Source organism: Mesorhizobium sp. P2_F8, from assembly GCF_056403655.1.
Window position 1 is genome coordinate 55840 of sequence record NZ_JBFUFB010000008.1, and the last position, 228721, is coordinate 284560.

Annotated in this window: 211 protein-coding genes, 2 tRNA genes, 1 other RNA gene, 1 pseudogene and 1 riboswitch (2 of these 216 running past the window's edge); of the genes and pseudogenes, 117 read left to right on the plus strand and 98 right to left on the minus strand. The window is 63.2% G+C overall.

Going from position 1 to position 228721, the window contains the following annotated elements; translation table 11 throughout:
• Positions 1-457, plus strand: the 3' portion of a protein-coding gene (locus AC1DZP_RS20355) for a DeoR/GlpR family DNA-binding transcription regulator (RefSeq protein WP_095082659.1). Its footprint begins 320 nt before the window's first position; only the last 457 of its 777 coding nucleotides appear in the window; the start codon falls outside the window, past its left edge; it ends in the stop codon at positions 455-457.
• Positions 458-548: 91 nt separating this feature from the next.
• Here the strand turns inward: AC1DZP_RS20355 and AC1DZP_RS20360 are convergent.
• Positions 549-725 (minus strand): annotated as a pseudogene (locus tag AC1DZP_RS20360) (ATP-binding protein); the annotation flags it as partial.
• Positions 726-837: 112 nt separating this feature from the next.
• Between AC1DZP_RS20360 and AC1DZP_RS20365 the strand changes: the two are divergent.
• Positions 838-1743 carry a LysR family transcriptional regulator gene (locus tag AC1DZP_RS20365; RefSeq protein ID WP_457154613.1) on the plus strand — a complete coding sequence of 302 codons (906 nt, stop codon included), beginning with the start codon at positions 838-840 and terminating at the stop codon, positions 1741-1743.
• Positions 1744-1747: 4 nt separating this feature from the next.
• On the opposite strand, the gene AC1DZP_RS20370 is transcribed toward AC1DZP_RS20365, so the two are convergent.
• Positions 1748-2230, minus strand: coding sequence for a helix-turn-helix domain-containing protein (locus tag AC1DZP_RS20370; protein WP_477304918.1), 483 nt, complete (start codon positions 2228-2230; stop codon positions 1748-1750).
• A 76-nt stretch (positions 2231-2306) separates the two neighbouring features.
• Here AC1DZP_RS20370 and AC1DZP_RS20375 point away from each other — a divergent pair, with 76 nt between their 5' ends.
• The 7 genes from AC1DZP_RS20375 to AC1DZP_RS20405 all read left to right on the plus strand — a co-directional run bounded on the left by AC1DZP_RS20375 (position 2307) and on the right by AC1DZP_RS20405 (position 9463).
• On the plus strand, positions 2307-3152 hold the full coding sequence (locus AC1DZP_RS20375) for a class I SAM-dependent methyltransferase (protein ID WP_477304920.1): 846 nt from the start codon (positions 2307-2309) through the stop codon (positions 3150-3152).
• A 216-nt stretch (positions 3153-3368) separates the two neighbouring features.
• Positions 3369-4523, plus strand: coding sequence for an ABC transporter substrate-binding protein (locus tag AC1DZP_RS20380; RefSeq protein ID WP_477304922.1), 1155 nt, complete (start codon positions 3369-3371; stop codon positions 4521-4523).
• A gap of 190 nt (positions 4524-4713) precedes the next feature.
• A complete protein-coding gene (locus AC1DZP_RS20385) occupies positions 4714-5712 on the plus strand; it encodes an ABC transporter ATP-binding protein (RefSeq protein ID WP_095082651.1) in 999 nt (332 codons plus the stop codon).
• Entirely contained in the window at positions 5709-6677 is a 969-nt protein-coding gene (locus AC1DZP_RS20390; protein ID WP_457154419.1) for an ABC transporter permease, read from the plus strand. The genes AC1DZP_RS20385 and AC1DZP_RS20390 overlap by 4 nt, the downstream gene beginning before the upstream one ends.
• Complete coding sequence (locus AC1DZP_RS20395) at positions 6667-7482, plus strand: ABC transporter permease (protein ID WP_477304924.1); 816 nt, start codon at positions 6667-6669, stop codon at positions 7480-7482. The genes AC1DZP_RS20390 and AC1DZP_RS20395 overlap by 11 nt, the downstream gene beginning before the upstream one ends.
• Positions 7483-7511: 29 nt before the next feature.
• Complete coding sequence (locus tag AC1DZP_RS20400; RefSeq protein WP_477304925.1) at positions 7512-8939, plus strand: gamma-aminobutyraldehyde dehydrogenase; 1428 nt, start codon at positions 7512-7514, stop codon at positions 8937-8939.
• A 38-nt stretch (positions 8940-8977) separates the two neighbouring features.
• Complete coding sequence (locus tag AC1DZP_RS20405; protein WP_477304927.1) at positions 8978-9463, plus strand: ester cyclase; 486 nt, start codon at positions 8978-8980, stop codon at positions 9461-9463.
• A 47-nt stretch (positions 9464-9510) separates the two neighbouring features.
• On the opposite strand, the gene AC1DZP_RS20410 is transcribed toward AC1DZP_RS20405, so the two are convergent.
• The 11 genes from AC1DZP_RS20410 to AC1DZP_RS20460 form a co-directional block, all read right to left on the minus strand.
• A complete protein-coding gene (locus tag AC1DZP_RS20410; RefSeq protein ID WP_095082641.1) occupies positions 9511-9825 on the minus strand; it encodes a hypothetical protein in 315 nt (104 codons plus the stop codon).
• A gap of 7 nt (positions 9826-9832) precedes the next feature.
• Complete coding sequence (locus tag AC1DZP_RS20415) at positions 9833-10195, minus strand: nuclear transport factor 2 family protein (protein ID WP_477304929.1); 363 nt, start codon at positions 10193-10195, stop codon at positions 9833-9835.
• 87 nt (positions 10196-10282) lie between these two features.
• Positions 10283-10762 (minus strand): carboxymuconolactone decarboxylase family protein, encoded by a 480-nt coding sequence (locus AC1DZP_RS20420; RefSeq protein WP_184877289.1) that lies wholly within the window; start codon positions 10760-10762, stop codon positions 10283-10285.
• A 109-nt stretch (positions 10763-10871) separates the two neighbouring features.
• On the minus strand, positions 10872-12425 hold the full coding sequence (locus AC1DZP_RS20425) for an alpha/beta fold hydrolase (RefSeq protein WP_477304931.1): 1554 nt from the start codon (positions 12423-12425) through the stop codon (positions 10872-10874).
• Positions 12426-12532: 107 nt separating this feature from the next.
• Positions 12533-12844, minus strand: a complete 312-nt coding sequence (locus tag AC1DZP_RS20430; protein ID WP_477304933.1) for a formate dehydrogenase subunit delta — start codon at positions 12842-12844, stop codon at positions 12533-12535.
• Positions 12834-13664, minus strand: a complete 831-nt coding sequence (fdhD, locus tag AC1DZP_RS20435; protein ID WP_457151684.1) for a formate dehydrogenase accessory sulfurtransferase FdhD — start codon at positions 13662-13664, stop codon at positions 12834-12836. The genes AC1DZP_RS20430 and fdhD overlap by 11 nt, the downstream gene beginning before the upstream one ends.
• 2 nt (positions 13665-13666) lie before the next feature.
• Positions 13667-16579 (minus strand): formate dehydrogenase subunit alpha, encoded by a 2913-nt coding sequence (gene fdhF / locus AC1DZP_RS20440; protein ID WP_477304935.1) that lies wholly within the window; start codon positions 16577-16579, stop codon positions 13667-13669.
• Positions 16580-16589: 10 nt separating this feature from the next.
• Positions 16590-18146: a formate dehydrogenase beta subunit gene (locus AC1DZP_RS20445; RefSeq protein ID WP_457151686.1), complete on the minus strand. Its 1557-nt coding sequence runs from the start codon at positions 18144-18146 to the stop codon at positions 16590-16592.
• Entirely contained in the window at positions 18143-18622 is a 480-nt protein-coding gene (locus tag AC1DZP_RS20450) for a formate dehydrogenase subunit gamma (RefSeq protein WP_095082625.1), read from the minus strand. The genes AC1DZP_RS20445 and AC1DZP_RS20450 overlap by 4 nt, the downstream gene beginning before the upstream one ends.
• Positions 18623-18756: 134 nt before the next feature.
• Entirely contained in the window at positions 18757-19656 is a 900-nt protein-coding gene (locus tag AC1DZP_RS20455; protein WP_095082623.1) for a LysR family transcriptional regulator, read from the minus strand.
• A 141-nt stretch (positions 19657-19797) separates the two neighbouring features.
• Entirely contained in the window at positions 19798-20175 is a 378-nt protein-coding gene (locus AC1DZP_RS20460) for a VOC family protein (protein ID WP_095084288.1), read from the minus strand.
• Positions 20176-20391: 216 nt separating this feature from the next.
• Between AC1DZP_RS20460 and AC1DZP_RS20465 the strand changes: the two genes are divergently transcribed.
• Complete coding sequence (locus tag AC1DZP_RS20465; protein ID WP_477305269.1) at positions 20392-21567, plus strand: Mrp/NBP35 family ATP-binding protein; 1176 nt, start codon at positions 20392-20394, stop codon at positions 21565-21567.
• Positions 21568-21802: 235 nt separating this feature from the next.
• Here the strand turns inward: AC1DZP_RS20465 and AC1DZP_RS20470 are convergent, their stop codons facing one another.
• Positions 21803-22255 (minus strand): SRPBCC family protein, encoded by a 453-nt coding sequence (locus tag AC1DZP_RS20470; RefSeq protein ID WP_184877311.1) that lies wholly within the window; start codon positions 22253-22255, stop codon positions 21803-21805.
• Positions 22256-22401: 146 nt separating this feature from the next.
• Here AC1DZP_RS20470 and AC1DZP_RS20475 point away from each other — a divergent pair, with 146 nt between their 5' ends.
• From AC1DZP_RS20475 to AC1DZP_RS20490, 4 genes are all read left to right on the plus strand, one after another.
• On the plus strand, positions 22402-24207 hold the full coding sequence (locus AC1DZP_RS20475) for an IlvD/Edd family dehydratase (protein WP_477304937.1): 1806 nt from the start codon (positions 22402-22404) through the stop codon (positions 24205-24207).
• A gap of 185 nt (positions 24208-24392) precedes the next feature.
• Positions 24393-25217 (plus strand): chromate resistance protein ChrB domain-containing protein, encoded by an 825-nt coding sequence (locus AC1DZP_RS20480; protein WP_477304939.1) that lies wholly within the window; start codon positions 24393-24395, stop codon positions 25215-25217.
• Complete coding sequence (gene chrA, locus AC1DZP_RS20485) at positions 25214-26599, plus strand: chromate efflux transporter (RefSeq protein WP_477304941.1); 1386 nt, start codon at positions 25214-25216, stop codon at positions 26597-26599. Before AC1DZP_RS20480 ends, chrA begins: the two co-directional genes overlap by 4 nt.
• A gap of 125 nt (positions 26600-26724) precedes the next feature.
• Positions 26725-27123, plus strand: coding sequence for a hypothetical protein (locus AC1DZP_RS20490; RefSeq protein WP_477305271.1), 399 nt, complete (start codon positions 26725-26727; stop codon positions 27121-27123).
• A 15-nt stretch (positions 27124-27138) separates the two neighbouring features.
• On the opposite strand, the gene AC1DZP_RS20495 is transcribed toward AC1DZP_RS20490, so the two are convergent.
• Positions 27139-28725 carry a trimethylamine methyltransferase family protein gene (locus tag AC1DZP_RS20495; protein ID WP_477304943.1) on the minus strand — a complete coding sequence of 529 codons (1587 nt, stop codon included), beginning with the start codon at positions 28723-28725 and terminating at the stop codon, positions 27139-27141.
• Between the two features lie 192 nt (positions 28726-28917).
• Positions 28918-30411 (minus strand): MocR-like pyridoxine biosynthesis transcription factor PdxR, encoded by a 1494-nt coding sequence (gene pdxR, locus AC1DZP_RS20500; protein WP_457152471.1) that lies wholly within the window; start codon positions 30409-30411, stop codon positions 28918-28920.
• A gap of 300 nt (positions 30412-30711) precedes the next feature.
• On the opposite strand from pdxR, the gene pgi reads away from it, so the two are divergent.
• Positions 30712-32355, plus strand: a complete 1644-nt coding sequence (pgi, locus tag AC1DZP_RS20505; protein WP_477304945.1) for a glucose-6-phosphate isomerase — start codon at positions 30712-30714, stop codon at positions 32353-32355.
• A 5-nt stretch (positions 32356-32360) separates the two neighbouring features.
• Positions 32361-33083, plus strand: coding sequence for an HAD family hydrolase (locus AC1DZP_RS20510; RefSeq protein ID WP_477304947.1), 723 nt, complete (start codon positions 32361-32363; stop codon positions 33081-33083).
• Between the two features lie 43 nt (positions 33084-33126).
• Here the strand turns inward: AC1DZP_RS20510 and AC1DZP_RS20515 are convergent, their stop codons facing one another.
• From AC1DZP_RS20515 to AC1DZP_RS20525, 3 genes are all read right to left on the minus strand, one after another.
• Positions 33127-34134, minus strand: coding sequence for a hypothetical protein (locus AC1DZP_RS20515; protein ID WP_477304949.1), 1008 nt, complete (start codon positions 34132-34134; stop codon positions 33127-33129).
• A gap of 143 nt (positions 34135-34277) precedes the next feature.
• Positions 34278-35084: a class I SAM-dependent methyltransferase gene (locus AC1DZP_RS20520; protein WP_477304951.1), complete on the minus strand. Its 807-nt coding sequence runs from the start codon at positions 35082-35084 to the stop codon at positions 34278-34280.
• Complete coding sequence (locus tag AC1DZP_RS20525; protein WP_477304953.1) at positions 35081-37057, minus strand: long-chain-fatty-acid--CoA ligase; 1977 nt, start codon at positions 37055-37057, stop codon at positions 35081-35083. The genes AC1DZP_RS20520 and AC1DZP_RS20525 overlap by 4 nt, the downstream gene beginning before the upstream one ends.
• 455 nt (positions 37058-37512) lie before the next feature.
• On the opposite strand from AC1DZP_RS20525, the gene AC1DZP_RS20530 reads away from it, so the two are divergent.
• From AC1DZP_RS20530 to AC1DZP_RS20550, 5 genes are read left to right on the plus strand one after another with little or no spacing between them, the layout of a single operon-like run.
• On the plus strand, positions 37513-39111 hold the full coding sequence (locus AC1DZP_RS20530) for an ABC transporter substrate-binding protein (RefSeq protein WP_477304955.1): 1599 nt from the start codon (positions 37513-37515) through the stop codon (positions 39109-39111).
• Between the two features lie 43 nt (positions 39112-39154).
• The gene (locus AC1DZP_RS20535; protein ID WP_095082599.1) at positions 39155-40162 is read left to right on the plus strand and encodes an ABC transporter permease subunit; all 1008 of its coding nucleotides are present in this window, start codon (positions 39155-39157) and stop codon (positions 40160-40162) included.
• Entirely contained in the window at positions 40162-41073 is a 912-nt protein-coding gene (locus tag AC1DZP_RS20540) for an ABC transporter permease subunit (RefSeq protein WP_477304957.1), read from the plus strand. The genes AC1DZP_RS20535 and AC1DZP_RS20540 overlap by 1 nt, the downstream gene beginning before the upstream one ends.
• The gene (locus tag AC1DZP_RS20545; protein ID WP_477304959.1) at positions 41073-41924 is read left to right on the plus strand and encodes an ABC transporter ATP-binding protein; all 852 of its coding nucleotides are present in this window, start codon (positions 41073-41075) and stop codon (positions 41922-41924) included. Before AC1DZP_RS20540 ends, AC1DZP_RS20545 begins: the two co-directional genes overlap by 1 nt.
• The gene (locus AC1DZP_RS20550) at positions 41921-42751 is read left to right on the plus strand and encodes a dipeptide ABC transporter ATP-binding protein (protein WP_095082593.1); all 831 of its coding nucleotides are present in this window, start codon (positions 41921-41923) and stop codon (positions 42749-42751) included. Before AC1DZP_RS20545 ends, AC1DZP_RS20550 begins: the two co-directional genes overlap by 4 nt.
• A 32-nt stretch (positions 42752-42783) precedes the next feature.
• Here AC1DZP_RS20550 and AC1DZP_RS20555 read toward each other — a convergent pair whose 3' ends face one another.
• The 4 genes from AC1DZP_RS20555 to AC1DZP_RS20570 form a co-directional block, all read right to left on the minus strand.
• Positions 42784-44058 carry a cysteine desulfurase-like protein gene (locus AC1DZP_RS20555; RefSeq protein WP_477304961.1) on the minus strand — a complete coding sequence of 425 codons (1275 nt, stop codon included), beginning with the start codon at positions 44056-44058 and terminating at the stop codon, positions 42784-42786.
• Positions 44059-44104: 46 nt separating this feature from the next.
• The gene (locus AC1DZP_RS20560; RefSeq protein WP_477304963.1) at positions 44105-44779 is read right to left on the minus strand and encodes an amino acid ABC transporter permease; all 675 of its coding nucleotides are present in this window, start codon (positions 44777-44779) and stop codon (positions 44105-44107) included.
• Positions 44780-44939: 160 nt separating this feature from the next.
• Positions 44940-45737 (minus strand): ABC transporter substrate-binding protein, encoded by a 798-nt coding sequence (locus AC1DZP_RS20565; protein WP_477304965.1) that lies wholly within the window; start codon positions 45735-45737, stop codon positions 44940-44942.
• 88 nt (positions 45738-45825) lie between these two features.
• Entirely contained in the window at positions 45826-47016 is a 1191-nt protein-coding gene (locus AC1DZP_RS20570) for a pyridoxal phosphate-dependent aminotransferase (protein WP_477305273.1), read from the minus strand.
• A 41-nt stretch (positions 47017-47057) separates the two neighbouring features.
• On the opposite strand from AC1DZP_RS20570, the gene AC1DZP_RS20575 reads away from it, so the two are divergent.
• Positions 47058-47204 carry a hypothetical protein gene (locus AC1DZP_RS20575; RefSeq protein WP_477304967.1) on the plus strand — a complete coding sequence of 49 codons (147 nt, stop codon included), beginning with the start codon at positions 47058-47060 and terminating at the stop codon, positions 47202-47204.
• Here the strand turns inward: AC1DZP_RS20575 and AC1DZP_RS20580 are convergent.
• Positions 47201-47977, minus strand: coding sequence for an HpcH/HpaI aldolase family protein (locus AC1DZP_RS20580; protein WP_477304968.1), 777 nt, complete (start codon positions 47975-47977; stop codon positions 47201-47203). The genes AC1DZP_RS20575 and AC1DZP_RS20580 overlap by 4 nt on opposite strands.
• Positions 47978-48100: 123 nt before the next feature.
• On the opposite strand from AC1DZP_RS20580, the gene AC1DZP_RS20585 reads away from it, so the two are divergent.
• Positions 48101-49192, plus strand: coding sequence for an LLM class flavin-dependent oxidoreductase (locus tag AC1DZP_RS20585; RefSeq protein ID WP_477304970.1), 1092 nt, complete (start codon positions 48101-48103; stop codon positions 49190-49192).
• A gap of 7 nt (positions 49193-49199) precedes the next feature.
• Here AC1DZP_RS20585 and AC1DZP_RS20590 read toward each other — a convergent pair whose 3' ends face one another.
• The 13 genes from AC1DZP_RS20590 to AC1DZP_RS20650 all read right to left on the minus strand — a co-directional run bounded on the left by AC1DZP_RS20590 (position 49200) and on the right by AC1DZP_RS20650 (position 62817).
• Positions 49200-49595 (minus strand): RidA family protein, encoded by a 396-nt coding sequence (locus tag AC1DZP_RS20590; protein WP_477304972.1) that lies wholly within the window; start codon positions 49593-49595, stop codon positions 49200-49202.
• A gap of 64 nt (positions 49596-49659) precedes the next feature.
• The gene (locus tag AC1DZP_RS20595) at positions 49660-50808 is read right to left on the minus strand and encodes an acyl-CoA dehydrogenase family protein (protein ID WP_477304974.1); all 1149 of its coding nucleotides are present in this window, start codon (positions 50806-50808) and stop codon (positions 49660-49662) included.
• Positions 50808-51620 (minus strand): enoyl-CoA hydratase family protein, encoded by an 813-nt coding sequence (locus AC1DZP_RS20600; protein WP_477304976.1) that lies wholly within the window; start codon positions 51618-51620, stop codon positions 50808-50810. The genes AC1DZP_RS20595 and AC1DZP_RS20600 overlap by 1 nt, the downstream gene beginning before the upstream one ends.
• Complete coding sequence (locus tag AC1DZP_RS20605) at positions 51617-52087, minus strand: MarR family winged helix-turn-helix transcriptional regulator (protein WP_095082573.1); 471 nt, start codon at positions 52085-52087, stop codon at positions 51617-51619. Before AC1DZP_RS20605 ends, AC1DZP_RS20600 begins: the two co-directional genes overlap by 4 nt.
• The gene (locus AC1DZP_RS20610) at positions 52081-52854 is read right to left on the minus strand and encodes an SDR family NAD(P)-dependent oxidoreductase (RefSeq protein WP_477304978.1); all 774 of its coding nucleotides are present in this window, start codon (positions 52852-52854) and stop codon (positions 52081-52083) included. The genes AC1DZP_RS20605 and AC1DZP_RS20610 overlap by 7 nt, the downstream gene beginning before the upstream one ends.
• Positions 52851-55145 (minus strand): bifunctional salicylyl-CoA 5-hydroxylase/oxidoreductase, encoded by a 2295-nt coding sequence (locus AC1DZP_RS20615; RefSeq protein WP_477304980.1) that lies wholly within the window; start codon positions 55143-55145, stop codon positions 52851-52853. Before AC1DZP_RS20615 ends, AC1DZP_RS20610 begins: the two co-directional genes overlap by 4 nt.
• A gap of 140 nt (positions 55146-55285) precedes the next feature.
• A complete protein-coding gene (locus AC1DZP_RS20620; RefSeq protein WP_477304982.1) occupies positions 55286-55885 on the minus strand; it encodes a VOC family protein in 600 nt (199 codons plus the stop codon).
• A gap of 77 nt (positions 55886-55962) precedes the next feature.
• Positions 55963-56796, minus strand: a complete 834-nt coding sequence (locus AC1DZP_RS20625) for an ATP-binding cassette domain-containing protein (RefSeq protein WP_477304984.1) — start codon at positions 56794-56796, stop codon at positions 55963-55965.
• Entirely contained in the window at positions 56789-57667 is an 879-nt protein-coding gene (locus tag AC1DZP_RS20630) for an ABC transporter ATP-binding protein (protein ID WP_095082565.1), read from the minus strand. Before AC1DZP_RS20630 ends, AC1DZP_RS20625 begins: the two co-directional genes overlap by 8 nt.
• Positions 57664-58512 carry an ABC transporter permease gene (locus AC1DZP_RS20635; protein ID WP_477304987.1) on the minus strand — a complete coding sequence of 283 codons (849 nt, stop codon included), beginning with the start codon at positions 58510-58512 and terminating at the stop codon, positions 57664-57666. Before AC1DZP_RS20635 ends, AC1DZP_RS20630 begins: the two co-directional genes overlap by 4 nt.
• Positions 58505-59512: an ABC transporter permease gene (locus AC1DZP_RS20640; protein WP_477304989.1), complete on the minus strand. Its 1008-nt coding sequence runs from the start codon at positions 59510-59512 to the stop codon at positions 58505-58507. The genes AC1DZP_RS20635 and AC1DZP_RS20640 overlap by 8 nt, the downstream gene beginning before the upstream one ends.
• 90 nt (positions 59513-59602) lie before the next feature.
• Positions 59603-61132 (minus strand): ABC transporter substrate-binding protein, encoded by a 1530-nt coding sequence (locus AC1DZP_RS20645; RefSeq protein WP_477304991.1) that lies wholly within the window; start codon positions 61130-61132, stop codon positions 59603-59605.
• A 110-nt stretch (positions 61133-61242) separates the two neighbouring features.
• A complete protein-coding gene (locus AC1DZP_RS20650) occupies positions 61243-62817 on the minus strand; it encodes a phytoene desaturase family protein (protein WP_477304993.1) in 1575 nt (524 codons plus the stop codon).
• A gap of 119 nt (positions 62818-62936) precedes the next feature.
• Here AC1DZP_RS20650 and AC1DZP_RS20655 point away from each other — a divergent pair, with 119 nt between their 5' ends.
• Genes AC1DZP_RS20655 through AC1DZP_RS20675 form a run of 5 tightly spaced genes read left to right on the plus strand, consistent with a single transcriptional unit; the run spans position 62937 to position 69551 of the window.
• Positions 62937-63728, plus strand: a complete 792-nt coding sequence (locus tag AC1DZP_RS20655) for a cyclase family protein (RefSeq protein ID WP_477304995.1) — start codon at positions 62937-62939, stop codon at positions 63726-63728.
• A gap of 16 nt (positions 63729-63744) precedes the next feature.
• Positions 63745-65316 carry a phytoene desaturase family protein gene (locus tag AC1DZP_RS20660; RefSeq protein WP_477304997.1) on the plus strand — a complete coding sequence of 524 codons (1572 nt, stop codon included), beginning with the start codon at positions 63745-63747 and terminating at the stop codon, positions 65314-65316.
• Positions 65316-65798 (plus strand): MarR family winged helix-turn-helix transcriptional regulator, encoded by a 483-nt coding sequence (locus tag AC1DZP_RS20665; protein ID WP_111544741.1) that lies wholly within the window; start codon positions 65316-65318, stop codon positions 65796-65798. Before AC1DZP_RS20660 ends, AC1DZP_RS20665 begins: the two co-directional genes overlap by 1 nt.
• A 44-nt stretch (positions 65799-65842) precedes the next feature.
• The gene (locus AC1DZP_RS20670; protein ID WP_477304999.1) at positions 65843-67996 is read left to right on the plus strand and encodes a thiamine pyrophosphate-dependent enzyme; all 2154 of its coding nucleotides are present in this window, start codon (positions 65843-65845) and stop codon (positions 67994-67996) included.
• The gene (locus AC1DZP_RS20675) at positions 67989-69551 is read left to right on the plus strand and encodes an indolepyruvate oxidoreductase subunit beta family protein (protein ID WP_477305001.1); all 1563 of its coding nucleotides are present in this window, start codon (positions 67989-67991) and stop codon (positions 69549-69551) included. The genes AC1DZP_RS20670 and AC1DZP_RS20675 overlap by 8 nt, the downstream gene beginning before the upstream one ends.
• 12 nt (positions 69552-69563) lie before the next feature.
• On the opposite strand, the gene AC1DZP_RS20680 is transcribed toward AC1DZP_RS20675, so the two are convergent.
• The 8 genes from AC1DZP_RS20680 to AC1DZP_RS20715 form a co-directional block, all read right to left on the minus strand.
• Positions 69564-70799, minus strand: coding sequence for a DUF1501 domain-containing protein (locus tag AC1DZP_RS20680; RefSeq protein ID WP_477305003.1), 1236 nt, complete (start codon positions 70797-70799; stop codon positions 69564-69566).
• A gap of 49 nt (positions 70800-70848) precedes the next feature.
• A complete protein-coding gene (locus tag AC1DZP_RS20685; protein WP_477305005.1) occupies positions 70849-72345 on the minus strand; it encodes a DUF1800 domain-containing protein in 1497 nt (498 codons plus the stop codon).
• A 119-nt stretch (positions 72346-72464) separates the two neighbouring features.
• Positions 72465-72743 carry a GCG_CRPN prefix-to-repeats domain-containing protein gene (locus AC1DZP_RS20690; RefSeq protein WP_095084283.1) on the minus strand — a complete coding sequence of 93 codons (279 nt, stop codon included), beginning with the start codon at positions 72741-72743 and terminating at the stop codon, positions 72465-72467.
• 104 nt (positions 72744-72847) lie between these two features.
• The gene (locus AC1DZP_RS20695) at positions 72848-73303 is read right to left on the minus strand and encodes a periplasmic heavy metal sensor (protein ID WP_477305007.1); all 456 of its coding nucleotides are present in this window, start codon (positions 73301-73303) and stop codon (positions 72848-72850) included.
• On the minus strand, positions 73300-73752 hold the full coding sequence (locus AC1DZP_RS20700) for a hypothetical protein (RefSeq protein ID WP_477305009.1): 453 nt from the start codon (positions 73750-73752) through the stop codon (positions 73300-73302). The genes AC1DZP_RS20695 and AC1DZP_RS20700 overlap by 4 nt, the downstream gene beginning before the upstream one ends.
• A 38-nt stretch (positions 73753-73790) precedes the next feature.
• The gene (locus AC1DZP_RS20705) at positions 73791-74333 is read right to left on the minus strand and encodes an RNA polymerase sigma factor (RefSeq protein ID WP_477305011.1); all 543 of its coding nucleotides are present in this window, start codon (positions 74331-74333) and stop codon (positions 73791-73793) included.
• A gap of 45 nt (positions 74334-74378) precedes the next feature.
• Positions 74379-74807, minus strand: a complete 429-nt coding sequence (locus tag AC1DZP_RS20710) for an EF-hand domain-containing protein (RefSeq protein WP_477305013.1) — start codon at positions 74805-74807, stop codon at positions 74379-74381.
• Between the two features lie 235 nt (positions 74808-75042).
• Positions 75043-75231 (minus strand): YodC family protein, encoded by a 189-nt coding sequence (locus tag AC1DZP_RS20715; RefSeq protein WP_095082538.1) that lies wholly within the window; start codon positions 75229-75231, stop codon positions 75043-75045.
• 150 nt (positions 75232-75381) lie between these two features.
• Between AC1DZP_RS20715 and AC1DZP_RS20720 the strand changes: the two genes are divergently transcribed.
• Positions 75382-75457, plus strand: a tRNA-Cys gene (locus AC1DZP_RS20720).
• 88 nt (positions 75458-75545) lie between these two features.
• Here AC1DZP_RS20720 and AC1DZP_RS20725 read toward each other — a convergent pair.
• A tRNA-Thr gene (locus tag AC1DZP_RS20725) sits at positions 75546-75621 on the minus strand.
• Between the two features lie 331 nt (positions 75622-75952).
• Between AC1DZP_RS20725 and AC1DZP_RS20730 the strand changes: the two genes are divergently transcribed.
• Entirely contained in the window at positions 75953-77125 is a 1173-nt protein-coding gene (locus AC1DZP_RS20730; RefSeq protein ID WP_095082516.1) for a hypothetical protein, read from the plus strand.
• Between the two features lie 24 nt (positions 77126-77149).
• Here the strand turns inward: AC1DZP_RS20730 and AC1DZP_RS20735 are convergent, their stop codons facing one another.
• Positions 77150-78751 (minus strand): cisplatin damage response ATP-dependent DNA ligase, encoded by a 1602-nt coding sequence (locus tag AC1DZP_RS20735; RefSeq protein ID WP_477305014.1) that lies wholly within the window; start codon positions 78749-78751, stop codon positions 77150-77152.
• A 4-nt stretch (positions 78752-78755) separates the two neighbouring features.
• Positions 78756-79763 carry a ligase-associated DNA damage response exonuclease gene (locus AC1DZP_RS20740; RefSeq protein WP_477305016.1) on the minus strand — a complete coding sequence of 336 codons (1008 nt, stop codon included), beginning with the start codon at positions 79761-79763 and terminating at the stop codon, positions 78756-78758.
• A gap of 122 nt (positions 79764-79885) precedes the next feature.
• Between AC1DZP_RS20740 and AC1DZP_RS20745 the strand changes: the two genes are divergently transcribed.
• Complete coding sequence (locus tag AC1DZP_RS20745; RefSeq protein ID WP_477305018.1) at positions 79886-80836, plus strand: class I SAM-dependent DNA methyltransferase; 951 nt, start codon at positions 79886-79888, stop codon at positions 80834-80836.
• Positions 80837-80925: 89 nt separating this feature from the next.
• On the plus strand, positions 80926-81282 hold the full coding sequence (locus tag AC1DZP_RS20750) for a hypothetical protein (protein WP_477305020.1): 357 nt from the start codon (positions 80926-80928) through the stop codon (positions 81280-81282).
• A gap of 101 nt (positions 81283-81383) precedes the next feature.
• On the opposite strand, the gene AC1DZP_RS20755 is transcribed toward AC1DZP_RS20750, so the two are convergent.
• The 7 genes from AC1DZP_RS20755 to AC1DZP_RS20785 form a co-directional block, all read right to left on the minus strand.
• The gene (locus AC1DZP_RS20755) at positions 81384-82325 is read right to left on the minus strand and encodes a 2-hydroxyacid dehydrogenase (protein ID WP_477305022.1); all 942 of its coding nucleotides are present in this window, start codon (positions 82323-82325) and stop codon (positions 81384-81386) included.
• 38 nt (positions 82326-82363) lie between these two features.
• Entirely contained in the window at positions 82364-83995 is a 1632-nt protein-coding gene (locus AC1DZP_RS20760; RefSeq protein ID WP_477305024.1) for an ABC transporter ATP-binding protein, read from the minus strand.
• Entirely contained in the window at positions 83992-85137 is a 1146-nt protein-coding gene (locus AC1DZP_RS20765; protein WP_477305026.1) for an ABC transporter permease, read from the minus strand. Before AC1DZP_RS20765 ends, AC1DZP_RS20760 begins: the two co-directional genes overlap by 4 nt.
• On the minus strand, positions 85137-86234 hold the full coding sequence (locus AC1DZP_RS20770; RefSeq protein ID WP_095082500.1) for a microcin C ABC transporter permease YejB: 1098 nt from the start codon (positions 86232-86234) through the stop codon (positions 85137-85139). Before AC1DZP_RS20770 ends, AC1DZP_RS20765 begins: the two co-directional genes overlap by 1 nt.
• Positions 86235-86264: 30 nt before the next feature.
• Complete coding sequence (locus tag AC1DZP_RS20775; RefSeq protein WP_477225311.1) at positions 86265-88133, minus strand: extracellular solute-binding protein; 1869 nt, start codon at positions 88131-88133, stop codon at positions 86265-86267.
• Entirely contained in the window at positions 88133-90010 is a 1878-nt protein-coding gene (locus AC1DZP_RS20780; protein ID WP_477305028.1) for an extracellular solute-binding protein, read from the minus strand. Before AC1DZP_RS20780 ends, AC1DZP_RS20775 begins: the two co-directional genes overlap by 1 nt.
• A gap of 164 nt (positions 90011-90174) precedes the next feature.
• Entirely contained in the window at positions 90175-90882 is a 708-nt protein-coding gene (locus AC1DZP_RS20785; RefSeq protein ID WP_095082494.1) for a c-type cytochrome, read from the minus strand.
• A 193-nt stretch (positions 90883-91075) separates the two neighbouring features.
• Here AC1DZP_RS20785 and AC1DZP_RS20790 point away from each other — a divergent pair, with 193 nt between their 5' ends.
• Together AC1DZP_RS20790 and AC1DZP_RS20795 are read left to right on the plus strand one after the other, a co-directional pair.
• Positions 91076-91804, plus strand: coding sequence for a 3-deoxy-manno-octulosonate cytidylyltransferase (locus AC1DZP_RS20790; RefSeq protein ID WP_095082492.1), 729 nt, complete (start codon positions 91076-91078; stop codon positions 91802-91804).
• A 43-nt stretch (positions 91805-91847) separates the two neighbouring features.
• A complete protein-coding gene (locus AC1DZP_RS20795; protein WP_477305030.1) occupies positions 91848-92711 on the plus strand; it encodes a prephenate dehydratase in 864 nt (287 codons plus the stop codon).
• On the opposite strand, the gene AC1DZP_RS20800 is transcribed toward AC1DZP_RS20795, so the two are convergent.
• The 3 genes from AC1DZP_RS20800 to AC1DZP_RS20810 are packed head-to-tail and all read right to left on the minus strand — an operon-like array spanning position 92708 to position 94452.
• Positions 92708-93013, minus strand: coding sequence for a Dabb family protein (locus AC1DZP_RS20800; RefSeq protein ID WP_477305032.1), 306 nt, complete (start codon positions 93011-93013; stop codon positions 92708-92710). The genes AC1DZP_RS20795 and AC1DZP_RS20800 overlap by 4 nt on opposite strands.
• Positions 93014-93050: 37 nt before the next feature.
• On the minus strand, positions 93051-93995 hold the full coding sequence (nudC, locus tag AC1DZP_RS20805) for an NAD(+) diphosphatase (RefSeq protein WP_477305034.1): 945 nt from the start codon (positions 93993-93995) through the stop codon (positions 93051-93053).
• Between the two features lie 37 nt (positions 93996-94032).
• Positions 94033-94452, minus strand: a complete 420-nt coding sequence (locus AC1DZP_RS20810; protein WP_184877469.1) for an HIT family protein — start codon at positions 94450-94452, stop codon at positions 94033-94035.
• Between the two features lie 154 nt (positions 94453-94606).
• Here AC1DZP_RS20810 and ffs point away from each other — a divergent pair.
• The 13 genes from ffs to AC1DZP_RS20875 all read left to right on the plus strand — a co-directional run bounded on the left by ffs (position 94607) and on the right by AC1DZP_RS20875 (position 106322).
• Positions 94607-94703: signal recognition particle sRNA small type (gene ffs / locus AC1DZP_RS20815), an RNA gene on the plus strand.
• A gap of 105 nt (positions 94704-94808) precedes the next feature.
• Positions 94809-96611 (plus strand): DNA polymerase III subunit gamma/tau, encoded by a 1803-nt coding sequence (locus AC1DZP_RS20820; protein WP_477305036.1) that lies wholly within the window; start codon positions 94809-94811, stop codon positions 96609-96611.
• Positions 96612-96642: 31 nt separating this feature from the next.
• A complete protein-coding gene (locus tag AC1DZP_RS20825; RefSeq protein ID WP_477225316.1) occupies positions 96643-96966 on the plus strand; it encodes a YbaB/EbfC family nucleoid-associated protein in 324 nt (107 codons plus the stop codon).
• A 20-nt stretch (positions 96967-96986) separates the two neighbouring features.
• A complete protein-coding gene (locus tag AC1DZP_RS20830; RefSeq protein ID WP_457151588.1) occupies positions 96987-97394 on the plus strand; it encodes a hypothetical protein in 408 nt (135 codons plus the stop codon).
• 131 nt (positions 97395-97525) lie between these two features.
• The gene (locus AC1DZP_RS20835; RefSeq protein WP_457151587.1) at positions 97526-98452 is read left to right on the plus strand and encodes a cell wall hydrolase; all 927 of its coding nucleotides are present in this window, start codon (positions 97526-97528) and stop codon (positions 98450-98452) included.
• Between the two features lie 89 nt (positions 98453-98541).
• Complete coding sequence (gene recR / locus AC1DZP_RS20840; RefSeq protein ID WP_457151586.1) at positions 98542-99147, plus strand: recombination mediator RecR; 606 nt, start codon at positions 98542-98544, stop codon at positions 99145-99147.
• A gap of 25 nt (positions 99148-99172) precedes the next feature.
• Complete coding sequence (locus AC1DZP_RS20845; protein WP_457151585.1) at positions 99173-100465, plus strand: lytic murein transglycosylase; 1293 nt, start codon at positions 99173-99175, stop codon at positions 100463-100465.
• Between the two features lie 256 nt (positions 100466-100721).
• Positions 100722-102365: an ABC transporter substrate-binding protein gene (locus tag AC1DZP_RS20850; protein ID WP_477305039.1), complete on the plus strand. Its 1644-nt coding sequence runs from the start codon at positions 100722-100724 to the stop codon at positions 102363-102365.
• 18 nt (positions 102366-102383) lie between these two features.
• Positions 102384-103445: an ABC transporter permease gene (locus AC1DZP_RS20855; RefSeq protein ID WP_477305041.1), complete on the plus strand. Its 1062-nt coding sequence runs from the start codon at positions 102384-102386 to the stop codon at positions 103443-103445.
• Positions 103442-104362: a nickel transporter permease gene (nikC, locus tag AC1DZP_RS20860; protein WP_095082466.1), complete on the plus strand. Its 921-nt coding sequence runs from the start codon at positions 103442-103444 to the stop codon at positions 104360-104362. Before AC1DZP_RS20855 ends, nikC begins: the two co-directional genes overlap by 4 nt.
• Positions 104359-105192, plus strand: coding sequence for an ABC transporter ATP-binding protein (locus tag AC1DZP_RS20865; protein ID WP_095082464.1), 834 nt, complete (start codon positions 104359-104361; stop codon positions 105190-105192). Before nikC ends, AC1DZP_RS20865 begins: the two co-directional genes overlap by 4 nt.
• On the plus strand, positions 105189-105938 hold the full coding sequence (locus tag AC1DZP_RS20870; protein WP_477305044.1) for an ABC transporter ATP-binding protein: 750 nt from the start codon (positions 105189-105191) through the stop codon (positions 105936-105938). The genes AC1DZP_RS20865 and AC1DZP_RS20870 overlap by 4 nt, the downstream gene beginning before the upstream one ends.
• Before the next feature lie 45 nt (positions 105939-105983).
• Entirely contained in the window at positions 105984-106322 is a 339-nt protein-coding gene (locus tag AC1DZP_RS20875; protein WP_477305046.1) for a hypothetical protein, read from the plus strand.
• A gap of 12 nt (positions 106323-106334) precedes the next feature.
• Here the strand turns inward: AC1DZP_RS20875 and AC1DZP_RS20880 are convergent, their stop codons facing one another.
• From AC1DZP_RS20880 to AC1DZP_RS20890, 3 genes are read right to left on the minus strand one after another with little or no spacing between them, the layout of a single operon-like run.
• Positions 106335-109433, minus strand: a complete 3099-nt coding sequence (locus tag AC1DZP_RS20880) for an efflux RND transporter permease subunit (RefSeq protein WP_477305048.1) — start codon at positions 109431-109433, stop codon at positions 106335-106337.
• Positions 109433-110509, minus strand: a complete 1077-nt coding sequence (locus AC1DZP_RS20885; RefSeq protein ID WP_457151579.1) for an efflux RND transporter periplasmic adaptor subunit — start codon at positions 110507-110509, stop codon at positions 109433-109435. Before AC1DZP_RS20885 ends, AC1DZP_RS20880 begins: the two co-directional genes overlap by 1 nt.
• A complete protein-coding gene (locus AC1DZP_RS20890; protein WP_477305050.1) occupies positions 110506-111639 on the minus strand; it encodes an efflux RND transporter periplasmic adaptor subunit in 1134 nt (377 codons plus the stop codon). Before AC1DZP_RS20890 ends, AC1DZP_RS20885 begins: the two co-directional genes overlap by 4 nt.
• A 240-nt stretch (positions 111640-111879) precedes the next feature.
• Between AC1DZP_RS20890 and AC1DZP_RS20895 the strand changes: the two genes are divergently transcribed.
• Positions 111880-113157 carry a 4-aminobutyrate--2-oxoglutarate transaminase gene (locus AC1DZP_RS20895; RefSeq protein WP_477305052.1) on the plus strand — a complete coding sequence of 426 codons (1278 nt, stop codon included), beginning with the start codon at positions 111880-111882 and terminating at the stop codon, positions 113155-113157.
• A 30-nt stretch (positions 113158-113187) separates the two neighbouring features.
• On the opposite strand, the gene AC1DZP_RS20900 is transcribed toward AC1DZP_RS20895, so the two are convergent.
• Entirely contained in the window at positions 113188-114441 is a 1254-nt protein-coding gene (locus AC1DZP_RS20900) for an NAD(P)/FAD-dependent oxidoreductase (protein WP_477305054.1), read from the minus strand.
• A gap of 439 nt (positions 114442-114880) precedes the next feature.
• Between AC1DZP_RS20900 and AC1DZP_RS20905 the strand changes: the two genes are divergently transcribed.
• The 18 genes from AC1DZP_RS20905 (at position 114881) to trmB (ending at position 132217) form a co-directional block, all read left to right on the plus strand.
• Entirely contained in the window at positions 114881-116173 is a 1293-nt protein-coding gene (locus tag AC1DZP_RS20905; RefSeq protein WP_477305275.1) for an imelysin family protein, read from the plus strand.
• A gap of 113 nt (positions 116174-116286) precedes the next feature.
• On the plus strand, positions 116287-116598 hold the full coding sequence (locus AC1DZP_RS20910) for a (2Fe-2S)-binding protein (RefSeq protein WP_477305056.1): 312 nt from the start codon (positions 116287-116289) through the stop codon (positions 116596-116598).
• The gene (gene bfr, locus AC1DZP_RS20915; RefSeq protein ID WP_095082450.1) at positions 116564-117049 is read left to right on the plus strand and encodes a bacterioferritin; all 486 of its coding nucleotides are present in this window, start codon (positions 116564-116566) and stop codon (positions 117047-117049) included. Before AC1DZP_RS20910 ends, bfr begins: the two co-directional genes overlap by 35 nt.
• Before the next feature lie 12 nt (positions 117050-117061).
• Positions 117062-118663: a di-heme oxidoreductase family protein gene (locus tag AC1DZP_RS20920; protein ID WP_477305058.1), complete on the plus strand. Its 1602-nt coding sequence runs from the start codon at positions 117062-117064 to the stop codon at positions 118661-118663.
• Positions 118663-119742 carry an imelysin family protein gene (locus AC1DZP_RS20925; protein WP_477305060.1) on the plus strand — a complete coding sequence of 360 codons (1080 nt, stop codon included), beginning with the start codon at positions 118663-118665 and terminating at the stop codon, positions 119740-119742. Before AC1DZP_RS20920 ends, AC1DZP_RS20925 begins: the two co-directional genes overlap by 1 nt.
• A 2-nt stretch (positions 119743-119744) precedes the next feature.
• Entirely contained in the window at positions 119745-120851 is a 1107-nt protein-coding gene (locus AC1DZP_RS20930) for a DUF1513 domain-containing protein (RefSeq protein WP_477305062.1), read from the plus strand.
• 109 nt (positions 120852-120960) lie between these two features.
• The gene (tsaB, locus tag AC1DZP_RS20935; protein ID WP_477305064.1) at positions 120961-121638 is read left to right on the plus strand and encodes a tRNA (adenosine(37)-N6)-threonylcarbamoyltransferase complex dimerization subunit type 1 TsaB; all 678 of its coding nucleotides are present in this window, start codon (positions 120961-120963) and stop codon (positions 121636-121638) included.
• Complete coding sequence (gene rimI, locus AC1DZP_RS20940; protein ID WP_095082444.1) at positions 121638-122132, plus strand: ribosomal protein S18-alanine N-acetyltransferase; 495 nt, start codon at positions 121638-121640, stop codon at positions 122130-122132. The genes tsaB and rimI overlap by 1 nt, the downstream gene beginning before the upstream one ends.
• A 75-nt stretch (positions 122133-122207) precedes the next feature.
• Entirely contained in the window at positions 122208-123008 is an 801-nt protein-coding gene (gene olsA / locus AC1DZP_RS20945) for a lyso-ornithine lipid O-acyltransferase (protein WP_477305066.1), read from the plus strand.
• A gap of 88 nt (positions 123009-123096) precedes the next feature.
• Entirely contained in the window at positions 123097-124506 is a 1410-nt protein-coding gene (gene miaB / locus AC1DZP_RS20950; RefSeq protein WP_477305068.1) for a tRNA (N6-isopentenyl adenosine(37)-C2)-methylthiotransferase MiaB, read from the plus strand.
• 83 nt (positions 124507-124589) lie between these two features.
• A complete protein-coding gene (locus AC1DZP_RS20955) occupies positions 124590-125582 on the plus strand; it encodes a PhoH family protein (RefSeq protein ID WP_023758127.1) in 993 nt (330 codons plus the stop codon).
• A gap of 17 nt (positions 125583-125599) precedes the next feature.
• Positions 125600-126106 (plus strand): rRNA maturation RNase YbeY, encoded by a 507-nt coding sequence (gene ybeY / locus AC1DZP_RS20960; RefSeq protein ID WP_477305070.1) that lies wholly within the window; start codon positions 125600-125602, stop codon positions 126104-126106.
• A 28-nt stretch (positions 126107-126134) separates the two neighbouring features.
• A complete protein-coding gene (locus tag AC1DZP_RS20965; protein ID WP_095082435.1) occupies positions 126135-127208 on the plus strand; it encodes a hemolysin family protein in 1074 nt (357 codons plus the stop codon).
• 128 nt (positions 127209-127336) lie between these two features.
• A complete protein-coding gene (locus tag AC1DZP_RS20970; RefSeq protein ID WP_477305072.1) occupies positions 127337-127807 on the plus strand; it encodes a VOC family protein in 471 nt (156 codons plus the stop codon).
• Positions 127808-127902: 95 nt separating this feature from the next.
• Positions 127903-129495, plus strand: coding sequence for an apolipoprotein N-acyltransferase (gene lnt, locus AC1DZP_RS20975; RefSeq protein WP_477305074.1), 1593 nt, complete (start codon positions 127903-127905; stop codon positions 129493-129495).
• 141 nt (positions 129496-129636) lie between these two features.
• A complete protein-coding gene (locus AC1DZP_RS20980; protein ID WP_457151722.1) occupies positions 129637-130056 on the plus strand; it encodes a helix-turn-helix domain-containing protein in 420 nt (139 codons plus the stop codon).
• 170 nt (positions 130057-130226) lie between these two features.
• Complete coding sequence (metK, locus tag AC1DZP_RS20985; RefSeq protein WP_457151723.1) at positions 130227-131492, plus strand: methionine adenosyltransferase; 1266 nt, start codon at positions 130227-130229, stop codon at positions 131490-131492.
• Positions 131493-131515: 23 nt separating this feature from the next.
• A complete protein-coding gene (gene trmB, locus AC1DZP_RS20990) occupies positions 131516-132217 on the plus strand; it encodes a tRNA (guanine(46)-N(7))-methyltransferase TrmB (RefSeq protein ID WP_477305076.1) in 702 nt (233 codons plus the stop codon).
• A gap of 70 nt (positions 132218-132287) precedes the next feature.
• Here trmB and AC1DZP_RS20995 read toward each other — a convergent pair whose 3' ends face one another.
• Positions 132288-132452, minus strand: coding sequence for a hypothetical protein (locus tag AC1DZP_RS20995; RefSeq protein WP_095084276.1), 165 nt, complete (start codon positions 132450-132452; stop codon positions 132288-132290).
• Positions 132453-132741: 289 nt separating this feature from the next.
• Between AC1DZP_RS20995 and rimP the strand changes: the two genes are divergently transcribed.
• The 10 genes from rimP to AC1DZP_RS21045 all read left to right on the plus strand — a co-directional run bounded on the left by rimP (position 132742) and on the right by AC1DZP_RS21045 (position 145073).
• Positions 132742-133389 (plus strand): ribosome maturation factor RimP, encoded by a 648-nt coding sequence (gene rimP, locus AC1DZP_RS21000; protein WP_477305078.1) that lies wholly within the window; start codon positions 132742-132744, stop codon positions 133387-133389.
• A 49-nt stretch (positions 133390-133438) separates the two neighbouring features.
• Complete coding sequence (nusA, locus tag AC1DZP_RS21005) at positions 133439-135034, plus strand: transcription termination factor NusA (RefSeq protein ID WP_095082421.1); 1596 nt, start codon at positions 133439-133441, stop codon at positions 135032-135034.
• A gap of 38 nt (positions 135035-135072) precedes the next feature.
• Positions 135073-135723: an RNA-binding protein gene (locus tag AC1DZP_RS21010; RefSeq protein ID WP_111544685.1), complete on the plus strand. Its 651-nt coding sequence runs from the start codon at positions 135073-135075 to the stop codon at positions 135721-135723.
• The gene (gene infB / locus AC1DZP_RS21015) at positions 135720-138287 is read left to right on the plus strand and encodes a translation initiation factor IF-2 (RefSeq protein ID WP_477305080.1); all 2568 of its coding nucleotides are present in this window, start codon (positions 135720-135722) and stop codon (positions 138285-138287) included. The genes AC1DZP_RS21010 and infB overlap by 4 nt, the downstream gene beginning before the upstream one ends.
• A gap of 140 nt (positions 138288-138427) precedes the next feature.
• Complete coding sequence (gene rbfA, locus AC1DZP_RS21020; protein WP_477305082.1) at positions 138428-138853, plus strand: 30S ribosome-binding factor RbfA; 426 nt, start codon at positions 138428-138430, stop codon at positions 138851-138853.
• A complete protein-coding gene (gene truB / locus AC1DZP_RS21025) occupies positions 138853-139848 on the plus strand; it encodes a tRNA pseudouridine(55) synthase TruB (protein ID WP_477305084.1) in 996 nt (331 codons plus the stop codon). The genes rbfA and truB overlap by 1 nt, the downstream gene beginning before the upstream one ends.
• 99 nt (positions 139849-139947) lie before the next feature.
• Entirely contained in the window at positions 139948-141042 is a 1095-nt protein-coding gene (gene corA, locus AC1DZP_RS21030; protein ID WP_095082411.1) for a magnesium/cobalt transporter CorA, read from the plus strand.
• Positions 141043-141182: 140 nt separating this feature from the next.
• Positions 141183-141494, plus strand: coding sequence for a 30S ribosomal protein S15 (gene rpsO, locus AC1DZP_RS21035; RefSeq protein ID WP_269470859.1), 312 nt, complete (start codon positions 141183-141185; stop codon positions 141492-141494).
• A gap of 278 nt (positions 141495-141772) precedes the next feature.
• On the plus strand, positions 141773-143920 hold the full coding sequence (gene pnp, locus AC1DZP_RS21040) for a polyribonucleotide nucleotidyltransferase (protein WP_095082409.1): 2148 nt from the start codon (positions 141773-141775) through the stop codon (positions 143918-143920).
• A gap of 133 nt (positions 143921-144053) precedes the next feature.
• Positions 144054-145073, plus strand: coding sequence for a class I SAM-dependent methyltransferase (locus AC1DZP_RS21045; RefSeq protein WP_477305086.1), 1020 nt, complete (start codon positions 144054-144056; stop codon positions 145071-145073).
• Between the two features lie 72 nt (positions 145074-145145).
• On the opposite strand, the gene AC1DZP_RS21050 is transcribed toward AC1DZP_RS21045, so the two are convergent.
• From AC1DZP_RS21050 to fabA, 4 genes are all read right to left on the minus strand, one after another.
• Positions 145146-146690 (minus strand): putative bifunctional diguanylate cyclase/phosphodiesterase, encoded by a 1545-nt coding sequence (locus AC1DZP_RS21050; RefSeq protein WP_457153193.1) that lies wholly within the window; start codon positions 146688-146690, stop codon positions 145146-145148.
• 206 nt (positions 146691-146896) lie between these two features.
• Positions 146897-147709, minus strand: coding sequence for an enoyl-ACP reductase FabI (gene fabI, locus AC1DZP_RS21055; RefSeq protein WP_095082403.1), 813 nt, complete (start codon positions 147707-147709; stop codon positions 146897-146899).
• Between the two features lie 32 nt (positions 147710-147741).
• Positions 147742-148962 carry a beta-ketoacyl-ACP synthase I gene (fabB, locus tag AC1DZP_RS21060; RefSeq protein WP_477305088.1) on the minus strand — a complete coding sequence of 407 codons (1221 nt, stop codon included), beginning with the start codon at positions 148960-148962 and terminating at the stop codon, positions 147742-147744.
• 36 nt (positions 148963-148998) lie between these two features.
• On the minus strand, positions 148999-149517 hold the full coding sequence (gene fabA, locus AC1DZP_RS21065) for a 3-hydroxyacyl-[acyl-carrier-protein] dehydratase FabA (RefSeq protein ID WP_095082399.1): 519 nt from the start codon (positions 149515-149517) through the stop codon (positions 148999-149001).
• Positions 149518-149760: 243 nt separating this feature from the next.
• On the opposite strand from fabA, the gene irrA reads away from it, so the two are divergent.
• The gene (gene irrA / locus AC1DZP_RS21070) at positions 149761-150192 is read left to right on the plus strand and encodes an iron response transcriptional regulator IrrA (RefSeq protein WP_167458528.1); all 432 of its coding nucleotides are present in this window, start codon (positions 149761-149763) and stop codon (positions 150190-150192) included.
• Between the two features lie 60 nt (positions 150193-150252).
• The gene (locus tag AC1DZP_RS21075) at positions 150253-150612 is read left to right on the plus strand and encodes a DUF4260 domain-containing protein (RefSeq protein ID WP_477305090.1); all 360 of its coding nucleotides are present in this window, start codon (positions 150253-150255) and stop codon (positions 150610-150612) included.
• Between the two features lie 60 nt (positions 150613-150672).
• On the opposite strand, the gene AC1DZP_RS21080 is transcribed toward AC1DZP_RS21075, so the two are convergent.
• Complete coding sequence (locus AC1DZP_RS21080; RefSeq protein ID WP_095084275.1) at positions 150673-151233, minus strand: SH3 domain-containing protein; 561 nt, start codon at positions 151231-151233, stop codon at positions 150673-150675.
• 151 nt (positions 151234-151384) lie between these two features.
• Between AC1DZP_RS21080 and AC1DZP_RS21085 the strand changes: the two genes are divergently transcribed.
• Entirely contained in the window at positions 151385-152386 is a 1002-nt protein-coding gene (locus tag AC1DZP_RS21085; protein WP_095082393.1) for a 2-hydroxyacid dehydrogenase, read from the plus strand.
• 27 nt (positions 152387-152413) lie between these two features.
• Here the strand turns inward: AC1DZP_RS21085 and AC1DZP_RS21090 are convergent, their stop codons facing one another.
• The 9 genes from AC1DZP_RS21090 to AC1DZP_RS21130 form a co-directional block, all read right to left on the minus strand.
• Positions 152414-152875 carry a GNAT family N-acetyltransferase gene (locus tag AC1DZP_RS21090; RefSeq protein ID WP_477305277.1) on the minus strand — a complete coding sequence of 154 codons (462 nt, stop codon included), beginning with the start codon at positions 152873-152875 and terminating at the stop codon, positions 152414-152416.
• 31 nt (positions 152876-152906) lie between these two features.
• Positions 152907-153662 (minus strand): molybdopterin-synthase adenylyltransferase MoeB, encoded by a 756-nt coding sequence (locus AC1DZP_RS21095; RefSeq protein ID WP_477305092.1) that lies wholly within the window; start codon positions 153660-153662, stop codon positions 152907-152909.
• Positions 153663-153762: 100 nt separating this feature from the next.
• A complete protein-coding gene (gene recF / locus AC1DZP_RS21100) occupies positions 153763-154902 on the minus strand; it encodes a DNA replication/repair protein RecF (RefSeq protein ID WP_477305094.1) in 1140 nt (379 codons plus the stop codon).
• 185 nt (positions 154903-155087) lie between these two features.
• Positions 155088-156206: a DNA polymerase III subunit beta gene (gene dnaN / locus AC1DZP_RS21105; protein WP_095082385.1), complete on the minus strand. Its 1119-nt coding sequence runs from the start codon at positions 156204-156206 to the stop codon at positions 155088-155090.
• A 305-nt stretch (positions 156207-156511) separates the two neighbouring features.
• Positions 156512-157987: a chromosomal replication initiator protein DnaA gene (gene dnaA, locus AC1DZP_RS21110; protein WP_477305279.1), complete on the minus strand. Its 1476-nt coding sequence runs from the start codon at positions 157985-157987 to the stop codon at positions 156512-156514.
• 910 nt (positions 157988-158897) lie between these two features.
• Complete coding sequence (rpsT, locus tag AC1DZP_RS21115) at positions 158898-159164, minus strand: 30S ribosomal protein S20 (protein ID WP_095084274.1); 267 nt, start codon at positions 159162-159164, stop codon at positions 158898-158900.
• A 160-nt stretch (positions 159165-159324) separates the two neighbouring features.
• A complete protein-coding gene (locus AC1DZP_RS21120; RefSeq protein WP_457153986.1) occupies positions 159325-160098 on the minus strand; it encodes an enoyl-CoA hydratase in 774 nt (257 codons plus the stop codon).
• Positions 160099-160257: 159 nt separating this feature from the next.
• The gene (gene mutM, locus AC1DZP_RS21125) at positions 160258-161148 is read right to left on the minus strand and encodes a bifunctional DNA-formamidopyrimidine glycosylase/DNA-(apurinic or apyrimidinic site) lyase (RefSeq protein WP_477225342.1); all 891 of its coding nucleotides are present in this window, start codon (positions 161146-161148) and stop codon (positions 160258-160260) included.
• Positions 161141-162382 carry a phosphopentomutase gene (locus tag AC1DZP_RS21130; protein WP_457153984.1) on the minus strand — a complete coding sequence of 414 codons (1242 nt, stop codon included), beginning with the start codon at positions 162380-162382 and terminating at the stop codon, positions 161141-161143. The genes mutM and AC1DZP_RS21130 overlap by 8 nt, the downstream gene beginning before the upstream one ends.
• Positions 162383-162662: 280 nt before the next feature.
• Here AC1DZP_RS21130 and AC1DZP_RS21135 point away from each other — a divergent pair, with 280 nt between their 5' ends.
• Complete coding sequence (locus AC1DZP_RS21135; protein WP_477305097.1) at positions 162663-163613, plus strand: phosphate/phosphite/phosphonate ABC transporter substrate-binding protein; 951 nt, start codon at positions 162663-162665, stop codon at positions 163611-163613.
• Between the two features lie 45 nt (positions 163614-163658).
• Here the strand turns inward: AC1DZP_RS21135 and AC1DZP_RS21140 are convergent, their stop codons facing one another.
• The 3 genes from AC1DZP_RS21140 to AC1DZP_RS21150 form a co-directional block, all read right to left on the minus strand.
• The gene (locus AC1DZP_RS21140) at positions 163659-164270 is read right to left on the minus strand and encodes a TadE/TadG family type IV pilus assembly protein (protein ID WP_095084272.1); all 612 of its coding nucleotides are present in this window, start codon (positions 164268-164270) and stop codon (positions 163659-163661) included.
• Positions 164271-164315: 45 nt separating this feature from the next.
• Entirely contained in the window at positions 164316-164897 is a 582-nt protein-coding gene (locus AC1DZP_RS21145) for a TadE/TadG family type IV pilus assembly protein (RefSeq protein WP_477305099.1), read from the minus strand.
• Positions 164898-165035: 138 nt separating this feature from the next.
• A complete protein-coding gene (locus tag AC1DZP_RS21150) occupies positions 165036-165458 on the minus strand; it encodes a pilus assembly protein N-terminal domain-containing protein (protein ID WP_477305101.1) in 423 nt (140 codons plus the stop codon).
• 327 nt (positions 165459-165785) lie between these two features.
• Between AC1DZP_RS21150 and AC1DZP_RS21155 the strand changes: the two genes are divergently transcribed.
• The 9 genes from AC1DZP_RS21155 (at position 165786) to AC1DZP_RS21195 (ending at position 174881) form a co-directional block, all read left to right on the plus strand.
• Entirely contained in the window at positions 165786-165962 is a 177-nt protein-coding gene (locus AC1DZP_RS21155) for a Flp family type IVb pilin (protein ID WP_184877599.1), read from the plus strand.
• Between the two features lie 178 nt (positions 165963-166140).
• Positions 166141-166659 (plus strand): A24 family peptidase, encoded by a 519-nt coding sequence (locus AC1DZP_RS21160; protein ID WP_095082371.1) that lies wholly within the window; start codon positions 166141-166143, stop codon positions 166657-166659.
• A 214-nt stretch (positions 166660-166873) separates the two neighbouring features.
• Positions 166874-167689, plus strand: coding sequence for a Flp pilus assembly protein CpaB (gene cpaB, locus AC1DZP_RS21165; protein ID WP_457153293.1), 816 nt, complete (start codon positions 166874-166876; stop codon positions 167687-167689).
• Positions 167686-169203, plus strand: a complete 1518-nt coding sequence (locus AC1DZP_RS21170) for a type II and III secretion system protein family protein (RefSeq protein ID WP_095082367.1) — start codon at positions 167686-167688, stop codon at positions 169201-169203. The genes cpaB and AC1DZP_RS21170 overlap by 4 nt, the downstream gene beginning before the upstream one ends.
• Positions 169204-169215: 12 nt before the next feature.
• Positions 169216-169953: a CpaD family pilus assembly protein gene (locus tag AC1DZP_RS21175; protein WP_457153294.1), complete on the plus strand. Its 738-nt coding sequence runs from the start codon at positions 169216-169218 to the stop codon at positions 169951-169953.
• A gap of 43 nt (positions 169954-169996) precedes the next feature.
• Positions 169997-171280, plus strand: a complete 1284-nt coding sequence (locus AC1DZP_RS21180) for a CpaE/TadZ family protein (protein WP_477305103.1) — start codon at positions 169997-169999, stop codon at positions 171278-171280.
• Between the two features lie 29 nt (positions 171281-171309).
• A complete protein-coding gene (locus AC1DZP_RS21185; RefSeq protein WP_477305105.1) occupies positions 171310-172815 on the plus strand; it encodes a CpaF family protein in 1506 nt (501 codons plus the stop codon).
• Between the two features lie 20 nt (positions 172816-172835).
• Positions 172836-173849 (plus strand): type II secretion system F family protein, encoded by a 1014-nt coding sequence (locus tag AC1DZP_RS21190; RefSeq protein ID WP_477305107.1) that lies wholly within the window; start codon positions 172836-172838, stop codon positions 173847-173849.
• Positions 173850-173858: 9 nt separating this feature from the next.
• Positions 173859-174881, plus strand: a complete 1023-nt coding sequence (locus AC1DZP_RS21195; protein ID WP_457151533.1) for a type II secretion system F family protein — start codon at positions 173859-173861, stop codon at positions 174879-174881.
• Positions 174882-175054: 173 nt separating this feature from the next.
• Here the strand turns inward: AC1DZP_RS21195 and AC1DZP_RS21200 are convergent, their stop codons facing one another.
• On the minus strand, positions 175055-175876 hold the full coding sequence (locus tag AC1DZP_RS21200) for a tetratricopeptide repeat protein (protein ID WP_477305281.1): 822 nt from the start codon (positions 175874-175876) through the stop codon (positions 175055-175057).
• 124 nt (positions 175877-176000) lie between these two features.
• Here AC1DZP_RS21200 and AC1DZP_RS21205 point away from each other — a divergent pair, with 124 nt between their 5' ends.
• From AC1DZP_RS21205 to pdeM, 5 genes are all read left to right on the plus strand, one after another.
• The gene (locus AC1DZP_RS21205) at positions 176001-177365 is read left to right on the plus strand and encodes a leucyl aminopeptidase family protein (RefSeq protein WP_477305109.1); all 1365 of its coding nucleotides are present in this window, start codon (positions 176001-176003) and stop codon (positions 177363-177365) included.
• 72 nt (positions 177366-177437) lie between these two features.
• Positions 177438-177788: a MarR family winged helix-turn-helix transcriptional regulator gene (locus AC1DZP_RS21210; RefSeq protein ID WP_056588405.1), complete on the plus strand. Its 351-nt coding sequence runs from the start codon at positions 177438-177440 to the stop codon at positions 177786-177788.
• Positions 177789-177860: 72 nt separating this feature from the next.
• Complete coding sequence (locus AC1DZP_RS21215; protein WP_095082353.1) at positions 177861-178721, plus strand: C40 family peptidase; 861 nt, start codon at positions 177861-177863, stop codon at positions 178719-178721.
• Between the two features lie 66 nt (positions 178722-178787).
• The gene (locus AC1DZP_RS21220; RefSeq protein WP_477305111.1) at positions 178788-181307 is read left to right on the plus strand and encodes a ligase-associated DNA damage response DEXH box helicase; all 2520 of its coding nucleotides are present in this window, start codon (positions 178788-178790) and stop codon (positions 181305-181307) included.
• Positions 181308-181320: 13 nt separating this feature from the next.
• Positions 181321-182037 (plus strand): ligase-associated DNA damage response endonuclease PdeM, encoded by a 717-nt coding sequence (pdeM, locus tag AC1DZP_RS21225; RefSeq protein WP_477305113.1) that lies wholly within the window; start codon positions 181321-181323, stop codon positions 182035-182037.
• Between the two features lie 23 nt (positions 182038-182060).
• On the opposite strand, the gene AC1DZP_RS21230 is transcribed toward pdeM, so the two are convergent.
• The 3 genes from AC1DZP_RS21230 to AC1DZP_RS21240 are packed head-to-tail and all read right to left on the minus strand — an operon-like array spanning position 182061 to position 186663.
• Positions 182061-182996, minus strand: a complete 936-nt coding sequence (locus AC1DZP_RS21230; protein WP_477305115.1) for a dimethyl sulfoxide reductase anchor subunit family protein — start codon at positions 182994-182996, stop codon at positions 182061-182063.
• Between the two features lie 5 nt (positions 182997-183001).
• A complete protein-coding gene (locus AC1DZP_RS21235) occupies positions 183002-183736 on the minus strand; it encodes a 4Fe-4S dicluster domain-containing protein (protein ID WP_477305117.1) in 735 nt (244 codons plus the stop codon).
• Positions 183733-186663: a molybdopterin oxidoreductase family protein gene (locus AC1DZP_RS21240; RefSeq protein WP_477305119.1), complete on the minus strand. Its 2931-nt coding sequence runs from the start codon at positions 186661-186663 to the stop codon at positions 183733-183735. The genes AC1DZP_RS21235 and AC1DZP_RS21240 overlap by 4 nt, the downstream gene beginning before the upstream one ends.
• 278 nt (positions 186664-186941) lie before the next feature.
• Here AC1DZP_RS21240 and AC1DZP_RS21245 point away from each other — a divergent pair, with 278 nt between their 5' ends.
• Positions 186942-187850: a LysR substrate-binding domain-containing protein gene (locus AC1DZP_RS21245; RefSeq protein WP_477225352.1), complete on the plus strand. Its 909-nt coding sequence runs from the start codon at positions 186942-186944 to the stop codon at positions 187848-187850.
• 10 nt (positions 187851-187860) lie between these two features.
• Here AC1DZP_RS21245 and AC1DZP_RS21250 read toward each other — a convergent pair whose 3' ends face one another.
• The 4 genes from AC1DZP_RS21250 to AC1DZP_RS21265 form a co-directional block, all read right to left on the minus strand.
• Positions 187861-189117 carry an Hsp70 family protein gene (locus tag AC1DZP_RS21250; RefSeq protein WP_457151524.1) on the minus strand — a complete coding sequence of 419 codons (1257 nt, stop codon included), beginning with the start codon at positions 189115-189117 and terminating at the stop codon, positions 187861-187863.
• A gap of 116 nt (positions 189118-189233) precedes the next feature.
• A complete protein-coding gene (locus AC1DZP_RS21255; protein WP_477225354.1) occupies positions 189234-190025 on the minus strand; it encodes a TIGR02186 family protein in 792 nt (263 codons plus the stop codon).
• Positions 190025-190948 (minus strand): sulfite exporter TauE/SafE family protein, encoded by a 924-nt coding sequence (locus AC1DZP_RS21260; protein WP_095082339.1) that lies wholly within the window; start codon positions 190946-190948, stop codon positions 190025-190027. The genes AC1DZP_RS21255 and AC1DZP_RS21260 overlap by 1 nt, the downstream gene beginning before the upstream one ends.
• Before the next feature lie 192 nt (positions 190949-191140).
• Positions 191141-195193 (minus strand): peptidoglycan-binding protein, encoded by a 4053-nt coding sequence (locus AC1DZP_RS21265; protein ID WP_477305121.1) that lies wholly within the window; start codon positions 195191-195193, stop codon positions 191141-191143.
• Between the two features lie 454 nt (positions 195194-195647).
• On the opposite strand from AC1DZP_RS21265, the gene AC1DZP_RS21270 reads away from it, so the two are divergent.
• The 9 genes from AC1DZP_RS21270 to AC1DZP_RS21310 all read left to right on the plus strand — a co-directional run bounded on the left by AC1DZP_RS21270 (position 195648) and on the right by AC1DZP_RS21310 (position 205464).
• On the plus strand, positions 195648-196109 hold the full coding sequence (locus AC1DZP_RS21270) for a MerR family transcriptional regulator (protein WP_095082335.1): 462 nt from the start codon (positions 195648-195650) through the stop codon (positions 196107-196109).
• 274 nt (positions 196110-196383) lie between these two features.
• On the plus strand, positions 196384-198174 hold the full coding sequence (locus AC1DZP_RS21275; RefSeq protein WP_477305123.1) for an acyl-CoA dehydrogenase: 1791 nt from the start codon (positions 196384-196386) through the stop codon (positions 198172-198174).
• A 51-nt stretch (positions 198175-198225) separates the two neighbouring features.
• Entirely contained in the window at positions 198226-199398 is a 1173-nt protein-coding gene (locus AC1DZP_RS21280; protein WP_477305125.1) for an acyl-CoA dehydrogenase family protein, read from the plus strand.
• Positions 199399-199408: 10 nt separating this feature from the next.
• Positions 199409-199810: a DUF4259 domain-containing protein gene (locus AC1DZP_RS21285; protein WP_111544636.1), complete on the plus strand. Its 402-nt coding sequence runs from the start codon at positions 199409-199411 to the stop codon at positions 199808-199810.
• Positions 199811-199849: 39 nt separating this feature from the next.
• A complete protein-coding gene (locus AC1DZP_RS21290) occupies positions 199850-201058 on the plus strand; it encodes an acetyl-CoA C-acetyltransferase (protein ID WP_477305128.1) in 1209 nt (402 codons plus the stop codon).
• 15 nt (positions 201059-201073) lie between these two features.
• Positions 201074-203290, plus strand: coding sequence for a 3-hydroxyacyl-CoA dehydrogenase NAD-binding domain-containing protein (locus tag AC1DZP_RS21295; protein ID WP_477305129.1), 2217 nt, complete (start codon positions 201074-201076; stop codon positions 203288-203290).
• A gap of 197 nt (positions 203291-203487) precedes the next feature.
• A complete protein-coding gene (locus tag AC1DZP_RS21300) occupies positions 203488-203793 on the plus strand; it encodes a DUF3303 family protein (RefSeq protein ID WP_095082325.1) in 306 nt (101 codons plus the stop codon).
• 159 nt (positions 203794-203952) lie between these two features.
• Positions 203953-204603 carry a S24 family peptidase gene (locus tag AC1DZP_RS21305; RefSeq protein WP_477305131.1) on the plus strand — a complete coding sequence of 217 codons (651 nt, stop codon included), beginning with the start codon at positions 203953-203955 and terminating at the stop codon, positions 204601-204603.
• 9 nt (positions 204604-204612) lie between these two features.
• Entirely contained in the window at positions 204613-205464 is an 852-nt protein-coding gene (locus AC1DZP_RS21310) for a thermonuclease family protein (RefSeq protein ID WP_477305133.1), read from the plus strand.
• On the opposite strand, the gene AC1DZP_RS21315 is transcribed toward AC1DZP_RS21310, so the two are convergent.
• Entirely contained in the window at positions 205430-207076 is a 1647-nt protein-coding gene (locus tag AC1DZP_RS21315) for a lysine--tRNA ligase (protein WP_477305135.1), read from the minus strand. The genes AC1DZP_RS21310 and AC1DZP_RS21315 overlap by 35 nt on opposite strands.
• A gap of 156 nt (positions 207077-207232) precedes the next feature.
• Between AC1DZP_RS21315 and AC1DZP_RS21320 the strand changes: the two genes are divergently transcribed.
• Positions 207233-207646, plus strand: coding sequence for a tellurite resistance TerB family protein (locus tag AC1DZP_RS21320; RefSeq protein ID WP_167392009.1), 414 nt, complete (start codon positions 207233-207235; stop codon positions 207644-207646).
• 18 nt (positions 207647-207664) lie between these two features.
• Here the strand turns inward: AC1DZP_RS21320 and AC1DZP_RS21325 are convergent, their stop codons facing one another.
• On the minus strand, positions 207665-208516 hold the full coding sequence (locus AC1DZP_RS21325) for a transporter substrate-binding domain-containing protein (protein WP_095082319.1): 852 nt from the start codon (positions 208514-208516) through the stop codon (positions 207665-207667).
• A 257-nt stretch (positions 208517-208773) separates the two neighbouring features.
• Between AC1DZP_RS21325 and AC1DZP_RS21330 the strand changes: the two genes are divergently transcribed.
• The 3 genes from AC1DZP_RS21330 (at position 208774) to AC1DZP_RS21340 (ending at position 211005) form a co-directional block, all read left to right on the plus strand.
• Positions 208774-209505: a helix-turn-helix transcriptional regulator gene (locus tag AC1DZP_RS21330; RefSeq protein WP_095082317.1), complete on the plus strand. Its 732-nt coding sequence runs from the start codon at positions 208774-208776 to the stop codon at positions 209503-209505.
• 97 nt (positions 209506-209602) lie between these two features.
• Positions 209603-210241, plus strand: a complete 639-nt coding sequence (locus tag AC1DZP_RS21335) for an acyl-homoserine-lactone synthase (protein WP_477305137.1) — start codon at positions 209603-209605, stop codon at positions 210239-210241.
• Between the two features lie 14 nt (positions 210242-210255).
• The gene (locus AC1DZP_RS21340; RefSeq protein WP_477305139.1) at positions 210256-211005 is read left to right on the plus strand and encodes an enoyl-CoA hydratase-related protein; all 750 of its coding nucleotides are present in this window, start codon (positions 210256-210258) and stop codon (positions 211003-211005) included.
• Between the two features lie 68 nt (positions 211006-211073).
• Here the strand turns inward: AC1DZP_RS21340 and ppk2 are convergent, their stop codons facing one another.
• Entirely contained in the window at positions 211074-211982 is a 909-nt protein-coding gene (gene ppk2, locus AC1DZP_RS21345; protein WP_477305141.1) for a polyphosphate kinase 2, read from the minus strand.
• 184 nt (positions 211983-212166) lie between these two features.
• On the opposite strand from ppk2, the gene AC1DZP_RS21350 reads away from it, so the two are divergent.
• The 3 genes from AC1DZP_RS21350 to AC1DZP_RS21360 all read left to right on the plus strand — a co-directional run bounded on the left by AC1DZP_RS21350 (position 212167) and on the right by AC1DZP_RS21360 (position 215375).
• Positions 212167-213432, plus strand: coding sequence for an ATP-binding protein (locus AC1DZP_RS21350; protein WP_477305143.1), 1266 nt, complete (start codon positions 212167-212169; stop codon positions 213430-213432).
• A 115-nt stretch (positions 213433-213547) separates the two neighbouring features.
• On the plus strand, positions 213548-214273 hold the full coding sequence (phoU, locus tag AC1DZP_RS21355) for a phosphate signaling complex protein PhoU (RefSeq protein ID WP_477225367.1): 726 nt from the start codon (positions 213548-213550) through the stop codon (positions 214271-214273).
• 91 nt (positions 214274-214364) lie between these two features.
• Positions 214365-215375: a magnesium and cobalt transport protein CorA gene (locus AC1DZP_RS21360; protein WP_095082303.1), complete on the plus strand. Its 1011-nt coding sequence runs from the start codon at positions 214365-214367 to the stop codon at positions 215373-215375.
• A gap of 103 nt (positions 215376-215478) precedes the next feature.
• Here AC1DZP_RS21360 and AC1DZP_RS21365 read toward each other — a convergent pair whose 3' ends face one another.
• Positions 215479-215997: a GcrA family cell cycle regulator gene (locus AC1DZP_RS21365; protein ID WP_457152058.1), complete on the minus strand. Its 519-nt coding sequence runs from the start codon at positions 215995-215997 to the stop codon at positions 215479-215481.
• A 356-nt stretch (positions 215998-216353) separates the two neighbouring features.
• Between AC1DZP_RS21365 and AC1DZP_RS21370 the strand changes: the two genes are divergently transcribed.
• The 3 genes from AC1DZP_RS21370 to AC1DZP_RS21380 all read left to right on the plus strand — a co-directional run bounded on the left by AC1DZP_RS21370 (position 216354) and on the right by AC1DZP_RS21380 (position 219595).
• Positions 216354-217553, plus strand: coding sequence for an acetylornithine transaminase (locus AC1DZP_RS21370; RefSeq protein ID WP_477305145.1), 1200 nt, complete (start codon positions 216354-216356; stop codon positions 217551-217553).
• Between the two features lie 17 nt (positions 217554-217570).
• Entirely contained in the window at positions 217571-218482 is a 912-nt protein-coding gene (argF, locus tag AC1DZP_RS21375) for an ornithine carbamoyltransferase (protein ID WP_457152060.1), read from the plus strand.
• Between the two features lie 78 nt (positions 218483-218560).
• Positions 218561-219595: an Hsp33 family molecular chaperone gene (locus tag AC1DZP_RS21380; protein ID WP_477305147.1), complete on the plus strand. Its 1035-nt coding sequence runs from the start codon at positions 218561-218563 to the stop codon at positions 219593-219595.
• Between the two features lie 42 nt (positions 219596-219637).
• On the opposite strand, the gene apaG is transcribed toward AC1DZP_RS21380, so the two are convergent.
• Positions 219638-220030, minus strand: a complete 393-nt coding sequence (gene apaG, locus AC1DZP_RS21385; protein ID WP_010913396.1) for a Co2+/Mg2+ efflux protein ApaG — start codon at positions 220028-220030, stop codon at positions 219638-219640.
• Between the two features lie 223 nt (positions 220031-220253).
• Between apaG and AC1DZP_RS21390 the strand changes: the two genes are divergently transcribed.
• Complete coding sequence (locus AC1DZP_RS21390; protein ID WP_477305149.1) at positions 220254-221402, plus strand: ceramide glucosyltransferase; 1149 nt, start codon at positions 220254-220256, stop codon at positions 221400-221402.
• Positions 221403-221416: 14 nt separating this feature from the next.
• Here AC1DZP_RS21390 and AC1DZP_RS21395 read toward each other — a convergent pair whose 3' ends face one another.
• Positions 221417-222607 carry an O-succinylhomoserine sulfhydrylase gene (locus tag AC1DZP_RS21395; protein ID WP_477305151.1) on the minus strand — a complete coding sequence of 397 codons (1191 nt, stop codon included), beginning with the start codon at positions 222605-222607 and terminating at the stop codon, positions 221417-221419.
• 57 nt (positions 222608-222664) lie between these two features.
• Positions 222665-222742, minus strand: a riboswitch (SAM riboswitch).
• Between the two features lie 155 nt (positions 222743-222897).
• Between AC1DZP_RS21395 and AC1DZP_RS21400 the strand changes: the two genes are divergently transcribed.
• On the plus strand, positions 222898-223992 hold the full coding sequence (locus AC1DZP_RS21400; RefSeq protein WP_095082272.1) for a 2'-deoxycytidine 5'-triphosphate deaminase: 1095 nt from the start codon (positions 222898-222900) through the stop codon (positions 223990-223992).
• Between the two features lie 100 nt (positions 223993-224092).
• Positions 224093-224866, plus strand: coding sequence for an ABC transporter substrate-binding protein (locus AC1DZP_RS21405; RefSeq protein ID WP_095084265.1), 774 nt, complete (start codon positions 224093-224095; stop codon positions 224864-224866).
• A gap of 17 nt (positions 224867-224883) precedes the next feature.
• Here AC1DZP_RS21405 and AC1DZP_RS21410 read toward each other — a convergent pair whose 3' ends face one another.
• The 4 genes from AC1DZP_RS21410 to mmsA all read right to left on the minus strand — a co-directional run.
• Entirely contained in the window at positions 224884-225327 is a 444-nt protein-coding gene (locus tag AC1DZP_RS21410; RefSeq protein WP_477305153.1) for a hypothetical protein, read from the minus strand.
• Between the two features lie 24 nt (positions 225328-225351).
• On the minus strand, positions 225352-226344 hold the full coding sequence (araD1, locus tag AC1DZP_RS21415; protein ID WP_477305155.1) for an AraD1 family protein: 993 nt from the start codon (positions 226342-226344) through the stop codon (positions 225352-225354).
• 192 nt (positions 226345-226536) lie between these two features.
• On the minus strand, positions 226537-227829 hold the full coding sequence (gene mmsB, locus AC1DZP_RS21420; protein ID WP_095082262.1) for a multiple monosaccharide ABC transporter permease: 1293 nt from the start codon (positions 227827-227829) through the stop codon (positions 226537-226539).
• Positions 227826-228721: the 3' portion of a multiple monosaccharide ABC transporter ATP-binding protein gene (gene mmsA / locus AC1DZP_RS21425; protein ID WP_477225370.1), read on the minus strand. Its footprint extends 637 nt past the window's final position; the window shows 896 of its 1533 coding nt (coding positions 638-1533); its start codon lies beyond the right edge, outside the window; it ends in the stop codon at positions 227826-227828. Before mmsA ends, mmsB begins: the two co-directional genes overlap by 4 nt.

The window sequence follows — 228721 nt, forward strand, 5'->3', positions numbered from 1 at the left end:
CCGTGAGCTGCTCGGCCACCGGCGGCTGACCGTCGTCACCAACTCGTCGGACATCGCCCGCACGCTGGCCACCGTCAACGGCAACAAGGTCTACATGGCCGGCGGCGAATTGCGTAGCGATTCAGGCGCTGCCTTCGGGGCCTCGGCCATCGACTTCGTCAGCCGTTTCTCGGTCAGCCATGCCATCATCTCCACCGGCGCCGTCGATGCAGTGATGGGCGTCATGGACTACGATCTGGAAGAGGCCGAGTTCGCCCGCATGGTGCTGTCGCGCGGCCAGCGTTCGCTCGTCGTCACCGATCACACCAAGTTCGGCCGCCTGGGCCTGGTCCAGGTTTGCGGCCTCGACGGGTTTTCCGAACTCGCCACTGACCGGTCGCCGTCGCGCGACATTGCCGCCGCCCTCTCGCAAGCCGGCGCGCGGCTCAGCATCGCCGGCGACGCAGCCGGATTCTAGAGTCCGCAAGAGCCTGGCGAACACCAGCAATTGGTGGATGCATACGGATCTCAAACGCGCCGGTGCGCGCGGTGGCCGCCTGCGGACATGCCTATGCCGGCAGACCGCGAAAAGTCATCCTGAAGCAGGCGCCGCTCGGTCTGCCGTCGAGGATATCGATCCGCCCGCCATGCAATTGCACGATTTCCTGCACCAGGTTGAGGCCAAGCCCGGCGCCATGATCCTGCGGGCGCAGCCGGTAGAAGGGCTCGAAGATGCGCTCCCGCTCGCCGGGTGCTGCCGGCGGCGTATCAGGCTGAGCCCGCAGCACCAGTCACCAGTCACGGGATAAGCTCTGCCGTCGGCTTTCCTTCCCTTGCGCGCCGGTGTTTAGTCCGGCCATGGCCTTCACCATCCGCCAGTTGCAGTTCTTCATCGCCGTTGCCGAGCAAGGCACGGTGTCGGGTGCCGCGCAGAACCTCTCGATCTCGCAATCCTCGGTCACCGAAGCGATCAAGGAACTCGAAAGCGATCTCGGGGTCGAACTGTTCGAACGCCATCCGCGCGGCCTGAACATCACCCACAAGGGCCACCAGTTCCTGCGCCATGCAACAAAGATCCTTGCCGACGTTTCGGATGCACGCCGCTCTTTCTCCGGCGAACAGGCAGCAGCAGGCGGCCGGCTGCAGCTCGGCGTCACCTCGATGGTCGCCGGCTACGTGCTGTCGGATCTTCTTGCCCGCTACCGCCGCGCCTATCCCGGCGTCGAGGTCTCGGCCATCGAGGATAATGGCGACTATCTCGAACACCTCTTGATCGGCGGCAAACTCGACATCGCCGTCATGGTCACCTCCAACCTGCGCGACCGCACGGCACTGCAGTCGGAAATCCTCGAGGTCTCGGCCTATCGCCTCTGGCTGCCGCTCGGCCACCCGCTCGCCGGTGCCGACATCATCAGCATTGGCGACATCGCCTTCGAGCCGCTGATCATGCTGACCGTCGACGAGATCGAAGAGAACACGGGCAAGCTGCTGACGGCGATCGGCGCCAAGCCGCATGTCGCCTTCCGTACCCGTTCGGTGGAAGCCGTGCGCAGTCTCGTTGCCACCGGCGCCGGCGTGGCGCTGCTGCCCGACCTCGTCTACCGGCCCTGGTCGCTGGAAGGCGACCGCATCGAATCGCGCGATATTTCCGGCTCCTTGCCTGTGGTCCAGGTCGGCATGGTGTGGCGCCGCGGGTCCGGTCTGCCGCAGGCGGCGCGCGATTTTATAGGCCTCGCCCAGTCGCAGCGCACGGTCCGCCGCTAGTGGCCTACTCCAGCCTGACGTCTCCAGTCTCGCGCTTGCGCCTTGTGACGGAAACCGCCTCCGCCTTGAACGACCCGATCGGAGCAACCTCGAAGCGTCCAGCACCGGCAAGCCTGACGGCGCGTCGGAACGTCGGACACTCCATCGGCCGGGCGGCCGGACATCGGGCGGCGTGACGCAAAGCCTCTCGGATCGCGGTCAGGCGCTGGATGGTATGGTCCAGTTCGTTCGCCTTGGCGTCCAGGCGCTCCCGATCCATTTTCGGCAGGCCGTCGGGCCTCAGCATCGCGGAAATCTCGTCCAGTGCGAATCCACCGGCGCGTCCAAGCGTGATCAAAGCGAGCCGTTCCAGGACGGCCGGGTCGAACAAGCGGCGCAGGCCGCGACGGCCGATTGAGGCGATGAGGCCTTTCTCCTCATAATAGCGAAGTGTCGAGGCGGGCACGCCGGTGCGGCGCGACACTTCGGCAATGTCCATATCTTTCATGCTTGACCTCAAGCCGGCTTGAACTCGTAGAGTGCTCGCGACGATCAGTGAGAGCAACAGAAAAGCGAGGTCCGTTATGCCGCAATCCGCGCAGCCAAACACACGGCAAGCCGCGCTCTGGAACGACGCCAGCGGAAAGGCCTGGGTTGAGATGCAACCGATCCTCGACCAGGTAATGGCGCCGTTCGAACGGCTCGTAGTCGATGCCGGCTATCCCGGGGAAGGGGGCAATGTCCTGGACATCGGCTGCGGCGCCGGCGCCACGACTCTGGCGATGGCGCGCCGCGTGGGCAACGACGGAAATTGTGTTGGGCTCGACATCTCGCAGCCGCTTGTCGCCTTGGCAACGAAACGCAAGGGGGCAGAAGAGGTAGCAAACGCAAGTTTTGAAGTGGGCGATGCCCAGACGTATGCGTTCGAAGTCGGGAACTTCGACGCTGTTGTCTCGCGTTTTGGTGTCATGTTCTTCGATGATCCCGTGGCCGCGTTCGCCAACATAAGACAGGCCGCAAGCCGCGGTAGCAAACTCGCCTTTGTTGCCTGGCGCAGTCCGGCCGAGAATGATTTCATGACGACCGCCGCGCGAGCGGCTGCGCCTTTCCTGCCGCCCGCACCCGCGCCGGACCCCGATGCGCCGGGGCAGTTTGCCTTTGCCAACGCCGCCAAGGTGAAGCGTATTCTTGAAGCGAGCGGCTGGTCGTCAATCGAAGTCGAACAGGTGGATGTCCCGTGTCGGATCGCCGAAGATGATCTGATAACGTTTGTCACCCGATTAGGGCCGGTCGGCGCCGCGTTACGTGAGGTTGACCGGGCAACGGCCGAAAAAATCACTGCGGTGTTGCCTGCTGCGTTCGCGCCTTTCGTGGAGGATGGTGAGGCTCGCTTCAAAGCCGCCTGCTGGCTGGTGACGGCGCTGGCTTGAAGGGGCATCGATCTATCGGAAAAACCGATATCGCCTTTCTGATAAATGAATTTGCGAAACCGGAATTTTCAAAGCACTTTCGGTCCAGGGACCAAAGTCGCCACCAGAGCGACATCAAGTCCAACGCACGAACTGACAGTTTTTCAGTCCGCGCGTGACCCCTAGCGAAGACCGAAACCGGCTTTCGGGGTCAGGCGCCAAAATGGGAGATCGATGATGAATTCATTCCTGAAGTCATGCACTGCTTTGACGGTCGCGCTGACCTTCTCCGGTCAGGCCGTTGCCCAGGTCAAGGAAATTGGCAAGGGCGAAGGTCAGGTCAACATCGTTGCCTGGCCGGGCTACATCGAACGCGGCGAAACCGACAAGGGTTATGACTGGGTGACCTCCTTCGAGAAGGAAACCGGCTGCAAGGTCAACGTCAAGACCGCCAACACCTCCGACGAGATGGTCTCGCTGATGAACGAGGGCGGCTTCGACCTCGTCACCGCATCGGGCGATGCATCGCTGCGCCTCGTTGCCGGCAAGCGCGTGCAGCCGATCAACACCGATCTCATTCCGAGCTGGAAGACTGTCGACGAACGACTGAAGGACGCTCCTTGGTTCACCGTCGGTGGCGTGCACTATGGCGTTCCCTACCAGTGGGGTCCGAACGTCCTGATGTACAACACCGAGGTGTTCAAGGAAGCTCCCAAGAGCTGGAACATCGTCTTCGAGGAAATGAAGCTGCCGGACGGCAAGTCCAACAAAGGCCGCGTCCAGGCCTATGACGGGCCGATCCATATCGCCGACGCCGCCAACTATCTGATGTTCCACAAGCCGGAACTCGGCATCAAGGATCCCTACGAGCTGAACGAGGACCAGTACAAGGCGGCGCTCGAACTGCTGCGCGTCCAGCGCACGCTGGTCGGCCGCTACTGGCATGACGCCGCTATCCAGGTCGACGATTTCCAGAACGAAGGCGTCGTTGCTTCCGGCTCATGGCCGTATCAGGTCAATGCGCTGGTCGCCGCCAAGAAACCTGTCGCGTCGACCGTGCCGGAAGAAGGCGTCACCGGCTGGGCCGACACCACCATGATGGAGGCCGACTCGGCTAACCCCAACTGCGCCTACATGTGGTTGGAACATTCGCTGTCGCCGAAAGTGCAGGGCGATGTCTCGGCCTGGTTCGGTTCGCTGCCGGTCGTGCCCGCCGCCTGCAAGGGCAACGAGCTGTTGACCGACGAAGGCTGCAAGACCAACGGCTACGACAATTTCGACAAGATCAAGTTCTGGAAGACTCCGGTGTCGAAATGCGCCACCGAGAACGACCAGTGCGTGCCCTATTACCGCTGGGTGTCGGACTATATCGGCGTCATCGGCGGGAGGTGATTTCGCCTCTTTGCTGAGCTCGGCGCTGCCCCTCACCCTTACCCTCTCCCCGTGAAGAACGGGGAGAGGGGGTCGCCAGCGTAGGAGCGCTTTCTTCTCCCCGTCACTATACGGGGAGAAGGTGCCGGCAGGCGGATGAGGGGCAGCGCAGCCGCTTGATTTTGATGAGCCTGACAGATCAGGACAACCCATGACCACCGCCGTTTCCTTTCAGAAAGCCTCGCGCCATTTCGGCAGCGTTCGCGCCGTCGATGCGGTCGATCTCGATATCGCGCCGGGCGAGTTCTTCGCCATGCTCGGGCCGTCCGGTTCCGGCAAGACAACGTGCCTGCGCCTCATCGCCGGCTTCGAGCAGCCGACCTCGGGCTCAATCTCGATCTTCGGCGAACGCGCCGAGGGCGTGCCGCCCTATCGACGCAACGTCAACACCGTGTTCCAGGACTACGCGCTGTTCCCGCATCTGAGCGTGCTCGACAATGTTGCCTATGGCCTCATGGTCAAGGGCATCGGCAAGGCGGAACGGCACAAGGCGGCTGAAGAGGCGCTGTCGCTGGTGCGGCTGCCCGGCTATGGCGCCCGCCGCCCCGGCCAGCTTTCCGGCGGCCAGCGCCAGCGCGTCGCGCTCGCCCGTGCGCTGGTCAACCAGCCCAAGGTGCTGCTGCTCGACGAGCCGCTCGGCGCCCTCGACCTCAAGCTGCGCGAGAACATGCAGGAGGAGCTGAAGTCGCTGCAGAAAGTGCTCGGCATCACCTTCGTCTTCGTCACTCACGACCAGGGCGAGGCGCTGTCGATGGCCGACCGCGTCGCCGTCTTCAATGATGGCAAGATCATGCAGATCGGCACGCCGGAGGATATCTACCAGCGGCCGAAGACCCGCTTCGTCGCCGATTTCGTCGGTTCCTCCAACGTGCTGCCGCCGGATTTCGTCCAGCGCTATTGCGGCCAGCATCGCTGGGGCAGCCTGCGGCCTGAATCCATTCGCGTCGGCCGCACTGCAAGTGGCGAAGGCGTTTCCGCTCGCCTTGTCTCGACCAACTATCTCGGCGCCACGACAAAACTCGCGCTCGATGCCGACGGATTGAAGCTGCATGCGATCGTGCCGGCCGGCAACCCGCTGCCCGTGGAAGGCGAGGCGGTCGTGCTCACCTTCAACCGCGAGCACCTGCACCTGATGGACGAGCCGGTATGAGCCTCGACGCCGCCATCCCGCGCGCCACGGCGCCCGCCATCCTGCCGGGCAGCGGTGGCTTGCGCGGCGCGCTATCGGATCTTTTCTGGCGCAGACCCAAGGTTCTGCTGCTCCTCATGCTGCTGCCGCCGGTTCTGTGGCTCGGCATCGTCTATATAGGCTCGCTGTTCGCGCTGCTGGCGCAGAGCTTTTTCTCCATCGACGAGTTTTCCGGCCTCATCAACCGCCAGTTCACTCTGAAGACGTATGGCGACCTGTTCCAGGCGGCCAATCTCGACATCATCCTGCGCACGGTGACGATGGCGGCGCTGGTCACGCTGGCCTCGGCGATCATCGCCTTTCCGATCGCCTACTACGCGGCGCGCTATGCCCGTGGCCGCTGGAAGGCGCTGTTCTATCTCGGCATCATGCTGCCGCTATGGTCGAGCTATCTGGTCAAGATCTACGCTTGGAAGCTAATTCTCGCCAAGGAAGGCATCCTCACCTGGCTGTTCGGCAAGCTGCATCTGCAATGGCTGATTGACGCCTGGCTGTCGCTGCCGGTCGTCGGCGGCAATTCCCTGTCGGTGTCGTTCACCGGCACCTTCATCGTCTTCGTCTATGTCTGGCTGCCATTCATGATCCTGCCGGTGCAGGCGGCGCTCGAGCGCGTGCCGGGCAATCTGGTCGAGGCTTCGTCGGATTTGGGGGCTTCGCCGGGACAGACCTTTCGCAATGTGCTGTTCCCACTGGCGCTGCCGGGCATCGTCGCCGGATCGATCTTCACCTTCTCGCTGACGCTCGGCGATTACATCATCCCGCAGATCATCGGCACCTCGCGCCTGTTCATCGGCCAGGCGGTCTATTCCCAGCAAGGCACCGCCGGCAACATCCCGCTCGCCGCCGCCTTCACCGTCGTGCCGATCGTCATCATGGGCTTCTACCTCTGGGGCGCCAAGCGCATGGGGGCCTTCGATGCGCTCTGATGGTTCTCAGTCGGCTCCGCTCAGCCTGAAGATCGCGGCCGCCAGCGGGCTGCTGTTCCTGCATCTGCCGATTCTGCTGATCTTCGTCTATGCCTTCACGACGGAGGAGAAGAGTTTTGTCTGGCCGCCGCCCGGTCTGACCACGCAGTGGTTCGCCGTCACCTGGAACAGGCCCGATGTCTGGCAGGCACTGTCGCTGTCGGTCAGGGTTGCCGCGATCTCGACCGCGATCGCGCTGGTCCTCGGCACGCTGTGTTCGGCGGCAGTGTCACGGACCAAGTTCTTCGGCCGCGAAACCATCTCGCTGCTGGTCATCCTGCCGATCGCGCTGCCCGGCATCATCACCGGCATCGCGCTGCGCTCGGCCTTTTCGCTGGCCGACATTCCATTCTCGTTCTGGACGATCGTGCTCGGCCACGCCACCTTCTGCGTCGTCGTCGTCTACAACAATGCCGTCGCCCGTTTCCGCCGCACCTCGGGTTCGATGATCGAGGCGTCGATGGATCTCGGCGCCGACGGTTTCCAGACCTTCCGCCATGTTGTGCTGCCCAACATCGCCACCGCGCTGCTGGCCGGTGGCATGCTGGCCTTCGCTCTGTCCTTCGATGAGGTCATCGTCACCACCTTCACCGCCGGCCAGCAGCAGACACTGCCGATCTGGATGCTGGAAGAGCTGATCCGACCGCGCCAGCGCCCGGTCACCAATGTCGTCGCGATGGTCGTCGTGCTGGTGACGCTGCTGCCGATCCTCGCCGCCTATTACCTGACGCGCGATGGCGACCAGATCGCTGGTTCGGGCAAGTAAATCCACGAATTCGTAAGGGAGAGACGTCCATGGACACCCAGATGCTGATCGGCTCGAAATTCGAGAAGGGCACCGAAACCGAGGAGCCGATCCTCAATCCAAAGACCGGGGCGACCATCCTCAACCTGCCCGAAGCCAGCCCCGCCCAGATCGAGGCGGCGGTCACGGCCGCCGAACAAGCGTTCGTCTCGTGGTCACGAACCACGCCGGCGCAGCGCTCCGGCTATCTCCTGAAGATCGCAGACCGTATCGAGGCCGAGGCACAAGGGTTCGCGACGCTCGAGGCGCTCAACTGCGGCAAGCCGATCAACGCCGTGCTGAATGACGAGATCCCGGCGATCGTCGATTGCTACCGCTTCTTTGCCGGCGCCGTTCGCTCGATGCCAGGCGTGGTCGCCGGCGAATATTTGCCCGGCCATACCTCGATGGTGCGCCGCGACGCCATCGGCATCGTCGCGTCGATCGCACCGTGGAATTATCCGCTCATGATGATGGCCTGGAAGCTGGCGCCGGCGATCGCCGGCGGCAACACCGTGGTCTTCAAGCCGTCGGAGCAGACGCCACTGACGGCACTGAAGCTGGCAAGAATCCTTGCCGAAATCTTGCCGGAAGGCGTCGTCAATGTCGTGCTCGGCCGCGGCGAGAGCGTCGGCAACACGCTGATCAATCACCCTAAGGTCAACATGATCTCGATCACCGGCGATGTCGCCACCGGCAAGAAGGTGCTGCAGGCGGCCGCCAAATCGGTCAAGCGCACGCACCTCGAACTCGGCGGCAAGGCGCCGGTGATCGTCTTCGATGACGCCGACCTCGGCGCGGTGGTCAACGGCCTGCGCGCCTTCGGCTATTACAATGCCGGCCAGGATTGCACCGCCGCCTGCCGAATCTATGCCGGCAAGAAGATCTACGACAAGCTCGTCGCCGATCTTTCCTCGGCCGTCTCGACCATCAAGTACAATCGCCCCGACGACACCGAAAACGAGATCGGCCCGCTGATCTCGCGCCGCCAGCGCGACCGCGTGTCGAGCTTCGTCGAGCGCGCCTCGGAACTGAAACACATCGAGATCACCACCGGCGGCAAGCCGGGTGAGGGGTCGGGCTTCTACTACCAGCCGACCGTCGTTGCCGGCGCGCTGCAGGAAGATGAGATCGTTCGCCGAGAAGTGTTCGGCCCGGTCGTGTCGGTCACTCGTTTTTCCGAGGTCGACGAGGCGGTGAACTGGGCCAATGACAGTGACTATGGCCTGGCGTCATCGGTATGGACCAAGGATGTCTCGCGCGCCATGGCGACGGCTGCCCGCCTGCAATATGGCTGCACCTGGATCAACACCCACTTTATGCTGACCAACGAGATGCCGCATGGCGGGTTGAAGCAATCCGGCTACGGCAAGGACATGTCGCTCTATGCGCTGGAAGACTACACCGCCGTGCGTCATGTGATGGTGGCTCACGGCTAGCGCGCTGAAGGAAGCCATCAACAACGGAGGAAAGAACCATGCATCGCCGCAAATTTCTGACATCCGCAGCTGTCGCCGCCGCGCTCTTTGTCGCGGCGCCGTCCTTTGCCGCCGACACCGCGCAATCGGTGGTCGAAGCCTATGTCGCCGCCTGGAACGCCCATGACGCGGCCAAGGCGGCCGGCTACTTCGCCGACGACGTCACCTACTACGACGCTTCTGTCGGCAAACCGGTCAAGGGCAAGGAAGCCGCCAAGACCGGCGTCATCGACAATTTCCTGAAAGCAGTCCCCGACGCGGTGTGGACGATGAAGGGCGCGCCTGTCGTAGAGGGCGACCGCGTCTCGTTCGAATGGGAATTTGCCGGCACCAATACCGGCGCCTGGGCCGACGGCACTGCCGCCACAGGCAAGAAGTTCTCCTTCACCGGGGCCTCGATGTTCTCGATCAAGGACGGCAAGATCGCCACCCAGAGCGACTATTACGATGCGCTCGGCTTCTACAAGCAGCTTGGCTTGATGTAGTCGCCGCCTGCCCTTCTCCCTGTTGCCGGGGAGAAGGGCGTCGGCCACTACTCCACGATGCGATAGATATTCCACAGGCTGGTGCCCGACACGACATAGGGCTCCAACTCCTTGCCCCATTTGGCGTGGGCGTCGATCTTGCCGATCTTGGCGAAGAACGCCTCCAACTGGGCCAGGCTTTCGACCTTGTGGTGGGATTCGATCGTCGCCTCCCGCGCGCCGATCGATCCGGTCATGATCTGGAATTCCAGGTCGGCGAGGCCGACCTGCGAGCCGATCTCGCGTTCCCATTTCTTCATCAGTTCGAGCACGGTCTGCTTGTGCCCGAACTTGGCGTCGATCTGCCATCTGGCGCTGAACATGGACGCCTCACTCGTCCCAGGCCTGCACGACAGTCTGCCTTGCGATCCGCCCGTTCTTCATCTCCAGCATGGCTGCCGCGAACACTTTCGTGCCGTCCGGATAGGTGCAGGCCTGGGTGAAGGCGAGGCTGTCGCCATCGGCGATCGTGGTATCGACCTTGTGGGTCATCGCCCGGCTGCAGATGTCGTCCCAGAACGTGCTGATCGCCGCGCGCCCGCGGATTTCGCGCGGCTTGCTCGGCGGATTGTTGCGGTCGATTACCCKCACCAGCGCATCGTCCGAATAGAAGCTCGACAGCATCTTTCCATCACGGCCTTCGATCGCCTTCTTGATCGCCGCGCCGTCTACGCTCTGTGTCTTGGTCAGCATTTTCTTGTCCTCCATATGCCCGTCTTCGCGATCGGGCGGTCGATGATCATGATGCTGCCGGGCGCTTATCGCCGGGCAGGGATTTCCTCACTGCGACTTGGCTTTGACGGCCGCGAACACGGCGTCGGTCTGCTTCTTGAAGGTCGCGAGATCGACCTGGCTGCCGTTGAGCATCGTCGACCAGTGGCGCACGATCGCGGCCATCGCTACCGCCTCCTTGATCTCCTCGTCGCTGGCGCCGTTGAGCTTGGCCGCCTCCGTATGGAAATAGATGCAGTATTGGCATGGGATCTGCGCGGCGACGGCGAGCCCCAACAGTTCCTTGGTCTTGCCGTCGAGTGCGGTCTTCGGATTGAGCTGCACGCCCTTGATCTCGGCCCAGGCGCCGGCCACGGCCACATCCGGCAAGGTCTTGAACATGTCCGGCACCGAGCCGAGCGTCGCCTGGATGTCCTTGTAGGCGGCTGTCGCAGACGCATCCTCGGCCTTTGCGGGAGCTATAGCGAACAACGCTCCAACACCTGCCGCAATCACCAGCGATCCGAGTGTCCGGTTTGACTTCAGCATTTGATCCTCCCTTGGCAGGCCTTTCCCGGCGCCATCCGCCTGGCCCGCATGGAGAGAATTGATAGCGCCTGCAGGCCACGCGCCGCTTCGCCCGAAAGCGCCATGGCTCCTATGGCCCGTCCGGGCCAGTGTGCCTGGCGGAAAATGCCGCTGCCGCGGCCCGCGACGGCAGGTCCAGCTTGAGCAGTATATTGGCGACGTGGCGCTTGACCGTGTGCTCGCTCAGCCCGAGCTCGGCGGCAATCGCGGCATTGCTCTTGCCATCGGCAATCAGGCTCACAACTTCGCTCTCGCGCGCCGTCAGCGAAGCCGGCTCCGTCGACCTGGCCTTGGGGCGGCAGGCCGGTTCCAGATGCTGTTCGGACATCGCCAGCACGAGCGCCAGCGGCTCGTCCAGTTCATCGATGCTGATGCGACCGGCATCGGCGAAATGGAGCCCTGAGCCGGCCGCCAGCTCCGCGACCAGCCGCGATGCCAGGATGTCGCCGCGCCCGGCATGAGCAGCGAGTTGCATCGTCACGCGAGCTGTCAGCCCTTCCGGCGATCCGCGCAACTCGACCTCGCCGACATGCGCCCCCTGCGCGCTCGCTATGCCGATGTCCTGCGCTGCGTCGCGCAATGCCGCTGCGCCTCGCAAGGCACGCCCCGGTCCGTCGAAACGTGAAATCATCACTTCGCCATGCGTTTCCATGCAGCGCCCGCCATGGCGTCCGACAAGGGTTCGCCATGTTTCCTGGGAGCGCTGGCTGCGTTCGCTCCACATGCGGTCGCCGAGCCGCGCCGTGTCATGGATGCGTGTCACCAAAAGCGCCGCCAGCACGCGCTCCGCTTCCGCCACGGCGCGCTGGCCGGTCAGGAATTCCTCGATCAGGTCAGCCACCCGATCGACATCGCCGGTCCAGATCGGATGGTCGCGCCCGGGGATTTCCGCCAGCCGCGCATTCGGGATGGTCTTGGCCAGGAAGCGGCTGGCGTCGGGATCGACCCGCACATCGTTGCGGCGATGGATCAGCAGCGTTGGCGCGCGGATTGCCGCCAGCGCGCCGCGCACGTCGATCCCTGCGTTCATGCGCGCCAGCGCGCCCGCTGCGGTCGGGCTTGCCGACAACCGCTCGAAGCGGGCCCACCATTGGGTGAAATGGGGGTCGTCGACCCGGCCCGGCGCGAAGCTGGGCAAGGTGGCACCCGTGCCCCATGACGTTTCAGCCGTCTCGATGAAGGCCTCGAGGCGTTCCGGCGGCATCACCCATTTGTGGAAATGCGAATAGCCGCCATAGAGCGCCAGCGCCCGCGTCCTCTCCGGATAGGTGGCGGCGAACAGCATCGCCATTGGCGCGCCTTCCGAGGCGCCAAGCAGTGCGGCCCGGCCGCTGCCGGTCGCGTCCATCACGGCACGCACATCGTCCATGCGCGTTTCGAGGCTGGGCAGGTGGTGCGCGTCGACGCGGTCGGACAGTCCCGTGCCGCGCTTGTCGAACAGGATCAGCCGCGAGAATGCCGAAAGCCGCTTCAGCAGCCGGCTGTAGCCTTCGTCTTCCCAGTGCAGGTCGAGATTGGAAATGAAGCCGGGCACGAAGACGAGATCGAACGATCCCTGCCCGACCACCTGATAGGCGATCCGCACATCGCCGCTACGGGCATATCGGGTCTCGATCGGCCTCACGAGGTTCCGCCCCGGCCTGACGATTTCTGGTCGTCAAACCATAGCAGAACAGCCTGATCGCGGCAGTTCAAACTTTAGCGATGGAAAGTATAGGCGCGGCCTCGGCGCTATTTTTGCGAAGCGGTAACGTCGGCCGGGGAGGCCTCGAGCCCGAGTCGGAGGTCGGCCTCAGCCGGCGTGATCGGTCGCCTGATCTTGGCCGAGGCGGCGACCACCAACTCGTTGAAATTCTCGGTGCCGCCGTCCAGCAAATCGAACAACTGCCGCCGCATCCTCGGCTCCCAGAACTTGTTGATATGCTCGGCGATGCCGGCAATGCCTTCCTCGCGCGGCTTGGAATGGAAAAAATCGGCGATCTGGTTTGCCATGCGCACCAGCTTCTCGCTGGTGCTCATGATGTGTTCTTCGTCATGCGACATGCTTGGCAACTCCGCAAACCACCCGGTCGGGGTGGGTGAAAATATCGAAATCATCGCCGCGAACCAGCGCAACCAGTGTCATCCCGGCGGCCTCCGCAGTGCGGATGGCGAGCGCGGTCGGCGCCGAAACGGCGATGATGATTGCGGCGCCGATAGCCGCCGTCTTCTGCACCATTTCGACCGAAACGCGCGACGTCACCACCACAGCGCCCGTTGAGCCGTCGATGCCGGCTTTCGCCAACGCACCTGCGAGTTTGTCGAGCGCATTGTGGCGGCCGACATCCTCACGCGCCATGACGATGCCCTTGTCCGGCATATAGAAGCCGGCGGCGTGCACGGCTCCGGTCTCCGTGTGCAGCGGCTGCACTTTCGACAAAAGCTTGACCGAGCGGACGATATCGTCGGCATCAAATGTAAGCGTCGACGAACCGACCGCGTCGACCGAACGCATCGCTTCCTCGATCGATTCGATGCCGCACAGGCCACAACCAACCGGACCGGCCAGTCGTCTGCGCCGCGCTTCGAAACGCGTATTAGCGCTGTCCTTCAACCGGATCTGGATATCGATGCCGGCGCCATGATCCTCGACCTCGATGGCTTCGATCTCGTCAGGCTTGGCGATGATGCCTTCGGTCAGCGAGAAGCCAAGCGCGAAATCCTCGAAATCGGCCGGGCTTGCCATCATCACCGCATGGGTGGTGCCGGCAAACGAGAACGCCACCGGCGTCTCTTCCGGCACCATCCGGTTGGCAGCCGTCGTCCCGCTCGCGCGACGCGCCAGCCGCGAGACCTGCGTCGTGGCTTTGCGGCGCTCGCTCAAGACTACTCCGCCGCTTGCAGCGAGGCGATGCGCCGGCTCTGCTTGGCCTGTTCGTCATAGTCGCGCTGCCATTCCGACGGGCCGTTGGAGGCGCCGACCTGCACCGCCGTCACCTTGTATTCCGGGCAGTTGGTCGCCCAGTCGGAGAAGTCGGTGGTGATGACGTTGGCCTGCGTGTCCGGATGATGGAAGGTCGTGTAGACCACGCCGGGCGACACCCGGTCGGTGATCAGCGCGCGCAACGTCGTCTCGCCTGAGCGGCTTGTCAGCCGGACCCAGTCGCCGTCGCGCAGTCCGCGATTCTCCGCATCGTGCGGGTGGATCTCCAGCCGGTCCTCGCTGTGCCACATGATGTTGTCGGTGCGCCTGGTCTGCGCGCCGACATTGTACTGCGACAGGATGCGGCCGGTGGTCAGCAGCAGCGGGAAGCGCGGGCCGGTCCTTTCGTCCGTTGCCACATATTCGGTGCGGATGAACTTGCCCTTGCCGCGCACGAAACCATCGATATGCATGATCGGGGTGCCGAGCGGTGCCTTCTCGTTGCAGGGCCATTGCACGGATCCGACACGGTCGAGCAACTCGAAGGAGACGCCGGCGAAGCTCGGCGTCGTCTGGGCGATCTCGTCCATGATCTCGGAGGGATGCCGGTAGTTCCAATCCAGCCCGATCGCCCGGGCAAGCTCCTGCGTCGCCTCCCAATCGGCGTAGCGCGCCTTCGGCTCCAGAACCTTGCGCACCATGTTGATGCGACGCTCGGCATTGGTGAAGGTGCCGTCCTTCTCGAGGAAGGTCGAGCCCGGCAGGAAGACATGCGCGTAGTTCGCCGTCTCGTTGAGGAAGAGGTCATGCACGACGACACATTCCATGGCAGCCAGACCGGCGGCGACATGCTTGGTGTCGGGATCGGACTGCAGAATGTCTTCGCCCTGGATGTAGATGCCTTTGAAGCTGCCGTCGACGGCGGCGTCCAGCATGTTGGGGATGCGCAGGCCGGGTTCGTCGTCCAGCTTCACGCCCCACAGGCTTTCATAGATGTCGCGCACGGCTTCGCCGGAGATGTGACGGTAGCCCGGCAGTTCGTGCGGGAACGAGCCCATGTCGCAGGAGCCCTGCACATTGTTCTGGCCACGCAGCGGGTTCACGCCGACGCCCGGCCGGCCGATATTGCCGGTGGCCATGGCGAGGTTGGCGATCGCCATCACCGTGGTTGAGCCCTGGCTGTGTTCCGTCACCCCGAGGCCGTAATAGATCGCACCGTTGCCCCCGGTAGCATAGAGACGCGCCGCGCCACGGATTAGCTCCGGATCGACGCCGGACAGTTTGCCAACGGTTTCAGGGCTGTTTTCCGGCAAGGCGACGAACGATGCCCAATCCTGGAACTCCGCCCAGTCGCAACGTTCGCGAATGAAGGCCTCGTTGAAAAGACCCTCGGTGACGATCACATGCGCCAGCGCCGTCAGCACCGCCACATTGGTGCCGGGCTTCAGCGGCAGGTGATAATCCGCTTCAACATGTGTCGACTTGACCATCTCGGTGCGACGGGGATCGAGCACGATCAGCTTGGCGCCCTGACGCAGCCGCTTCTTCAGCCGCGAGGCGAACACCGGGTGGGCCGAAACGGGATTGGCACCGATTATGACGGCAACGTCTGTGTAGTCGACGGAGTCGAAATCCTGCGTGCCGGCCGAGGTGCCATAGGTCTGGCCGAGCCCGTAGCCCGTCGGCGAGTGGCAGACGCGCGCGCAGGTGTCGACATTGTTGTTGCGGAAGCCCTGCCGCACCATCTTCTGGACGAGGTAGGTTTCCTCGTTGGTGCAGCGCGACGAGGTGATGCCGCCAATCGCGGTGCGGCCGTACTGATACTGGATACGGCGGAATTCTTTGGCCGTGTGGGAAATAGCCTCTTCCCAGGTCACCTCGCGCCAGGGGTCGGTGATCTTTTCGCGGATCATCGGCGACAAGATGCGGTCCTTGTGGGTGGCGTAGCCATAAGCGAACCGGCCCTTCACACAGGAATGACCGTGGTTCGCCTTGCCCTCCTTGTAGGGCATCATGCGGATGACCTCGTCATCCTTCACTTCGGCCTTGAACGAGCAGCCAACGCCGCAATAGGCGCAGGTGGTGACGGCCGAGCGCTCCGGCAGGCCTTTGGCAAGGACTGTTTTTTCGCGCAGCGCATCGGTCGGACAGGCCTGCACGCAGGCGCCGCAGGACACGCATTCCGAATCGATGAACGCCTCGTGCATTCCCGCCGAAACCCTCGATTCGAAACCACGTCCTTCGATGGTCAGCGCGAAGGTGCCCTGCACCTCTTCGCAGGCCCTCACGCAGCGCGAGCAGACGATGCATTGCGTGGGATCATAGGTGAAATACGGGTTGGATTCGTCGCGTGCGATGTAATCGACCGTCAGCGAGCCATGGCCGGGTGCCACGCCGTTTTCCTGCTTGACGTGGTTGCGGCCCTCGATGCCGTAGCGGTTCTCGGTCAAGCCGATCGACTTCGCCACCATGTCGAACTCGCTGGCTCCGGTTCCGGCCGTCTCGTTCCAGCCGGTCGGATGGTCGGAGACGTAAAGCTCCATGACGCCGCGGCGAATGGCGTCAAGCCGCCCGGACTGCGTATGCACCACCATGCCTTCGCCGACAGGTGTCGTGCAGGACGCTGGCGTGCCGCCGCGCCCTTCGATCTCGACGAGGCAGACACGACATGAACCGAAAGAGTCCAGCATGTCGGTGGCGCAAAGCTTCGGGATCTCGACCCCGCCTTCCATCGCGGCACGCATGATCGAGGTGCCTTCCGGAACGGTGATGCTGCGGCCGTCGACGCTCAGCGTGACCTGCTTCTGCGCCTTCGATTGCGGGGTTCCGTAGTCGATCTCTTCGACGAGTGATGGGAAGTCGGCCTTGATGTTCATCTGCCAGCTCCTATTCAGCAGCCACGCGCACGGGCGCCGGCTTGAAGTCGTCGGGGAAATGCGTGATCGAGCTCATGACCGGGTAAGGCGTGAAGCCGCCCAGCGCACAGAGCGAGCCGAACTTCATCGTGTTGCAGAGGTCGGTGACCAGAGCGAGGTTCTTCTCCGGCTCGATGCCCGCGGCGAGCTTGTCGATGGTCTCGACACCGCGCGTCGAGCCGATGCGGCAGGGAGTGCACTTGCCGCAACTTTCGATGGCGCAGAACTCCATGGCGAAGCGTGCCTGTTTCAGCATGTCGGCAGTGTCGTCGAACACCACGATGCCGGCATGGCCGATCAGCCCGTCCTTGGCCGCGAAGGCTTCATAATCGAACGGCGTGTCGAACAGCGCGCGCGGGAAATAGGCGCCGAGCGGTCCGCCGACCTGCACCGCCTTGACCGGGCGTCCCGTCGTCGTGCCGCCGCCGATGTCGTCGACGATCTCGCCCAGCGTCATGCCGAAGGCCGCTTCGAACAGGCCGCCATACCTGATGTTGCCGGCGATCTGGATCGGGATCGTGCCGCGCGAGCGGCCCATGCCGAAATCCTTGTAGAAGGCCGCACCCTTGTCCATGATGACGGGCACCGAGGCCAGCGAGATAACGTTGTTGATCACCGTCGGCTTGCCGAACAGCCCCTTATGCGCCGGCAGCGGCGGCTTTGCGCGGACCATGCCGCGCTTGCCTTCGAGTGAGTCAAGCAGCGCCGTCTCCTCGCCGCAGACATAGGCGCCTGCGCCGACCCTGATCTCCATGTCGAACGCATAGGGCGAACCCAGCACATTGGCACCAAGCACGCCGGCCTTGCGGGCAACCTCGACGGCTTTGTTCATCATCGCCACCGCATGCGGATATTCCGAGCGGACATAGACAAAGCCTTTGGTCGCACCCGTGGCGATTCCGGCGATCGTCATGCCTTCGATCAGCACGAAGGGGTCACCCTCCATGATCATGCGGTCCGCGAAGGTACCGGAGTCGCCTTCGTCGGCGTTGCAGACGATGTATTTACGGTCGCCCACGGTATCGAGCACCGTCTTCCACTTGATGCCGGTCGGGAAGCCCGCGCCGCCGCGCCCGCGCAGTCCGGATTCGGTGACTTGGGCGACAATGGCGGCGGGCGTCAATGCCAACGCGTTCGTCAGCCCATTCAAGCCGCCATGCTTCTTGTAGGATTCGAGCGACAGCGGATCGATGACGCCGCAACGCGCGAAGGTCAGCCGCGTCTGCTTGGCCAGGAAGGGGATTTTGTCCGGCGCGCCCAGCCAGCGCTTGTGAGGGCCGCCGGTGAGGAAGCCGCTGTCGAACAGGCTTTTGACGTCGGATGGCTTGACCGGGCCATAGGCGACGCGGCCGTTGGCGGTCGCAACTTCGACCATCGGTTCGAGGAAATAAGCGCCGCGCGAGCCGTTGCGCACGATCTTGGCTTCGATGCCGCGCTCCGCCAGTTCACTTGCGATCGCCTTGGCGACCTTTTCGGCGCCCAGCGCCAGTGCACCGGAATCGGCGGGAATGTAGATACGCGGGATCATGAGCGCACCTCGGCAACGATCTCGTCGAGCTTTTCGTCATCGAGCCGCCCGATCACTTCGCCATCGAGCATGGCGGCGGGCGAACAGGCGCACAGGCCGAGACAATAGACCGGCTCCAGCGTCACCGAACCGTCGCGGGTCGTCTCGTGGAAGCCTATGCCCAGCAACTGCTTCAGTTTGGCGGCGATGGCGTCGGAACCCATCGACTGGCAGGATTCTGCTTGGCAGACCTTCAGCACATGCCGGCCGGCCGGATGGCTGCGGTAATCGTGATAGAAGGTGACAACGCCGTGCACCTCGGCCCTGGAGATGTTCAGCGCCTCGGCGATGACTGGCAGCGCATCCTGCGGCACATGGCCGAACTCTTCCTGGATGCCGTGCAGGATCGGCAGCAGCGGGCCTTCGAGGCCTTTCAGTTCCTGGATGATCGCGGTCGTGCGCGATGTGATCTCGGTACTTGCAGGCTGCATTGGCATGCAGCGCCCTCCCTGGTCGATAGCTTTTATCGCTAAGTCTTTACAAAATCAGAGGAAACCCTCGGAATCAATAAAGCTGTTTCGTTGCTCGATAGAAATTTTCTATCGAGCTTGGTCAGCCGCTATTATCTAGCCTAGCGGCGGGCGTGGAAATCGTCCGCCAGCGCCATCGCCTCGTCCAGCAGCGCCGAGACCAGTGGCGTGTGCGGCTCGCGCGGCGCAGCCACCAGGCCGACCGTGTGGCTGGCGTCCGGCTCGACGATCGGAATGGCCCGGATCGGTTCGGAAAAGCCGAATGTTTCCGCCAGGTTGAGCGGCATGATCGATGACCATTTGCCGGTGCGGATATGCGAAAACAGCACGATCATCGAATTGGATTCGAGTGTCGGCCGCACCTGCACCCCGGCCTCGGCCAGGTGCTGGTCGATGATGCGGCGGTTCTGCATGTCCGGCGTCAGCAGGCAGAGCGGCAGGCTGCTAAGCTCTGCCCATGTCACTTTGTCGCGGTCGGAATAGGGATTCCCCACCGCGGTGATCAGTTGATAGCGCTCGTCATAGAGCGGCACGCTGGTGACGCGCCCCAGCGGCTCGTTGTCGAGATAGGTGATGCCGGCATCGATGTCGAAATTGCCGAGCAGCGACAACACTTCGATGGAGGTCCGCGACAGCACCGAAAAGGTCACGCCGGGATGTTTTGCCCGAAAGGGGGTCGTCAGCCGCGCCACCATGGCCAGGGCGGTCGGAATTGCGGCAATGCGGATGCGACCAGACAGGCCGTGGCGCGCCGCCCGCATCTCTTCTCTCATGGTGCGGGTGTCGCCGACGATGCGACGCGCCCAGACCAATACTTGCTTGCCTTCGGGCGTCAGCCCCTGGAAGCGCGAGCCGCGCAGCACCAGCATCACGCCGAGCTGGCCCTCGAGCTGCTTGATGCCGGCCGACAGCGTCGGCTGGGTAACCCCGCACACTTCCGCCGCCCGGCCGAAATGCTCTTCCCTGGCCAGTGCGATGAAGAATTCCAGCTTGTCGATCATGGACGGAAGCTAGAGCATTTTGGCGTCCGCATAAATGCAACAGAACAAAAGCTTAGAACAAACCGCCGGCTCCAGGAAAACCGGCCAGGAGTGCCTGTTCCGGATCATGCGCCCGCCGCCTCTTCGAAAATGCGCAATAGCCTATTTGTCGACAAGGTTCAGGATGTTGCCGTCGGGATCCTTGAACCATGCCACCTTCATGCCGTAGCCGACATGCACGTCGCCCTCCAGCGTCAGGCCGGGCATCTCATAGTGCTCGAATGCGACACCCTTCGACCTCAACGACTTGACGATGGTCCCGATCTCGTCGCCGACTGTCCAGGTCACCGCCGTCGCCTTGTTGGTACCTGCGAATTGCGAATGATAGACATTGATCAGCGTGTCGCCGCTTTTGTAGACGATCAGTTCGCCACCCATATCATCCACCTGCTTGAGGCCCAGCGTCCCTTCGTAAAAGGCCTTTGCCCTGGCCAGGTCTTTCACCGCCACATTGGCAGTTGCGTTGCTGTTTGCGAGCATGATCGTCTCCTTCCCTGATTGCTCAACTCGATTGATTGCTCATGTCGATCCTTGAAATAGATCAGAGGGGCCGTTTGGCGATCGCCGGTTCGCAAAATGCCGGCTGCTCCGACACCGCCCGTCGTTTTTGCGGGCACACCAAGGCAGCTATTGCTCCACGGCTTGGTTCTGTCCGGAAACTGCACTATCTCAGGCCAAAGCTTGCATAAGGAAGAACTGATGTCCGTCACCAAGGAAATCGTCACCGAGCGCCTGAAGACGGTCAATGGCCCGGATTTCACCGGCAACATCGTTGACCTTGGCATGGTTTCCGAGATTTTCATCGCCGATTCCAAGGTCTTCTTCTCGATCACCGTTCCCGCCGCTCGCGCCCAGGAGATGGAACCGCTGCGGGCTGCTGCCGAGCGCGTCGTCAAGGCTATTCCCGGCGTTGCCGGTGCCGTCGTTGCACTGACGGCGGAAAAGAAAGGCGGCGGCATGGAAGCGCCGGTTCCATCGCGCCCCGCACCCAGGCCAGCGCCGCCGGCTGCCACCGCGCCGCGTGCCGCTTCGCACGCTCCGGCTTCGCACAGCCAGGGCAGGCGTGGCGTGCCAGGCATAGAAGCGATCATCGCCGTCGCTTCCGGCAAGGGTGGTGTCGGCAAGTCGACCACGGCCGTCAACATCGCTCTTGGCCTCGCCGCCAATGGTTTGCGCGTCGGCGTGCTCGACGCCGACATCTATGGCCCGTCTATGCCGCGACTGCTCAACATCCACGGCCGGCCGCAGACCGTCGACGGCAAGATCCTGAAACCGATGGAGAATTATGGGCTTAAAGTGATGTCGATGGGCTTCCTCGTCGATGAGGAGACACCGATGATCTGGCGCGGTCCGATGGTGATGTCGGCGCTGACGCAGATGCTGCGCGAGGTCGAATGGGGCCGGCTCGACGTGCTCGTCGTCGACATGCCGCCCGGCACCGGCGACGCACAACTGACCATGGCCCAGCAAGTCCCATTGGCCGGCGCCGTCATCGTCTCGACGCCGCAGGATCTGGCGCTGATCGATGCACGCAAGGGCCTGAACATGTTCAAGAAGGTCGACGTGCCGCTGCTCGGCATCGTCGAGAACATGAGCTATTTCATCGCTCCCGATACCGGCAAACGCTACGACATCTTCGGCCATGGCGGCGCGCGCCGCGAAGCCGAGCGTCTGGGCGTCACCTTCCTTGGCGAAGTGCCGCTCGAGATGGGCATTCGCGAAAGCTCGGATGCCGGTACGCCGGTGGTTGTCTCGAAGCCCGACGGCGCCGAGGCAAGGATCTACAGGGATATCGCTTCGAAGGTTTGGGACCGGATCAACGAAGAGCGTGGTGCGGCCGCCGACGCGGTGCCGAACATCGTGTTCGAGTAGTTTTTCGTTAGGTAGGCGCCGCCCCTCATTGTCCTGCAGGACATTTCTCCCCGGATAGTGACGGGGAGAAAGACACCGTCCTTGATGATTTCGCCAATCAGCGCGGGAGGAAGGGCGCCGACGTTGCGGCCAGTTCGCTTCTCCCCGTCACTATACGGGGAGAAGGTGCCGGCAGGCGGATGAGGGGCAGCGCTGGCCCCAGAGAAGCCAGGCGTCGTTCGAGCGAGGACGTAACCTAAGCCGCGCCAACCTTCTCGCCGAAGCTTGAAAAAAACTGTCCGGCCAGTTTCTTCGAGGTCGATTCTATCAGCCGGCTGCCGAGCTGCGCGATCTTGCCGCCGACATCGGCCTTGGCCGCGTATTTCAGCACCGTGGTATCCGGCCCATCCTCTGTCAGCGTCACGTCGGCGCCGCCCTTGGCAAAGCCGGCGATGCCGCCCTTGCCTTCGCCCTGGATGGTGTAGGAATGTGGCGGCTTGAGATTCTTGAGCGTCACCTCGCCGTTGAACGTCGCCTTGATCGGCCCGATCTTCACCACCACGGTCGCCGCCATCTCGGTCGGCGACTTCATCTCCAGGCTCTGGCAGCCGGGAATCGTCGCCTTCAAGACCTCGGGATCGTTCAGCGCTTCCCACACCTTTTGCAGGGGCGCGGCAATGCGCTCCTCGCCTTCGATCACCAAAGCCATGAAAACCTCCCTGACACGATTGATCGAAGCCGTAACGCACGGCTGCATGCATGTCTATCGCACCAAAGTCCGGATGCGACCCTGCGCCCTCTTGCCTGCTCCCGCGCGTTGCCATATCGATTTGTCTTACAAATACGGAGACCACGATGGCAGGCGCCCCCACCAGGAAGAAAAAATTTCGCTCGCAGGAGTGGTTCGACAATCCCGACAATCCGGGCATGACGGCGCTCTACCTGGAGCGCTACCTGAATTACGGCCTGACTCGGGCCGAACTGATGTCCGGCAAGCCGCTGATCGGCATCGCTCAGACCGGTTCGGATCTCTCGCCCTGCAACCGGCATCATATCGAGCTGGCCAAGCGCGTGCGCGAAGGCATCGTCTCGATGGGCGGCATTCCGTTCGAGTTCCCGTGCCATCCGATCCAGGAGACCGGTAAGCGGCCCACCGCCGCTCTTGACCGCAACCTTGCCTATCTCGGCCTAGTCGAGGTGCTGTACGGGTATCCGCTCGATGGCGTCGTGCTCACCATCGGCTGCGACAAGACAACGCCGGCCCTGCTGATGGCGGCAGCCACCGTCAACATCCCGGCGATCGCGCTGTCGGTCGGCCCGATGCTCAATGGCTGGCACAAGGGCAAGCGCACCGGCTCCGGCACCATCGTCTGGGAATCGCGCCAGCGCCTGTCGGCCGGCGAGATCGACTATGACGAGTTCATGGACATCGTCGCCTCTTCGGCGCCGTCCACCGGCTACTGCAACACCATGGGCACCGCCACGACGATGAACTCGCTGGCGGAGGCGCTTGGCATGCAATTGCCGGGCTCGGCCGCCATCCCCGCACCTTACCGCGAGCGCGGCCAGATCGCCTACGAGACCGGCAAACGTATCGTCGACATGGTGCATGAAGACCTCAAGCCGTCCGACATCATGACGAGAGAGGCTTTCGAGAACGCCATTGTCGTCAATTCGGCAATTGGCGGCTCGACCAACGCGCCTATCCATCTCAACGCTATCGCCCGCCATCTCGGCGTCAAGCTCGACAATGACGACTGGCAGACGGTCGGCCTCAATGTGCCGCTGCTGGTCAATCTGCAGCCGACGGGCGAATATCTGGGCGAGGATTACCATCATGCCGGCGGCGTGCCGGCGGTGATCGCTGAACTGATGAAGGGCGGACTGTTGCCGCATCCCGGTGCGCGCACGGTCAACGGCAAGTCTATCGGTGAGAATAGCGAGGGTGTCGCCAACGAGAACACCGACGTCATCCGCTCCGTTGCCGCGCCGCTGAAGGCCAATGCCGGCTTCATCAACCTCAAGGGCAATCTGTTCGATTCCGCGATCATGAAGACCAGCGGCATCTCGCCCGAATTCCGCGAGCGCTATCTCTCCAATCCGAAGGATCCCGAGGCTTTCGAAGGCAACGCCATGGTCTTCGACGGGCCCGAGGACTACCACGCCCGCATCGACGATCCGGCGCAAGGCATCGATGAACACACGATCCTGTTCATGCGTGGCGCCGGCCCGATCGGCTATCCCGGCGGCGCCGAGGTCGTCAACATGCAGCCGCCGGCCTATCTGATCAAGAAGGGCATCCATGCGCTCGCCTGCATCGGTGACGGCCGCCAGTCCGGCACGTCGGGTTCGCCTTCGATCCTCAACGCCTCGCCGGAAGCCGCGATCGGCGGCGGGTTGGCGCTGCTCAAGACGGGCGACCGTGTCCGCATCGACCTGCGCAAAGGCACGGCCGACATCCTCGTCACCGACGACGAGATCACCCGGCGGCGTGCTGAACTGCAGAACAATGGCGGATATGACTATCCCAAGCACCAGACGCCCTGGCAGGAGATCCAGCGCGGTATGGTTGCGCAGTTTTCAGAGGGAATGGTGCTGAAGCCGGCGGTGAAATACCAGGATGTCGCGCACACCAGAGGTGTCCCCAGGGATAATCACTGAGCGACATCTGTTCGTAGATGCGTACATAAACGACAAATGGCGGCTTGATCCGGATCAGGCCGCCGCCATCCTTGACAAGCCTGCGCGATGCATCCACCATCATGGCAAGGGGTGTATCGCGACGACCCCGTGAGGCGTCAGCCCAACGTTCGCGTCCAAGCTTCTTTTTCCAGGAGGTGGACGCCATGCCGTCAACAACCGCTATCACCGTATCGCAATTATCCCGTCTGATCGGTCTGCCAGGCGCGCCTGTCATCATCGATGTCCGTATCGATGAAGACTTCGACGCCGATCCACGCCTTCTGCCGGCCTCGAGCCGGCGCGATTTCAAGACTGTTTCGACCTGGGCCGCCGAATTCGCCGGCAAGCCAGTGACGGTCGTTTGCCAGAAAGGGCTGAAACTCTCGCAAGGTGTCGCCGCATGGCTGCGCCATGAGGGCATTTCCGCCGAAAGCCTCGACGGTGGGTTCGAAGCCTGGCGCGATGCAAAGGGACTTCTGGTTCGCACCGACACCTTGCCCTCACGCGACGAAAAGGGGCGCACCGTGTGGGTGACACGAGCCCGCCCGAAGGTGGATCGCATCGCTTGCCCCTGGCTGATCCGGCGTTTCGTCGATCCCCATGCGATCTTTCTGTTTGTCGAGCCGGCCGAAGTTCTTGCCGTGGCCGATCGCTTCCAGGCAGTGCCTTTCGACATCGACGATGTGTTCTGGAGCCATCGCGGCGAACGCTGCACCTTCGACACGATGATTGAGGAGTTCGGGCTGGAATCCGAGGCGCTCGATCGCCTTGCCCTGATCGTGCGCGCGGCCGACACCGCAAGCCTCGATCTTGTTCCCCAGGCTGCCGGCTTCCTGGCGGCTTCGCTTGGCCTGTCGCGTATGTTTCGCGACGACCTGGAACAGCTGGACGCAGGCATGCTGCTCTACGATGCGTTCTTTCGTTGGTGTCGTGACGCCACTGAAGAAACGCACAACTGGCCCAGTACAGGCGCGGGCAAACCGTCATGAGCGCGCTCGAGTCGCAAGATACCGTGGTCCAGGGCCCGGCTGCGCCGACCTTCACCGAAGCCATGAAACTCTGGGCAAAAATCGGGTTGCTCAGCTTCGGCGGGCCGGCCGGGCAGATCGCATTGATGCACAAGGAACTGGTCGAGGAGCGGCGCTGGATCGGCGAGCAGCGTTTCCTGCACGCTCTGAACTATTGCATGCTGCTGCCTGGCCCCGAAGCCCAGCAACTCGCCATCTATGTCGGTTGGCTGCTGCACAGGACGATCGGCGGCCTTGTCGCCGGCATCCTGTTCGTGGTGCCGGGCGCGCTCGTCATGCTCGTCCTGAGCAGCCTCTACGTGCTCTATGGCGACGTGCCGCTCGTCGAGGCGCTGTTTTTCGGGGTGAAAGCGGCGGTGCTTGCCATTGTCATCGAGGCGGTGATCCGGATCGGACGGCGTGCCCTGAAGAACAGGGTCATGGTGTCGATCGCCGTCTCGGCTTTCATCGCCATCTATGCGTTGAATGTACCGTTCCCGCTCATCGTCCTGCTCGCGGGCCTAACGGGATGGCTGGGAAACCGCATTGCTCCGGCGCTGTTTTCCGGCTCGGCACATGGCAAGGACGGTATTGCGGATAGCAAGGGAGCGGTCGACCTGATGTTCGAGCGCGGCGAACTGGCCCACCTCAGGCCGACGAAATGGCATGCGCCGCGCACGATTGCGATCTGGCTGCCGATCTGGTTCGGGCCTGTTCTGCTGATCTGGTGGCTTACCGGCTCTGCAAGCGTCTGGACCGAGATCGGCCGGTTCTTCAGTCTCATGGCGGTCGTCACCTTCGGCGGCGCCTACGCGGTGCTCGCTTATGTCGCCCAGGCAGCCGTCCAGTCCTTCGGCTGGCTCGCTCCCGGTGAAATGGTCGACGGTTTGGGCCTTGCCGAAACGACGCCGGGTCCGCTCATCCTGGTGTTGCAGTTCGTTGGCTTCATCGCCGCGTTCCGCCATCCCGGCTCGCTGGACCCGCTGCTTGCCGGATCGCTGGGGGCGTTACTGACCCTGTGGGTTACGTTCACGCCCTGCTTCTTCTGGATATTCCTCGGTGCGCCCTATATCGAGGCCCTGCGCGGCAACAAGGCCTTATCGGCAGCACTTGGCGCGATCACCGCCGCTGTTGTCGGGGTGATCATGAATCTGGCTCTGTGGTTCGCCCTGCACGTCATTTTCCATGAGGTACACGCGCTGGGCCTCGGGGTGAATGTGCCGGTATTTTCGTCGATCGACTGGCGCGCGGCGCTGCTTTCCTGTGCCGCCATGATCGCTATCCTGAAGTTTAGAATCGGCATGCTGCCGACGCTTGCCGGATCAGCCCTGGCCGGTGTCTTGCTGTTGGCGGCAAGTGGCTGACATGCACAACGGCAAGGCATAAAGCGCGTCGCGTGAACCCGTTTCAATGTGACGCGCTTTAGAGGTCACTGCCTTTGTATTCCGCTTGCGAACCACTTAAGTGGTTTGAAACGGATTGGAACATGATGGCGCCACGACGCTCTTCCCTTGGCTTCCTCGGAATGTTCGGCCGCTCGGGCGACTTGAGGCAGCTCGATGCGGCATTGCGTGGCGCCGACCTTCATCCCGCCCTCGTGCCGGAGGGCGTAAAACTGACAATCGTCAATCTGATGAAGGATCATTGGCCTGACGAGCCGCCCGGCCAAGCCTATGCAGACGTGGCGCGATTGTTCAGCTACTGCATCGCCGGACCGGAAGCCTTCGAACGATCCAACGGTCTTCAGAACAGGCTGGATGCAGAGCATCGGATCGAGGCCGCCCTTGAAACCGGCGACAGCTTGGATGCGCAAATCGTGCTGATGACGCTGCACGCCAAGCTGATCAATGCCGAAGTCGTCGAGCGCTATGGGCTGGTTGGCGACTGATTGTTCTGCGAGGGCCTACCCGCCCATGCTGCCGCGCGGCAGCTTGATCATCTCGCCAAAGCGGGCACGCAGCCTGTCGTCGATCAGCTTCGGCACRTGGCGCGGAAAGCGCTCGGCGAGCACGCGCTTCTTCTCGATGATCGCCCGTTGCAGGATGTCGGGCCGGCCCTTCTCATTCCATTCCTTGGGCGAAAATCGGTCGCCCACGGCCGGATAGAAATACTCGGTCTGCATCAGCCGCAGCGTCTGCTCGTTGCCGAGATAATGGCCCGGTCCCTTCAGGCAGACATCGGCGATGGTCTCGATCGACAGCGCCTCGTCGGTCACCTCGATGCCGCGCACGCAGCGCAGGCAGTGGCCGAGCATGTCGTTGTCGATGATCAGGCTCTCCAGGCAGAAACCGAGCAGCGAGGCGTGCATGCCGGCCGATTCGTAGACCAGGTTGAGCCCGGCAAGGCCGGCCATCACATCGGTAATGCCCTTTTCATAGCCGGACTGGATGTCGGGCAGTTTCGAATCCGTCATGCCCGCGGCCGAGCCGCCCGGCAGGTCGTAATATTGCGCCATCTGTGCGCAGGCCGCGGTCAGCACCGCCTGCTCGGCTGAACCGCCAGACATGGCGCCGGTCCTGAGATCCGACACGAATGGCCAGGTGCCGAAGATCGCCGGATGCCCCGGCTTGATGGCGTTGACATACATGAGGCCGACCAGCACTTCGGCCACCGCCTGCACCACCGCACCGGCAATCGCCGCCGGGGCCGTGGCACCGGCCTGTCCGGCCGACAGCAAGAGGATCGGAATGCCACCTTCGACGCAGGCCTCTAGCACGCCGCAGGCGTCCTCGGCGAACTTCATCGGCGGCACGACAAAGCAGTTGGAGTTCGAGACGAACGGCCGGGAGCGGAAGTTCTCCTCGCCGCCGGCAATGGCATAGAGCATTTCGAGCGCCGGCTGCACATTCTCGCGCACCGTGAACGAGGTGCCGACATGCTTCGACGTGCCCATCACGCAGGCATATAGCGTGTTGAAATCCATATCGAGCGGGTCGGGAATGTCGCGCGGCACCATCGGGCGCTGGAAGAAATGGATGTTGTCGAGCCCCTCGACGAGGCGGGCGGCGTCATAGATGTCCTGCAGCAGCGACTCGCGGTATTCGCGCTTTTCGACATCGACCAGATGCACGGCGGCGCCTGCCGTGCCGTAATGCACGCGCTTGCCCTTGATCAGCATGTCGTGCTTGGGGTCCTGGCCGTGCAGCGTGAAATGCCGCGCCGCTTTCTTGATCGTGTCGAGCACGAGCGCGCGGGGGAAGCGGATGCGGCCGTCATCGCCATAGCTGGCGCCGGCCTTAGTCAGGGCATCGATGCAGGAGGGTATGGCATTGGCGAAGCCAACCGTTTCCAGGAGCGTCAGCACGGCTTCGTGGATGCGTTCCTGGTCGTTCTCCGTCAGCGGCCCGTAGCTGCCGCCTTCGAGGCCGGCGCGCACCGGCTTGATGTCGTCGGCCAACGGTGCTGCCCGCATAGCGCGGCGCGCTTCGCGCCCGCCGGAGCGGCGCGAACGTTGATCCGCCGCCGCTTCCTGCTTTTCAAGAACTGACATGGAGACACTCCACCTTTCCGAGAAGCAGGGCGCGGCGGTTGGTCCACCATCGGCTGCTTCTTTCCCCTTTGTGCTCCGACTATGCCGCCGGCATTGGCCCAGCCTATGAGCCAGACGGTCCGGCTGCATATGCCAGGGCTAATGGAGCCGGAGCCACGTTGTGCGGCTCAGGCAAGGGGGTCGGGCGGTGGATCAGGCGGCGGCCGGCCTGCGTCCGGCGGCGGTGGCCAGTTCGCGGATGCCTGGCTCGATGTGCTGGAGCGCGATCGAGGAAATGCCCAGCCGCATGAAACGCGAAGGCTTTTCAGTGCGATCGAAGAAACGATCGCCCGGCTCGATGATGACGCTGCGTGAGGCGGCCGCCTCGGCCAGTCCGCGCGAATCGGTGCCGCGCGGCCCTTCAAGCCACAGCGATGTGCCGCCGGCCGAATCGGTCGAACGCCATTCCGGCAGGAAAGCGGAAATCGCATGGACCAGGCGCTTGCGCCGCTCGTCGAAGGCGCTCGACAGCCGCCGCACAAGTGCCTCGTGATGGCCGAGCGACAGGAACAGCGCGACGGCGCGCTGGTTGTTGGCAGGCGGATGGCGCAGCATGAAGCGGCGCAGCGCCCGGAGTTCCGAGATCAGTCCGGCCGAGGCGACGATGTAGCCGAGCCGCAGGCCTGGAGCCAGCGTCTTCGACATCGAGCCGACATAGACGACGCGGCCGGAGCGGTCGAGGCTCTTCAATGCCTGCTGCGGCGCCTCGTCGAGAAGCTGGCTGTCGTAGCCATCCTCGATGATGATCTGGTTGTAGCGGTTGGCCCGCGCCAGGAGATCCTGCCGCCGTTCCGCCGACAGCGGCACCATGGTCGGGCAATGATGGCTGGGTGTGACGAACACGAACCCGGAATCATTGGGAATAGAAGCGGTTACAATGCCGGACTGGTCGACCGGCACCGGCTGGATGTCGGCGCCCGCAAGGCGGAAGATCGAGCGTGCGTCGGGATAGCCGGGGTCCTCCATCGCCACCTTGGAGCCCTTGCCCATCAACAGCGTCGCCAGCATGTAGAGCGCGTTCTGGGCGCCCAGCGTGACGATGATTTCGTCGGGATTGGCGAAGATGCCGCGCCGCGGCAACAGCCGCGCCTGGATCTGTTCGATCAGCAACGGATCGTCGCGATCGACCATGTCGGACGCCCAGTTGCGGATTTCGAGCACGGCAAGCGCCATGCGGTTGCACTCGCGCCACTCGGCGGTCGGGAACAGCGCCGGGTCGAACTGGCCGTAGACGAAGGGGTAGGACGACTTGATCCAGTTCTCGTGCTTGGCCGGCGGCGGCATGTCGCTTGCGGCGATCTTGCGGCGTGCCTTCCAGTCGATCTCGTTGGCCTGGTCGGGCGCCTTCTGATGCGGCTTGGCTGGTGTCGCCAACACATCGGGATTGACGAAATGGCCGCGCCGTTCGCGTGCCACCAGGAAGCCTTGGTCGACGAGCTGCTGGAAGGCCAGCACCACGGTTCCGCGCGCCACGCCGAGCTTTTCGGCCAGGATCCGGCAAGAGGGGAGCGGCATCGAAGCGGCGATCTGGCGGTCGAGAATGGCGGCCACGATGGCTTGGCGGATCTGTGCCTGCAGGGTCTGGCCGGATTCGGCCGAAATCCGGAACAGGCCGGACCATATCGCCGTGTCGTTTCGCTGTGGCATGGAAGATGTTCCTCGATGGCCAGCTTTTTTCGCTTGGCTGGACCAGTCGAATGTAACGGTGGCACAAGGGGTTGCGCCAATCAATTTTTCTGATCGTTGGGATTTATGCCAGTGATCCTTCGGCGGAAAATCCGGCACTCCGCCCACCTCAGGACGCACCTGCATCGTCGCCGCGTGACGATTCGCGTCATCGCCCGCGTATTGACCGTACAGAATTCGGCTCACTAGTTTTGGCGCGACGACACGCGCCGGAAACATCCGGTCTGATATGGTGCGTCGAAAACGCCAGGAGTCCCGCCAGTGGATCAGTCAGCCTTCCAGAAACAGCTCGCAGCCTTGCGCGATCATCGCGCCGCGGCGCCAGCCAGCATGCGCCAGGCCTTCGCCGCCGATCCGCAGCGGTTCAAGACATTCTCCGCCACCGACGGCGACCTGTTGCTCGACTGGTCGAAATGCGCGGTCGACGCGCTCACCATGGACCTGCTGGAGAAACTTGCCAGGGCAGCCGATCTCGAAGGCCGCCGGGCGGCGATGTTCGCCGGCAAGAAGATCAACGTCACCGAAGACCGTGCCGTGCTGCACACGGCGCTGCGCAACCTGACCGGCAAGGGCGTCACCGTCGATGGCCAGGACGTCAAGGCGGACGTCACTGCCGTGCTCGACGCGATGGGCGCCTTTGCCGATGCCGTGCGCTCCGGCAAGGCAGCCGGCGCCACCGGCAAGAAAATCACCGACATCGTCAACATCGGCATCGGCGGTTCCGATCTCGGCCCGGCCATGGCGACGCTGGCGCTGGCCCCCTATCATGACGGGCCGCGCGCGCACTATGTCTCCAACATCGACGGCGCCCATATCCACGACACGCTGAAGGGCCTGTCGGCCGAAACCACGCTTTTCATCATCGCCTCCAAGACCTTTACCACCGTCGAGACGATGACCAATGCCGAGACGGCGCGCAAATGGGTGCAGAAGGCGCTCGGCAAGGAAGCCGTCGGCAAGCATTTCGCCGCCGTCTCGACCGCGCTCGAGCTGGTGGCCAAGTTCGGCATCGAATCGGATCGCGTCTTCGGCTTCTGGGACTGGGTCGGCGGCCGCTATTCGGTCTGGGGGGCGATCGGCCTGCCGGTGATGATCGCGGTCGGGCCGCGGAATTTTCGCGCCTTCCTCGATGGGGCGCATGAGATGGACGAGCATTTCCGCACCGCGCCGGTGCAGGAGAACCTGCCGGCGCTGCTGGGGCTGGTCGGCTGGTGGCATCGCGTGATCTGCGGATATCCCGCGCGTGCCGTCATTCCCTATGACCAGCGCCTGTCCCGGCTGCCGGCCTATCTGCAGCAGCTCGACATGGAATCAAACGGCAAGAGCGTCACCCTCGAAGGCGTTGCGGTGACGACCCCGACCGGACCGCTGGTCTGGGGCGAGCCTGGCACCAACGGCCAGCATGCCTTCTTCCAGCTGTTGCATCAGGGCACCGATTTCATCCCGGTCGAATTCCTCGCCGCGGCCGTCGGCCACGAGCCGGACCTCAAGCATCAGCATGATCTGCTGCTCGCCAACTGCCTGGCGCAGTCGGAAGCGTTGATGAAGGGCCGCACGCTGGAGGAGGCGCGCGCCCAGATGCTGGCTAAGGGCATGAAGCCGGCCGAGGTCGACAAGATCGCCCCGCACCGCGTCTTCTCCGGCAACCGGCCCTCGCTGACCATCCTCTACCGCAAGCTCGACCCGCGCACCTTCGGCCGGCTGATCGCGCTCTACGAGCATCGCGTCTTCGTCGAAGGCACTTTGTTCAACATCAATTCCTTCGACCAGTGGGGCGTCGAGCTCGGCAAGGAACTGGCCACCGGCCTCTTGCCTGTCGTGGAGGGCAAGGAAAGTGCCGCGAAGCGGGATGCATCGACCGCTGGCCTGGTGGGATACATCCAGCATTTGCGTGGTTCGGAGTGAGCAGTTTGGCAGACATCAAGGGCATATTGTTCGACAAGGATGGGACGCTTGTCGACTTCAACGCGACCTGGCTCGGCATTGCCGACTTCATGGCTATGGATGCCGCCGAGGGCGATCGCTGGAAGGCCGACAGGCTGCTTTCGGCGGCGGGTTTCGATTTCGTCAACAAGCGGTTCAGGCCCGATTCGATCTTTGCCTCGGGCACCAACATGGATGTCGTCGAACTGTGGTTCCCGCGCCTGTCCGACGAGGACCAGATGCTGGCCGTCGCCCGCTTCAACGAAATCACGTCCGTGCAAGGCTCGTCGATGGCGGTGGCGCTGCCCGGCATCGTCGAAACGCTGACAGTGCTGCACAAGCGATCCTACCGGCTCGGCGTTGCTACCAACGATTCAACCAGCGGCGCGGAGAAGACGATGGTCACGCTTGGCGTCGCCCAGCTCTTCGACGCTGCCTATGGCTATGACGCGGTGGCCAATCCGAAACCGGCGCCGGACACGATCTTCGCCTTCTGCGACCTGACCGGGCTGAAGCCGGTGCAAATCGCCATGGTCGGCGACAATCGCCACGACCTGGAGATGGCGCGAGCCGGCGGCTGCGGGCTGGCGATCGGCGTGCTCTCCGGAACCGGCACACCTGAATCGCTGTCGTCGATCGCCGATATCGTGCTGGATTCGGTTGCCGATCTGCCGGATTTTCTGTCGGCGCGGGTCAAGGAAACGATCTGACGGGGGAAGCTGTTTCTTCCTGGCATCGGACGCCTTCCGTGGCCTACTCGACCACCACCTGGATACAGTTGATGGTCGTGTTCTCGATTGCCGTCAGCTTGGTCAGCAGATCCAGGCGGATCATCTCGACAATCCGGTTCGGAAGAACACCTTCCACCGTCAGCCGAATATCGTGCCAGCCCTCAACATAGCGCACGGTGACGCCCTCAACGCACAGGCGATAGACACGATGCTCGTCCGTAATTTCAGGCATCTTCGAATGAGGCACGTCGGGCGTGTACAATGTTTCGAGCAAGTCCATTCGAGGATTGAGGCCGAGATGGCTAAGATGCCTGGCTCGAAAACCGTCACTATCCTCCGGCCTGCCGCTGGCGCGATCCGAAAGACGGCGGCGAAGCCAAAAAAGATGATTTTGACATCCATCATCTCGAACGAATGCAAATCGTGGCCAGAGCCGTTTGGTGAGGCGTTCCCAGCGGCCCGTATGGAGCTCCAGGCGCCAATCGTCGATGTTCTCGACCGCGGCAGGCCATTGCGGCCCGATGAGAAGCCCGCTGCGAACCAGGAGTGCACTACCATCTTCGACTAGTTCCGAAGAGTGTTTGTATATCCACGGCGGAGTTTCACCGGTCGTATCAAAGCGACCAACGCCATAGTTCGTTGTGTCCAAAACAAGCACTTGCGCCTTTTGACCACGAACATTCGGATAAGATAGGTTCCCAACGATAAATATACGGTCGCCGACAAGATTTGCCGTGTGGGAGTCGGTGGGCGGGAAAACGTCGTCCGAGTAGCCGAAAATCTCGGTTCCGCCCCCAGGATGCCTAACGATTACATCGTTGTAGATGTAGAAGTCTGCATCGTACCAATCTTCATACTCGCCGCCGATCCTGACAAGGCGGCCGTCAGGCAGCGTGGTTTCAGTGCGCCCGTACCGGCTGAAGCTCCAGCACGGTCCGACATCTTCTGAACGCGGGCCGTTGAACGTCTTGTTTAGGGAGTAACCGCTGAGACCCTGTTCAATTGCCCATACCCAGACCGGGTTGGTCATAGGCTCGGGATTGCCGGAACCTCGACTGGGCGAACGAAACTGCGAAAACAGGGATGGGTCAATGTGGGCAGGTACGGGTGTTTTGATCAAAGTGAAGCGGGGCTAGCAAGGCTTCCATATCGAGCCGATACCCCATAACTGGACTATAGCTTCCATAGAATCGTCTGCAAAGGGTCGAACTCAGTCATTCGAGTGATTTGGTTTGAGGGGGGTCGGCGCTCTTCCGCCTCAAACGAGAAGACACCGCTCGGCTTGGTCGGGGCACCTTTCGCGTCGCCGAAATCCGGCACCTGATATTCGGCGTGCAACCGCAGCCGGGAAAGAGGCAGATCGTTGCGGCGGGGATCGCCGACCAGCACCTCAATGCCGGCTGCCAGGCAGCGATCGAGGAACGGGATAACCCTCAAAGCAACCTCGTGGCCGTAAAACACATCGCCGGCGAGCACGAGGTCGACCGCCGGCGGCGGGCCCGTGGTGATATCCTTGTCGACAATGGTGATCTCGACGCCGTTGGCCGCGGCGTTGAGGCCGATCGCGGCAACGCCATTACGATCGATCTCCGCGGCGATCACCGCGCTCGCCCCGGCCTTGGCCGCGGCAATGCCGACAAGGCCCGAACCGGCGCCGAGGTCGAGCACGCGGCGACCGGCCACGGTTTGTGGATGGTCGAGTATATAGCGTGCAAGAACGGCGCCGCCGGCCCAGGCATAAGCCCAGTAGGGCGGCTGCGGATCGGGTCCATCCTCATCCGCCTCGGCCGTGTCGTCATCATCGTCGAAGCTTTGCCGCGGATCGATAAGCCGCCTCAGGCCACTCCCCGGATGAGGCGTATAAAGCCGGATTTCGGGAAGCGACGGCACCGGGGCGATGCGCATGTTCGCCTTGATGAACTCGGTCGGGTCAGGACGGCAAGGTGCATCCACGGCGCCCAGGCCGTCGGCTGCCGTCATTCGCGCAGCGCCCGCCGCAGGATCTTGCCGACCGGCGTCTTCGGCAGCTCGGTCCGGAATTCGATGTATTTGGGCCGCTTGTAGCCGGTGAGGTTCTCGCGGCAATAGGCGGTGAGCGTCTCTGCGGTCAGCGCCGGGTCCTTCCTGACCACGAACAGCTTCGGCACTTCGCCCGAATGCTCGTCCGGCACGCCGATCGCCGCCACTTCGAGCACGCCCGGATGCATCGCCACGACTTCCTCGAGCTCGTTCGGATAGACGTTGAAGCCCGAGACCAGGATCATGTCCTTCTTGCGGTCGACGATCTTGGTGTAGCCACGCTCGTCCATGAAGCCCATGTCGCCGGATTTGAAATAGCCGTCCTTGGTCATCACCTTGGCGGTCTCATCCGGCCGGTTCCAGTAGCCCGCCATCACTTGCGGCCCCCGGATGCAGATTTCGCCGACCTCGCCGAGTGGCAGATTGTTGCCGTCGTCGTCACGGATGGCGATCTCCGTCGACGGCAGCGGCAGGCCGATGGTGCCGGTGAAGTCGCTGGCGCTGAACTTGTTGGCGGTGGCCACCGGCGAGGTTTCCGACAACCCGTAGCCTTCGGTCACCGGACAGCCGGTCAGCGCCTTCCAGCGCTCGGCAACGCCCTTCTGCACCGCCATGCCGCCGCCCAGCGTCAGCACCAGCGGCTTGAAGTCGAGCTTGCGGAAGTCCTCATTGTTGAGCAGGGCGTTGAACAGCGTGTTCAAGCCCGGAAAGATGTGGATCGGATATTTCTGCAGTTCCTTGACGAAGCCGGGAATGTCGCGCGGGTTGGGAATGAGCACATTACGCGCACCTTGCTGCATGCCCATCAGCGCGTTCACCGTCAGCGCGAAGATATGATAGAGCGGCAGGGCGCAGATAAAGTTCGGATGCGCTGGTTTCGGCTTGATCGTATAGGCGTCTTCCATCCACTGCGCGTTCTGCACGACATTGGCTAGCACGTTGCTGTGCAGCAGCGTTGCGCCCTTCGAGACGCCCGTGGTGCCACCCGTATATTGCAGGAAGGCGACATCGTCGGCCGCCACCTTGGCTGGCTTGAAGCCGCCGCCGCCGGCCTTCACGGCCGCGTTGAACTTGACATGGCCGGGCAGCGACCATGCCGGCACCATCTTCTTCACCCGGCGCACGACGAAATTGACGATCGTGCCCTTCAGTCCGCCGAGCATGTCTCCCATCGCGGCGACCACGACATGCTTGACCGCGGTTCTGGAGATGACCGCCTGCAAGGTGCTGGCGAAGTTCTCCAGGATGACGATGGCTTGTGCACCGGAATCCTTGAGCTGGTGCTCCAGTTCGCGCGGTGTGTAGAGCGGATTGATGTTCACCACGACATAGCCGGCGCGCAAGACGGCCATCATCGCCACCGGATATTGCAGCACGTTGGGCATCATTAGGGCGACGCGTGCGCCCTTTTGCAGTCCCTTCGATTGCAGGTATGCGCCGAAGGCCGCCGACAGCCGTTCGACATCGGCATAGCTGATGGACTTGTCCATGCAGGTAAAGGCGGGCTGGGCGGAAAATTGCTTGCAGGCGGCGACCAGGAAATCGCCGATCGAGCTGTAGGGCAAGGCGCCGATTTCAGCTGGTACGCTTTTCGGATAGCTTTTGAGCCATGGCTTTTCCGGCAGCCCGGCAGTCAGCGCCGTCAGCGCCTCCGGCAATCGCGAGGCCGCGGCCGGCTTCGCCGCCGGTGCGGCCTTCGCCGCTGCAGCCGTCGTCGCGGGCTTGGCGGCGGGCTTGGCCGCGGACGCCGGCTTTCCGACGGCAGGCTTGGCCTTGGCCGCCGGCTTTGCACTTGCCTGCACCGGCACAGGTGCCGCCTTCGGCTTGGCCGCGGCGGCTTCGGCAACGGGCGCTTTCGGCTTGACCGCGCCGGCGGCTGCCTTGGCAGCCGTCTTGGCTTTCACCGACGCCGTCGTCTTTGATGTTTTTGCCACCCGTTCCTCCCTGGATAATTCTTGTTCGTCCGTGCCGCGCTCGCCCCGAATTGACAGAGACGTCCCCCCGCTGCGGCCTAGGATATCTTCTATGTATTGCCTCTATCGGCGGCGGTGCAAGTCTTGCCCCTGCGGCAAGGCGGCGAAAGATTTGCCGCTGAAAATCTTTCCGCCGCCGATACTGCGAGCCGGTGTCCTGCCGCATCCTCGGCCGGGGGAGGGCCGGCGCGGCACCTGTATCGCCAGATCGGCGATCAATAAAAAAATGCGGTCGTTAACAATCCCGTGAATGGAAAAAACTGCTAATTTTTTCTGTCATTTAGCAAAATGGCGGATTTTTTTCCTGCTTCCCGCGGGGTAAGCAAACGGGGTGTTCCAAAGCCGGAAAAACGGTGCTTATATGCGCGCTTCGCGAGCCTGATAGAGGGGCTTGGAAGAACATCAGGGAGTGCTCAATGAAAAAGAAACTCGCTTTTGCGGCCGCGTTGCTGGCTGCAAGCGTCCTGAGCGGCATGGCCAATGCGAAGACGCTTGTCTATTGCTCGGAAGCATCGCCGGCAAATTTTGATCCGGGTACGACGACGGGCGGCAACGACTTCGATGCCTCGTCGCGCACCGTCTATTCGCGCCTGGTCGAATTCAAGCATGGCGGCACCGAGGTCGAGCCCGGCCTTGCCGACAAGTGGGAAATCTCGGACGATGGCCTGGTCTATACTTTCCATCTGCATCCGGGTGTGAAGTTCCAGACCACCGACTATTTCAAGCCGACCCGTGACCTCAATGCCGACGACGTCGTCTTCTCCTTCGACCGTCAGTTCAACAAGGCGAACCCGTGGAACGGCGACAAATACCTGCCGAACCTGACCTGGGACTACTACACCGGCATGGACATGCCGAAATATGTCGCCAAATGGGAAAAGGTCGACGATCTGACCGTCAAGCTGACCCTGACCGAGCCGAACGCGCCCATGCTTGCCAACCTCGGCATGGACTTCGCCTCGATCGTGTCGAAGGAATATGCCGAGCAGCTGGAGAAGTCCGGCAAAATGGCCGATTTCTCCACCAAGCCGATCGGCACCGGTCCGTTCCAGTTCGTCGACTATCAGCTGGATTCGGTTATCCGTTACGCGGCCCATCCGGATTATTTCAAGGGCAAGGAGAAGATCGACGATCTCGTCTTCGCCATCACCCCTGACGCGACCGCCCGCATCCAGAAGGTGCTTGCAGGCGAATGCGACATCGCGCCCTATCCGAATCCTGCCGACATCGGCACGATCAAGGCCAGCCAGGACGTGACCCTGATGGATCAGGCCGGCCTGAACATCGGCTACATGAGCTACAACACCACCATCCCGCCACTCGACAAGCCCGAGGTGCGCCATGCGCTCAATCAGGCCATCGATCGGGAATCACTGATCAAGTCGCTGTTCCAGGACGCCGGCGCCACGCCGGCCGTAAACCTGATCCCACCGACCATGTGGTCGTGGGACAAGGATGTGAAGGCCGACGCCTATGATCCGGATGCGGCCAAGAAGGTTCTGTCCGCTGCCGGGCTGACGGAAATCCAGCTCTGGGCTTCCGATCGCGTTCGTCCTTACAACCCGAACTTCCAGCGCGCCGCCGAACTGATCCAGGCCGACTGGGCCAAGGTCGGCGTCAAGGCCGAGATCGTGAACTACGAGTGGACCAAGTATCGCTCGGAAGGCAAGAAGAAGGACCGTCCAGGCGCCTTCCAGATTGGCTGGACCGGTGACAATGGCGATCCGGACAACTTTTTCGCCACCCTGTTCGCCTGCTCCGCCATCGGCGTCTCGAACTACTCGAGCTGGTGCGACAAGGACTTCGAGGACCTGATCCAGAAGGCCAAGAAGACCAGCGACCAGGCCGAGCGCACCAAGCTCTATGAGCAGGCGCAGGTCGTCTTCCAGAAGCAGGCTCCGGCCTTCCTGCTGGCACACAGCCAAGTCTACGCAGTCGTGCGCAAGAATGTCAGCGGTTTCATGATGGACCCGCTCGGCATTCACCGCTTCGACGGCGTCGACAAAGCCGAATAAGATATTGAGTGGGGCGGCGCTGTAGAGCGCTGCCCCCTTCGCCATGCTCAAATATATTCTTCACAGAATTGCACTTTTGATCCCGACGCTTGTCGGCATCACTATCTGTGCCTTCGCATTCGTCAGGCTGCTGCCTGGCGATCCCATCCTTGCCATGGCCGGCGAACACGGCGTGGCGCCGGCGCGTTACGAGGAACTCAAGGAGCAGTTCGGCTATAATCTGCCGATCTGGCAGCAATACGCACGCTATGTCGGCGAGGTCGTGACCGGCGATTTCGGGGTCTCCATCTCGTCCAAGCGCCCGGTGCTCGAAGAGTTCAAGACGCTCTTCCCGGCGACGCTGGAACTGTCGTTCTTCGCCATGATTTTCGCCATGGTGCTCGGCATTCCGGCCGGCATCTTCGCGGCGATCAAGCGCGGCTCCTGGTTCGACCAGTCGCTGATGGGCACGGCGCTCGTCGGCTACTCCATGCCGATCTTCTGGTGGGGCCTGCTGCTGATCATCTTTTTCTCCGGCTATCTCGGCTGGACACCGGTTAACGGCCGCATCGACCTGCAGTTCTTCTTCAAGCCGATCACCGGGTTCATGACCATCGACACCTTGCTCTACGGCAAATGGGATGCATTTCGCTCGGTATTGCGCCATCTGGTGCTGCCGACAATTGTGCTCGGCACCATTCCGCTGGCTGTGATAGCGCGCCAGACGCGCTCCGCCATGCTCGAGGTGCTGGGCGAGGACTACGTGCGGACGGCCCGAGCCAAGGGGCTTTCGTCGGCCCGAGTCATCGGCGTGCACGCTCTGCGCAATGCACTCATTCCGGTGGTCACTACCATCGGCCTGCAGGTTAGTACGCTGCTCGCCGGGGCCATCCTTACCGAAACGATCTTCTCCTGGCCTGGCATCGGCAGGTGGATGGTCGAATCCATATCCAAGCGCGACTATGTTGTCGTGCAGTCTGGCCTGCTCTTGATCGCCCTTATCGTCATGGCCGTGAACCTGATCGTCGATGTACTTTATGCCGTTATCAACCCACGCATAAGGGCGGCATGATGAGCCAGTCGACCGAAATCGCCCCGATGGCCGCCGGCAACCCGGATCGCCTCACCGGTCTCAGGACCTTCTGGTATTATTTCTCGGTGAACCGCGGCGCCGTCATCGGCCTGTTCGTCTTCATCCTGCTGGTGCTGGCGGCGCTGTTTGCGCCGCTGCTGGCTCCCTATGCACCCGACGTCCAGGACAAGACTGCATTCCTGCGGCCTCCGGCCTGGCAGGACGGCGGCTCGACACAATATCTGCTCGGCACCGATCCGGTCGGGCGTGACATCCTCTCGCGCCTGCTCTACGGCGCGCGCTTCTCGCTGCTGATCGGCGCGGTCGTGGTCTCGCTGGCGCTCACCGGCGGCATCACGCTCGGCCTGCTGGCCGGCTATTTCCGCGGCTGGGTCGACGTGGCGATCATGCGCGTGATGGACCTCATCCTGGCTTTCCCGTCGTTGTTGCTGGCGCTGGTGATGGTCACCATCCTCGGTCCCGGCCTGTTCAACGCGATGCTGGCCATCGCGCTTGTCCTGCAGCCGCATTTCGCGCGGCTGGTGCGCGCCGCCGTGATGGCGGAGAAGAGCCGCGAATATGTCGTGGCGGCGAAGGTCGCCGGCGCCGGCCATATCAGGCTGATGCTTCGCACCATCCTGCCGAATTGCCTGGGACCGCTGATCGTCCAGGGCACGCTGTCGTTTTCCAACGCTATCCTCGAGGCGGCCGCTCTGGGTTTTCTTGGCCTCGGCGCCCAGCCGCCAACGCCCGAATGGGGAACGATGCTCGCTTCGGCGCGCGAATTCATCCTGCGCGCCTGGTGGGTGGTGACCTTCCCCGGTCTTGCCATCCTCATCACTGTGCTTGCCATCAATCTGATTGGCGACGGTCTGCGTGACGCGCTCGATCCGAAACTGAGGAGGTCGTGATGGCGCTGCTCGATATCCAGAACCTCGTCGTCGAGTTCCAGACCGCTTCCGGTTCTTTCCGCGCCGTTGACGGCGTGTCGCTCCATGTCGACGAGCGCGAAGTGCTGGCGATTGTTGGCGAATCCGGTTCGGGCAAATCGGTGTCGATGTTGGCGGTCATGGGGCTTTTGCCATGGACGGCCACGGTCACCGCCGACCGCATGAGCTTCAATGGCCGCGATCTTCTGAAGCTAAGCCCTGCCGAGCGGCGCAAGATCGTCGGCAAGGACATGTCGATGATCTTCCAGGAGCCGATGGCCAGCCTCAATCCCTGCTTCACCGTCGGCTTCCAGATCGAAGAGGTGCTGCGCTTTCATATGGGTATGGCCGGTGCGCAGCGCCGGGAGCGCGCCATCGAACTCTTGACGCAGGTCGGTATTGCCGAGCCGGCGGAACGGCTGAACTCGTTCCCGCACCAGATGTCGGGCGGCCAGTGCCAGCGCGTCATGATCGCCATCGCCATCGCCTGCAATCCGAAGCTGCTGATCGCCGACGAGCCGACCACCGCGCTCGACGTCACCATCCAGAAGCAGATCCTCGATCTCCTGGTTTCGCTGCAGGCCAAATACGGCATGGGGCTGATCATGATCACCCACAATATGGGCGTCGTGGCAGAGACCGCCGACCGCGTCATCGTCCAATACAAGGGCCGCAAGATGGAAGAGGCCGACGTGCTGTCGCTGTTTGAATCGCCGAAGAGCAACTACACGCGCGCGCTTTTGTCCGCGCTGCCGGAGAATGCCGTCGGCGACCGGCTGCCGACCGTTTCCGACATGATGTTCGAGCCGGCGCCTTCGGGAGCCGCCGCATGAGCATCAAGGTCGTCGAAGGCAAGAATATCGTCCGCGACTATCATGTCGGGGGCGGGCTGTTTCGCGCACAGCGCACGGTGCATGCGGTCAAGGGCGTTTCGTTCAGCGTCGACAAGGGCAAGACACTCGCAATCGTCGGTGAAAGCGGCTGCGGTAAGTCGACGCTGGCCCGCATCATCACCCTGATCGATCCTGCAACTTCGGGTGAGCTGTTCATCGACGGCAACAAGGTCGACATCGCCAAGGACGGGCTGAGCAAGGAGATGCGCCGCAAGGTGCAGATCGTGTTCCAGAACCCTTACGGGTCTCTCAACCCGCGCCAGAAGATCGGCGACGTGCTGGGCGAACCGCTGCTCATCAACACCGGCAAACCGGCCGAAGAACGGCGCGACCTTGCCATGAAGATGCTGAAGAAGGTCGGTCTCGGACCCGAGCACTACAATCGCTATCCGCATATGTTTTCCGGCGGCCAGCGGCAGCGTATCGCCATTGCCCGAGCGCTGATGCTCAACCCCAGCCTCTTGGTGTTGGACGAGCCGGTCTCGGCTCTCGATCTGTCTGTGCAGGCGCAGGTACTCAACCTACTCGCCGACCTGCAGGACGAGTTCCAACTGACCTACGTCTTCATCAGCCACGACCTGTCGGTGGTGCGCTACATCGCCGACGACGTGATGGTGATGTATTTCGGTGAAGCGGTCGAATACGGCTCGCGCGAAGAGGTCTTTGCCGACCCCAAGCACAGCTACACCAAGACGCTGTTCGCCGCGACGCCGCGCGCCGACGTCGCTTCGATCAAGGCGAGGCTGGCAAAGAAGAAGGCCGCCTGACCTGAATCTCGACACACCCTAGGCCAAGCCGCTTACGACAGCTTGGCGATGATGGTGCGCAGCGCCTCGCCAAAGCGCCTGATCTCCTCAACCGTGTTGTAGTGGACCAGCGAGGCGCGAATGGCGCCGCTGTCCATCGACAGGTTGAGCCGCTTCATCAGCCGCGGCGCGTACATGTGGCCGTCGCGGATGCCGATCTGCATGTCGGCCATTTCCTCGACGATCCGCTGCGGCGACAGTTTGTCGATGTTGAAGCAGAAGGTCGGTACGCGTTCGTTTATACGGGCTTCGTCGGCGACGCCGTAGATCGTCGCGCCGCAATCCTTGAGCACGCCAAGCATCTCGCGCGCCAGCACCAGCTCATAGTCGCGGATCGCGCCCATGCCGGCGACGATGTTTTCGCGCCGCGAGCGGTTGTTGGATGGCGCCAGATTGCGGCCGATCAGTTCGAGATACTGCACGGCCGCATCCATGCCCGAGACGTTCTCGTAGATGAAGGTGCCGGCCTCGACCTTGTAGGGCGGCTCGTCGGGGATGAAATCCTCGCGGAAGGTCGGCAGCCGCTTCAGCGTCTCGAAGCGCCCCCACAGGAAGCCCATATGTGGCGAGAAGTTCTTGTAGCCGGAACAGACCAGATAATCGCAATCCCAGGCCTGCACGTCGATCAGCCCATGCGGCCCATAGTGCACGCAGTCGAGGAACACCTCGGCGCCGGCGGCGCGGGCGATCTTGGCAACGGAAGCGACGTCGACGATCGAGCCGATCGAATGCGCTGTGACCGTGCAGGCGACCAGCCGGGTACGATCGGAAACCAGCGGGCGCAGATCGTCGACATGCAGATTGCCGTCTTCGCGCATGCGCCACCATTTGAACTTGGCGCCGGCGGACTCCAGCGCCAGCCATGTGGCGATGTTGGCGTCGTGGTCCATGTCGGTGATGACGATCTCGTCGCGCTCTTGAAGCATCTGGCCGATGCCGAGGCTGACCAGGCGGATGAACGAGGTGGCGTTCATGCCAAAGCAGATTTCGGCCGGGCTTGCGGCGTTGATCAGTAGCGCCACGCTCTCGCGGGCGTCGGCGACCGACTGGTCGACGGTGACGCTGCGGCCATAGCGGCCACCGCGCTGCACATTGTGCGAAACCAGATGGTTGGTCACCGCGTCGAGCACGCTTTGCGGGATCTGCGCGCCGGCGGCATTGTCCATGAAGATGAAATCGCCGGCCCGCTGCAAGGCGGGAAACATGGCGCGGATGGTGTCGACGGAGAACGCGGTGGCGTTCGCATTGTCGGTTTGATGCTTGTTCAAGGTCGGCTCCTGCGAAGTGCTTGGCGGATGGGATCGGTTGGCAAGGTCAGCGCGTCTTTTCGGTCTTGAAGCGTTCTTCGAGCAAGCTGACGAGGCGGACCATCGGCCAGAGGAAGATGAGATAGACCAGTGCTGCGCCGATCAGCGGCGAGGGGTTGGCGTAGAGCGACTGCGCATTGGTCGCTTCCTTCAACAATTCCGGCAGCGCCACGGTCGAGGCGAGCGAAGTGTCCTTGAACATCGAGACGCAGTTGCTGGTCATCGGCGGGATGACCACGCGGACCGCCTGCGGCAGCACCACCTTGCGCAAGGTCAAGAGGAACGGCAGGCCGAGCGCCTGCGACGCCTCGAACTGGCCGCGCGGAATGCTTTCGATGCCGGAACGAAACACCTCGGCCGAGTAGGCCGACATGATGATGGCGAAGGCCGTCACAGCGGACGCCCAGGATGACAGGCGGATGCCGAGAAACGGCAGCGCGTAGTAGATCAGGATCAGCACGACCAGCACCGGCAGGGCGCGGAAGATGTCGGTGTAGCCGACCGCAAGCCACCGCAACGGCTTCGGCGCATAAAGCCGCACCAGGCTGATCACCAGGCCGATGGGGATGCCGATGCCGATGCTGAGCAGCCCGAGCAGCAGTGTGTTCAGGAAGCCGCGCAGCAGCGCCGGCAAGCTGGACATGATGACATCGGGATTGAAGAAAGTGTCGATCAGCGACATGGGAGCGTTCCCGAAGCGTTTTGCGTCCAGTGACGCCAGAGCAAGACCCGAACACCGAAATCGGCTGCGCCGTACCAAACTACGGCTCCGGGAAGGGCATGAATAAAACAGGACGTGCCGGCCTTTCGAGCCGGCACGCCTGCGTTCTGTCAGTCGCCGCTCAGGCCTTCGGCAGCGRCATTTCCTTGACGGTCGAGGAATCGGCGGGCGCGTCGCTGCCGAACCACTTCTTGTGGATCGCGGCCAGCGTGCCGTCCTTCTTCATCGCGGTCAGGGCGTCGTTCAGCTTGCCGAGCAGCGGGTGGTCCTTGGTCATCATCAGGCCGTACTGCTCGCCGGTCTTGATGCGCTCCTTGACTGTCAGGTCCTTCATTTTGGTGAAGGAGTACTGCATACCAGGGATGTCGCTGACGGCCGCATCGACACGCCCGGCGCTGAGATCGAGCAGCAGGTTCTGCTGCGTGTCATAGCCCTTCACGTCGGCGAAGCCGTCGGCTTCCTGATGCCCCTTGACCCAGGTTTCGCCCGTCGAGCCGGACAGCACGCCAACGATCTTGCCCTTGAGGTCGGCTTCGGCCTTGATCGGGCTGTCGGTCTTGGTGGCGATGCCCATGTCGGAATCATAATAGGGCTGCGTGAACGACTGCGACTTCAGCCGCTCCGGCGTGATGGTGATCGACGAGATGGCGACATCGATGCGCTTCGAGGTGGTGGCGGCGAACAATGCCTGGAAGCCGAGGTCGGCGATATCCGTGGTCATGCCGATGCGCTTGGCTGCTTCGTTGACGATGTCGACTTCAAAGCCCTCGAACGTCCCGCTCTCGTTCTTGTACTCGAAGGGCGGGTTGGTCGGGTAGGCGCCGACATTGAGGACGTCGGCGGCATAGGCGGCGGCGGGGCCGGCGGCGATGCCGATGGCTGCGGCGAGAAGCATGAGATTGCGACGGTTCAGATTCATGGTGTTCCCTCTGGGGTGTTCCCTCTGGTTGTTGATCGGGCGGGGTTGGCCCCGCACGGTTTCTTGCCGTCCCACCTTCGGCAGGGCGTCAATTCATGGCCGCGACCATGCGGTCAAGCGCGGTCGCTATCTCTTTGCGTTCACGGCACACGCACATTCGCAGGAAGGCCGTTGCCGAACTTCCGAACAGATGGCCGGGTGCCAGCCCAACGCGCGCCGTCTCGAGAATCCTGGTGCAGGCGCGCCGTGCATCGCTCTCGCCTTCCATGGCAAAGAAGGCATACATGCCGCCGCGCGGTTTCGTTGGCAGAATGACGCCCGGAATTTGCGCCAGCCGGTCATAGGCGAGGTCAAGGCCAATCCTGATCCGCTGCCTGATCTCCTCGACCAGCGGCTCGCCCTGGCGGATCGCTGCAACCGCACCGGCCTGGATCGGTGCGGCGGTGCCGCTGTTTACATATTGCGTCATCGCGCCGAGCTGGTCGGCCACCCCGGACGGATGCGTCAGCCAGCCGATGCGCCAGCCGGTCATCGCCCAGGCCTTCGAGAAGCTGTTGACCGACAGCACCCGGTCGCCATCCTCGGCGATCTGCAAGATGGAGGGCGCAACATCGCCATCGAAATAGAGCCGGCTGTAGACCTCGTCGGAGATGATCCAGATGCCGGTGCGCCGACTGAACTCAAGCAGCGCGCGCATTTCCTCGGCTGAGGCGGTCCATCCGGTCGGGTTGGACGGCGTCGACAGGAAGATCGCCCGCGTGCGGGCGTCGCAGGTCGCAAACAGCCGGTCGAGGTCGAGATGCCAGTCACCCCTGAAGTCGAGCGAAAACGGCCGTGGCTCGCCGCCGATCAAGTGGATGGCGTTGTGGATGTTGGGCCATTGCGGCGCGACATAGACCACGTTGGTGCCGGTATCGACCAGCAGTTCCAGCGCCAGGTACAGCGCTTGCATGCCGCCCGGCGTGACCGTGGTGCGGGCGATCGGGATCGACCGGCCATGGATGCGCGTCTGGTACTCCGACAACGCCTCATTCAGGGGGCCATGGCCGCGCATGTTGGGAACGTAGAAGGTCAGGCCTTCATCGAAGGCAGCCTTGGCCGCATCGCGGATGAAAGCGGGCGTCACCATGTCGCCTTCGCCGTACCAGAGCGCGATGACGTCGCCGAGTTCGCGCGCCCGAACGGCAAGGTTGGCGATGTTCTCGGTATGCAGGTCACGGATTTGCGCCCGAATGCCATCGAAGGCATAGCGCGCGCTGGACGACGACTGGGGCAGCATGAACGACAAGGACTGAAACCCCTCCCACCCGGAACACCACGATGGACTGCCCGGCAAGCCCGTCCGGCACCGCAGTCGCCATCGATCTTGGAATGCTTATCCAAAGCGCGGCGCTTTTCAAGGCGAAAGTTTTAAGCTTAAAAAGTTTGACCGGCCTGTTGCCCGACCAATACGCCCTTTTGCGCTAGCTGCGCCCGTTTCGCGTCAGCCCGGCACGCGCGGCGGCGGTGCCGGCGGCAGCGCCCGCACCGAGGAACATCGTGTCGCTGGCCAGCACGAAGAAGCTGGCGCCGATGGCGGCCCATTGGGCCACGTCTTGCGGCTTTGCGCAGAAGATTCCTGATGTCCTGCCATGCGCAACCGTGATGCCGATGATCCTGCGGATTGCCTCGGTGAGCTTGTCGGCGCCTTTCGGTCCGATCGCATCGATCGACACCGAAAGATCGCCGGGCCCGACGAAGATCACGTCGACGCCGTCGACGGCGGCGATGGCCTCGATGTTGGCCAGCCCTTCCGATGTCTCGACCTGGACCGCGACGACGATCCTGTTATTTGCGCCGGCGAGATATTCGGGAATGCGATAGCCGTAGCCGGCCGCCCGGCCGGGCCCGACGCCACGCTCGCCCTGTGGCGGATAGCGCGAGGCTTTGACGGCCATCGCCGCCTGGGCGGCGGTCGAGACGCGTGGGATCAGCACGCCTTGCGCGCCGCTGTCCAGCGCCGCCTGGATGGCTTCCGGCGCATGGCCGGGAACGCGCACCATCGCCGGCACGCGATGCACGTCGGCCGCTCGCACCATGGTCTCGATCATGTCGCGCGAGATCTGGGCATGCTCCCAGTCGACGCAGAGAAAATCAAGGCCGGACTGCGCCATCACTTCGACTGCCACGGGATGGGGAATCGCGGCAAAGGAACCAACGAGGTTCGTCTTGCCGATACACTTCTGGCGGAACTCGCTCATGCCCATCCCCTTTCTCGCTCTGCCAGAATCCATATCCGCAAACGACCGTCAGGCGAAGCTATTTCAGGCTTGAAATATTTTCGCGCGGGCCTAGCGTGGGCTCTCCCGCCACGAGTTCCAGACATGATCAAAGCGCATCCCCTGCACGGCCCGAACAAACTCAAGCTCGGCGTCTTTTCGACCAATGCCGATGGCGGCCTTGCCATCACCGATGTTCCGGAACGTTGGGCGGCAAGCTGGCAGGACAATCTGACGGCGGCCCAGATCGCCGACCGCGCCGGGCTGGAATTCATGCTGCCGATCGCGCGCTGGCGCGGCTTCGGCGGCCGCAACAAGGTGCGCGAATGGTCGTTCGAGACCTTCACCTGGGCAGCGGCACTCGCCATGGCCACCGAACGGATTGGCCTGTTCATGACCGTGCACGTGCCGCTCGTGCATCCGCTCTACGCCGCCAAGGCGCTGGCGACCGTCGACCACATCAGCCAGGGCCGCGCCGGCCTCAACATCGTCTGCGGCTGGAACCCGAAGGAATTCGGCATGTTCGGCACGCCGCTGGTCGAAAAGGGTTACGACCAGGCGGCCGAATGGATCGAGATCCTCGAACGGCTTTATGCCTCGAGCGAGCCTCTAGACTATGAAGGCACCTACTATCGCCTCAAGGAAGCGGTCAGCCGTCCGGCCAGCCTGCAAGTTCCGCGTCCGGTGACGATGAACGCCGCTTTCGGTGGGCCGGGCCGCGATTTCGCCGCCGCCAGATGCGACTACCTGTTCACGACCTTTTCCGAGATGGGCGACGCCGGCAAGCACGTCGCCGACATACGCGAACGTGCCGACAAGGTGGGCCGTGATGTCGGCGTCTACACGGTGGCGCATGTGGTCTGCCGTCCGACGATGGAAGAGGCGCAGGCCTACTACGCGCGCTATGCCGTTGATATGGCCGACCACGACGCGGTCGATGCCCACATGGCCGGCAAGAAGGAATTCTCGCAATCGCACGACCCGCATGCCTATGACCGCTACCGGCAGCGTTTCGCCGGCGGCGCCGGCACCTATCCGCTGATTGGCACGCCCGAAACGATCGCCGCCGACATGGTCGCCATTGCTGAGCAGGGTTACCAGGGGATCGCGCTGTCCTTCGTCAACTACACGCAGGAACTGCCCTATTTCTGCGACCACGTGCTGCCGATTTTGAGGCAGGCAGGCCTTCGCGGATAAGCAAAGGTCATTCCGGAATGACGGCAGTCGCCTGGATCTCGACCTTGGCGCGGTCCTCGACCAGCGCCATCACCTGCATGGCGGCCATCGCCGGAAAATGCCGGCCGATCACCTCGCGATAGGCCTCGCCGATGCCCCGGAGGTTGGCAAGGTATTCGGCCTTGTCGGTGAAATACCAGGTCATCGATGTGATGTGCCGCGGCTCTGCACCGGCTTCCGCCAGCACCGCCACGATGTTCGCAAGCGTCTGCCGCACCTGGCCGACGAAATCGTCGGTTTCGAACTGGCACTGCCCGTTCCAGCCGACCTGTCCGCCGACGAAGACCAGCTTGCCGCGCGCCGCGACGCCATTGGCGTAGCCGACAGGTTTTGCCCAGCCTTCCGGCTGCAGGATCTCGTGCATTCAAAACCTCCCGGTAGTCCAAAAACCAAGTCTCAAAATCGATTGCCCGTCAAATTTCCTGCCATCAGGCCGCGCCCATCACTTGCCGCGCGATCACCACCTTCTGCACGTCCGAGGCACCCTCGTAGATGCGCAGCGCGCGGATCTCGCGATACAGGCTTTCGACGATATGGCCTTTGCGAACGCCGTCGCCGCCATGCAGTTGTACGGCCTTGTCGATGACCTCTTGCGCCTTGTCGGTGGCGAACAGCTTGGCCATCGCCGCCTCGCGGGTGACGCGCGCGGCACCCATGTCCTTGGTCCAGGCGGCGCGGTAGACCAGCAGCGCCGCCGCGTCGACGTCGAGCGCCATGTCGGCGATATGACCCTGCACCATCTGCAATTCGGCCATCGGCGCGCCGAACAGTTTGCGCTCGGCCACCCTTTTGATGCTTTCATCCAGCGCGCGGCGGGCAAAGCCGAGCGCTGCCGCACCCACGGTCGAACGGAACACGTCGAGCACCGACATGGCGATGCGGAAGCCCTCGCCCGGTCTGCCGATCAGCGCCGAGGCGGGCAGGCGGACCTGGTCGAACGACAGCCGCGCCAGCGGATGCGGCGCGATCACCTCGAGGCGCTCGGCGATGCCAAGGCCTTTGGCGTCGCCCGGCACCAGAAAGGCGGAAAGCCCCTTGGCGCCCGGCGCTTCGCCGGTGCGGGCAAAAACGACATAGAGATCGGCGATGCCGCCATTGGAGATCCAGGTCTTTTCACCGGACAGAACATAGCTGTCGCCGTCGCGGGTCGCCGTCATTTCCGTGTTGGCGACGTCCGAGCCGGAGCGCGGTTCCGACAGGGCGAAGGCGGAAATCGCCTTGCCGGCACGTGTTTTCGAAAGCCATTGCTGCTGCTCGGGCGTGCCGAACAGGCTGAGCGCGCCGGTGCCCAGCCCCTGCATGGCGAAGGCGAAATCGGCCAACCCGTCATGGCGGGCGAGCGTCTCGCGCGTGATGCACAGCGTGCGTACGTCGAGTGGCCCGGGATTGTCCGTGTCCACAGCCGTCGGCTTCAGCCAGCCGTCCCTGCCGAGCTTGCCCACCAGCTCGCGGCAGGCGGCATCGACGTCATGATGATCGACCGGCAGGTTTTTCGAACACCACGCCTCCAGCCGCTCGGCCAGTTGGCGATGGCGATCTTCGAAGAACGGCCAGGAAAGGAAACTCTTGTCAGCCATCAATTGCCCTCGAACACCGGCTTTTCCTTGGCCACAAACGCTTTGTAGGCGCGCTCGAAATCGCGCGTCTGCATGCAGATTGCTTGTGCCTGCGCTTCGGCCTCGATCGCCTGGTCGAGACCCATTGACCATTCCTGGTTGAGCTGCGTCTTGGTGATACCGTGGGCGAAGGTCGGGCCGGAGACGATGCGCGCCGCCATGTCGAGCGCATCGGCTTCAAGCGATGCGGCATCGACCAGCCGGTTGTAGAAACCCCAGCGCTCGCCTTCCGCCGCCGTCATGGTGCGGCCGGTGTAGAGCAATTCGGCGGCGCGGCCCTGGCCGATGATGCGCGGCAGGATCGCGCAGGCGCCCATGTCGCAGCCGGCGAGGCCGACGCGGGTGAACAGGAATGCCGTCTTGGCCTCCGGCGTAGCAATGCGGATATCGGAACTCATGGCAATGATGGCGCCGGCGCCGACCGCGACGCCGTCGACCGCCGCAATGATCGGCTTGCCGCAATTCAGCATCGCCTTGACGAAATCGCCGGTCATGCGGGTGAAGGCCAAGAGCTGCTTCATGTCCATCTTGATCAGCGGCCCGATGATGTCGTGGACATCGCCACCGGAGCAGAAATTGCCGCCATTGGACAGGAAAACCACGGCGTCGACGTCGTCGGCATAGACGAGGTCGCGGAACGTATCGCGCAACTCGGCATAGCTGTCGAAGGTCAGCGGGTTCTTGCGCTCAGGCCGGTCGAGCCGAACCTTGGCGATCCTGCCCTCGACCTGCCAGAGGAAATGCTTTGGCTCGAGGCCGGCCATCCCGGTCATTCGCGTCCCTCCCAGTTGCTGCGGAACGAGGTCAGCATGCCGGTCAGCCGGCGCGCGTCGTCCTCGCTGACCTTGCCCAGCAATTCACCGATCCAGCCTTCATGCGCCGCGGCGATGATGCCGAAAGCCTTCGAGCCTTCCTCGGTCAGCCGCACCATCGAGGTGCGACGGTCGCCATTGCGGCGGGCACGGGCAACCAGCCCTTCCGACACCAGCCGATCGACGATGCCAGTGACATTGCCGTTCGATACCAAAAGAAAGCGCGACAGGTCGCTCATCAGCATGCCTTCCGGCGCGCGATAGAGTGCGGCCATCACGTCGAAGCGCGGCAGCGTCGTGTTGAAGTCCTTCTTCAGGCGCTCGCGCAGCTCGGCCTCGATCGTGCGCGAGGCGCGCAGCAGCCGTATCCACAGACGCAGCCGGTCCTTGCCGGGTCCGGTCGGCGCGGGCAGGGGGCCGGCTACCATGTTTCGCCTCCTGAGATGGAAATCGCCTGTCCGGTGATCGACGCCGCGGCATCGCCACACAGCCACAGCACGGTGGCGGCAACTTCTTGCGGCTGGATGAAGCGGCCTTGCGGGTTGGTCGAGGCAAGGCTCGACCGTGCCTGCTCGGCCGAACGGCCGGTCTTGTCTATGATACGCTGGATGGACTCCTCCAGCATTTCGGTCTCGACGAAACCCGGACACACCGCGTTGACGGTGACGCCCGATTTGGCGGTCTCGGCCGCCAACGCCCGCATCAGGCCGACGACGCCATGCTTTGCGGCGACATAGGGCGCGACATAGGCGTAGCCTTTCAGGCCTGCCGTCGAAGCAACGAACACGATCCGGCCGGTCTTTCGCACCGCCATACCGGCCAGCGCCGGCTTCACTGTCAGGAAGGCTCCGGTCAGGTTCACATCCAGCGTCCGCTGCCAGTCGGCAAGGGTGGTCTTGTGCGCCGGTGTGCTGCCGGCCATGCCGGCATTGGCGACGACGATGTCTATCGGCCCGCGCGCGGCTTGCGCCGTCTCGTATAGCGATGCCATCGCAGCCTCGTCGGTGACGTCGGCTGCAATGCCGAAGATGCGGTCGCTTTCCCCGGCCACCTTGGCGAGCTCCGACTGGCGGCGGCCGCAAATGGTGACGTCGATGCCGGCGCTGGCCAGCACCAGCGCGATGGCCCGGCCGACGCCGGAGCCGCCGCCGGTAACCAGTGCATGCTTGCCGGCAATCGTTGCAGCGTCGCTCATACTTTCAGCCCCGCCGCGGCGTCGCGCTCGGCCAGCCGGTAGAGCTGGTCGCGCCCGGGCAGATAGGGATCCGGCCATTTGACACCGCGGTCGCCGAGTGTAACCGCCGCATGCAGCGTCCAGTAGGGATCGGCGAGATGCGGCCGTGCCAGCGCCACCAGATCGGCGCGGCCGGCCATCAGGATCGAATTGACATGGTCCGGTTCGTAGATGTTGCCGACCGCCATCGTAGCCATGCCGACCTCGTTGCGAATGCGGTCGGAAAACGGCGTCTGGAACATGCGGCCATAAACCGGCTTCGCCAATGCCGAGGTCTGGCCGGCCGAGACGTCGCAGATGTCGATACCGGCCTCATGCAGCAGCCGTGCGATTTCGACCGCGTCGGCCGGGGTGACGCCCTCGATGCCGACCCAGTCGTTGGCCGAAATGCGCATCGAGATCGGCTTCTGTGCCGGCCAGGCGGCGCGCACCGCGCGGAAGATTTCCAGGGGATAGCGCATGCGGTTTTCGAGTGAGCCGCCATAGGCGTCCGTGCGCCGGTTGGTGACCGGCGTGATGAAGGACGACAGGAGATAGCCGTGCGCGGCATGGATCTCGAGCATGTCGAATCCGCAACGATCGGCCATCTCCGCCGAGGCCACGAACTCGTCGCGCACTTTGTCCATGTCGGAGCGGTCCATGGCCTTCGGCACCTGATTCTGCGGCGACCACGCAACGGCCGATGCCGCCATCACAGGCCAGTTGCCAGAGGGCAGCGGGACATCGGTGCCCTCCCAGCCGAGCCGGGTCGAGCCCTTGGCTCCGGAATGGCCGATCTGGGCGCAGATCTTCGCCTCTGTTTCGGTGTGGACGAAATCGACCAGTCGCCTCCACGCCACCTCATGTTCGGGCGCATAGAAGCCGGGACAGCCTGGTGTGATGCGGCCCTCGGGACTGACGCAGGTCATCTCGATGTAGATGAGGCCGGCGCCGCCCTTGGCGCGCTCGGCATAGTGGGTGAAATGCCAGTCGGTCGGACAGCCGTCGACGGCCTTGTATTGCGCCATCGGCGAGACGACGATGCGGTTCTGCAGTGTCATGTCGCGCAGCTTGAACGGCGCGAACATCGGCGCGCGGCGCAGGCTGTTGCCGCCGGCACCCGCCTGGCGCTGGAACCATTCCTCCGCGCCGCCCAGCCATGCGGCATCGCGCAACCGCAAATTCTCGTGGCTGATGCGTTGCGAGCGGGTCAAAAGCGAATAGTTGAACTGCACTGGGTCGAGGCCGAGATAGCGCTCGACCTCCTCGAACCATTCGAGCGAATTGCGTGCCGCCGATTGCAGCTTCAGCACCTCGGTTCGGCGGGCATCTTCATATTTGCGGAACGCGGCGTCGAGGTCCGGCTCGGACTCGACATACTCTGCCAGCGCCACCGCACTTTCCAGCGCCAGCTTGGTACCGGAGCCGATCGAGAAATGCGCCGATGCGGCAGCATCGCCCATCAGCGCCAGGTTCTTGTAGGACCAGCGTTCGCACAGCACGCGCGGGAAATTGATCCAGGCCGAACCACGAATATGGTTGGCATTGGTCATTAGTGCATGGCCGCCAAGATGCTTGGCAAAAATGCGCTCGCAGACGGCGATCGATTCCTGCTGCGACTTCGTGCCGAAGCCGAAAGCAGCCCAAGTCTGTTCGCTGCACTCGACGATGAAGGTCGCGGTGTCGCTGTCGAACTGGTAGGCGTGCGCCCACACCCAGCCATGCTCGGTTTTCTCGAAGATGAAGGTGAAAGCGTCGTCGAATTTCTGGTGGGTGCCGAGCCAGACGAACTTGCACTTGCGGGTGTCGATGTCGGGCTTGAAGACGTCGACGAAGGTGTTGCGCGCTTTGGAATTCAGGCCGTCGGCGGCGACGACCAGATCGTGCGTCTCCATATAGGGCCGCGGATCGGCGATGTCGGTCTCGAACATCAGCTTGACGCCGAGTTCGCGCGCACGCCGCTGCAGCAGGACCAGCAGCCGCTTGCGGCCGATGCCGCAGAATCCATGGCCGGTCGAAACCGTGCGCACACCGTCATGGATGACGGCGATATCGTCCCAGTAGGCAAAATGCTTCTTGATCCAGACGGCGCTGACCGGATCGTTCTTCGACAAATTGTCGAGCGTCTCGGCCGACAGCACGACGCCCCACCCGAATGTGTCGTCGGCGCGGTTGCGCTCGAACACCGTCACCTCGTGCGTGGCGTCCCTGAGCTTCATCGAGATGGCAAAGTAGAGGCCGGCTGGTCCGCCGCCGAGAACCGCAACCTTCATCTGTGCGATCTCCTCTTCGCTTGCTGGCCCCAGTATCGCGCCGGCGACAAATTATTTCAAGCTTAAAGTTTCATATCGAAATGATTATCTGGATATCACGGAGGCGCGCTTGCGTGACGTGGCGCAAGCGCGCCTTCCAATCATTTTTCCGGGTTCTTCGGGCTCCACAGCACGGTCTCGGCGCCTTTCTCGTAAGCCATCCCCGAGGGGTAGCTGATCGCTTCCAGTTGCAGACCCCACGGCGCCTGGAAATAGAGAATGGTCTGGCCGGCGGCCGGCCCTTCGGAAACCGGTATCGGCCCCATGCGCGTCTTGACGCCCTTGGCGTCGAGATAGGCTTTGGCGGCGGCGACGTCATCGACATAGAAGGCGATGTGGAAGCCGCCTATGTCGCTGTTCTTCGGTGTCAGATCCTTCTGGTCGGGCGCGGTGTATTTGAACAATTCGATGTTCGATCCGGTGCCGCAGCGAACCATGGTGATCTGCTCGATCACCGCCTTTTTGTCGACGCCCAGCACGTCCTGCATGAAGGTGCCCTTGTCGTCGGCGAACGGGCCGAACGACATCGCCTTCTTGCAGCCGGCCACCTCGGTGAAGAAGTCGACCGCCTGCTTCATGTCGGGAACGGTGGTGCCGGTGTGATCGTGGCCGCGCATGCCGGGGATCGAGCTGGCGGCGGCAATGCCGGCGCTGCCAAGGATAGCGGCGGTGAGCGTGGCGTTTCGAAGTATCGTCTTCATGTCAGTCCTCCTCCATGGGCGGGCCTGGTCATTGGCGGTCGCACGTCCGAGGCCCGCTTTTCGGCGTGCGTATGCATTCATGTCGCCTTGGCGGCGGAAGAAATGTCCAGCCAGCCGGCATCGATTTCGGGCAGCGGAATGGCTGCTATCAGGTCGCGCGTGTAGCTTTGCCGGGGGTTGTCGAACAGGGCATCGGTGGCGCTGGCTTCCACGATGACACCTTCGCGCATGACGATCACTTGCCGGCACAGCCGCCGAATGACAGACAGATCGTGGCTGATGAAGGCGACGGTCAGGCCCATCTCGGCCGCAAGCTTTTCCAGAAGGGTGAGGATCTGCGCCTGGGTCGACACGTCGAGGCCGGAGACGATCTCGTCGGCGAGCACGAATTTCGGCGACAGCGCCAGCGCGCGCGCAATGCCGACGCGCTGGCGCTGGCCTCCCGACAGTTCGTGGCGGTAGCGGCTGGCGAAGCTTTGCGGCAGGCCCACGCGCAGCAAGGCCTCGGCGACGCGCGCCTTCAGATTGTCGCCAAGCCCATTCTGCTTCAGTGGTGCGGCGATGATGCTGGCGATGGTGCGGCGCGGGTTGAGCGACGACATCGGATCCTGGAAGATCATCTGCAGGTTGCGGCGCAATGGCCTGAGCTCCGCTTCCGGCAGATGGGTGATGTCGCGGCCGTCGAAGTTGATGCTGCCGGCGCTGGGTTCCAGCAGGCGCACCAGGGCGCGGCCGAGGGTCGACTTGCCCGATCCGGATTCGCCGACAATGCCGGTCACCGAGCCCCTGGGCAGGTCGAAGTCCAGGCCTTTCAAGATCTCGGCCAGCGGCGCGCGGCCGATCAGCGGCTTGCGTGTCAAGTCGGGCAGCGCGACCTTCAGCCCGCTCACCTTGAACAGCGGCTCAGCCATGGGGCCGCCTCCAGGCCTGGTCGGCGGCGGCGATCTCGGCGGCAAGCCCGGCCAGGACCGCCTCGTCCACCGGCTTCAACGAGGCGAACGGATCGGTGTAGCGCGGTGTCGCGGCCATCAGCGCCCGCGTGTAGGGGTGTTGTGGGGCAGCGAAGAGGGCAGCAGTCTCGGCCTCTTCGACCACCTTGCCGGCATAGAGCACCGAAACTTTCTGGCTGATCTTGGCGACGACGCCGAGATCATGGGTGACGAACAGGATCGCCGTGCCGTGGTCGCGCTGCAACTGCGCGATCAGCCGCAGGATCTGCTTCTGCACGGTGACGTCGAGTGCAGTCGTCGGTTCGTCCGCGACGATCAGCCGTGGTTCGGCGGCGAAGGCGGCGGCGATCAGCACGCGCTGGCGCATCCCGCCGGAAAGCTCGTGCGGGTAGCTCTTCAGCACGCGATCGGGGTCGCGGATCTGCACCTCGTCGAGCAATTGGCGGATTCGGGTATCGGCCCTCTCACCGCTCCAGCCCAGGATCCGCACCAGCCGGTCGGTCATCTGCGAACCGATGCGACGTGACGGGTTGAGCGCGGTCAGCGGGTCCTGCGGGATCAGCGCCGTGCGTGCACCGATCAGCGTGCGCCTTGCCTTTGGCTCCAACCTGCCGAGGTCTTCGCCCTCAAGCAGCATGTCGCCCTCGACAATGCGCACGCTCGACGGCAAGACGCCAAGCACCGCCTTGCCGATCATCGTCTTGCCGGCGCCGCTCTCGCCAACCAGCGCGCGGACCTCGCCCGGTTGCACGGAGAGCGACACCGAGCGCAGCACGCGCTGGCCGTTCGGCAGCACGGCGCTCAAGTCCCTGATGTCGAGGCAAGCGCTCATCGCAACACCGGGTCGAAACGCGTCTTCAACGCCTCGCCGAACTGGCTGAACGACAGCACCGTCAGGATCAGCGTGATCAGCGGAAACACCAGCACCCACCAGGCCTGGTGGATGGAAATCCGGCCCTCGGCGATGATACCGCCCCAGGTCGGATCGTCGGTCGAGATCGACAGATTGACGAAGGAGAGGATCGCCTCGACGATGACGGCGATGCCCATTTCCAGCGACAGCAGCGCCACGATCGACGGCACTACATTGGGCAGCACTTCGCGCAGCATGATGCCGATGCGGCCATAGCCGGCGATGCGGGCATTCTCGACATAGTCCATGCGCGACTGGCCCATCGTCTCGGCGCGGATCACCCGGCAGAAACGCGTCCAGTCGATGACGGCGATGGCGATGATGACCGAACTCAGGCCGGTGCCGAGCACGGCGACCAGCAGGATGGCGAACAGCACCGGCGGGAAGGCCATCCAGACATCGACGATGCGCGAGATGATGCGGTCGGCCCAGCCGCCGAAATAGCCCGATATCAGCCCGAGCGTCGAGCCGACCAGGCACGTGGCGATGGCGGCGGCGAAGGCGACAATAAAGGCGATTCGGCCGCCGAAGATTAGCCGCGACAACAGATCGCGGCCGAGGCTGTCGGTGCCGAGCCAATAGCCCGGCTCGGCGCCGCTCATCCAGAACGGCGGCAGCCGCTCCAGCATCAAATCCTGCGCCAGCGGATCCTGGGGCGCGACCAGCGGCGCGAAGATCGCGGCCAGCAGCGCCAGCAGCAACCAGCCGCCGGCCAGCCACAAGCGTGGCGATACACCGCGCCTCGGAGCGCGCCCCTCATCCATGGCGCAGCCTCGGATTGAGCAGCGCATACATCATGTCGACGGTGAGGTTGATCAATACGAACAGCAGCGCGAACACCAGCACGATGCCCTGGATCAGCGGCAGGTCGCGGTTAATGACCGCATCGATCGCCATATTGCCGAGGCCTTCATAGGAAAACAGCCGTTCGACGATGACCGTGCCGCCGATCAGGAAGGTGAACTGCACGCCGACAAGCGTCAGCGTGGGCAGGGCGGCGTTCTTCAGCGCTTCGCGCAGGATGACCTGCGTTTCCGAAAACCCTTTCACCCGCGCCAGCACGACATAGTCGAGGTCGAGCACTTCCTTCAGCGACTGTTTCAACAGCTGCGAAATGATCGCCGCCAGCGGCAGTGCCAGCGCAACGGCGGGCATCAGCATATGCTTGAGGAGATCCCAGGTGAGATCGAAGCGGAGTCTCAGGATGCTCTCGGCCAGATAAAACTGTGTGACGAAGGGCAGGTCGAGCTGCGGCGACACCCGGCCGGAAATGTCGAAGATCGGCACCAGCACGCCAAACAGCAGGATCAGCACCAGGCCCCACAGGAAGTCGGGAATGGAAAGCGCTGCGCCGCTGGCGATATCGATGCCGGCCTCGACCGCCGTGCCGCGTTCGCGCGCACCGAGGATCGCGGTCGTGCCGCCGATCGTCACCGCCATCAGAAGGGCAACGATGGCGAGTTCCAGCGTCGCCGGCAGCCGGTTGAAGACAAGACTGAGCACATCCTGCCGCAGCGAGATCGAGGTGCCGAAATCGCCCCTGACAACGCCGGACAGCCAGATGAAGAACTGCTGCACGATGGTCTTGTCGAGCCCATAAAGTGCGCGCAGCCGGGCGATGTCGGCGTCTGTGGCGCCGGGCGGCAGCATCATTGCGATCGGATCGCCCGGAGCAACGCGGATCACGACAAAGACGACGACGGCAACGCCGAACAGCGTCACCAGCATCGTCAGAAGACGGATCAGGAATCTTTGCAGAAGCATGTAGATCTTTGCATGAGCCCGCTGGCTCGTGTGCCGGATAGGAAATGCGCGCCGTCGCGATGGACGGCGCGCGGCAATCCCAGGCCGATATCAGGCCGGAGTCATCAGGGCCGGCAGCAACGCGCCGGACACGTGCTGGACGACATTGACTCCCTTGGCATGCACGATCGGCTGCGCATACTGCATCAGCGGCAGCACATAGGCCTGCTCGGCGATGTATTTGTCGACCGCCTTCCAGCCGGCAATGCGCTTGGCCTCGTCCTTCTCGCCCCATAGCGGGTTGATCATGTCGATCAGATCCTGGCTGTCCCACACCGAATGCGGGCTCGGGCCATACATGGCAAAACCGGTCGAGGTGGTCGGATCGCCGATGGCATTGCCCCAATTGTAGAACGCGGCCGGCGCCAGCTTGTCGGCGGCGCGCAGCTCGTAGTGCTTGGCGATCTCGTAGACCTCAATCGTCGCCTCGATGCCGACCTTGCGCCACATGCCGACGATCGCCTGGATCATCTCGTAGTCCTTGGGCTTGAAGCCCTTGGTCGTTTGTATGGTGAACTTGACCGGCTTTTCCGGCGAATAACCGGAAGCAGCGAGCAGTTCCTTGGCCTTTTCCGGATTGTGCTCGACCTTGATCGACGCATCGTAAGCCGTGTATTCCGGCGTCTCCAGCGTGTCGATCGGCTGGCCGTAGCCGCGCAGCAGGCGGTCGACCAGCAGCTTCTTGTCGATCGACATCACAGCTGCCTGGCGGACGTTCTTGTCCAGCATCGCCTCGATGTCGTTGAAGAAGATCATGCCGATATCGGAGACGTTCTTGCACGAGCCGGCAAGCCCGTCCTTGGCGATCAGCCGGTCGTACTCCTCATAAGGGATTTCGAGCGTCACCTGAGAGGAGCCGGACTCGATTTCGGCGACCCTGCTTGCCGCATCGGCAACGAACTTGATCGTCACATTCTCGAAGGCCGGCTTGCCGCCCCAGTAGTTCGGATTGGCTCTCAGCCGCAGGAAGGCGTTGCGCTCGAATTTTTCCACCATGTAGGGGCCGGTGCCGATCGGCGCCTTCTCGAAACCTTCCGCACCCACTTTCTCGTAATAGGCCTTGGGCATGATGTAGCCGGTCAGGAACGACATCCATTTGAAATACACCGGGTCGAACTGCACGACATCGCCGGTGATCTTGTTGCCGTCGATCTTGAAATTGTTGACGTTCTTCCAGACGAACTGGATCGGGTTGCCGGTCTTTTCGTCACCCGCCCGCTGCAGCGACCAGACCACGTCCTCGGCCGTGAACGGCGAGCCGTCATGCCAGGTCACGCCTTCGCGCACCGTCATCATGATCTTCGTGCGGTCGTCGTTCCAGCCCCATTCGGTGAGCAGGCCCGGCGCAAAGGAAAGGTCCGGCTTTTGCGGGATGTACTGGTCGAACACCGACTGGTAGAGGCCCTGGATCGTCGGGTTGACGGCCGAAGGTCCGGTCGTCGGATCCCAGGACGGCAGGTTGACGTTATAGGCGATGGTCAGTTCGCCGGCAGCGGCCTTAGCGATCTGCGGCAGGCCGATAGCGGCCGCCCCGAGTGCCGCGGCACTGTATCCGAGCAATTCGCGTCTGTTGATTGTCATGGTCGTTCCCCTTGTTGGTTTATTGTCTTTGCGCGGCGATCTCAGTTCATCGTTTCAGGCTCCTTGGGCAGCAGCGCCTTGCCCTTCTTCACCCAGAAAATCCTAGGCTCCTACCTCCCGCCAAGTTGTTGCGCGAGCATGTAGCCTGAGGCGGCACCGGTACCTGCGCCTGGCCATGTCGCGGCCCCCGTGAGATGCAGATGCGCCACTGGCGTGTTCCAGCCCGCAAAACCGCGCGCCGGACGGAACAGGAAATTCTGCGCCAGATGGTGGCTGCCACAGACCTGGTCGCCGCCGACGAGGTTCGGGTTCTCGCGCTCCAGGTCGATGGGTGAAAACACCGCCCGGCCAAGGATCTTGTTGCGCAGGCCGGGCGCGTAGCTCTCGATGATGTCGAGAACGCGCTCGACGTAGTTGTCCTTGACCTTGTCCCAATGCGCGGGTGCGATCTTGCCGGCCGCATCTCCCAGGATTTCGGCGGGCAGCATGCGCACCTGCACCCACAGCACGTGTTTGCCCGCGGGCGCTCGTGTCGGGTCGATCGCCGTCGGCTGGCCGACAACCAGCACGGGTTCGTCCGGCAGCAGGCCCGCCATCGCCTGCTGATAGGTGCGCGACATGGCGTCGAGCGAGGGAGACAGATGCACGTAGGCAAACTGCCGCAACTCGGCGCCGGCGCGCCAGTCCGGCAGGTCGTCGAGCGCCAGATGGATCATCATCGTGCCGGGTGCGTGGCGAAACTTTTTCATCGCCGTGTCGAAGCCGGCGTCACCCGAACCATTGGGCAGCAGCTTACCGGTCAGCGCGCTGGGCGCCACTCCGGCGATGACTGCCTTGGTCGCGGTATGCGTCTCTCCGGAAGCGAGCCGCACGCCGGTCGCCTTGCCGGCGGAAACCGTGATCTCCGCCACGTCGGCACCGGTGACGATCTTGCCGCCGGTAGACGTGACCATGCCGGACAATGCCCGGATGATGGTATCTGCCCCGCCCTTGCCCAGCACCATGCCGAAACTCTGGTTGGCCATCGATTCCAGGTAGGGGAACACGGCGCCGCCGGCGATGTCGGGAGCGAAGTCGAGATGCATGCCCCAGGTGGCAAGCGTTGCCCGCACATGAGGCGACTCGAAAGTCTCCTCCAACCAGGCGCGAGGCGACGACAGCAGCAGCCGGCCGGTATCGAGCGAGCCGGACATGCCCTTCTTGCGCCACAGGTTCCATGCCGTGCCGGCAAGCGCGCGGGCGCTCATCGGTGATCCCAGCAGCCGGAACAGATGCTCGGCCTCCGCCGGGAAGGCGGCGACCAGCCTGCGCCATGTTGCGGCATCCGCGGCTGAAAAGGCGGTCATGCGCGAGGCGGTCTTTTCCATGTCGTTGCTGACGCCGAACCAGCGTCCGTCCGGGAAGGCGCTGGCGAAACAGTCGGCGACCGGCGCGAACTCCAGCCCTTGGCGGTTCAATTCATTTGCATATTTCCGATGGAAGGCCGAGCCGGCAAACAAGCTCAAATTCATCGCACCGAAATCGTGGCGGAAGCCTGGAAGGGTGAATTCGCGGGTCTGGACGGCGCCGCCGATTGTTGCACTGCGCTCGAAAATCCCGGTTTTCCAGCCTTTGAGCGCCAAATGCGCGGCGCATGCCAGACTGTTGTGGCCGGCTCCGACAAAGATGGCGTCGAACTCGCTCACGCCCCGTTCCCATTTCCTTTATGCTTAAAGATAATTGCAGATGCATATGTTTTCGTCTAGTAGGATATTAAGGGCCGAGACGAGCCTTGATCATCATCACGAAAGAGGGAACAGAGACCATGGACACCCAAAAACTCCTCGGCGAAGTCGCCGGCCAGCTTCTTTCAGGCGCCATCAAGGTGGTCGACCTGTCGGCGCCGCTCGGCCCCAATACGCCACTGATCAAGCTGCCGCCGGAACTCGCCGTCGACACGCCGAAGATCGAAATCCATAACATCTCCCGCTATGACAAGAACGGCCCGTGGTGGGCGTGGAACTGGCTGAAGCTCGGCGAACATTCGGGCACGCATTTCGATGCGCCGCAGCATTGGATCACCGGCAAGGATTATCCAGACGGCGCCACCGACACCATTCCGGCTCAGAACTTCGTCGGCCCTGTCAATGTCATCGACTGCTCGAAGGAAGCCGCCGCCGACCACGATTTCCTGCTCACCGTCGACCACGTCAAGGCGTGGGAAGCCAAGCATGGCGCGATCAATGCCGGCGAATGGGTGGTGATGCGCACCGACTGGTACAAGCGCAATGGCTCCGAAGCCGAGTTCCTCAACGCCAACGAGACCGGCCCGCACACGCCGGGTCCGACGGCGGAAACCATCCAGTTCCTGATCAGCAAGGACATCAAGGGCTGGGGCAGCGAGACGATCGGCACCGACGCCGGCAAGGCCGGTGGCATGGAGCCACCATTCCCGGCGCATACGCTGATACACAAGGCCAACCGTTATGGGCTTGCCAGCCTCTGCAACCTCGACCAGTTGCCGCCGAAGGGTGCGATCCTGATCGCGGCGCCGCTCAAGATCGAACATGGCACCGGCAGCCCGATCCGCGCGCTGGCGCTTGTTCCGAAGGGCTAAGCGAAAGCGTTTTGACGTGAGCCAGCCGGATCACATCATCGTAGGCAGCGGCATCAACGCGCTGGTCTGCGCGGCGATGCTTGGCGGCAAGGGCGCGAAGGTGCTCGTCCTCGAGCGCAACGACCGCATTGGCGGCTGCATGCGCACCGAGGAGATCACCGCGCCCGGCTTCATCCATGACGTGATGGCGACGACCTTCGTGCTGTTCATCACCTCACCGGCCTTTGCGGCGCTGGGCGCCAACCTCGCCCGGCACGGGCTGGAGTTCTGCCACACCGGCACGCCGACCGGCGTGCTGCGACCGGACGGCAGCCACGCCGTCCTCGGCACCGACCGCGCCGCCAACATCGCGGCGCTCAATGCCGTCGCCGCGGGCGATGGCGACCGGCATGCAGACGATGTCGGTGGCATCGAACGCAATGCCGGCCTGCTGTTCGGCCTGCTCGGCGGCAGCCTGTGGTCCTACCCAACGGCAAAGCTTTTGGCTGGCGACGGCTGGCGGCGCGGGCCGCGTGGCCTTGCCGCCTTTCTCGGCGAAGCGCTGGTGCCGGCGCGCAACTGGCTCGAAAGCACCTACCAGTCGGAAACCATCCGCGCGCTGTGGGCACCCTGGGTGCTGCATGCCGGGCTCGGACCGGAAGATGCTTTCTCCGGCCAGATCGCCAAGGTCATCGCCTTTGCACTGGAGGCGGCCGGCGCGCCGATCGTCAAGGGCGGGGCGAAGAACCTGCTGTCAGCCTTCGAGGCGCTCATCACCGAGCGCGGCGGTGTCATCTCCACCGAAGCGGACGTTGCCTCCATCATCCTGACTGGAGGTCGCGCCACCGGCGTGCGGCTGGCCTCGGGCGAAACGGTCAATGCGAAGAAGAGCGTCATCTGCTCGGTCACGCCGACGCAACTCTATGGCCGGCTGCTCGGCACCGATGCCCCAAAGGACGATGCCGAGGCGACGCGGAAGTACCGCTACGGCAAAGGCAATTTCCAAATCCACTACGCCCTGGACAGGCCGCCGGCATGGCGCGGCGAAGGCCTGGACAAGGTCGCGTTGCTGCACCTGACGCCGGGACTGGATGGCGTGTCGAAGGCCTGCAACGAGGCGGCGCGCGGCATGCTGCCGGAGGTTCCGACCATCTGCGTGGGCCAGCCGCATGCGCTCGATCCCTCACGCTGCCCACCGGGTAAGGCGATCCTGTGGCTGCAACTGCCCGAGGCACCGCGGCACATCAAGGGCGACGCCGCCAGCAAGCTGGGGGCACCGGCCGATGGCCAATGGACCGAGACGCTGCGCGAAGCCTATGCCGACCGCGTCGAGGCCATCCTCGCCAGCCATATCGACGGCTTCAAGGACAGCGTCATCGCGCGCCGCGCCTATTCGCCAGCCGATCTCGAAACAATGAACATCAATCTGGTTGGCGGCGATCCCTATGGCGGCTCGTCGACCATCGACCAGTCGTTCCTGTGGCGGCCGTTCAAGACCAGCCGCAACCATCAGACCGGAATCAAGGGCCTCCATCATATCGGCGCCTCGACCCATCCGGGTGCCGGCCTCGGCGGCGGCTCCGGCTTTCTCCTGGCGGGGAGGCTGTGATGGAACAGAAGGTCGCGGAAAAGCGCCAGCGCATTTCCACCTTGGGGCAGATCGGCCTGCAGCAATTCGCGCCCTATTTGATGAACCGCATCATGGGCCGCTACAACGCCACTTTGCGCGACGATTTCCGCAAACAGGGGCTTACCATTCCGCAGGTCCGCACGCTGGCCGTGCTGTCGGTCACCGACGGCATCACCGTCAACGACCTTTCGGTCTATACGGTGATCGAGCAGTCGACCTTGAGCCGGACGCTCGACACTCTGGAGGGCCAGGGCCTGGTGCGGCGCGAGCAAGGGGTCACCGACAGCCGCATCCGCCATGTCTTCCTGACCGACGATGGCCGCGCCGAGTTCACCCGCGCCTGGCCGGCCATGCATGACGCGTTCGAGGCGATGTTCGACGATATCGACGACGCCGAATATTCAGCGCTCATCGCCACACTTTTGAAGATGCTCAAAAACATTCGCAAGCACGACATCTAGACCTACGCGCCGCCGGCGCCGGCGGTAACGGAAGGGAGAAGAAAATGGCCGAACGGTCTTTTGCCAAGGAAGTCGAAAAGCTGCGGCTCGGCTCCGGCGAGGAATTTGCCGGCGAAGGCATTCTCGCCATCACCAAGGCGCTGCTGCAATGCGGCGTCGGCTATGTCGGCGGCTATCAGGGCGCGCCGATCAGCCATCTTATGGACGTGCTGGCCGACGCGCAGGACATTCTGGGCGAGCTCGGCGTGCATTTCGAAGCCAGCGCTTCGGAAGCCACCGCCACCGCCATGCTGGCCGCATCGGTGCATTACCCGATCCGCGGGGCGGCGACCTTCAAGTCGACCGTCGGCACCAATGTCGCCTCCGATGCGCTCGCCAATCTGGCGTCGGGCGGCGTCACCGGTGGCGCGCTGATCATTGTCGGCGAGGATTATGGCGAGGGCTCCTCGATCATGCAGGAGCGCAGCCACGCCTTCGCCATGAAGAGCCAGGTCTGGCTGCTCGACCCGCGCCCCAATTTGCCGTCGATCGTCAAGGCGGTGGAGGACGGTTTCGAGCTGTCGGAGATTTCCAACACGCCGGTCATGCTGCAGGTCCGCATCCGCTGCTGCCATGTGCATGGCCATTTCATCGCCAAAGACAACAAGCGGCCGCCGATGACGGTGGCCGATGCGCTCGACGCGCCACGCCGCGACACCGGCCGCATCGTGCTGCCGCCCGCCTCCTTCCTGCACGAGAAGGAGAAGGTGCAGAAGCGCTGGCCGGCGGCGGTGGATTTCATCCGCAAGAACAAGATCAACGAGATGTTCGGCTCGGATCATGGCTCGGTCGGCATCGTCATGCAGGGCGGCATGTACAATTCGGTCATCCGCGCCCTGCAGCGGCTCGGCCTCGCCGACACCTATGGCGACACTGATGTGCCGCTCTATGTGCTCAACGCCGTCTATCCGTTGATCGACGACGAGTTCCTATCCTTCTGCGAGGGCAAGCAGTCCGTGCTGGTCGTCGAGGAAGGCCAGCCCAACTACATCGAGCAGGCGTTTGCGGCCATGCTGCACAAGGCCGGGCGCGGCACCAGACTGGTCGGCAAGGAGCATCTGCCGATGGCCGGGGAATACACCGGCCAGGTCATGCTCGACGGCATCGGTGCCTTCCTGCGCGCCGAGGCACCGCATCTGTTGCCGGGCGAGGTGCGCGCGCCCAACAAGGTCGGCGACGGCGTCGATACCGCTGATCTGATCAATGTCGTGCCGGGCCGTCCGCCGGGCTTCTGCATCGGCTGCCCGGAACGGCCGATCTTTGCCGCCACCAAGCTGGTCGAGCAGGAACTTGGCAAGCACCACATCGCCTCCGACATCGGCTGCCATTTGTTCTCGATCATGCCGCCCTTCGAGCTCGGCGCCACCACCATGGGCTATGGGCTGGGACCCGCGTCTGCCTCGGCGTTCAAATCGCCCGACGCCAAGCGCCGCTCGATCTCCTTCGTCGGCGACGGCGGCTTCTGGCACAACGGCCTGACCTCCTCGATCGGTAACGCCGTGTTCAACAAGAATGATGGCGTCATCGTCATCGTCGACAATTTTTACTCCGCCGCCACTGGAGGGCAGGATATTCTGTCGTCGCGCGCGGGCAACAAGACCAAGTCGACCAAGCATCCGATCACCGAGGCGGTGAAAGGCATGGGTGTCAAATGGCTGCGCCACATCGACCGCACCTACGACGTGACCAAAATGCAGGACACGCTGCGCGAGGCGCTGACGACGGAGGAGAAGGGGCCGAAGGTTATCGTCGCCTCGTCCGAATGCATGCTCAACCGGCAGCGCCGCGAAAAGCCCCTTGTCGACAAGGCGATCAAGGGTGGCGAGCGCGTGGTGAAGCCGAAGTTCGGCATCGACGAAGACATCTGCACCGGTGACCATGCCTGCATGCGGCTGTCCGGTTGCCCGTCGCTGTCGGTGAAGTCGCTCGACGATCCGCTGCGCGACGATCCCGTGGCCCATATCGACCAGAGCTGCGTCGGCTGCGGCAATTGCGGCGAGGTCGCCGATGCGGCGGTGCTGTGCCCATCGTTCTATCGCGCCGATGTCGTCCACAATCCGGGCCGCTGGGACCGCTTCCTCGAAGCGGCGCGGCGCGCCACCATCAACCTGTTGCAGCGGCGCCGCGAGAGCCGGCGCCTGACCTTCGCCGATGCTTGACGCTGTCCCGCCATTTCGCCCCCGAGCCGGCGCTCACGACGACGAGCGCGTCATCAAGCTTGCCGTGCTGGCGGTCGGCGGCCAGGGTGGCGGCGTGCTGGCCGACTGGATCACCGACGTCGCCGAGCGCAATGGCTACGTCGCGCAATCGACCTCGGTCGCCGGCGTCGCCCAGCGCACCGGTGCCACCATCTACTATGTCGAGATGGCCCGCGACACCGGCCGCTTGCCGGTCTTCGCGCTGTCCCCCTCGCAAGGCGACGTCGACATCCTGATCGCGGCGGAGCTGATGGAGGCCGGCCGCGCCATCATCCGCGGCTTCGTCACGCCCGAGCGCACGACGCTGATCGCCTCGTCGCACCGCATCGCCGCCGTGTCGGAAAAGATCGAACCGGGCGACGGCCGGGCGTCCTCGTCGAAAGTGCATGCAACGGCGGAAGCCGCATCGAAGCGCTTCATCGCTTTCGACATGGAGAAGATCGCCGCCGACAACGGCTCGATGATCTCGGCCAGCCTGCTTGGCGCGCTGGCCGGTTCCGACGCGCTGCCGTTCACCCGCGAAAGCTACGAGCAGGCGATCGGTGCCGGCGGCCGCGGTGCGAAGGCCAGCCTCGCCGCTTTCGGTGCTGCGTTTGATCGCGCGCGCGGCACGGCGGCTCCGACGCCAAAGAAGGCAGAGCCGGCGATTGTCGGATCTGCGCTGGGCGCTGGGCATGTGATTGGGCCGCAGAGCCTGCTGCAAGGTTGGCAGGCGCTGACCGCCCGCATCGATGTGATGCCCGAGGCGGTGCGCGACATGGCGCTCAGGGGTCTGAGAAAGGTCGTCGACTATCAGGACGTCGCCTATGGGGGCGAATATCTCGACCGGCTGGACAAGGCCATCGCGCTGGACGGGCCGGATCGCGGATATGACTTGTCGGTCGCTGCCGCGAAGCATCTCGCCAACGCCATGTGCTACGACGACATGATCCGTGTCGCCGATCTCAAGACGCGCTCGACGCGCGACCGGCGGGTGCGCCGCGAGGTCGGCGTCAAGGACGGTTCGATCCTCCAGGTGACCGAATATTTCCATCCGCGCATCGAGGAGTTCTGCGGTACTTTGCCGGCAAACTTAGGCAGCTACATCGAGAGCCGGCCGAAGCTCGCCGCCTTTCTCGACCGCCGCATCAACCATGGCCGTCGCATCCGCACCGACAGTTTCGCCGGCTTTGCAGCGCTCTGGTTCATCGGCGGCTTGCGCCGCTGGCGCCGCAGTCTGCTGCGTCACCAGGTGGAGACTGCGCATCTCGAACGCTGGTACACGCTGGCGCTTGGCTACGTGCCGGCGGACTACGCGCTGGCCGTCGAAATCCTCAACTGCCGCCGGCTGATCAAGGGCTACAGCGACACCCACGTCCGCGCCCAGTCGAAATTCGACCGGGTGCTGTCGGCGCTCGATCTGGTCAAGGGCCGCCCGGATGCCGCCGACTGGATCCGTCGCCTGCGCGAGGCAGCGTTGAAGGACGAGAAGGGCGACATGCTCGACGGCGCGTTGAAGACCGTGGCGTCGCTCTGAAGCAAGGCTACTTCAGGCGACGAGCCCTCGCATCGGCTTCACCGCGGCGGAATCGGGAAACACCCTGTCGCCGAGGACCGCGGCGGAAAGGCCGAACTGATCGGCAAGCAACCCTTTCAGCACTGCCCTGACATCACTGGTCGGCGCGAGATCGCGTTGTTCGTAAAGCTGAGCCGGCTTCAACCCCGGCCAGTCGGCGATGACGCGGCCGCCCTTGATCGCGCCGCCGGCCAGCAGCACCACGGTGCCGGTGCCGTGATCGGTGCCGACGGTGCCGTTGACCTGCGCTGTGCGTCCGAACTCGGTGATGGTGACGATCGCGGTGTCCTTCCAGCGCTCGCCCAAGCCCTTCTCGAATTCCTCGAAGACGCCGTCGAGGCCGCCGAGCAGGGTGCCGAGCCGGCCGGTCGCACCGCCTTCATTGACATGCGTGTCCCAGCCATCGAAAGCCAGGGCTGCAACGCGCGGCCCGTCATCGGCCGCGATCAGCCTGGCGGCGCCTTGTGCCGCCTGCCGCATCCCCGCCGCGCTGTCGAGGCCGCCCTTCGGCTTTATTGTCTTGCCCATCTTGTCGTCTACGGCCATCCGGTCGGCGTCGAGTCCCTTTTGCAGGGCCACGGCGAGAATGGGATCGCGATGCTGGTAGAGATCGAGAACGCGTGACGCGAGCCCGTCGCTGGGCGCCGGCAGCGATAGCGGCGCCCAGCCAAGCACCGGCGCCGCCCCACGGATCACCAGCGGTGTCGACGGCCCGACGGCCAGACCGCCAAGCGTTGCCACGCGGTCGCCCGCTGGCAGGCTTTCCAGCGCCCGATTGAGCCAGCCGGTCGTGACATGTCCGGGACCGGCAAAGCCGCTTTCCAGCACATCCTGGCCATCGAAATGCGAGCGCTCGCGATAGCCGGTCGCGGCCGCATGCACGACCGCCGCCTGGTTATTCCGATACAGCCGCGCAAACACCGGCATCGCCGGATTGAGCGCGAAGAAGCCGTCGAGCGGCAGCGCCGCATGCGGACCGCCTAGCGACAGGGCGATGTCGCCATGCAGGCCGGCATAGTCGGGATCGCCGACCGGACCGACCGCCGAGAGCCCGTCCAGCGCGCCGCGCAGCACGATGACGATCAGGCGCGGATCGCGATTGTCGGCGGCGCGGGCAAAGCGGGGCATGTAGGCCCAGGCAAACAATGCGCCGCCGGCCATCAATATCGCGCGGCGGGAGGGATCCGGTGTTTCGCACAGCAGGCTCATGATTTCGTCTCCACGGCAGCGATCTTCGCTGGAACTATCTGCGCTGGAATTATCGTCGTTGGAATTCCGGAGCCATCAGCAACAGCGCCAGCCCTTGCTGCTTGGATTCGGCCCTTGCGATCGCTTGCCTCGTCTCCGCTGAGGCGGCAGGGCCAATCAGCGCATCGAGCATGTCGTTGGGATTGCCGATATCCCTAGCCTGCCGCGCTGCCTGCCAGGCGATATCGAGGCGGACCTTCATGCCCTCCGCCGATGCCCAGCCGTCGGCCCCGTCCGGAAAGCCGTTCGGTCCCGGCGGCTGCCACATCGGCTCGCCCAGCGCGTTGAGCCAGCCGAGCGACTGGCCGGGATCGTTGGCCGGACCGGGGCCGGTCGCCCTTCGGATGGCGACGACATAGTCGAAGGGCGACCGCATCTTCGCCAACGGCGTCGACCACGCCTCCGGCATGGCGATGAGGGCGGCGGCCAGCGCCCGCAGATTGCCGTCGGTCTTGGCGAAGACCTTGGCGAGGCGGGCGATTGCAGACGGCGGCGGCGTGTCGGCGATGAAATGGCGGGCCAGCTTGGTGGCGATATGCAGGGCCGTTGCCGGGTGGCGGGCGATATCGTTGAGCGCGGCCTCCGCCTGTCCCATGCCGCCGGCAGGATAGGTCTTGCCGAGCAGCACCGCATCCCCCGGCTCATGTGCGTTTGCGTTGAAGACAAAATCACCGGGCTCGCCCAGCCGCCCGTCGCGCCCGGCCATCGTCCAGCCTGTGAGGATGCGTGCGAAACTGGTGACATCGGCCTGGCTGTAGCCGCTGCCGACGCCGAGCGTGTGCAGCTCCAGGATTTCACGGGCGAGGTTTTCATTGAGCCCGCGCTTGCGATTGCTACCCGCACGAGAGTCCGGGCCGACCGACTGCTGGTTGTCGAGATTGAGCAGCATCGCCGGATGACGCTCCACCGCCAGCAGCATGTCGGCAAAGCGGCCGAGCACGAAAGGGCGGATGGCCTCCCGCTCGAAGGCACCGGCGCTGGCTTCAATGAGGATGTCCTTCGCCACCGAAACACAGAAATGGTTCGACCAGAAACAGACGAGCCGTTCGACGAAGCCGGTTTTCGCCCAAATGGCCTTGTCGAAGCGCGCCTGTGCTTCCGCCCGGAACAACGTCGCCTCGACCTGCGGCACGACGTGTTTGTCGGTCGGCGCAGGCGCAAGCGCGAGGTGGGCTGGCGTGATCTGGGCGGGCAGGGCCTGTGCGGGCACAGCTTGGGCGCTCGCCGTCGCTGGCTGCGCTGCTGCGGCGGCCATGCGCTCGCGCTGGAGCCGGAAATTTGCCGCCATGCTGGCCTGGATGGCCGGCGTGCTGCCTAGCAAGCCGGCATAGGCCGGATCGTCGAGCGAGATCATGGCGATATCGGCTTGCCGCAGTTCCGCCCTGAGATAGCCGCGCGGGTCGCCGGCCAGCATCTCGCGGTCGCCGGGCCTTGCACCAAGGCCGAAGCGGTTGAATGCGACGAGTACCGGATCTGGCGGCAGGGAATTGGAGGCCGGGACAGTCAAGTCAGCTCTCCATCGCCTGAGCCTCAAGCGCCTGGCGCATGAGGCTCGTTCGAGCCGTTTCGTGCATAGTCAACAGCGGGAGGAGGCCGGCATGGAGTGGCCGACCGCCGACGCGCATCCTACCAGTGATGCCGGCGGTGCCAGACATGGTGCCGATGCCAGGCGTAGAAGGCCGGGCCATGCCGATAGATGTAACGAGGGTAGACCACCACACGATTGGGCACGCAGCGTCCCCAGGGATTGGGATGCCAGCCCGGACCGCAGCCCCAGGCGGCATGCTCGACCAGCGCCGGCGCGGCAAGCGGCGCCATTGGCATCGCCGAGGATGCCGCGGCCGTCGCAACCGTTCCGGTCACGGCGAGAGCCGCGGTGAGCACGTATTTTGTCAAATAATTCATGGCCATACTCCGAAGTGTCCGAGGTTGAAAACCTGCACGCACATGGTCCGGCAGGTCCTGCCCTTCTCCTGTTAAACGGCGTCGTCGGCGTTTTCCGTCGGTCGTCACGGCGATTTTTTTGGCACCGCCGACAGTTGCGACCCCGCGCGTCTGGTTAGCCCTTCCGCCAGCACGCGGCGGCCCTCGGCGGAACTTGCCGTCGCGAACTCGACGATGCGCTGCTCAAGCCGCATGCGCACGGTGAGGTCGGCATTGCGCGCCCGCTCCAGCGCCGCCGACAGGGCCTTCGCGTCCAGAACCGGCTGTCGCAGCAGGTCTGCCGCCTCGCGCCTGGCTTGCTGGCCGTCGAGGATGACCTGACGGGATTCGCGGCGAACGTCGCGCAACGCCTCGCGGAACACCGAGCGATCCTGCTCTGGAAGCCGGCCACCGGCCGTCTCCAATGAGTAGCCCTGACCTGACTTGCCGCTTCTTATCCAGACGGCCCCGCCGGCAAGCGCCCCGGCCAGGAAGACGTTGAGCACCACCGACAGGGTGACAAGGTTTCGGCTCATGTTCATAGGTCTTCCTCGATCGCGTCGCGCTCCGGGCTGGCGTCGCCGAACGCCGTCGCATTGGCGTCCAGCACATAGTGGTCCGGCTGGACCTCGGGCGTGACGATGCTCACCAGGGCCAATCCGGCGACAGCGCCGGCCAGGCCAATGCCGGCAAGCCCCAGTCCGAGCCACCAGAACCGCTGACGCCGGCGTTGGGCGAGGTACCGGCCGGCGGCCTGCACGATGCTGCCGTGCAGGGCCTTGTCGGGCGCGCCGACGCGGTAGCCGTCCAGCAGGGCGTCAAGTCTCCCGGCATGCTGCAAAATGGCCTGGCCAGTCTCGCTCGGCGCAAAGATCGCGGCGGCTATCCGTTCGGCCTCCGGCCATCGCCGCAAGTCACTGCCATAGGCCTCTGCCAGGGCCGCAAAGCGCGTGGCATCTATTGCCGGTTCGTTCCTGGACCCTTCAGCCATGGTCTTCCCCTTGCCCATCGGCGCCGCTTGCCCGGTTCTCACTCATCGACGCGGTCCCTGGCCAGGATCGCCTGCAGCGACCGCCGGCCGCGCGAAAGCAGGCTCTCCAGGGCGTCGACGCTGATCTCCAGGGTTGCTGCCGCCTCGACGTTGGACATCTCCTGGTAATAGACCAGGACGATCGCTTCGCGCTGGCGCGGCGCTATGCCTTGCAGCGCTCGTTCGAGCCGCTGCGCGTCCTCCTGCGGATGGGCATCGGGAAGTGCGGCCGGGTCGACCATTTCCGGTAGGTCGTCGGTCACCCATTCGCGCTTGCGGCGCAGCCGGTCGTAACAGAGGTTCAGCGTCACCCGGTGGATCCAGCTGTCGAAGCGCGCATTGCCGCGTCGCCAGCCCGAGGCATGGCGCCAGATCCGCACGAAGGTCTCCTGCGCGACATCCTCGGCCTCCGCAGCATCGCCGAGCATGCGCACGGCAAGCGCCAGGATGCGAGGCAGTTTGCGCGCGACGAGCGTCTGCACGGCTGCCGGATCGCCGGCGCCGACGCGGCGAACCAGCTCCTCGTCCGGATCGGCGCTCATCAGCCGGCGCACTCCCGATGTTCATCGCACGTCATTGCCTCTTGGTCATTGCTCCTGCTTGGGAGCGGTTTTGTGGCCCGGCAGTTCGTCGGCCGTCAGGACGCCGTCGGCATTCTTGTCGAGCCTGGCAAAGCGCTTGGCAAAGAAGGCATCGAGTTCGGCGCGGTCGATGAAGCCGTCATGGTTGGAATCGAGACGCGCGAAGGATTTGACGGGGTCGCCCTTGATGTTGCGCTTGGCCTGAAAGGCTTCCCATTCCAGCAGGCTGATCTTGCCGTCGCCATCCGTGTCGGCAGCCATGATCGCTTTCTCGCGCCGCTTCTGGAATTTGGCCAGCGTGATGTCGGACCTGGCCTTTGGCGTGGCCGGTGCGGCAACCGGCGGCGTCGCGGCAGGCGGCTGCGTCGCTGTCTGGGCGAGAGCCGCTACGGTCAGCAGGCTCATGGCAGCGGCAAGTATCGAACGACGTATCATGCGTTGGCGTCTCCGGTTGGCGCGTGGCCACGGCTTGAGCCGAGGTCACGCTTCAACCGTTAAACGCCGCGGCGGGGGAAATCCGTCGGTCGCGCAATCTTGTTTCGGACGCATTTCCTGGATGCAAGGGCTCCGTCGATGGCCGCATTGACGTGCCAAACCCTGCGCCTCAGCGCTGGACGTGAACCCGTGCCAGGTTTGGCGCCGGTTCAAGCAAAACCGCGTCGGCAGGGACCTAGTCTGATTGGTCGGCCGCGACCAGCTGGTCTGGCTTGAAGCCGGCATGTTGCGGGGTCCACACGTCACCCTCGCGGTTGAACCAATGGCACATGAATATGCCCGAGGCCGCGCCGTCGCTTATGGTCATTTTCGGGCCTCCGGACTTCAGCCTGACGACGTCTCCGGTCTTGAAATTGTTGGGCATTTTCGACCTCCATTCAGAGGCTCCGAGTTTCACACCAAACCAGGGCCTCGACAATGGCCGATATGCCTCGCCGACGCCGCAAGCCGTTGCTCCAGCGGCGGTTCGGCCTTAACCTTTCCGTAAATATTAGGCTGCTACTTGGACAGCGATGGCCTCGTGGCGGAGCGGCTACGCTGGAGACTGCAAATCTCTGAAGCCTCGGTTCGATCCCGAGGCGAGGCCTCCATCCTCACTTACCTGTCCGACAAAAGCAGCGAACGGCCGGAGCCGAGGCTCGGCCCAGTGACGGCGCCATTGATTGCTGCTTGAAGGAATGGTGCCGCTTAGGTGACTCGAACACCTGACCCCATCATTACGAATGATGTGCTCTACCAACTGAGCTAAAGCGGCCCGGGAGGCCAGAGCCTCCAAGATGCGGGGGTGATAGACTCAACCGGCGGCGAATTCAAGATGCGACTTGGCAATTCATGCAAGGGTCTATGTGGCCGTCGAAAGCCGTCTGTCGCGTTTGCTCGCCAATCGGTCGCCGAGTCAGGCTCGCGCGGTTCGCACCCTCCTGCTGGTGAAAATTGATGAAACACGCTGATTTCGTTGCCGGAACAGCGTCGGAATGGACTTTGCACACCCTGACAAGGCAGAATGCGCCGCTCGCCCGTTGATTGATTGGTCGCCTGCGGCTAACGATCATGGCAAGGTTGGGCAAACGTGCAGAGGGATCCGCTTGGACGCAATCGAAAAGGCGATCCGGAATGCCTTCGAGAAAGGCAACGCCGAGGACCGCGCGTTCCGCGAAAGGGTCTATAGATCGGCTTTTGCCGCGCTCGACCGTGCGCTCCAGGCCAATCCCGACGTGACGGTGGAAGTCGCCATCAAGCGCCGCAAGGCGATACAGGCGAAAATCACCGAAATCGAATCCGAGTATCTGCCGGCGGTGCCGGATGTCGGCCCACAGGGTGATGCGCCGGCGGTCGAGCTTGGTGGGGACCCGGCTCCTGCGGTCGAGGTGGCTGCGGACCCCGCTCCTGCGGTTGAGACCGGGCAACCGGCATCACCCGTCGTTGTCGTTGACGAGCCCGTGCAATCCGCCTCCGATGCGCCTCGCTCGCGTGTGCTGCCAGTCGTTCCCGACATCATGCCGGACGCCGGCCTTCCGGGCGCGCCAGCCATCGACATGTCTGCTCCCGACTCGGCCGAGGCCGCGACGGAAGTGGCGCCCGATCGCGATGAACGGCGCATAAGGGGGCGTCGCCTGCCGCTGACCGCCATCTTCCTGACTGTCACTCTGCTTGCCGCTGTCGGTATCGGCCTGTTCTTCGCCGTACAGACCGGTGTGTTCAAGACACAGGCGCAGCTCGACACCGCTCCGCCCGAAGCGCCGCCGACCGTCAACGACGACGACTTCACACCGGCCGATGGCGACACCGGCCCGGCAAAGCCCGGTGCCGCGGACCAGTCGCGCGACTGGATCAACGTGTTTTCGCCAACCGACGCGTCGCATGTCAGCGCCCCGTCGGATGCCAAGGCCGAAGTGATGAAGGACGACACCGGGTCGTTCCTGCGCATCCGTTCCGGCGCCTCCGGTTCGGCGATCAGCTTCGATGTCGGGCAAGGCGTGCTGGAACAGCTCGCCGGCAAGCATGCCGTGTTCGACATCATTGCCCGCTCCGAAGAAGGCAAGGAGACGCAGATTTCCGTCGACTGCAACTTCGGCGAACTGGGCGACTGCGGCCGCAAGCGCTACGCGGTCGGCCAGCAGCAGAACGAATATCTGTTCGACGTGCAGTTTCCCAAGAAGCACCCGGGCTCGGCCGGCACGATCGCCGTCAATTCCGACTTCGACAAACAGGGCAAGGCGGCGGACATCTACGAAATCCGGGTCTCGGTCGAGCCGTAAGCGCATCCGTGCAGCATATGCGACCTAGCGATCGAGCAGCGCCTGCAGCGTCTCGATGCGGTCGGCCTCGTTGGCCGGCTTGTCCCAGCGCAACCGCGAGATGCGGGGAAAGCGCATGGCGACGCCGGATTTGTGCCGGGTCGAGCGGTTGAGGCCCTCGAAGGCGACTTCCAGCACCAGGCCGTTGTCGCGGTCGGCCCGCACCGAGCGCACAGGCCCGAAACGCTCGACCGTGTTGTCGCGGACATATTTGTCGATCTGCTTCAACTCTTCGTCGGTGAAGCCGAAGTAGGCCTTGCCGACAGGCACCAGTTCCTCTTCGCCTTCGCCGCCGGACCAGACGCCGAACGTGTAGTCCGAATAGAAGCTCGAGCGCTTGCCATGGCCGCGTTGGGCATACATCAGCACGGCATCCACCGTGTGCGGATCGCGCTTCCATTTGAACCACGGGCCTTTCGGCCGCCCGGCGACATAGGGCGAGTCCCAGCGCTTCAGCATGACGCCCTCGATGATCGGATGCGGCGGCGCCCGGCGCAGTTCCTCCAGCGCCTGCCAGTCGGCGAAGTCGACAAACGGCGAAAGATCGAAACGGCTCGGGTCGAGAGTGCCGACAAAGCTTTCCAGTCGGCCGCGCCGCTCACGAAACGGCAGCGCGCGCAAATCCTCGTCGCCGATCTGCAGCACGTCATAGCAGCGCATGAAGGCTGGAAATTGCTGCTGCATCTTCGGCGTCACCGTCTTGCGGTTCAGCCTTTGCTGCAGGTCCGAGAAGGTGCGGGTCGCCCGCCTGGGATCGCCGACCAGCAGTTCACCGTCCAGCGTTGCGGAAAAATGCATGGCATCGGCGAGATCCGGAAAGGCGCCGGAGACATCGTCGCCGGTGCGAGAGTAGAGCCGGCGGATACCGCCTTCGGCCACCGCTTGGACGCGGATGCCGTCCCATTTCCATTCGGCTGCATAGTCCGCGGGGTCGAGCTTTTCGAGATCGCCGTCGCCGACCGGGTTCGACAGCATGACCGGGCGAAACAGGGCCATCGCCGTATTCCTGGGCTTTTCGGCCTTGCCTTCCAGCCAGGCGAACAGCGCCGTGTAAGGCGGCGACAGCCCATGCCAAAGTTCCTCGATCTCGGTGACGTCGACCTTGCCGAAATCCGCCAGCGCCTGCTTGGCCAGCCGCGCCGACACGCCGATGCGCAGGCCGCCGGTGACCAGCTTGATGATGGCAAAGCGCGCCGAGATGCCGGCGCTGTCGAGCAGCCCGGCCAGCACCTTCGGCCCGTCGGAGCGGCTTGCCGCCTGCAGCCTGGCGACGACCTCGCCGAGCGTCGGCTCGCGGTTCGGGATGTTTCCGGGCGTTTGCGGCCAGACCAGCGACACCGTTTCGGCAAGATCGCCGACATAGTCGTAGGAATAGCCGAACAGCACCGGGTCCATGCGCTCGGTGACCAGGGTGCGCAGCATCGCCGGCTTGACCGCGGCGATGCTGAGATCGCCGGTTATGGCAGCCAGCGCCAGGCCACGATCGGGATCCTCCACGCTGCGGAAATAATCGGTCAGCAAGGTCAGCTTGCCGTTGCGCGACGGCGTCAGCACCAGGCGATCGAGAAGTTCGGCGAAGCGGTTCATGCCCTCAATCGCCCTCGTCCTCGTAGCCGACCAGATGCAGCGGTCGTGCAGCGATGCCTTCGAGTTCGCACCAGCGCACCAGCGCTTCCTCGCGGCCATGCGTCACCCAGATTTCCTCGGCTCCGGTCTCCTTGATGGTGGCGGTCAGTTCGTCCCAGTCGGCGTGGTCCGAGATGATCAGCGGCAGCTCTACGCCGCCTTGCTTGGCGCGTTGGCGGATGCGCATCCAGCCTGAGGCAAAGCACGAGATCGGATCGGGAAAGCGCCTCGCCCAGCGGTCTGCGAAAGCCGAAGGCGGACCGACCACGATGGCGCCCGCGAAATCCTGCTTGCCGCCCTCCACCGTTGCCGGTTCGAGCGTTCCAAGGTCGATGCCCTGGCTCTGGTAATATTCGCTGAGCCTGGCCAGCGCGCCATGGATGTAGATATGCCTGTCGTAGCCGGCGTCGCGCAACAGCCGCATCACCCGCTGCGCCTTTCCCAGCGCATAGGCGCCGACCAGATGCGAGCGTTCGGGAAACTGCGCCGCCGATTTCAGCAGGCGGGCGATCTCTTCCGTGTCGGGTGGATGGCGAAACACCGGCAGGCCGAAAGTCGCCTCGGTGATGAACACATCGCATGGGATCGGCTCGAACGGGGCGCAGGTCGCGTCTTTCTGCCGTTTGTAATCGCCGGAGGCGACGATGCGCGTGCCCTGGTGCTCGACGGCGATCTGCGCCGAGCCGAGCACATGGCCGGCTGGATGGAAGCTGATGCTGACACCGTCCAGGGCAATCGTCTCGCCCAGCTGTGCTGCTTGCGTTGTGTCGGCAAAATCCTCGCCATAGCGCAGGCCCATGATGTCGAGCGTCTGTTGTGTGGCCAGCACCGAGCGGTGGCCGGAACGCGCATGATCGGAATGGCCATGCGTGATCAGCGCCCGGTTCACCGGCCGCACCGGGTCGATGAAGAAATCACCTGGTGGGCAATAGAGGCCCTCGGGCCGGGGATGGAGCAGGTCTGAGGCGCGCATGATCCTCAAGATAGGATATAATTCCGCTGCGGGAAGCCTGTTGTATGTGACTGCTGACTCCCGCATACAGCACCGTCGGCTTCCATCCGCCGACAGGATCCATCGCCCAGGACCCCATTGCCATGAAACCGCTTCAGGCCTCGTCCGGCGACTTGAACGCCGATCGCCGTGCCGATTATGCCGAGATGCTGCATGCGGACGGCGATCATGCCGCGGCGGCGGAATTGCTGCTCGGTGCACTGGAACTGAAGCCGCAGTGGGCGATGGGCTGGTTTCGCCTCGGCGAAATGCAGCAGGCTGCGGGTGCGCCGGACCTCGCCGCGCAGGCTTGGGCGATGTCGCTGCAACTCGATCCGACGGATCGTCAAGGCGCCGCACTGAACCTGCAATTGATCGGCAAGGCGCCGCAGACCGACGCGCTGCCCAGCGCCTTCGTCGAGACGCTGTTCGACCACTATGCCGACAGCTTCGAGGAATCACTGGTCGACAGGCTGGGGTATCGTCTGCCCGAATTGCTCGATCGGGCCATTCGGTCGGCAAGACCGGGCCGCTTCCCGCTGGCGCTCGATCTCGGCTGCGGCACCGGGCTTATGGGGCAGAGGCTGCGGCCGATCGCCGATTGGTTGGAGGGGTATGATATTTCGGCCAGGATGCTGAAGCAGGCGCGGGCCAAGGGCGTCTACGACTTCCTCAGCAAGGCCGATCTGCGGGATTTTTCCTATGCCGGCCCGAAAGCCGATCTGGTGGCGGTGGCCGACGTCTTCATCTATGTCGGCGCGCTCGACGGCGTGGTGAAGACGGTTGCCGGCTTGCTTGCCGGCGATGGCTTGTTCGCCTTTTCCGTCGAGAGCCTGATTGGCAATGGCGATTTTGCGTTGCTGCCATCGCGCCGCTACGCGCATTCGGAACATTATGTGCGTGAAATCCTGGCTGCCAACGGGTTTTCGATCCTGTCGCTGGAAACGACCGTGATCCGGCAGGACCGCCGGGAACCCGTCAACGGGTTGGTCGTTGTGGCAGGCAAGCTACCGGCGGACGAGGCTGCGATCCCCTCCAGTCGCGGCCGCAGATAATCCGTGCTGCGAAAAAGTCTGATTTGCATGCGCGTCTGATATTTGCGATCTGGTCGCATCAAGGCGGGATATCAGGAGGAGCAGAGTCGATGCGCTGGAACATGATTGTCTTGGCATCTTGCCTGGTGACCGCCGGCTGTGCGGGCAGTTCGATGGCTGAGAGGCAGGACGCCGACATCCAGTCCTCCCTGCAATATGACAGCGTGCCCTGCGGCCAGCTGCTGGCGCAGCGCAACGCGCTGGCACAGCAACACAATTTGTCGACGAAGGCGAAGCCCACCTTCTCCAATCCGGCGATGGGCTTCGGCCCGTTCATGCCGGATGTGCGCTCCAAGGCCAAGCAGGACGCCGACAAGGCGACCGGCCAGATGGATGCCATGAACCGGTCGATCGATCGTCGCGATTGCGGCAAGCCAGACCAGCGGAAGAAACTGCTGCCTGGCTAGGATCGGGCAGGCGCCGCTCTCTATGCTTTGACGCAATTCCCTGAGGGAAAACGCTACCCGCTTTTCCCGGGAAAGCCGTTTCACGCATTTCCTGGAATTGCTTAATACCCAGCTTTGCGGTCCACCAGATTGTCGAGCTTTTCGCCGCGCTCGAAAGCGTCCATCTGGCGCAGCATGATCGGCACCAGGTGGACGGGGTCGGAGGTCGCCGCCGAGTGCGGCGTCACGAACACTTTCGGATGTCCCCACAGCGGACTGGTCTTCGGCAGCGGTTCGACTTCGAACACATCGAGGCTCGCCTCCTTCAGCGTGCCGTCATCCAGTGCCCGCACGATGTCGGCGTCCTTCTGCAGGCGGCCGCGACCGGCATTGATCAGCACCGAGCCGCCGAGGCCGTTGCGCTTCCTCAGTTCCTTCAGCACGCCGTAATTGATGATGCCATGCGTGTCCGGGGTCAGCGGCAAAAGCACCACCAGAATATCGGTCGCCTTGAGGAAGGGGATCAGTCCCGCCTCGCCGGAGTAGGTCGCTACGCCTTTCATCGGCCGCTCGCTGCGTGACCAGCCATTGACGGCAAAGCCGAGCGACAAAAGCACCGAGGCGGCGGCGCGGCCGAGATTGCCGAGGCCCATGATGCCGACCGAAATGTCGCTGGCTGGCCGCTGCTGCGGCTCGTGCCAGATCTTTTTTGGCTGCTGCGACCGGTAGAGCAGGCCGTGGCGATGATGGTCGAGCACCCGCCAGACGACATATTCGGTCATGTACTGGGTGAGGTTGTCGGCGACGACCTTGACGATCGGCACATCCGGCAGGCCCGGGTCGGCGAAGATATGGTCGACGCCGGCACCGATCGAGAAGATGGCGCGCAGATTGGGCAGCGATGCCAGGATGTTCGGCTTCTGCTTCCACACCACCGCATAGGTGATCGACGGGTCGCTGGCGCCGTCCGGCTCCAGCACCACCTCGCGCTCGGCCGACAAGAGCTCGCGCCAGCGCTGCGGATGAAAACCGGTGACGGCAAGCAGGATGCGGCCTTTTTCCATCAATGGAGTTTCCCTGTTATGCGTGCCCGTTGTCCAGGCTATTCGCTGACGATGCCGACCGGCGCCGTCTCTATCTTGAAGGCAGCCGAGATCAGCGCCCGAGTATAGTCGGTTTGTGGATTTCCAAAAATCTGTTCGGAAGGGCCGGCTTCGACGATCCTGCCATTGCGCATGACGATGACGTCGTTGGCCAGCGCCCGGATGACTTTGAGGTCGTGACTGATGAAAAGATAGGCGAGGTCGTGCTTGGCCTGCAGGCTGCGCAACAGGTCGACGACCTGCGCCTGCACGCTCATGTCGAGCGCCGATGTCGGCTCGTCCAGCATCACGAAGCGCGGGTTGAGCACCATGGCGCGCGCGATGGCGACACGCTGGCGCTGGCCGCCGGAAAACTCGTGCGGGTAGCGGTTGCGGGTAGCGGGATCGAGCCCCACTTCCTTCAGCACGTCGGCGACGCGTGCGTCGCGCTGGTCGGGCGACAGTTTCGGTTCGTGGATCTTCAGGCCTTCCTCGATGATCTCGGCGATCGACATGCGCGGGCTGAGCGAGCCGAACGGGTCCTGGAAGACGATCTGCAATTCGCGCCGCAGCGGCCGCATGGCGTTGAAGGAGAGCTGGTTGATGTCGCGTCCGTTGAACTGGATGCTCCCGGTCGACGAGATCATCCGCGCCAGCGCCAGGCCGAGCGTCGTCTTGCCGGAGCCGGATTCGCCGACCACGCCGAGCGTCTGCCCGGCACGCACGGTGACATCGATGCCGTCGACCGCTTTCACATTGTCGACGGTGCGCCGGAAGAAGCCCTGCTTGATCGGAAACCAGACCTTGATGTCCTTGCCGGTCATGACAGGCTTGGCTGCCGCGTTGGCGGCCGGCGGCTTGCCCTTCGGCTCGGCGGCCAGCAGATGGCGCGTATAGGGGTGTTGCGGATTGGCGAAGATGTCCTTGGTCGGGCCGGTCTCGACGATCTTGCCCTTGGTCATGACGCAGACCCGGTCGGCAATCTTGCGCACGATGCCGAGGTCGTGGGTGATAAACAGCATCGACATGCCTTTGCGGCTTTTCAGCCCGGCCAGCAGCTCGAGGATCTGCGCCTGCACGGTGACGTCGAGTGCCGTCGTCGGCTCGTCGGCGATCAGCAGTTCCGGTTCGTTGGCCAGCGCCATGGCGATCATTACGCGTTGACGCTGGCCGCCGGACAGCTGGTGCGGATAGGCATCGAGGCGCTTTTGCGGATCGCGGATGCCGACCTCGTTGAGCAGGGCCAGCGTGCGGGCCTTGGCCGGGCGGTCGGCCATGCCCTGGTGCAGCTTGAGGATTTCGACGATCTGCTGCTCGATCGTGTGCAGCGGATTGAGCGAGGTCATCGGCTCCTGGAAGATCATGGTGATCTTGTTGCCGCGCACCTGCCGCAACTGCTTCTCGCTCATGGCAAGCAGGTCGGCGCCCTGGAACAGGATCTTTCCCGAGGGATGGCTGGCGCTGGGATAGGGCAACAGCTTCAGCACCGACAGCGCCGACACCGACTTGCCGGAGCCGGATTCGCCGACCAGCGCCACCGTCTCGCCCTTGGCGATGTCGAACGAGATATGGTCGACGGCCAGCGACTGCTGTCCGCCTTGCGCAAAGGCGACGCTGAGGTCTTGTACGCTGAGCAGGGGCGCTTCGCTCATCGGAATGTCTTGCGCGGATCGAAGGCGTCGCGCGTCGCCTCGCCGACGAACACCAGCAGCGACAGCATCAGCGAGATGACGACGAAGCCGGAAATGCCGAGCCACGGCGCATTGAGGTTGCGCTGCGCCTGCTTCAGCAACTCACCGAGCGAGGCGGACCCCGGCGGCAGGCCGAAGCCGAGGTAGTCGAGCGAGGTCAGCGTCGAGATCGAGCCCGAGAGCAGGAAGGGCATGAAGGTCAATGTCGCCACCATGGCGTTGGGCAGCAAATGCCGGAACATGATGGTGCGGTTGGGTACGCCGAGCGCGCGCGCCGCGTTGACATATTCGAAGTTGCGAGCGCGCAGGAACTCGGCCCGCACCACGCCGACCAGCGCCACCCAGGAGAACAACAGCATCAGCCCGAGCAGGATGAAGAAGCCCGGCGGCAGGATGGCGGCGACGATGAGCAGGAGATAGAGCACCGGGATCGCCGACCAGATTTCGATGAAACGCTGGAACAGGAGATCGGTCCAGCCGCCGAAATAACCTTGCACGGCGCCGGCCGCGACGCCGATCAGGGCCGAGCCGGCGGTCAGGATCAGGCCGAACAGCACCGAAATGCGGAAGCCGTAGATGACGCGCGCCAGCACGTCACGCGCCTGGTCGTCGGTGCCGAGCCAGTTCCAGTTGCCGACGATGCAGGCCGGATCGGCCGCCCCTTGCGGATACTGGCTGCAGCGCGCCTTGGCGTCATACTGCCAGGACGGCTTGGCCGGTGCCGCTTCCGGAATGGCGTTGTTGACGGTCTGGTAGGAATAGCGCACCGGCGGCCAGATCATCCAGCCGTTGGCGTTGATCTCGTCCTGGATGACCGGGTCGCGATAGTCGGTGACGGCGTAGAAGCCGCCGAACTTTTCCTCGGGGTAGGCGACCAGCACCGGAAACAGGATTTCGCCCTTGTAGGAGGCGATGATCGGCTTGTCGTTGGCGATGAATTCGGCAAACAGCGACAGCACGAACAGGACGAGGAATATCCACAGCGACCAGTAGCCGCGCCGGTTTGCTCTGAAGTTCTGCAGGCGGCGCTTGTTGAGCGGCGACAGCCACGGCCGCACGATCCGCTCCGGTGCGGCCTCCGTGGTTGCGGTGGTGTCCGACATCAGACGTCTCTCCGCTCGAAATCGATGCGCGGATCGACCCAGGTGTAGAGCAGGTCGGACAGCAATCCGACGAACAGCCCGAGCAGCGAGAATATGTAGAGATTGGCGAACACCACCGGATAGTCGCGCTCGACCACCGACCGGAAGCCGAGCAGGCCGAGGCCATCGAGGGAAAAGATGTTCTCGATCAGCAGCGAGCCGGTGAAGAAGGCCGAGATAAAGGCGCCCGGAAAACCGGCGATCACGATCAGCATGGCGTTGCGGAAGACGTGGCCGTAGAGCACCTGCCGCTCCGACAGGCCCTTGGCGCGCGCCGTCACCACATACTGCTTGCGGATCTCTTCCAGGAACGAGTTCTTGGTCAGCAGCGTCGTGGTGGCGAAGGCCGACAGCACCAGCGCCGTCAGCGGCAAGGTCATGTGCCAGAAATAGTCGATGATCTTGCCGGACCAGGATAGCTGGTCCCAATTGTCGGAGGTGAGGCCGCGCAGCGGAAACCAGTCCCAGAACGACCCGCCGGCAAACAGCACCATCAGCATGATGCCGAACAGGAAGCCTGGAATGGCATAGCCGACGATGACGACGCCGCTGGTCCAGACGTCGAAGGGCGTGCCGTCCTTGACCGCCTTGCGGATGCCGAGCGGAATCGAGATCAGGTAGGACAGAAGCGTGATCCACAGCCCGATCGAGATCGACACCGGCATTTTTTCCAGGATCAGGTTGAGCACCGAAATATCGCGGAAATAGCTGTCGCCGAAATCGAAGCGCGCATAATTCCACAACATCATGCCGAAGCGCTCGAGCGGCGGCTTGTCGAAGCCGAACTGCTTCTCCAGCTTTTTGATGAATTCCGGATCGAGGCCTTGGGCGCCGCGATACTTCGAGCTGACATCACCGGCGACATCGACATTGGCACCACCGACCGCGTCACCGCCGCCGCCGCCGAGGCGATCGCTGCCGCCCTGGTTGGTCAGCCGGGCGATGACCTGCTCGACCGGGCCGCCCGGCGCGAACTGGATGACGGCGAAGGATATCGCCATGATGCCGAACAGGGTCGGGATCATCAACAGGATGCGGCGCAGGATATAAGCGCCCATCAGGTCTTTTGCCCTGCTTGAGCGAACATCTCAGCCTTTGCCAATTTTTGCCGCCTTGCCCTTATCGAACCACCACAGCGTCTCGACCGGAAAGCCGAAATCGGGCTTTTGCTCGACGAAGTCGAACATGTCCCAATAGGCGACGCGGTGATTCGCCAGATAGTATGTTGGAATCCAGTCTAGCCGTGCACGCAAGACCCGGTCGAGCGCCCTGAGTGCGGTGACGAGTTCGTTTCGGCTTCGCGCCTTGCCGGCAGCGACGATCAGCGCGTCGATGGCCTTGCTTTCCGTGCCCGGATAGTTGCGTTGCCCCGGCGTTTTCGCCATTCGGGAATCATAGAGCATCTCCAGGCCGTCGTTAGTCGGCGTCGCTCCGATCGACCAATGCAGCACGGTAAGATCGAAGTCGAAATCACTGTGCCGCTGTTCATACTGTGCCGAATCGACTTGCCGGATCGAGGCGTCGATCCCGATCGCCTTCATATTCTCGGACCATGGGGTGAAGATGCGAACGATGCCGTCATCCTCCGCCAGCATTTCAACCTGCAGGCGCTCACCCTTGTCGTTGACGACGAAACTGCCCGCACGTTTCCAGCCGGCTTGCGCAAGCAATCTCGAAGCCTCGCCCAGGAGCTTGCGGTCATGGCCCGAGCCGTCGGACAGAGGCTGCGTCACGGCTTCGCCAAAGACCTCTGGTGGCAACTCGGCCCGGAACGGCTCGAGCAGGGCCAATTCGCCAGGCGATGGCAGACCTTCGGCCTTATAATCCGACCGTTCGAAGTTCGATTGAGAGCGCTCGTAGGAGCCGTAAAACAGGGCCCGCTTCATCCATTCGAAATCGAAGCATCTGGCGATCGCCCGCCGTACCCGCTCGTCGCGAAATTGGGGACGACGTTGATTCAACGCCACGCCCTGCATGTCTGGCGTCTTCTCACCGGGAAATTCCCGTTTGACGATCTTGCCATCCTTCAGCGCCGGAAAGTCGTATCCGGTCGCCCATACCCGCGCGGTGAATTCCTCGCGAAAATGCGTGTCGCCTTTCTTGAAGGCTTCAAAAGCCGCCTGCCGATCAAGATAGAAGTCGATGCGGATGCGGTCGAAATTGTAGAGGCCACGGTTCACGGCTAGATCGCGACCCCAATAGTCGGCGACGCGGTCATATTCGACAGTCTGTCCGGCTACTACGCGCCCTATCTTGTAAGGCCCCGAGCCTAGCGGCGGTGTCATCGTCGAGGCATCGAAATGATTGGCCGTATAAAAGGCCTTGGACACGATCGGCATTGCCACGATCGCAAGGATGTTCTGCGGCGACTGTTCGCCGTTGAAGGTCAGGTCGAGAGTGGTGGGATCGACCGCGACCGCTTCCGTCATGTACCGCAGCGCCTTGGAAAGGTTTGGATGGCCTTGGTCTTTGTAAAGCTTCAACGCGAAGGCAACGTCTTCAGCGGTCAGCGGCGAACCGTCGTTGAAGCGGGCTTGCGGTCGTAGGCTGAAACGGAAGCCATTGCGGTCTTGCGACAAGGTGACGGACTCGGCAAGCAGGCCATAGACCGCATCCGGCTCATCGAGCGCGCTTGCCATCAGAGAATCGAAACAAAGCTCCGTTCGCGGCGGTGAATCTCCTTTCAACACCAGGGAATTCAATGTGTTGAAAGTCAGGAAGCTCTGATTCAAGGTGGCGTTCGGTGGCGCGAAATTCATCTGGCCGCCCTTGGGCGCGTCCGGATTGACATAGTCGAAATGCGGGAAGTCCGGCTTGTATTTGAGATCGCCGAAAGCCGACAGGCCGTGCAGTTTTACGCCAGTCGGGACGGTGGCGAAGGCTCGGCCGGGCAGCAGGGCGGCGGCGGTGGCGGCACCGCCCAATGCCAGGAAATCGCGGCGGGCAAGGACCGCCATCAATTGCCGCCCTTGTACTTGGCCGCCAGCGCCTTTTCCTTATCGAGGTCGATCCACCACGAATCGATGTCGGCGCCGACATAGGCGGGCTGCTTGTCTGGAAAGCCGAACTTGTCCCAATAGGCCAGCCAGACGGCGGACCGGTGATATTGCGGTACGACGTAGAAGTTCCACAACAGGATACGGTCGAGCGCGTGGGTGGCGGCGACAAGGTCGTCGCGATCGGTGGCGAAGATGATGCGGTCGACCAGCGCGTCGATGATCGGATCCTTGATGCCCATCAGATTGCGCGACCCCGGCGCATCGGCGGCTTTCGAACTCCAGAAGTCGCGTTGCTCGTTGCCCGGCGAATCCGACTGCTGGAGAAGCCCCGTGACGACATCGAAATCGAAATTGTTGACGCGGTTGATGTACTGCGTCTGGTCGATGATGCGCAGCGTGGCGTCGACACCGATCTTGCGCAGATTGTCGATATAGGGGCTGGCGATCACCTGGTCGGTGTCGTTCCAGCCGAGAATTTCGAACTTGAACGGCGCTCCGGTCTTGGCATTGACCATCTTGCCGCCCTTGATCACCCAGCCGGCCTTGGCGAACAGATCAACCGCCTGTTTCAGGTACTTTCGTTCCGATTGCGGGGAATCGTAGACCGGCAGCTTGAATTCCTGGGTGAAGAGTTCGGGCGGCAGCTTGTCGCGATATTTTTCCAGGATTTCCAGCTCCTTGCCTTGCGGCAATCCGCTCGATGCCAGTTCGGTACCCAGGAAATAGCTCGATGTGCGGGTGTTGAAGCCGAAGAACAGCGTGCGGTTCATGCTCTCGAAATCGAACGGGATTGTCAGCGCTTCACGCACCAGCCGGTCCTGGAACAGCGGCCGCCGCTGGTTGAGGACGAAACCCTGCATCGCCTGTGGCGCCTGGGTCTGGAAGTCCTTCTTGACGACATCACCGGCTTTGAATGCAGGAAAATTGTAAGCCGTTGCCCATTTGCGCGAGCTGTATTCGCGGTTGATGTCTTCCAGCCCGCCCTTGGTGAAGGCCAGCCAGGCGGCGTTGTCGTCGAGTATATAGGTGTAGCGTCGCGTGTCGAAATTCTCGCGGCCGATCTTCACCGGCAGTTTGGCTGCCCAGTAGTCGGGCACGCGCTGCCAGATGATTTCCGAGCCGGGCTTGAAACTGGCGATCTTGTAGGCGGCCGAACCGAGCGGAATTTCCAGCGTCGGCTTGGTCACGTCGCGCTTCTTGCCGTTGGCATCGGTGCCTTCCCACCAGTGTTTCGGCAGCACGGCAAGATCGCCGATGATCTTCGGCAATTCCCGGTTGCCCTTCTGGTTGAAATGGAACTCGACCTCGCGGTCGGAGACGGCGACCGCATCGGTGACGTTTTCGAAATAGCGGCTGTATTGCGGGCTGTTCGCCTTCAGCACCTGGAACGACCAGATCACGTCGTCGACGGTGATCGGATGGCCGTCATGCCATTTGGCGCGCGGGTCGAGCCGGTAGGTCGCGGAGGAATAGTCGGCCGGATATTTGTAGGCTTCGGCGATCAGCGGATGGCTGGTGCTGCCTTCGTCGGTCGCCTGCTCCATCAGAGTGTCATAGAGCAGGCCCCCGCCGAATCCGACCAGTCCGGCGGCCGGCGATCCCTGGACGATATAGGGGTTGAAGCTGTCATAGGTGCCGGGCACCACCGAATTCAGCGTGCCTCCCTTGGGCGCGTTCGGGTTGACGTAGTCGTAGTGCTGGAAATTGTCGCCGTATTTGGACTCGCCGATCAGCGAGGAGGTGGTGCGCCATTCGTCGGCTTGTGTCGCTTGCAATCCTGCCGCCAGCAGGGCTGCCGCCAGCAACGATTTGAGAAGCGTTCGGCCCACCGTCATGCACTGTCCTCTTCGCGCTGCGTGTCCATCCCAGAAAGGCAATCTAGTTGATTTGCCGCTCGTGAAAACCGCAATGCGCGGCTTTGTCGCTGCATATGCGATCTTGCTAACAAAAAAGCCGGGCTGAACCCGGCTTTTTCAAGATCGTTGAGGTTACAATTTGTTTATTGGGCAGGCGCCGGTGCCGGAGCGGCTGGAGCCGGGGCGGCGGGGGCTGGCGCGGCCGGAGCCGCCGGCTTGGCGGGAGCAGCACCCTCGGCCGGCTTGGCCGGGGCGGCTGCTTCGGCAGGCTTGGCGGGTGCCGTTGCGTCGGCTGCGGCCCCTGGCGCCGGCAGCGGCTTGGGATTGTCGGACAGCGTGCGCAGATAGGCGATGACGTTGGCGCGGTCCTCGTCCTTGGGCAGGCCGGCAAAGCCCATGGCCGTGCCCTTCACGAATTTCTTCGGCGAGGTGATGAAGTGGTTGATGTTGTCATAGGTCCACTTCTCGGTGCCGCCCTTGGAGAATTCCTTCATGCCGGCCGAATAGGCAAAGCCTTCATGCTCGCCAACTGGACGGTCGATGAGATCCCACAGATCGGGGCCGACCTTGTTGGGGCCGCCCTTTTCACCGGAATGGCAGGCCTGGCACTTCTTGAACACGGCAGCGCCCGCTTCGACATTGGCGGTCGCCAGAAGGTCGGCAATCGGCTTGGCTTCGGCAGCCGGAGCGGCCGGGCCGCCTTCGGCGGGCTCGGTGGCTTCGATGGCGAAGCCGGGCTTTTCCGGCGCCGGCGAGGCAAACAGCGCATCGGACACAAGGCCAACCGAGAAGACCACGAAAACAGTTCCGAGCAATCCGGCGAGCAGCTTGTTGACTTCGTTGGAATCCATACGCCCCTTGCTCCCTTTTCCGGCGGACCGATCCGTCCACTCCGTCCGTCGGTATCGTGACCCACCCTGCTAAGGCGGTCAAATCGGGCGGAAACTAGGTCTTTTGCTCCGGCGTTGCAACACCTATAAGGGCGCTTCCAGTGAGACCTTTTGCCACTTTTCCCTTCCCCTTTTGAGACGCCGTGCAACGCGCATGTCCACGCTGATCCTGATCCCGGCCCGCATGGCCTCGACCCGCCTGCCGGGCAAGCCGCTGGCCGACATCGCCGGCGCGCCGATGATCGTCCATGTTGCCCGCCGCGCGGCCGAGGCCGGCCTCGGCCGGGTCGTGGTGGCGACCGACACGCAAAGCGTGGCGGAAGCGGTGCGCGCGCATGGTTTCGAGGCCGTGATGACGCGCATGGATCACGAATCCGGCTCCGATCGCATCCACGAGGCCTTGGTTGCGCTTGATCCCGAACGCAAGGTCGAAACGATCGTCAATGTGCAAGGCGATTTGCCGACAATCGATCCGGAAATCATCGCCGCGTCGCTCAGGCCGTTCGAGGACAGGGCGGTGGATATCGCCACGCTCGGCGTCGAGATCGTCCGCGACGAGGAAAAGACCAATCCCAACGTCGTCAAGATCGTCGGCTCGCCGCTCTCCGGCACCAGGCTGAGGGCGCTCTATTTCACCCGCGCCACCGCACCATGGGGCGAGGGCGCGCTGTACCACCATGTCGGCCTCTACGCCTATCGGCGCGCAGCACTCGAGCGCTTCGTGGCGCTGAAGCCGTCGCCGCTCGAACGGCGCGAACGGCTGGAACAGCTGCGGGCACTGGAAGCCGGTATGCGCATCGATGCCGAGATCGTGCGTTCATTGCCGCTTGGCGTCGACACGCCGCAAGACCTCGAACGCGCCAGAACCATCCTTTCACACTGAACCATCCCTTCGAACAGAGACACTTTGAACCGAGTACTTGGGCATGCCTGAAAAGACCAACAGAATATCCTTCCAGGGCGAGCCGGGCGCCAATTCCGACACCGCCAGCCGCAACGTCTATCCCTCGATGGATCCGTTGCCGTGCCCAACCTTCGAGGATGCGTTCAAAGCGGTCGAGACGGGCAAGGCCGACCTCGCCATGATCCCGATCGAGAACACCATCGCCGGGCGCGTCGCCGACATCCACCATCTGTTGCCGGAATCAAGGCTGCACATCGTCGGCGAATATTTCCTGCCAATCCATTTCCAGCTGATGGTGCTGCCCGGCGTCAAACGCAACGAGATCAAGACCGTGCACAGCCACATCCACGCGCTTGGCCAGTGCCGCAAATACATCCGCAAGAATGGCTGGAAGCCGGTGGTCGCCGGCGATACGGCGGGTTCGGCGAAGCTGGTTTCGGAGGTCAAGGACCGCACCATGGCGTCGCTCGCCCCGGCGCTCGCGGCAGAGCTCTACGGGCTCGACATCATTGAGGAGAATGTCGAGGACACCGATTCCAACGTCACCCGCTTTGTCGTTCTGACCAAGAACAAGCAATGGGCCGAACGCCCGTCAGCCGACACCAAGATGATGACGACATTCATCTTCCGCGTCCGCAACGTGCCGGCCGCGCTCTACAAGGCAATGGGCGGTTTCGCCACCAACGGCATCAACATGACCAAGCTGGAGAGCTACCAGTTGGGGGCGTTCACCGCGACGCTGTTTTACGCCGACATTGAGGGCCATCCCGACGATCCGCTGGTCAAGCTGGCGCTGGACGAGCTTCGTTTCTTCTCCCGCGAAGTGCGGATCCTGGGCGTCTATCCGGCCAGTGAGTCACGCGAGCAGTGGAAGGTGGCTGACTAAATCACCGCACCCAGCGGCACGTAGTCGATCTCCATGAAGGTCTCGACTTCCGGGATCCAGCGGTCGCGCACGAAGGCGACGTGGTCGGGGTGGTCGTTGTATCTGTTGTAGGCGGCCTGGTCGGCGAACTCCATCGAGAAGCCGAAGCGGTAATCGTTCTTCGGGCTGACCTGCCGCAATTGCTCGAAATGCGTGACGCCCCTGATCGCCGACAGGGCTTTCTTGGCGTCGACCAGGAACCTCTTTTCCTTCAGCGAATGCGGCGGATGCTTCAGCGTGAACACGACGGTGTGGCGGATCATTTTCTGCTCCTGCAATGTCTTTCGGTATTGGCTGCCGTCATTCGCTGTCCACCCAGGCGCGGATGAGGTGGTGCGCAATGGCGCCTTTCGGTGGTGTGACCAGATCGCCGGGATGTTCCCTGGTCAGCATCAAGCGCACTTCGTCGCGGGCAAACCAGCGGCAGTCTTCAAGCTCGTTAAGGTCTGCCTGGATGTCGTCGTTGAGCGGCTCGCCGAAGCAGCCGATCATCAGCGAATAGGGAAACGGCCAGGGCTGGCTGGCGTGGTAGACGACACGGCCAAGCCTGATGCCGGCCTCCTCCAGCGTCTCGCGGCGCACCGCGGCTTCGATCGTCTCGCCCGGCTCGATGAAGCCGGCAAGGGCCGAATACATGCCCGGTCCGAAATGCCGGCCGCGCCCGAGCAGGCATTTCTCCCGCGTCGCCGTCAGCATGATCGCCACCGGGTCGGTGCGGGGAAAATGCTCGGTGCCGCAATTTGGGCAATGCCGTTTGTAGCCGCCGGCCCGCATCTGTGATTCGGTGCCGCATTTGCTGCAGAAGCGATGGCTTGCATGCCAGGCGAGCAGGGCAGCGCCTTGCGCCATCGCGCCGGCGGCCGCCTCATCGATCAGCCCTTGCATGTAGACCGAGCGGTAGTCGATCGCCTTGACGGTCTCGGGCAAATGTTCGGCCTCGACGCCGGCCGGTATCGCCAGGATGGGTCCCAGGTCGGAAAAGCCGAGCAGGACGCCGTGGGCGAAGGAAACCTTGAACGGCTCGCTCTCGGCGGCGCGAAACCAGGGGTCGAGGCCGCCACCATCGCCGAGCTTCAGGTAGAGTCGGCCGCCATTCATCAGAAGCAGCCGCGTCGTCGGATCGACCAGCGCCTTGTCGACGGAATCGTCGGCGCGGTTTTCGGATTGCCGGTCGATGATGTTGCCGGCAAAGCCGACGAACTGGCTCGGCTCGCGCAGCGGCGCGTCAAACAGGCGGAAGCTCATGCGGACTCTGATGCTTTGGGATGGACACGGGGAAGGCTTATAGCGCCGCCCTTATCGTTTGGGCAAACCGGCGCAGGTCGGAACGCTGATAGGGCTCGCGCAGGCCGTGTCCCCACACCGGGCCTGGCCAGCCGGGATCGCCCTCTGAACGCGCGACGACATGGATGTGCAGTTGGCGCACGATGTTGCCGAGCGCGCCGGTGTTGATCTTGGTGCAGCCGGTCGCCTTCTTCAGCGCCTGCGCCACCATATTGGTCTCGAAGGTCAGCATTGCCTGGTCGAGCGGCGTCATGTCGTGGATTTCTTCCGCGCCCGGCCGCTGCGGCACCAGCAGCAGCCATGGCCAGCGCCGGTCGTTCATCACCCGCAATTCGCACAGCCCAAGCCACATCAACTGTTCGCTGTCCGCCTCCAGCCGGGCATCCAGCGTGAATCCGGCCTTAAGGCCCGGCAGCATCGGCGTTTCCCTTGCTTTTCTTGGTTTCCTCAAACTCATAAACGCTAGAGCGGCTGCAACAGGGCTGCAAGCGAATCATTGATCCCCAGCGGTTCGTGATGCCGATTCGCCTGCGCACTTGCATTTCATCGCCGAATTGCCGATATGGACAGCGGGAGGTTGGTGGTGGACGATCCACTCGCCAACCGGGTCAGGTCCGGAAGGAAGCAGCCCTAACGAGCCCGGAACGGGTCATTGTTCCAGCCTCCCACCTCATCGGCTCCTCTCGCGACATTGACGACGCATTGCTGCGCGGGCGAGACTATGCGCAGAAATAGGCCGCCTTCGGGCGCGGCCCTTTGGAGCTTTACGGGCGAATGAGCGAAGCCGGAAATTCGGGAACGGACAAGGCCGCCGCCTATCGGGTGCTGGCGCGCAAGTACCGTCCTTCGAACTTCTCCGAGCTGGTCGGCCAGGAGCCGATGGTGCGTACCCTCACCAACGCCTTTGCCACCGGCCGCATTGCCCAGGCCTGGATGCTGACCGGCGTGCGCGGCGTCGGCAAGACCACGACGGCGCGGATACTGGCGCGGGCCCTGAACTATAAAACCCCGACAACGGACCAACCTTCGGTCGACCTTGCCGTACTCGGTGAGCACTGCCAGGCGATCATGGAAGGCCGCCATGTCGACGTCATCGAGATGGATGCCGCCTCGCACACCGGCATCGACGACATCAGGGACATCATCGAGCGCGTGCGCTACGCGCCGGTCTCGGCCCGCTACAAGGTCTACATCATCGACGAAGTGCACATGCTTTCCACGCAGGCCTTCAACGGCCTGCTGAAGACGCTGGAAGAGCCGCCGCCGCACGTCAAATTCATCTTCGCCACCACCGAAATCCGCAAGGTTCCGATCACCGTCCTGTCGCGCTGCCAGCGCTTTGACCTCAGGCGCATCGATGCCGGCGCGCTGGTCGCGCACCTCTCCTCGATCTCGGCCAAGGAAGGCATTTCGGTCGACGACGACGCGCTGGCAATGATCGCACGCGCAGCCGAAGGGTCGGCCCGTGATTCGCTCTCCATCCTCGACCAGGCGATCGCCCATGGCGCGGGCTCGGTCAGCGCCGACGCGGTCCGGGCGATGCTGGGGCTGGCCGACCGTGCCCGCATCGTCGACCTGTTCGAACATGTGATGAAGGGCGATGTGGCCGCCGCTCTTGGGGAATTCCGCGCACAGTACGACACCGGCGCCGATCCGGCTGCCGTGCTGACCGATCTTGCCGAGTTCAACCACCTCGTCACCCGGCTGCGTTTCGTGCCGTCGGCTGTCGACGACGCTGCGCTGTCGCAGGACGAGCGGCAACGCGGCGCGGATTTCGCCAGGACGCTGTCGGTCAGGGTGCTGTCGCGGACCTGGCAGATGCTGCTCAAGGGCATCCCGGAGGTGCAGTCCTCCAACCGGCCGGTGAGCGCCGCCGAGATGGTGCTGATCCGGCTGGCCCACGCCGCCGACCTGCCGACCCTGGACGAGGCCTTGAGATCGCTTGAGGGCTCAGCGCCGGTTCCAAATGGCGCGTCGCGCCCCAACGGCGCGCCCACGGGTTCCGGCAATGGTGGCGGCGCCAGCGCGGTTGCACAGACCCGCATGCCATCCGCGCCAGGCGGCGCGCAGACCATGCGGCTGGTCGAGGTCACGCCCGCGCCCGCCGCTTTCGTCGCGCCCCCGCAACCGGTCCTGGAGACGCCGCAGGTTCCGCTGAAATCGCTGGCCGACATCATTGCTCTTGCCGACGCGCAGCGTGACATCGCCTTCAAGGTGCTAGTCAAGAGCTGTATCCGTCTCGTTCGCATCGAGCCCGGCCGCATCGACGTCGGTCTGACCGCTGATGCGCCCAAGATGCTGCTCAACGACCTGACGACGAAACTGCGCGCCTGGACCGGCCGCAGCTGGCTGGTCTCGCTGTCGAAGGAAGAGGGCGGCCAGACGCTCGCCGAAATGGAATCGACCAAGCGCGAGACCGCCTTCCTCGATGCCAAGAGCGATCCTACGGTCGCCGCCATTCTGGCGCGGTTCCCCGGCGCCAAGATCATCGACGTGCGCATTCCCGACTCGCCGGAAGCCGATACGACCGAGGCCGAAGTGCCGGTCGAGCCGCCAGCGGACGACGACGAAACCTGACAAGAGCCACGAATCCGCAAAGGACGCGACCATGAAAGATCTTCTCGGCCTGATGGGCAAGGCGAAGGAAATGCAGGCCAAGTTCCAGGCCATGCAGGACGAGATCGCCACGCTGGAAGCATCCGGCCAGGCCGGCGGCGGCCTGGTCAACGTGACGCTGACCGGAAAATTCGAGATGAAGTCGCTGAAGATCGATCGCTCCCTGTTCAAGGAGGATGATGTCGAGATCCTGGAGGACCTGGTGCTCGCCGCCCACAACGACGCCAAGACCAAGGTCGAGCAGATCATGCAGGAGAAGACCAAGGCGCTGACCGCCGGCCTGCCGATCCCGCCAGGAATGAAACTGCCCTTCTAACGTTCGGTGGCGCTACGCCCATGATCGAAGAGCCCTCCGAAAGACTAATCGAGCAGCGTGTTCGCAGCAGGATCTACGAGATCCTGGAAATCCTGGCCGATTGCGACGCCGGCGTCGATCTTGTCGGCATCAGGGGCTACTTCGACCTGTTCGAGGATTACGTGCATCGCCCGTCTATCGAGGCCGGCGCGTCGGCACTGTCAAAGGACGAGCGTGTGATCGTGCTCGAGATCGCCGAATTCCTGGAGGCGGCCTGCGAGACAAATCCAGACTTCACCAAGGCCGAATTCATCGAAAGCGACTGGCCGGGAAAGATCGCGCCGACGGCCAGGAACGCACTGGCGCTCTTCCTCAGGCGCGGCCTGTTTTCGGAGAAAATCGAAGAGGTCGAACCTGGTCAGCCGGTCTCGATGGCTGCGGCGCGTTGACAGAATAAAGCCATGCAACTGTGCCAGTTTGGCAACAGTGCCTCGCTAATAACGTTTTAGCCATCATTTTGCCTGAAAGTGTCTCATTCTTGCCGCAGCCTGGGGGCGGGCATCGAAGTGAGGGTTACCTTTTGATTTCCATGCGATGGAAGACGCCGCTGTTGCTCGGCGCCGTCATTTCACCCTTGTTTTTGGCTGCCTGCAGCCAGACCACCTCGCACGGCATGTCCGTCGCCAGCCTGACCGACGCCATCACCCCGAGTTTCCTGAGTTCCCGATCTTACAGTCACACGCCAAAGGACAGGGAATGCCTGGAACGGGCGATGTTCTTCGAGTCCAACCGGTCGAGCCGTGACGGCATGATCGCCGTCGGCACGGTGGTGATGAACCGGCTGCGCTCCGGCAACCACGGCAGCACTATCTGCGAGGTGGTGGGCGAGCCCGGGCAGTTCGCGCCTGGCGTCATGACCCGGCCGATGAATTCGCGGGCCATGCCCGATGTCGAGGAAGCCGCCGACGCCGTGCTCAAGGGCGAGCGCAAGGGCAAGCTGAAGAACACGATGTATTTCCACACCGCCGGGCTGCGTTTCCCTTACAAGAACATGCATTACACCATGGTTGCCGGCGGCAATGCCTTCTACGAGAAGCGTGGCCGCAATTGGCAGCCGCTGCCGGATGAGCCGCAGGTCGCCATTGCCTCGGCGGCGCCCGTGAAGCCGGTAGCACCAGTGACGCTTGTCGCTTCCGCCGAGCCGGTGCGTCCGGCCAAGCCGGCAACCATCCGATCCGCGCCTGCCCAACAGACCTTTGTGACCGCCGCCGTGGTGCCGACCGCGAAACCCCTGCGCACCTCGGCCGAGCCGACGGTGGTGGCGATGCAAGAACCGATGGAGGAACCGGATGCCGCCCGTTTTGGCGGAACTCTGGCCAAGCCGGTCATTTCCTCGGTTGCGAACGCGCCGCAAGAGGCGTCGATGGGATTCCAGTCAACGCCGGAGAACACTGACGCCATCGGCGCGATGATCGCCAGCCAGAGCCGCCCGCTCGAGGTCAACTGATACGTACTCCATGGCCCGCCAGGACAATATGGCGGGTCATGCAGACGCGGGATGTTCCAAAACGCACTGAAAAATCCTAGATCAGAGCGATGTCCAAGCGAATCGCCGGTCCGGAGATCGAACGCCTGATCCAGCTCCTGGCCAAGGTGCCGGGGCTGGGGCCCCGTTCGGCCAGGCGTGCGGCACTGCATCTGATCAAGAAGAAGGAGCAGCTGTTGTCGCCGCTCGCCGCAGCCATGGCCGAGGCTGCCGACAAGGTGCGCATCTGCTCGACCTGCGGCAATGTCGATACGTCGGACCCATGCATGATCTGCACCGATCCGCGCCGTGACGCCGGCACCATCATCGTCGTCGAGGACGTTTCCGACCTATGGGCGCTGGAGCGGGCGGCAGCGATGAATGTGCGCTACCACGTGCTCGGCGGCACGCTGTCGCCGCTCGACGGTATCGGCCCCGACCAGCTCAACATCCGCTCGCTGATCGACCGCGTCGCCGGCGGCGAGGTCATGGAGATCATCCTCGCCGTCAACGCGACGGTCGAGGGTCAGACCACCGCGCACTACCTCACAGATCAGCTGTCCGGCTTCGACATCAAGGTGACACGCCTCGCGCATGGCGTGCCGGTCGGCGGCGAGCTCGACTATCTCGACGAGGGCACGCTGGCTGCCGCACTTCGCTCGCGGACGGCGTTTTGACGCAATTGGCGGAGAAGAGTCTGTGATGAGCGGTTTTCTTCAGGCGATTGCACGCCGACCCACCGGTACGAAGGAACGCCGACCTCGAAGGTTGGCAATTGCTGTCTTCTTGGCAGCACTTTTTGGTCTGTTGGCTGCCCCCGCCTCCGCTGCAAAAATCGACGACCAATTCCGCGCCTGGCTGCAGAACGACCTGTGGCCGGAAGCGAAGGCGAAAGGCATTTCCAAAAAAACCTTCGACGCCGCTTTCGATGGCATCAAGCCCAATCTGAAGCTGCCCGACCTAGTGAAGCCGGGCGAAAAGGCGACCACGCCGCAGAAACAGCATCAGGCCGAATTCGGCTCACCCGGCGCCTATTTCGCCGAGAAGACCATCGGTGCGGTGACGGCCGGCGGTCGGGCGCGCGAAGCGACCAATGCCCGCACGCTGGCCGCCATCGAAAAGCGCTATGGCGTGCCGGGCGAAGTGCTGCTGGCGATCTGGGGCCGTGAAACCGGCTTCGGCGCGGCGAAAATGCCCTATGATGCCTTCGAGGTGCTGGGCACCAAGGCGTTCATGTCGACCAAGAAGGAATTCTTTCGCACGGAGCTTTTGGCCGCACTGGAAATCGTCGAGCGCGGCCTGGCCCCGGTCGGCGCAATGAAGTCATCCTGGGCCGGCGCGCTCGGCCAGCCGCAATTCATGCCGACTTCGTTCCTGAAGCATGCCGTCGATTTCGACGGCGATGGCCGTGTCGACATATGGAATTCGACGCCGGACGTGCTGGCCTCGATCGCCAACTACCTCGTCCACTATGGCTGGGTGAGGGGGCGTGGCTGGGGCTTTGAGGTGACCGTCCCGGAGACGGTCTCCTGTTCGCTGGAGGGTCCGGACCAGGGCAAGACAATTTCGCAATGGGCTGACATGGGCATCAAGCGCGTTGGCGGCAAGCCGTTTCCGGCGAGCGAGCTGAAAGCCGAAGGCTTCCTGCTGATGCCGGCCGGGCGCAGCGGGCCGGCCTTCATCGCCACCCCCAATTTCTACGTGCTGAAGGAATACAACACCAGCGACCTCTACGCGCTGTTCATCGGCCACGGCGCCGATCGCATCGCCCATGGCGACAGCAATTTTGCCGGCAGCTGGGGCGCGGTCGGCGGGCTCTACCGGTCGGACATCGCCGCCTTGCAGCGGGCGCTGGAGGCCAAGGGCTATGATGTCGGCAGCGCCGACGGGCTGCCCGGCTTCAAGACCCGCCGGTCGATCGGCAAGTGGCAAGCCAGGAACGGCCGCGCCGCCACCTGTTTTCCTGATGCCGATCTGGTCGCGGCGCTGAAGTAGCTCCGATATTTAGCAGATTTTTCCCGATTGTGGCGGCATCAATTAGCCGGCGCATGCATCGACTCGCCCCAGCCCATTCTGGTCCAATACGCTGTCTTGCAAATGCTCGTTGCGGGCCAGAATGCCGCCGGATATGGTGTTGACCAATTGGACAAAAACCACGACGGTAAGTGGGCAGAGGGCCATTGTCGGCCCTGAAAAGAATACTGCAATCCTGAGCCGGGAACTCAGGTCAACAAAACAGGGAACAATCACAATGATGATGGAAAAGTTTGCTCTACGCTCGCGCATCCTGCTCGCGGGTGCCGCCATGTCCGCGCTGCTTCTGGCCGGCGCGCCAGCGGGCGCGGTCACCCCCGCCGACACCCTGGTCGAAGGTTTCGCGATCGACGACATCATCTCCATGGATCCGGGCGAGGCGTTCGAGTTGTCGACCGCCGAGGTCACCGGCAACACCTATGATCTGCTCGTCCGTCTCGACCTCAGCGACACCTCGAAGGTCAAGGGCGACCTCGCCGAAAGCTGGACCGTTTCCGACGACGGCCTGACCTACACGTTCAAGCTCAAGCCGGGCCTGAAATTCGCCTCGGGCAATCCGATCACCGCGGCCGATGTCGCCTACTCCTTCGAGCGCGCCGTCAAGCTGGACAAGAGCCCGGCCTTCATCATCGGCCAGTTCGGCATCAGTGGGGACAACGTCACCGAGAAGGCCAAGGCGGTCGACGACACCACCTTCCAGTTCGTAGTCGACAAGGCCTATGCACCGAGCTTCGTCTTGAACTGCCTGTCGGCAACCGTTGCTTCGGTGGTCGATGCCAAGCTGGTCAAGGAACATGTCGCCGCGGTCACGCCGAGTGCCGACTACAAATGGGACAATGATTTCGGCAATGCCTGGCTGAAAACCGGCTACGCCGGCTCCGGCGTCTTCAAGCTGCGCGAATGGCGCGCCAACGAAGCCGTCGTCATGGAGCGCAACGACAATTACTTCGGCGAAAAGGCCAAACTTGCCCGCGTCATCTATCGGAACATGAAGGAAAGCTCGGCCCAGCGCCTGGCGCTCGAAGCCGGCGACATCGACGTTGCCCGCAACCTCGAGCCCAACGACCTCGACGCCATTGCCAAGAACGCCGATCTCACATCGACCAGCGCGCCAAAAGGTACGGTCTACTACATCAGCCTCAACCAGAAGAACCCGAACCTCGCCAAACCCGAGGTGCGCCAGGCGTTCAAGTATCTGGTCGACTATGATGCCTTGGGCTCGACCATCCTCAAGGGCATCGGTGAGATCCATCAGACCTTCCTGCCGAAAGGCGTGCTGGGTGAACTCGACGAGAATCCGTTCAAGCTCGACGTTGCCAAGGCCAAGGAATTGCTCGCCAAGGCCGGTCTGCCCGACGGCTTCAGCGTAACCATGGACGTACGCACCGGCCAGCCGACCACCGGCATGGCGGAATCGATCCAGCAGACGCTCGGCCAGGCCGGCATCAAGCTGGAGATCATTCCGGGCGACGGCAAGCAGACGCTGACCAAGTACCGCGCCCGTAACCACGACATCTATATCGGCCAGTGGGGCCAGGATTATTTCGATCCGAACTCCAACGCCCAGACCTTTGCCTCGAACCCGGACAATTCGGATACCGGCAAGTCCCATACGCTTGCCTGGCGCAACGCCTGGGACATTCCGGACCTGACCAAGCAGACGGAAGCAGCGCTGCTCGAGAAGGATGCGGGCAAGCGCGCCGATATGTACAAGGATCTCGAGAAGAAGATCCTCGACACCAGCCCCTTCGTCGTCATCCATCAGCAGCTGGAAGTGGCGGGCCTGCGCAAGAACCTCAAGGGCTTCGCGCTCGGTCCGAGCTTCGACAGCAACTTCGTCGGGCCGGTTTCCAAGGAATAACGCCGACGGACGCGCCGCATGAGCGCGATTGAAAACGAGGGCGGGCGCCGCAGCGCCCGCGCCGTCGCCCTTGCATCATCGCTCGGCCGTTTCCTGGTCATCGCGATCACGACCTATCTTGGTCTGCTCGCGGTCACCTTCTTCATCGGCCGCGTCATCCCGATCGACCCGGTGCTGGCGGTGCTCGGCGATCGGGCGCCGGCCAATGTCGTCGAGCGCACGCGCCGCGAGATGGGCCTCGACCTGCCGTTGGTGGAGCAGTTCTACATCTATGTGAGAAGCGCGCTACACGGTGATTTCGGCACCTCGGTGCTGACCACCAATCCGGTCATGACCGACATTCGCCGCGCCCTTCCGGCAACGACGGAACTGGCGACGCTGGGAACGCTGATCGGTGCATTGTTCGGCGTGCCACTTGGCGTGCTGGCCGCGGTCAGGCGTGGCAGTCTCATCGACCAGATCGTGCGCATCATTGGCCTCATCGGTTATTCCGTGCCGATCTTCTGGCTTGGGCTGCTGGCGCTGGTGCTGTTCTACGCCAAGCTGCAATGGGTGGCGTTTCCGGCCCGGCTCGACGTCGTCTACGAATACACCTTCACGCCGATCACCGGCTTCTATCTCCTGGATTCCCTGTGGCAGGGGCAGTGGGACGTCTTCTATGACGCCTTCCGCCACATCATCCTGCCGGCCTCGCTGCTCGGCTATTTCTCGCTCGCCTATATCAGCCGCATGACACGCTCGTTCATGCTCAACGAGCTCGCCCAGGAATACATCGTCGCGGCCCGCGCCAAGGGCCTGTCGGAAACCCGCATCATCTGGGGCCATGCGCTGCGCAACGCAGCGGTGCCGATGGTGACGGTGATTGCGCTCTCCTATGCCGGGCTGCTCGAAGGCTCGGTGCTGACCGAGACCGTGTTCTCGTGGCCGGGTATCGGCCTCTACATCACCAATTCGCTGCAGAACGCCGACATGAACGCAGTGCTCGGCGGCACCATCGTCATCGGCTCGGTCTTCATCGCCATCAACCTTCTCTCCGACCTTCTCTACCGCGTGCTCGATCCGAGGACGAAGTCCGCATGAGCGCCGACGCCATCCAGACCCGTCGCGACTGGCTGCTCAGCGAGCGCCCGGCGTCGCGCATGCAGGCAAGGCTCGGCCGCGCCTATGTGGCGTGGCGGCGCTTTTCCGCCAACCGGCTGGCATTTCTCGGCCTGCTCATCATTATTGCCTTGCTGGTCGTTGCCGCCACTGCCGGCGTGCTGGCGCCCTATTCGCCGACATTCGGCGACCTCAAGGGCTCGCGCCTGCTGGCGCCGAGCGCCGAGCACTGGTTCGGGACCGACGATCTCGGCCGCGACATCCTATCGCGCATTCTCTACGGCTCGCGCTGGACGCTCTACGTGGTCATCCTGGTTGCCATCATCGCCGCACCGATCGGCCTCTTGGTCGGCACAGTCGCCGGCTATGCCGGCGGCTGGACCGATGCCATCCTGATGCGCATAACCGACATCTTCCTCGCTTTCCCAAAGCTGATCCTGGCGTTGGCCTTCGTCGCGGCCCTGGGTCCCGGCATCGAGAATGCGGTGCTCGCCATCGCCATCACCTCGTGGCCGCCCTACGCTCGAATTGCCCGCGCGGAAACGCTGACCGTGCGCAATTCCGATTACATCAAGGCGGTGCAATTGATGGGCGCCTCGCCCTTCCGCATCGTACTGCGCCACATCATGCCGCTCTGCATCTCCTCGCTGATCATCCGGGTGACGCTCGATATGGCCGGCATCATCCTGACCGCCGCCGGTCTCGGCTTCCTTGGCCTCGGCGCGCAGCCGCCGCTGCCCGAATGGGGCACCATGATCGCGTCGGGCCGCCGCTTCGTGCTCGACCAGTGGTGGGTGGCCGGTGCGCCGGGCTTTGCCATCCTGATCGTCAGCCTTGGCTTCAACCTGCTTGGCGATGGCCTTCGCGACGCGCTCGATCCGCGCAGTGGTGACCAATGAGCACGCTTCTCGACGTCGAGGACCTGCGCGTCACCTTCCCGACCCGCACCGGGCTGGTCGAGGCGGTGCGTGGCGTCACCTTCTCGCTTGGCCGCGAACGGCTCGGCATTGTCGGCGAGTCCGGCTCCGGCAAGTCGCAGACCGGCCGCGCCATCATGGGGCTCACGCCGCCGCAGGCCCGGATATCGGCGAACAAGCTTGCCTTCGACGGCATCGACCTGCTCAGCGTCTCGCCACGCGAACGCCGCGCGTTGCGCGGAAAACGCATCGCCATGATCCTACAGGATCCGAAATATTCGCTCGATCCGGTGATGAGCATCGGCCGCCAGATCGTCGAGACGCTGCGCACCCATGAAAAGGTCGGCAAGGCCGAGGCGCGCGACCGCGCCCTGGCGATGCTGGAAGCGGTGCAGATCCGCGACCCGGCCCGCGTCTTCGACCTGCATCCGCATGAAGTGTCCGGCGGCATGGGCCAGCGCGCCATGATCGCCATGATGCTGATCGCCGGACCGGAAATGATGATCGCCGACGAGCCGACCTCAGCGCTCGACGTCACCGTGCAGCTCGATGTGCTCGGCATCCTCGACCGGCTGGTCAGCGAGCGCGGCATGGGGCTGATCTTTATCTCGCACGATTTGCGCCTGGTTTCGTCCTTCTGCGACCGCGTCATCGTCATGTATGCCGGCAAGGTGGTCGAACAGCTCAAGGCGTCCGAACTCGGCCGCGCCCAGCATCCCTATACGCGCGGCCTGCTCAACTGCATGCCCAAGATCGGCGCTGACCGTCACCCGCTGCCGGTGCTCGACCGCAAGCCGGAGTGGGCGGCATGACAGCAGCGATTGCCGTCGACAGGCTGGGAGTGATCTTCGACCGCTTTCACGCGCTGAAAGGCGTCAGCCTCGACGTGCAGCCGGGCGAATCCTTTGGCCTGGTCGGCGAATCCGGCTCCGGCAAATCGACGCTGCTGCGAGCCATCGCCGGCCTAGCGCCGGTTGCGTCGGGGAGCATCGCCGTCAACGGCAAAAAACTTGGTACTCGCCGCGACAAGGCCTTTTACCGCGAAGTGCAGATAGTCTTCCAGGATCCGTACGGGTCGCTGCACCCACGCCAGACCGTCGATCGCCTGCTGCAGGAACCGCTCGCCATCCACGGTTTTGCCGACGGCGAAAAGCGCATCCAGCGGGCGCTCGACGAGGTCGGCCTCGGTAACGGTTTTCGCTTCCGCTACTCGCATCAATTGTCGGGCGGCCAGCGCCAGCGCGTGGCGATCGCGCGCGCGCTCATCCTCGAACCGTCGATCCTGCTGCTCGACGAGCCGACCTCGGCACTCGATGCCTCGGTACAGGCGGAAGTGCTCAACCTTTTGGAAGAGGTCCGCCGGCGGCGCAAGCTGACCTTCCTGATGGTCAGCCACGATCTCGCCATCATCACCCATATGTGTGGGCGGCTGATGGTGATGCAAAGCGGCGAGGCGGTGGAGAATCTGAGCGCGGACGACCTTGTCGAGCGGCGTGTGACGAAGGATTATACGCGCAATCTGCTCAGGGCGAGCGAAGGGTTTGTAAGAACCGCTTGAAGCGTCTTCCTTATGCGCAGCACCAACCGTCTTCAGGGAAATTCCATGGACGAATGGAAGTTTGCAGACCCACCCAATGTCGCGGTGTTATCGGACAGGAGCATATTCAAAGGTGGCGACTGGATCGCATACGTTGTGCATGAAGATGACGACGACGACCACTACAGCGATCTAGGCGGCAGTTGGCAATTTCACAGCAGCGATACTCGAGATTGGGATGAACGCGAGATAATGCTCGTCGGCCTGCAAGAGGTGGTTCAGCAGGATGAAAGCATTCTGGCATTGGTCGATTTGCCAAAAGGTTGGCATGCTTGGCGCAGTTCCAAATCATCGCCGTGGCAGCGCGCCAAATCACTCCCTGTACCCTCCAACGACAACGAGTGATGCAGCAGAGTCTTAAATCGAACTTTGCGCCAGTTCGCCGCTCTCCGGAACGGGTGGTTCTTCCTTGGCTTTCGGCTCCTTGATCCGGAACCATGCCACGTAGAGCGCCGGCAGGAACAACAGCGTGATCGCGGTGCCGGCGATGATGCCGCCCATCATGGCATAGGCCATCGGTCCCCAGAACACCTCACGCGCGATCGGGATCAGCGCGAGGCTCGCGGCCGCTGCCGTCAGCGCAATCGGCCGCATGCGGTGCTCGGTCGCCTCGATCACCGCCGCCCAGCGGTCCTTGCCTTCGGTGACAAGATCCTCGATCTGCACGATCAGGATGACCGAGTTGCGGATCAGGATGCCGATCAGCGCCAGCACGCCGAGGATGGCGACGAAGCCGAGCGGCGCGCCGCTCGGCACCAGTGCGGCCACCACGCCGATCAGGCCGAGCGGCGCCACGGCAACGACCAGGAACAGGCGCTGGAAGCTCTGCAACTGCACCATCAGGATGGTCGCCATGACGAACAGCATCAGTGGCACGACGGCGGCGATGGGTCCCTGGCTCTTAGCGCTCTCCTCGACCGAGCCCGCGGTCTCGATCGAATAGCCCGGCGGCAGTTTGGCGATAAAGGCATCGACGGCTGGCCTCAGTTCATTGACCACGGTCGCCGGCAGCGTGTCGCCGACCAATCCGGCGCGCACGGTGATCGTCGGAATGCGGTTACGCCGCCACACCGTCGGCTGCTCCAGCTCGTAGCGGAAGTTGGCCACCGCCGCGAGCGGGATCGCCTCGCCGGTACCGGTAGGCAACTGCATGTTCTGCAACGTGCTGATCGAGCCGCGTTCGGCATCGCGTGAGCGCGCCACGACGTTGATCAGATAGGTGGCATCGCGCACCTGCGTGATGGTGTCGCCGCCGACCGTGCTGTTCAGTGCGCTGGCGATATCGGAGGAGGTGATGCCGAGCTGGCGCGCCTTGTCCTGCAGCACGTCGACCCTCAGCACACGCTGCGGCTCGTTCCAGTCGAAGGTTGGCGCGGCAAGCTTCGGATTGGTCGAGATGAGGCCGGCGAATTGCTGCGCCAGGCCGCGCACCGTCTGGATGTCGGGACCGCCGACGCGGTACTGCACCGGGCGGCCGACCGGCGGCCCCAGTTCGAGCGGCTTGACGAAGGCATCGGTGCCGACGAACTCCTCGCGCAGCAGCTTCTCCAGTTGCGGCTTCAGCCGGTTGCGAGCCTCGATGCTCTTGGTGACAATGACGGTCTGGCCGAAGTACGGATTGGCCGGTTGCACGTCGAAGGCGAGCAGGAAGCGCACCGCGCCCTGGCCGATATAGGAGCTGAAATGGTCGATGTCGGGGTTGCCGGCCAGCGCGCGCCCTTCGAAACGCTCGATCTGGTCCCGGGTCTCGGTGATCGACGAGTTCTGCGGCAGGTTCCAGTCGACGATCAGCTCCGGCCGGTCGGAAGGCGGAAAGAACTGCTGCTGGACGAGGCCAAAGCCGGCTATCGAGCCGGCAAACAACAGCACCGTGGCGATGATGGTCAGCCAGTGATACCGCACAGAGCCGATAAGCACACGCCGGAACAGTGACGTGAAGCGGCCCGGCTGGTCATGGTGCTTCGTCTTCATCGTCGCCGGAAGAATTGTGACGCCGAGTAGAGGTGCAAACAGCACGGCCACGATCCATGATACCAGAAGCGATACCGCGATAACGACGAACAGGGTGAAGGTGTATTCGCCGGCGGCGCTGTTGTTGAGGCCGATCGGGATAAAGCCGGCGACCGTCACCAGCGTACCGGTCAGCATTGGGAAGGCAGTCGATGTGTAGACGTAAGTCGCCGCTTTGCGCAGATTGTCGCCGACCTCAAGCCGCGCCACCATCATTTCGACCGCGATCATCGCGTCGTCGACCAGGAGACCGAGCGCGATGATCAGCGCCCCCAGCGAGATGCGCTGCAGCGAGATGCCGAGATAGGCCATGACCGTGAAGGTGATGGCCAGCACCAGCGGGATCGACAGCGCCACGACGAAGCCGGCGCGCATGCCGAGACTGATGAAGGACACCGCCAGCACGATGGCGACCGCCTCGAACAGCGCGCGCGTGAAGCCCGAGACGGCCTCCTCGACGATGACCGGCTGGTCCGCGACCAGATGCACACCGACGCCGACAGGCAGGTCGGCCAGCACCCTGTTCATCTCCGTGTGCAGCGCCTCGCCGAACTGCAGCAGATTGGCGTTGGGCTTCATGCCGATGGCGAGCGCGATAGCGTCCTGGCCATTGAAGCGGAACAGCGCCGTCGGCGGATCGACATAGCCGCGCGTGATCGTCGCCACATCGCTGAGCCGGAAGAAGCGGTCGTTGACGCGCAGATTGATGGCACGCAGACTCTCTTCGGACGTGAACTGGCCACCGACGCGCACGCTGATGCGCTCCGGTCCGGACTCGATGACACCGGACGGCGTGATCGCGTTCTGCGCTTGCAGGCTGGCAATGATCGCTTGCTGGTTGAGGCCAAGGGCGGCGATCTGGCGGGTCGAGAATTCGAGATAGATCGCCTCGTCCTGCGCGCCGACGAGATCGACCTTGCCGGCATTCGGCACGGTCAGGATTTTGGTGCGGACGTCCTCGACATAGTCGCGCAGCTGGCGCGGCGTCAGCCCGTCCGACGTGAAGGCGTAGATGTTTCCGAAGACATCGCCAAAGCGGTCGTTGAAGAACGGCCCCTGCACGCCTTGCGGAAACTGCGTCCGGATGTCGTTGACCATGTTGCGGACCTGAATCCAGTTCGGCACGACATCGCGCGCCTTGGTGGTGTCCTTCAGGTTGACGAAGATGACGGTCTGGCCGGCGGTGGTGACGGATCTGGTGAAATCGAGGCTGTCGAGCTCCTCGAGCTTCTTCTCTATGCGGTCGGTCACCTGCTGCCCGGTCTCCTTGACCGACGCGCCCGGCCAGTTGGCCTGGATGATCATCGTCTTGATGGTGAAGTTGGGATCTTCCTCACGACCGAGATTGAGGTAGGAGAAGATGCCGGCCACCACGAACACCAGCATGAAGTACCAGACCATGGAGCGGTGGCTGAGCGCCCAGTCGGAGAGATTGAAGCCCTTCATCAGACGCCGCCCTCTGGCACTCTGACCTTCTGGCCTTCGCTCAGGCTGTGGACGCCGGCTGTGACGACGCGCATACCGGCTTCCAGCCCTTCGGCGACGGTGAAGGTAGCGGCGCCCTTTGCGGCGACCTTGATTTCTTTGGCGTTAACGCTCGATGTCTGCGCATCGACGATCCAGACCTTGTCGACGCCGTCGCCTTCAAACAGTGCTGACATGGGCAATTCTATCGTCGGCGTAACCTTGGTTACGCGGGTCGCCGTCACTGTCGAGCCGAGTCGGAAGGCTCGCGGCGGATCGGTGAGCGTCAGCCGCACGCGCCGCGTGCGGGTCGAGCCTTCGGCCTGCGGCGCGATCTCGCGCAGCTTGGCCTCGGTCTGGATCGTCGGCTGCGATTGCAGGATGACCTGGAATGGCGTGCCGGCCGTGAGGTCACCGATCAACTGGTCGGGAATGTCGACCACCGCCTCGCGCAGGTCCGAGCGCGCCACCGTGACGACCGTCTGGCCAGGCGAGACCGTCTGGCCGACCTCGGCGCCGGTGGCGGTGACAACGCCGTCGAAATCCGAGAACAGCCGCGCGTAGCCAAGCTGCTCCTGCGATTTGGCAAGTGAGGCCTTGGCCCGTTCGACGCCGGCCTCCGCCGCTTTCCTCGCCTGCTCCGCCGCATCGAAGGCCGCCTGCGTGGTGTTGGCGGCGGCAAGCAGCTGGCGCTGGCGTTCCTCGCTGCCTGCGGCGTTGGCGAACTGCGCCTCGGTATTGGAGAGTTCCGCCTTGGCGGCCTGGACGGCCAGCTCCAGTGCGGTCGGGTCGAGCGCGGCGATCGTCGTGCCCTTGCTGACGATGTCGCCGACATTGACGTCGCGCGACACAACCCGGCCAAGCAGGCGGAAGGCGAGGTCGGCACTGACCTGCGGCTCGACCGAGCCGGCAAAGCCGAAGGTCTGGGTGGTGCGCGGCTCAATGACTATCGACAGCACCGGCCGGATGATCTCGGGCGGCTTTTCCTCGGACTTCGAGCAGGACACGAGCGTGCCAAGTGCAAACAGGCCAAGCATGAGGTGCGGCAGCCTTCTCATTGGCCCGCTCCCGATATCTCGACCGTTTGCCCGGGACTGAGCAACTGCCCGCCTGCCGTAACGACACTTTGGCCTGCGTTCAGCCCGCTGGCGATGACGACCGTGCCCGATTCGAATGCCAGCACCTCGACCGGCGCCGTCACAACCGCCTTGGTCGAGGGGTCGACGATCCAGACAGCCGGTTTGCCGGCAGTGGAGGTCAGCGCCTGCCAGGGCAACAGGATAGCCTTCGTCGGACTGGCGCTGACCGAGCCGATGACAGCCGCGCCCAGTGGCATACCGGCGGGCGTGTCGGGAATGGCGACCTTGACCCGGATCGAGCCCGAAGCCGGATCCACCGCTGGCGAGACTTCGCGCACCTTGCCCACGGCCTTCACCTGCGGGTCGGACAACAGCGTGATCGTCACCGTCGGCGATGGCGGTGTTTTGGCAACCAATGTTTCCTGGACATTGAACACCGCGTCGCGATCGCCGTCCTCGGCGACGGTGAAGACGGTCTGCGCCGCCTGCACCACCTGTCCGGTTTCGACCTGGCGGGCGGTGATGACGCCGGCGGCACCCGCCTTGAGCTCGGTGTAGGACAGGTTCTGCTGGGCGTTGGTGAGTGCGCTCCGTGCGGCATCGACACTACCTTGCGCCACCTTCAGCGCCTGATCGGCGGCGTCATAGTCGCGCCTGGTCGTAAAACCCTGGGCAAGCAGCGTCTTCTGCCGCTCGAAGGCGGCGGCGGACTGGGTCAGCTGTGCCTGCGCGGCGTCAAGATCGGCCTGTGCCGAGCGCAAATCGGATTCCTGCTCCTGCGGATCGATGCGGGCGAGCACAGCACCTTGATCGACATGCTGGCCGACATCGACCAGCCGCTCGGCGACGCGGCCACCCACCCGGAACGACAGATTGTTCAGCGTGCGCGCCGCGATCACGCCGGTCAGCGAGGTCCTTGGCGAAAAGTCTGCGATCGCAACTGTCTCGGTGCGCACCATCACCGGCAGCCTGTGTTCGGCTGCCTCCTGCTTCTGGCAGCCGGCCAGCAGCAGGCTCGCCATCGCGCAGGCAAGGATTGAGGTGTTTCGGTACGGCAAAGGGCTTGGGAGCAATGGTTGCAAGGCGGACGATTTCGCGTTCCTGCTCATGGCTTCCCCTGCCTGCGTAGGACGCTCCCACCGCGGAGCCTCGCGGGCCGTCCAAAGATAATCGATCCCGATGAAAAGGGAACCTCTCTCGTACGCGCATCGGTCGACTGGTCAAGGCGGCGCCCGGCGGCAGGCCCAATCGCCTGTTGACGGTGCCGACTTGAGGAAAACGTGAAATAAGGTCAGAAGACGTGTCAGCGACATCAAACAAGAACGGGCGCCGGCCCGATGAGGGATCCCATGAAGAATTCAGCAATTTCCGAACGCAAGAACCAGTCCATCTCGCGCGGCGTCGGCATGACCACGCAAATCTACGCGGACCGGGCTGAAAACTCGGAGATCTGGGATGTCGAGGGCCGCCGCTACATCGACTTCTCGTCGGGCATCGCCGTCGTCAACACCGGTCATCGCCATCCGAAGGTGATCGAGGCGGTCAAGGCGCAGCTCGACCGCTTCACCCACACCTGCCACCAGGTGGTGCCCTATGAGAGCTATGTGCGCTTGGCCGAACGGCTGAACGGCATGCTGCCCGGCAAGTTCGAGAAGAAGACGATCTTCGTCACCACCGGCGCCGAGGCGGTCGAGAACGCCATCAAGATCGCCCGCAACGCCACCGGCCGCCAGGCGGTCATCGCCTTCGCCGGGGGCTTCCACGGCCGCACCTTCATGGGCATGGCGCTGACCGGCAAGGTCGTGCCCTACAAGGTCGGCTTCGGCGCCATGCCGGGCGATGTCTACCACGCGCCGTTCCCGGTGCCGCTGCATGGCGTGTCGATCGCCGATTCGCTGGCCGCACTCGACCGGTTGTTCAAGGCCGATGTCGATCCGGCCCGCGTCGCCGCCATCATCATCGAGCCGGTGCAGGGCGAGGGTGGCTTCTACGACGCGCCGCGTGAGTTCCTGACCGCGCTGCGCAAGCTCTGCGACCAGCACGGCATGCTTTTGATTGCCGACGAAGTGCAGACCGGCTTTGCCCGGACCGGCAAGATGTTTGCCATGGATCACCATGAGGTGGCGGCCGACATCACCACCATGGCGAAAAGCCTGGCCGGCGGCTTCCCGCTGGCCGCGGTCACCGGCCGTGCCGAGATCATGGATGCGCCCGGCCCCGGCGGGCTCGGCGGCACCTATGGCGGCAGCCCGATCGGTGTCGCCGCCGCGCATGCCGTGCTCGACGTGATCGAAGACGAGAAGCTTTGCGACCGCGCCAACACGCTGGGTGCACGGTTGAAGCAGCGGCTGCAGTCGATCCGTGACGACGTGCCCGAGATCGTCGATATCAGAGGCCTCGGTTTCATGAACGCCGTCGAGTTCAACGACGTCAAGAAAGGCCTGCCGTCGGCCGAGATCGCCAATGCGATCAGGCTGAAGGCACTCGACAAGGGACTGATCCTGCTGACGTGCGGCGTCTATGGCAACGTCATCCGCTTCCTGGCGCCGATCACCATCCAGGACGGCGTCATGAACGAGGCGCTCGACATTCTGGAAAGCTCGATCCGCGAAGTCTGCGCTGCCTGATCGACGGCGAGTCGGCCTGGAGGGCCGGAATTATCCAGCCGCTCTGGCTGGTTCACCCTCGATGAAAGCGGCCAGCGCCGCTTTCAAGCCTTCGGGGCCCGCCGCAATTGTCTGCGGCGTCGGCGAGAAGCCGGAGCCGAGCATCTTGCGGCCAAGCATGTGGTCGCCGGGCCGGTTGACCGATTCGATGCCGAGCAGCCGGTCTCCGGCGTAGTGGTAGATCGAGAACTTGTTGTCGGGCAGGTCGCCCAGCACGACATGGCTGTCGCCGCCGGCGGTCAGGCCGACCATCTGCAGCTTCATGTCGCCGATGTCGGACCAGAACCACGGCACCGCCGAATAGGCGTCCGCATGGCCGGTAATGGTGCGGGCGGCGAGCCGCGCCTGGTCGGTGGCGTTCTGCACCGATTCCAGCCGCACGTCGCCGCCTGTGAACCAGTGCCGGTAAGAGGCGGCATCGCCAATGGCGAGGATTTCTGGCGCCGAGCTGCGCATCTGGTGATCGACGCGGATGCCGTTGGCGACAGCGAGGCCGGCTTCCTGCGCCAGCTCGACATTCGGCACGGCGCCGATGCCGACGATGACCATGCGTGCTGGCAGCCTTTCACCGGTTGAGGTGATCGCGGCCGAGACATGGCCGTTTTCGCCTTCGAGCCTTGCAATCGAGGTGCCGGTGAGGATCCGCACACCGATCGCTTCCAGCCTTTGGCGGACATGGCTCGCCACGACCGGCGCCACGGCGCGGCCGAGCAGCCGGTCGACCGCTTCGACCACCGTCACTGCACGGCCGGCCACCCGCAGCGTGGCGGCGATCTCCAGACCGATGAAGCCGCCGCCGAGGATAACGACATCGTCGCTCTGTGCGCTCAACTCGCGGATCAGCCGCGCATCAGCCAGCGAGCGCAGCGACAGCACGCCGGAAAGCTCTGAGCCGGCCAGCGGCAGGGTGCGCGGGCGCGAGCCGGTCGCCAGGATCAGGTGATCGAAGGCAAGCGCGCCACCACCGGCAACGTCCAGGCTACGACGGGGAGCGTCGATACGCTCGATCCTGACGCCGGGCCGGTAGTCAATGGCGCTGCCGGTGTAGAAGGCCTCGCCGCGCAGCGGCTGTGGCTTGGCCTCGGCGTCCTTGATGAAGGTCTTCGACAGCGGCGGCTTGTGGTACGGCAATTCATTCTCGTCACTGACGAGGATCACCGGTCCGTCATAACCCTCCTCGCGCAGACTTGCGGCCGCTTGAACCCCCGCATGACCCGCGCCGACAATGACCACACCGTTCTTCATCGCATTCCAATCCCGCTTCAATTCTAGGATGTCCCGCCAAGTGGCAATTGTCTGGCACCGCCGCAAGAGAGCTTTTGCGGGTCGCACCCGGAATGGCGGCTGTCAATCGCAGCGTTCATCGGCAAGACCCGGGCATAAAGTTGACTGTCGTAGTTTAGAATAATTCTAAACTATTGTTTCAATTGGCTTTTCCTGTCGATTTTCATTGACTTCCACCAACGTCGAAGCTTTATGGGGGCTCGCGCAATGGCGCATCCCTTTGATGTCTGGGCCTTGAACCCTTTCGATTGGAGGCATTTCGGTGTCTTTCTTCCGCAGACCACGTCTTGTCGTGGCCATTTTTTTGCCGGATGGCGTTGCCCTGCCCGACTTGTGCAGGCCGCCTGTTGCCGCGCCCATATTTCAGTGAATTCCTGAGGAGATGACAGTCATGAGAGCGATGATATCGGCACGGTATGGCAGCAGGCTCGCCGCGATCGGCGCCACCGCCCTGCTGACGGCGGCTGTGTTCGTGCTGCCGGCCAAGGCCGAAACCGACGCGAAGGCGGTCATCAAGACCTATGCCGATATCGGGCTCGCCAAATACGAGGATTCGCTGACCACCGCGCAGGCGCTCGACAAGGCGGTCGACGCCCTGCTTGCCCAACCATCGGTGGAAACCCTCAACGCCGCCCGTGACGCCTGGAAGGCAGCGCGCGTTCCCTACCAACAGACAGAAGTCTACCGGTTCGGCAACAAGATCGTCGATGATTGGGAAGGCGAGGTGAATTCCTGGCCGCTCGACGAAGGGCTGATCGACTATGTCGCCAAGAGCTATGGCACGGAATCGGACGCAAATTCGCTCTATACCGCCAATGTGATCGCCAACAAGGAGATCGAGATCAACGGCAAGAAGGTCGATGCCACGAACCTGACGCCGGAATTCCTCTCCGGCACGCTGCAGCAGGCCGGCGGCATCGAGGCCAATGTCGCCACCGGCTATCACGCCATCGAGTTCCTGCTCTGGGGCCAGGACCTGCACGGCACCGGCCCGGGGGCCGGCGAGCGCCCGTACACCGACTATGACCTCAAAAACTGCACCGGCGGCAATTGCGACCGCCGAGCGCAATATCTGAAGTCGGCGAGCGACCTTCTGGTCTCCGACCTGCAGAAGATGGTCAACGACTGGAAGGAAGACGGTGCCGCCCGCAAGAACCTCGTCGACGGCGAGCCGAACACCGCCATCTCGATCATCTTCACCGGCATGGGCTCGCTGTCCTACGGTGAACTGGCCGGCGAACGCATGAAGCTCGGCCTGCTGCTGCATGATCCCGAGGAGGAGCATGACTGCTTTTCCGACAACACCTACAACTCCCATCTCTACGACGCCATCGGCATTCGCGCCGCCTACCATGCCAGCTATACCAGGCTCGACGGAACCGTCGTTTCGGGACCTTCGGTGGCCGATATGGTGAAGGCGGCCGATCCGGCGATCGACAAGGAGCTGTCGGGCAAGCTCGATGTCACCGTTGCCAAGATGGAGGCGATCAAGGCGCGGGCACTGGCCGGCGAGGCCTACGACCAGCAGATCGCCGAGGGAAACACCGAAGGCAACGCCACCGTGCAGGCGGCGATCGACGCGCTGATCGACCAGACCAAGTCGATCGAACGCGCCGTCGGCACCCTGAAGCTCAATGCCATCGCCTTCGAGGGTTCCGACAGTCTCGACGCGCCGGACAAGGTGTTCAAGTAACCGCCGACAGGCCATGGCCTGATCCGAAGCCTGACACCCGGCTTCGAAATAGGCCATGGTAAGAAATCAAGCCACACGGCGCGGGAGGCGCCGTCAGCCATCTGAGCCGCCAAATGCTGATATGCCATTGCAACATCATCACCGAGAGGGAAATCGAGCAGACGATCATCGGGCTGCTGGATCAGGATCCCTGGCAATTGATCGTGCCGGCGAAGGTCTATCACACCATGCAGAAGCGCGGCCGCTGTTGCGGCTGCTTCCCAAATGTGGTCGAAACGATCATTCGGGTCACCGAAAATTACCACGCCCGCTCGGAGGCGAGCGGCGTCGACATCGTTTCACACATGGACCGCGTCAGAGGCCTGCGCGTCCAATATGGGAGCAGGATCCATGAAAGGCGAACCGCAGATCATCGAGCGGCTTAACGAGGCTCTTTTTCTGGAGCTCGGAGCCGTCAACCAGTATTGGGTACATTTCCGTCTGCTGGAGGACTGGGGATACGCCAAACTGGCAAAGAAGGAGCGGGCGGAATCGATCGAGGAGATGCACCATGCCGACCGGCTCGTGGCCCGCATCATCTTCCTCGAAGGCCATCCGAACCTGCAGTCCGTGGCGCCGTTGCGCATCGGGCAGAACGTCAAGGAAGTGCTCGAATCCGACCTTGCCGGCGAATATGACGCGCGTACCGCCTACAAGCGCTCGCGTGAGATCTGCGAGGAAGCGGGCGATTACGTGTCGATGAAGCTGTTTGAGGAATTGCTGTCCGACGAGGAAGGTCACATCGACTTCCTCGAGACGCAGCTCGACCTGCTTGCTTCGATCGGCGAGGAAAAATACGGCCAGCTCAACGCCGCATCGGCGGACGAGGCGGACTAAGGACATGCGGGAATGCGGCGCCTGCTAGAATTCGTGCGCCGCTTGCGGCGGGCCAATGGCTCGCCGCCTCGTCACAAAACGCCAGCCGGATCGGCGCGTGGGCGCTGTGTCGTCCTCGTGGTGGCGCTCACCTCTTCAGCGATTGCCGGCGACCTTCAGCCCGCCGGCCTCGCCACCACGCGCAACGACCTCAATCCGAAGGATCAGGCGCGCGTCACAGCCATCACCAGGCCGACGTCGGATTTTTCCAAGCCCGAGCAGTTCGAACGGATGCAAGGTGGCGCCGGCACGTCCAGGAAGGACGTCAGCCGCGATTCCTTCTCCCAATCCTCAGCCAACATCACCTTCGAGGAAGAGGGCACATTCAAGCTCGGCAACGCCCTGTTCCGCAAGAACTGGGTGTCGTCGCCATCCTCGACGCAGGCTTCGGACGGGCTCGGTCCGCTGTTCAATGAACGCGCCTGCCAGAATTGCCATCTGAAGGATGGCCGCGGCCGTCCACCGCAAGGCGACGTCGGCACCACCTCGATGTTCCTGCGCCTGGCCCGCGAGGCGAGCAGCGCGGAAGAGAAGGCAGCGCTTGCCGATCACCGGCTGCCTAACCTTCCCGACCCTGTCTACGGCTCGCAATTACAGGAGCTGGCCGTGCCAGGCCTGCGCGGCGAAGGCAGGATGCATGTCGACTATCAGGAACGGCCGGTGACGCTGGCGGACGGCACGGTGATTTCGCTGCGCAAACCCAGCTATTCGGTCATCGATTCCGGCTATGGGCCGCTTGATCCGCGCACCACGCTATCGCCGCGCCTGACGCCGCCGATGATCGGCCTTGGCCTGATCGAGGAGATCGCACCGGCGGATATCCTTGCCAATGCCGACCCGGACGACCGGAACGGTGACGGCATTTCCGGCAGGCCCAACATCGTGCGCGACGGCCAGAGCGGGGAGCTGACGCTTGGCCGTTTTGGCTGGAAGGCGCAGACCGCCTCGATCCGCCAGCAGGCGGCGGATGCCTTTGCCGGCGACATCGGCATCTCGACGCTTGAAGAGCCGAAACATTGGGGCGACTGCACCACCGCGCAGGAAAAATGCCTGACCATGCCGAATGGCGTGCAGCAGCGCCTCGGCCCGGTCGAGGCACCGGCGCCGGTGATGGATCTCGTCACCTTCTATTCGCAGAACCTGGCGGTGCCGGCACGCCGCGACCTCGACGCGCAGCAAGTGCTCGCCGGCAAGAAGATCTTCTACGAGATAGGCTGCATTGCCTGTCATACGCCGAAATTCGTCACCCGTCGCGATACCCCGAACAAGGCACAGGCCTTCCAGTTGGTCTGGCCTTATTCCGACTTCCTGCTGCACGACATGGGGCCGGATCTGGCCGACGGCCAGGCCGTGGGCGAAGCGACAGGCAATGAGTGGCGTACCCCGCCACTGTGGGGCATCGGTCTCACCGAAACAGTCAACGGCAATTCTTTCTTCCTTCATGACGRCCGCGCGCGCACCCTGACCGAGGCGATCCTGTGGCATGGTGGCGAGGCCCAGAAGACGCGCGACCGCTTTGCCGCCGCCAGCGCGGCCGACCGCGATGCACTGCTCAAATTTCTGGAGTCACTGTGATGCTCAAGCGCTCTGCACTGGTTCTCGTTCTGCCGCTGGCTCTGCTGGGCGTCGCCCCGGCGTCGGCGGCTGTGAAAGCCTCCGAAATCATCCAGCGGGCGGTCGACGGCTTTGTCCGCCCGGCCTATGCCAGCCTGCACGACCACGCCGGCCATTTGACCAAGGCGATGCACACGCTCTGCACCGGGCCCTCGCAAGAAGACCTCGATGCGGCTCGGGCCCAGTTTTCGGCGACGGTCGATGCCTGGTCGTCAGCCGAGATCATCGGGTTCGGGCCGATCAAGGAGAACAATCGGCTGGAACGCATGCTGTTCTGGCCGGACCGCAAGAGCATCGGCCTGAAGCAGGTGCAGGCGGCGCTGTCCGACAAGGACCCGACAGCAACCGATCCGGCACAGCTCGCCGGCAAGAGCGTCGCCATGCAGGGGTTGGGCGCGCTGGAATTCGTCCTCTACGGTGATGGCGCCGAGGCGTTGACGGGCAAGGCCGATCCCTATCGCTGCGCCTATGGTGCCGCGGTTGCCGGCAACATCGAAACCATGGCTGGCGAGGTCAGCGCCGCCTGGAACAAGCCCGACGGTTTTGCCGCCCTTTGGGCCAATCCGGGGCCGCAGAATGCGCTTTATCGCGACGGCAACGAAGCGGTGACCGAACTGGTCGGTGTTTTCATCAATGAACTGGAAATGGTGCGCGACGTGCGCCTGAAGGGCTTTTTCGGTGGCAAGCCGGATGCGGACAAGCCCAGGCAAGCAATCTACTGGCGGTCGCAAAACACCACCAATTCGCTGGCCGCCAATCTGTCGGGAATAGACGATCTGTTCCAGGCCTCGAAGCTCGGCGACGCACTGCCGCCCGACGCGCGCTGGATGGCGGAATCGATCCATATCCAATTGGTCAATGGCATCGCCACTGCCAAGGCGGTCAGCGGTCCGATCGACAAAGCGCTTGCCGATCCGACACTGCGCGAAAAGCTCGATCATTTCGCACTGATCACCTCCAGCCTGTCGACTCTGATCGGCACCAGGCTGACCGCCGAATTCGGCCTGACCGCCGGCTTCTCGTCGCTCGACGGAGACTGAGCATGCGTACGCCGCTGATCGACCGCCGCGATTTCCTCCGGGCCGCAGGCATTGGCTTTGCCGCAGCCATGGCGCCGTCGGCCTGGGCAGCGACACTGGCGGCCGACGCCGTCTTCGCCACCGCCTTTGTCAAGCGCGACGGCAGTTATGGCGCGGCCGTCCTGTCCGAGGGCGGCAAGCTCCTGCATGCGATCGACCTGCCCGATCGCGGCCACGACATCACTTTCGATCCGGTCTCGAAGCGCTCCGTGGTCTTCGCTCGCCAGCCGGGCACATTCGCCGTGGCCTTCGATCATTCGGGCCGCGAGAAGCCGCTGACCGTCACCAGCATCACCGGCCGGCATTTCTTCGGCCATGGCGTGTTCTCGCCCGACGGCGCTTTGCTCTATGCAACCGAGAATGATTTCGACAATGCCGCCGGTGTGGTCGGTATCTACGATGCGCGGGCGAAATTCAGCCGCATCGGCGAATTCCCGACCTATGGCATGGGTCCGCACGAGCTTCTGCTCCTGGGCGACGGCAGGACGATTGCGGTTGCCAATGGCGGCATCGAGACCCATCCGGACTATGGTCGCGCCGAGCTCAACATCGCCACCATGAAGCCGTCCTATGTGCTGATCGACCGCGTCACCGGAGACCTCATCGAGAAGCACGAACTGCCGGCGGCATTGCACCAGCTGTCGATCCGCCATATGGACACCGACCGGTCCGGCACCGTCTGGTTCGGCTGTCAGTACAGGGGGCCGGGCACCGATCGACCGCTGCTGGTCGGCCGAGCCGCGCGTGGCAAGGAGTTGCAGCTGCTCGACATGCCGCAGGACGTGCTGTCCGGTTTCCGCAACTACATCGGCTCGGTCGCCGCCAATCCGCTTGCCGGCACCGTCGCCGTCTCTTCGCCGGAAGGCAATTCGCTCGTGGTGATCGACGCGGCGAGCGGCCGGGTCGTCTCGAACAGCGCGCTGGTCGAGGTCTGCGGCGTGGCGCCCGATGGAACCAGCTTCATGGCGACCACAGGCGCCGGCGAAATCATCGAGGGCAGCGGTGCGACACGCTCCGAACCGGACTTTGTCTGGGACAACCATATGCTGCGCATCGAACAGGCTGCGTAGATACTTTTCTGCAGGGCCGAAACGAAGCCGCTTAACAAAATATGCACTATCCCCTTGCGGTGGCGGGCCGTGGCGGGCACAGGGAATTGTTTCTCGAACCGGTCGTTTCATGAAATTGCTTGCCATCGACTGTGCCGCCAACCTCTGCGCCGCTTGCGTCTATGACACCGGGGCGAAGCAGGAGCTTGGCCGCTCGGTGCTCGATCTCGGCAAGGGCCATGCCGAGCACCTGATGGCCGCCATTGCCGAAGCGCTGAAGGCAGGCGCAACCGACTATGCCGGTCTCGGCGCCATTGCCGTCTCTGTCGGTCCCGGCTCCTTCACCGGCCTGCGCGTCGGCGTGTCGACCGCACGCGGCCTGGCGCTGGCGCTGAAGGTTCCGGCGATCGGGGTGACGACGCTGGAGGCGCTGGCTGCCGAGGCAGCCGGGACATTTCCTGGCCGCGCCGTGCTGGCGGCGCTCGACGCCGGCCGCGAGGAACTCCATGCCGCCCTTTTCGATCAAATGTCAGTTTTGACTTACGGTCCGGCTGTGGCCACACTGGCAAATGCCGTGGCCATGGCGACGGAAAGCGCTTCGGTGCTCGCCGGCACCGCGGCTGGGCAAATCGCTGCCTCAGCAGGGCGCGCCTTCGATATCGGCCCCGAGACGGCCACCGCCGACATTCTCACCTACGCTCGCCTGGCGGCCGGCAAGGGCGCGGGCGAAAGGCCGAAACCGCTTTATTTGCGTGGTGCGGACGCCAAGCCGCAGGCTGGGTTCATACTATCAAGGCAACAAAACTAATGCGCATACCTTTTCTCCAACCACGCCGCCGGGACTATGCGCTCGAGCCGCTGAGGATCACCGACAGCCCGGCGGTCTCGCTTCTGCATCGCGAGGATTTTGTCCGCCCCTGGACCGACGGCGAATTCGCCGCCTTGCTCGAACAGGACACCGTCTTTGGCTATGCCGCGCGCGAAACCGGGCAGGGCGCCAAGCCGCCGGTGGGCTTCGTGCTGGCCAGGCTAGCTGCCGGCGAGGGCGAGATCCTGACCGTTGCGGTGGCGCGCTCGCACCGCCGGCAGGGGCTGGGCTGGCAGTTGATGGACGCGGTGCTGCGCGAACTGCACGCTCAGCGCGCCGAAGCGCTGTTCCTCGAGGTCGACGAGACCAATGTCGCGGCGATCGCCCTCTACCGGCGGCTGGGCTTCCGCGAGGTCGGCAAACGCCCCAATTACTACAGGTCGTCCGAGCACGGACCGACCGGGGCGCTTGTCATGCGCCGCGATCTTCGCTAGCCAGAGGCGCCAAATCCAAGGGTTAGCGCTTCCAAAAAAGGACGCGCGGCGCTGTAACGGCAGGGCCGGGACTGTATGATCGCAAAAATCAGGATTTTCCTGGCGCTTGGCCTCGTCACCGCCGGTTCGCTGGTCCTCGTGCCGTTGCAGATCCTGTCGATGAAGACCGGCTGGTGGCCGGAAACCTTCATCCTCAAGATCTGGCACAGGCTGATCGTCCGGGCGTTGGGGATGCGCATCCATGTCAAGGGCGCGCTGTCCGACAAACGTCCACTGCTGGTCGCGTCCAATCACATCTCCTGGACCGACATCATGGTGCTCGGTTCCATGGTCGATGTGAAGTTCATCGCCAGAGCCGATATGGAAGGCTGGCCGCTGATCGGCATGCTGTCGAAGCTGCAGCGCACCGTTTTCATCGAGCGCGAGCGCAAGCGTTCGTCCGGCGACCAGGCCAGCGAGATCGCCAGCCGCATGGCCAAGGGCGACGCCATGGTGCTGTTCGCCGAGGGATCGACCGGCGACGGCAACATCGTCCTGCCCTTCAAGAGCACGCTGTTCGGCGCCGCCTCGATGGCGATTTCAGAAGGCGCGGCCGAACAGGTCTTCATCCAGCCGGTGGCGATCGCCTACACGCGCCTGCACGGCGTGCCGCTCGGCCGTCGGCACCGGCCGCTTGCCGCCTGGATCGGCGATGAAGACCTGATGCCGCATCTCAAGGTGTTGCTGAAGGAGGGGGCACTCGACGTCGAGGTGCATTTCGGCGAACCGATCGCCTTTTCCAAGGGCTCGAACCGCAAGGAAACGTCGAAGCTGATGGAAAGCCAGGTGCGCGCGATGATGCAGGCGGCACTCGCCGATCCGCGCCCGAGCCGATAGACTGGTGATGGGTGCGCCAGTCTGTGCGTGACGGCCGTGGTGGAGAATCGTCTGTTTTTTGTCATCGAAAGGCGTTAGAAGCCGCCGGATGGACTTGAACACGATAGAGCGTGACGACATTGACGCCGCGGCCGAAGCGATGGCCGTGCCGGCGGCAGCCACCAGGAAGGTCTTCATCAAGACCTATGGCTGCCAGATGAACGTCTATGATTCACAGCGCATGGCCGATGCGCTGGCCGCCGACGGCTATGCCGCCACCGATGCCATCGGCGAGGCCGATCTGGTGCTGCTCAACACCTGCCATATCAGGGAGAAGGCGGCCGAAAAGGTCTATTCCGAGCTCGGCCGTATCCGTGATATGAAGGCAGAACGCGCCGTGGCAGGCCGCGAGATGCTGGTCGGCGTCGCCGGCTGCGTGGCGCAGGCCGAAGGGGCCGAGATCATCCGCCGTTCGCCGGCCGTCGATCTGGTCATCGGCCCGCAGACCTATCACCGGCTGCCCGACGTGTTGGCGCGGGTGCGCGGCGGCGAAAAGATAGTCGAGACCGACTACGCCATCGAGGACAAGTTCGAGCATCTGCCGCAGCCCAAACGCGCCGAGGTCATCAAGCGCGGCGTCACCGCGTTCCTCACCGTCCAGGAAGGCTGCGACAAGTTCTGCACCTTCTGCGTCGTGCCTTACACCAGGGGCTCCGAAGTGTCGCGGCCGGTGGCGCAGATCGTTGCCGAGGCGCAACGTCTGGCCGAAGCCGGCGTGCGCGAGGTGACGCTGCTTGGCCAGAACGTCAATGCCTGGCATGGCCAGGGCGAAAACGGCGAGGAATGGGGCCTTGGCCGCCTGCTGCTCAGGCTGGCCGAAATCCCAGGGCTGGCGCGGCTGCGCTACACCACCAGCCACCCGCGCGACATGGACGATGAACTGATATCAGCCCATCGTGATCTGCCGGCGTTGATGCCCTATCTGCACCTGCCGGTACAATCCGGGTCCAACCGCATCCTCAAGGCGATGAACCGCAGGCACACCGCGAAGGATTATCTGACGCTGCTCGACCGCATTCGTGCCGCGCGACCGGATATCGCGCTTTCCGGCGACTTCATCGTCGGTTTCCCCGGCGAGACCGAGGCGGATTTCGAGGCGACCATGGAACTGGTGCGCCAGGTGAACTATGCCTCGGCTTTCTCGTTCAAATATTCGCCGCGTCCCGGCACGCCGGGCGCCGAGATGGCTGACCATGTGCCGGAAATGGTGAAGGATGAGCGCCTGCAGCGGCTGCAGGCCTTGCTTCTGAAGCAGCAGCAGGATTTCGGCGCAAGCCTCGTCGGCAGCACCATCGACACGCTGATCGAGAAGCCCGGCCGCCAGGCCGGCCAGAAGGTCGGCCGCTCACCTTGGCTGCAGCCCGTTATTGTTGATGAAAAGGCCGGCGAAATCGGTGACATTATCCAGGTGCGAATCACGAAGACGGGCTACAACAGCCTGTTCGCCGAATTGGCCTGAGGGTCTCGGCAGATGAGGAGAGACGGTTGAGCGCTGCAGAAGTGAAGAGCCTGCCCCCGGCACCGGCGTCTGGGGCTTCTGACATGGCGCACATCGTTCTGACTTTCGACAACAACAAGCTTGCCAGCGCCCTTTACGGTCAGTTCGACGAGAACCTGGCCAGGCTCGAGCAGAAGCTCGGCGTCGACATCCGCTCGCGCGGCAACCAGCTGACGATCAAGGGCTCGGCGTCGGCCGCCGAGCAGGCCCGCCGGGCTTTGGACAATCTCTACGGCATTCTCCAGAAGGGCGTCGACATCGGCCAGTCCGACGTCGACGGCGCCGTGCGCATGGCGATTGCCGCCGACGATCAGCTGACCTTGCCGACGTTGGAACGCAAGGGGAAGGTCTCCGCCGCCCAGATCGCCACCCGCAAGAAGACGATCTATGCCCGCTCGCTCAACCAGGACGCCTATATGCGCGCGCTGGAGCGGTCGGAACTGGTGTTCGGCATCGGCCCGGCCGGGACCGGCAAGACCTATCTGGCGGTGGCGCATGCCGCGATGCTGCTTGAGCGCGGCATGGTCGAACGCATCATCCTGTCGCGGCCGGCCGTGGAGGCCGGCGAACGGCTGGGCTTCCTGCCGGGCGACATGAAGGAGAAGGTCGATCCCTATCTGCGCCCTCTCTATGATGCGCTTTACGACATGATGCCCGCCGACAAGGTCGAGCGCGCCATTGCCGCGGAGGTGATCGAGATCGCGCCGCTCGCCTTCATGCGCGGCCGCACGCTGGCGCATGCCGCCGTCATCCTTGACGAAGCGCAGAACACCACGCCGATGCAGATGAAGATGTTCCTGACCCGTCTCGGCGAGAACTCGCGCATGATCGTCACTGGCGATCCGACCCAGATCGACCTGCCCTCGAACACCAAATCGGGCCTGGTCGAAGCCTTGCGCGTGCTGGATGGCGTGGCCGGCGCGGTAACTGTGCGCTTCAACGATGGCGACGTCGTCCGCCATCCGTTGGTGGCGGAAATCGTCAGGGCGTATGACCGGGATGCCAAACTGGCGCGCGGCCTCGGCGCCGAGAATTGATGTGACGATGCGGCCTCATGCCTGAGGACAACATATCCGGCGACGGGGCACGTCCGGTCCCCGTCGAAATTGATATATCAGTCGAGGCGGGCAATTGGCCCGATGAGGCAAGCCTGACACGGCTGGTCGATGGCGCTGTCGCGGCTGCTTTTGCCGAAACCGGCGTGTCGGGCCGTTCCGAACTCAGCCTCGTTTTTTCCGACGACGCCCATATCCGGACCCTCAACGCCGGCTGGCGCGGCAAGGACAAACCGACCAACGTCTTGTCTTTCCCAGCTTTTCCGCTTGTGCAAGGCGCTCCATTGCCGCCAATGCTGGGTGACATCGTGCTCGCCGCCGAGACGGTCGCGCGTGAAGCGGCACTGGAAGACAAGCCTGTCGAGAACCATATCACTCATCTCGTGGTCCATGGCCTGCTGCACCTTTTGGGCTATGACCACGAGACCGACGCCGAGGCCGAGGCGATGGAGGCCATCGAGCGCGCAGCGCTCGCGAGGCTTGCCATTCCCGATCCCTACGCGTAACTACGTCTGACCAATTGACCGGACGACGATGAACGACAAACCAGAGACTGCCGCCCGCCCCGACGCCGGCAGTGCGAACAAGGCTTCCGATACGTCGGAAGAGGGATCAAGTCCGAGTACCGTTACCGGCAGCGTTGCCAGCGAAACATCGCCAGCCGGTCCCTCCCTATTCGACCGCGTGCTGGGCCTGTTCCGGCAGCGCAACGGGACCAGCCTGCGTGAGGAAATCGCCGGGGCGCTTGCCGAAACCGCGAGCGACGCCGGCGCCTTCTCGCCCGGCGAACGCGCCATGCTCAACAACATCCTGCGTTTGCGCGAGGTGCGCGTCGAGGACGTCATGGTGCCGCGCGCCGACATCGAGGCGGTCGAGATCACGACGACGCTCGGCGATCTGCTGGGCACCTTCGAGCAGTCCGGCCATTCGCGCATGCCGGTCTATTCCGAGACGCTCGATGATCCGCGCGGCATGGTGCACATTCGCGACGTGCTGGCCCACATCACCAAGATCGCGCGCGTCAAGAAGGGCCGCTCGACACGGAAAACCCCTGCCGCCACGGTTCTCGACCTCACGCAGGTCGACCTCGCGCGCACCATTGGCGACCTCAACCTGATCCGCCAGGTGCTGTTCGTGCCGCCGTCGATGCTTGCCTCCGACCTGATGGGCCGCATGCAGACGACGCGCACGCAGATGGCGCTGGTCATCGATGAATATGGCGGCACCGATGGCCTTGCCTCGCTGGAAGACATCGTCGAGATGGTGGTCGGCGACATCGAGGACGAGCATGACGACGATGAGCCGATGATCACCCAGAGCGGCGACGGCGTGTTCATCGTCGACGGCAAGGCCGAGATCGACGACGTCGCCAAAATGATCGGCGAGGATTTCGCCGCCGGCGAACATGGCGAATATGTCGATACCATCGGCGGTATGATCTTCAACACGCTTGGCCGCGTGCCTGCGCGCGGCGAGGTGGTGCAGGCCATCCCCGGCTTCGAATTCCACGTCCTTGATGCCGATCCGCGCCGCGTCAAGCGCGTGCGCATCGTGCAGAGCCAGAAGGGTGAGCGCCGCCGGCGCGCCGCACGCACGGAGCAGGCTTAGGCACGATGCCGAAAAGTTGCAGACTTTTCGGATAAACATCATGCGACAAGACCAAAGCACGATGCCGAAAAGTTGCAGACTTTTCGGACGAACATCATGCGACAAAACAAGGACATAAGCGCTCGCAGATGACGGTCGAGGACCCCTTCAAGCATTCCACCTTGGGGTCCGGGGTGTTCTACAGGGACCCTCGCGCCGCTCTGGACTGGCTGGAAACGGCCTTCGGCTTCGAGCGCAGCATGGTGGTCAGCGACACCGATGGAAGGCTCGTCCACTCCGAGATGCGGTTCGGCGACGGCTACATCATCGTCGATTCCGAATGGACCGATTACGTCGCCAGCCCCTGTTCCGTCTCCGGCAAGAACACCCAATCAGTCTATGTGCGGCTGAAGGACGGCCTGGACGCCCATTGTGAGCACGCCAGGGCAAACGGCGCCGAGATCATCCAGGAGCCTGCCGACCAGTTCTACGGCGAACGGCAGTATCGGACACGTGATCCCGAAGGCCATGTCTGGACCTTCACCCAGACCATTCGAGCTGTTTCGCGTGAAGAGGCCGAACGGCTGGGCGGCGTGCGCATCGACGGCTGGCACCGGTAGGCGGAGCTTGCATCGCAGCCAGCCATCCGGCGTTTGGAACGCGGACCGCGGCCTGTTAAATCTTGCTTCCTGATTCGCGCGACTCGGAAGTTTGCATGGAGCGCCTGGCCGGCCGGATAATTCTGCTTTGGGGTTGGCGGCGCGCGCTGGTGGCGTTTCTCGCCGGGGCGTTTGCCGTGCTTGGACAGGCCCCTTACGATTTCTTCGCTGCCTGTTTCATCTCGTTTCCCTTGCTGGTCTGGCTGATCGATGGCGCCACCGGCGAAGCCTCCGGCAGCCTGTTTCGTCGCCTGCGGCCTGCCTTCGCCGTCGGCTGGTGGTTCGGCTTCGGCTATTTCCTTGCCGGCCTCTGGTGGATCGGCTCGGCACTGCTGGTCGAGGCCGACAGCTTTGCCTGGGCGCTTCCCTTCGCGGTGGTCGGCATTCCCTTCGCTCTCGCTTTTTTCTACGGCTTTGCGGCAATGGTTGCCCGCCTGCTGTGGAGCAGCGATATCGGCCGCATCGCCGCCCTTGCCTTCGGTTTCGGGCTGGCGGAGTGGCTGCGCGACTTCCTGTTCACCGGTTTTCCCTGGAATGCGATCGGCTATGCGGCCATGCCCGTGCCCTTGCTGATGCAGAGCGTCTCGGTGACCGGCATGATCGGCATGAACGCGCTAGCTGTGTTCGTCTTCGCATTGCCGGCGCTGCTGGTGGCGCGCCGGCATCTGCGCCTCGGCGCGGCACTGTTTGCCGTCCTCGCCGCCGCCCATATCGGTTTCGGCTATGTCAGGCTTGCCACTCCCGAAAAGCCGGCGACGCACAGCCTTGATGTCCGCATCGTCCAGCCGGCCGTGGATCTGTCGGAAAAGTGGGATGCCTCGGTGCGCGACCGCATCTTCGCAACTTTGATGGGGCTGTCGGCCAAGGCGCCGGATCCCGGTCATGAAAAGCCGCAATTGATCCTGTGGCCCGAGACCTCGGTGCCATTCCTCTTCACCGAGCGCCCGGACGCATTGACGGCGCTGGGCGACATGCTCGGACCCGGCCAGATGCTGATCGCCGGCGTCGTCCGCGAGGAAGGCGGCTCGGCGGCGAATGCCGACAGCCGCTACTACAACTCCGTAGTGGCGATCGACGACAAGGGTGAAATCGCCGACGCCGTCGACAAGGTTCATCTGGTGCCGTTCGGCGAATACCTGCCTTTCGCCGATCTGCTCGAGCGTTTCGGCATCGAGCAACTGGTTGCCGGGCCGATGACATTTGCGGCCGGCAACGAGCGGCACGCCATCACTTTGCCTGACGGCATCCGTGCGCTGCCATTTATCTGTTATGAGGTGATCTTTCCCGATCTGGTGGCAGTTGACGCTACGTCAGCGCAGCTTATTGTGAACGTTACCAATGATGCGTGGTTCGGTGACACGCCGGGTCCGTATCAGCATTTCAGGCAGGCCCAGATCCGTGCGGTGGAGAATGGATTGCCATTGTTGCGTGCTGCCAACAACGGTATCTCGGCCGTCGTCGATACGCGCGGGCGCGTCGTCGATGCGCTGGCGATCAATGCGCGCGGCGCCATCGATGCACGCGTGCCGATTTCCGGACAGGCGTTCATATCCGCCGGCCAGAGACGCATTAACGGAATGCTGATCATGTTGCTGTTTGCCATCGCCGCCGCATTGTTGAACGTAAGGCAAAGGCTACGGGTGAATTGACAGCCCACACATTAGAAACTCATACTGTAAGCGCCTGAAATTTTCTCGAAGTCGGTGGATCGTTCTGTTGGGGCAGTTGCCGCCGGCGTCGTTTGGGCAAAGAAAAAATAGAGAAAGCCGAAAAAATTCGGCGAGGAAAAAATGACAGAAGACAACAAGAAGAAACCGAATCCGATCGACATCCATGTTGGCAGTCGCATCCGGCTTCGCCGCAATATGCTCGGAATGAGCCAGGAGAAACTGGGCGAGAATCTCGGCATCACATTTCAACAGATTCAGAAATATGAAAAGGGCACCAACCGCGTCGGCGCCAGCCGCCTGCAGGCGATAGCGTCGATTCTCGGTGTGCCAGTCGCCTTCTTTTTCGAGGATGCGCCCGGCCAGGAGGCCGCGCACGGCCGTGGCTTTGCCGAAGACACGTCGATGGCTTTCGCCGTCGAATTCTGCGGCAGTCCTGAAGGCCTTCAGCTTAACCGCGCCTTCGTCAAGATTGCCGATGCCAAGGTGCGCCGCAGGATCATTGACTTGGTCAAATCGCTCTCCACGGACGATCTCGACTGATCCGCAATCCCGTTTGGACCGGCGGCAACCTGCCGCCGGTGGCACAAGATAACTGCATCGACATTCATGCCAGAACGGCAGCACCGCTTGACGAGCGGCGCTCCACCCCGCTAACACGTGGCGCGCCAAAATCGGCAGCCTGCCGATCGTTTTTTCAAGAGGGGACACCCGTGACGCGGCAGAATTACTTCTTTACCTCGGAATCCGTTGCCGAGGGCCATCCCGACAAAGTCTGCGACCGGATCTCCGACGAGATCGTCGATCTGGTCTATCGCGAAGCCAAGAAGACCGGCATGGACCCATGGAAAGTCCGTGTCGCCTGCGAGACGCTGGCCACCACCAACCGCGTCGTCATCGCCGGTGAGGTGCGCGTCCCCGAGACGCTGCTGAAGAAGGACAAGGAAGGCAACATCCTCAAGGATGCCGCCGGCCACCCGGTGGTCAATCCGGCGAAGTTCAAGTCGGTAGCCCGCAAGGCGATCCGTGAAATCGGCTATGAGCAGGCCGGCTTCCACTGGAAGAACGCGAAAATCGAGGTCCTGCTGCACGGTCAGTCGCCCGATATCGGCCAGGGTGTCGACAATGCGTCCGACCGCCAGGGCGAGGAAGGTGCCGGCGATCAGGGCATCATGTTCGGCTATGCCTGCCGCGAGACGCCGGATCTGATGCCGGCGCCGATCTACTACAGCCACAAGATCCTCGAACTGCTAGCCGCCGCCCGCCACGAAGGCAGCGGTGAAGCCGGCAGGCTCGGTCCGGACGCCAAGAGCCAGGTCACTGTCCGCTATGTCGACGGCAAGGCCGCCGAGGCGACGCAGATCGTGCTGTCGACACAGCACCTCGATGCGAGCTGGGATTCGAAGAAGGTCCGCAAGGTCGTCGAACCCTATATCCGCGAGGCGCTGGGCGAGCTCAAGATCGCCGACAACTGCATGTGGTACATCAACCCGACCGGCAAGTTCGTCATTGGCGGGCCGGATGGCGACGCCGGGCTGACTGGCCGCAAGATCATCGTCGACACCTATGGCGGTGCCGCACCGCATGGCGGCGGCGCTTTCTCGGGCAAGGACACCACCAAGGTCGATCGTTCCGCTGCCTATGCGGCGCGCTACCTCGCCAAGAACGTCGTGGCGGCGAAACTCGCCGACCGCTGCACCATTCAGCTTTCCTACGCCATCGGCGTCGCCCAGCCGCTGTCGGTCTATGTCGACCTGCACGGCACCGGCAAGGTCGACGAGGCCAAGCTTGAAGAGGCGCTGCGCACGGTGATGGATCTGTCGCCGTCAGGCATCCGCCGCCATCTCGATCTCAACAAGCCGATCTACGCCAAGACGTCGTCCTACGGCCATTTTGGCCGCAAAGCCGGCCGCGATGGGTCCTTCTCCTGGGAAAAGACCGATCTCGCCAAGGCGCTCAAGGACGCGGTCGCCGCCTGACAGCGGCGCCGCAAAGTCCTGCCATGGACCCGAAGGACAGACCAAGCCGCGCGACCGAAGCCTTCTTCGGTCGCCGGCGCGGCAAGACCATGCGTCCGCAGCAGGCGGCCGCACTGGAAAGCGGCTTTGGCACGTATCGGCTCGATCTGACGGGTGAACCTCCGGCAGATCTCAGCACCCTGTTTGAAGCGGATGTTTCGGCGGTTCGTCTCGAAATCGGCTTCGGCGGCGGCGAACATCTCTTGCATCGCGCCACCGAGGCGCCATCGATTGGCTTTATCGGCGTCGAGCCCTTCGTCAACGGCATGGCCAAGATGATGATGGCGGTGAGGGAAAGGCCGCTTGCCAATCTCAGGGTCTATGACGACGACGCCACCCGGCTGCTCGACTGGCTGCCGCAGGCGTCGCTCGCCGGCATTGATCTTCTCTATCCGGATCCGTGGCCGAAGAAGAAGCACTGGAAGCGCCGTTTCGTCAGCCCGATCAATCTCGACCGTTTCGCGCGCGTGCTGAAGCAGGGTTCAAAATTCCGCTTTGCCTCCGATATCGACACCTATGTGAACTGGACCTTGCTGCACTGTCGGGCGCATGGTGCATTCGCGTGGCAGGCTTCGGAGGCGGCGGATTGGCATCGGCCCTACGATGGCTGGCCGGGTACCCGTTACGAGGCGAAGGCTGTTCGTGAGGGCCGGCGGCCCGCCTATCTTACCTTCATCAGGACGTAAGCAGGCCGACCGCACGCGGCCTCCGGCGTTCGCCGGCGGCAAGCGGGTGCGTCGTCAGCCCGCCAAATCCTTAGAAACGGCCGATCCTGTTGAAGACAGCCGGATCCATGCCGAGCTTGCGCAGGTCGTCCGCGCGCGGCCTACGGCCGGCTTCCACGGAACGCGACGCAGCGACTGCACTGCCAAATGTCGTGAAGAGATCGCCTATGGCGGATAGAATCTTGCGGTTGGTCATGGTCGTATCCTTTCGCTGCTGTGACATGTCGTCATCTTTGTGCGATGCAACATAGATGGTGATGCAGCGTTGAGGCTCACAGGGGTACTGCCGCATGGAGGCCATGCGTCTGGCGCAACACTGGCGTTGCCACGGCTTTTGTCCGTGAGGGTACGGCGGGCTTGAAACAGCGGCCATGATCGGTTATATCAGCCTCAAATTCTTGGTCGGTATGACGAAGAGTGGGTCCACCCGGTCCCGCTCTTTTTTATTACCTGCCGGTAGCTTCGGGTAGAACGACAGGGATCGAATGACTGCAACGGCAAGCGAAGGCGACGACCGCATCATCCGCGAAAGCGGCATCGATGCGCGCATCGCGCTGATCGTCCAGCCGGTTCTGCGCGGCATCGGCTTCCGCCTCGTGCGGGTGCATCTGTCGGGCCAGAACGGGCTGACGCTGCAGATCATGGCCGAGCGCGAGGACGGCACCATGACCGTCGAGGACTGCGAAGAGGTCAGCCGCGCGGTGTCGCCGGCCCTCGACGTCGATGATCCGATCGAAAAGGCCTATCACCTCGAAGTCTCTTCGCCCGGCATCGACCGGCCGCTGGTCCGCAAATCGGATTTCGCGACCTGGACCGGCCATCTGGTCAAGATGGAGACGTCGATCATCGTCGCCGACCGCAAGCGGTTCAAGGGCAAGATCGTCGAGGCCGGTGACAACGATGTGCTGATCGAGCGCGAAAAGGCCGCCTATGGCGAGGAGCCGACGGTGCGGGTCCCCTATGACGCGATTTCCGAAACGCGCCTGATCCTGACCGACGATCTCATTCGCGATGCCCTGTCGAAAGACAACAGGGCGCGCAAGGAAGCCAAGAAACGCCGTGGCGAACCGGACGATGATGCGCCCGAGGGTGCGGATGCCGGCGCGGGAAACGAAACCGAACAGGAACTATGATTGAGCTGCCGGGCGTAAAGGTCCGGCAAACAGGCTCGGGAGAAAAACGATGGTTGTAAGCGCCAACAGGCTTGAACTGCTGCAGATCGCCGATGCGGTCGCGCGTGAAAAGTCGATCGACAAGTCGATCGTCATCGCCGCCATGGCCGATGCGATCCAGAAGGCAGCGCGTTCGCGTTACGGCCAGGAGACCAACATCCGCGCCGACATCAATCCGAACACCGGCGAGATGAAGCTGCAGCGGCTGATGGAAGTGGTCGAGAAGGTCGACGACTACGCCACCCAGATCGCCATTTCCTCGGCGCGCGAGCGCAATCCCGACGCCCAGCTCGGCGACTTCATCGCCGAACAGCTGCCGCCGATGGATTTCGGCCGCATCGCCGCCCAGTCGGCCAAGCAGGTCATCGTGCAGAAGGTGCGTGAGGCCGAGCGCGACCGCCAATATGACGAATACAAGGACCGCATCGGCGAGATCGTCAACGGCACCGTCAAGCGTGTCGAATATGGCAACGTCATCGTCGATCTCGGTCGTGGCGAGGCGATCATCCGTCGCGACGAACTGATCCCGCGCGAAAACTACAAATATGGCGACCGCGTCCGCGCCTATGTCTACGACGTGCGCCGCGAGCAGCGCGGCCCGCAGATCTTCCTGTCGCGCACCCATCCGCAGTTCATGGCCAAGCTCTTCACGATGGAAGTGCCGGAAATCTATGACGGCATCATCGAAATCAAGTCGGTCGCCCGCGACCCCGGTTCTCGCGCCAAGATCGCCGTCATCTCGCGCGATTCCTCGATCGATCCGGTCGGTGCCTGCGTCGGCATGCGCGGCAGCCGCGTCCAGGCCGTCGTCGGCGAATTGCAGGGCGAGAAGATCGACATCATTCCGTGGTCGCCTTCGGCCGCGTCCTTCATCGTCAACGCGCTGCAGCCGGCGGAAGTCGCCAAGGTCGTGCTCGACGAGGATGCCGAACGCATCGAAGTCGTGGTTCCCGACGACCAGCTGTCGCTGGCCATCGGCCGCCGCGGCCAGAACGTGCGGCTCGCTTCGCAGCTGACCGGCTGGGACATCGACATCCTGACCGAGGCCGAAGAATCCGAGCGTCGCCAGAAGGAATTCGTCGAGCGTTCGTCGCTGTTCATGGAAGCCCTCGACGTCGACGAGATGGTCGGCCAGGTGCTGGCCTCCGAAGGCTTCACCAGCGTCGAGGAAGTCGCCTATGTCGATTCCGGCGAAATCGCCTCGATCGATGGCTTCGACGAAGACACCGCTTCGGAAATCCAGACCCGCGCCCGCGAGTATCTGGAGAAGATTGAAGCCGAGCACGACGACAAGCGCAAGGCGCTCGGCGTCTCCGACGAATTGCGCGAAATCCCCGGCGTCACCACCGCCATGATGGTGACGCTCGGCGAGGACGGCGTGAAGACGATCGAGGATTTCGCCGGCTATGCCGCCGACGACCTGACCGGCTGGAAGGAACGCAAGGACGGCGAGACGAAGGTTTATCCGGGCGTGCTGGCCAGTCATGGCGTGACACGCGCCGATGCCGAGCAGATGGTTCTGGCCGCCCGCCTCAAGGCTGGCTGGATCACCGAAGACGAGCTTGCAGCCGAAGAAGAAACGGCTGACGAAGCCGTTGGTGCGTGAGGTGAAACCGCATCGCACCGAACCCGCCCTTGGACGAGATGAACGATCGCACCTGCATCGTCACCCGCAGGCAGGCCGAACCGGATGAATTGATCCGGTTCGTCGTCGGCCCGGATTCGGCCGTCGTTCCCGACATCAAGAGAAATCTGCCCGGCCGTGGTTGCTGGGTGAGCGCCGACCGCCTACATATCGACAAGGCGGCGGCGAAGAACCTTTTTGCCCGTGCCTTCAAGGCACAGGTGGTCGTGCCGCCCGATCTTGGCGGCATGGTCGACGGGCTGCTTTCCAGATCCGCTCTGGGCATGCTTGGGCTTGCTCGCAAGGCAGGCGCGATTTCTCTTGGAGCCACCAAGGTCGAGAGCGCGGTGCGCGGCGGATTGGCGCTTTTCGTGCTCCATGCGACCGAGGCGTCCGACGACGGCGTGCGCAAGATCAGCCAGGCGCGACGGGCGACAGTCCATCTCGGCGGGCCCGCTATCCTTGCCTACAAACTTTTCTCCGAGGCCGAGTTGAGCTTGGCATTGGGGGGTACAAATGTGATACATGCTGCCGTTCTCGCGGGAGACGCGGGCAGGGCGGTCCAGAAGCGCATGGTTGCGCTCGACCGGTATCGGGGCGGTTCCCCGGACGATCTGGCAATGCTTGCGGCTGTTGCTGACGAAGATGATGCCGCAGAGGATATGGAATGAGCGATACGAAATCGGGTGACGACAATACGCTGAGTGTGACGCCGAAGAAGACCTTGACGCTAAAGCGCCCCGGTATGGAACAGGGCACTGTGCGCCAGAACTTCTCGCACGGCCGCACCAAGCAGGTCGTCGTCGAAACCAAGAAGCGCAAGTTCTCGATGCCCGGCGACAAGCCGGAGCCGGTTGCCGCACCCGTCTTCACACCGAAGCCGTCGGTTGTGGCCGCGCCCGTCGTGCAGGAAGCGCCGAAGGCGCCGCCACCGCCGCCGCCTCCGGTCGAGCGCAGCGGCATGGTGCTGAACGAACTGTCGCGCAGTGAAATGGAAGCGCGCCGCAGGGCGCTCGAAGGCTCGAAGGTGCGCGAGGTCGAGGACCGTCAGCGCGCTGCCGAGGACGCCAAGCGCCGCGCCGAGGACGAAGAGCGCCGCAAGCGCGAACGCGAAGAATCCGCGCGCCGCCAGGCTGAGGAAGAGGCGCGGTTGCAGACCGAGGCCGAGTCCCGCCGTCGCGCCGAGGAAGAGGCACGCCGCCGCGCGCCGCTGGCCGCGGAACTGGCAACGGTCGACGACGAGGAAGAGGTCAAGCCGAAGCGGATTGGCGCTGGCGCGCCGGTGCGCCGTCCGGTCACGCCTGAAGTGGCGCGTCCGGCCAAGCCGACCAAGGCCGAGGAAGATCGCCGTCGTGGCAAGCTGACGCTGAATTCCGCATTGTCCGATGAGGACGCGCGGGCCCGTTCGCTGTCGTCGATGCGCCGCCGCCAGGAAAAATTCAAGCGCGCGATGCACAATGAGCCGCGCGAGAAAGTCATGCGCGAAGTGATCTTGCCAGAGACCATCACCATCCAGGAACTTGCGCAACGCATGTCCGAGCGTGCGGTCGATCTGGTCAAGTTCTTCATGAAGCAGGGCCAGATCCTGAAGCCGGGCGACGTCATCGACGCCGATACGGCGGAGCTGGTTGCCACCGAATTCGGCCACACGGTCCGCCGCGTCGCCGAGTCCGACATCGAGGAAGGCCTGTTCAACATCGCCGACAATGCCGAGGATCTGGTGACGCGTCCGCCCGTCGTGACGATCATGGGCCACGTCGATCACGGCAAGACCTCGCTGCTCGACGCCATCCGCAATGCCAATGTCGTCTCTGGCGAAGCCGGTGGCATCACCCAGCATATCGGCGCCTACCAGGTCGAGAAGAACGGTCACAAGATCACCTTCATCGACACGCCCGGCCACGCTGCCTTCACGGCGATGCGTGCTCGTGGCGCCCAGGCGACCGACATCGCCATCCTGGTGGTTGCGGCCGACGACAGCGTCATGCCGCAGACGATCGAATCGATCAGCCACGCCAAGGCGGCCGGCGTTCCGATCATCGTGGCGATCAACAAGATCGACAAACATGATGCCGATCCGCAGAAGGTGCGCTCCGAACTGCTGCGCCATGAGGTCTTCGTCGAATCCATGGGCGGTGAAGTGCTGGACGTCGAAGTGTCGGCGACCAAGGGCACCAATCTCGACAAGCTGCTCGAGGCGATCCTGCTGCAGGCCGAAATCCTCGACCTCAAGGCCAATCCGGACCGTACCGCCGAGGGTGTTGTCATCGAGGCCCAACTCGACAAGGGCCGTGGCCCCGTCGCCACCGTGCTGGTGCAGACCGGCACGCTGATGCCGGGTGACATCCTTGTCGCCGGCAACGAATGGGGCCGGGTGCGCGCGCTGGTCAACGATCGTGGCGGGCAGATCAAGGAAGCACCGCCGGCGATGCCGGTCGAAGTGCTTGGCCTGCAGGGAACCCCACAGGCCGGCGACCGCTTCGCCGTGGTCAACAATGAAGCCCGTGCCCGCGAGATCACCGAATATCGCCAGCGTCTGGCGCGCGAGAAGGCGGTTGCCAAGCATGCCGGTCAGCGCGGTTCGCTCGAGCAGATGATGTCGCAGTTGCAGACGAGCGGGCTGAAGGAATTCCCGCTGGTCATCAAGGGCGACGTGCAGGGCTCGATCGAAGCAATCAACGCGGCGCTCGACAAGCTCGGCACCGACGAAGTGCGTGCGCGCATCGTCCATGCCGGCGCCGGTGCCATCACCGAGAGCGACGTGTCGCTGGCGGAGACTTCGGGTGCGGCGATCATCGGCTTCAACGTTCGTGCCAACGTGCAGGCACGTGCCGCCGCCGCTGCCGCGGGCATCGAGATCCGCTATTACTCGATCATCTACAACCTTGTGGATGACGTGAAGGCGGCTCTGTCGGGCCTGCTGTCGCCGGAGCGTCGCGAGACCTTCATCGGCAATGCGCAGATCCTCGAAATCTTCGACATCACCAAGGTCGGCAAGATCGCCGGCTGCCGTGTCACCGAAGGCAAGGTCGAGCGTGGTGCGGGCGTGCGTCTGATCCGCGACAACGTCGTCATCCACGAAGGCACGCTGAAGACCCTGAAGCGCTTCAAGGACGAGGTTGCGGAAGTTCCCGGCGGCCAGGAGTGCGGCATGGCCTTCCAGAACTACGAGGACATGCGCGTCGGCGACATCATCGAGTGCTTCCGCGTCGAGATGGTGACCCGTACGCTCTGAGTTCGAGTGACTTGTCGATACTGGGCGGTGGTCGAAAGACCGCCGCCCCCAAGTCTATTGAGCAGGTCCTATTGAGAATGACCATATGAGACATGCGGCACGGTTCCATCCCGCGCCTCACGCTTTCAGGATCGAGAAAAATGCCCCGTCCAACCACATCCAGCCCATCCCAGCGCATGCTGCGCGTCGCCGAACAGGTGCGCCATGCCTTGTCCGAAACCTTGCAGCGCGGCGAGATCATCGATCCGCTGATCGAGAACACCGTGGTTTCGGTCTCGGAAGTGCGCATGTCGCCCGACCTGAAGGTCGCCACCGCTTTCGTCTCGCCGCTCGGCGCCAAGGATACCGATGCGGTGGTCGAGGCGCTGAACAAGCATGCGAAGTTCGTGCGTGGCCGTGTCTCCGGCGCGCTGCGGCAGATGAAGTTCATGCCGGAGTTCCGCTTCAAGCTGGACACTTCCTTCGACAATTTCGCCAGGATCAACGATCTCTTGAAGTCGCCTGAAGTGGCGCGCGATCTGGGCTCCGAAGGCCAGGACAAAGAAGACAACAAGGACTCTGAATAGTGGCGCGTCGCGGCAAGAAGAAGGGCCGGCCGATCTCGGGCTGGCTGGTCCTGGACAAGCCGGTCGGCATGGGTTCGACCGAAGCCGTCTCCAAGATCAAATGGCTGTTCCAGGCGGAAAAGGCCGGCCACGCCGGCACGCTCGATCCGCTGGCGTCCGGCATGCTGCCGATCGCGCTTGGCGAAGCCACCAAGACCGTGCCTTACGTGCAGGACGGCGCCAAGATCTATCGCTTCACCGTTGCCTGGGGGCAGGAGCGTTCGACCGATGACCTCGAAGGTCCGGTGACGAAGAGCTCAGACCTGCGTCCGGCGGAACCCGAGGTGCTTGCGCTGCTGCCGAAATACACCGGCGTCATCATGCAGACGCCGCCGCAATTCTCGGCCATCAAGATATCGGGCGAGCGCGCGTATGATCTGGCCCGTGACGGCGCGACGGTCGACATACCCGCACGAGAGGTCGAGATCGGCCGGCTCGATATTGTCGAGCACGATGCCGACCATACTGTTTTCGAAGTCGAATGCGGCAAGGGCACCTATGTGCGCTCGCTGGCCCGCGACATGGGCCGCGATCTCGGCTGTTTCGGCCATATTTCCGAACTGCGCCGGGTTGAGGTCGAGCCGTTCACGCCGGAGGACTTCGTCACCATCGCCGAACTGGAGGCCGCCCGTTTCGGCGTGCCGGGTGAAGACGAGCCGGACGCGACAGATGCCTCTGATATGGTTGAAGCCGCTGGCGCGGTGGCAGCGCCGATCGACTTCGACGCCATCGACGCACTTCTGGTGGATACATCCGCTGCCCTCGACTGCCTACCGCAGGTCGCCATCAGCGACGACGCGGCGACGAAAATCCGCCTCGGCAATCCGGTCATCATCCGCGGCCGCGACGCACCGGTGGAAGCCGAAGAAGCCTGCGCCACGGCGCGCGGCAAGCTGGTCGCCATCGGTGCCATCGAGCAAGGCATGTTCAAGCCCAAGCGAGTCTTTGCCGGCTGACGGCCAAGGCAATTCCAGGAAAAGCGAGAGCGGTTTTCCGTCCGGAATTGCGACAAAACGAGGTTCTAACTTCAGGTCGACTTTACGCTCGAGGGGCATATGGAAAAGGCCGAGGCGGTGAAAAAGCGGGCGCCGGTGAAGACGCGGCGGCCGCCGGTGGGGGCGTCGCCTGGCACGCTGATCGCCGATCCGGCGGCGCGGCGCTCGGAACTGCGGCTGACCCTCATCTCGCCGCAGAAATTCAAGACCATCGAAAATGCCAGCATCGACGACCTGAACACCCATTGCGACAAATGGCCGGTCATTTGGCTCGACTGCACTGGCCTCGCCAACATTCCGCTGATCGAGGAGATCGGCCGCATTTTCAGTCTGCATCCGCTGGCGTTGGAGGACGTCGTCAACACCGGCCAGCGGCCGAAGGTCGACTTCTTCGAGGATCATGCCTTCGTCGTCGTCAGGATGATTGATGATGTCACGTCGCACCGCTACGAGCAGATCGCCGTCTTCTTCGGCAACAACTTCGTCGTCACCTTCCAGGAGCGTGAAGGCGATCCGTTCAATCCCGTACGCAAGCGCATCGAGAGCTCGGCACCCAACCGGTTGCGCGCGCGCGGCGCCGACTACCTCGCCTACGCGCTGATCGACGCTGTCGTCGACAGCTATTTCCCGCCGATCGAGGCCGCCGGCGACATGGTCGACGGCATCGAGGACGAAATGCTGCACACGACGCACAAGCATCAGATGCGGCAGCTGCATGAATTGCGGCGCGATGCCAATGTGCTGAAGGGGGTGCTGTGGCCGATGCGCGATGCGCTGGCAACGCTGATCCGCAACGACGTGCCTTATGTGAAGGCTGAGACCAAGATCTTTCTCAACGACACGCTCGACCATTCGCTCAGGCTGATCGAACTGGTCGAAACCCAGCGCGATATGCTGACCGGCCTGATCGAGATGCATCTGTCGCTGAGTCAGGCGCGCACCAACGACGTCATCAGCTACCTCACCATCGTCTCGGTCATCTTCATGCCGCTCACCTTCCTGGTCGGCATCTGGGGCATGAATTTCGATCCGGAGTCTTCGCCCTGGAACATGCCGGAGCTGAAAGCCTATTATGGCTATCCGGCATCGTTGCTGTTCATGGCGCTTGTCGCGTTTGGGCTGATCGCCTTCTTCAAATGGAAGAAATGGCTATAACAAGGATAAAACCTGTCATTTTGGGCTGAAAAGCCGGCTTGTGAATTGGGCTGGTGTTTTCTCGGGAATTGCACTATACGCGCCGCAGCATAGCGCTATGACGCTTTGCTTGCACCGGCCCCTGCTGGACGACATCCCGGCTGAGGGCGACCCGTTTCCTCAAACAGATAAGGAAAAACACGATGTCGATTACTGCCGAGCGCAAACAGGAATTGATGGGTGAATTCGCAACCGCCAAGGGCGATACCGGGTCTCCGGAAGTCCAGGTGGCCATCCTTTCCGAGCGCATCAAGAACCTGACCGACCATTTCAAGGACCACAAGAAGGATAACCATTCCCGCCGTGGTCTGCTCGCTCTCGTCTCCCAGCGCCGCAGCCTGCTTGATTATCTCAAGCGCAAGGACGACGCGCGCTACCAGACGCTGATCGAGAAGCTCGGTCTGCGCCGTTGACGAATTGACCGGCGGGCTTTCTTCGGAGGGCCCGCCGGTCGCGCATTCTGCCAGTCGTATCGACTGGCCAGACCCGGTTTCGAGCCGTGCAGAGGGCCACTCGAAACCGCCCATGGACGGTCATGGGGCAGGATTGCAGGACGCTCGCGCGCTCGCCGCGCTGAAATCACCCGAGCTTCCCGTTGTCTTGCCCGTGGCTGCCCGAGAAAGGAAGCCAGGGAAAGGGCATCCGCGCACCGTGAAACGGCGCGGCCCTTTCCGCTTATTAAGGACAAGATATGTTCAATCACCACAAAGTGGAAATCGAATGGGGCGGTCGTCCGCTCATCCTCGAAACCGGCAAGATCGCGCGCCAGGCCGACGGCGCGGTGCTCGCGACCTACGGCGAGACCAAGGTTCTCGCCACCGTCGTTTCGATGAAGGAGCCGAAGCCAGGTCTCGATTTCTTCCCGCTGACCGTCAACTACCAGGAAAAGACGTACGCCGCCGGCAAGATCCCAGGCGGCTATTTCAAGCGCGAAGGCCGTCCGAGCGAAAAGGAAACGCTGGTTTCCCGCCTCATCGACCGCCCGATCCGCCCGCTTTTCGCCGCCGGCTACAAGAACGACACCCAGATCGTCGTCACCGTCGTCCAGCATGATCTCGAGAACGATCCCGACATTCTGTCGATCGTCGCCACCTCGGCGGCCCTGACCCTTTCGGGCGTTCCCTTCATGGGTCCGATCGGCGGCGCTCGCGTCGGCTACATCAACGGCGAATACGTGCTCAACCCGCATGTCGACGAGATGCAGGAATCCAAGCTCGACCTCGTCGTCGCCGGCACCACCGACGCCGTTCTGATGGTCGAGTCCGAAGCCAAGGAACTTGGCGAAGAGCTGATGCTCGGCGCCGTCATGTTCGGCCACAAGGGCTTCCAGCCGGTCATCGACGCCATCATCAAGCTGGCCGAAGTTGCCGCCAAGGAGCCGCGCGACTTCACCGCGCCGGACTATTCCGCGCTCGAAGCCGAAATGCTGAAGATCGTCGAAGGCGAGCTTCGCGATGCCTACAAGAACATCGACAAGCAGAAGCGCTACGCCGCCGTCGACGCCGTCAAGGCGAAGGTCAAGGCCGCGTTTGCTCCGGCTGAAGGCGAAGACGCCAAGTACACGTCCGAGCAGATCGGCGCCGTGTTCAAGGAACTCCAGGCCAAGGTCGTGCGCTGGAACATCCTCGACACCGGCTCGCGCATCGATGGCCGCGACCTCAAGACGGTCCGCAAGATCGTCTCCGAAGTCGGCGTGCTGCCGCGCACCCACGGTTCGGCGCTGTTCACCCGCGGCGAGACCCAGGCGCTGGTCGTTGCCACGCTCGGCACCGGCGAGGACGAGCAGTATGTCGATTCGCTGACCGGCATGTACAAGGAGAAGTTCCTCCTTCACTACAACTTCCCTCCCTACTCGGTCGGTGAAACCGGCCGCATGGGTTCGCCGGGCCGCCGTGAGATCGGCCATGGCAAGCTCGCCTGGCGCGCCATCCGCCCGATGCTGCCGAGCGCTGACCAGTTCCCCTACACGCTGCGCGTCGTTTCGGAGATCACCGAGTCCAACGGCTCGTCGTCGATGGCGACCGTCTGCGGCACTTCGCTGGCGCTGATGGATGCCGGCGTGCCGCTGGCTAAGCCAGTCGCCGGTATCGCCATGGGCCTGATCAAGGAAGGCGAGCGTTTCGCCGTTCTCTCCGACATCCTTGGCGACGAGGATCACCTCGGCGACATGGACTTCAAGGTCGCTGGCACCGCCAACGGCATCACCTCGCTGCAGATGGACATCAAGATCGACGGCATCACCGAGGAGATCATGCAGATCGCGCTTGGCCAGGCCAAGGACGGCCGCCTGCATATCCTCGGCGAAATGGGCCACGCGCTCTCCGGCGCGCGTTCGGAACTCGGTGAGTTCGCGCCGCGCATCGAAGTCATGCACATCCCGACCGACAAGATCCGCGACGTTATCGGCTCGGGCGGCAAGGTCATCCGCGAGATCGTCGAAAAGACCGGCGCCAAGATCAACATCGAGGACGACGGCACGGTCAAGATTGCTTCGTCGAACGCCAAGGAGATCGAGGCGGCGAAGAAGTGGATCCACACCATCGTCGCCGAGCCGGAAGTCGGCGAGATCTACGAAGGTACAGTCGTCAAGACCGCCGACTTCGGCGCTTTCGTCAACTTCTTCGGTCCGCGTGACGGTCTCGTCCACATCTCGCAGCTTGCCAACGACCGGGTCGCCAAGACCTCGGACGTCGTCAAGGAAGGCGACAAGGTCTGGGTCAAGCTGATGGGCTTCGACGAGCGCGGCAAGGTCCGCCTGTCGATGAAGGTCGTCGACCAGGCCACCGGCAAGGAACTCGCCCGCGACAAGAAGACCGAAGGCGAAGAAAACGCCGCCTGATCGGCCTGAAATTGTAAATCGAAGCGGGCGCGGCTTATGTCGCGCCCGTTTTCATTTTCAGCCCGTCTTTTCATTCTCAGCCCGTTTTTTCATCCTCAGACTGTCAAGACAGGCCTCGTTTCGAGATCGAACAATGTCCGCCGAGCCGCTGAAGACGCTTTTTCATCCCTTTGAGGCCGAGGCTGTTCCTTTGCCGGGAAAGGGCGATCGCGCGTTGTTTCTTGGCGCTGAACCGGGCTTTCGCCCGCCCGAAGGCTTCGGGGCCGAGCTTCATCTGGTACAGGGCTTCCGGCCGCATTTTCGCGCGTTGCAGGCGTCTGGGCTCATCGTCACCGCTCAGGCCGAAGGTGGTGGCTTCGACATGGCACTTGTGCTTGCTGGCCGGCATCGCGGGCTGAACGAATTGCGCCTCGCCGAGGCGCTCGAGCGGGTGGCGCCGGGCGGCTTGATCGTCATTGCCGGCGGCAAGGACGACGGTATCGCCAGCCTGCGCAAGCGCGTCGGCGAACTGGTGCCGCTCGAGGGGCATCTGCCGAAGTATCACGGCATTGCCTTCTGGTTTCGCCGTCCTGCCGATCCGGCCGCTACGCAAAACCTGCGCGCTGCCAATCCCGCTCTGCTTGTTGAAGGCCGGTTCCGCACCGCGCCCGGCATGTTTTCGTTCGACCGGATCGATACCGGCTCGAGATTGCTGGTCGAGAACCTGCCCAATGATCTGCGTGGGAGCGTTGCCGATTTCTGCGCCGGCTGGGGGTATGTGGCTGCCGAGATAGCCGCCCGGGCGCCGGGCATCTCGGCGCTCGACCTCTATGAGGCGGACTTCGCCTCGCTCGAAGCCGCAAAGCTCAATCTGGCAGCGGTTGGTCAGTCGATCACCAGGGAATTCTTCTGGACTGATCTGCTGAAGGAGCCGGTCGAGAAGCGCTACGACGCGATCGCCATGAACCCGCCCTTTCACCGCAGCCGCGCGGCCGAGCCTGAGATCGGCGCCGGCATGATCCGCGCGGCGGCCAAGGCCCTGAAGCCCGGCGGGCGGCTGTTCATGGTTGCCAACCGCCAGCTTCCCTATGAGCCGGTGCTGTCTGCTACTTTTTCGAGCCATGCAGAGCTCGCCCGCGACGGTATGTTCAAGGTGCTTGTCGCGCGTCGTTAAAGCTTGATCCCGAAAAGTGGGAACCGGTTTTCGAAAAAGATCATCATCGAGAGAGCAGATGCGGCGCCGCGTTCAATGCAGATTGGCGACGCGCCGCGTCTCGTCGGTAACGTGAGCGTCACCGACCCTGAACCTGAGTGGCGCCGGCCTGCCGAACAGGTAGCCTTGCACCACTTCGCAGCCGGCTGCCCTAAGCAGCGTCGCCTGGCTTTCGGTTTCGACGCCTTCGGCGATGATGCTGACGCCAAGTGCGCGCGAAAGCCCGACGATGGTCGAAACGACTGCGCCGGAGCTGGAGTCCGTGTCGAGGCGGCTGACGAACGAGCGATCGATCTTCAGCTTGCCGAACGAGAAGTCGATCAGATAGCTCAGATTGGAATAGCCGGTGCCGAAATCGTCGACGGCAACCGAGATGCCCATGTCTGCCAACTCCTTCAGGATGGTGGCGGCGCGGTCGCGGTCCTGCATCATCGCCGTCTCGGTCACTTCCAGTTCCAGCCGCGACGGCTTGATGCCGGTGCTGGTCATGGTGTCGCGCACGATACCGACGAAGTCCTTGGTCATGAACTGCACGGGCGAGATGTTGACGGCGACGAAGCAGTCTTCGGGCAGATGGCGCGCGTCGCTGCAGGCCTTGCGCAGCACCCATTCTCCGATCGGACCGATCATGCCGGTTTCCTCGGCGATCGGAATGAACTCCATCGGCGGGATCATGCCGCGTTCAGGATGCCGCCAGCGGATCAGCGCTTCATAGCCGACGATTCGGCCGGTCGGGAGATCGAGCTGCGGCTGGTAGTGAAGGTCGAAGTCGCCCCGCTCGAAGGCAACGTTCAACTCGGATTCGACCCACTGGCGATGGTCGGCGACCCTGCCCATTTCTGCGTGGAAGACCGACCAGTTGCCGAGGCCGCTGGCGCGCGCATTCTGCAGTGCCAGATTGGAGCGGCGCAGGATGAGGACGGGATCGACACCGTCCTTTGGCATCGCCACGATGCCCACTGACAGGCTGACCGATTGCATGTGCGTGCTGAGCTCATAGGGCTCCATCATCTCGTCGATGAGCCTCTCGATGGCACTTTCCAGTGACCCTGACACCTGATTGTCGGGGAGAAGGATCGCGAATTCACCGGCGCCGATGCGTCCGATCACCGCGCGTTGCGGCAGGCAAGTCTTCAATCGCTTGGTGAACTCACGGATCAACTCGTCGCCCTGGCTGTAGCCGATGGCGTCGTTGATCTGCTTGAACCGATCGATGTCGATGTCGATGAGGAACACCGGCTCGCCGGTCCGGCTCGTCGCGCATGCCGCCTCGGCGATCTTGCCGACCATCGCCGGACGTGCCAGCAGGCCGGTCAACTTGTCGAAATGGGTCTCCTCGAAGACGAAATCCGCTGATTCATCGACGCCGGCGAAGAAGGACATCGCGGCTACCGACGCCGCCAGTGCGCACAGGGCGGCCATCATCGCGACCATCATGTCCGCCGATATGCCGGCAAAACTATCGCTGAGACCGTGCTTCAAGCCCCAGAGTCCGAGGACAAAACTGCCGATACCCGAGCTTGCTATGGTGAGCAGCCGGAACACCGGTGTTCGCTTCGGGTTGCTGACGGCCGACATTGAAAGGTCCCCAGAGTACAGGGCTTTCTAGCGGATATGTCCTTAAAATGAGTTTCCGCGAATGCGTCCAATTTTATTGGACCGGAAGTATTTCATGTGCGGACTAAAGCGCGTCGCGTTGAAACGGATTTCGTCGGCGCATCTTAAGCTTTTGTTTTATACGCGTCGCCGTCCCAAAACCGCTGCGCACTTTTGGGAGCTAGGTATTAATCTCGCCCGCCATCGGTCTGCTTCAATTCATCGAGCGTCGGCATTGAAACGATGTGATAGCCGGAATCGACATAGTGGATTTCGCCGGTAACGCCCGAAGACAGATCGGACAACAGGTAGAGCGCGGAACCGCCGACCTCGTCGATGGTCACGGTGCGGCGCAGCGGCGAGTTGCGCTGCTGGTAGGAGAACATATGGCGCGCATCGGAAATCCCGGCGCCGGCGAGCGTGCGCACCGGTCCAGCCGATATGCCGTTCACCCGGATGCCGCGCGGACCGTAGTCGTTGGCGAGGTAACGCACACTGGCCTCAAGTCCGGCCTTGGCGACGCCCATGACATTGTAGTTCGGCATGACACGGACCGAGCCCGCATAGGTCAGCGTGATCATCGATCCGCCATCCTTCATCAAGGCGGCCGCATGGCGGGCGATCTCGGTGAAGGAAAAGCAGGAGATCACCATGGTGCGGACGAAATTGTCCCGGCTGGTGTCAGCGTAGAGGCCCTTCAGTTCGTTCTTGTCGGAAAAGCCGATGGCGTGGACGACGAAATCAAGCCCGCCCCAGGCATTGCCCAGGGTCTCGAAGGTGGCGGCGACCGAAGCGCTGTCCTCGACATCGCACGGCACGACCAGCGAGGCGCCGAGCTTGTCGGCGAGTGGCTTGACCCGGCGCCCGAAGGCGTCACCCTGATAGGTGAAGGCAAGGTCCGCTCCATGTTCGGACAATTTCCGAGCGATGCCCCAGGCGATCGAATGATCGTTGGCGACACCCATGACGAGCCCGCGCTTGCCCTTCATCAATCCGTCCATGGCCGCCAATCCTTATGAAAACAACGCTGGCCTTATGCGGAATAGCGCTGGAAAATGAGCGTTGCGTTGGTGCCACCGAAGCCGAACGAATTTGACAAAACAGTGTCGATCTTGGCGTTGTCGATGCGCTTTCGCACGATTGGCATGCCCTCGAATTCGGGGTCGAGGGTCTCGATATGAGCGCTTTCGCCGATAAAACCGCCCTGCATCATCAGGATCGAGTAGATGGACTCCTGTACGCCGGCGGCGCCCAGCGAGTGGCCGGTCAGCGATTTCGTCGACGTGATGTACGGCATCTCTTGGCCGAACACCTCGCGGATCGCGGCCATTTCCTTGGAATCGCCCACTGGCGTCGACGTGCCATGGGTGTTGATGTAGTCCACCGGTGTGGAAACCGTCGCCATTGCCTGGCGCATGCAGCGGGCCGCGCCTTCGCCGGATGGCGCCACCATGTCGAAGCCGTCTGAGGTCGCGCCGTAGCCGACGATCTCGGCATAGATCTTGGCGCCGCGCGCCTTGGCATGTTCCAACTCTTCCAGCACCAGCACGCCGGCGCCGCCGGCGATGACGAAGCCGTCGCGATTGGCGTCATAGGCGCGCGAGGCGGCGGATGCACGGTCGTTGAATTTCGACGACATGGCGCCCATGGCGTCGAACAGGTCGGACATCGTCCAGTCGAGGTCCTCGTGGCCGCCGGCAAAGACCATGTCCTGCTTGCCCCATTGGATCAGTTCGTAGCCATTGCCGATGCAATGCGCCGAGGTCGAGCAGGCCGACGAGATCGAGTAGTTGACGCCGTGGATCTTGAACCAGGTGGCAAGCGTTGCCGATGCGGTCGACGACATCGCTTTCGGCACCGCGAACGGACCGATGCGCTTGGGGCTGCCGTTCTTCAGCGTGATCTCCGCCGCCTCGACGATGGTGCTGGTGGATGGTCCGCCCGATCCCATGACGATGCCGGTGCGCTCATTGGTGATGTCGCTCTCGCTGAGGCCGGCATCCGCGATCGCCTGATCCATGGCGACGTGGTTCCAGGCGGCACCCTTCGACAGGAAGCGCATTGCACGACGATCGATCATGGCGGATGGATCGAGCGTCGGCGCTCCCCAGACATGGCAGCGAAAACCATGCTCGGCGAAGGAATCGGAGAAGCTGATGCCGGATCTGGCGTCATGCAGCGAGGTCTGAACCTCGTTGGCATTGTTGCCGATCGACGACACGATGCCGAGGCCTGTGACTACGACACGTCTCATTCGCAACTCCTTCCAGGGGTCAGCCGGTGATGCCGGTCAGCCGACCGCCGACTGCTTGGACAGACCGACCTTCAAATCCGTTGCCGCGTATATGGGTTCGCCATCCGCCTTCAGCCAGCCATCGGCGATGCCGAGTACCAGCCGGCCGCGCATCACGCGCTTGAAGTCGATCCCGTACTCGACCTTTTTCACCGAGGGCGTCACCATGCCCTTGAATTTTACCTCGCCTGTCGACAACGCCATTCCCTTGCCGGGTTCGCCGAGCCAGCCGAGATAGAAGCCCGTCAATTGCCACATCGCGTCGAGGCCGAGGCATCCGGGCATGATCGGATTGCCGATGAAATGGCAGGCAAAGAACCACAGGTCCGGCTTGATGTCGAATTCCGCGCGGATGAAGCCCTTGTCGAAGGCGCCGCCTGTCTGGCTGATCTCGGTGATGCGGTCGAACATCAGCATGGGCGGATAGGGAAGCTGGGCATTGCCCGGTCCGAAAAGTTCGCCGCGGGCGCAGGCCAGCAATTCGTCGTAGTCGTAGCTGGATTTCGAACCCGCCATCAATTTCGTCCCCACATCGTTCCGGGCTATCGGGCGCCCTTGTCGTTGGTTTCCTAACACAATCTGTTTCAGGCCGGAAACCGGCGTTTGCGCTTAACCTGCTCGTCTGCTCGGGTCAATGCGCGCTATTGATCGCTTTCAGGCGACAGAATATATGTCAGCAGGGGTCCGGTTTCGGCAGACATTCATTTTTTTGCCATTCTGGGCGTGTCTTAGGGCGGAACTGTGGGGTTCGACGAGAAGATGGGCCTGGACGGTCGGAAGGAAAATGTCGCTGTGGACAAGCGGGTCCGTGAAGCCGGCCTGAGGCCGACGCGCCAGCGCATTGCGCTGGCCGATCTGCTTTTCGCTAAGGGCGACCGCCATCTGTCGGCCGAGGAACTGCACGAGGAGGCGGTCGCGGCCGGCGTGCCGGTGTCGCTGGCCACCGTCTACAATGCCCTTCACCAGTTCACCCAGGCGGGCCTGTTGCGCATCCTCGCCGTCGAGGGCGCGAAGACCTATTTCGACACCAACACCTCCGACCACCACCATTTCTACATCGAAGGTGAAAACCGCATATTCGACATCGACAGCGGTCCGGTGACGGTCGCCAACCTGCCGGAGCCGCCGGAGGGGATGGAGATCGCCAATGTCGACATCGTGGTGAGGCTGCGCCCCAAGCGCTGCGAATGAATGGCGACGCCCGAATAAACGGCAGGGCCGGAATGATCAGCCAAGAATGATCCGCCAGGAATGAAACCCCTCGACCTGACAATCCGGCTCGAATGGGCCATCGTTGCGGCGGCTGCTGTCGTCTTCTACGCTTCAACCGGCATAACCTGGTGGCTCTTCGGATTGCTTATCCTGGCGCCTGACCTGTCTATGTTCGGTTATCTGGCGGGGCCGCGCGTCGGTGCCCTGGCCTACAACGCCTTGCATATCCTGATTGTGCCCGTGCTGCTGCTGCTGGCCGGTCACCTGTCCGGCAAAGCGACCGCGACGGCGGTTGCATTGATCTGGATCGCCCACATCGGCATCGATCGTGCGCTGGGCTACGGCCTGAAGCTGTCAACAGGCTTTCAGGACACGCATCTTGGCCGTATCGGCCGCTAGACTAAGCAGCTGTTTGGAAACTCTTTGGTCCGGAACGATCGTGGTCAAACGGTCAAAAGATCAGTCCTTGACCCGTTCACCGGGATAGGCGCCCCAGACAAGCGACTGAGCGAGCCAGCCGGTGTGGCCCTCGAACGTCATTTCGCACCACTGGCCGTCGCATGACTTGATCGTGCCCATGACGCCAGGCTCGACCATCGCGACCACCCTTGCGTCCTGTTCAGGGCTGTTGAGAAGGTTCACCTGGGCGCCCTTGCCGCGCTGCCACGGGGCGACGATTGCGGTGCGCCGGCCGGAAAGCAGCGACTGGTTGATCCAGCCCTCCGAACCGTCGGCATCGCGTACACGGCGCCATGTATCGAATTCCTGGATGATCTCCATCGGCAGGCCGGCCTTCATATACATCCAGTCGACCGAGTAGTTGGCGCCGGGGCCGACGCGCGAGTTGACGCGGCCGGATTTCAGGCTGACGAATCGCGGCAGCGGCAGACCGCTCGGGCCGAGCGTGACGACGCTCTGGGCAGGTGCTGCCGCACTCTGCGCCGCGGCAAGCGGAGAATGAAGCAGAGCGCCGAGAAATGCTGCACTGAGGGTCAGGCGAAGCGACGCGAAACCAGACACTTTCATTCCTTTCGGCGCTTGCCTTGGCGCCCCTTTTTCTTTGTCTTCGGCGGCACCGCTTGTTACATGGGGTAATCGGCACCGCGACCGGCTTTCAGTTTCGCCGGTCTTGGTTAAAGAGGTCTCAACGAGATCGGGGTACGAGGAAACAATGGTAGGCAAAAAGAAGCCTCTCGTGGTCATCACGCGAAAGCTGCCCGATCCGGTCGAGACCCGCATGCGCGAACTGTTCGACGCCCGGCTGAATGTCGAGGACAGGCCGATGACGCAGCCGGAATTGGTCGCGGCGGTCAAGGAAGCCGACGTGCTGGTGCCGACGGTGACCGATCAGATCGACGCGGCGCTGCTCGCCCAGGCCGGCGACAATCTCAAGCTGATCGCCAATTTCGGCAATGGCGTCGACAAGATCGATGTCACGGCGGCGGCCAAGAAGGGCATCACCGTCACCAACACGCCCAATGTGCTGACCGAGGACACCGCCGACATGACCTTGGCGCTGATGCTGGCTGTGCCGCGGCGGCTGGCGGAAGGCGCCAACGTGCTCACCGGCGACAAGAAATGGGCCGGCTGGTCGCCGACCTGGATGCTTGGGCGCCGCATCTGGGGCAAACGGCTCGGCATTGTCGGCATGGGGCGCATCGGCACCGCGGTCGCGAGGCGCGCCAAGGCCTTCGGCCTGTCGATCCACTACCACAACCGCCATCGCGTGCTGCCGGCCGTGGAAGACGAGTTGGAGGCGACCTATTGGGAAAGCCTTGACCAGATGTTGGCCCGCATGGACATCATTTCGGTCAATTGCCCGTCGACGCCGGCGACCTTCCATCTGCTTTCGGCGCGGCGGCTGGCGCTGCTGCAGCCCACGGCCTATGTCGTCAACACCGCACGCGGCGACATCATCGACGAAGAGGCGCTGGTGAAGATGATCCAGGACGGCAAGCTCGCTGGAGCCGGCCTCGACGTGTACGAGCACGAGCCGGCACTGAACGGGAAGCTGCTGAAGCTCGCCGCCAAGGGCAAGGTCGTGCTTCTGCCGCATATGGGCTCGGCAACACTCGAAGGCCGCATCGACATGGGCGAAAGGGTCATCATCAACATCCGCGCATTCGTCGACGGCCACCGGCCACCGGATCGCGTGCTGCCGCTCAGAACCTGACGTCAGCCTTCGAACGAAAGCCCAGGCTTACGCAAGGACCTTGCGCATGGTGATCGAGGTCGGCCTGATGTAGCCCTCATGCGCCGTCCGTTCGGTCTCGTGAAAGCCGAGGCGGGCAAAGGCGGCATGGTTTCCGGTCAGCTCGATCCGCGTCTGAAGTTCGACCGCAGCCTTGCCGCGGCTGCGGGCAAGATCCTCGACCGCCAGCATCAGCCGCCGGCCAATGCCTTGTCCCTGACAATCCGGCGCGACGGCGAGCTTGCCGACGTAAAATTCCGCCGTCCTTTCAAGGGCAAAAACGCAACCGACGATCCTGTCCCCCTCGAACGCCACGAATCCGGTCTCACGCCGCGCCTTGTCGCGCAAGGTTTCGGCGGTCAGCAGGTGCGCCGAGGAGGGTGGGTCGATGATACCGTCCATGGTGGCGAACGCGTGCATGATCAGTGCGAGCATATCGTCCCAATGGTCGAATTCGGCCGGGATCCTCATGACGGTGACAACTTCGGTCCGATCCACGATGTCAGCTTCTCTTGTAGCGGATCGTATCGAACCGCGCGGCCAGCCCATCATAGAGCAGCAGCCGGCCGACCAACGGCTCGCCGATGCCGGTGATCAGCTTGATCGCCTCCATCGCCTGCAGCGTGCCGACGACACCGGTCAGCGCACCAAGCACCCCGGCCTCGGCACAGGACGGCACCAGGCCAGGCGGCGGTGCTTCCGGAAACAGATCGCGATAGCCCGGATTTGGCACCCCGTCCTTGCCGTCTTCGAACGGCTTCAGCACGGTCACCGAACCATCGAAGCGTCCAACGGCGGCGTGCACCAGCGGTTTCCTCTCGCTCGCGCAGGCGTCGGCCACCGTATAGCGGGTTTCAAAATTGTCGGAACCGTCGACGACGATGTCATAACGGGCGACGAGGGCAGCGGCGTTGTCCGCGTTCAGCCGGAACGTATGTGTCTCGACGGCGGTGTTGGGATTGATGCGCGAGATTGCCGCCTTGGCGCTATCGGTTTTCAGCATGCCGACGGTGTCGGTGCCGTGAATGACCTGGCGCTGCAGGTTGGAAAGCGACACGGTGTCATCGTCGATCACGCCGAGCGTGCCGACGCCGGCGGCGGCAAGATATTCGAGCACCGGCGCACCCAGCCCGCCGGCGCCGATCACCAGCACCCGCGCCTGTTTCAGCCTCTGCTGGCCGGCGCCGCCGACCTCGGGCAGCACGATGTGGCGGGCATAGCGTTCGATCTCTTCGTCGGTCAGGGCGGCAGCGGTCATTGCCGGACCATATAGCGGCTGAAAAACCTTGTCAGGAGCCAATCCATGTCGCCAAAAAGTGTAAAGCGGTTTTGGGACCACGACATACGTAGACAAAGATCTAGATCGTTGGCCCAACCGTGCCGTGGTCGACAGTCAGGAATTGCGCACGTCCCTTGAGACTGGAAAACAGCGCCGCATCGGTTCCGGTCATGAACGCCTGGCAGTTCAGGTCTTCGAGGATGGAAAACAGCGCCGCGCGCCGCCCGCCATCCAGATGCGCGGCGATTTCGTCGAGCAGCAGGATCGGTGTCATGCCAGACATCTCGCCGGTCAGCCGGGCGTGTGACAGGACGATGCCGACCAGCAGCGCCTTCTGCTCGCCTGTCGAGCAGAGCTCGGCCGGCATCGCCTTGGGACGGTGCCGAACCACCAGATCCGAACGGTGCGGTCCCTCGAGCGTGCGCCCGGCGGCTCGGTCGCGGTCACGACCTTCGGCAAGCGTCCGGCGGAACCGCTCCTCGACGTCGACCGCCGGCGCGATGGCAATCTCGGCCTCAAGCTCACCCGAAAGGCCGATATCGGCCTGCGGAAACGGTCCGGTGTCGGGCAGCCTGTCGATCATCGCGGCCAGCAGGCGCACCATCTCGGCGCGTGCAGCAGCGATCGCCACACCGGTTTCGGCCATTTGTGTCTCGATCGCGTCGAACCAGCGGTCGTCCCGGGAGCCTTCAGTAAGCAACCGATTGCGGCCGCGCATCGCCTTTTCGTAGTCGATTGCGCGCTGGCCGTGCCCGGGATCGATCGCCAGCACCAGCCGATCGAGAAAGCGCCGGCGATCCGCGGCTGGTCCGGTGAACAAGGCATCCATCGCCGGCGTCAGCCACACCACGCGCAGCCACTCCAGCATCTCCTCAGCCGATCGCGCCGAAGAGCCGTTGATACGCACCCGCCTGCCGCCTTCGCCGGCACTGTCGCCACCTGAAATGCCCGTACCGATCTCGACCTGGCCGTCGGGCCCATCGAGCCGGGCGTGCAGGGCAAAGCCGCCGTCGCCGCCTTCGCGCGCGACATCCGCGTAAGGCGCGCGGCGCAAGCCGCGTCCCGGTGTCAGCAAGGAGATCGCTTCGAGAAGATTGGTCTTGCCCGCACCGTTATCGCCGGAAAAGACCACGGCACCCGGCGCCAGGTCGATCGCCAATCCCGCATAGTTGCGGAAATTAGTAAGTGTAAGCTTACTTATGTGAGTCTGTGCCGGCAACCGCTATCCGCCTATAGAGCGGTTCGTCGTTTCAAGGAAACGCAGACCTGCTCTAACTCTTTGTTTCGACGCAATTCCGGGCGGAAAACCGTTTCATACTTTTCCTGGAATTGCTCTGGAAGTCGCCGCAACCATAATTCTCGCTGCCGGTCCAGTAGCAGGCCGGATTGGTGACGCCGCGCCGGCTAGACCCGCATCGGCATCAGCACGTAAAGCGCGGTCTCGTCGGCCATGTCGTGGATCAGAGTCGGCGAACCCGCGTCGGCCAGCATGAACTTGGCCTCCGTGCCGGTCAGCTGCGCGGCAACGTCGAGCAGGTACTTGGCGTTGAAGCCGATCTCGATCGGATCGGACGAATAGTCGGCGGCCAGCTCCTCGGTGGCGCTGCCTGAATCCGGATTGTTGACCGCAAGCGTCACCTGACCGTCGCTGATCGAAAGCTTCACCGCGCGGCCGCGTTCGGAGGAGATGGTAGAGACGCGATCGACAGCGGCAGCGAAACTCTGGCGGTCTATGATCAGCCTCTTGTCGTTACCGGTCGGAATGACCCGCTGATAGTCCGGGAAGGTGCCGTCGATCAGCTTCGAGGTCAAAACCACGCTGCCGATGGTGAAGCGGATCTTGGTGTCCGACAGTTCGGTGGTGACCGCGACATCCGGATCGTCGACCAGCTTCTGTAGCTCGCTCACGGTCTTGCGCGGAATGATGATGCCCGGCATGCCCTCGGAACCCGCCGGCGCGTCGATCTCGGCGCGTGCCAGGCGGTGGCCGTCGGTCGCCACCGAGCGCAGCTTCAGCTTGCCGCCGACCTCGTGCGTGTGCAGGTAGATGCCGTTCAGATAATAGCGCGTCTCTTCGGTGGAGATGGCGAACTGGGTCTTCTCGATCAGGCCCTTCAGGGCAACCGAGTCGAGACGGAAGATATGCGAGAAGGATCCGGCCGAAAGCTCGGGGAAATCGGATTGCGGCAGGCACTGGAGGCGGAAGCTTGAACGGCCGGACGTCACCGTCATGGCGTTGCCATCCTCGTCCGTCTTCAGCATCACCTCGGCGCCGTCGGCGAGCTTGCGCACGATGTCGTAGAGCAGATGTGCCGGAACCGTCGTCGCCCCGCCGCGCTCCACCTTGGCGGGCGTCGCTTCCGTCACCTCCAGGTCGAGGTCGGTCGCCTTCATTTCGAGGCTGGCGCCCTCGGCGCTGAGCAGCACGTTGGACAGGATCGGTATGGTGTTACGCCGCTCGACGACACGGTGGACGTGGTTGAGCGACTTCAGGAGATTTGACCGTTCCAGGATAACACGCATGACGAAACAGGCTCGCTTGAATGAATGACGGGTCACCAGTAAGCGGCGCCCCGCGAAAGGTCTGAACAGGCTCAGAATCTGCGTAAACTGACAGGAAAAAACCAGCAAACGCAAGCCCGCGACACCGGTTCAGGCCGGCTACGCGGGCTTTCTGGGGATAAAGGCCACGAAGTCCGCGAGCCGGTGTCGCAAAACCAAATTCCGGATCGCCCCCAGGCGACACCACGAACCCATTTCGGATCCAGGACCGCACCGGCAAGTCATTGAATTCCGGTGCTGTTCTGGTTTCGTCTTCGCCAGACCGGTCAGGCCTGGTCGTTGATCAACCGCCTCAGGAGCTCGAGTTCCTGCGCCAGCGTATTGTCGTTGCCCGAAAGGTCCTCGATCTTGCGAACGGCGTGCAGCACCGTGGTGTGATCGCGGCCGCCGAAACGCCGTCCGATCTCGGGCAGGGAGCGCGGCGTCATCACCTTCGACAGGTACATGGCCACCTGCCGCGGCTTGACGATGGTGCGCGTGCGCCGGTTGGACAGCAACTCGGTCTTCGACACGTTGTAGTGGCGCGCGACGATGCGCTGGATGTCCTCGATACGAACCCGCTTCGGCTCGCCGGTGCGATAGATGTGGCCGAGGATCTCGTCGATCCGGTCGATGGTGATCTGCGGTTCGAAGGACTGGCGGAACAGCAGCTGATTGAACGCCCCTTCCAGCTCGCGTCCGCTGCCGGTCACGGTGCGGGCGACGTGATTGAGGATCTCCTCCGAAATATTGAGCGATGCGTCATCGACCCTTGCGGTGGCAAGGCGCAAGTTGAGCATGCCAAGGCGCATGGCGAAATCGGGCGCCGACATTTCAAGCGCGACGCCGCCATTGAGGCGCGACCGGACCCGCGGTTCGAGCGATTCCAATTCCGACGGCGGCCGGTCGGCGGCAACGACGACTTGCTTGGCGCTGTCGAGCAACATGTTGATCAGGTGGCAGAATTCATGCTGGATCGACTTGCCCTGCAGGAACTGCATGTCGTCGATGATGAGCAGGTCGATGTCGCGCAGCTGTTCCTTGAGCGTCAGCGCATTGTTGTCACGGATCGCGGTGGCAAAGCGCCACATGAAATACTCGGCCGTGAGATAGACGACGCGCGACTTGGGGTTCTGCTTCAGCGATTCCGCGGCGATCGCCTGCAACAGGTGTGTCTTGCCGAGCCCGACGGTTGCGTGAAGGAAAAGCGGGTTGAAGCGCACCGCGCTGGACTGCGATTCCGCAACTGCCTTGGCGGCGGCGAAGGCCACCCGGTTCGACGGTCCCTCGATGAAGGAGCCGAATGTGTAGCGCGGATCAAGCGGCGAGCCGAGCACATTGTGCCGGAACTCGCTCTCGACCGGTGTGCCCGGACGCGGAGCCGGTGCGCGCTCAGTCCGGCCGGGGCTGACGGTGCCGGCGGCGAGCGCCGTCTGCGTCTGCCGCGTCATCTTGGCTCGCGCAGGGGCCACTTCCGGCTCGGCATGGCTGTGCCCCTGGCGGGTCGCCGTCCGCACGACGATCTCGATCTTGAGGAGATCGGGATCCTCCTGCTTCCACAACTCGGAAATGAGGTCGAGATAGTGACCGTTGATCCATGAGCGCAGGAAAGCGGTGGGCACCGAGATGCGGATGATGCCCTTGGAAGCCTCCGCGACTTTCATGCGGCCGAACCAGCTCGAATAAACTTCAGTTCCCAGGCGCGCCTTCAACTGGGTCTTGACCCGATCGAACTTCTGTTCCGCGTCGCTGGACACCGCCATGTCGTTTGCTCCGGTCAAAGTTCCAGGAAATGGGAGGTCGCCCGTAAGCTCCCGTTCGATGCCGCTCTGCATGGTCTTTTCCTTGTCCTTCCGTACCCTGTTTCCACCGGGGGTGCGCCCCTGCACCGTGTCCCGGCAACTGCGTCTTCGCTACGATGCGTGCTGCCGCCGCCGGCAGATGACATCGCCAATATTCGGGGGAAACCGGTGCCGGCCCATGGAAGCCAGTCCGCGTTGAGTATGTCTGGGCAATACGACACCATCCGGCGAAAAGTGCGCCGGCGCGCCGTCTACCTGCCATGTCTAGTTACGCCAGTCCCCTACCGTATCGAAAAAGACAAACCAAAGCCGTCCACGGACTTGATCCGCGTTGCAAATCCCGCCAATTTAAGCTGGCCGTTACAAGCTGGGTTAAGGCCCGGAGCCCGTCCCTTTCGATAGACCGACATTACCGAAATCGCTGTGGATAGGGCAAGGCCGGGACTAACTGATTTTTAAGGAATCTGGTTAGTGGAGGCGGGTTCGAGTGGCGTGCCGCTACGGCACTTTTTAACAAAGCCATTGTGATTCAAACTCTTTTCCGGCGAATATGAAAAAGCCGGCCCGTCACGAAATTTTATGAAATAATTCGCTTGACAGCGACTTGTCCCCCATCCCCCCGGCTCGATGTGAACAAGCTGTGGACGACTGTCCGCAACTATTTGAAAAGTATAGATTATTTCTGAGTGTCGACTTTTTCCGAGTGAACCCTTTTCAGGGATACCGGCGATCAACCTGCATGGCAGTGCCGGCAAAGCATTTCGAGCCGCCAAAGGGCTGTTTCCGGCCATTCTTTTTAAGTGCTTGCCGGCAAACGAAAAAACCCGGCACAATCGGCCGGGTTCTCAGAACGTCAGTCCAGGACGTGATGTCAGGCAGACAAAACCTTGACCCGCTGGGCCAGTCGCGACACCTTGCGGGACGCCGTGTTCTTGTGGATCACGCCCTTGGTTGCGGCGCGCATCAATTCCGGCTCCGCGATCTTGAACGCAGCCTGTGCGGCAGCCTTGTCGCCGGAGGCAAGTGCCTCTTCGACCTGGCGGATATAGGTGCGGACGCGCGAGCGACGGTTCTTGTTGACCGCCGCGCGGCGTGCGATCTTGCGCGTTGCCTTTTTGGCCGAGGATGTATTGGCCATGATGCCTCTCTTCTGATCTGGTCGGCGCATGCGGGATGCCGCAGGGCGCAAAAAACAAACGGGCAGCCACGGGGCCGCCTCGGTTGGTGCGGCTTATAGTTCAGCTTTTCCGGCGCGTCAACGCTGCCTGGCCTTCTTTTTGGCGGCTGTCAAACTGGCGTCAGCGGTTGCTGAAATTCGGCTTCCGCTTCTCTGTGAAGGCCGCCATGCCTTCCTTCTGGTCCTCGAGCGCGAACAGCGAGTGAAACAGTCGGCGCTCGAAGCGCAATCCCTCGGCGAGCGTTGTCTCAAAGGCGCGGTTGACAGCCTCCTTGGCCATCATCACCGATGGCAGCGAGAAGTCGGCGATCCTGGCAGCCGCCTTCAGCGCCTCCTCGACGAGCTCGCCGGCAGGTACGACCCGCGACACCAGGCCCGAACGCTCGGCTTCGGCTGCATCCATCATCCGCCCGGTCAGGCACATGTCCATCGCCTTCGACTTGCCGACGAAGCGGGTCAGCCGTTGCGACCCGCCCATGCCGGGAATGACGCCGAGCGTGATTTCGGGTTGGCCGAACTTGGCCGTGTCGGCGGCAATGATGAAGTCGCACATCATCGCCAGCTCGCAGCCGCCGCCCAGCGCATAGCCGGCCACCGCAGCGATGATCGGCTTCCGCGCCCGCGTAAACTCCTCCCAGCCGACGAAGAAGTCTTGGCAGTACGCATCCACATAGGAGATTGCCTGCATCTCCTTGATATCGGCGCCGGCGGCGAAGGCTTTTTCGGAACCGGTGATGACCATGGCGCCGATGCCGGCATCGGCGCCGAAACCGTTCACGGCTGCCACCAGTTCGGCCAGGATCTGGGAATTCAGCGCGTTGAGCGCCTGTGGCCTGTTCAGCGTGATCAACCCGACCTTGCCGCGCGCTTCGGTGACGATCGTCTCATAGGCCATGACTTGCTTCTCCTCGCTCGCCCATCGTCCAGAGCGGGTCATCGTTTCACGGAAACGCGGAACCCGTCTATCTCCTTGTTTTGATGCAACTCCCTAGGGAAAGCGCTACGCGCTTTTCCCAGGAAAGCCGTCTCACACGTTTCCTGGAACTGCTCTAACTCACCGCTGACACGTCCGGCAATAGAAGGTCGATCGGCCGCTCTGCACGATCCGCTCGATGTGGCCGCTACAGCCGGGTTTCGAGCAAGGCTCACCCTCGCGGTCGTAGACGGCGAAGGAATGCTGGAAGTAGCCCAGCGATCCATCAGCCTGCATATAGTCCCTGAGCGAGGATCCGCCGGCCGCGATCGCATCTGATATCACCGAGCGAATGGCTTCGGCGAGGCGCTCGCTTTGAGCCTGGGCCTTCTTCCCGGGCTTGGCGATCGTGCCCGCCTCGCGCAGCGGCGACAGGCTGGCGCGCCACAGCGCCTCCGAGACATAGATGTTGCCGAGCCCGGCGATCAGTCTCTGGTCGAGAAGCGCTGCCTTCAGCGGTGATCGCCGCCCTTTCATCAATGAGGCAAGCAGCGGGCCGTCCAATGTGTTGCCGGTTGGCTCAACGCCGAGCCCTGCCAGCATCGGATGGACATCCGGCGGTCCTTCGGCAAACAACATGAAGCCGAAGCGGCGCGGATCATTGAAGATCACGCGCGAACTGGCGCCGCCCACGGATACGACATGGAAGACGACGTGGTCGTGGTTGGAGCTCTTCGAGCGGTCGTGGTGGAAGATACCAGGCATGTCGCTGCCATCCGCCGTCTCGATGCGGAATGAGCCCGACATGCCGAGATGGCAGATCAGCACCGGACCGCCTTCAACGTCCATCGTCAGATATTTGGCCCGGCGGCCGAGCGCGGTGATCGTCTTGCCGGTCAGCCGCTGCGAGAATTTTTCGGGAAATGGAAAGCGCAAATCCGGTCGGCGCGCCTCGACACGGGTGATGGTGGCGCCTTCCAGAACCGGCTGCAGCCCACGCCGGACCGTTTCGACCTCGGGCAGTTCAGGCATGGCCGCCAATCGCTGCATAGAAAGACGTGCCGTAACGGCCGGCCGCCAGCCCAAGATGCTCCGCCACGGTTTCACCGATGTCGGCGAATGTCGTTCTCAGTCCGATGTCACCGCCCTTGAAAGCCGGTCCGGTGCCGATCACCGGAATGCGTTCGCGCGTATGGTCGGTCCCGCGCCAGGTCGGATCGTTGCCATGGTCGGCCGTCAGGATGAGAAGATCGCCCTGCCGCAGCCTTGCAAATGCCTCCGGGAGCCGCCGGTCGAAGGCCTCGAGCGCGGCAGCATAACCCGCAACGTCGCGGCGATGCCCGAATTCGGTGTCGAAGTCGACGAAATTGGCGAAGACGAGGTCGCCATCGCCGGCATCATCCATCGCGCCCAGCGCCTCGTCGAACATGGCCATGTTGCCCGCCGCCTTGCGCACTTGCGAAATTCCGCGATGGGCGAAGATGTCGCCGATCTTGCCGATCGCGATGACACGGCTGCCACGCGCCGTCAGCCGGTCGAGCAGGGTCGGCTCCGGTGGCGGCACCGCGTAATCATGACGGTTGTAGGTTCGCTCGAAGGTCGCGGTGGTTTCGCCGACGAACGGCCGTGCAATCACCCGCCCGATCCTCAGCGGGTCAACCAGTCTGCGCACCACCTTGCAGAATTCATAAAGCCGCTCGAGGCCGAAATGGGTTTCATGCGCGGCAATTTGCAGGACCGAGTCGACCGACGTGTAGCAAATCGGCTTGCCGGTACGGATGTGCTCCTCGCCGAACCGCTCGATGATTTCGGTGCCCGGCGCATGACAGTTGCCGAGAATGCCCGGCACCTTGCCCTCGCGGATGATCGCCTCGGTCAGATCCGCCGGAAAGGCGGGAACCGTATCCGGGAAATAGCCCCAGTCGAATCGCACCGGCAGGCCGGCGATTTCCCAATGGCCCGACGGCGTGTCCTTGCCGCTCGAAACCTCTTGCGCCGCGCCGTGGAAGGCCGTGGTGAGCAGATCCGTGCCGCTGCTCGCGAAGCCCAGTCCCGTGGCGGTTTCGGCGGCCTTGCCAAGCCCGAGCGAGGCCATGTAGGGGACAAACAGCGGTCCACTGCGAAGCCCTTCGCGATCCGCGCGGCCTTCGGCACAGGCTTCCGTGATGTGCGCGAATGTGTTGGCACCTGCGTCGCCATAGCGGTCGGCGTCGGCCGCCCCGCCGATGCCGAAGGAGTCCAGAACGAAGAGGAAAGCGCGCGCCATCGAATTGTTGCCAGTTTGAACGCCCAGACATAGGGTTCCGCGACTTCGTTGGCAATTCGGAAACCAAACGGCAACGACCAGGCGTGATAGTCCGATGCATGTCGCCCAAAAGTGCGCCGCGGCTTTGGGGCAACGACACGCATAAACTGAGAATGCATGTCGCCCAAAAGTGCGCGGCGCTTTTGGGGCAACGACATGCATGGTGCGTGGCGGTTTTGGCATGTCGCAACGATGCGGCGGGCAAGGGCATGGATCAAGGAAAGCAGACGGCGGTTCTGTCATGAGGGTTACCCTGAAGGCATACGCCGCTCTCATGCTGGTGCAGGGTGCGCTCTGGTCCAATCCGGCGCATGCCGACTGGCGCGATGATATCGGCACGTTCCGCATCGGCATTGTTGCCGAGCCAGGCGCCGGCAACACCGTTCCGGGGCTGGCACGGTTGACCGACGCCTATACCAAGGCCTTGGGGATGAAGGTCGAGATTGTCGTTGCCCGCGACTATGCCGCGCTGATCGAGGCGCAGGCCAATGCCCGCATCCAATACGCAATCTATTCGGCGACCGCCTACGCGACGGCGTCGCAACGCTGCGGATGCATCGAGCCGCTTGTGGCTCCGGTCGATTTTGACGGCGCGATCGGTATCCGCTCGGTTCTGCTGACGCGCGACGGCAAGCTGCCTGATCTGGCGGCAATGGAAAGCCATCGCATTGCCATGGCCCCTTCGGACAGCGTCGGCGGTTCTCTGTTGCCATTGGCGGCGTTGACGGCGGAAGGCCGCAAGATTTCGCAAGATGCACCATTTCTGGTCCATGCCGAGTCGGCTGCGGCGGCGGAAACAATGCTGCTCGACGGCAAGGCCGATGGCCTGTTCGGCTGGGTGACGGCTGCTGCCGACGGCCAGCCGGAAGCATCGGGCCCTCAAGCATCGGGCACCCAGGCATCGGGCACCGAGGCGAGGCTCGAAGCTGCGGGACTTTCGGCAACGGCGCTTCAGGTCGTATGGGCGTCAGGCCTGCTGAGATATGGTCCCCACGCCGTCCGCAGCGACCTCGATCCGGAAGCCAAGCGCCGGCTCACCGTCTTCCTCACCAACCTCAAGTCGATGACGCCGGACGTCTACGATCTCTTGGAATCAAAGCATTCCGGCGGGTTCGCTGTCGTGATGCCAAAGGATTACGACATGGCCGCGGCTGTCGTGCGCTTCGTCGCGGGCAGTGGTCCGGGGCAGTAACGCGAGGCTTTGGAGCGGTTTTGCGAACGGCTCAGCGCGTCCGGTTCAGCAATCGCCGCAAGGGATCGTCACGCTTCTACGCGGACGCAGATAATAGGACTCGCCCATCGTCAGGGCGTTGAAAGCCGAGGTCAATCCAAGCTTCTGTTGGCTGCCCGCCGACCAGGTGATGACCGGCTTGTAGCCAAGAGTGCTGTCGACGCGAATGAGGAAGGTGCCGGCGACCTTGAGTTTTGCTGGAACCGTGGTGGTGGTGGGGCCAGTGCTGGCGACGCCATTGACCAGCTTGCGCGACCACACCACTTGCACCAGCGGCGTTGCGTCGGTCGTGACCTGTATGGCCGTGATGGTGATGCTCGGGACCGAGCGGTTGTAGGGCTGAAGGGTGACGGCGCCGATCGCCATGATGGCGTCGATATCCGCCTTGACGACTGTCGTCTGCTGGGTGACGAGATCAGCCACCATGCTGCCGAGACGACTGACCTTCTTGCTGGTCTCGATGGCTTGTGACGCCTCCATGGTGATGAAATACATTGACAGCAGAAGAGGCATGATCAAGGCGAACTCGACTGCCGCGATACCGCGGCGATCGGACCCGAATCGAATTGCTTTGCGCCAAATTCCTGAAGTCTTGAGATGTGCCCCCGCACGCATCATGCCCATTGCCCTCTTTCTTTTACTGCTCGTGTATCCGCCTCGAACTCAATTGTCGAACGGCTCGTTCTGCCAGGTTACCGACGCGAAATGCAGGGTCTTGTTGCCGCCCATCGACTGGGCCAGTAGATCGGTCATGATCGGCCATTTGTAAAAGACTCGCAGCATGTTCTTCGATTCCGCAGCACCCGCCGTAACAGCAAAGGACTGGTTGGCGCCGCCGTTGGTCAGGACGACTTGGCCAGCCTGTATCTTGAAGCCGGCCGCGGCGGCAGYGGCGAACGTCGTATATTGGCGAAGATCCACGTCCAGCTGATTGGGACAATCCTGCGAGACGATGATCTCCAGTTTGTCGCAGATCATGTTCTTCAAATTGTCTCCGGCGACGTCGGCCGCCCTTAGCTGGCCGGTGCGCAAGCGGCGCGCGACATCGTCGGTGATGTTGGACAACACTTCCTGGCCGGCAAATGCGATGCAGCTCTCCAGAATGGCAAAGACAAGCAGCGCAAACGGGATTGCAAGGATTCCGAATTCAATTGCCGTACTGCCGCGCCGGTCGCGAAGGAAGCGAGCGAAAAACCTTGGGCGTCTCGCTCTGTGCTCGTCTGCGGAGCCGAATTCCTTGCTCATGTCTGATCCTGCCGATCTCTATGCGGTCTCGGAAGGCGTATTAGCGCAAACCAATTGAGGCCCGGTTTGAATGATCGTTAAAGTCGTCGATGGCGTCTTAACCAGCCGATAACCTGAACGGCATTCCACCGCGCCATCCTATCGGATGCCGTTCATCTCAGCCTCGGAGGATTTCTCCGCATCACTCTTATAGGAGCTTTCGCAATAGGGCGTGCAGGACATGGTCTGTATTTCTGCACGGCGATAGATACGCACCGACGAGGCGGCCTGCCGCACGACGGTAACCTGTTCGTCGACGATCGGGCTGCCGTCCGTATCGAGCACGACCAGATTGGTGACGCCGAAACCCTTGCCGGTCAACACGATCGTCGAGGCGTCCTGTACGGAAGCGTCGGCGATTGCTGGATTGCCGACCACGATCGTATCGGCCGGACGCGACAGTTTGACGATCTTGGCCTGGTTCATCGTGACCTCGATGCCGGCCCCGGCCATGGCGGGCGCGACGAAGTTCGCGGCGACAAGAAGCGCAGCAATCACGATTAACGATCTCGGCTGGGCCATTGAGGCGCTCCACGCAAGCAGACTGATCAACGGAACATGAACGAGATTGGTGAACCAACGGTTAAGCGGACACCCTGGTCGAAGGGTGCGGGGTGCCGAGTTGATTACCTGCGGAGCGCGATCTCCCCACCATCGACCCCTGCAAACGGATGAGGCCGGCCGGCATTTAGTGCTGGGTTAACCACGCAATATATTCGAACCGGGAAAGGAATCGGTAAGGCTGTTTATTAAGCCGATCGAAAGAGCTTCTCCCTAGATTGCCAGTATCCGATCAACCAACGCAGAAGTTGACGGAAGTGCTGTAACACGTGGAGTAGGAGCTCTCGAATGTCTAATCTCATCGCACGTTTTGTGAAGGACGAATCCGGCGCGACCGCTATCGAATATGGTCTGATCGCCGCTCTCATCGCGCTCGCCATCATCACTGGCGCTGGCGCGCTCGGCAATGCACTCAACACCAAGTTCCTGGCTATCGGAAACACCCTGAACAGCAGCGGCAGCTAATATGGCGCATAGCTGAGCGCTGAGCGCTCGGATCACGTTCTAGAGAAGGGCTGCCGCGTGGCGGCCCTTCTCTATTCCGCTGCCAATACCAGTCGCCTCTTCGTTCCGGGCCTCACCAATCGTTAATCGAACATGGCTAGATTGAGCCCTGTGAAATCGGACAATAGGCATAGCGCCGATGCTTGAAGCCCTGATCTTCGTCGTGTTTCCGTTCTGCATGCTGTTTGCCGCGATCTCCGACATGCTGTCGATGACGATCGCCAATCGCGTGCCGGTGCTGCTTGTTGTTGTTTTCGCGCTGGTTGCGCCGCTGACGGGTATGGAATGGGCAGCCTATGGCGGACATATCGCCACCGGCGCCCTGGTCCTGGCCGTGACGTTCGGCCTGTTTGCAATGGGTGGCATGGGTGGTGGCGACGCCAAGCTGCTGGCCGCCTCCGCGATGTGGATGGGTCTCAATATACATCTCGTCGAATATCTTGTGGTCTCGACAATCATCGGCGGCCTGCTGACGCTCGCCATCCTCCTCTACCGGAAATCGCTGCTTGCGGCCGTTACCGGCCAAAATCCGTTTCTGCGCCATTTCGCCGAAGAGTCAAATGGGGTTCCCTACGGCATCGCGCTTGGCCTTGGTGGGTTGCTGACCTATCCGGATTCGCCCTTGATGGTCTGGGCGCTGACCAGGCTGGCGACCTGAACACGATCCGATTTCGGTTATCCACCAGCATTGCCGCAGCCGGCTTTCGACAACGCCGGGACGGCCCGTTTTGGCCGGTCAGGCCACATTCCGGCTAATTTATGTAAACGTTAAATTAATCACGATCGTAAGCATTACATTAACCTTGTTTTGACGATTGCCGCTGCAAAGTCCGGCCTGGCTACGTGGTTTGCCAGGGCAAGGGTTCGGACAGATGCCAGCATCGCGATTGATAATTCTGAGCGTGGCGGTGGCCGCGGCGGGTGGTGCCGGTTATGTCGCGAAGAACATGGTGGCACCGCCGCCCCAGATCGTCGTCGATTCCGGGCCCCAGGCGCCGGCGGTGTCGCTGCAGGATGTGCTAGTGCTTTCGGGCGACGTTCCGATGGGCAGTCCGCTCGAGAAAAACATCGCCTGGCAATCCTGGCCCGCCGACGGCATCAACGCGAATTTCATCACCCGCACCGCCGAGCCAGAGGCGCTGGAAAAGCTGAAGGGATCCGTTGCCCGCGTGGCGATGTACGCCGGAGAGCCCCTGCGGCGTTCCAAGCTGATCGGCGAGGGGCAGAGCTTCATGTCGTCGATCCTGCCTTCCGGCATGCGCGCGGTCGCCACCGCCATCTCGGCCGACACATCGGCCGGCGGCTTCATTCTTCCGAACGACTTCGTCGATGTGATCATGACCCGCAGGGGCGATGCCAGCGGCGGCGGCGCCACCAGTTTCAACACTGAAACCATCCTCAAGAACATCCGCGTGCTGGCAATCGACCAGACCATTCAGGAGGACGAGGAAGGCAAGAAGACCAGAGTGGGCCAGACCGCCACGCTGGAACTGACACCGCGTCAGGCGGAGATCATCACGGTTGCCCAGCAGATGGCGGATCGCCTGACCCTGGCGCTGCGGGCGGTCGCGGACACCCAGGAAAAGAATCTAGGCGAGGCTGACTATCTCGTTTCCGGCAATGGCCGCAGGGGAACGGTGAGGCTGATCAAGTCGGGCGAAGTTTCCGAAGTGGGGGCAAGGAAATGAGGCTAAGTGGTAAACTGCCGGCAATTGTAGCCGCGGCATTCAGCCTGCTGCTCATCGGGACGAATCTGCAAGGCGTTGTCGAGGCAAAGAACGCGCAGGTCACTGCATCGACGGCAACCCAGCGCGTCAAGCTTGGCCTCAACAAGTCGGTGGTCATCGACCTGCCGAGCGATGCCTACGATATTCTCGTCGCCAACCCGGCGGTTGCCGATGCGGTGACCCGCACCGCAAGGCGTATCTATCTGTTCGGCAAGGCGGTCGGCGAGACGAACATCTTTGTCTTCGGTCCGAATGGCGAGCAGATCGTCAGCCTGGATCTGGCTGTCGAACGCGACGTTGCCGGCCTTGAAGACTATATCAAGCGCTTCATTCCAACGTCGGCAATCAAGGTGGAACTGCTGAATGACAACGTCGTCCTGACAGGGACGGTCGACACGCCGCTGGACGCAAAACGCGCCGTCGACCTGGCGACGATCTTCGTGTCGGGCGGTGAAGCGACCACGGGACAATATTCGCAGACCGCGGCCGGCGGTTCGGCGCAGAACGGTGTCCAGATCGACAATCCGGACCAGGAACGCCGCACCAGCAAGATCGTCAACCTGCTTCAGATCATCGGCGACGATCAGGTCACGCTGAAGGTGACGGTCGCCGAAGTCAGCCGCTCGGTGATGAAGCAGCTCGGCGTCAACATGGTCGGCAGTGGCGGCAGCAACGGCATCAGCTACGGCGCGGTCAGCGACAATTTCACCGGCCTCGGCAAGCAGCTGTCGAATTCGGGCTTCAACATCGGCGCCTCGGGGCTGCAGGCCTATATCAACGCCATGGAGCAGTCCGGCGTCATGAAGACACTGGCTGAGCCGACCTTGACCGCCGTGTCCGGCGAGAAGGCGACCTTCAAGGTCGGTGGTGAATACAACATGGTGAGCGGCGTCTCCCAGAATGTATCGACCGACAACCAGACCGGCCTGAAGACCTACAGCGTCGACAAGATCGAGTACGGCATCGGTCTGGAATTCCAGCCGGTGGTGTTGTCTCCCGGCCGCATAAGCCTGAAAGTCAGAACCTCGGTTTCCGAGCCGACAACGGAAGGGTCGGTTTCGTTTTCCAGTGGCGTGACCAGCCCCGGCATGAATGCCCTGTCACTGCGCAAGCGCCTTGCCGATACGACCGTTGAACTGCCCTCGGGCGGCTCCATGATGATCGCCGGCCTGGTTCGCGACGATGTCAGGCAAGCCGTCAACGGGTTGCCAGGGCTGACAAAGATTCCGGTGCTCGGCGCGCTGTTCCGCAGCAGGGATTTCGTGCGCAACGAAACCGAGCTGGTGATCATCATCACGCCGTATCTCGCACGGCCCGTGGCACGCAACGACCTTGCCAAGCCGGACGACAATTTCAACGCTGCCAGCGATGGCGCCGCCATGTTCCTTGGCAGGGTCAATCGCGTCTACGGCACCATGCAGACTGACAAGCCCAACGGCCGTTACCATGGCGTTGTCGGCTTCATCTACAAATAGGCGGGAGCGGATATGTCTCAGTCAGCATTGAAGGCAAGCACCATCGCCACGACGATGCGCTTTGGCCGTTCGCGGATTTGCGGGCGAGCCGTTCCGGTCCTGGCAATTGCGGTAGCGGCGCTTCTGTCCGGCTGCGCCAATCGCGACAGCGTCACCGTCGGTGCGATTCCGGATGATTATCGTACCAATCATCCGATCGTGATCGCGGAGAAGAACCAGAAGATCGACCTGCCTGTCGGCGCCGGCGATCGCGGCATGACCGGATCGCAGCGCGACACGCTTCTGGGCTTCCTCGACAGCTATGACAAGAGTGCCGCCCCGACGCTGACGATCCAGGTCCCGAGCGGGTCGGCCAACGAGGTCGCCGCGACGGCGGCGGCCCGCGATTTCGCCCGGCTCGCGGTCGCCGCCGGTGTCAAGCGCAACCGGGTCGTCGTCACCTCCTATCAGGCCGCCTCGAGCGAGATCTCCTCGCCGGTTCGCGTCTCCTTTGTCTCGGTCAGAGCCCAGACCGACAAATGCGGACGCTGGCCAGCTGACCTGGTCGAGACCTCGGAAAACAAGCATTATGCCGACTTCGGCTGCTCCTATCAGAACAATCTCGCCGCGCAGATGGCCAACCCGGCCGATCTGCTCGGCCCGCGCAAATCTACCGACATCGATGCTGAAAATCGCGGCGCGGTGATCGATGTCTACCGTCAGAGGGGCATCTCGGGCGAGTTCCTTAGCAATTCGGAAGTAGATTTCTGAGCCGCCGTCTCGGACAGAACAGGCCACGCGAAAGAGTATGATCATGAGCAACCTTGCCTACGACGCCCCGGTGGATGGCAGCGATACTTCGCAGCAAGACATCGCCGCGATGCAGGCATTGCGGCCGATCCCGCGCATCTCGATCCAGGCATTCTGCGAGACCGAGGGCGTTGCAAATCCGGTCGAGCGCGCCGGCGAGGACCGCCGCATGACGAAGGCGCATCTCAAGGTGCATATGGGCGGCGTCCCCACCGCCATCGAATTCTATCGGTCGGCGCCGACGCCCAATCTTATCCTGCTGGAATCGCGCAGCGAGCCGAAGCAATTGCTGGAGCAACTCGCCCAGCTCTCGGAATATTGCGATCCGACCTCGAAGGTGGTGGTGATAGGTCATTACAATGATGTCGGTCTCTATCGCGAGCTCATCCGCTCCGGCATTTCCGAATATGTGATCGCACCTGTGTCGATGGCTGACATCGTCAGCGTGGTGTCGTCGATTTTCATTGATCCGGAAGCCGAGCCGCTCGGCCGCTCGATCGCCTTTGTCGGCGCCAAGGGCGGCGTCGGTTCCTCCACGATTGCCCACAATGTGGCCTGGGCGATGTCCACCCTGTTCAAATCCGAGGTGGTCGTCGCCGATCTCGACCTCGCTTTCGGTACGGCCAACATCAATTTCGACCGGGATCCGGCGCAAGGCATCGCCGAGGCGGTGTTTTCGCCGGAGCGCATCGATGAAGTCTATCTCGACCGTCTGCTGACCCAGTGCGCCGAACACCTGTCGCTGCTGGCAGCCCCTTCGACGCTCGAAAGGGTCTATGACTTCGATCCCGAAGCCTTCGCGCAGCTCATCGACACCGCCCAGCGCAGCGTGCCGCTACTGGTGCTCGATATTCCCCATGCCTGGACGGGCTGGACCAAGAACACGCTGATCAAGGCCGACGAGATCGTCATCACGGCGACGCCGGAACTGGCCAATCTGCGCAACACCAAGAACATGGTCGACATGTTGAAGCGGCTTCGTCCCAACGACCCGCCGCCGAAGCTGATCATCAACCAGGCCGGCGTTCCCAAGCGCCCGGAGATTTCACCGTCCGATTTCACCGAGCCGCTCGGCCTGACGCCGATGTCGGTCATTGGCTTTGATCCGTTGCTGTTCGGCAATGCCGCCAACAACGGGCGCATGCTTGGCGAAATGGATGCCAAGAACTCGGTTGTCGCGATGATCAACGAAATCGCGCACGTGCTGACTGGGCGCAGTGAAATCAAGACGAAGAAGAAGGCAGGGCTTGGCAATCTGCTTGGCAGGCTCTCGCGCAACAAGAAATGACGTTTCAGCGGTGGAATCGGTAGCAGATCATGTTTGGTAAAAGAGGCAGCGACGACGGAAACCGGTTCACGCCGGAATTTCGCCAGCCGGCACCGACCCCGGTTGCGCCGGCGGCCGCAAGTTCTGCGGATACGGCGGTGCTTTCCCGCCCCGCTGCGCCTCCGCCAAGCGCACCTGTCGCGCCGCCGGCGCGCCGCACAATCGATGCGCCGTCATCGGCACCGGACCTGAAGCGGGTCCAACGCGAAAAGAGCGAATCCTATTACGACACCAAGAGCCAGGTTTTCTCCGCGCTCATAGACACCATCGATCTGTCGCAGCTCTCCAAGCTTGATCCCGAAAGCGCACGCGAAGAAATTCGCGACATCGTCAACGACATCATCGCGATCAAGAATTTCGCGATGACGATCGCTGAGCAGGAGGAACTTCTCGAGGACATCTGCAACGATGTACTCGGCTATGGGCCACTCGAGCCGTTGCTGGCGCGCGATGACATCGCCGACATCATGGTCAACGGCTCCAAGAACGTCTACATCGAAGTCAACGGCAAGGTCGAACAGACCGGCATCCGCTTTCGCGACAACCAGCAGCTCCTCAACATCTGCCAGCGCATCGTCAGCCAGGTTGGCCGCCGTGTCGACGAATCCAGCCCGATCTGCGACGCGCGTCTTCCCGACGGTTCACGCGTCAACGTCATCGCGCCGCCGCTCTCCATCGACGGTGCCACGCTCACCATCCGCAAATTCAAGAAGGACAAGCTGACCCTGGATCAGCTGGTCAGGTTCGGCGCCATCTCACCGCAGGGAGCCGAAGTTCTCAAGATCATCAGTCGTGTTCGCTGCAACATCGTCATCTCGGGCGGTACCGGCTCGGGCAAGACGACTCTGCTCAACTGCCTGACCAACTATATCGACCGCGAGGAGCGCGTCATCACCTGCGAGGACTCGGCCGAGCTGCAATTGCAGCAGCCGCATGTCGTGCGCCTCGAAACCCGCCCGCCCAATCTGGAGGGCGAGGGTGAGGTAACGATGCGCGACCTTGTCAAGAACTGCCTGCGCATGCGTCCCGAGCGCATCATAGTCGGCGAAGTGCGCGGACCCGAGGTGTTCGACCTTCTGCAGGCGATGAACACCGGCCATGATGGTTCGATGGGAACGATCCACTCGAACAGCCCGCGCGAGTGCCTGAACCGTATCGAATCCATGATCGCGATGGGCGGTTATTCGCTGCCTCAGAAAACCGTGCGCGAAATCGTCGTCGGCTCCATCGACGTGATCATCCAGGCGGCGCGCCTGCGCGATGGATCGCGTCGCATCACCCACATCACCGAGGTGATCGGCATGGAGGGCGACGTCATCATCACGCAGGATATCGTCCTCTATAACATCAAGGGCGAGGACGCCAATGGCAGGCTGCTGGGAGAGCATGTATCGACCGGCATCGGTCGTCCGCATTTCTGGGACCGGGCTCGCTACTATGGCGAGGAGCAGCGCCTCGCCACTGCGCTCGAAGCGATGGAGAAACGCGCTGACTGACGGCGTGAGGGTTCTGGCCAATGTTTGGAATTGACGGCACAGTACTGGCGTTTGTCGTGCTCGCCGGCTTTAGCGCCGGCGCGGTCGCCTATGCATTCCTGTTCACCCGGATCAGCAACGAGAAACAGGTCGGCAAGCGGCTTGAAACGATCAAGTCCGCCGAGACTGATCGCTCCGTCGTCAAGGCCTCGCGTGATCGCGCGGCGGAAGCCGTCAAGCGGCGCAAGTCGGTTCAGGATTCGCTGAACGAGCTCGACGCAAAGCAGAAAACCAACGACAGCAGGGTCAAGAAACCACCGCTGAAAGCCCAACTCCGTCAGGCTGGCCTGAAGATCACCGTCGAGCGCTTCTATATATACTCCGCCATATGCGGCCTCGCTTTGACGATGGTTGCCTTTGTGGCCGGAGCGCCGCGGCTCGTTCTGCCGGGCGTGCTGCTGGCCGGCGCATTCGGCCTGCCGCGCTGGTTCGTCTCGTTTCGTCGCGCCCGCCGCGTCAAGGCATTCCTCAACGAATTTCCAAACGCGCTCGATATCATCGTGCGTGCAGTCAAGTCCGGCCTGCCGCTGAACGACGCCGTGCGCCTGATAGCCAACGAATCTCCCGAACCGGTGAAGACCGAATTTCGTCGTATCGTCGATTCCCAGCAGATGGGCCTGTCGATCCCCGATGCGACCTTGCGCATGCCCGAAACCATGCCTTGCACGGAGGCGAGCTTCTTCGGCATCGTCATCCAGATTCAATCGCAGGCTGGCGGCAACCTATCCGAGGCGCTGGGCAATCTTTCGCGCGTGCTGCGCGATCGCAAGAAGATGAAAGCCAAGGTCCAAGCACTGTCGATGGAAGCGAAAGCGTCCGCCGCCATCATCGGTGCGCTGCCTTTCATCGTTGCGTTTCTCGTCTACCTGTCGAGCCCGAACTACCTGATGCCGCTGTTCGTCACCAACGTTGGACACCTGATCCTTGGGTGCTCGGCGGTCTGGATGTCGATCGGCATCTTTGTGATGCGCAAGATGATGAACTTCGAAGTCTAGGATGCTGGCATGACCGACCAAGTCATCAAATCCCTGACCGATCCGAGCTTCCTGATCGCGATGCTGGTCGCCATAGCGGTGTTTGCGACCGTTTTCACCTTGCTACCGGCGTTTGGCGGAAACCAGCTCAAGTCACGCATGAAAACCGTCGCGCTGGAACGCGACGAACTGCGTGCCAAGCAGCGCGCCCGGCTTGCCGTCGAAGCGGATCGCCGTCGCAAGGGCCTGCGCGAGGAACAGTCGGTTGGTATGCGCAACATTGTCGACCGGCTGGATCTGAGGCGCGCGCTCGCCGATGAGGGCACATTGCAGAAACTCAAGGTCGCCGGCTTTCGCGGACAGAACCCGCTGACGCGGTTTCTTTTCTTCCGTCTCGTGCTGCCTTTTGTCGGCTTCGCGCTGGGCGCAATCTACACCTTCGTACTCGGAGGATTGCCCGACAAGCCATTGGTCATCAGGGTGTTCGTCTGCATCCTCGTTGCCTATGGCGGCTTCTACGCTCCGGTCGTCTACGTCAACAACCGCGCTACCAAGCGCAAGCAGTCTATCCAGATGGCGTGGCCGGATGCGCTCGATCTGATGCTGATCTGCGTCGAATCGGGCATGTCGGTGGAAGCGGCCCTGCGCAAGGTCGCCGACGAGATCGGCGCGCAATCGGTGGCGCTGGCGGAAGAATTCATCCTCACCAACGCCGAGCTTTCCTATCTGCAGGAGCGCAGGCAGGCCTACGAGAACCTGGCAAGCCGCACCGGCCTGGAATCGGTCAAGTCGGTGTCGCAGGCACTCGTCCAGGCCGAACGTTACGGCACGCCGGTGGCGCATGCACTGCGCGTGCTGGCCGCCGAAAGCCGCGACATGCGCATGAACGCGGCCGAGAAGAAGGCGGCGGCCTTGCCGCCGAAGCTCACCGTGCCGATGATCCTGTTCTTCCTGCCGGTGCTTTTCGCGATCATTCTGGGCCCCGCCGGCATTCAGGTCAGCCAGCGCGGCATCTTCGGCGATCGTTCGGCACCATCATCGACAGCGCAATAGAGACGAGGCTCGTCCCGCATCAGAAATGAAGAAGCCGCGCTGAACGCAGCGCGGCTTCTTCATTTCAAGGTTGTCGCAGATTGTCGTCTATTGCATGTCGGCCAAATGCGCAGCGGTTTTGGTCAACGACATGCATCAAGCAAAGACTTAAAGCGAATTCGGCGCGACGAGATCTAGTTGGTCGCGGACTTGGGCTTGTCCTGGTCCTTGAGCTGGCTCCAGGCGTTCTGCTGGGCCAGCATCTGGCGCAGATAGGCGACGTTTGCCTGTGCCTGTTCGGGCGAGAGTTCCTGCGAGGCGATCTTCTCGGCTTCGTCGAAACGGCCCTGCAGGCCGACGACCAGCGCCAGGTTCTGGCGCACCCGGCTGTCTGCGTTCGGCTGCTGCGCGGCGGAACGCATATAGGTTTCGGCGGTGCGCAGGTCACCTTCCAGCACGTAGGACATGCCGAGATTGGAGAGCACCGAAGGCTCGTTCGGCTTCAGTTCGAGAGCCTTGCGATAAAGCTGGCGCGCGTCGTCCTTCTGGCCGATCTGGTCGAGAATGGCCGCTTCGGCCGACACCAGCCTCCAGTCGGGATATTCCGGTGTCTGGGCGCGGCGCACGGCGTCCAGTGCGGCCTCGAACTGACCATTGGCAGCCAGCGCCTTGCCATAGGAGGCGAGCACGTCGCGATCCTTCGGCAGGGCGATCGCCAGCTTGCGCATCACGGCGAGCGACTGGTCGGCGTCGCCATCCATCTGCAGCGCTGCCGCATAATTGGTGGCGATACGCTTGTCGGTGGGGTTCCTGGCGTAGGATTGGCCAAGTGCCGCCGTTGCAGTGTGCAGTTCCCCGCCCGACATGGCCTCCAGCGGCTTGCCGCTGTTGCGTCCGATCGAACCGGTGGTGAACTTGTCGGTTGCGCAACCGGCGACACCGGCCGCGAGCGCCAGCACGAGCGCCGTGGTGATGAACCGTTTTCCCGTGGCATTGATCGTGCGGTTGGTCGGCATCGGCACCGGGCCTCCATTCATACGCGGCCATTGCGTGGCCATCTTCCCTCCCGAAGAAATATTCTGTTAACCCTAACGGACGGTTAAGAATGGCGACTCAAGGGCGCCGCACGGAGAACATCGAATGCCTGTCGAACTCGTCGAAAAGAAACTGCCGGGCGCGCTGCCGGTCCATCTGGTCGCCAGGGATGGGCTGGAAGCAGCCGGTCTTGCGCCTGCCGCGGTCGCCTGGGCCAGGGCAAACGGCTTTTCAGGCGAGGCAGGCAGGACGCTGGTCGTGCCCGGCGAACAGGGAGCCCTCGGCGGCGCCTTGTTCGGTATCGGCGATGGCGAGGGCGCACTCGCTCTTGGTGCGTTGTCGAAAGCCTTGCCGGAAGGCGATTGGCATTTCGCCTCCGCGCCGGCCGAGCCGGAACTGGCGGCAACTGCGTTGGTGCTCGGCGGCTATGTCTTTACCCGTTATGGCAAGAAATCCGGCAAGGCGCTGCGCTTCGTCTTGCCGGCCGGCGTCGATGCCGGGCGCGTTCGCCGCATTGCCGATGGCGTCTTCCTGACACGCGATCTGGTCAACACGCCGACCAGCGACATGGGTCCGGAGGAATTGGAGAAGGCGGTGCGGAGCCTGGCCGTGGCGCACAGTGCCGAAATCTCGGTGGTGACGGGCGACGATCTCCTCGACCGGAATTTCCCGATGATCCATGCCGTCGGTCGCGCGTCGACCGGCGCGCCGCGCCTGATCGACATGAGATGGGGGCCGCAAGGCGCGCCGAAGGTGACGCTGGTCGGCAAGGGCGTCTGTTTCGACACGGGCGGTCTCGACATCAAGCCGTCGTCCGGCATGCTGTTGATGAAGAAGGACATGGGCGGCGCGGCCAATGTGCTTGGTCTCGCCTCGATGATCATGGCCGCCAGCCTGAAGGTGCGTCTGCGCGTGCTCATTCCCGCGGTCGAGAATTCGATCGCCGGCAACGCCTTCCGGCCGGGCGACGTGCTGACGAGCCGCAAGGGCATCACCGTCGAGATCGGCAACACGGACGCCGAGGGGCGGCTGGTGTTGGCCGATGCACTGGCCTTGGCCGACGAGGAGGAACCGCAGCTTCTGGTCGATATGGCGACGCTGACCGGGGCAGCCCGTGTCGCGCTCGGTCCCGACCTGCCGCCCTTCTATACCGGCGATGAAGCGCTGGCGTCCGACCTGGCGGTGGCTTCCGTCGCGATCGAGGATCCGTTGTGGCGCATGCCGCTGTGGCGGCCTTACGATGCAAAACTGTCGTCGAAGATTGCCGACATCAACAACGTCACCACCGACGGTTTCGCCGGCTCGATCACGGCGGCACTCTTCCTGAAGCGCTTTGTCGAAAAGACCGCCGGCTGGGCGCATTTCGACATCTTCGCCTGGAACCCCGCCGACCGTGCGCATGGCCCCGCGGGCGGCGAGGCGCAAGGCATTCGAGCGCTGGAGCGGATCATCTCGAAACGCTTTGGCTGATAGCGACAAGCAGAGCCGGCAAATTGCAGAAACTGAAACGGAACCGAAACAATTTGCCGTCATGCTGGTCGGATGTCGATTGCCATGCGCCCGAGCCAGGCCTTGCGACTGTGGCAGCAAGTGATGCTGTCGCAGGTGCGCGACGACGCGCCCGACCTGACCATGCGCCAGACGGCGATCCTGTTCACCATCTATCTCGATCCGCCGCCGCACACGGTGCGCGGGCTCGCCGCCCGCCTCAATGTCACCAAGCCGGTGATCACCCGCGCGCTCGACACGATGGGTGCGTTGAAGCTCGTGTCGCGCCATCGCGACGAGCTCGACAAGCGCAATGTGCTGATCAGGCGCACCGTCGAGGGCGCGCTCTTTGTCGAGCGCTTCGGCGATGGTATCATTGCCAAGGCCCACGAATTGCCGATTTGAAGCCTGATCCCAAGAGCGGATCGGTTTTTCGGACAAGATCATGCGTCAACATAACAAAGCAGAGTTGCAGATTTGACCGCCAGGGATGCCCGCCTTCACGCTTTCCGTTCCGACCTTGCCGATGCTCGGCTGAAGGGCGAGGTCGCCGCCGACCGCTTCGTCGCCGGCCGGCCGGCGCGGATCACCGCCTCGGTGGCCGATGTGCGCAAAGCGCCGCGGCCGGATGCCGGCGTCAACACGCAAGCCCTGTTCGGCGATGATGTCCTCGTCTTCGAGGTCGCCGAAGGCTGGGCCTGGATCCAGGCCGAGCGCGATGGTTATGTCGGTTACGTCGCCGATACCATGCTGGGCGGGCGGGATCAGGCGGCGACCCATATCGTGTCGGTGCCGCGCACTTTCCTCTACCCTGCGCCGGATCTGCGGTTTCCGATCGCCGGACAATTGTCGATGGGATCGACGGTTGCGGTGACGGGTGCAGCCGAAACGCGCGGCACGCACTATGCCGTCCTGCCTTCCGGCGAGGCGATCATCGCCGGCCATCTGCGGCCTGTCGGTAATGCGGCAGCCGACTATGTTGCGGTGGCCGAGATGTTTCTCGGCACACCTTATCTGTGGGGCGGCGCTTCGGGTTTCGGCATCGACTGTTCGGGCCTTGTGCAACTGGCGATGCGCATGACCGGAAGCGACGTGCTGCGCGATTCCGACATGCAAGCGGCGACTCTCGGCGAGCCGCTCGATCCTGGTCCGGATTACACCGGGTTGCGGCGCGGCGACCTCGTCTTCTGGAAAGGCCATGTCGCCGTCATGACCGACGCCGATACGATGATCCATGCCAATGGCCACACCATGCTGGTGTCGCGCGAAGGGCTGAAGGAGGCGATCGCCCGCATCGGCTATCTCTATGGCGGCCCGACCGGTTTTCGGCGGCCTTAAGGCCTTCGATCCCCTTTTGTTCCGATTCTTCTTGGCGATTGCCCACCTTCGCGCTACCTCTGGCGCGTGACAGAGCAGCCTCGCCTTGCCGAACAGAATGCCACCGTGGCCCTGCCCGAACCATTCATCAGGTGGTTCGGCGAGAAAGGCTGGTCGCCGCGTGCCCACCAGATCGAATTGCTGGCAAGGGCCCAGGGCGGGCAATCGGTGCTGCTGATCGCCCCGACCGGGGCCGGCAAGACGTTGGCCGGGTTCCTGCCTTCGCTGACCGAGTTGGCCAACCGGCCAAGGCGAAAACCGGGGCAGGCGCATCGCGGCATCCATACCCTCTACATCTCGCCGCTGAAGGCGCTGGCGGTCGACATCGAGCGCAATCTCGGCAAGCCAGTCGAGGAGATCGGACTGCCTGTCACCATCGAGACGCGCACCGGCGACACGCCGTCGCACAAGCGTCAGCGCCAGAAACTGGTGCCGCCCGACATTTTGCTCACCACGCCCGAGCAACTGGCGCTGCTGATTGCGGCGCCCGATGCCCGACGCTTCTTCGAGGATCTGCGCTATGTCGTGCTCGACGAGCTGCACTCGCTGGTGACGTCGAAGCGCGGGCATCTGCTGGCGCTCTGCCTGGCGCGGCTGCGCAGCTACGTGCCTGGCCTGCAGACAATAGGCTTGTCGGCTACGGTCGCCGAGCCCGACGAATTGCGGTGTTGGCTGGTCGGCCAGAATCCGCCAGGCGCCATGGCCGGCCTGATCACCGTGGCCGGCGGAGCCAAGCCCGACATCTCCATTCTCGACTCGGAGCAGCATGTGCCGTGGTCCGGCCATTCGGCCCGATACGCCATTCCTGAAATCTACGAGGTAATCAAAAGGCACCGCACGACGCTGCTGTTCGTCAACACCCGCAGCCAGGCCGAATTGCTGTTCCAGGAACTGTGGCGGGCCAATGAGGACTCGCTGCCGATTGCCTTGCATCACGGTTCGCTCGATGTCGGCCAGCGTCGGCGGGTCGAGAAGGCGATGGGCGAGAATGCGTTGCGCGCCATCGTCGCGACGTCGACGCTCGATCTCGGCATCGACTGGGGCGATGTCGACCTGGTCGTGCATGTCGGCGCGCCGAAGGGCGCGAGCCGCCTGGCGCAGCGCATCGGCCGCGCCAACCACCGCATGGACGAGCCGTCCAAGGCGATCCTCATTCCGGCCAACCGTTTCGAGGTGCTGGAATGCCGTGCCGCACTCGACGCCAACTATCTCGGCGCGCAGGACACGCCGCCGTTGATCACCGGCGCGCTCGACGTGCTGTCGCAGCACGTGCTGGGCGTCGCCTGCGGCGCGCCCTTCGATGCCGACCATTTGTTCGAAGAGGTGCGCAGCGCCGCGCCCTATGCCGGGCTGGCACGCGAGACCTTCGACCGTGTCGTCGATTTCGTCGCCACCGGCGGCTACGCGCTGAAGAACTATGAGCGCTACGCCCGCATTCGAAAGACAGTCGGCGGGCTGTGGCGCGTCTCGCATCCGCGTGTCGCCCAGCAATACCGTCTGAATGTCGGCACCATTGTCGAAATGCCGGAACTCAATGTCCGCTATGTCAGGCAGGGCCGTGGCATGGCTGGACGCGGGGGGCCGGTGCTGGGCAAGATCGAGGAATATTTCGCCGAGACGCTGAGACCCGGCGACAATTTCCTGTTTGCCGGCAAGGTGCTGCGCTTCGAGGGCATCCGCGAGAACGAATGCGTGGTCTCCAACGGCGCCGGCGCCAACATCATCGTGCCGTCCTATGCCGGCGGCAAGTTTCCGCTCTCGACCTATCTCGCCGATCAGGTGCGCGGCATGCTGGCCGACAGCAACCGCTGGCAGGCGCTGCCCGAGCAGGTCGCCGACTGGCTGCGGCTGCAGAAGGAAAAGTCAGTGCTGCCGAAGCGCGGCGACCTTCTGGTCGAGACCTTTCCGCGGGGCAACCGCCACTACATGGTCGCCTATCCCTTCGAAGGCAGGCTGGCGCACCAGACGCTCGGCATGCTGTTGACGCGGCGGCTGGAGCGCGCCAACGCCCGCCCGCTCGGCTTCGTCGCCACCGACTATTCGCTGGCCGTCTGGGCGCTGGACGACATGGCGGCGCTGTTCAAGGCGAAGAAGCCGTCATTGGCCGCCCTGTTCGACGAAGACATGCTCGGCGACGACCTCGAGGCCTGGCTGAACGACAGCTGGATGCTGAAGCGGACGTTTCGCACCTGCGCGGTCATCGCCGGACTGATCGAGAAGCGTTTTCCCGGCCAGGAGAAGAGCGGCCGCCAGGTGACGGTGTCGGCCGACCTGATCTACGATGTGCTGCGCAGCCACGAGCCGGACCACATCCTGCTGCAGGCGACGCGCACCGATGCATCGGCGGGACTGCTCGATGTCAGCAGACTTGCCGAGATGCTCTCGCGTGTCCGCGGTCGAATCATGCATAAGCATCTTGAGCAGATATCGCCGCTGGCCGTGCCGATCATGCTGGAGATCGGCAAGGAATTGGTGAATGGCGGCGCCAATGAGTCCTTGCTCATGGAAGCCGCCGATCTGGTCGAGGAGGCCATGGGCCAAAGATGAGACTGATTTCGAGATGAATTTTTCGCTGGCGCGCACGTCGCTGATCGCCGAGGCCGACCTTGTCGGCATCGCCGGCGAACGTGCGGTCTGCGACCGGCGCGGCGTGCTTTATTTTCCGGATCTGCGGCTTCTGGCCGTTTCCGACCTCCATCTCGAAAAGGGTTCGTCGCTGGCGCGGCGCGGCGCGCTGATCCCGCCTTATGACACCGGCGCGACGTTGCTGAGACTGCAGGCCGTGATCGCCGACTACCAGCCATCCATCGTCATCAGCCTAGGCGACAGCTTCCACGATGGCGGCGGCGCCGAGCGCATGCATGTGAGCTTCCGCGAACGGCTGGAAGCGCTGATATCAGGCCGCGACTGGTTCTGGGTTGCCGGCAATCACGATCCGGAAGCGCCCGCCGACCTACCCGGCGAGACGGTGCGCGAACTTGCCATAGGCTCGCTATTGTTCCGGCATGAGCCATCGAAGGAACGTGTCGAAGGCGAGATAGCGGGTCATCTGCATCCGTGCGCGCGCATCGTGCAGCGTGGGCGTTCGGTGCGGCGGCGCTGCTTTGCCGGCGATGGCGGCCGCATGATCATGCCGGCCTTCGGCGCCTATACCGGTTCGCTCAACGTGCTCGATCGCGCCTATGCCGGGCTGTTCCGGCTGGACACGCTGATGGCCTATATGCTCGGCGCCGAGCGCATTTTTGCGATTTCACGCTCGATGCTGCGGCCTGGCTGAAGCCGCCCTTTCGTCAATAGTACCTACCGCCCGTAATAGAGCGTCACGGTGTGCTTAGCCTCGGCGAAAAACAGCCATCGTTCGACCAGCATGCCGGCGAACTGGACGATCGCGGCGAACACTGACAGCAGCGCCGCGAAGGGCGATGGCAAGGCGAATGCAGCGGCAAGCAGCAGGACGGGCAAAGCGAAGGCCAGACCCTGCGTGATCTGGCGCAGGCGCGCGCTGTGCTTGCGCGCGATGCGGAACCCCATCTCCTTGAGCAGATAATTCTCTTCGGTATGCGGCCATTCCAGCGATCGTACCGTGCCGCCGGCGAGCCCGGTCGCGGTGTTGGCATTGGTTGGGATTTCCAGCCGGTCGTTGTAGCGCCAGGTCGCCAGCTTCCAGCCCCAGCCGAGCAGACTGAACAACACCGAGGCCGCCAGAAGGGTCTTCGAGCCGAGAGCAAATCCCTGCAGCAGCGCGTTCAACAGCACGCTGCCGGTCATCGTCGAAAAAATGAGGTAGCCGGGCAGCGTGAAGCGGCTGTGCCACTGGGCGATCGGCTTCAGCGACGCATAGATCATGCCGGTGGTGCAGACGGTGACGACTGCACCGATGGCCGCCAGCAACCCGGCCACGGTCTCCCAGCCGCCGCTGTGGCCGAAAAACACCCAGCCGATGCCGAACAGGCACGCCGGAACGAAGGTGATGACGGAGGCAACGCCTTCGCGCGACAGCCATGAACTGCGCCATTGCGAGAACGCCCGCCAGGCGCGTTCGGGTCTGCCGAGATGACCTGTCGAGGACAATAGCCCGGCCATGATCAGGCCAAGCGCCAGGCCCATGCCGATGAGGCCGAGCCAGAAGTCGGGCGGGATGATCTGGAGCCCTCCGAGCACCCCAAGCAGCGCCAGCAACCCATAGCCGGCGCCGGTGGCGGTGGTGAAGAAGACGACGGAGAAGGCTGGATGCATGGATGTCAGTTCGAAAGCATACGGTCGACCCAGCCCAGGAAGCCGCCTTCGGCCCGCACCGGTTCGAGTGCCGGCGCGGCCAACGATGCGGCGCGCTTGGTGTGGGCGCGCGGCGGCAAATATTTGTTGGTCGGGTGATAGCCGAGTTCCGGCATCAGGTCGACGCCACCGCGCTCCGCCACCAGCTGCGAGACGGCCGACGCGGGATCGCCGAGATCGCCGAAATGCCGGGCGCTGGTCGGGCAAGCCGCGACGCAGGCCGGCACGCGGTCTTCCTCGGCCAGGTTGTCGTTGTAGATGCGGTCGACGCACAGCGTGCACTTCTTCATCACGCCGACATCACGATCAAATTCGCGCGCCCCATAGGGGCAGGCCCAACTGCACAATTTGCAGCCGATGCACTTGTCCTCGTCGATCAGCACGATGCCGTCCGAGGCCCGCTTGTAGGAGGCGCCGGTCGGGCAGACCGTGACGCAGGCCGGCGTCTCGCAATGCAGGCAGGAGCGCGGGAAGTTCACGGTCCGCCCGCCCATGTCGGTGGTGTGTTCGTAGCTGTGTACGCGGTTGAACCAGACGCCGTCGACATGGCCGCCATAGGGGTCGATGTCGGTCAGCGGCGCCATGTGGCCGCCGGTGTTCCATTCCTTGCAGGCGGTGACGCAGGCCTGGCAGCCGACGCAGGTGTCGAGATCGATGACGAGGCCGAGCTTCTTGCCGCTTTGACTTGGCAGACAGGTCATTCGGCCGCCTCCCTTGCCCGGCGGAACTCAGCGCCGAAGGTCAGTCTGTCGGGTGAGGGTTCGAAGCCAGGCGGTTGCTGGAAACGTTCGAATTGCGGCTCGGTGAAGCCGGCCTCCTCGGCCTGGCATTTGACGATGCGCACGCGCAGGTCGAACCACGCCGCCTGACCGGTCACCGGATCGGAGTTCGAATAGCGTTTGCCGTTGGCGTCGGCCGAAGTCTGGTCGCCGATGATGTGGTTGAGCAGGAAGCCGCGATTGGATTCGGCGGCGTCATCCTTTAGCCCCCAACTGCCGCGCCGCTTGCCGATCGCATTCCAGGTCCAGACCGTGCTTTCGTTCACCCCGTCGACCAGCTTGATCTGTCCCTTGACCTTGCCGTTGATGCTTTCGATCCACACCCAGTCGTCATCGACAAGGCCGAGACCTGCGGCGGTCCGGTGATGCACGAACAGCCGGTTCTGGCTGGTGATTTGTCTCAGCCACGCGTTCTGCGAGCCCCAGGAATGATACATGTGCATCGGCCGCTGCGTCAGCGCGTGCAGCGGATAGTCTTGCAAATCGACGGCCGCTTCCTCGAACGGCATGTACCAGAACGGCAGCGGGTCCATATAGGTCTCGATGCGCTGGCGGTCGCCCTCTGGCGGCACCACGCGGCCATGGCCGCGTGCAGCCAGCCTGAAGCGCTGCAGAGGCTCGCAATAGAGCTGGAAGACGACCGGCTCAGCCTTGGGGATGAAACCCATCTGCACCGCGAAGTCGAGATAGGAGCGGTTGGCCATCTTGTAGTAGCGCTGGTCCTCGGCGAAATCGTGGTGCCAGAAGCCGCCATTGTCCATGTAGCGCTGCAATTGGTCCGGATTGGCCTCGCCCTTGCCAAACGAGGCTCCATCCTTGCCGCGCCAGCCGGCAAGCGGGCCGATGCCGGGCGTCCGCTCATGGTTGACGATGTAATCGGCATAGTCGCGGTATCTGGCCGAGCCATCGTCCTTGACGAAGCACGGCAGGCCAAGCCGCGCGCCGAGTTCGATCAGCACCGACTGGAACGGCCTGACATCGCGATCCGGCTCGACGACGGGATGGCGGATAGCGTCCCCTGGTCCGTCGGCATGGCTGATCGGCCGGTCGAGCAGGCTGATGCAATCATGGCGTTCGAGATAGGTTGTGTCCGGCAGCACGAGATCGGCGAACGGCACCGTCTCGGAATAATAGGCGTCGGAATAGATGATGAAGGGGATCTTGTAGTTGCCCGCTTCGTCATGGTCGGTCAGCATGGCCATGGTCTCGACAGTGTTCATTGAGGAATTCCAGGCCATGTTCGACATGTACATCATCAACGTGTCGATCGGGTACGGGTCGCCGGCCCACGCATTGCGGATGACGGTGTGCATGAGGCCATGTGCCGCCAGCGGCGCATCCCAGGAATAGGCCTTGTCGATGCGAACAGGCATGCCGGCGTCGTCGACCAAAAGGTCGTCCGGCCCACAGACGAAGCCGAGCGGCATGCCGTCGAGCGGCGTCATCGGCTTGACGGTCTTGCCTGAAGGCTTTGGGCCCGGCGGCGCCGATCTCGGGTAGGGCGGCTTGAAGCGGAAGCCGCCGGGAACATCCACGGTGCCGAGCAGCACCTGCAAGAGATGGACGGCGCGGCAGGTGTGAAAGCCGTTCGAATGGGCGGAGATGCCGCGCATGGCATGCATCGACACTGGCCGCCCCTTGATCGTCTCGTGCCGGCGCCCGGCCCAGTCGGTCCAGGCGACCGGCAATTCGATCGTCTGTTCGAAGGCGACATGCGCGAGTTCGGCGGCGATCCTGCGGATCGTGTCGGCGGGAATGCCGCAGCGCTCTGCCACCGCGTCGGGTGCGTAGCTCTCATCGAGATAGCGGTCGGCGATGAGCTGGAACACCGGTACGCAGCGGCGACCGTCGACGGTGAAGCTGCCCGTCAGTGCAGGCTTGGCCTCGGTATCGGTGGCGCTGACCGGTCTCTTCGCAACTCTGTCCCAGGCCAGCGGATTGCCGCCGGCGTCACGCACGAACAGGCCGTCATCCGCCGCGCCCGGCTCCTGGATGACGAGCAAATGCGCATTGGTGTACCGCAGGAGATAGTCGAGATCGACGCGCCCGGCCTTCAGCAATTCGTGGATGAGGGCGAACACGAACAGGCCATCGGTGCCGGGTCGGATGCCGATCCAGTCGTCGGCAATGGCGTTGTAGCCTGTCCGGCACGGATTGATCGAAACCACCTTGGCACCGCGCGCCTTGAGCTTGCCGAGGCCGATCTTGATCGGGTTGGAATCGTGATCCTCGGCGACGCCGAACAGCATGAAGTATCTGGTGTTGTCCCAGTCGGGTTCGCCGAACTCCCAGAACGACCCGCCGATCGTATAGAGGCCGCCGGCCGCCATGTTGACCGAACAGAAGCCGCCATGCGCGGCGAAGTTAGGCGTGCCGAACTGGCTGGCCCACCAGCCGGTGAGCGACTGCGACTGGTCGCGACCGGTGAAGAAGGCAAGTTTTTTCGGATCGGTCCGGCGGATGACCGATAGCCGTTCGGTCGCGATCGAGAAGGCTTCCTCCCACTCGATCTCGCGAAATTCTCCCGAGCCGCGCGGGCCTGTGCGCAGCAATGGTTTTTTCAGCCGGGCCGGACTGTAGTGCTGCATGATGCCAGAGCTGCCCTTGCCGCAGATCACGCCGCGATTGACCGGATGGTCCTTGTTGCCGTTGATGTAGCGGACCTTGCCAGCCTTGATGTGCACGTCGATGCCGCAGCGGCAGGCGCACATGTAGCAGGTCGTCTTGGCGATGCTGTCGGAAATGCTTGGCGAAGTGTCGACGCCGTCGCCTTCATCGGGCGCCCTGGTGTCGGCAAGCGGGCGTTGCGATGGTGCCGAATTTGCGCCGCGCGGCGGTCGGTGCATCATGATCCGCTGGTGCCCGCACGGCCGGCGGACTTGGCTCGAGTCTTCGGCCCGGGGCCGCGCATATAGTGCTCTTCCGGGTGGTATCGGTCACCGGCCAGCCGCCGCCGGATGCCGCGGGTCCAATGGGCAAGCAGGGATCTGAACCGCCCGATCATTTTGTTCCCTGCGATTCGGTGGCGAATTTTTTCTAACTTCACTCGAAAACGTAGAATAAAGCTATCGATCTGTCTAATCAGTTGTTCTTGTAAATTCGATCGATATTGGTTCTTAATGCACGCATGACCCTGGACCAATTGCGGATTTTCGTCGCCGTTGCCGAGCGTGGCCACATGACCAAGGCGGCCGAGCTGCTTGGCATTTCCCAATCGGCCGCGTCTGCCGCTATTCGCGCGCTTGAAGAGCAGCACGGCGTCCATCTGTTCAACCGGGTTGGCCGCAACATCGAGCTCGCCCAGACCGGGCACCGCTTCCTGCCGGAAGCCAAGGCCGTGCTGGAGCGGGCGGCCACTGCACGCAATGTGCTGGAGCATGTCTCGCAGACGGTCACCGGCAGCCTCTCGATCGCCGCCAGCCAGACCATCGCCAGCTATTGGCTGCCGCGCCGGCTGGCTTCCTTCCACGAGGCCTATCCCGCCGTCAGGTTGAGCGTCACCATCGGCAACACCAGGCAGGTCGAGGCCAATGTCCTCGATGGTGCCGCGGATCTCGGTCTGGTCGAGGGTCGGACGGAATCCGACATCCTGCGCCGCGCCAAGGTCGACGTCGACAGGTTGATGCTGGTCGTCGCCAGCGCCCACCCCGAGATCGCCGAAGTCTCGCAAGGCCGGCCCGACATCAAGGGCCTGCGCTGGATCATCCGCGAGGGTGGTTCGGGCACGCGCGAAGTGCTGGAGGATCTGGCCCGCCGCGAAGCAATTTCGCTCGCCGACCTGCAGATATTCCTGGTGCTGCCGAGCAACGAGGCCATCCGCCAGGCGGTCGAGGCGGGTGCCGGCGCCACCATCATTTCCGAACTCGTCGTCGGCGGCGCGATTGCCGAAGGCAGTTTGCGCGCGGTGCCTATTGACCTGCCGAAGCGCGACTTCGCCATCATCACCCACCGCGACCGGCAGGCGAGCCTTGCCCAGATGGCGCTCAAGGTGCATCTCAGCGCCAGTGCTGATGAAGCGGTGCCCGCCCGCCCGTGAGTGGGCCGTGTCAGCCAAACTTTCGCTGGGCGTCGAGCGCCAGGCCAAGCCCGACCGAGCCGAACATGTCGCCGTCGATGACGGATGCCTGCGGCACCAAGGAGAGAATCTCTCGTCTTGCCAGCGGGATTGCGGTCGACCCGCCGGTCAGGAACACCGCGGTGATGTCGGATGGCTTGACCTGGGCGTCGCGGATGGTCTGCCCGACCGTTGCGGTGACCCGCTCGATGTCCCTTGCAATCGTGGCGTCCAGCCCGGTGCGCGTGATTTCGGCGGCGAACGCCGCCCCCGGCAGTTTCACCGCCACCTGAGCCGATGATCTGTCGGTCAGCTCGATCTTGGCCTTTTCGACAAGGGCCGCCAGCGCATGTCCATAGCGATGCTCGACAATGTGGATGAAGCGGTCGACCAGGTCGGCGCGCTCGGCCTCGTAGCGGATCTGGCGCAGATGCGTCATTGCCTTGGCGGTGTAGACCAGGTTGATGCGCTGCCATGTCGCGAGATCGATGAAGTAGCTGGCCGGCAGATTGCGCTTGCCGTCCTTGGTCGGGGTCAGATAGCCGAGCTGCGGCATCACATGGGCGATGCTCAACAGCCGGTCGAAATCCGTGCCGCCGATATGGATGCCGCGGCTGGCCAGGATGTCGTCCTTGCGGTCGAGCGAGCGCGAGCGCTGCGGTGAGACGCGCACGATCGAAAAGTCCGAGGTGCCGCCGCCCATGTCGACGATCAGCGCCAGTTCCTCGCGCGTCACCTTCTGCTCATAGTCGAGCGCCGCCGCGATCGGCTCGAACTGGAAAGCGATGTGTTTGAAGCCCTGGGCGCGCGCGGCCTTCTCAAGTTCGCCCTGGGCGTTTGTATCGGCCTCGGGGTCGTCGTCGACGAATTGCACCGGGCGGCCGAGCACCACCGTTTCGACCACGCCGCCGGCATCTTCCTCCAGTTTTTTGCGGAGGTGGCCGAGGAACAGGCCGACGATCTCCATGAAGCCGATCGAGCGGGACTTGATGCGGGTCTTCTCGTGGGCAAGCGAACTGCCGAGCACGCTCTTCAGCGAGCGCATCAGCCGGCCTTCGATGCTGTCGGTGTAGTTGGCAATGGCGTGGCGTCCGAAACAGGTGCGGTTGTCCTCAAAGTTGAAGAACACGGCACTGGGCAGCGTGACCTGCCCATCTTCAAGTGCGACGAGGCGCGGCTGCCCGTTGCGGACCACGCCAACGGTGGAGTTTGAAGTGCCAAAGTCGATACCGCCGAATGCTGGTCGCATGGCAAGTTTCCTGATTTTGTCTTTGGGGAGCGGCAACTCGTGTCCGGTCGGGCCGGGGGCGTGCTCTCTAACGCAAGACGCCGGAAAGGGAAACCCTTTTTGGAAATCCGGCGCGCCTAATCCTTTCGGAAGATCACCCTACCGAGCCAGCCCGTCAGCATGGCCAGCGATATCGCGAAGACGCCATAGAGGAAGGAATAATTGTGGGCGACACGGAAGATCGACTGCTCGAAGCCGGATTTGCGGATTTCGAGCTGGGCCGAGCTTTCCTTGATGAACACGCCGCTCTTGAACAGGAAGGCGCGTGCCTTGTGGGTGCCGACCGGAACATTCGGTGCCAGCCTGACGGTGGCGCGGAACAGGTTCTGCGACAGGAATTGCACGCCGCCGACATTCTCGCTGTAGAGGCCGGTCGCTGTTTTGCGGCTGCGCAGCGCCGCAGTGAATTCCTCGATGGTCGCCGGGTTGTCGCCAGCGTCGGCCGGCTGCATGTAGAGGTTGGAGGCACCGAGCGACAGCTGCTTGTAGCTGTTCGGTTCGGTGATGTCCTGCAGCGGTCGCGTCGTCGCCACCGAATACGACATCGGCACATTCTCGAAGGTTTCGGACTCCAGGTTGACCCAGACGCCGAGCACCCGGTCCTTGCGGCGCACCACGACCGGGCGCGGCGGACCCTCGAGCACGACGATGACATCGTATCTGCCTTGACGGGCAACCAGCGGGTCGGGATTTTCCAGCGAGCCGAAAATGGTCAGGTCGGCGCCGGAAAAGCCGGCGGTGATCGAAACATTGTCGGTGGAGAGGCCGATCTGGATGCCTTCTACCGGTGGTGTCTGTGCCTTGACCGGCACGGCGACCGCAAGCAACGACAGGACAATGGCGGTTGCGAACGCTTTGGGCCCCCTCATCAGTTGAGGCCCGTGGCGGTCAGCGAATAGAGATTGGGCGGTGTGACGAAGAGGTCGATGGCGAGGCGGATCGCCACCGCGAGCACCAGCAGTGCCAGCAAGGCCCTGAGCTGCTCGCCGCGCAGCCTCTGGCCGGCCTTGGCGCCGTATTGGGCGCCGGCAACGCCGCCCGCCATCAACAGGAAGGCCAGCACGACGTCGACCGTCTGGTTGGTGGTGGCATGGACCAGAGTCGTGTAGGCGGAGGTGAAGATGATCTGGAACAGCGAAGTGCCGATGACGACATTGGTCGGCACTTTCAGCAGATAGATCAGCGCCGGCACCATGATGAAGCCGCCGCCGACGCCCATGATCGACGACAGGAAGCCGATGCCGGCGCCAAGACCCAGCACGGGGATGACGCTGACGAACAGTTTCGAGGCCCTGAACCGCATCTTCAGCGGCAAGCGGTGGATCCAATTGTGCTGGCCGGATTTCTTCAGCACCGGTGCCGCGCCGCTGCGCGTGGCGCGGAGCGCATTGACGCTTTCGACCAGCATCAGCCCGCCGACCGTGCCGAGCAGCACGACATAAAGCAGCGAGATGAACAGGTCGAGCTGGCCGAGCCTGCGCAGGAAGGCGAAGACGAAGATGCCACCGGTGGAGCCAACGATGCCGCCGGCCAGCAGCACGCCGCCGAGCTTGAAGTCGAGCGTACCTCGCTTCATGTGCGAAAGGACGCCGGAGAAGGAGGAGGCGATGACCTGGTTGGCGCCGGTGGCGACGGCGATCGCCGGGGGGATGTTGTAGAAGATCAGCAGCGGCGTGATGAGGAAGCCACCGCCGACGCCAAACATGCCCGACAGGAAGCCCACTGCCGCACCCATGGCCAGCAGTACGAAGACGTTGACGGAAATTTCCGCGATCGGGAGATAGATGCCCACCCGTCAGTCTCGATCAGTTTTGCCTGTCGGTGAATGCAACCGTTGCGGGCATCTTGACCCGACAAGCCAGTTTGTTCTTGCGCCGGAGGTGCTACGAAGTCAAACCACGCAGCATTGCCGAAACAAAAAACATCTCAATCAGTTAACAGGCAAATGTGTGGCAAGGGCGTCGTGGAAGCGACGCATCTGCCGTTATTTGCGCGCCAGCAGCGCCTTGACCAGTTTTTCGTCGACCGTGCCGGTCGCCGGCAGCTTGTTGTCGGTCTGGAAAGCCATGATCGCAGTCTTCGTCTTCTGGCCCATCCTGCCGTCAGCGTCGCCTGCATCGTAGCCATTCTTGTTGAGAATGCGCTGGATGTTCTCGACGGCCTTCTTCATGTCGACGCTGGCGGTCGTCTGCGGCGCGCCGTCCTGCCACGATTCGGGAATGTCGACCGAATTGGCTGCCGCATCCAGCGGCTTGGCCTTCCACAGTTCGGCCGCGGCACGGGCGCGTTCGAGTTGCTCGGGCCGCATCGCATTCGCGATCTCGTCACGCTTGGCCGCCGCATCCTTGTCGCCGGTCTTGGCGACGAGCGCGAACCATTTGTAGGATTCCTCGAGGTTCTGCTTCATCCCGACGCCCTTGGCGGCGAGGATGCCGAGGTTGAACTGGCTGTCCTTGACGCCGACGTCTGCCGCCGCCTGGAACCAGTGCGCGGCCGACTCATTGTCGGTGACGCCATCCGCGGCCATGGCGAACAGCACGGCCAGGTTGTGCATGGCGCTGGCGTTGCCCTGCTCGGCGGCGAGCTGGTACCAGGTCTTCGCCTTCTTGATATCGCGCGCGACGCCAATGCCCTTCTCGAAGAAATTGCCGATGCGATATTCGGCCGGCGCGAAGCCGAGTTCAGCCGACTTCTCATACCATTTGGCGGCTGCCGCCATGTCTTCCTTGACGCCACGCGACTCGGCGTAGCGCGAACCGACCTCGAACAATGCCTTGGCGTCGCCGCCGGCAGCGGCATCGCGCAAGCCGAGCGGGCCGACGTCGGTGGGAATGTCGAACTTGGCGGTGGCCGCCGCCGGCGAAGCGTCCGCCGGTGGAACCGCGCCCGTGGTGTCCTTGGCGGTGTTCGGCTCGGCCATCACAGGCCCGGTATCGGCATCGGTCGCTTCCGCGGCGACCGGGGCCGGACCAGCCGGGAGCGCAGCAGCCGAAGCTGTCATGTCGGGCGCCGCTGCGCTCGCATCTGCGGGCGTCGCCGAAGCAACAGGCGCAGGAACCGGCTGGGCTGTCGGTGCCGCATCCATCGAAGGCTCGATGCTTGGCGGCGTGGCCATCGTGCTTTGCGCGGCCATGTCATCCTTGGCTGCCGGTTCGGACGGCTCGGCCTGTCTGACGGAACGGGCCGGCGCGCTTTCCACGGACTGCGGCTGAACGTCCGCCTTCGGCTGGCTAGCCGCATCGACCGAGGCGGTTTGCACCGGTTGCGAGGCGACGATCGGCGCGGCGTCGTTGCTTGCCACCTGCGCCGGATCGGCGAAGAAGGCCTTGCCCAGTTGCAGGCCGGCGAGCGCCAGCATGATCGCGGCGGCCGCCATCAGGATCGGCTTGCGCCGCGCCTTGAGCAGGTCGCCGATCCGCAATGCCTTCACGGGTCCGGTCATCGTCGACTGGCGCTTCAGCGCATCGGCCTCGGCGGCGGCGGCCTGCGCTGCGCGCCGCGCTGCGGCGATGAAATCCGATTTGGCGGCATCGGTGTCGCTGGGCTTGGCCGGCTGGCCGCGCTCGTCGCGCACCCGCTTCATGATGGCATTGAGGTCGGGCGCGCCGGAGCCGGGCTCCAGCGGCCGATTGGCCAATTTTGGGTCGAGCGGTTCGTCGAGGTCGACGCTCGGTGTCGGGGCAATCGGCGCCGAGCCGGCCAGCGGCGGAATGTCGGCCTCCTTCTTGCCCCTGAATGCACGTGCCAACCCGCCGAACAACGATTTGCGGCCGCCTGCTTGTTCGCTTTTCTCGGCGATGGTGTCGGAACTGAGGGCAGCCAGGGCCGCGGCAGCGGCGGCTTCGGCTGGTGAGCGCGTGCCCACGTCGCCACGCATATCCAGGTCGCCACGCATATCCAGGTCGCCACGCGTATCCAGGTCGCCACGCATTCCCGGATCATTGCGCAGGATAGCAGCGGCGCGACCATCGAGATCGGCCATGTCTCCGGTCAGCGGCATCGGCTGATCGATATCCATTGACGGTGCCTCGACGGCCATCTTGGACCGCCGCGCACTGCGCCGGCTGTTGGATCCGACCGCAGCCGCATCCAGGAGTTCGCTCACCGCCTCGACCGGTTCGCCGGGTTCCAGCGAACCCAACCGGTCGACGATCTTGAGCAGCGTGTCGTGGATGGCTTCGAATGTTCTCGAATTGCGCTCGTCCGAGCGCCGCGTCAGCGTTTCGAGGGTCTTCAGGTCCTGGGCGAGGCCGGATACGGCTGTCGTGTTGGCGCTCGAACCGGCCAGCGAACGCACCGCGTTCTCGGCCGCTTCGCGCGCCGCGCCGAGGATGGAATCGCGCGTTCCGGACAGCGACTTCTCGATCTCGTCGAGACGCGGGCTGATGTCCTCGAATTCCGGCAGGGGCGTGCTTGGCCTTGAAAGGTGGGCCGACAGGCCGGCGACCTGTGCCTCCAGGCTGCGGATCAGCGCCGGATCGATGCCGGCCACCTGCGCGGCCGATGCGTCCAGCCGGCTTGAAATGTCTTCGAGCCGGCTTTCCAGGCCGCGGATCGCGGCTTCGCCTGCGGGATCGGGAACACGCGTTTCGATGCGCTTGGCCAGCGCGGTGAAGCGGGCGTCGATGGCTTCCATGATGCCGGCGCTGTCGACATGCGGCATGCGCTGGTCCAGCCTGTCGGCCACCTCGTCCAGCCGCCGCTCGAGATCGCGAAACAACATGTTGCCCTGTTCGATGGCGTCGCCCTGGCGACGTTCCATCATGCCAGACAGCACGTCGAAGCGTTGCTCCAGGCCATGGAAGACATAGTCGGCGTCGGGCATCGCAGGCGCCTGGTCGATCTTGTCGGCGATGAGCGCGATCTGCTTGGCCAGGCGCTCCATCGCCTGTTCGGGCAGGTTGGCGCGGCCGGCGAGTTCGTCGACACGGCTCGACAGGGTGCTCAGCCGGTCCATGACAGCGTTGCCCGGGCGGTCCTGCGCAACTTCCTCGATCTGTTGGGCAAGCGAGTCGATCCGCTTCTCGATGCGCTCGAAAGCCTCGTGGTCGAATGTATTGGCTTGCGCGGCGACCGTCGAGGCGACGATGGCGCGGGAGATCTCGTCCAGCCGCTCGTCGATCATGCCAAGCGTGTCGCTGCCACGATTGTCCTGCTGGCTGGCGAAATGATCGACGGCGCCGGCAAGCGTGCGGACCTTTTCCTCGAGCGAGCGCAGCGACAGCGATTCCGGCAGATTGTTGACGGCGTTGCTGATCTGCTCCAGCCGGTCGGTCAGCATTGATAGGCCGGGGTCGTCGGAGCGCTTGCGCTGATCGGCGTCGACGCGGTCCTCGAAGGCCGTCCACCGGCGATCGAAATCGTCCCAGCGGCGGTCGACCTTCTGCACGCTCTCCTCGCGCGCCAGCGTGTCGAGCGCGGCCTTGACCTGTTCGAGCTCGAGCCGCAGCATATTGACGCTTCTGTCGTCGCTCTTCTCGGCCAGTGTCTGGATGGCGCCGGAGAGCCGTTCGAATTCAAGGCCGAGCTCGGCGCTGCCCTTGGCCGAGGCGCCCGGCCTTGCGCCCGACTGGAAAGCCCGCTCGATGTCCTTGCGCAGCGCTTCGAATTCCCGCTGCAGCCCAGCCGTCATCTGGTGGCGCAGTTCCTCGCGCATGCCGCGCAACTCGCCGGCGATCTTGCCGACCATGGCAACGCCGTCTTCCTGCCCGCGCACGCGATCGATGTCGCGGGCGATGGCCTGGTAATTCTGCCCGAAGGCGGCGGCGGGCGGCGGCGGGCTCGTCGGGCGCGGCGCCGGCTGCGGATCCTCGTACCACCGCTGCTGGCTGGAGGGTTGGCCAGAGGGTTGGGCTGCTGGATAGCGCGCATCGGCCTCGTATTGGCGGGGCTCGGGCCGTGCCATCGGGTCCTCGCGCGTACGCTCCAGCCGCTGCTCCAGCGTTTCGAGGGAACGGTTCAACTGCTCGAGCGTGGTCTGCGGCCTGCGCTGCCTGCCGGCGTTGAGTGTATCGAGGTAGGACCGCTTGCTGTTCATCGGTGCGTCCGTCTTTCAGATTGGCTGGCTCGCGGCCAGTTCCCCCAAGTCCCTGTCGGAACGAGGCGACAGCGGCTATGCCGCAGTGGAAGACGAGCTTCCCGGGCTCTCACCCGCGCTCCGAAAAACCGTGAAAAATTCGATACAGGATAACCACGGGTAGCCGACGCGCCCACATTTCGCCCAACGTGGTAAACAACGCGTTAACCAAACTTAAGAAGTTGCAAGGATGTCGGATGCCGGCAGCACGGTGCGGCATAACGCTCGCCGCGCAGAACGCCCTTGCGTCATGAGGCGGCTATCGGTATAGAATTGACGTAAACGTAAAAGGCGCCCTGAGCGTGCTGTTTGCGATTTGTTTGTTGAAACCACGACCGGAAGCAAGCCCCCGCTTCCAGTCAGGCGACGCACGGTCCAGGACCGCGACGCCACCAGATGGGGAAAGCCAGTGACCATGAAGCTTATCTCGGCCGGCGAGACCGCGGCCAATACCAACAATATGTCTGTCGAAACCGGCGAGGACCTTGTCCGCATCGGTGAGATGGCCAAGAAATATGGAGTGACGCTGCGCACGCTGCGTTTCTATGAAGACAAGGGCCTGCTTAACCCGCAGCGCGACGGTTCGACCCGTCTCTACACGCGCCGCGACAAGGCCCGGCTGAAGCTGATCCTGCTTGGCCGCAAGGTTGGGTTCTCGCTGCGCGACGTCAAGCAGATGATGGACCTCTACGATCCGACCGGCTCCAACACCAAGCAGCTGCGGCTGGCGCTGGACAAGTCGGAAAAGCAGCTTGCCCGGCTGCAGAAGCAGCGGGCGCTGATCGATGACGCCATCAACGAGCTGAGCGGCTCGATGTCGGCGGTGCGCCAGATGCTGGCCGAGCGTTCGGCGCCGCAGGCGAGCGTCGCGGGCTAATTCATCCGCTGACTGTCTGACTATCAAAGCCGCGTGGCCCTGCCGCGCGGCTTTGCGTCGTCTTGGCCGCGGCCCAATGCAGCCTCTCGCCGCTAGCTTGTGCAACGCCTCGCCGCTACGTTCACCGCGCGGTGGGCGGGAAATCTTGTCGCATCGAAAAAATTGACGTTTACGCAAACGTCAATTTTTGCTATCCCGCTCGCAACATGGGTCCGCATGCCACCCTTGGTAGACTTCGGGGGCATTCGGACAGGTCTGCAGGGTGGAGGAAAGCATGCCGACATACAGGGCTCCGGTCCAGGATACGCTGTTCGTGCTCAACGAGGTGCTGGGCTATCAGCGCTATTCGAACCTTCCCGGATTTGCCGACGCCACGCCCGATGTACTGGAGGCTATCCTCGCCGAAGGCGCCAAGCTCGCCGAAAACGTCATGCATCCGCTGAACCGTGTCGGCGACATGGAAGGTTGCGTGCGCCATGACGACGGCTCGGTGACGACGCCGAAAGGTTTCAAGGAGGCCTTCGGCCAGTATCGCGAGGGCGGCTGGATGGGACTGGCCGCACCCGTCGAGTTCGGCGGCCAGGGGCTGCCCTACGCGGTGCACACCGCCGTTGCCGAATATATGGTGTCGGCCAACATGTCGCTGATGATGTATCCGGGCCTGACGCAGGGCGCGATCGCGGCGATCATCACACACGGCACTGACGAGCAGAAATCCAAATGGCTGCCGAAAATGGTTGAGGGTGCCTGGACCGGCACCATGAACCTGACCGAGCCGCATTGCGGTACCGACCTTGGCCTGCTGCGAACCAAGGCGGTGCCGAATGGCGATGGTACCTACATGATTTCAGGCCAGAAGATATTCATCTCGGCCGGCGAGCACGACATGTCGGACAACATCGTCCATCTGGTGCTGGCCCGCATCGAGGGCGCGCCTGAAGGCGTCAAAGGCATCTCGCTGTTCATCGTGCCGAAGCTCAAGCTCGACGCATCGGGCAATCCCGGCAACAGGAACACCGTCTCCTGCGGTTCGATCGAGGAGAAGATGGGCATCCACGGCAACTCGACCTGCGTCATGAACTATGACGAGGCCGAAGGCACGCTGCTCGGGGAGGCCAATGGTGGTTTGAAGGCGATGTTCACGATGATGAACGAGGCTCGCCTCGGCGTCGGCCTGCAAGGGCTGTCGCTGTCGGAGATCGCCTACCAGAACGCCGCGGCCTACGCCAAGGACCGCTTGCAGGGCCGCTCGCTGTCGGGGCCGAAGGCACCGGACAAGAAGGCCGACCCGATCATCGTCCATCCCGACATCCGCCGCAGCCTGATGACCATGAAGGCCTTCAACGAGGCCGGCCGCGCGCTGGCGCTGTGGACGGCGATCAAGTCCGACGTCGCCCACCGCTCTGGCGACGACAAGGACCGCCAGGCCGCCGACGACTACACCGGCCTGTTGACGCCGGTGGTCAAGGGCGTGCTCACCGACAAGGGGTTCGACCACGCCGTGATGGCGCAGCAGGTGTTCGGCGGTCACGGGTACATCGAAGAGCACGGCATGAGCCAGTTCGTGCGCGATGCCCGCATCGCCATGATCTATGAAGGCGCCAACGGCATCCAGGCGCTCGACCTTGTCGGCCGCAAGCTGGGTTTGAATGGCGGCCGCGCCGTGCAGGCCTTCTTCAAGGACGTCGGCGAATTCTGCGAGGAAAACCGTTCCGACGAGAAGATGGCGCCGTTCACGAAGGCGCTGAAGAAGGGCCTCAACGACCTTCAGGCCGCCACCATGTGGCTGCTGCAGAACGGCATGGCCAAGCCCGACAATGCGGGCGCCGCCTCGACCGATTTTATGCATCTCTTCGGCCTTGTGGCGCTGGGCTATATGTGGGCGCAGATGGCCAAGGCGGCGCTTGGCAAGACGGGGGCCAACGGTTCGCAGTCCTTCTACGACAACAAGGTTGTGACGGCGCGCTTCTTCATGGAGCGGATCATGCCGGAAACCGGCGCTCACCTCGCCCGCATTTCGAGCGGTGCCGACACGCTGATGGCTCTGCCGGCGGAAGCGTTCTAAGCTCGAACGCCGGCACCGCCGGCCCTGTCCTGTCGATACGCGGAGGAAATCGTGGCGACAAATCCCGCCGAAGTGCTCACTTTGCCGAAGCCCGCCTGGGCCGCGGACGAGGTCGGCATGCTCTACGACATGACGCACCGCTTCATGTCGGAGGAAATCGCGCCGCGCTACGACGAATTCGAGAAGAACGAGATGGTCGACCGCGAGAGCTGGTTGAAGGCCGGCGCTGCCGGTCTGCTCTGCGCCTCGATGCCGGAGGAGTATGGCGGCTCGGGCGGTACCTTCGCGCATGAGAGCGCCATCATCGAGGCCATCAGCCATGTCGGTGTCGACGGTTTCGGCATCGGCCTGCACAACTCGATCGTCGCCCCCTACATCCTCCACTACGGCTCTGAAGAGCAGAAGAAGAAATGGCTGCCGAAGCTGGCGACCGGCGAGCTGATCGGCGCCATCGCCATGACCGAGCCAGGTGCCGGCTCCGATCTGCAAGGCGTCAAGACGCGGGCCGAGAAGGATGGCAACCAGTACAAGATCAACGGTTCCAAGACCTTCATCACCAATGGCCAGCTTGCCAACTTCGTCATCGTCGTCACCAAGACCGATCCGGAGAAGGGCGCCAAGGGCACCTCGCTGATCGTCGTCGAGACCGATGAGGTCGAAGGCTTCCAGCGCGGCCGCAACCTCGACAAGATCGGGCTGAAGGCCAACGACACGTCGGAGCTGTTCTTCAACGATATGCGCGTGCCGACTTCCAACCTGCTCGGCCACGAGGAAGGGCAGGGCTTTGTCCAGCTGATGCAGCAATTGCCGCAGGAGCGGCTACAGATCGGCACCAGCGCCATTGCCATGATCGAGCGGGCACTGGCGCTGACCATCGATTACGTGAAGGAACGCAAGGCGTTCGGCAAGGCGATCATCGATTTCCAGAACACCCAGTTCAAGCTGGCCGAACTCAAGACCGAGGCGACCATCGGCCGCGTCTTCTACAATGATTGTGTGACCCGCCACATCGCCGGCGGCCTCGACCCTGTGACAGCGTCGATGGCCAAATACTGGCTCAGCGACCTGCAGGGAAAAGTCGTCGACGAATGCCTTCAATTGCATGGCGGCTATGGCTACATGAATGAATACCCGATCGCCCGCATGTTCCGCGACGCCCGCGTCCAGCGCATCTACGGCGGCACCAACGAGATCATGAAATTGCTGATTGGGCGGAGCCTTTAGGATAGCAATTATGGGCGCATGGGGTTTCAAGATTTTCGAAAACGATGACGCAGCGGATTTCGTCGCCGAATTTGAGAACAGTGGCGCCGTCGCTGTTGCAGGCGCGCTCGATGTGGCTTGCAACAATCTGGACTACATCGAGGCTCCGGATGGCTCGGTTGCACTGGCGGCCGCTGCAATTGTCGCCGCAGCTAGCGGGAAGTCCGAGTTCTTGTCGGAACCCGCAGAAACAGCATTGCGAACTGTCTCGAACTGGCAAGCTTTGAGTGGATTGAAGGGCAAGGCAATCCAGGCAGTCGAATGCGTGAGCAGCCCTAATTCTGAACTCATGGAACTCTGGGCTGAAGCGGCTCCGGCAGATGCAGCCAACTTCAAGAACGAACTGAATCGCCTGCGTGCGGCTTTGCGTTAAAGCAAGCCTTAGACGGCACCACAAGGAAGGAACCGAAAAATGGCCGAAGCTTATGTCTATGACGCCGTGCGCACGCCGCGCGGCAAGGGCAAGAAGGACGGATCGCTGCATGAGGTGCCGGCGGTGCGGCTTGCCGCCAGGACGCTCGAGGCGTTGCGCGATCGCAATGGGCTCGACACCGGCAATGTCGACGACATCATCTTCGGCTGCGTCGATCCGGTCGGCGAGGCGGGCTCGGTCATTCCGCGCGCCGCCGCCTTCGAGGCCGGCTATGACACCAAGGCGCCTGGCATGCAGATCTCGCGCTTCTGCGCTTCGGGCCTCGACGCCATCAATTTCGGCGCCGCCAAGATCGCGCAGGGCGCCGATGACATCGTCATCGCTGGCGGGGTTGAATCGATGTCGCGCGTCGGCATGGGCGCCTCTGGCGGCGCCTGGTTTATGGATCCTTCGGTTGGCCTGCCCGGCTGGTTCGTGCCGCAAGGCATCTCGGCCGACCTGATCGCCACCAAATACGGCTTCTCGCGCGACGACGTCGACGCCTATGCAGTCGAGAGCCAGAAGCGCGCGGCCAAATCCTGGGCCGACGGCCGCTTCAAGAAGTCCGTCATTCCGATCAAGGACCAGAACGGCCTGACCATCCTCGACCATGACGAGCACATGCGTCCGTCGACCGACATGCAGTCGCTGGCCTCGCTCAACCCGTCCTTCGTCATGCCCGGCGAAATGGGTGGTTTCGATGCCGTCGCCGTGCAGAAGCACCCCGAGGTGGAAGAGGTCAACCACGTCCACCATGCCGGCAATTCGTCCGGCATCGTCGACGGCGCCGCCGCCGTGCTGCTCGGCTCGAAGAAGGCCGGCAAGGCGATGGGGCTGAAGCCGCGCGCCCGCATCCGTACCTTCGCCAACATCGGCTCCGAACCGGTGCTGATGCTGACCGGTCCGGTCGACGTCACCGAGAAGCTGTTGAAGCGCGCCAAGATGAAGCTGTCGGATATCGACCTGTTCGAGCTCAACGAGGCCTTCGCCTCGGTGGTGCTGCGCTACATGCAGGCCTTCGATATCGAGCACGACAAGATCAACGTCAATGGCGGCGCCATCGCCATGGGCCATCCGCTCGGCGCCACCGGCGCGATGATCTTCGGCACGGTGCTGGACGAACTCGAGCGCCGCGACCTCAACACCGCGCTGGTGACGCTGTGCATCGGTGCCGGCATGGGCACCGCAACGATTATCGAACGCGTCTGACAGGGGAGAGAAATCATGAGCTACACCAATTTCACCCTCGACATCGACGCCGACGGCATTGCGCTGGTCACCTGGGACATGCCGGGCCGCTCGATGAACGTCTTCACCAAAGAGGCGATGCTGGAACTGAACGCCATCGTCGACGCGGTGGCGGGCGATGCCGCCATCAAGGGCGCGGTGATCACTTCCGGCAAGGACACCTTCTCCGGCGGCGCCGACATCACCTTGCTGCAGAAGATGCTGGCCACCTTTGCCACTGACAAGGACAAGGATGTCGAAAAGGCCACCAAGGCGCTGTTCGACCAGGCCGGCACTATGACCGGCCTGTTCCGCAAGCTTGAAACGTCGGGCAAGCCGTGGGTGTCGGCGATCAACGGCACCTGCATGGGCGGCGCCTTCGAATTGTCGCTCGCTTGCCACGGCCGTGTCGCCGCCGATAGCGACAAGGTCAGGATGGCGCTTCCCGAAGTGAAGATCGGCATCTTCCCGGGCGCCGGCGGCACCCAGCGCGTGCCGCGGCTGACCGATCAGCAACAGGCGCTGCAGATGCTGACCTCCGGCCAGACGCTGTCGCCGCAGAAGGCCAAGTCGATGGGCCTGATCCATGAGATCGCCGAACCGGCCAAGCTGGTCGACACCGCCAAGGCGATGATCAGGAACGGCCTGAAGCCGGTGGCGCCGTGGGACGAGAAGGGTTTCAAGCTGCCCGGAGGCCAGATCTATTCACCAGCCGGCTTCAATCTGTGGCCGCCGGCCATCGCCATCCTGCGCCGCGAGACCTATGGCAATTATCCAGCTGCCGCCGCGATCCTGAAGTGCGTCTATGAAGGCCTGCTGGTGCCGTTCGACACGGCCCTGCGCATCGAGCAGCGCTATTTCACCGAGATCATGCAGACCCAGGAAGCGGCGGCGATGATCCGCTCGCTGTTCGTGTCGCTGCAGGAACTGAACAAGGGGGCGCGTCGCCCGGCCGGCGTACCGGAAACCAAGTTCAAGAAGATCGGCATTCTCGGCGCCGGCTTCATGGGCGCCGGTATCGCTTATGTCACCGCCAAGGCCGGCATTCCGGTGGTTCTGCTAGACCGTGACATGGAGTCGGCCGCCAAGGGCAAGGCGCATTCCGACAGCCTGGTCTCGGATCAGGTGAAGAAGGGCCGCGCCAAGCCGGAGGAGAAGGACAAACTTCTGTCGCTGATCACGCCGACGGCTGACTATGCCGACCTTGCCGGCTGCGACCTGGTGGTCGAAGCGGTGTTCGAGGATTCCGCCGTCAAGAAGAGCGCCACCGAGCAGGCGGAAGCGGTGCTTAAAGCCTCGGCCATCTTCGCCTCCAACACCTCGACCATCCCGATCTCGGCGCTGGCCAAGAACTCGGCGCGGCCGAAGAACTTCATCGGCATCCATTTCTTCTCGCCTGTCGACAGGATGATGCTGGTCGAGATCATTTTGGGCAAGAAGACCGGCGACAAGGCGCTCGCGACAGCCATCGATTTCGTCCGCGCCATCAAGAAGACGCCGATCGTCGTCAACGACACGCGCGGCTTCTATGTCAACCGCTGCGTGCTGCGCTACATGTCGGAAGCCTACAAGATGCTGATCGAAGGGGTGCCTGCGCCCATGATCGAGAATGCGGCAAAGGCCGCCGGCATGCCAGTTGGCCCGCTGGCCCTGACCGACGAGACGGCCATCGACCTCGCGCAGAAAATCATGAAGCAGACCATGCGCGATCTCGGCGACGCCGCCGTCGACCAGAAGCAAATGGCGTTGATCAACACAATGGTCGACGACCATGGCCGCTTCGGCCGCAAGAATGGCAAGGGTTTTTACGACTATCCCGCCAAGCCGGCCAAGAAGAAGCTGTGGCCGGGCCTCAAGGACCTCTATCCGCAGCTTGCGGCCGAGAAGGTCGATTATGAAGAGCTGCAGCAGCGGCTGCTGGTCACCATCGCGCTGGAAGCGGCCCGGGTGATGGAAGAGGGCATCGTCACCGACCCGCGCGAGGCCGATGTCGGCTCGATTCTGGCCTTCGGCTTCGCGCCCTACACCGGCGGTGCGCTGTCCTATATCGACGGCATCGGCGCCAAGGCATTCGTCAAGATCGCCAAGAAGCTGCAGAAGAAATACGGCGCCGAATTCAAGGCGCCCAAGCTGTTGCTCGATATGGCCGAGAAGGGCGAGACCTTTTATGAGCGCTTCAATCCTTACACCGGTGACGTGAAGCAGGCGGCCTGACGCGGGCCGATCTATGTCTGGGTGCGGCGGCAGCGCTGGGCGTCCTTCGGAGACGCAAAGGATGCTTGTCGCCCTTTGGTCTGCGTATGACGGCCACGGCACGTAGCCGTGGCCGGCGCGCTTCAGCTTTCCCATGAGGTCCGTCGGTGATAAATTAGCTTTTGCTAACCTAAAGTTGGCAGAAGGACGAAATCGTCATGCGTATGATGCTGAGAGTTTCCATCCCGGCCGAGGAAGGCAACAAGGCGATCAAGAACGGCAGCATGGCCAAGTTCATCGAGCACACCCTGTCCGACCTCAACCCGGAGGCCGCCTATTTCACCGCCGACGGTGGCCGGCGAACGGCCTATCTCGTCGTGGAGGTAAAGGACAGTTCGGATATGCCCTATGTCGCCGAGCGGTTCTTCTTCGCCTTCAATGCCAGCGTCGAGATGATCCCGGTGATGAACGCTGAGGAACTCAGGAAGGGCTTGCCGAGAGCGATGGCGGCGATGGCCGGATAGGTTCATCGGCGATCAATGATGTCCGATCACTGAACCGCGCGTCGTTGTCGCAGCGGCACACAGTTTTGTCGGCAATCCGCCTGCTGCGCCCGGTGGACATGGCGGCGGTTGCGCGTTAGACAGGAAGAGGCATTTTTTCCTGTTTCGAGGAGAGCGAGCTTGCTCTCGCATGACCGTGTCTGGGCTGCCATCGATGCTCTCGCCGAGCGCTATTCGCTGTCGGCTTCGGGGCTGGCCCGGCGCGCGGGGCTCGATTCGACGGCCTTCAACAAGTCGAAACGTCTGTCGTCGGATGGCCGGCCGCGCTGGCCTTCGACCGAATCGCTGGCCAAGATCATCGAGGCGACAGGGGCGACACTTGACGAATTCACCGGCCTGATCGAGGGCAGGGCCGCGTCAGCCCAGGAAGCACGGGTAGCCCACAGGCGCTCGGTGCCGTTGCTCGGCTTTGCCCAGGCCGGCGCCGGCGGCTTCTTCGACGATGCCGGCTTTCCGGCCGGGCAGGGCTGGGACCTGGTCGAACTGCCGGCGCAATCGACGGAGAGCTCCTATGCGCTGCAGGTGCAAGGTGATTCCATGCTGCCGCTCTACCGCGATGGCGACGTCCTCATCGTCGAGCCGGGCGCCGTCACCCGCAAGGGCGACCGCGTCGTCGTCAAGACCACCGCCGGCGAAGTGATGGCCAAGGTGCTCGAGCGCCAGACCGTCAAGTCGATTGCACTGGTCTCGCTCAATCCCGATCATCCGGACCGCGACATTCCCATGCGCGATGTCGAATGGGTGGCGCGGATTGTCTGGGCAAGCCAGTAGGTCCGGCTGGTGCGGCTCCCTCATCTTGTCCTGGCGGTTCTGATGGTCCCGGCGATGGCGGCAATGGTCGTCGCTGGCGGTCGCACGCTGAAGGGAAGTGCAGGCGTAGTCACGGTGGATCAGGTCGATCCGGGCGCCGACACGATCTCGCGAGAGGGCGCCGAGACCGTGCTCGCAGAGCCGGCGACATCCGCCATAGCCGCTCCGCAGCCGCCAAAGCCGGAGTCACATTCGAGGGCGATCGATCCTGAAATTATCGTACCACCGGAACTGCCCGCCGAGGGGCTTGAGCGTGTCGAGCCGCGCGAGCCGTTGAGCAAGCTGGCGCTGGCGGTGCCGCCCAGGCCGAAAATGCCCGACGACTGGAACGGGACAAAGCTGTTCCAGCCGGTCGCGCAGGCCGCCGGCCTGATCGAGGCCAAGGGCTATTCGGTCGCGGTGTCGGGCATCGACATCGTCGGGCAGGACGAGACCTGCAGCGATGACGGCAAAGCCTGGCCGTGCGGTATCCGGGCGCGAACGGCGTTCCGCGCCTTCCTGCGCGGCCGCGCGGTGGTCTGCACCGTGCCGCCCGAGGGCGGTCGCGACCTGATCGCCGCCGAATGCCGGATCGGCAAGCAGGATGTCGGTCAATGGCTGGTCGAAAACGGCTGGGCTCGGGCCGCCAAGGGTGGGCCCTATGTCGAGGCCGGCGACGAGGCGCGCACGGCCAAGAAGGGCATTTTCGGATCGGCGCCGAACCTCTCCGGCATGCCGGCGATGCCGGCCGCACCGAGCCCTGCGCCTCAGGCGCCGAGCTCGATCCTGGAAGAGGTCGACGGCGTTCTCAAGCCAGCTGACCAGCCAGCGCCCGCTCAATGAGCGCCCGCGTCTCGGCAATGCCATAGAGTGCGGCGAACGAGCCGAAGCGCGGGCCGCGTTCCTGGCCGATCAGCACCTGGTAGATCATCTGGAAGAAGGCGACCGACACGCCGGGGCCACCTTCCGGGCTCTGCTTGGAGTGATCCTGATAGCGTTCGATCCTGCGTGCGACGTTGAGCGAAGCGTTCTGGATCGCCTCGCCGTTGGCGTCCGCCGGCAGCGCGCCAAGCGCCGTGTCCAGGGCTGCCAGCGCCTCGCGCTCGACCTCGTCGGCGGGGCGGAAGGTTTTCGTCGGCTTCACGAAATCGTCGAAATAGCGGATCRCATGGCCGACCAGCTGGTCGAGCTCGGGATGCGTCTTAGGCGTCACCCCCGCGGTATGGCGCGAAATGAAGCCCCACAGCACATCCTTGTTCTGCGCGTTGGAAGCGCTGACCAGGTTGAGCAGCAGCGAGAACGGCACCGGCATGTCGATGGCCGGCGGGTTGCCGTCATGCATATGCCAGACCGGGTTGCCCAGCCGCTCCTTCCAGTCCTGCCGCGGGTAAGCCGCAAGGAAGGTGTAATACTCGTCCACTGCTCTCGGGATGACATCGAAATACAGCTTCTTGGCCTGCCGCGGCCGCTGGTACATATAGAGCCCGAGGCTCTCGGTCGGCGCATAGGTCAGCCACTCGTCGATGGTCAGCCCGTTGCCCTTCGACTTCGAGATCTTCTGGCCGTTCTCGTCGAGGAACAGCTCATAGACGAAATGCTCTGGAGCACGCCCACCCAGGATGTTGCAGATGCGGTCATAGACCACCGCATTGGTCTGGTGGTCCTTGCCGAACATTTCGAAATCGACGCCGAGCGCTGCCCAGCGCATGCCGAAATCCGGCTTCCACTGCAGCTTCACCCTGCCGCCGGTGATCGAAAGCGTGGTCTCGGTGCCTTCATCGTCGAACGTGATGGTGCCGGCCTTGGCGTCGACATGCTTCATCGGCACGTAAAGCACGCGGCCACTCTTTGGCGAAATCGGCAGGAACGGGCTGTAGGTCGCCTGCCGCTCGGAGCCGAGCGTCGGCAGCATCACCGCCATGATCTGGTCATAGCGTTCGGCGGCACGCAGCAGCATCGCGTCGAAGCGGCCCGACTTGTAATATTGCGTCGCGCTGGCGAACTCGTAGTCGAAGCCGAACGTGTCCAGGAAGCGGCAAAGCATCGCGTTGTTGTGATCGGCAAAGCTCGCATAATCGTCGCCGAACGGATTGGGCACCGACGACAGCGGCTTGTGCAAATGTGGCTCCAGCGCTGCGCGATCCGGCACGTTGTCTGGGATCTTGCGCATGCCGTCCATGTCGTCGGAAAAGCACAGCAGCTTGGTCGCAACCTTGTCCTGCGTCAGGACGCGGAAGGCATGCCGAACCATCGTCGTGCGCGCCACCTCGCCGAACGTGCCGATATGCGGCAGGCCGGACGGTCCGTAGCCGGTCTCGAACAGGATTGTTTCGGGAAAGTCGGTGCCTTTGTAGCGTTCGATGATCTTCTTGGCTTCCTCGAACGGCCATGCCTTGCTCTCGGTCGCGGCCGCCAGCAGCTCGGGATTGAGATCGAAGATGTTTGATCCCGCCATGTCACAGTTTCCAAATAAATCGCCGGTGTTGCCCGGAGCAGGGGTTTTCAACCGGTCTCTAGGCGTGCGTGGCCGGAGCGTCAACGCGTGCAGCGCTTTTTCCTTGCGGTGCCGATACCGCTTTCCTAACTTCGGAGCCCATTCAAGGAGTACAGAATGCCGTTGCCGACGCCGCATGAAGCGCTGATCTACCTGATGGTCATCACCTCGGCTTCCGATCGCGACATGACCGATGTCGAGCTGGCCCGGATCGGCGACGTCGTCCGTTCGTGGCCGGTGTTCGAGGATTTCAACCACGACCGGCTGGTCGGCGTCGCCCAGGCTTGCCAGAAGATGCTGAATGAAAAGGACGGCCTGGAAGGCGTTCTTGCGCGGGTTGCCGAGGCGCTGCCCGAGCGCTTGCGCGACACCGCCTATGCCGCCGCCTTCGAGGTGGCCGCCGTCGATCTCGAAATGCGCATGGAGGAAGTCCGGGTGCTGCAGCTCATCCGGCGTCAGCTCGACCTTGACACCTTGACGGTCGCCGCCATCGGTCGTGCCGCCAAGGCGAGGCTGCGCACCCTGACTTAGGGCGCTGCCTTTCGGGGCCTAGAAAAAGCTGACCGGGAAATAGCGCAGATAGAATTCGGCGAAAGTGCCTTTCATCGAGATCTCCTGCAGCGCATAGTCGAACGCGGCGGCCAGTGCTGGATCGTCCGCCCTGGTGGCGATGGCCATGCCAGAACCCAGGTATTCGGGCGCCAGATAAGGTCCGCCGGCGAAGCGGCAGCAGCCCGCCGCATCCGAGCCGCCCAGCCAGAAGGCCAGGCGCATGCCGTCGCCGAAGGCGGCGTCGAGCTTGCCGGCCTTGAGATCGGCATAGAGTTCTTCCGGCCTGTCGAAGGGGACGATCTGAACGGTGTTGAAATAGTCGCGCAGCATGCGCTCATGCGCCGAGCCGGCGAGCACGCCGACACGCTTGCCGCGCAATTTGTCGAAGACCGGTTCGGTCAGATCCTTGCTCTTCTGCGTGACGAAGCGGGCCGGGAACTGCAGGTAAGAGCGTGAGAAGGCATAGGTCGAGCGCGATTCGGCCGTTGCGGCGATGCCGGCGATGATCGCTTCGCCCTCGCCTTTCTGCAGTGCGCCTTCGAGCTCTGCCCAGGGCAGGGCCTGGATCTGGCATTTGTCGACAATACCAAGCTCGGCGCAGATGGCGCGTGCCAGATCGATATGGAAACCGGACAGTTTTCCCGAGCCGTCGAGGAAATTGAAGGGCGGAAAATCCGTGGTCGTCAGGAAACGCAGCCGGGGCAGTGCCGAGAGGTCCGGTTTCGGCAGCCGCTCCTTGGCATCCCACAGCACCGGCACCTGCGGCTCGGCGGCGCGCGCGGTACCGGCGACCGACAGCGCTGCGATCAGCAGCGACGCAAGAGCCAAAAACCTCCACTGGAACGCCACGATAAGACTCCGCCGCAGTCGTGTTGGCAGGTTTTGGTACGAAAATGACAAAGGTACAATGCTTTTTGATTTCAACGCGGCGATTTCAGGATATGCTTTAGGGAGTTTGCAAATAGCAGTGGCTGCCTTGGTTGGGGGACCAAGGTGAGAACCACGACCGAAAACATGCGGTTTGCAATCCGTGGTCGGTGGCGAAGTGCAAACGAAGCACGCATCATTGGTCGCAATGCATGAGGCAACATAGGGTTGATGTTGCGATGGGTCAGTTCGATCGCACCTTGGAATTCATAGACCAACTGCAGCACGCCGGAACGGCGGCGGCAGTCTGCGAAACGTTGCTGGGTGTAACGTCGGATTTCGGGCTCACCGCACTGATGGCGGGAACCGTGCCGCAGCCGGGCACGCCAAGCGGCCAGCAAAAGCAGCATGTGCTTCTGTGCGACTGGCCTGTTGAATGGCTGGAGCGTTATGTGGCGCGCAACTATGTCGATCACGACCCGGTCGTCAGCCACATGAAACAGCTGCAGGCGCCGTTCCAGTGGCGCGAAGCTTCACAGGGCGCCCGCATCGACAAAAGCAGCGGCGAAGTGATGGGCGATGCCGGCGCGTTCAAGTTGCGCGACGGGCTAGCCTTCCCGCTGATCACGCTCGACGGCCAGATCGTCATGGTGTCGCTGGGCGGCGAGGCCGTCGAATTGTCGGCGGCCGATTTCGGCCTGGTGTCGCTGGTGTCGACCTATGCGGTCGGCCGCGCCATGCAGCTCCACACGATGGCGAGCAACACCATCGATCACATCGTACTGACGCCGCGCGAACGCGAATGCCTGCAATGGGCCGCCGTCGGCAAGTCCGAGTGGGAGATATCGCAAATCCTCGGCATCTCCGAACATACCTCGGAGAAACATCTTCTTAACGCCAAAAGCAAACTTGGTGCCGTCAACCGGGTTCAGGCGGTCGCCGAAGCGATAAGGCGGGGTTACATTAGTTAGGTCGGCCGTGCCGGCCTAGCAATTCTAGCCTACGCGATCACGCAATTTTCTCATCGAAGCACGGCCGTATCTTCCTCTGAAACCAGGAGATGACGGAATGCTTTTTTCTCTCACAACCCAAGAATTGATGGAACGCCCGGACCTTTGGGAGGCGGTCCATCGCTTGCGCTACAAGATATTCGTCGAGGAGATGGGATGGGAGGACCTCAGGCGCCCCGACGGGCTCGAATGCGACCAGTTCGATCATGACGAGGCCGTCCATCAAATCGTCATCAGGGGCAGTGAAGTCGCAGGCTACCAGAGGCTTTTGCCGACGACGCGGGGACATCTGCTGACCGAGGTGCTGACCGACCTCTTTGAAGGAACGCCGCCCTCCGGACCCAACATCTACGAGTTGACCCGCTATGCGGTCGCTCCAGGTTACCGCGATGGCCGTCGCGGCGTGTCAACCGTCGGCACCGAGCTGATCGCTGGCTTCGTCGAGTGGGGACTGAAGCGCAACGTCAACCAGGTGATCATCGAGTTCGAGCCGATGTGGGTGCTGCGTGCATTGCAGCTGCATTTCCTGGCGACCCCGCTGGGTTATCAGCGCACCTATGGCAACCAGCAGGTCGTAGCCACCTTGCTTACCTTCAACGAGCACACGCTCGATGTGGTGCGTTCGCGCCGCAACCATTTTGCTCCCGTGCTGACCAGGGGATACCCCGACAGGCTCGGCCAAAGGCGTGCGTCGTGAAATCGGAGACCGTCATGAGCCCCCATCCGCAACCAGAACTCCGCAACCACACGCTAATGGTCACCGTATCGTCGAATGACGGCCGGCCTGTGCTGGACAGAAGAGCCTATGAAAGCCTGGCAAAGACCTTCCATGAAGCCGCCGACAATGAGGAGGTGCGCGTCGTCGTGCTGCGCGGCCTGTCAGGCTGCTTCTGCCTCGGCGGCGATTTCTCCGAGTTCCTCGACGCCACCAAGCACCAGAAGCTGATCGCCGCCGTCACCGATCTGTTTCGCACGCTGGCGACGTTCCCCAAGCCGATCCTTGCCTGCGTCGATGGCGATGCCGTCGGTGTCGGCTGCACGATCCTGTTCCATTGCGACATGGTGATCGCGTCCGATCAAAGCACGTTCCGGGTGCCGTTCGTCGATTTCGGCCTGGTCCCGGATGCCGCGACCAGCATCCTGGCGCCGCAGAAACTCGGCTATGCCGGTGCTTTCCGCTTCTTCTGCCTCGGCGACACACTTCGCGCCGAGGATGCCAGGGCGCTCGGCCTCGTCGCCGAGATCGTGCCGGGCGGCAGCGTCGAGGACGCGGCCCTCGGCCGGGCGAGACAGCTTGTCAAGAAGCCGGTCGCCGCCTTGCTGCAGACGCGCGGCCTGCTCAAGGGCAACACCGGCGCGCTGTGCGACCGTATCGATCAGGAGATTTCGCTTTTCCAGCAGGCGCTGCAGGACGACACCACGCTGCGGCGATTGCAGCGCATAGCCCGGCTGGTGGCTTGAACGGTCCGACCGAAAGGCGTCGATGACGAACGCGCCGCGCGGCCTCTGGCTGCGCGGCGCAAAAGACGTCAGTCTTGCTTTCCTAGAAACGACGGCCCTTCGCCGATGATCTTCTTGTCTTCCTTGCCGATGATGTCGAGATCGCGCCCGTCATAGGGTAGCGACAGGAGGATGCGCCGAATGACCCCGAGCCGCGCGCGCCGCTTGTCATTGGCTCGTATGATGATCCACGGCGCGAATTCCTTGTGGGTGCGCTCGAACATGGTGTCGCGGACCTTGGTGTAGTCGTCCCACTTGGTGATGCCGGCAACGTCGATCGGCGAAAACTTCCAGCTTTTCAGCGGGCTGAAGCGGCGATCGTGAAAGCGCTCGAGCTGCGTCTCCCGCCCGATGTTCAGCCAGAATTTGAAGAAGTGGATGCCCTCATTGGCGATCATCCGTTCGAAATGCGGTGTCTCGTCGAGAAACTGCTCGTGCTGCTGCGGCGTGCAAAAACCCATCACCGGCTCGACGCCGGCGCGGTTGTACCAGGAGCGGTCGAAGGTGAGGAACTCACCCGATGTCGGGAAATGGTCGACATAGCGCTGGAAGTACCATTGCCCCTGCTCTGTCGGGGTCGGCTTGGTCAGCGCCACGTTGCGCGCGGTACGAGGGTTGAGGTATTGGCGCAGCACGAAGATCGTGCCGCCCTTGCCGGCGGCGTCGCGGCCCTCGAACAGCGCCATCACCCGTTTGCCGGTGGACTGCAGCCACGCCTGCGCCTTGACCAGCTCGATCTGCAATTTCTCGAGCGTCTCGTCATACTCCTCGCTTTTCATCTTCTTGTCGTAGGGGTAACCGCCGGCGGTCAGCTTGTTGTCCTCGACCCAGTCGGGAAGCACGGGATTTTCAATATCGAACTCCCGCTCCTTGCCGCCGATCCTGATCTTCAGCGGACCCGAAGTCGGAGCGGCGGGAGTTTCCTTAGCTTTTTTCATCGAGACGAACCCTTTTCTGCTTCCGGACTCATGCTATTGGGAGCCACTACAGCACTTTTGATTTTGCGCATGATCCTTTCAGAAAATCGATTCCGATTTTCTGGGTCATGCGTTAGACCGGTCGCGCGGAAGTTTCCGTCGCCGGTCGACCGGGTGCGAGGCAAGGGTGCGGGCGCGCGAGCGAATGGCTGACCTGGACGCAGAGCAGAGTGGCATGGCGCAAGGCCTGGCGGTCCGGCTGTGGAGCAGCCGCTGGCTGCTGATCGCCGGCGTCGTCGCGATTCTCGGCGTGTATGCCTTGGCCGCGATATCCGGCTTTGTCGTCCTTGCGGCGCTGGCGCTGCTGCTCGCAGCGGCAATGCTGCCGGTCACAGGCACGCGCCAATCGGCCGAGAGTGCCGCGGCGATCGAGGCAATAGGCCTGCAACGGCTCTCCGGCGAATATCTTGCGGCCGCGGTCGCCGATCCGCTGATCATCTTCGACCGGACCGCCACCATCGTCCACGCCAATGCCGCCGCTTTCGCCGCCTTCGGCGGGATCGCGCCCGGTCTGTCGCTGTCGTTGAAATTCCGGGCGCCGGAAATGCAGGCTCTGCTGGACGGCGTGCTGTCGGGCGATGTCGCCTCTGACGTCGTCGACTATACGGAGAAGCTGCCGGTCGAACGGGCTTACCGGGTGAGTGCCTCCTCGGTCGGCCACGGCACCGATCTTTATGTGCTGGTGTTCAAGGACCAGAGCGAAGCGCGCAGGATCGACCGCATGCGCGCCGATTTCATAGCCAATGCCAGCCACGAACTGCGCACGCCGCTCGCCTCGATCTCCGGCTTTATCGAAACGCTGCGCGGACCGGCCCGCAACGACCCGGCGGCGCGCGACCAGTTCCTGCAGATCATGCAGAGCCAGACCGGGCGCATGGCGCGCCTAATCGATGATTTGTTGTCGCTGTCGCGGCTCGAGATGAAGCCCTATCTAAAGCCGGGAACCGAGGTCGACCTGCGCGAGACGGTCGACAGCGTTATCGATTCGCTCGGACCGCTGGCCAGGGAAAACAGCGTTGTCATTGAACGGGATTACGCCGACGGCCCGCTTGACGTGCCGGGGGATCGAGACGAGCTCTTCCAGGTTTTCGAGAACCTCCTGGAAAACGCCTGCAAGTACGGGCAGTCGGGCGGCCGCGTGGTGGTGTCGATCGCGCGCGGCGATCCCGGCTCGGAGCCAGGCATCGACGTGAGCATAAGGGACTTTGGCCCCGGCATTCCCGAGGAACACATTCCGCGCATCACCGAGCGCTTCTATCGCGTCGATGTCGAGACCAGTCGCACCCAGAAGGGAACCGGCCTCGGTCTGTCGATCGTCAAGCATATCCTGACACGCCACAACGGCCGGCTTTCGATCAAGTCCGAGTTCGGCAATGGCGCTGCCTTCTCGGTTCATTTGCCGACGCACTGATACTGCCCTAGTTTTCCACGGGACCGTTTCTTTTTTCTGTCATCCGGCTAGCGTATCAGCGGGGATTCGAGGAAACGACTCAAAAACAAGACACCCCGTGGGAAGGCATTTCGCCATGCAGTCCGTGCATATCATGAGCGCCTATGACGAGGAGCTGAAATATCTGTCGAAGCGCATCGCCGCGATGGGCGGCCATGCCGAGCGTATGGTCGAACAGGCGGTTGCCGCCCTCGTCAATGCCGACCCCGGCCTCGCCCAGAAGGTCATCCGCGACGATGCAGTGCTCGATGAAGGGCAACGCGAAATCGACGACAAGGCGATCATCATCATCGCCAAGCGCCAGCCGATGGCGACGGACCTGCGCGAGATCGTCGGCGCCATCCGCATTTCCGCCGACCTCGAACGGGTCGGCGACCTCGGCAAGAACGTCGCCAAGCGTGTGGGCGCCGTCACTGACGGACGCCAGCCGACCAGCCTGTTCCGTGGCCTAGAGGCCCTGGCCAACCTGGCGCTGACCCAGCTCAAGGAAGTGCTCGACGTCTACGCATCGCGCTCGGTCGACAAGATCGGCTTCGTGCGCGACCGCGACGACCAGATCGACGCCATGTACACGTCGCTGTTCCGCGAATTGCTGACCTACATGATGGAAGATCCGCGCAACATCACGCCGTGCACGCATCTGCTGTTTTGCGCCAAGAACATCGAGCGCATCGGCGATCACGCCACCAACATCGCCGAGACCATCTACTACATCGTCACCGGCGAGCAGATGCCGGCCGAGCGGCCGAAGGGCGACAAGACCGACAAGATCAGCCTTTCCGCGACGCCTCCGGTTAATTGAACGGTCGCACTCTCGAACCATCATCCGAATTGCGCTAGACTTTCCAGGCTTTCCTGTATCCTCGTCCGTGGATTTGCTTCGGGAGGTTGTGATGGAAAATGTTCGGAACCTGACTCCGGCGCCTGCGCCGACCTCCGGCATTATCGCTTGCGGTGTCTACACGGCTGGGCGTCGCATCGCAGACATTCCCATCGAGGAGGCCGGCGAATGGGCAAAAAAAACCGGTCATGTCGTCTGGATTGGCCTGCTCGAGCCCGACCGCAACCTGCTGCTTCGCGTCCAGGCGCAGTTTCACCTGCATGAACTGGCGATCGAGGACGCCGAGCACCCGCACCAGCGACCGAAGATCGAGCAATATGGCGACGCCTTGTTCATCGTCGCCCGCACCGCGCAGCTGATCGACGGCCGGGTCACCTTCGGCGAGACCCATTTGTTCGTCGGCAGCGGCTACATCGTCAGCGTCAGGCATGGCCCGTCCACGTCCTATGCCGCCGTGCGTCAGCATTGGGAAAGCTGCCCGCATTCGCTGGCCAAGGGCGAGGATTTCGTCCTCTACGCCATTCTCGATTTCATCGTCGACAACTACATGCCCGTGCTCGAGCAGATCGAGGACGAGGTCGAACTGATCGAGGACAGGGTCCTGCTGAAGCCGATGACAGGTCCCGACATCGAGCGGCTCTATATGCTGCGCCGCGATCTTTTGCGCTTGCGCAATGCGGCACTTCCGCTTGTCGAAGTCTGCCGCCGACTAACCAGTGCCGACCTGCCACAGATCCACACGGCCATGCATCCGCTGTTTCGTGACGTGACCGACCATATCCGCACCGTGCAGGAAAAGATCGACAGTCTGCGCGAGGTGCTGGCGTTTGCTTTCGAGGCCAGCCTTCTGGTCGGCCAGAGCCAGGAAACGGCGATCTCCAAGAAGCTAGCCTCCTGGGCCGCCATCCTGGCGGTACCGACGGCATTCGCCGGCATTTACGGCATGAATTTCAGCGACATGCCGGAATTGAAGATGGAATATGGCTACCCGGTGGTGCTGGCGACGATCGCGCTGATCTGCTCGTTTCTCTACTGGCGCTTTCGCAAGAATGGCTGGCTGTGAAGAAGAGGGCAGTAGGGCAGTAGGGCAGTAGGACGGCATTTCGCAAGCGTGACTTTCCGCACACCTACTGCCGTATTGCCTTACTCCCCTATTCCCTTCTCTCTTATCGACTCCGCCGCCGCTCCGATGCCGGCTGGAACGCCACGCGGGCATGGTACTTGCAGTAGGGACCGGTTTCGGCGGCTTCGTTGCCGCAGAAATTGAAGTCCTCCGAAAGCGGATCGCCGTTCGGCCATTTGCAGGTCCGCTCGGTCAGCTCGACGAGCTGCAGATGCCGTGAGATCGGCACCACGACATTCTCGACCGGGCGGATGTAGTGGCGTGCCACCGGTTCGGCGTCGAACTGCGTCTGCAATGCCGTTGCGCCGATCGATGTCGTGACATGACGGACCGTGCTTGCGGCGCGCGACACCGATTTCTGAACCGTCGATCCCTGCGCCGCCTTCTTCTGGCGTGCCGGTGTGGCGGTCGACCGCCCGCGGCCCGACAGTTTCAGCCGGTGCACCTTACCGATGACCGCATTGCGGCTGACCCCACCAAGCTGCGCAGCAATCTGGCTTGCGCTCAGACCCTCGGACCACAGTTTTCTGAGAAGTTCTACCCGCTCGTCAGTCCAGTTCATGAGACCGCTCCTGCTAAGCGTGCGGCAATCGGAATCCACTCCCGGCCCGGCAACATTTGCCGGGGCAGACACCACATATATCTGGTGATTAGGTCCGCCGCACGAAATCTAGTTATTTCTTGACTACAACTACTCTATGCGCTGACTCGGTGACAAGAGTCCCAAGTGCAACACGAATCGGTTTTTTAGGTTTTCCCCAACTTGCCCGGTCGCTCGTGAGCCGGCGTTGCGTCGGAGGGCTTGCCGCGGGGCACTACGCGACGTTTTCGTTGACTTCATGGCCGAAAAACACGATAAGCCGCACAGGCCGCCGCTTTGGCGGCTTTTTTGATTTTCCGGTACCGGAGACGCATATAATGAGCGGTTCGGCGCTTTACGAGACCTTTGCTCGCGCTCCCCTGGCCTTCGACCACGGGGAAGGCACCTGGCTGGTTACCGACAAAGGCGAGCGATATCTCGATTTCGCCGGCGGCATCGCCGTCAATTCGCTGGGCCACAGCCATCCGCATCTGGTCGCCGCACTCACCGAGCAAGCCGCAAAGCTTTGGCATGTCTCCAATCTCTACGAGATTCCGGGCCAAAGCCGGCTCGGCGAGCGGCTGGTGGACGCCACCTTCGCCGACAAGGTGTTCTTCACCAACTCCGGCGCCGAGGCGCTGGAATGCGCGATCAAGACGGCGCGGCGCTACCATTTCGTCAAGGGCCATCCCGAACGCTTCCGCGTCATCACCTTCGAGGGGGCCTTCCATGGCCGCACGCTGGCGACCATCGCGGCGGGCGGTCAGTACAAGTACCTTGAAGGGTTTGGACCCAAGGTCGAGGGTTTCGACCAGGTCGGCTTCGATGACATCGATGCGGCCGAAAACGCGATCACGCCAGAGACCGCGGCGATCCTGATCGAACCGGTACAGGGCGAGGGCGGCATCCGCCCGGTGCCGACGCAGTCGCTGAAGCGGCTCAGGCAGTTGTGCGAACAGCACGGCCTGCTGCTGATCTACGACGAGGTCCAGTGCGGCATCGGCCGGACCGGCAAGCTGTTCGCGCATGAATGGTCCGGCGTCACGCCCGACATCATGGCGATCGCCAAGGGCATTGGCGGCGGCTTCCCGATGGGCGCCTGCCTTGCCACGGATGAGGCGGCCATTGGCATGACGTCCGGCGTGCATGGCACCACTTTCGGCGGCAACCCGCTGGCCATGGCGGTCGGCAACGCGGTGCTCGACGTGGTGCTGGAAGACGGCTTCCTCGAAGATGTCCAGCGTAAGGCGTTGCTGATGAAGCAGGGGCTGGCGGCGGTCGCCGACGAGTTTCCCGAGGTCATCGAGGACATCAGGGGCACTGGGCTGATGCTCGGTCTCAAGTGCGCCATGCCCAACACCAAGGTGAACATGGCATTGCGCGACCAGCACCTGCTGGCGGTTCCGGCCGGCGACAACGTCATTCGCCTGTTGCCGCCGCTCACTGTCACTGATGCCGAGATCCACGACGCGCTCAACCGCATCCGCGCCGGCGCCAAGGGCCTGGCGGAGGCGATCGACGCCGCCGCCGCGAAGTAATCCCGGAACCATTGCTGATGTCAGTTCGCCATTTCACCGATCTTTCCGCCGTTTCCGAAGGCGATCTGCGCTTCATGCTTGACGATGCGGTGGTGCGAAAGGCCCGTCTCAAGGCTGGCGAGCGCACCAGGCCGCTCGAAGGCAAGGTGCTGGCGATGATCTTCGACAAGCCCTCGACGCGCACCCGCGTGTCCTTCGACGTCGGCATGCGCCAGCTCGGCGGCGAAACCATCATGCTGACCGGCACCGAGATGCAGCTCGGCCGTTCCGAGACCATTGCCGACACCGCCAAGGTGCTGTCGCGCTATGTCGACGCGATCATGATCCGCACCACCTCGCATGAGCGGCTGCTCGAACTGACCGAGAACGCCACCGTTCCGGTCATCAATGGACTGACTGACGACACCCATCCCTGCCAGCTGATGGCCGATATCATGACCTTCGAGGAGCATCGCGGTCCGGTTGCCGGCAAGACCATCGCCTGGACCGGCGACGGCAACAATGTGCTGCATTCGCTGCTCGAGGCCTCGGCGCGGTTCCGCTTCAACCTCAACGTCGCCGTGCCCGAAGGCAGCGAGCCGGAGCAGAAGCATATCGACTGGTCGCAGGCGCATGGCGGCAAGCTGCACTTCACCCGCTCGCCCGAGGAAGCCGTCGACCAGGCCGACTGCGTCGTCACCGATTGCTGGGTGTCGATGGGCCAGGAGCATCGGGCCCGCGGCCACAACGTGTTCTCGCCCTACCAGGTCAATGCCAAGCTGATGGCGAAGGCCAAGCCGGAGGCGCTGTTCATGCACTGCCTGCCGGCGCACCGCGGCGAGGAAGTGACCGACGAGGTCATTGACGGGCCGCATTCGGTGGTCTTCGACGAGGCCGAGAACCGCCTCCATGCCCAGAAGGCCGTGCTCGCCTGGTGTCTCGGCGCTTGATCTCTGGGGGTGTGATGCCTATTTGCGCCGCATCACGCAAATCAAGCGCGTTTCGAAGCATGCGCCCTCCAGGGCGGCATGGCCGCGCCCTGGAGCATTGTCATGTTGGAAACCTATCAAGTGACTGAACATCACCCCAAACTCGGCGAATTCGGCTACGCCGGCGACGATCACGTCGTGCCCTTCGAGGTCGGCCCGCTCGATGTGCGCGGCCGCACCGTCCAGCTCGGACCGATGCTCGACGCCATCCTCGGCCGTCACGACTATCCCGAGCCGGTCGCCCGCCTGCTGGCGGAAGCCTGCGTGCTGACGGTGCTGCTCGGCACCTCGCTGAAGTTCGAGGGCAAGTTCATTTTGCAGACCCGCACCGACGGGCCGGTCGACATGCTGGTGGCGGATTTTTCCACGCCCTCGGCACTGCGCGCCTATGCCCGCTTCGATGCAGACCGGCTCGAGGCGCTGGTCGCGGCCGGCGAAACGTCTCAGCAGACGCTGCTCGGCAGCGGCGTGCTGGCGCTGACCATCGACCAGGGTGCTCACACGCAGCGCTATCAGGGCATCGTCCAGCTCGATGGCGAAACGCTGGAAGACGCGGCCCGCACCTATTTCCGCCAGTCGGAGCAGATTCCGACCGATATCAGGCTTTCGGTGGCCAAGCTGCTGACGCCTGGCGTCGGCGGCGCTCGCGAGCAGTGGCGTGCCGGTGGCATCCTGGCGCAGTTCCTGCCGCAGTCGCCCGAGCGCATGCGCGTTCCGGACCTGCCGGGCGGCGATGGCGATCCGCGCGAGGAGATCCACGATCCGGCCGACAATTCCTGGCAGGAGCTGCTGGCACTGCTCGGCACCATCGAGCCGACCGAACTGATCGACCCGACGATCGGCGCCGAGCGGCTGCTGTACAGGCTGTTCCACGAGCATGGCGTGCGTGTCTTCGGCGGCGTACCGGTTGCCGACCAGTGCTCATGCTCAAGGGACAAGATCCGTGGCATCCTCGAGGGCTTCTCGGCGCAGGAGATCAAGGACAGCACCGAAGACGGCGGCATCCACGTCGCCTGCGAATTCTGCTCGAAGCAATATGACTTCGATCCGGCGGAATTTGCGGCGGCCCAGTAGAGAACGCGCCTCACCGGCTGCTTGGCGGCCGGTGAGGCGAAGCTAATTCACCGTCCGCCGCGTCCCCGGCAGATCGAGCGAGAAGGCGGGGATGGCGATGTCGAACGTCTCGCCCCGCTTGTTGCGCATCGTGTAGTGCCCGACCATGATGCCGGACGGTGTCGAAAGCGGGCAACCGGACGTGTATTGATAGCTGTCGCCGGGATTGAGTTCGGGCTGGTCGCCGACGACGCCGGGACCGCGCACCTCCTCGACCCTTCCGGCGCCGTCGGTGATGTGCCAATAGCGCGACAACAGCTGCACGAACTCATCCGACTGGTTGTCGATCGTTATCTGATAGCCCCAGACATAGCGGTTCTCCGACGGGTCCGAACGGTCCTCCAGATAGAACGGCCTGACCTGCACTTCGATGTTGCGCGTCACGGCGCGGTACATAAGCGGCTCCAAAACAATCCAGGTCGAACTGTCCTCGCTCCGGGCGAGCAGGTCAACGTGCGCGTCTTGTCGCGCCCGGCCTGAAAGGCAGGTGCCGACAAAGAATGTCATTTAAGTGACACATGACAATGGTGGTGTGCACGAAGCGGGCGACTCGGCGCTCTGTCGAACTGTTGAAAACGGCCATCACGCGGGCCGTCTTTTCTGGAGTGGCCAGGTCTCGATGGAACTCACCCTCATAGCCGCCTCGCTTTCGGTAGCTCTCATCCTTTCAAACCTCGCCAGCATCCTGCTCGCCGCTTCGCGTCTGAAGCGCCACCGCACCATCGCGCCGCCGGCCGGCAAGCCGCTGCCGGTGTCGATTATCGTGCCATCGCGTGGCGTCGAGCCGTTCACGCAGGAGACGCTGGAGCGCGCCCTCTCGCTCGACTGGCCGCRCTATGAATTGGTCTTTTGCGTCGCCCATGCGGACGATCCGGTGGTCAGGCTGATCCGTGCCGCCATCGCCCGTTCTCCCAAGGTGCCGGCGCGGCTGCTGATCGGCGACGACCGTATCAGCGCCAATCCGAAACTCAACAATTGCGTCAAGGGTTGGGAGGCAGCGCGCCACGATTGGGTTGTCCTGGCCGATTCCAACGTGTTGATGCCGAGAGACTACGTGCAGCACCTGATGGCTGCATGGCGGCCCGACACCGGCCTTGTCTGCTCGACGCCGATAGGCTCGCGGCCCGCTGGCTTCTGGGCCGAGGTCGAATGCGCTTTCCTCAACACGCTGCAGGCGCGCTGGCAATATGCTGGCGAGGCGCTTGGCCTCGGCTTTGCCCAGGGCAAGAGCATGCTCTGGAACAAGCCGATGCTCGACGCCAGTGGTGGCATCCGTGCGCTCGCCGCCGAGATCGCCGAGGACGCTGCCGCGACCAAGCTGGTCAATGGCCTCGGCCTGCGCGTCAATCTCGTCGCCGCGCCCTTCGAGCAACCGCTCGGCCGGCGCACCTTTGACGAGATCTGGTCGCGTCAGGCCCGTTGGGCGCGCCTGCGCCGCGTCACCTTCCCATGGTTTTTCGCACCCGAAATCCTGACCGGGGCAGTGGTGCCGCTGGCACTCGCGCTGTTGGCGGCGGCAAGCGCCGGCGTCAGCCTCTGGGCAACCGCCATTGCCGTGCTGGCGGCCTTCTACCTTCCGGAATGCGCCCTGGCCGGGTCCAAGGGCTGGTACCTGTCATCGCGCATGGTCGCGGCGATCATGATGCGCGACCTGATCCTGCCGGCGATGTGGGCGCGCGGCTGGCTGGGTGGCGCCGTCGACTGGCGCGGCAACGCGATGACCATCACCAAGGCGGCCGAGCTGGAAGAGACGCCGTCCGGCGCCTGATAGCCAAAGGCCTTCTACTTGGCCGACTTCAGCGCCTGTTCGATGTCTTCCAGAAGATCGTCGGTATCCTCCAGGCCGACCGACAGCCTGAGCGTGCCCGGCCCGATGCCGAGTTCGGCACGCGCCTCGTCGCTCAGATTCTTGTGCGTCGTCGTCGCCGGATGGGTGATCAGGCTCTTGGCATCGCCGAGATTGTTGGAGATCAGCACGATGTCGAGCGCGTTCTGCAAGGCGAAGGCTGCCTGCTTGCCGCCCTTGACGTCTAGGCAGATCAGCGTCGAGCCGCCCGACATCTGCTTCTTGACGACGGCCGCCTGCGGGTGGTCGGCGCGGCCGGGATAGATGACGCGGGCGATTTCGGGCCGCTCGGCCAGGAAATCCGCGATCCTGCCTGCGCTTTCCGTCTGCTGGCGCACGCGCAGCGGCAGCGTCTCCAGCCCCTTCAGCAGCGTCCAGGCATTGAAAGGCGACAGGCTGGGACCGGTGTGGCGGAAATAGTCGTGCAGGTTCTCGTCGATCCACTTCTTGTCCGACAGGATGACGCCGCCGAGACAGCGGCCCTGGCCGTCAATATGCTTGGTCGCCGAGTAGACGACGATGTGCGCACCGAGCTGCAGCGGCTTCTGCTGCAGGGGCGTGGCAAAGACATTGTCGACGATCAGCCGCGCACCGATCGAATTGGCAAGCGCGGCAACCGCGGCGATATCGACCACTTCCAGCGTCGGGTTGGTCGGGCTTTCCAGGAAGAACAGCTTGGTGTTCGGCTTGACCGCTTTTTCCCAGTTGGCGATGTCGGTGCCGTCGACCAGCGTCGCCTCGATGCCATATTTCGGCGCCAGCGTCTCGACCACCCAGCGGCAGGAGCCGAACAGCGCGCGTGCTGCCACGATGTGATCGCCGGCCTTGGCGCTGCACAACAGCGAGGCCGTCACCGCGGCCATGCCGGATGCGGTGGCGCGCGCGTCCTCGGCGCCTTCGAGCGCGCACATGCGCTTTTCGAACATGTCGACGGTCGGGTTGGCGTAGCGCGAGTAGATGAATCCCGGCTCCTCGCCCTTGAAGCGGGCTTCGGCGGCCTGCGCCGTTTCGTAGACATAGCCCTGGGTCAGGTACATCGCCTCGGAGGTTTCGCCGAAACCGGAACGCAGGGTTCCGCTATGCACGAGTGTCGTTTGAGGCTTCCAGTTACGCTTCTTGGTGCTCATCGCTTTTGTTCCAGACACAAAAAAACCGGCCGCGAAAGTCGCAACCGGTCCATACGGCCTTGCGGCCCGACGGTCCTTTAGCGACTTGTTTAACGTGGCTGCAAGCCGACCGGCCAAATCACCACGGGATAACGACCCTTTAGACCCGCGCCACGCTTGCGTCAATTGCCGGCTTGATTAAGAGGTTTGTACCAAGCAGGTTCCGCAGCAGTGTTCCACGGTTTTGCGGCAAGAACCTGCGAACAGAAAATCGCCTGGCCCCAAGAATCGCCTGGCCTAGGAGTGGAGCCTTGCGGCAGACAGGCATTCTTCCCGATCAGGACATTTCGGCGCTGTTCCAGTCCGGCGCGCTGAAGTCGGCGCGCGCGTTCGATGCCGATCAGATCCAGCCGGCGAGCCTGGATCTGCGGCTCGGCGACAAGGCCTGGCGGGTGCGGGCCTCGTTCCTGCCGGGTCCCAACCACAAGGTTTCGGAAAAGCTCGACCGGTTGCAGCTGCACGAGATCAATCTTGCAGAGGGGGCGGTGCTGGAGACCGGCTGCGTCTATATCGTGCCCTTGCTTGAAAGCCTGGCATTGCCGGCGGACATTTCGGCCTCGGCCAATCCGAAGAGTTCGACCGGGCGGCTCGACATCTTCACCCGCGTCATGACAGATCGCGGACACGAGTTCGACAAGATCGCCGCCGGCTATCACGGCCCGCTCTATCTCGAGGTCAGCCCGCGCACCTTTCCGATCGTCGTGCGCACCGGTTCGCGTCTGTCCCAGATCCGTTTCCGCACCGGCAATGCACTGCTCTCGGAAGCCGAGCTGCATGACCTGCATCGCGCCGAGATGCTGGTCGCAACCGAGCCGCCGAACATTTCCGGCGGCGGCATCGCGCTGTCGATCGATCTTAACGGCGATCAGAACGGCCTGGTCGGCTATCGCGGCAAGCATCACACCGGTCTCGTCGATGTCGACAAGCGCGCGGCACAAGAGGTCGTCGACTTCTGGGAGCCGATCCACAAGAGCGGCGCCGGCGAACTGGTGCTCGATCCCGATGAATTCTACATCCTCGTCAGCCAGGAAGCGGTGCATGTGCCGCCGCTCTACGCCGCCGAGATGACGCCGTTTGATCCGCTGGTTGGCGAGTTCCGCGTCCACTATGCCGGCTTCTTCGATCCGGGTTTCGGCCATTCGGCGTCCGGCGGCACCGGCAGTCGCGCAGTGCTCGAAGTGCGCAGCCACGAAGTGCCGTTCATCCTCGACCATGGCCAGATCGTCGGCCGGCTGGTCTACGAGCATATGCTGAAGCGGCCGCAGGCGCTCTACGGCACCGATCTCGGCTCCAACTACCAGGCGCAAGGCCTGAAGCTGTCCAAGCATTTCCGCCCAGCGCGCTGAACCCAATTCCCGTCGGGCAATAGACTTGCCTGCGCTGGCTCGTCATGCTTGGCTGGCTTTCTGGCCGCCAAGCTGGCGGCGTTCAAGGGGAACCAAGAAAATGCGGATTTCAAAATGGATCATATCGGCAGCAGGTGCTGCCGTGTTGCTGATGGCGGCCGGCTCTCTGTCGGCGCAGGCTGCTGAGAAACTGAAGATCGGCACCGAGGGTGCCTATCCGCCGTTCAACACCATCACCCCGGACGGCAAGGTCGTCGGCTTCGATATCGACATCGCCAATGCGCTGTGCGCGCAGATGAAGGTCGAGTGCGAGATCGTCACCCAGGACTGGGACGGCATCATCCCCGCCCTGCAGGCCAAGAAATTCGATGCCATCATCGCCTCGATGAGCATCACCGAGGAGCGCAAGAAGCAGGTCTCCTTCACCAACAAATACTACACGACGCCACTCGCGCTGGTGGCGCCGAAGGATACCGAACTCACCTCGACCGAACCGGCAGCGCTTGCCGGCAAGACGGTCGGCGCCCAGGCTTCGACCACGCAGGCCGACTATGCCCAGAATGTCTACGGCAAGGCTGGCGCGGAGGCGAAACTCTACCCGACCCAGGAAGAGGCGATCACCGACCTGACGAACGGCCGTCTCGATGCCGTCATCTCTGACAAGTTCGTGCTGGTGGACTGGTTGAAGAAGGCAAGCGACGGCTGCTGCAAGCTTGTCGGCGACGTCAAGGGCACGGAGACCCAGGCCGGCATTGCCGTTCGCCTGGAAGACACCGCGCTGCGCGACAAGCTCAATGCGGCAATAGACGCCATCGTCGCCGACGGTACCTACAAGAAGATCCAGGCCAAGTACTTCGACTTCGATATTTATTGAGGTTGAACCCGACCGGGTCAGCCGCGAAAGAGATGCTCTTTCGCGGCGCCCAGACAGCCATGAAATTGGCCGACAAAGAGCAGTTCGCGTACGGCCAAGCGTTTCCTGCCCCAAAATCCTCTGGTCGGTTTCTCCTCATCGAGCGAGGCGCTTGAGCCGGACTTCAAAGGAAACAACTGCTTGTCGAGGCAACCGAGAATATGGGCCCTGGCGGAGTCGATACCGCAGGCCCTGGCATTGTCGTTCAGCCTGTCGCTGCGAAGCGCGGACGTTATACGATCCGTATTGCCCATCAGAAAGCCTACTTGTGCTTTCGAATAACCAGTTGCCAGAAGACGCTTCGTCATCGCCGAGTGGGCTTCACGGTAGAACTTGGCGCTGCACTGACCAGCGCTAAAGGCCACCGATGGCGGCTGGATCAGGAACAGGGCCAGGCCCGCGAACAAAATGACAAGCCGCATTCTGTTCATTTCCACGCCGCTATCTCAAAGCGCCTTCACCGCCACCTTCACCGGCTGCTCGATCTCGAGTGGGTTGCGCAGCGGCAGGCCAAAATCCTTGGCCTCGATTTCGAACACATCGCCAGCCTCGGTCTTGATGCCGTCGGCAAAGGACAGCGTCGCCGTTCCGAACATGTGCACATGCACGTCGCCTGGCTGGCGGAAAGCCGCATATTTGAAGTGGTGATGTTCGAGATTGGCGATGGTGTGCGACATGTTCGCTTCGCCAGACAGGAACGGCTTTTCCCACAGCACCTCGTTGTCGCGATAGATGCGTGAGCTGCCGCGGATGTCGGAGGGCAGGTCGCCGATCAGGATCTCCGGCCCGAACGAGGCGTTGCGCAGCTTGGAGTGGGCCAGGAACAGATAGTTCACGCGCTCGGTGACGTGGTCGGAAAACTCGTTCGACAGCGTGAAGCCGACGCGGAACGGCGCGCCGTCGTCGCCGATGACGTAAATGCCGGCCACTTCCGGCTCTTCGCCGGCGTCCTTGGCGAAGGCCGGTGACAGCAGTGCGGCGCCTGGCGCCACCGCCATCGTGCCGTTGCCCTTATAGAACCATTCCGGCTGCACACCGATCTGGCCTTTCGCAGGCTTGCCGCCCTCCAGCCCCATGCGGAACATCTTCATGGAATCGGTCAGCTGTTCATCGCCGTCGGCGCCGAGCTTCTTGTGCATGGAATCGCGCGTCGCGGCCGAGCCGAGATGCGTCAGTCCGGTGCCGGTCAGATGCAGGTGCGCCGGATCGGGGTGGTTGATCGGCGACAGCAGCCGCCCCTTCTTGTAGGCGGCATCGAGATCGATTGTCTCGCCAAGCCCCTTGCGTTCGATCAGCGCGACGAGCCCGACGCCGGTGCGGGCGGCCTCCATCGCCAGCGAATAGACGCTGCGCGCACCATTGATGATCCGGGTCTTGCCGCCGTTGCGGGCAACGACGCGGATGGTCTCGGCGTCATCGAGAATCTGGGAGATCAGCATGATGAATCCTCTCTCATTTGCCTTGGCAGGGGCTGCCGGGACGGCAAACCTTGCCCAGCGCGGCCAGGACCTCGTCCATGCCACGGGTGAAATTCTCCATTCGGATTGCGCTCGCGAGCCTGGTCCCTCAGGGACTTCTTTTCGTGCCGCCGGGCAGCGCCGCGATGTGACCCGTATGCCTTCCTGGTTCCCTCAGCCCTTGTTCTTGTTGTAGACGTCGAACACCACCGCGCCGAGCAGCACCAGGCCTTTCACCACCTGCTGCCAGTCGACATTGACGCCCATGATCGACATGCCGTTGTTCATCACGCCCATGATGAACCCGCCGACCACCGCGCCGATGACCTGGCCGACACCACCCATCGCCGAGGCGCCGCCGATGAACACCGCGGCGATGACGTCGAGCTCGCTGCCAAGGCCTGCCGCCGGCACTGCCTGCCCAAGGCGGGCCGCGATGATCAGGCCGCCAAGCGCTGACAGCACGCCCATATTGACGAACACCATCAGGGTCAGTCGCTCGGTCTTGATGCCCGATAGCTGTGCCGCCTTGGCATTGCCGCCCATTGCGTAGATGCGCCGGCCGATCGTCATGCGTTTGGTGACGAACACGAACAGTGCGATCAGCACGCCCATCACCATGAGAACGATTGGCAGGCCCCTGTAGCTGGCGAACTGGTAGACTAGGAACAGCGCCAGCGCGCTGGTCACCAGGGTCTTGATGACAAACAGCGTGAAAGGCTCGGCTTCGTAGCCGTGCTGCTCGCGCGTGCGCCGTGCCTTGAGCCCGAAATACGCATAGGCGAGCACGGCGACGACGCCAATCAGGATCGTCGTCATGTGCAGTGTCAGGCCGCTGCCGATGATGGTCTTGCCGGCGGCGTTCACCGTCGGCGGGATCAGCGTCAAGGGGCCGATCACGTCCGGAATGAAGCCGGAACTGAGCGCCTTGAAGCCATCTGGAAGCGGTCCCACGGAAGACCCGCCACCCAGCAGCGCCTGGCAGATGCCGCGGAAGATGAGCATTCCGGCCAGCGTCACGATGAAGCTCGGTATTCGGTGATAGGCAATCCAGTAGCCTTGGGCCGCGCCGATGCCGCCGCCGATGATGAGGCAGATGATCGATACAACCAGCGGATTGCTGAGGGGGCCAAGCGGCCAGATGACCATCATCATTGCCGCCAGCGCGCCGATGAAACCGGCGACGGAGCCGACGCTGAGGTCGATATGGCCCGAAACGATCACCAGAAGCATACCCAGCGCCATCACGATGATGAAGCTGTTCTGCTGCACCAAATTGCTCAGGTTCACCGGCTTGAAGAGCGTGCCGGACGTGGTGAACTGGAAGAACACCATGATGGCGATCAGCGCCAGGATCAGGCCGTATTCGCGCAGATTCGTGATCAGCGCCGAGACGGCCACACGCGGCCCCTGCTGCACATCTTCGGCGACGCCGCTTTTCGGCGCGGGAGCGCTTTCGGTGGTCATGATGCTTTTCCTTCTCCCCGAACGATGGCGCGCATGATCTTTTCCTGGCTGGCTTCGCTCGCCGCCATTTCGCCGACGATGCGGCCTTCGTTCATGACGTAGATGCGGTCGGTGATGCCGAGCAGTTCTGGCATCTCCGACGAGATGACGATGATCGCCTTACCCTCGGAGGCGAGGCGGGCGATGATGGTGTAGATTTCATACTTGGCGCCGACGTCGATGCCGCGCGTCGGCTCGTCGAGGATCAGCACTTCCGGATTGGCGAACAGCCATTTCGACAGCACCACCTTCTGTTGATTGCCGCCCGACAGATTGCCGGTCATTTGATAGACGCTGGACGAGCGGATGTTGGTCTTGGCCTTGTAGTCATTGGCGACGGCAAGTTCGCGCAGGTCGTCGATCACGGCGTGGCGCGACACGCCGGGCAGGTTGGCCAGCGTGATGTTGTGCTTGATGTGATCGATGAGATTGAGACCGTAGGTCTTGCGGTCCTCGGTGACGTAGGCAATGCCGTGTTCCACAGCCTTGCTCACCGACGAAACATCGATCGGCTTGCCCTTGAGCAGCACGTCGCCAGTGATGCGGCGGCCATAGGAGCGGCCAAACAGGCTCATGGCGAATTCGGTGCGTCCGGCGCCCATCAGCCCGGCAATGCCGACCACCTCACCCTTGCGGACATCGATATCGATGCCCTTGATCACCTGCCGCTCGGCATGGATTGGGTGATAGACCGACCAGTTCTTCACCTGGAGCACGACCTCGCCGATCTTGGGCTCGCGCGGCGGATAACGGTCGTCGAGCGAACGGCCGACCATCGAGGTGATGATGCGGTCCTCCGAAATGTCTTTCTTGGCAAGTGTTTCGATGGTCCGTCCGTCGCGGATGATGGTGA

Coding starts and splice junctions, on each gene's coding strand:
- AC1DZP_RS20365 (WP_457154613.1), top strand. CDS start 838: ATGGCCTTCACCATCCGCCAGTTGCAGTTCTTCATCGCCGTTGCCGAG.
- AC1DZP_RS20370 (WP_477304918.1), bottom strand. CDS start 2,230: ATGAAAGATATGGACATTGCCGAAGTGTCGCGCCGCACCGGCGTGCCC.
- AC1DZP_RS20375 (WP_477304920.1), top strand. CDS start 2,307: ATGCCGCAATCCGCGCAGCCAAACACACGGCAAGCCGCGCTCTGGAAC.
- AC1DZP_RS20380 (WP_477304922.1), top strand. CDS start 3,369: ATGAATTCATTCCTGAAGTCATGCACTGCTTTGACGGTCGCGCTGACC.
- AC1DZP_RS20385 (WP_095082651.1), top strand. CDS start 4,714: ATGACCACCGCCGTTTCCTTTCAGAAAGCCTCGCGCCATTTCGGCAGC.
- AC1DZP_RS20390 (WP_457154419.1), top strand. CDS start 5,709: ATGAGCCTCGACGCCGCCATCCCGCGCGCCACGGCGCCCGCCATCCTG.
- AC1DZP_RS20395 (WP_477304924.1), top strand. CDS start 6,667: ATGCGCTCTGATGGTTCTCAGTCGGCTCCGCTCAGCCTGAAGATCGCG.
- AC1DZP_RS20400 (WP_477304925.1), top strand. CDS start 7,512: ATGGACACCCAGATGCTGATCGGCTCGAAATTCGAGAAGGGCACCGAA.
- AC1DZP_RS20405 (WP_477304927.1), top strand. CDS start 8,978: ATGCATCGCCGCAAATTTCTGACATCCGCAGCTGTCGCCGCCGCGCTC.
- AC1DZP_RS20410 (WP_095082641.1), bottom strand. CDS start 9,825: ATGTTCAGCGCCAGATGGCAGATCGACGCCAAGTTCGGGCACAAGCAG.
- AC1DZP_RS20420 (WP_184877289.1), bottom strand. CDS start 10,762: ATGCTGAAGTCAAACCGGACACTCGGATCGCTGGTGATTGCGGCAGGT.
- AC1DZP_RS20430 (WP_477304933.1), bottom strand. CDS start 12,844: ATGTCGCATGACGAAGAACACATCATGAGCACCAGCGAGAAGCTGGTG.
- fdhF (WP_477304935.1), bottom strand. CDS start 16,579: ATGAACATCAAGGCCGACTTCCCATCACTCGTCGAAGAGATCGACTAC.
- AC1DZP_RS20445 (WP_457151686.1), bottom strand. CDS start 18,146: ATGATCCCGCGTATCTACATTCCCGCCGATTCCGGTGCACTGGCGCTG.
- AC1DZP_RS20450 (WP_095082625.1), bottom strand. CDS start 18,622: ATGCCAATGCAGCCTGCAAGTACCGAGATCACATCGCGCACGACCGCG.
- AC1DZP_RS20455 (WP_095082623.1), bottom strand. CDS start 19,656: ATGATCGACAAGCTGGAATTCTTCATCGCACTGGCCAGGGAAGAGCAT.
- AC1DZP_RS20460 (WP_095084288.1), bottom strand. CDS start 20,175: ATGCTCGCAAACAGCAACGCAACTGCCAATGTGGCGGTGAAAGACCTG.
- AC1DZP_RS20470 (WP_184877311.1), bottom strand. CDS start 22,255: ATGGCTTTGGTGATCGAAGGCGAGGAGCGCATTGCCGCGCCCCTGCAA.
- AC1DZP_RS20475 (WP_477304937.1), top strand. CDS start 22,402: ATGGCAGGCGCCCCCACCAGGAAGAAAAAATTTCGCTCGCAGGAGTGG.
- AC1DZP_RS20480 (WP_477304939.1), top strand. CDS start 24,393: ATGCCGTCAACAACCGCTATCACCGTATCGCAATTATCCCGTCTGATC.
- chrA (WP_477304941.1), top strand. CDS start 25,214: ATGAGCGCGCTCGAGTCGCAAGATACCGTGGTCCAGGGCCCGGCTGCG.
- AC1DZP_RS20490 (WP_477305271.1), top strand. CDS start 26,725: ATGGCGCCACGACGCTCTTCCCTTGGCTTCCTCGGAATGTTCGGCCGC.
- pdxR (WP_457152471.1), bottom strand. CDS start 30,411: ATGCCACAGCGAAACGACACGGCGATATGGTCCGGCCTGTTCCGGATT.
- AC1DZP_RS20515 (WP_477304949.1), bottom strand. CDS start 34,134: ATGACCAACCCGGTCTGGGTATGGGCAATTGAACAGGGTCTCAGCGGT.
- AC1DZP_RS20520 (WP_477304951.1), bottom strand. CDS start 35,084: ATGACGGCAGCCGACGGCCTGGGCGCCGTGGATGCACCTTGCCGTCCT.
- AC1DZP_RS20530 (WP_477304955.1), top strand. CDS start 37,513: ATGAAAAAGAAACTCGCTTTTGCGGCCGCGTTGCTGGCTGCAAGCGTC.
- AC1DZP_RS20535 (WP_095082599.1), top strand. CDS start 39,155: ATGCTCAAATATATTCTTCACAGAATTGCACTTTTGATCCCGACGCTT.
- AC1DZP_RS20540 (WP_477304957.1), top strand. CDS start 40,162: ATGAGCCAGTCGACCGAAATCGCCCCGATGGCCGCCGGCAACCCGGAT.
- AC1DZP_RS20545 (WP_477304959.1), top strand. CDS start 41,073: ATGGCGCTGCTCGATATCCAGAACCTCGTCGTCGAGTTCCAGACCGCT.
- AC1DZP_RS20550 (WP_095082593.1), top strand. CDS start 41,921: ATGAGCATCAAGGTCGTCGAAGGCAAGAATATCGTCCGCGACTATCAT.
- AC1DZP_RS20560 (WP_477304963.1), bottom strand. CDS start 44,779: ATGTCGCTGATCGACACTTTCTTCAATCCCGATGTCATCATGTCCAGC.
- AC1DZP_RS20570 (WP_477305273.1), bottom strand. CDS start 47,016: ATGCTGCCCCAGTCGTCGTCCAGCGCGCGCTATGCCTTCGATGGCATT.
- AC1DZP_RS20575 (WP_477304967.1), top strand. CDS start 47,058: ATGGACTGCCCGGCAAGCCCGTCCGGCACCGCAGTCGCCATCGATCTT.
- AC1DZP_RS20580 (WP_477304968.1), bottom strand. CDS start 47,977: ATGAGCGAGTTCCGCCAGAAGTGTATCGGCAAGACGAACCTCGTTGGT.
- AC1DZP_RS20585 (WP_477304970.1), top strand. CDS start 48,101: ATGATCAAAGCGCATCCCCTGCACGGCCCGAACAAACTCAAGCTCGGC.
- AC1DZP_RS20590 (WP_477304972.1), bottom strand. CDS start 49,595: ATGCACGAGATCCTGCAGCCGGAAGGCTGGGCAAAACCTGTCGGCTAC.
- AC1DZP_RS20595 (WP_477304974.1), bottom strand. CDS start 50,808: ATGGCTGACAAGAGTTTCCTTTCCTGGCCGTTCTTCGAAGATCGCCAT.
- AC1DZP_RS20600 (WP_477304976.1), bottom strand. CDS start 51,620: ATGACCGGGATGGCCGGCCTCGAGCCAAAGCATTTCCTCTGGCAGGTC.
- AC1DZP_RS20605 (WP_095082573.1), bottom strand. CDS start 52,087: ATGGTAGCCGGCCCCCTGCCCGCGCCGACCGGACCCGGCAAGGACCGG.
- AC1DZP_RS20610 (WP_477304978.1), bottom strand. CDS start 52,854: ATGAGCGACGCTGCAACGATTGCCGGCAAGCATGCACTGGTTACCGGC.
- AC1DZP_RS20615 (WP_477304980.1), bottom strand. CDS start 55,145: ATGAAGGTTGCGGTTCTCGGCGGCGGACCAGCCGGCCTCTACTTTGCC.
- AC1DZP_RS20620 (WP_477304982.1), bottom strand. CDS start 55,885: ATGAAGACGATACTTCGAAACGCCACGCTCACCGCCGCTATCCTTGGC.
- AC1DZP_RS20625 (WP_477304984.1), bottom strand. CDS start 56,796: ATGGCTGAGCCGCTGTTCAAGGTGAGCGGGCTGAAGGTCGCGCTGCCC.
- AC1DZP_RS20630 (WP_095082565.1), bottom strand. CDS start 57,667: ATGAGCGCTTGCCTCGACATCAGGGACTTGAGCGCCGTGCTGCCGAAC.
- AC1DZP_RS20635 (WP_477304987.1), bottom strand. CDS start 58,512: ATGGATGAGGGGCGCGCTCCGAGGCGCGGTGTATCGCCACGCTTGTGG.
- AC1DZP_RS20640 (WP_477304989.1), bottom strand. CDS start 59,512: ATGCTTCTGCAAAGATTCCTGATCCGTCTTCTGACGATGCTGGTGACG.
- AC1DZP_RS20645 (WP_477304991.1), bottom strand. CDS start 61,132: ATGACAATCAACAGACGCGAATTGCTCGGATACAGTGCCGCGGCACTC.
- AC1DZP_RS20655 (WP_477304995.1), top strand. CDS start 62,937: ATGGACACCCAAAAACTCCTCGGCGAAGTCGCCGGCCAGCTTCTTTCA.
- AC1DZP_RS20665 (WP_111544741.1), top strand. CDS start 65,316: ATGGAACAGAAGGTCGCGGAAAAGCGCCAGCGCATTTCCACCTTGGGG.
- AC1DZP_RS20670 (WP_477304999.1), top strand. CDS start 65,843: ATGGCCGAACGGTCTTTTGCCAAGGAAGTCGAAAAGCTGCGGCTCGGC.
- AC1DZP_RS20675 (WP_477305001.1), top strand. CDS start 67,989: ATGCTTGACGCTGTCCCGCCATTTCGCCCCCGAGCCGGCGCTCACGAC.
- AC1DZP_RS20680 (WP_477305003.1), bottom strand. CDS start 70,799: ATGAGCCTGCTGTGCGAAACACCGGATCCCTCCCGCCGCGCGATATTG.
- AC1DZP_RS20690 (WP_095084283.1), bottom strand. CDS start 72,743: ATGAATTATTTGACAAAATACGTGCTCACCGCGGCTCTCGCCGTGACC.
- AC1DZP_RS20695 (WP_477305007.1), bottom strand. CDS start 73,303: ATGAACATGAGCCGAAACCTTGTCACCCTGTCGGTGGTGCTCAACGTC.
- AC1DZP_RS20700 (WP_477305009.1), bottom strand. CDS start 73,752: ATGGCTGAAGGGTCCAGGAACGAACCGGCAATAGATGCCACGCGCTTT.
- AC1DZP_RS20705 (WP_477305011.1), bottom strand. CDS start 74,333: ATGAGCGCCGATCCGGACGAGGAGCTGGTTCGCCGCGTCGGCGCCGGC.
- AC1DZP_RS20710 (WP_477305013.1), bottom strand. CDS start 74,807: ATGATACGTCGTTCGATACTTGCCGCTGCCATGAGCCTGCTGACCGTA.
- AC1DZP_RS20715 (WP_095082538.1), bottom strand. CDS start 75,231: ATGCCCAACAATTTCAAGACCGGAGACGTCGTCAGGCTGAAGTCCGGA.
- AC1DZP_RS20735 (WP_477305014.1), bottom strand. CDS start 78,751: ATGAACCGCTTCGCCGAACTTCTCGATCGCCTGGTGCTGACGCCGTCG.
- AC1DZP_RS20740 (WP_477305016.1), bottom strand. CDS start 79,763: ATGCGCGCCTCAGACCTGCTCCATCCCCGGCCCGAGGGCCTCTATTGC.
- AC1DZP_RS20745 (WP_477305018.1), top strand. CDS start 79,886: ATGAAACCGCTTCAGGCCTCGTCCGGCGACTTGAACGCCGATCGCCGT.
- AC1DZP_RS20750 (WP_477305020.1), top strand. CDS start 80,926: ATGCGCTGGAACATGATTGTCTTGGCATCTTGCCTGGTGACCGCCGGC.
- AC1DZP_RS20755 (WP_477305022.1), bottom strand. CDS start 82,325: ATGGAAAAAGGCCGCATCCTGCTTGCCGTCACCGGTTTTCATCCGCAG.
- AC1DZP_RS20760 (WP_477305024.1), bottom strand. CDS start 83,995: ATGAGCGAAGCGCCCCTGCTCAGCGTACAAGACCTCAGCGTCGCCTTT.
- AC1DZP_RS20765 (WP_477305026.1), bottom strand. CDS start 85,137: ATGTCGGACACCACCGCAACCACGGAGGCCGCACCGGAGCGGATCGTG.
- AC1DZP_RS20770 (WP_095082500.1), bottom strand. CDS start 86,234: ATGGGCGCTTATATCCTGCGCCGCATCCTGTTGATGATCCCGACCCTG.
- AC1DZP_RS20775 (WP_477225311.1), bottom strand. CDS start 88,133: ATGGCGGTCCTTGCCCGCCGCGATTTCCTGGCATTGGGCGGTGCCGCC.
- AC1DZP_RS20780 (WP_477305028.1), bottom strand. CDS start 90,010: ATGACGGTGGGCCGAACGCTTCTCAAATCGTTGCTGGCGGCAGCCCTG.
- AC1DZP_RS20785 (WP_095082494.1), bottom strand. CDS start 90,882: ATGGATTCCAACGAAGTCAACAAGCTGCTCGCCGGATTGCTCGGAACT.
- AC1DZP_RS20790 (WP_095082492.1), top strand. CDS start 91,076: ATGTCCACGCTGATCCTGATCCCGGCCCGCATGGCCTCGACCCGCCTG.
- AC1DZP_RS20795 (WP_477305030.1), top strand. CDS start 91,848: ATGCCTGAAAAGACCAACAGAATATCCTTCCAGGGCGAGCCGGGCGCC.
- AC1DZP_RS20800 (WP_477305032.1), bottom strand. CDS start 93,013: ATGATCCGCCACACCGTCGTGTTCACGCTGAAGCATCCGCCGCATTCG.
- nudC (WP_477305034.1), bottom strand. CDS start 93,995: ATGAGCTTCCGCCTGTTTGACGCGCCGCTGCGCGAGCCGAGCCAGTTC.
- AC1DZP_RS20810 (WP_184877469.1), bottom strand. CDS start 94,452: ATGCTGCCGGGCCTTAAGGCCGGATTCACGCTGGATGCCCGGCTGGAG.
- AC1DZP_RS20820 (WP_477305036.1), top strand. CDS start 94,809: ATGAGCGAAGCCGGAAATTCGGGAACGGACAAGGCCGCCGCCTATCGG.
- AC1DZP_RS20825 (WP_477225316.1), top strand. CDS start 96,643: ATGAAAGATCTTCTCGGCCTGATGGGCAAGGCGAAGGAAATGCAGGCC.
- AC1DZP_RS20830 (WP_457151588.1), top strand. CDS start 96,987: ATGATCGAAGAGCCCTCCGAAAGACTAATCGAGCAGCGTGTTCGCAGC.
- recR (WP_457151586.1), top strand. CDS start 98,542: ATGTCCAAGCGAATCGCCGGTCCGGAGATCGAACGCCTGATCCAGCTC.
- AC1DZP_RS20845 (WP_457151585.1), top strand. CDS start 99,173: ATGAGCGGTTTTCTTCAGGCGATTGCACGCCGACCCACCGGTACGAAG.
- AC1DZP_RS20850 (WP_477305039.1), top strand. CDS start 100,722: ATGATGATGGAAAAGTTTGCTCTACGCTCGCGCATCCTGCTCGCGGGT.
- AC1DZP_RS20855 (WP_477305041.1), top strand. CDS start 102,384: ATGAGCGCGATTGAAAACGAGGGCGGGCGCCGCAGCGCCCGCGCCGTC.
- nikC (WP_095082466.1), top strand. CDS start 103,442: ATGAGCGCCGACGCCATCCAGACCCGTCGCGACTGGCTGCTCAGCGAG.
- AC1DZP_RS20865 (WP_095082464.1), top strand. CDS start 104,359: ATGAGCACGCTTCTCGACGTCGAGGACCTGCGCGTCACCTTCCCGACC.
- AC1DZP_RS20870 (WP_477305044.1), top strand. CDS start 105,189: ATGACAGCAGCGATTGCCGTCGACAGGCTGGGAGTGATCTTCGACCGC.
- AC1DZP_RS20875 (WP_477305046.1), top strand. CDS start 105,984: ATGGACGAATGGAAGTTTGCAGACCCACCCAATGTCGCGGTGTTATCG.
- AC1DZP_RS20880 (WP_477305048.1), bottom strand. CDS start 109,433: ATGAAGGGCTTCAATCTCTCCGACTGGGCGCTCAGCCACCGCTCCATG.
- AC1DZP_RS20885 (WP_457151579.1), bottom strand. CDS start 110,509: ATGAGAAGGCTGCCGCACCTCATGCTTGGCCTGTTTGCACTTGGCACG.
- AC1DZP_RS20890 (WP_477305050.1), bottom strand. CDS start 111,639: ATGAGCAGGAACGCGAAATCGTCCGCCTTGCAACCATTGCTCCCAAGC.
- AC1DZP_RS20895 (WP_477305052.1), top strand. CDS start 111,880: ATGAAGAATTCAGCAATTTCCGAACGCAAGAACCAGTCCATCTCGCGC.
- AC1DZP_RS20900 (WP_477305054.1), bottom strand. CDS start 114,441: ATGAAGAACGGTGTGGTCATTGTCGGCGCGGGTCATGCGGGGGTTCAA.
- AC1DZP_RS20905 (WP_477305275.1), top strand. CDS start 114,881: ATGATATCGGCACGGTATGGCAGCAGGCTCGCCGCGATCGGCGCCACC.
- AC1DZP_RS20910 (WP_477305056.1), top strand. CDS start 116,287: ATGCTGATATGCCATTGCAACATCATCACCGAGAGGGAAATCGAGCAG.
- bfr (WP_095082450.1), top strand. CDS start 116,564: ATGAAAGGCGAACCGCAGATCATCGAGCGGCTTAACGAGGCTCTTTTT.
- AC1DZP_RS20925 (WP_477305060.1), top strand. CDS start 118,663: ATGCTCAAGCGCTCTGCACTGGTTCTCGTTCTGCCGCTGGCTCTGCTG.
- AC1DZP_RS20930 (WP_477305062.1), top strand. CDS start 119,745: ATGCGTACGCCGCTGATCGACCGCCGCGATTTCCTCCGGGCCGCAGGC.
- tsaB (WP_477305064.1), top strand. CDS start 120,961: ATGAAATTGCTTGCCATCGACTGTGCCGCCAACCTCTGCGCCGCTTGC.
- rimI (WP_095082444.1), top strand. CDS start 121,638: ATGCGCATACCTTTTCTCCAACCACGCCGCCGGGACTATGCGCTCGAG.
- olsA (WP_477305066.1), top strand. CDS start 122,208: ATGATCGCAAAAATCAGGATTTTCCTGGCGCTTGGCCTCGTCACCGCC.
- miaB (WP_477305068.1), top strand. CDS start 123,097: ATGGACTTGAACACGATAGAGCGTGACGACATTGACGCCGCGGCCGAA.
- AC1DZP_RS20955 (WP_023758127.1), top strand. CDS start 124,590: ATGGCGCACATCGTTCTGACTTTCGACAACAACAAGCTTGCCAGCGCC.
- ybeY (WP_477305070.1), top strand. CDS start 125,600: ATGCCTGAGGACAACATATCCGGCGACGGGGCACGTCCGGTCCCCGTC.
- AC1DZP_RS20965 (WP_095082435.1), top strand. CDS start 126,135: ATGAACGACAAACCAGAGACTGCCGCCCGCCCCGACGCCGGCAGTGCG.
- AC1DZP_RS20970 (WP_477305072.1), top strand. CDS start 127,337: ATGACGGTCGAGGACCCCTTCAAGCATTCCACCTTGGGGTCCGGGGTG.
- lnt (WP_477305074.1), top strand. CDS start 127,903: ATGGAGCGCCTGGCCGGCCGGATAATTCTGCTTTGGGGTTGGCGGCGC.
- AC1DZP_RS20980 (WP_457151722.1), top strand. CDS start 129,637: ATGACAGAAGACAACAAGAAGAAACCGAATCCGATCGACATCCATGTT.
- trmB (WP_477305076.1), top strand. CDS start 131,516: ATGGACCCGAAGGACAGACCAAGCCGCGCGACCGAAGCCTTCTTCGGT.
- AC1DZP_RS20995 (WP_095084276.1), bottom strand. CDS start 132,452: ATGACCAACCGCAAGATTCTATCCGCCATAGGCGATCTCTTCACGACA.
- rimP (WP_477305078.1), top strand. CDS start 132,742: ATGACTGCAACGGCAAGCGAAGGCGACGACCGCATCATCCGCGAAAGC.
- nusA (WP_095082421.1), top strand. CDS start 133,439: ATGGTTGTAAGCGCCAACAGGCTTGAACTGCTGCAGATCGCCGATGCG.
- AC1DZP_RS21010 (WP_111544685.1), top strand. CDS start 135,073: ATGAACGATCGCACCTGCATCGTCACCCGCAGGCAGGCCGAACCGGAT.
- infB (WP_477305080.1), top strand. CDS start 135,720: ATGAGCGATACGAAATCGGGTGACGACAATACGCTGAGTGTGACGCCG.
- rbfA (WP_477305082.1), top strand. CDS start 138,428: ATGCCCCGTCCAACCACATCCAGCCCATCCCAGCGCATGCTGCGCGTC.
- corA (WP_095082411.1), top strand. CDS start 139,948: ATGGAAAAGGCCGAGGCGGTGAAAAAGCGGGCGCCGGTGAAGACGCGG.
- pnp (WP_095082409.1), top strand. CDS start 141,773: ATGTTCAATCACCACAAAGTGGAAATCGAATGGGGCGGTCGTCCGCTC.
- AC1DZP_RS21045 (WP_477305086.1), top strand. CDS start 144,054: ATGTCCGCCGAGCCGCTGAAGACGCTTTTTCATCCCTTTGAGGCCGAG.
- AC1DZP_RS21050 (WP_457153193.1), bottom strand. CDS start 146,690: ATGTCGGCCGTCAGCAACCCGAAGCGAACACCGGTGTTCCGGCTGCTC.
- fabI (WP_095082403.1), bottom strand. CDS start 147,709: ATGGACGGATTGATGAAGGGCAAGCGCGGGCTCGTCATGGGTGTCGCC.
- fabB (WP_477305088.1), bottom strand. CDS start 148,962: ATGAGACGTGTCGTAGTCACAGGCCTCGGCATCGTGTCGTCGATCGGC.
- fabA (WP_095082399.1), bottom strand. CDS start 149,517: ATGGCGGGTTCGAAATCCAGCTACGACTACGACGAATTGCTGGCCTGC.
- irrA (WP_167458528.1), top strand. CDS start 149,761: ATGGGCCTGGACGGTCGGAAGGAAAATGTCGCTGTGGACAAGCGGGTC.
- AC1DZP_RS21075 (WP_477305090.1), top strand. CDS start 150,253: ATGAAACCCCTCGACCTGACAATCCGGCTCGAATGGGCCATCGTTGCG.
- AC1DZP_RS21085 (WP_095082393.1), top strand. CDS start 151,385: ATGGTAGGCAAAAAGAAGCCTCTCGTGGTCATCACGCGAAAGCTGCCC.
- AC1DZP_RS21090 (WP_477305277.1), bottom strand. CDS start 152,875: ATGAGGATCCCGGCCGAATTCGACCATTGGGACGATATGCTCGCACTG.
- AC1DZP_RS21095 (WP_477305092.1), bottom strand. CDS start 153,662: ATGACCGCTGCCGCCCTGACCGACGAAGAGATCGAACGCTATGCCCGC.
- dnaN (WP_095082385.1), bottom strand. CDS start 156,206: ATGCGTGTTATCCTGGAACGGTCAAATCTCCTGAAGTCGCTCAACCAC.
- dnaA (WP_477305279.1), bottom strand. CDS start 157,987: ATGGCGGTGTCCAGCGACGCGGAACAGAAGTTCGATCGGGTCAAGACC.
- rpsT (WP_095084274.1), bottom strand. CDS start 159,164: ATGGCCAATACATCCTCGGCCAAAAAGGCAACGCGCAAGATCGCACGC.
- AC1DZP_RS21120 (WP_457153986.1), bottom strand. CDS start 160,098: ATGGCCTATGAGACGATCGTCACCGAAGCGCGCGGCAAGGTCGGGTTG.
- mutM (WP_477225342.1), bottom strand. CDS start 161,148: ATGCCTGAACTGCCCGAGGTCGAAACGGTCCGGCGTGGGCTGCAGCCG.
- AC1DZP_RS21130 (WP_457153984.1), bottom strand. CDS start 162,382: ATGGCGCGCGCTTTCCTCTTCGTTCTGGACTCCTTCGGCATCGGCGGG.
- AC1DZP_RS21135 (WP_477305097.1), top strand. CDS start 162,663: ATGAGGGTTACCCTGAAGGCATACGCCGCTCTCATGCTGGTGCAGGGT.
- AC1DZP_RS21140 (WP_095084272.1), bottom strand. CDS start 164,270: ATGATGCGTGCGGGGGCACATCTCAAGACTTCAGGAATTTGGCGCAAA.
- AC1DZP_RS21150 (WP_477305101.1), bottom strand. CDS start 165,458: ATGGCCCAGCCGAGATCGTTAATCGTGATTGCTGCGCTTCTTGTCGCC.
- AC1DZP_RS21155 (WP_184877599.1), top strand. CDS start 165,786: ATGTCTAATCTCATCGCACGTTTTGTGAAGGACGAATCCGGCGCGACC.
- AC1DZP_RS21160 (WP_095082371.1), top strand. CDS start 166,141: ATGCTTGAAGCCCTGATCTTCGTCGTGTTTCCGTTCTGCATGCTGTTT.
- cpaB (WP_457153293.1), top strand. CDS start 166,874: ATGCCAGCATCGCGATTGATAATTCTGAGCGTGGCGGTGGCCGCGGCG.
- AC1DZP_RS21170 (WP_095082367.1), top strand. CDS start 167,686: ATGAGGCTAAGTGGTAAACTGCCGGCAATTGTAGCCGCGGCATTCAGC.
- AC1DZP_RS21175 (WP_457153294.1), top strand. CDS start 169,216: ATGTCTCAGTCAGCATTGAAGGCAAGCACCATCGCCACGACGATGCGC.
- AC1DZP_RS21180 (WP_477305103.1), top strand. CDS start 169,997: ATGAGCAACCTTGCCTACGACGCCCCGGTGGATGGCAGCGATACTTCG.
- AC1DZP_RS21185 (WP_477305105.1), top strand. CDS start 171,310: ATGTTTGGTAAAAGAGGCAGCGACGACGGAAACCGGTTCACGCCGGAA.
- AC1DZP_RS21190 (WP_477305107.1), top strand. CDS start 172,836: ATGTTTGGAATTGACGGCACAGTACTGGCGTTTGTCGTGCTCGCCGGC.
- AC1DZP_RS21195 (WP_457151533.1), top strand. CDS start 173,859: ATGACCGACCAAGTCATCAAATCCCTGACCGATCCGAGCTTCCTGATC.
- AC1DZP_RS21200 (WP_477305281.1), bottom strand. CDS start 175,876: ATGCCGACCAACCGCACGATCAATGCCACGGGAAAACGGTTCATCACC.
- AC1DZP_RS21205 (WP_477305109.1), top strand. CDS start 176,001: ATGCCTGTCGAACTCGTCGAAAAGAAACTGCCGGGCGCGCTGCCGGTC.
- AC1DZP_RS21210 (WP_056588405.1), top strand. CDS start 177,438: ATGTCGATTGCCATGCGCCCGAGCCAGGCCTTGCGACTGTGGCAGCAA.
- pdeM (WP_477305113.1), top strand. CDS start 181,321: ATGAATTTTTCGCTGGCGCGCACGTCGCTGATCGCCGAGGCCGACCTT.
- AC1DZP_RS21230 (WP_477305115.1), bottom strand. CDS start 182,996: ATGCATCCAGCCTTCTCCGTCGTCTTCTTCACCACCGCCACCGGCGCC.
- AC1DZP_RS21235 (WP_477305117.1), bottom strand. CDS start 183,736: ATGACCTGTCTGCCAAGTCAAAGCGGCAAGAAGCTCGGCCTCGTCATC.
- AC1DZP_RS21240 (WP_477305119.1), bottom strand. CDS start 186,663: ATGATGCACCGACCGCCGCGCGGCGCAAATTCGGCACCATCGCAACGC.
- AC1DZP_RS21245 (WP_477225352.1), top strand. CDS start 186,942: ATGACCCTGGACCAATTGCGGATTTTCGTCGCCGTTGCCGAGCGTGGC.
- AC1DZP_RS21250 (WP_457151524.1), bottom strand. CDS start 189,117: ATGCGACCAGCATTCGGCGGTATCGACTTTGGCACTTCAAACTCCACC.
- AC1DZP_RS21255 (WP_477225354.1), bottom strand. CDS start 190,025: ATGAGGGGGCCCAAAGCGTTCGCAACCGCCATTGTCCTGTCGTTGCTT.
- AC1DZP_RS21265 (WP_477305121.1), bottom strand. CDS start 195,193: ATGAACAGCAAGCGGTCCTACCTCGATACACTCAACGCCGGCAGGCAG.
- AC1DZP_RS21270 (WP_095082335.1), top strand. CDS start 195,648: ATGAAGCTTATCTCGGCCGGCGAGACCGCGGCCAATACCAACAATATG.
- AC1DZP_RS21275 (WP_477305123.1), top strand. CDS start 196,384: ATGCCGACATACAGGGCTCCGGTCCAGGATACGCTGTTCGTGCTCAAC.
- AC1DZP_RS21285 (WP_111544636.1), top strand. CDS start 199,409: ATGGGCGCATGGGGTTTCAAGATTTTCGAAAACGATGACGCAGCGGAT.
- AC1DZP_RS21290 (WP_477305128.1), top strand. CDS start 199,850: ATGGCCGAAGCTTATGTCTATGACGCCGTGCGCACGCCGCGCGGCAAG.
- AC1DZP_RS21295 (WP_477305129.1), top strand. CDS start 201,074: ATGAGCTACACCAATTTCACCCTCGACATCGACGCCGACGGCATTGCG.
- AC1DZP_RS21300 (WP_095082325.1), top strand. CDS start 203,488: ATGCGTATGATGCTGAGAGTTTCCATCCCGGCCGAGGAAGGCAACAAG.
- AC1DZP_RS21320 (WP_167392009.1), top strand. CDS start 207,233: ATGCCGTTGCCGACGCCGCATGAAGCGCTGATCTACCTGATGGTCATC.
- AC1DZP_RS21330 (WP_095082317.1), top strand. CDS start 208,774: ATGGGTCAGTTCGATCGCACCTTGGAATTCATAGACCAACTGCAGCAC.
- AC1DZP_RS21335 (WP_477305137.1), top strand. CDS start 209,603: ATGCTTTTTTCTCTCACAACCCAAGAATTGATGGAACGCCCGGACCTT.
- AC1DZP_RS21340 (WP_477305139.1), top strand. CDS start 210,256: ATGAGCCCCCATCCGCAACCAGAACTCCGCAACCACACGCTAATGGTC.
- ppk2 (WP_477305141.1), bottom strand. CDS start 211,982: ATGAAAAAAGCTAAGGAAACTCCCGCCGCTCCGACTTCGGGTCCGCTG.
- AC1DZP_RS21350 (WP_477305143.1), top strand. CDS start 212,167: ATGGCTGACCTGGACGCAGAGCAGAGTGGCATGGCGCAAGGCCTGGCG.
- phoU (WP_477225367.1), top strand. CDS start 213,548: ATGCAGTCCGTGCATATCATGAGCGCCTATGACGAGGAGCTGAAATAT.
- AC1DZP_RS21360 (WP_095082303.1), top strand. CDS start 214,365: ATGGAAAATGTTCGGAACCTGACTCCGGCGCCTGCGCCGACCTCCGGC.
- AC1DZP_RS21365 (WP_457152058.1), bottom strand. CDS start 215,997: ATGAACTGGACTGACGAGCGGGTAGAACTTCTCAGAAAACTGTGGTCC.
- AC1DZP_RS21370 (WP_477305145.1), top strand. CDS start 216,354: ATGAGCGGTTCGGCGCTTTACGAGACCTTTGCTCGCGCTCCCCTGGCC.
- argF (WP_457152060.1), top strand. CDS start 217,571: ATGTCAGTTCGCCATTTCACCGATCTTTCCGCCGTTTCCGAAGGCGAT.
- AC1DZP_RS21380 (WP_477305147.1), top strand. CDS start 218,561: ATGGCCGCGCCCTGGAGCATTGTCATGTTGGAAACCTATCAAGTGACT.
- apaG (WP_010913396.1), bottom strand. CDS start 220,030: ATGTACCGCGCCGTGACGCGCAACATCGAAGTGCAGGTCAGGCCGTTC.
- AC1DZP_RS21395 (WP_477305151.1), bottom strand. CDS start 222,607: ATGAGCACCAAGAAGCGTAACTGGAAGCCTCAAACGACACTCGTGCAT.
- AC1DZP_RS21405 (WP_095084265.1), top strand. CDS start 224,093: ATGCGGATTTCAAAATGGATCATATCGGCAGCAGGTGCTGCCGTGTTG.
- AC1DZP_RS21410 (WP_477305153.1), bottom strand. CDS start 225,327: ATGCGGCTTGTCATTTTGTTCGCGGGCCTGGCCCTGTTCCTGATCCAG.
- araD1 (WP_477305155.1), bottom strand. CDS start 226,344: ATGCTGATCTCCCAGATTCTCGATGACGCCGAGACCATCCGCGTCGTT.
- mmsB (WP_095082262.1), bottom strand. CDS start 227,829: ATGACCACCGAAAGCGCTCCCGCGCCGAAAAGCGGCGTCGCCGAAGAT.